This window comes from Nocardioides sp. 503 (assembly GCF_004522095.1).
Classification (GTDB): domain Bacteria; phylum Actinomycetota; class Actinomycetes; order Propionibacteriales; family Nocardioidaceae; genus Nocardioides.
Genome location: NZ_SPUI01000002.1, coordinates 1 through 227000 on the forward strand (window position 1 = coordinate 1; position 227000 = coordinate 227000).

Annotated in this window: 200 protein-coding genes and 2 tRNA genes (1 of these 202 running past the window's edge); 126 read left to right on the forward strand and 76 right to left on the reverse strand. The window is 72.6% G+C overall.

Annotated elements, in window-relative coordinates:
- The first annotated feature begins 97 nt into the window (after positions 1 to 97).
- The 9 genes from groL to E4622_RS01070 all read left to right on the forward strand — a co-directional run bounded on the left by groL (position 98) and on the right by E4622_RS01070 (position 11631).
- Positions 98 to 1720 carry a chaperonin GroEL gene (gene groL, locus E4622_RS01030; protein ID WP_134738244.1) on the forward strand — a complete coding sequence of 541 codons (1623 nt, stop codon included), beginning with the start codon at positions 98 to 100 and terminating at the stop codon, positions 1718 to 1720.
- A gap of 156 nt (positions 1721 to 1876) precedes the next feature.
- Complete coding sequence (locus tag E4622_RS01035; protein WP_134738245.1) at positions 1877 to 2788, forward strand: GNAT family N-acetyltransferase; 912 nt, start codon at positions 1877 to 1879, stop codon at positions 2786 to 2788.
- Positions 2789 to 2866: 78 nt separating this feature from the next.
- A complete protein-coding gene (gene guaB / locus E4622_RS01040) occupies positions 2867 to 4369 on the forward strand; it encodes an IMP dehydrogenase (protein WP_245155830.1) in 1503 nt (500 codons plus the stop codon).
- A gap of 19 nt (positions 4370 to 4388) precedes the next feature.
- Positions 4389 to 5495 carry a GuaB3 family IMP dehydrogenase-related protein gene (locus tag E4622_RS01045; protein ID WP_134738247.1) on the forward strand — a complete coding sequence of 369 codons (1107 nt, stop codon included), beginning with the start codon at positions 4389 to 4391 and terminating at the stop codon, positions 5493 to 5495.
- Complete coding sequence (gene rnhA, locus E4622_RS01050; protein WP_134738248.1) at positions 5495 to 5956, forward strand: ribonuclease HI; 462 nt, start codon at positions 5495 to 5497, stop codon at positions 5954 to 5956. The genes E4622_RS01045 and rnhA overlap by 1 nt, the downstream gene beginning before the upstream one ends.
- 29 nt (positions 5957 to 5985) lie before the next feature.
- Complete coding sequence (glpD, locus tag E4622_RS01055) at positions 5986 to 7725, forward strand: glycerol-3-phosphate dehydrogenase (RefSeq protein WP_134738249.1); 1740 nt, start codon at positions 5986 to 5988, stop codon at positions 7723 to 7725.
- A 196-nt stretch (positions 7726 to 7921) separates the two neighbouring features.
- A complete protein-coding gene (locus tag E4622_RS01060) occupies positions 7922 to 9064 on the forward strand; it encodes a phosphotransferase family protein (RefSeq protein ID WP_134738250.1) in 1143 nt (380 codons plus the stop codon).
- Complete coding sequence (locus E4622_RS01065) at positions 9057 to 10166, forward strand: hypothetical protein (RefSeq protein ID WP_245155831.1); 1110 nt, start codon at positions 9057 to 9059, stop codon at positions 10164 to 10166. Before E4622_RS01060 ends, E4622_RS01065 begins: the two co-directional genes overlap by 8 nt.
- A 16-nt stretch (positions 10167 to 10182) precedes the next feature.
- Positions 10183 to 11631: an aldehyde dehydrogenase gene (locus E4622_RS01070; RefSeq protein ID WP_134738251.1), complete on the forward strand. Its 1449-nt coding sequence runs from the start codon at positions 10183 to 10185 to the stop codon at positions 11629 to 11631.
- 16 nt (positions 11632 to 11647) lie between these two features.
- On the opposite strand, the gene E4622_RS01075 is transcribed toward E4622_RS01070, so the two are convergent.
- Complete coding sequence (locus E4622_RS01075; RefSeq protein WP_134738252.1) at positions 11648 to 12181, reverse strand: hypothetical protein; 534 nt, start codon at positions 12179 to 12181, stop codon at positions 11648 to 11650.
- A gap of 135 nt (positions 12182 to 12316) precedes the next feature.
- Between E4622_RS01075 and E4622_RS01080 the strand changes: the two genes are divergently transcribed.
- The 13 genes from E4622_RS01080 to E4622_RS01140 all read left to right on the forward strand — a co-directional run bounded on the left by E4622_RS01080 (position 12317) and on the right by E4622_RS01140 (position 22012).
- Complete coding sequence (locus E4622_RS01080; protein ID WP_134738253.1) at positions 12317 to 13945, forward strand: succinic semialdehyde dehydrogenase; 1629 nt, start codon at positions 12317 to 12319, stop codon at positions 13943 to 13945.
- The gene (locus tag E4622_RS01085) at positions 13942 to 15666 is read left to right on the forward strand and encodes a GMC family oxidoreductase (protein ID WP_134738254.1); all 1725 of its coding nucleotides are present in this window, start codon (positions 13942 to 13944) and stop codon (positions 15664 to 15666) included. Before E4622_RS01080 ends, E4622_RS01085 begins: the two co-directional genes overlap by 4 nt.
- A gap of 329 nt (positions 15667 to 15995) precedes the next feature.
- Positions 15996 to 16370: a PadR family transcriptional regulator gene (locus E4622_RS01090; protein WP_134738255.1), complete on the forward strand. Its 375-nt coding sequence runs from the start codon at positions 15996 to 15998 to the stop codon at positions 16368 to 16370.
- On the forward strand, positions 16364 to 17074 hold the full coding sequence (locus E4622_RS01095) for a hypothetical protein (RefSeq protein WP_134738256.1): 711 nt from the start codon (positions 16364 to 16366) through the stop codon (positions 17072 to 17074). The genes E4622_RS01090 and E4622_RS01095 overlap by 7 nt, the downstream gene beginning before the upstream one ends.
- 9 nt (positions 17075 to 17083) lie before the next feature.
- Entirely contained in the window at positions 17084 to 18667 is a 1584-nt protein-coding gene (guaA, locus tag E4622_RS01100; RefSeq protein WP_134738257.1) for a glutamine-hydrolyzing GMP synthase, read from the forward strand.
- A gap of 53 nt (positions 18668 to 18720) precedes the next feature.
- Positions 18721 to 19125: a phage holin family protein gene (locus E4622_RS01105; RefSeq protein ID WP_134738258.1), complete on the forward strand. Its 405-nt coding sequence runs from the start codon at positions 18721 to 18723 to the stop codon at positions 19123 to 19125.
- Positions 19125 to 19373 carry a DUF3618 domain-containing protein gene (locus E4622_RS01110; protein WP_134738259.1) on the forward strand — a complete coding sequence of 83 codons (249 nt, stop codon included), beginning with the start codon at positions 19125 to 19127 and terminating at the stop codon, positions 19371 to 19373. The genes E4622_RS01105 and E4622_RS01110 overlap by 1 nt, the downstream gene beginning before the upstream one ends.
- A gap of 75 nt (positions 19374 to 19448) precedes the next feature.
- Positions 19449 to 19715, forward strand: a complete 267-nt coding sequence (locus tag E4622_RS01115; protein WP_134738260.1) for a hypothetical protein — start codon at positions 19449 to 19451, stop codon at positions 19713 to 19715.
- Positions 19716 to 19744: 29 nt separating this feature from the next.
- The gene (locus E4622_RS01120; RefSeq protein ID WP_134738261.1) at positions 19745 to 20017 is read left to right on the forward strand and encodes a Rho termination factor N-terminal domain-containing protein; all 273 of its coding nucleotides are present in this window, start codon (positions 19745 to 19747) and stop codon (positions 20015 to 20017) included.
- Between the two features lie 50 nt (positions 20018 to 20067).
- Positions 20068 to 20277 (forward strand): hypothetical protein, encoded by a 210-nt coding sequence (locus E4622_RS01125; RefSeq protein WP_134738262.1) that lies wholly within the window; start codon positions 20068 to 20070, stop codon positions 20275 to 20277.
- Positions 20278 to 20405: 128 nt separating this feature from the next.
- Positions 20406 to 20705 (forward strand): hypothetical protein, encoded by a 300-nt coding sequence (locus tag E4622_RS01130; protein ID WP_245155832.1) that lies wholly within the window; start codon positions 20406 to 20408, stop codon positions 20703 to 20705.
- Between the two features lie 39 nt (positions 20706 to 20744).
- On the forward strand, positions 20745 to 21617 hold the full coding sequence (locus tag E4622_RS01135) for a TIGR03619 family F420-dependent LLM class oxidoreductase (protein ID WP_134738263.1): 873 nt from the start codon (positions 20745 to 20747) through the stop codon (positions 21615 to 21617).
- A gap of 8 nt (positions 21618 to 21625) precedes the next feature.
- Positions 21626 to 22012 carry a VOC family protein gene (locus E4622_RS01140; protein WP_134738264.1) on the forward strand — a complete coding sequence of 129 codons (387 nt, stop codon included), beginning with the start codon at positions 21626 to 21628 and terminating at the stop codon, positions 22010 to 22012.
- 16 nt (positions 22013 to 22028) lie between these two features.
- Here the strand turns inward: E4622_RS01140 and E4622_RS01145 are convergent, their stop codons facing one another.
- Together E4622_RS01145 and E4622_RS22590 are read right to left on the reverse strand one after the other, a co-directional pair.
- Complete coding sequence (locus E4622_RS01145; protein WP_134738265.1) at positions 22029 to 22823, reverse strand: SDR family oxidoreductase; 795 nt, start codon at positions 22821 to 22823, stop codon at positions 22029 to 22031.
- Positions 22824 to 22850: 27 nt separating this feature from the next.
- Positions 22851 to 22994, reverse strand: a complete 144-nt coding sequence (locus tag E4622_RS22590; RefSeq protein ID WP_167735937.1) for a GPGG-motif small membrane protein — start codon at positions 22992 to 22994, stop codon at positions 22851 to 22853.
- Between the two features lie 128 nt (positions 22995 to 23122).
- On the opposite strand from E4622_RS22590, the gene xylB reads away from it, so the two are divergent.
- From xylB to E4622_RS01160, 3 genes are read left to right on the forward strand one after another with little or no spacing between them, the layout of a single operon-like run.
- Positions 23123 to 24508, forward strand: coding sequence for a xylulokinase (gene xylB / locus E4622_RS01150; RefSeq protein ID WP_134738266.1), 1386 nt, complete (start codon positions 23123 to 23125; stop codon positions 24506 to 24508).
- Between the two features lie 28 nt (positions 24509 to 24536).
- A complete protein-coding gene (gene xylA, locus E4622_RS01155) occupies positions 24537 to 25703 on the forward strand; it encodes a xylose isomerase (RefSeq protein WP_134738267.1) in 1167 nt (388 codons plus the stop codon).
- 2 nt (positions 25704 to 25705) lie between these two features.
- Positions 25706 to 26881 (forward strand): ROK family protein, encoded by a 1176-nt coding sequence (locus tag E4622_RS01160; protein ID WP_134738268.1) that lies wholly within the window; start codon positions 25706 to 25708, stop codon positions 26879 to 26881.
- A 21-nt stretch (positions 26882 to 26902) separates the two neighbouring features.
- Here the strand turns inward: E4622_RS01160 and E4622_RS01165 are convergent, their stop codons facing one another.
- The 8 genes from E4622_RS01165 to E4622_RS01200 form a co-directional block, all read right to left on the reverse strand.
- Positions 26903 to 28126 (reverse strand): ROK family protein, encoded by a 1224-nt coding sequence (locus tag E4622_RS01165; protein WP_134738269.1) that lies wholly within the window; start codon positions 28124 to 28126, stop codon positions 26903 to 26905.
- A 9-nt stretch (positions 28127 to 28135) separates the two neighbouring features.
- Complete coding sequence (locus tag E4622_RS01170; protein ID WP_134738270.1) at positions 28136 to 29410, reverse strand: ABC transporter permease; 1275 nt, start codon at positions 29408 to 29410, stop codon at positions 28136 to 28138.
- A 23-nt stretch (positions 29411 to 29433) separates the two neighbouring features.
- On the reverse strand, positions 29434 to 30210 hold the full coding sequence (locus E4622_RS01175) for an ATP-binding cassette domain-containing protein (protein WP_134738271.1): 777 nt from the start codon (positions 30208 to 30210) through the stop codon (positions 29434 to 29436).
- A gap of 121 nt (positions 30211 to 30331) precedes the next feature.
- The gene (locus E4622_RS01180) at positions 30332 to 31420 is read right to left on the reverse strand and encodes a substrate-binding domain-containing protein (RefSeq protein ID WP_134738272.1); all 1089 of its coding nucleotides are present in this window, start codon (positions 31418 to 31420) and stop codon (positions 30332 to 30334) included.
- A gap of 272 nt (positions 31421 to 31692) precedes the next feature.
- Positions 31693 to 34230, reverse strand: a complete 2538-nt coding sequence (locus E4622_RS01185) for a bifunctional FO biosynthesis protein CofGH (RefSeq protein WP_134738273.1) — start codon at positions 34228 to 34230, stop codon at positions 31693 to 31695.
- A gap of 71 nt (positions 34231 to 34301) precedes the next feature.
- Positions 34302 to 36662 carry an MMPL family transporter gene (locus E4622_RS01190; RefSeq protein WP_134738274.1) on the reverse strand — a complete coding sequence of 787 codons (2361 nt, stop codon included), beginning with the start codon at positions 36660 to 36662 and terminating at the stop codon, positions 34302 to 34304.
- Positions 36663 to 36865: 203 nt separating this feature from the next.
- Complete coding sequence (locus E4622_RS01195) at positions 36866 to 38722, reverse strand: AMP-dependent synthetase/ligase (protein WP_134738275.1); 1857 nt, start codon at positions 38720 to 38722, stop codon at positions 36866 to 36868.
- 70 nt (positions 38723 to 38792) lie between these two features.
- On the reverse strand, positions 38793 to 39941 hold the full coding sequence (locus tag E4622_RS01200) for an acyl-CoA dehydrogenase family protein (protein WP_134738276.1): 1149 nt from the start codon (positions 39939 to 39941) through the stop codon (positions 38793 to 38795).
- 136 nt (positions 39942 to 40077) lie between these two features.
- Between E4622_RS01200 and E4622_RS01205 the strand changes: the two genes are divergently transcribed.
- The gene (locus E4622_RS01205) at positions 40078 to 40800 is read left to right on the forward strand and encodes a MerR family transcriptional regulator (protein WP_134738277.1); all 723 of its coding nucleotides are present in this window, start codon (positions 40078 to 40080) and stop codon (positions 40798 to 40800) included.
- A 24-nt stretch (positions 40801 to 40824) separates the two neighbouring features.
- Here the strand turns inward: E4622_RS01205 and E4622_RS01210 are convergent, their stop codons facing one another.
- Positions 40825 to 41853 carry an LLM class F420-dependent oxidoreductase gene (locus tag E4622_RS01210; RefSeq protein ID WP_134738278.1) on the reverse strand — a complete coding sequence of 343 codons (1029 nt, stop codon included), beginning with the start codon at positions 41851 to 41853 and terminating at the stop codon, positions 40825 to 40827.
- Positions 41854 to 42020: 167 nt separating this feature from the next.
- Between E4622_RS01210 and npdG the strand changes: the two genes are divergently transcribed.
- A complete protein-coding gene (gene npdG / locus E4622_RS01215) occupies positions 42021 to 42695 on the forward strand; it encodes an NADPH-dependent F420 reductase (RefSeq protein WP_134738279.1) in 675 nt (224 codons plus the stop codon).
- 32 nt (positions 42696 to 42727) lie between these two features.
- Here the strand turns inward: npdG and E4622_RS01220 are convergent, their stop codons facing one another.
- Genes E4622_RS01220 through E4622_RS01240 form a run of 5 tightly spaced genes read right to left on the reverse strand, consistent with a single transcriptional unit; the run spans position 42728 to position 48333 of the window.
- Positions 42728 to 44476: an ABC transporter ATP-binding protein gene (locus E4622_RS01220; protein ID WP_134738280.1), complete on the reverse strand. Its 1749-nt coding sequence runs from the start codon at positions 44474 to 44476 to the stop codon at positions 42728 to 42730.
- A complete protein-coding gene (locus E4622_RS01225; RefSeq protein WP_209021742.1) occupies positions 44473 to 46209 on the reverse strand; it encodes an ABC transporter ATP-binding protein in 1737 nt (578 codons plus the stop codon). Before E4622_RS01225 ends, E4622_RS01220 begins: the two co-directional genes overlap by 4 nt.
- Before the next feature lie 51 nt (positions 46210 to 46260).
- Entirely contained in the window at positions 46261 to 46803 is a 543-nt protein-coding gene (locus E4622_RS01230) for a YbaK/EbsC family protein (protein ID WP_134738281.1), read from the reverse strand.
- A 34-nt stretch (positions 46804 to 46837) separates the two neighbouring features.
- Positions 46838 to 47140, reverse strand: coding sequence for a hypothetical protein (locus E4622_RS01235; protein ID WP_134738282.1), 303 nt, complete (start codon positions 47138 to 47140; stop codon positions 46838 to 46840).
- Positions 47137 to 48333, reverse strand: a complete 1197-nt coding sequence (locus tag E4622_RS01240; protein WP_167735938.1) for a PspC domain-containing protein — start codon at positions 48331 to 48333, stop codon at positions 47137 to 47139. The genes E4622_RS01235 and E4622_RS01240 overlap by 4 nt, the downstream gene beginning before the upstream one ends.
- A 143-nt stretch (positions 48334 to 48476) precedes the next feature.
- On the opposite strand from E4622_RS01240, the gene E4622_RS01245 reads away from it, so the two are divergent.
- The 5 genes from E4622_RS01245 to E4622_RS01265 all read left to right on the forward strand — a co-directional run bounded on the left by E4622_RS01245 (position 48477) and on the right by E4622_RS01265 (position 52826).
- On the forward strand, positions 48477 to 49769 hold the full coding sequence (locus E4622_RS01245) for an ATP-binding protein (RefSeq protein WP_134738284.1): 1293 nt from the start codon (positions 48477 to 48479) through the stop codon (positions 49767 to 49769).
- Positions 49762 to 50427 (forward strand): response regulator transcription factor, encoded by a 666-nt coding sequence (locus E4622_RS01250; RefSeq protein WP_134738285.1) that lies wholly within the window; start codon positions 49762 to 49764, stop codon positions 50425 to 50427. The genes E4622_RS01245 and E4622_RS01250 overlap by 8 nt, the downstream gene beginning before the upstream one ends.
- Before the next feature lie 92 nt (positions 50428 to 50519).
- Positions 50520 to 51959: an APC family permease gene (locus tag E4622_RS01255; protein WP_134738286.1), complete on the forward strand. Its 1440-nt coding sequence runs from the start codon at positions 50520 to 50522 to the stop codon at positions 51957 to 51959.
- Positions 51960 to 51961: 2 nt separating this feature from the next.
- Complete coding sequence (locus tag E4622_RS01260; RefSeq protein WP_134738287.1) at positions 51962 to 52429, forward strand: universal stress protein; 468 nt, start codon at positions 51962 to 51964, stop codon at positions 52427 to 52429.
- Between the two features lie 40 nt (positions 52430 to 52469).
- Positions 52470 to 52826, forward strand: coding sequence for a hypothetical protein (locus tag E4622_RS01265; protein WP_134738288.1), 357 nt, complete (start codon positions 52470 to 52472; stop codon positions 52824 to 52826).
- A gap of 123 nt (positions 52827 to 52949) precedes the next feature.
- On the opposite strand, the gene E4622_RS01270 is transcribed toward E4622_RS01265, so the two are convergent.
- Positions 52950 to 53972, reverse strand: coding sequence for a type IV toxin-antitoxin system AbiEi family antitoxin domain-containing protein (locus E4622_RS01270; RefSeq protein WP_134738289.1), 1023 nt, complete (start codon positions 53970 to 53972; stop codon positions 52950 to 52952).
- A gap of 262 nt (positions 53973 to 54234) precedes the next feature.
- Between E4622_RS01270 and pcrA the strand changes: the two genes are divergently transcribed.
- Entirely contained in the window at positions 54235 to 56616 is a 2382-nt protein-coding gene (pcrA, locus tag E4622_RS01275; RefSeq protein WP_134739346.1) for a DNA helicase PcrA, read from the forward strand.
- A 40-nt stretch (positions 56617 to 56656) separates the two neighbouring features.
- On the opposite strand, the gene E4622_RS01280 is transcribed toward pcrA, so the two are convergent.
- Entirely contained in the window at positions 56657 to 57679 is a 1023-nt protein-coding gene (locus E4622_RS01280) for a M23 family metallopeptidase (protein ID WP_134738290.1), read from the reverse strand.
- 341 nt (positions 57680 to 58020) lie between these two features.
- Between E4622_RS01280 and sucC the strand changes: the two genes are divergently transcribed.
- Together sucC and sucD are read left to right on the forward strand one after the other, a co-directional pair.
- Positions 58021 to 59181: an ADP-forming succinate--CoA ligase subunit beta gene (gene sucC / locus E4622_RS01285; RefSeq protein ID WP_134738291.1), complete on the forward strand. Its 1161-nt coding sequence runs from the start codon at positions 58021 to 58023 to the stop codon at positions 59179 to 59181.
- Between the two features lie 10 nt (positions 59182 to 59191).
- Positions 59192 to 60073, forward strand: coding sequence for a succinate--CoA ligase subunit alpha (gene sucD, locus E4622_RS01290; RefSeq protein ID WP_134738292.1), 882 nt, complete (start codon positions 59192 to 59194; stop codon positions 60071 to 60073).
- A gap of 73 nt (positions 60074 to 60146) precedes the next feature.
- Here the strand turns inward: sucD and E4622_RS01295 are convergent, their stop codons facing one another.
- From E4622_RS01295 to E4622_RS01305, 3 genes are all read right to left on the reverse strand, one after another.
- Entirely contained in the window at positions 60147 to 60977 is an 831-nt protein-coding gene (locus tag E4622_RS01295) for a hypothetical protein (RefSeq protein WP_134738293.1), read from the reverse strand.
- The gene (locus E4622_RS01300) at positions 60970 to 61479 is read right to left on the reverse strand and encodes a SigE family RNA polymerase sigma factor (protein ID WP_134738294.1); all 510 of its coding nucleotides are present in this window, start codon (positions 61477 to 61479) and stop codon (positions 60970 to 60972) included. Before E4622_RS01300 ends, E4622_RS01295 begins: the two co-directional genes overlap by 8 nt.
- Positions 61480 to 61562: 83 nt before the next feature.
- Positions 61563 to 63419: a hypothetical protein gene (locus tag E4622_RS01305; protein ID WP_134738295.1), complete on the reverse strand. Its 1857-nt coding sequence runs from the start codon at positions 63417 to 63419 to the stop codon at positions 61563 to 61565.
- Positions 63420 to 63520: 101 nt separating this feature from the next.
- On the opposite strand from E4622_RS01305, the gene E4622_RS01310 reads away from it, so the two are divergent.
- The 5 genes from E4622_RS01310 (at position 63521) to E4622_RS01330 (ending at position 68422) form a co-directional block, all read left to right on the forward strand.
- Entirely contained in the window at positions 63521 to 64795 is a 1275-nt protein-coding gene (locus E4622_RS01310; protein WP_134738296.1) for a DUF6350 family protein, read from the forward strand.
- 7 nt (positions 64796 to 64802) lie between these two features.
- On the forward strand, positions 64803 to 65432 hold the full coding sequence (gene purN, locus E4622_RS01315; protein ID WP_209021802.1) for a phosphoribosylglycinamide formyltransferase: 630 nt from the start codon (positions 64803 to 64805) through the stop codon (positions 65430 to 65432).
- 126 nt (positions 65433 to 65558) lie between these two features.
- Complete coding sequence (purH, locus tag E4622_RS01320) at positions 65559 to 67121, forward strand: bifunctional phosphoribosylaminoimidazolecarboxamide formyltransferase/IMP cyclohydrolase (protein ID WP_134738298.1); 1563 nt, start codon at positions 65559 to 65561, stop codon at positions 67119 to 67121.
- A gap of 102 nt (positions 67122 to 67223) precedes the next feature.
- The gene (locus E4622_RS01325) at positions 67224 to 68072 is read left to right on the forward strand and encodes a bifunctional methylenetetrahydrofolate dehydrogenase/methenyltetrahydrofolate cyclohydrolase (RefSeq protein WP_134738299.1); all 849 of its coding nucleotides are present in this window, start codon (positions 67224 to 67226) and stop codon (positions 68070 to 68072) included.
- Positions 68069 to 68422 (forward strand): DUF3017 domain-containing protein, encoded by a 354-nt coding sequence (locus tag E4622_RS01330; RefSeq protein ID WP_167735940.1) that lies wholly within the window; start codon positions 68069 to 68071, stop codon positions 68420 to 68422. The genes E4622_RS01325 and E4622_RS01330 overlap by 4 nt, the downstream gene beginning before the upstream one ends.
- A 113-nt stretch (positions 68423 to 68535) precedes the next feature.
- On the opposite strand, the gene E4622_RS01335 is transcribed toward E4622_RS01330, so the two are convergent.
- Entirely contained in the window at positions 68536 to 69522 is a 987-nt protein-coding gene (locus tag E4622_RS01335; RefSeq protein WP_134738301.1) for a malate dehydrogenase, read from the reverse strand.
- A 102-nt stretch (positions 69523 to 69624) separates the two neighbouring features.
- Here E4622_RS01335 and E4622_RS01340 point away from each other — a divergent pair, with 102 nt between their 5' ends.
- Complete coding sequence (locus E4622_RS01340; RefSeq protein ID WP_134738302.1) at positions 69625 to 70287, forward strand: hypothetical protein; 663 nt, start codon at positions 69625 to 69627, stop codon at positions 70285 to 70287.
- On the opposite strand, the gene E4622_RS01345 is transcribed toward E4622_RS01340, so the two are convergent.
- A complete protein-coding gene (locus E4622_RS01345) occupies positions 70284 to 71393 on the reverse strand; it encodes an MIP family channel protein (RefSeq protein ID WP_134738303.1) in 1110 nt (369 codons plus the stop codon). The two genes, E4622_RS01340 and E4622_RS01345, sit on opposite strands and share 4 nt — an antisense overlap.
- 208 nt (positions 71394 to 71601) lie before the next feature.
- On the opposite strand from E4622_RS01345, the gene E4622_RS01350 reads away from it, so the two are divergent.
- The 4 genes from E4622_RS01350 to E4622_RS01365 all read left to right on the forward strand — a co-directional run bounded on the left by E4622_RS01350 (position 71602) and on the right by E4622_RS01365 (position 76128).
- On the forward strand, positions 71602 to 73812 hold the full coding sequence (locus E4622_RS01350; RefSeq protein ID WP_134738304.1) for an NADP-dependent isocitrate dehydrogenase: 2211 nt from the start codon (positions 71602 to 71604) through the stop codon (positions 73810 to 73812).
- Positions 73813 to 73908: 96 nt separating this feature from the next.
- On the forward strand, positions 73909 to 74373 hold the full coding sequence (locus E4622_RS01355; protein WP_134738305.1) for an SRPBCC family protein: 465 nt from the start codon (positions 73909 to 73911) through the stop codon (positions 74371 to 74373).
- A 20-nt stretch (positions 74374 to 74393) separates the two neighbouring features.
- Positions 74394 to 74801 carry a hypothetical protein gene (locus E4622_RS01360; RefSeq protein ID WP_134738306.1) on the forward strand — a complete coding sequence of 136 codons (408 nt, stop codon included), beginning with the start codon at positions 74394 to 74396 and terminating at the stop codon, positions 74799 to 74801.
- Positions 74802 to 74898: 97 nt separating this feature from the next.
- Positions 74899 to 76128, forward strand: coding sequence for an MFS transporter (locus E4622_RS01365; protein ID WP_134738307.1), 1230 nt, complete (start codon positions 74899 to 74901; stop codon positions 76126 to 76128).
- Here E4622_RS01365 and E4622_RS01370 read toward each other — a convergent pair.
- Positions 76083 to 77189 carry a GNAT family N-acetyltransferase gene (locus tag E4622_RS01370; RefSeq protein ID WP_134738308.1) on the reverse strand — a complete coding sequence of 369 codons (1107 nt, stop codon included), beginning with the start codon at positions 77187 to 77189 and terminating at the stop codon, positions 76083 to 76085. The genes E4622_RS01365 and E4622_RS01370 overlap by 46 nt on opposite strands.
- Before the next feature lie 93 nt (positions 77190 to 77282).
- Here E4622_RS01370 and trpS point away from each other — a divergent pair, with 93 nt between their 5' ends.
- From trpS to E4622_RS01390, 4 genes are read left to right on the forward strand one after another with little or no spacing between them, the layout of a single operon-like run.
- Positions 77283 to 78338, forward strand: coding sequence for a tryptophan--tRNA ligase (trpS, locus tag E4622_RS01375; protein ID WP_134738309.1), 1056 nt, complete (start codon positions 77283 to 77285; stop codon positions 78336 to 78338).
- 31 nt (positions 78339 to 78369) lie between these two features.
- On the forward strand, positions 78370 to 78888 hold the full coding sequence (locus E4622_RS01380) for a 2'-5' RNA ligase family protein (RefSeq protein ID WP_134738310.1): 519 nt from the start codon (positions 78370 to 78372) through the stop codon (positions 78886 to 78888).
- A gap of 27 nt (positions 78889 to 78915) precedes the next feature.
- Positions 78916 to 79974, forward strand: coding sequence for a YhjD/YihY/BrkB family envelope integrity protein (locus E4622_RS01385; protein WP_134738311.1), 1059 nt, complete (start codon positions 78916 to 78918; stop codon positions 79972 to 79974).
- A complete protein-coding gene (locus tag E4622_RS01390) occupies positions 79971 to 80195 on the forward strand; it encodes a hypothetical protein (RefSeq protein WP_134738312.1) in 225 nt (74 codons plus the stop codon). Before E4622_RS01385 ends, E4622_RS01390 begins: the two co-directional genes overlap by 4 nt.
- Before the next feature lie 151 nt (positions 80196 to 80346).
- On the opposite strand, the gene E4622_RS01395 is transcribed toward E4622_RS01390, so the two are convergent.
- The 6 genes from E4622_RS01395 to E4622_RS01420 form a co-directional block, all read right to left on the reverse strand.
- Positions 80347 to 81090, reverse strand: coding sequence for a succinate dehydrogenase/fumarate reductase iron-sulfur subunit (locus tag E4622_RS01395; RefSeq protein ID WP_134738313.1), 744 nt, complete (start codon positions 81088 to 81090; stop codon positions 80347 to 80349).
- The gene (locus E4622_RS01400; RefSeq protein WP_134739347.1) at positions 81087 to 83108 is read right to left on the reverse strand and encodes a fumarate reductase/succinate dehydrogenase flavoprotein subunit; all 2022 of its coding nucleotides are present in this window, start codon (positions 83106 to 83108) and stop codon (positions 81087 to 81089) included. Before E4622_RS01400 ends, E4622_RS01395 begins: the two co-directional genes overlap by 4 nt.
- A 24-nt stretch (positions 83109 to 83132) precedes the next feature.
- Positions 83133 to 83843, reverse strand: coding sequence for a succinate dehydrogenase cytochrome b subunit (locus E4622_RS01405; RefSeq protein ID WP_134738314.1), 711 nt, complete (start codon positions 83841 to 83843; stop codon positions 83133 to 83135).
- Positions 83844 to 83936: 93 nt separating this feature from the next.
- Positions 83937 to 86762 carry a LuxR family transcriptional regulator gene (locus E4622_RS01410; protein WP_134738315.1) on the reverse strand — a complete coding sequence of 942 codons (2826 nt, stop codon included), beginning with the start codon at positions 86760 to 86762 and terminating at the stop codon, positions 83937 to 83939.
- A 7-nt stretch (positions 86763 to 86769) separates the two neighbouring features.
- Positions 86770 to 87402 carry an MBL fold metallo-hydrolase gene (locus tag E4622_RS01415; protein WP_134738316.1) on the reverse strand — a complete coding sequence of 211 codons (633 nt, stop codon included), beginning with the start codon at positions 87400 to 87402 and terminating at the stop codon, positions 86770 to 86772.
- A 7-nt stretch (positions 87403 to 87409) separates the two neighbouring features.
- Positions 87410 to 88471, reverse strand: a complete 1062-nt coding sequence (locus E4622_RS01420; protein ID WP_134738317.1) for a glycosyltransferase — start codon at positions 88469 to 88471, stop codon at positions 87410 to 87412.
- 114 nt (positions 88472 to 88585) lie between these two features.
- Here E4622_RS01420 and E4622_RS01425 point away from each other — a divergent pair, with 114 nt between their 5' ends.
- The 4 genes from E4622_RS01425 (at position 88586) to E4622_RS01440 (ending at position 93204) form a co-directional block, all read left to right on the forward strand.
- Positions 88586 to 89605 (forward strand): LLM class flavin-dependent oxidoreductase, encoded by a 1020-nt coding sequence (locus tag E4622_RS01425; RefSeq protein ID WP_134738318.1) that lies wholly within the window; start codon positions 88586 to 88588, stop codon positions 89603 to 89605.
- Between the two features lie 112 nt (positions 89606 to 89717).
- The gene (locus E4622_RS01430; protein ID WP_134738319.1) at positions 89718 to 90503 is read left to right on the forward strand and encodes a hypothetical protein; all 786 of its coding nucleotides are present in this window, start codon (positions 89718 to 89720) and stop codon (positions 90501 to 90503) included.
- Entirely contained in the window at positions 90503 to 92425 is a 1923-nt protein-coding gene (locus tag E4622_RS01435) for a fumarate reductase/succinate dehydrogenase flavoprotein subunit (RefSeq protein WP_245155833.1), read from the forward strand. Before E4622_RS01430 ends, E4622_RS01435 begins: the two co-directional genes overlap by 1 nt.
- A 2-nt stretch (positions 92426 to 92427) precedes the next feature.
- Complete coding sequence (locus E4622_RS01440; RefSeq protein WP_134738320.1) at positions 92428 to 93204, forward strand: succinate dehydrogenase/fumarate reductase iron-sulfur subunit; 777 nt, start codon at positions 92428 to 92430, stop codon at positions 93202 to 93204.
- Positions 93205 to 93584: 380 nt separating this feature from the next.
- Here the strand turns inward: E4622_RS01440 and E4622_RS01445 are convergent, their stop codons facing one another.
- Positions 93585 to 93998 carry a hypothetical protein gene (locus E4622_RS01445; RefSeq protein ID WP_134738321.1) on the reverse strand — a complete coding sequence of 138 codons (414 nt, stop codon included), beginning with the start codon at positions 93996 to 93998 and terminating at the stop codon, positions 93585 to 93587.
- 70 nt (positions 93999 to 94068) lie between these two features.
- On the opposite strand from E4622_RS01445, the gene E4622_RS01450 reads away from it, so the two are divergent.
- From E4622_RS01450 to E4622_RS01510, 13 genes are all read left to right on the forward strand, one after another.
- A complete protein-coding gene (locus E4622_RS01450) occupies positions 94069 to 95814 on the forward strand; it encodes a methylmalonyl-CoA mutase family protein (protein WP_134738322.1) in 1746 nt (581 codons plus the stop codon).
- On the forward strand, positions 95811 to 98036 hold the full coding sequence (gene scpA / locus E4622_RS01455) for a methylmalonyl-CoA mutase (protein WP_134738323.1): 2226 nt from the start codon (positions 95811 to 95813) through the stop codon (positions 98034 to 98036). The genes E4622_RS01450 and scpA overlap by 4 nt, the downstream gene beginning before the upstream one ends.
- Before the next feature lie 140 nt (positions 98037 to 98176).
- The gene (locus tag E4622_RS01460) at positions 98177 to 104023 is read left to right on the forward strand and encodes a GH92 family glycosyl hydrolase (protein ID WP_134738324.1); all 5847 of its coding nucleotides are present in this window, start codon (positions 98177 to 98179) and stop codon (positions 104021 to 104023) included.
- A gap of 73 nt (positions 104024 to 104096) precedes the next feature.
- Positions 104097 to 105077: a methylmalonyl Co-A mutase-associated GTPase MeaB gene (gene meaB / locus E4622_RS01465; protein ID WP_134738325.1), complete on the forward strand. Its 981-nt coding sequence runs from the start codon at positions 104097 to 104099 to the stop codon at positions 105075 to 105077.
- A gap of 107 nt (positions 105078 to 105184) precedes the next feature.
- Complete coding sequence (locus E4622_RS01470; RefSeq protein WP_134738326.1) at positions 105185 to 106273, forward strand: ScyD/ScyE family protein; 1089 nt, start codon at positions 105185 to 105187, stop codon at positions 106271 to 106273.
- Between the two features lie 65 nt (positions 106274 to 106338).
- Positions 106339 to 107529, forward strand: a complete 1191-nt coding sequence (locus E4622_RS01475; protein WP_134738327.1) for an amidohydrolase — start codon at positions 106339 to 106341, stop codon at positions 107527 to 107529.
- A gap of 103 nt (positions 107530 to 107632) precedes the next feature.
- Positions 107633 to 108682: a BMP family ABC transporter substrate-binding protein gene (locus E4622_RS01480; RefSeq protein ID WP_134738328.1), complete on the forward strand. Its 1050-nt coding sequence runs from the start codon at positions 107633 to 107635 to the stop codon at positions 108680 to 108682.
- A 142-nt stretch (positions 108683 to 108824) separates the two neighbouring features.
- Positions 108825 to 110375, forward strand: a complete 1551-nt coding sequence (locus E4622_RS01485) for an ABC transporter ATP-binding protein (protein ID WP_245155834.1) — start codon at positions 108825 to 108827, stop codon at positions 110373 to 110375.
- Complete coding sequence (locus E4622_RS01490; protein ID WP_134738329.1) at positions 110372 to 111493, forward strand: ABC transporter permease; 1122 nt, start codon at positions 110372 to 110374, stop codon at positions 111491 to 111493. Before E4622_RS01485 ends, E4622_RS01490 begins: the two co-directional genes overlap by 4 nt.
- The gene (locus tag E4622_RS01495; RefSeq protein ID WP_134738330.1) at positions 111490 to 112755 is read left to right on the forward strand and encodes an ABC transporter permease; all 1266 of its coding nucleotides are present in this window, start codon (positions 111490 to 111492) and stop codon (positions 112753 to 112755) included. Before E4622_RS01490 ends, E4622_RS01495 begins: the two co-directional genes overlap by 4 nt.
- A 50-nt stretch (positions 112756 to 112805) precedes the next feature.
- A complete protein-coding gene (locus tag E4622_RS01500) occupies positions 112806 to 113171 on the forward strand; it encodes a cytidine deaminase (RefSeq protein WP_280633744.1) in 366 nt (121 codons plus the stop codon).
- The gene (locus E4622_RS01505) at positions 113143 to 114303 is read left to right on the forward strand and encodes a cytochrome P450 (RefSeq protein WP_134738331.1); all 1161 of its coding nucleotides are present in this window, start codon (positions 113143 to 113145) and stop codon (positions 114301 to 114303) included. Before E4622_RS01500 ends, E4622_RS01505 begins: the two co-directional genes overlap by 29 nt.
- On the forward strand, positions 114300 to 115583 hold the full coding sequence (locus E4622_RS01510) for a thymidine phosphorylase (RefSeq protein ID WP_134738332.1): 1284 nt from the start codon (positions 114300 to 114302) through the stop codon (positions 115581 to 115583). Before E4622_RS01505 ends, E4622_RS01510 begins: the two co-directional genes overlap by 4 nt.
- On the opposite strand, the gene E4622_RS01515 is transcribed toward E4622_RS01510, so the two are convergent.
- Positions 115576 to 116028, reverse strand: coding sequence for a MaoC family dehydratase (locus E4622_RS01515; RefSeq protein ID WP_134738333.1), 453 nt, complete (start codon positions 116026 to 116028; stop codon positions 115576 to 115578). The genes E4622_RS01510 and E4622_RS01515 overlap by 8 nt on opposite strands.
- Positions 116029 to 116080: 52 nt before the next feature.
- Between E4622_RS01515 and E4622_RS01520 the strand changes: the two genes are divergently transcribed.
- Entirely contained in the window at positions 116081 to 117175 is a 1095-nt protein-coding gene (locus tag E4622_RS01520) for an adenosine deaminase (protein WP_134738334.1), read from the forward strand.
- 25 nt (positions 117176 to 117200) lie between these two features.
- Here the strand turns inward: E4622_RS01520 and E4622_RS01525 are convergent, their stop codons facing one another.
- The 3 genes from E4622_RS01525 to E4622_RS01535 are packed head-to-tail and all read right to left on the reverse strand — an operon-like array spanning position 117201 to position 118919.
- Positions 117201 to 118028, reverse strand: coding sequence for a hypothetical protein (locus E4622_RS01525; protein WP_134738335.1), 828 nt, complete (start codon positions 118026 to 118028; stop codon positions 117201 to 117203).
- On the reverse strand, positions 118025 to 118342 hold the full coding sequence (locus E4622_RS01530) for a hypothetical protein (protein WP_134738336.1): 318 nt from the start codon (positions 118340 to 118342) through the stop codon (positions 118025 to 118027). The genes E4622_RS01525 and E4622_RS01530 overlap by 4 nt, the downstream gene beginning before the upstream one ends.
- Position 118343: 1 nt before the next feature.
- Positions 118344 to 118919 carry a hypothetical protein gene (locus E4622_RS01535; protein ID WP_134738337.1) on the reverse strand — a complete coding sequence of 192 codons (576 nt, stop codon included), beginning with the start codon at positions 118917 to 118919 and terminating at the stop codon, positions 118344 to 118346.
- A gap of 128 nt (positions 118920 to 119047) precedes the next feature.
- Here E4622_RS01535 and E4622_RS01540 point away from each other — a divergent pair, with 128 nt between their 5' ends.
- Positions 119048 to 119623, forward strand: a complete 576-nt coding sequence (locus E4622_RS01540) for a hypothetical protein (RefSeq protein WP_134738338.1) — start codon at positions 119048 to 119050, stop codon at positions 119621 to 119623.
- Here E4622_RS01540 and E4622_RS01545 read toward each other — a convergent pair.
- The gene (locus E4622_RS01545; RefSeq protein WP_134738339.1) at positions 119620 to 120195 is read right to left on the reverse strand and encodes a hypothetical protein; all 576 of its coding nucleotides are present in this window, start codon (positions 120193 to 120195) and stop codon (positions 119620 to 119622) included. The two genes, E4622_RS01540 and E4622_RS01545, sit on opposite strands and share 4 nt — an antisense overlap.
- Positions 120192 to 120800 carry an ATP-binding protein gene (locus E4622_RS01550; RefSeq protein WP_134738340.1) on the reverse strand — a complete coding sequence of 203 codons (609 nt, stop codon included), beginning with the start codon at positions 120798 to 120800 and terminating at the stop codon, positions 120192 to 120194. Before E4622_RS01550 ends, E4622_RS01545 begins: the two co-directional genes overlap by 4 nt.
- 82 nt (positions 120801 to 120882) lie before the next feature.
- Here E4622_RS01550 and E4622_RS01555 point away from each other — a divergent pair, with 82 nt between their 5' ends.
- The 5 genes from E4622_RS01555 to E4622_RS01575 are packed head-to-tail and all read left to right on the forward strand — an operon-like array spanning position 120883 to position 127880.
- The gene (locus tag E4622_RS01555; protein WP_134738341.1) at positions 120883 to 122652 is read left to right on the forward strand and encodes an ABC transporter ATP-binding protein; all 1770 of its coding nucleotides are present in this window, start codon (positions 120883 to 120885) and stop codon (positions 122650 to 122652) included.
- A complete protein-coding gene (locus E4622_RS01560; RefSeq protein WP_134738342.1) occupies positions 122649 to 124472 on the forward strand; it encodes an ABC transporter ATP-binding protein in 1824 nt (607 codons plus the stop codon). Before E4622_RS01555 ends, E4622_RS01560 begins: the two co-directional genes overlap by 4 nt.
- Positions 124473 to 124488: 16 nt before the next feature.
- Positions 124489 to 125880 (forward strand): amidase, encoded by a 1392-nt coding sequence (locus E4622_RS01565; RefSeq protein WP_134738343.1) that lies wholly within the window; start codon positions 124489 to 124491, stop codon positions 125878 to 125880.
- Positions 125881 to 125889: 9 nt separating this feature from the next.
- Positions 125890 to 126789, forward strand: coding sequence for an ABC transporter ATP-binding protein (locus tag E4622_RS01570; protein WP_134738344.1), 900 nt, complete (start codon positions 125890 to 125892; stop codon positions 126787 to 126789).
- Positions 126786 to 127880: an ABC transporter permease gene (locus tag E4622_RS01575; protein ID WP_134738345.1), complete on the forward strand. Its 1095-nt coding sequence runs from the start codon at positions 126786 to 126788 to the stop codon at positions 127878 to 127880. Before E4622_RS01570 ends, E4622_RS01575 begins: the two co-directional genes overlap by 4 nt.
- Before the next feature lie 67 nt (positions 127881 to 127947).
- On the opposite strand, the gene E4622_RS01580 is transcribed toward E4622_RS01575, so the two are convergent.
- The 3 genes from E4622_RS01580 to E4622_RS01590 all read right to left on the reverse strand — a co-directional run bounded on the left by E4622_RS01580 (position 127948) and on the right by E4622_RS01590 (position 131246).
- Positions 127948 to 129231, reverse strand: coding sequence for an HNH endonuclease signature motif containing protein (locus tag E4622_RS01580; protein WP_134738346.1), 1284 nt, complete (start codon positions 129229 to 129231; stop codon positions 127948 to 127950).
- Between the two features lie 501 nt (positions 129232 to 129732).
- The gene (locus tag E4622_RS01585) at positions 129733 to 130548 is read right to left on the reverse strand and encodes a protein phosphatase 2C domain-containing protein (RefSeq protein ID WP_134738347.1); all 816 of its coding nucleotides are present in this window, start codon (positions 130546 to 130548) and stop codon (positions 129733 to 129735) included.
- A complete protein-coding gene (locus E4622_RS01590; RefSeq protein WP_167735941.1) occupies positions 130545 to 131246 on the reverse strand; it encodes a VWA domain-containing protein in 702 nt (233 codons plus the stop codon). Before E4622_RS01590 ends, E4622_RS01585 begins: the two co-directional genes overlap by 4 nt.
- A 52-nt stretch (positions 131247 to 131298) precedes the next feature.
- Here E4622_RS01590 and E4622_RS01595 point away from each other — a divergent pair, with 52 nt between their 5' ends.
- Together E4622_RS01595 and E4622_RS01600 are read left to right on the forward strand one after the other, a co-directional pair.
- On the forward strand, positions 131299 to 132606 hold the full coding sequence (locus tag E4622_RS01595; RefSeq protein WP_134738349.1) for a serine/threonine protein kinase: 1308 nt from the start codon (positions 131299 to 131301) through the stop codon (positions 132604 to 132606).
- Between the two features lies 1 nt (position 132607).
- Entirely contained in the window at positions 132608 to 134188 is a 1581-nt protein-coding gene (locus E4622_RS01600) for an FHA domain-containing protein (protein WP_134738350.1), read from the forward strand.
- Between the two features lie 9 nt (positions 134189 to 134197).
- On the opposite strand, the gene E4622_RS01605 is transcribed toward E4622_RS01600, so the two are convergent.
- Positions 134198 to 134968: a sulfite exporter TauE/SafE family protein gene (locus E4622_RS01605; RefSeq protein WP_134738351.1), complete on the reverse strand. Its 771-nt coding sequence runs from the start codon at positions 134966 to 134968 to the stop codon at positions 134198 to 134200.
- Positions 134965 to 135666, reverse strand: a complete 702-nt coding sequence (locus E4622_RS01610; RefSeq protein ID WP_134738352.1) for a FadR/GntR family transcriptional regulator — start codon at positions 135664 to 135666, stop codon at positions 134965 to 134967. Before E4622_RS01610 ends, E4622_RS01605 begins: the two co-directional genes overlap by 4 nt.
- Positions 135667 to 135773: 107 nt before the next feature.
- Between E4622_RS01610 and E4622_RS01615 the strand changes: the two genes are divergently transcribed.
- The 3 genes from E4622_RS01615 to E4622_RS01625 are packed head-to-tail and all read left to right on the forward strand — an operon-like array spanning position 135774 to position 139712.
- Complete coding sequence (locus tag E4622_RS01615) at positions 135774 to 137093, forward strand: SLC13 family permease (protein ID WP_134738353.1); 1320 nt, start codon at positions 135774 to 135776, stop codon at positions 137091 to 137093.
- Positions 137094 to 137112: 19 nt separating this feature from the next.
- Positions 137113 to 138285: a CoA transferase gene (locus E4622_RS01620; protein ID WP_134738354.1), complete on the forward strand. Its 1173-nt coding sequence runs from the start codon at positions 137113 to 137115 to the stop codon at positions 138283 to 138285.
- Complete coding sequence (locus E4622_RS01625) at positions 138282 to 139712, forward strand: carboxyl transferase domain-containing protein (protein ID WP_134738355.1); 1431 nt, start codon at positions 138282 to 138284, stop codon at positions 139710 to 139712. The genes E4622_RS01620 and E4622_RS01625 overlap by 4 nt, the downstream gene beginning before the upstream one ends.
- 18 nt (positions 139713 to 139730) lie before the next feature.
- On the opposite strand, the gene E4622_RS01630 is transcribed toward E4622_RS01625, so the two are convergent.
- Genes E4622_RS01630 through E4622_RS01645 form a run of 4 tightly spaced genes read right to left on the reverse strand, consistent with a single transcriptional unit; the run spans position 139731 to position 143904 of the window.
- Positions 139731 to 140660 carry a Ku protein gene (locus tag E4622_RS01630; RefSeq protein ID WP_134738356.1) on the reverse strand — a complete coding sequence of 310 codons (930 nt, stop codon included), beginning with the start codon at positions 140658 to 140660 and terminating at the stop codon, positions 139731 to 139733.
- A 42-nt stretch (positions 140661 to 140702) separates the two neighbouring features.
- Positions 140703 to 141656, reverse strand: coding sequence for an SDR family oxidoreductase (locus E4622_RS01635; protein WP_134738357.1), 954 nt, complete (start codon positions 141654 to 141656; stop codon positions 140703 to 140705).
- On the reverse strand, positions 141653 to 142591 hold the full coding sequence (locus tag E4622_RS01640) for a bile acid:sodium symporter family protein (protein ID WP_134738358.1): 939 nt from the start codon (positions 142589 to 142591) through the stop codon (positions 141653 to 141655). The genes E4622_RS01635 and E4622_RS01640 overlap by 4 nt, the downstream gene beginning before the upstream one ends.
- Entirely contained in the window at positions 142588 to 143904 is a 1317-nt protein-coding gene (locus E4622_RS01645) for an NAD(P)-binding domain-containing protein (RefSeq protein ID WP_209021743.1), read from the reverse strand. Before E4622_RS01645 ends, E4622_RS01640 begins: the two co-directional genes overlap by 4 nt.
- An 18-nt stretch (positions 143905 to 143922) precedes the next feature.
- Between E4622_RS01645 and ligD (E4622_RS01650) the strand changes: the two genes are divergently transcribed.
- The 6 genes from ligD (E4622_RS01650) (at position 143923) to E4622_RS01675 (ending at position 149095) form a co-directional block, all read left to right on the forward strand.
- Entirely contained in the window at positions 143923 to 144855 is a 933-nt protein-coding gene (gene ligD / locus E4622_RS01650; RefSeq protein ID WP_134738360.1) for a non-homologous end-joining DNA ligase, read from the forward strand.
- Entirely contained in the window at positions 144852 to 145592 is a 741-nt protein-coding gene (locus E4622_RS01655) for a L,D-transpeptidase family protein (RefSeq protein WP_245155835.1), read from the forward strand. Before ligD (E4622_RS01650) ends, E4622_RS01655 begins: the two co-directional genes overlap by 4 nt.
- Positions 145589 to 146509: a non-homologous end-joining DNA ligase gene (gene ligD, locus E4622_RS01660; protein WP_134738361.1), complete on the forward strand. Its 921-nt coding sequence runs from the start codon at positions 145589 to 145591 to the stop codon at positions 146507 to 146509. The genes E4622_RS01655 and ligD (E4622_RS01660) overlap by 4 nt, the downstream gene beginning before the upstream one ends.
- Before the next feature lie 127 nt (positions 146510 to 146636).
- Positions 146637 to 147200, forward strand: a complete 564-nt coding sequence (locus tag E4622_RS01665) for a signal peptidase I (protein WP_134738362.1) — start codon at positions 146637 to 146639, stop codon at positions 147198 to 147200.
- Positions 147201 to 147219: 19 nt separating this feature from the next.
- The gene (locus tag E4622_RS01670; RefSeq protein ID WP_245155836.1) at positions 147220 to 147912 is read left to right on the forward strand and encodes a response regulator transcription factor; all 693 of its coding nucleotides are present in this window, start codon (positions 147220 to 147222) and stop codon (positions 147910 to 147912) included.
- Positions 147905 to 149095: a histidine kinase dimerization/phospho-acceptor domain-containing protein gene (locus tag E4622_RS01675; RefSeq protein WP_134738363.1), complete on the forward strand. Its 1191-nt coding sequence runs from the start codon at positions 147905 to 147907 to the stop codon at positions 149093 to 149095. Before E4622_RS01670 ends, E4622_RS01675 begins: the two co-directional genes overlap by 8 nt.
- A 9-nt stretch (positions 149096 to 149104) precedes the next feature.
- Here the strand turns inward: E4622_RS01675 and E4622_RS01680 are convergent, their stop codons facing one another.
- A complete protein-coding gene (locus tag E4622_RS01680; RefSeq protein WP_209021744.1) occupies positions 149105 to 149800 on the reverse strand; it encodes a class F sortase in 696 nt (231 codons plus the stop codon).
- 2 nt (positions 149801 to 149802) lie between these two features.
- Complete coding sequence (locus tag E4622_RS01685) at positions 149803 to 150879, reverse strand: ice-binding family protein (protein WP_134738364.1); 1077 nt, start codon at positions 150877 to 150879, stop codon at positions 149803 to 149805.
- A 140-nt stretch (positions 150880 to 151019) separates the two neighbouring features.
- On the opposite strand from E4622_RS01685, the gene E4622_RS01690 reads away from it, so the two are divergent.
- Positions 151020 to 151466 carry a nuclear transport factor 2 family protein gene (locus E4622_RS01690; RefSeq protein WP_134738365.1) on the forward strand — a complete coding sequence of 149 codons (447 nt, stop codon included), beginning with the start codon at positions 151020 to 151022 and terminating at the stop codon, positions 151464 to 151466.
- On the opposite strand, the gene E4622_RS01695 is transcribed toward E4622_RS01690, so the two are convergent.
- The 3 genes from E4622_RS01695 to E4622_RS01705 form a co-directional block, all read right to left on the reverse strand.
- Positions 151463 to 151981, reverse strand: a complete 519-nt coding sequence (locus E4622_RS01695) for a MarR family transcriptional regulator (protein ID WP_245155837.1) — start codon at positions 151979 to 151981, stop codon at positions 151463 to 151465. The two genes, E4622_RS01690 and E4622_RS01695, sit on opposite strands and share 4 nt — an antisense overlap.
- Before the next feature lie 36 nt (positions 151982 to 152017).
- Positions 152018 to 153244, reverse strand: a complete 1227-nt coding sequence (locus tag E4622_RS01700; RefSeq protein ID WP_134738366.1) for an acetyl-CoA C-acetyltransferase — start codon at positions 153242 to 153244, stop codon at positions 152018 to 152020.
- 88 nt (positions 153245 to 153332) lie between these two features.
- On the reverse strand, positions 153333 to 153932 hold the full coding sequence (locus tag E4622_RS01705) for a TetR/AcrR family transcriptional regulator (RefSeq protein ID WP_134738367.1): 600 nt from the start codon (positions 153930 to 153932) through the stop codon (positions 153333 to 153335).
- Positions 153933 to 154050: 118 nt separating this feature from the next.
- Between E4622_RS01705 and E4622_RS01710 the strand changes: the two genes are divergently transcribed.
- The gene (locus tag E4622_RS01710; protein ID WP_134738368.1) at positions 154051 to 154230 is read left to right on the forward strand and encodes a hypothetical protein; all 180 of its coding nucleotides are present in this window, start codon (positions 154051 to 154053) and stop codon (positions 154228 to 154230) included.
- 55 nt (positions 154231 to 154285) lie between these two features.
- The gene (locus E4622_RS01715; RefSeq protein WP_134738369.1) at positions 154286 to 155152 is read left to right on the forward strand and encodes a thioesterase family protein; all 867 of its coding nucleotides are present in this window, start codon (positions 154286 to 154288) and stop codon (positions 155150 to 155152) included.
- On the opposite strand, the gene E4622_RS01720 is transcribed toward E4622_RS01715, so the two are convergent.
- A complete protein-coding gene (locus E4622_RS01720; protein WP_134738370.1) occupies positions 155116 to 155664 on the reverse strand; it encodes a sigma-70 family RNA polymerase sigma factor in 549 nt (182 codons plus the stop codon). The two genes, E4622_RS01715 and E4622_RS01720, sit on opposite strands and share 37 nt — an antisense overlap.
- A 1069-nt stretch (positions 155665 to 156733) precedes the next feature.
- Positions 156734 to 157117 (reverse strand): globin, encoded by a 384-nt coding sequence (locus E4622_RS01725; protein ID WP_134738371.1) that lies wholly within the window; start codon positions 157115 to 157117, stop codon positions 156734 to 156736.
- A gap of 122 nt (positions 157118 to 157239) precedes the next feature.
- On the opposite strand from E4622_RS01725, the gene E4622_RS01730 reads away from it, so the two are divergent.
- Complete coding sequence (locus tag E4622_RS01730) at positions 157240 to 157665, forward strand: OsmC family protein (RefSeq protein ID WP_134738372.1); 426 nt, start codon at positions 157240 to 157242, stop codon at positions 157663 to 157665.
- 33 nt (positions 157666 to 157698) lie between these two features.
- Here the strand turns inward: E4622_RS01730 and E4622_RS01735 are convergent, their stop codons facing one another.
- Entirely contained in the window at positions 157699 to 158715 is a 1017-nt protein-coding gene (locus E4622_RS01735) for a mechanosensitive ion channel family protein (RefSeq protein WP_134738373.1), read from the reverse strand.
- A 59-nt stretch (positions 158716 to 158774) separates the two neighbouring features.
- Here E4622_RS01735 and E4622_RS01740 point away from each other — a divergent pair, with 59 nt between their 5' ends.
- The 4 genes from E4622_RS01740 to E4622_RS01755 all read left to right on the forward strand — a co-directional run bounded on the left by E4622_RS01740 (position 158775) and on the right by E4622_RS01755 (position 162827).
- Entirely contained in the window at positions 158775 to 159140 is a 366-nt protein-coding gene (locus tag E4622_RS01740) for a hypothetical protein (RefSeq protein ID WP_134738374.1), read from the forward strand.
- Positions 159127 to 159510, forward strand: coding sequence for a DUF5130 family protein (locus tag E4622_RS01745; protein ID WP_245155838.1), 384 nt, complete (start codon positions 159127 to 159129; stop codon positions 159508 to 159510). The genes E4622_RS01740 and E4622_RS01745 overlap by 14 nt, the downstream gene beginning before the upstream one ends.
- A gap of 222 nt (positions 159511 to 159732) precedes the next feature.
- The gene (locus E4622_RS01750) at positions 159733 to 160176 is read left to right on the forward strand and encodes a hypothetical protein (RefSeq protein WP_134738376.1); all 444 of its coding nucleotides are present in this window, start codon (positions 159733 to 159735) and stop codon (positions 160174 to 160176) included.
- Positions 160177 to 160244: 68 nt separating this feature from the next.
- Positions 160245 to 162827 (forward strand): S26 family signal peptidase, encoded by a 2583-nt coding sequence (locus E4622_RS01755; protein WP_134738377.1) that lies wholly within the window; start codon positions 160245 to 160247, stop codon positions 162825 to 162827.
- Positions 162828 to 162830: 3 nt separating this feature from the next.
- Here the strand turns inward: E4622_RS01755 and pepN are convergent, their stop codons facing one another.
- Positions 162831 to 165377: an aminopeptidase N gene (pepN, locus tag E4622_RS01760; RefSeq protein ID WP_134738378.1), complete on the reverse strand. Its 2547-nt coding sequence runs from the start codon at positions 165375 to 165377 to the stop codon at positions 162831 to 162833.
- A gap of 179 nt (positions 165378 to 165556) precedes the next feature.
- On the opposite strand from pepN, the gene E4622_RS01765 reads away from it, so the two are divergent.
- Positions 165557 to 167215, forward strand: coding sequence for a CHAP domain-containing protein (locus E4622_RS01765; RefSeq protein ID WP_134738379.1), 1659 nt, complete (start codon positions 165557 to 165559; stop codon positions 167213 to 167215).
- Here the strand turns inward: E4622_RS01765 and E4622_RS01770 are convergent.
- Positions 167212 to 169335, reverse strand: coding sequence for an MMPL family transporter (locus tag E4622_RS01770; RefSeq protein WP_134738380.1), 2124 nt, complete (start codon positions 169333 to 169335; stop codon positions 167212 to 167214). The genes E4622_RS01765 and E4622_RS01770 overlap by 4 nt on opposite strands.
- Positions 169336 to 169473: 138 nt before the next feature.
- On the opposite strand from E4622_RS01770, the gene E4622_RS22595 reads away from it, so the two are divergent.
- The 4 genes from E4622_RS22595 (at position 169474) to E4622_RS01795 (ending at position 176125) form a co-directional block, all read left to right on the forward strand.
- Positions 169474 to 174186 (forward strand): family 16 glycoside hydrolase, encoded by a 4713-nt coding sequence (locus E4622_RS22595; protein WP_167735942.1) that lies wholly within the window; start codon positions 169474 to 169476, stop codon positions 174184 to 174186.
- 96 nt (positions 174187 to 174282) lie between these two features.
- Positions 174283 to 174918 (forward strand): hypothetical protein, encoded by a 636-nt coding sequence (locus E4622_RS01785; protein WP_134738381.1) that lies wholly within the window; start codon positions 174283 to 174285, stop codon positions 174916 to 174918.
- Entirely contained in the window at positions 174915 to 175529 is a 615-nt protein-coding gene (locus tag E4622_RS01790) for a hypothetical protein (RefSeq protein ID WP_134738382.1), read from the forward strand. Before E4622_RS01785 ends, E4622_RS01790 begins: the two co-directional genes overlap by 4 nt.
- Positions 175526 to 176125 (forward strand): hypothetical protein, encoded by a 600-nt coding sequence (locus E4622_RS01795; protein WP_134738383.1) that lies wholly within the window; start codon positions 175526 to 175528, stop codon positions 176123 to 176125. Before E4622_RS01790 ends, E4622_RS01795 begins: the two co-directional genes overlap by 4 nt.
- On the opposite strand, the gene E4622_RS01800 is transcribed toward E4622_RS01795, so the two are convergent.
- Positions 176106 to 177404, reverse strand: a complete 1299-nt coding sequence (locus tag E4622_RS01800) for a hypothetical protein (RefSeq protein WP_134738384.1) — start codon at positions 177402 to 177404, stop codon at positions 176106 to 176108. The genes E4622_RS01795 and E4622_RS01800 overlap by 20 nt on opposite strands.
- A gap of 29 nt (positions 177405 to 177433) precedes the next feature.
- Positions 177434 to 178114, reverse strand: coding sequence for a hypothetical protein (locus tag E4622_RS01805; RefSeq protein ID WP_134738385.1), 681 nt, complete (start codon positions 178112 to 178114; stop codon positions 177434 to 177436).
- Positions 178115 to 178217: 103 nt separating this feature from the next.
- Here E4622_RS01805 and E4622_RS01810 point away from each other — a divergent pair, with 103 nt between their 5' ends.
- Positions 178218 to 179255 carry an alcohol dehydrogenase catalytic domain-containing protein gene (locus tag E4622_RS01810; RefSeq protein ID WP_134738386.1) on the forward strand — a complete coding sequence of 346 codons (1038 nt, stop codon included), beginning with the start codon at positions 178218 to 178220 and terminating at the stop codon, positions 179253 to 179255.
- A gap of 9 nt (positions 179256 to 179264) precedes the next feature.
- Here E4622_RS01810 and E4622_RS01815 read toward each other — a convergent pair whose 3' ends face one another.
- The gene (locus E4622_RS01815; RefSeq protein ID WP_134738387.1) at positions 179265 to 180350 is read right to left on the reverse strand and encodes an SDR family oxidoreductase; all 1086 of its coding nucleotides are present in this window, start codon (positions 180348 to 180350) and stop codon (positions 179265 to 179267) included.
- A gap of 113 nt (positions 180351 to 180463) precedes the next feature.
- Here E4622_RS01815 and E4622_RS01820 point away from each other — a divergent pair, with 113 nt between their 5' ends.
- The 16 genes from E4622_RS01820 to E4622_RS01895 all read left to right on the forward strand — a co-directional run bounded on the left by E4622_RS01820 (position 180464) and on the right by E4622_RS01895 (position 194719).
- A complete protein-coding gene (locus E4622_RS01820; protein WP_134738388.1) occupies positions 180464 to 181321 on the forward strand; it encodes a carbon-nitrogen hydrolase family protein in 858 nt (285 codons plus the stop codon).
- A 37-nt stretch (positions 181322 to 181358) separates the two neighbouring features.
- Positions 181359 to 181958, forward strand: coding sequence for a DsbA family protein (locus E4622_RS01825; protein ID WP_134738389.1), 600 nt, complete (start codon positions 181359 to 181361; stop codon positions 181956 to 181958).
- Between the two features lie 82 nt (positions 181959 to 182040).
- Positions 182041 to 183219: an N-acetylmuramoyl-L-alanine amidase gene (locus tag E4622_RS01830; protein WP_134738390.1), complete on the forward strand. Its 1179-nt coding sequence runs from the start codon at positions 182041 to 182043 to the stop codon at positions 183217 to 183219.
- 51 nt (positions 183220 to 183270) lie between these two features.
- Complete coding sequence (gene metG, locus E4622_RS01835; protein WP_134738391.1) at positions 183271 to 185085, forward strand: methionine--tRNA ligase; 1815 nt, start codon at positions 183271 to 183273, stop codon at positions 185083 to 185085.
- Between the two features lie 143 nt (positions 185086 to 185228).
- Positions 185229 to 185837, forward strand: a complete 609-nt coding sequence (locus E4622_RS01840) for a LysE family translocator (RefSeq protein WP_134738392.1) — start codon at positions 185229 to 185231, stop codon at positions 185835 to 185837.
- An 83-nt stretch (positions 185838 to 185920) separates the two neighbouring features.
- Positions 185921 to 186487 (forward strand): hypothetical protein, encoded by a 567-nt coding sequence (locus tag E4622_RS01845; RefSeq protein WP_167735943.1) that lies wholly within the window; start codon positions 185921 to 185923, stop codon positions 186485 to 186487.
- Between the two features lie 11 nt (positions 186488 to 186498).
- Positions 186499 to 187383 (forward strand): alpha/beta hydrolase, encoded by an 885-nt coding sequence (locus tag E4622_RS01850; RefSeq protein ID WP_134738393.1) that lies wholly within the window; start codon positions 186499 to 186501, stop codon positions 187381 to 187383.
- A 20-nt stretch (positions 187384 to 187403) separates the two neighbouring features.
- Positions 187404 to 187901: a ribose-5-phosphate isomerase gene (locus E4622_RS01855; protein ID WP_134738394.1), complete on the forward strand. Its 498-nt coding sequence runs from the start codon at positions 187404 to 187406 to the stop codon at positions 187899 to 187901.
- Complete coding sequence (locus E4622_RS01860; RefSeq protein ID WP_134738395.1) at positions 187894 to 188742, forward strand: DNA-formamidopyrimidine glycosylase family protein; 849 nt, start codon at positions 187894 to 187896, stop codon at positions 188740 to 188742. Before E4622_RS01855 ends, E4622_RS01860 begins: the two co-directional genes overlap by 8 nt.
- Positions 188743 to 188779: 37 nt before the next feature.
- Positions 188780 to 189880 carry a PP2C family protein-serine/threonine phosphatase gene (locus E4622_RS01865; protein ID WP_134738396.1) on the forward strand — a complete coding sequence of 367 codons (1101 nt, stop codon included), beginning with the start codon at positions 188780 to 188782 and terminating at the stop codon, positions 189878 to 189880.
- 97 nt (positions 189881 to 189977) lie between these two features.
- Positions 189978 to 190051: transfer RNA gene (locus E4622_RS01870), tRNA-Gly, on the forward strand.
- Between the two features lie 53 nt (positions 190052 to 190104).
- Positions 190105 to 190177, forward strand: a tRNA-Pro gene (locus E4622_RS01875).
- Positions 190178 to 190213: 36 nt separating this feature from the next.
- The gene (gene tig / locus E4622_RS01880; protein ID WP_134738397.1) at positions 190214 to 191620 is read left to right on the forward strand and encodes a trigger factor; all 1407 of its coding nucleotides are present in this window, start codon (positions 190214 to 190216) and stop codon (positions 191618 to 191620) included.
- A 120-nt stretch (positions 191621 to 191740) separates the two neighbouring features.
- A complete protein-coding gene (locus E4622_RS01885; protein WP_167735944.1) occupies positions 191741 to 192292 on the forward strand; it encodes a sigma-70 family RNA polymerase sigma factor in 552 nt (183 codons plus the stop codon).
- Positions 192289 to 193053: a hypothetical protein gene (locus E4622_RS01890; protein ID WP_134738399.1), complete on the forward strand. Its 765-nt coding sequence runs from the start codon at positions 192289 to 192291 to the stop codon at positions 193051 to 193053. Before E4622_RS01885 ends, E4622_RS01890 begins: the two co-directional genes overlap by 4 nt.
- Positions 193054 to 193087: 34 nt before the next feature.
- Positions 193088 to 194719: a serine/threonine-protein kinase gene (locus E4622_RS01895; protein WP_134738400.1), complete on the forward strand. Its 1632-nt coding sequence runs from the start codon at positions 193088 to 193090 to the stop codon at positions 194717 to 194719.
- A 9-nt stretch (positions 194720 to 194728) separates the two neighbouring features.
- Here E4622_RS01895 and E4622_RS01900 read toward each other — a convergent pair whose 3' ends face one another.
- The 9 genes from E4622_RS01900 to E4622_RS01940 all read right to left on the reverse strand — a co-directional run bounded on the left by E4622_RS01900 (position 194729) and on the right by E4622_RS01940 (position 209340).
- Positions 194729 to 196798, reverse strand: coding sequence for a transglutaminaseTgpA domain-containing protein (locus E4622_RS01900; RefSeq protein ID WP_167735945.1), 2070 nt, complete (start codon positions 196796 to 196798; stop codon positions 194729 to 194731).
- Positions 196795 to 197979, reverse strand: coding sequence for a DUF58 domain-containing protein (locus tag E4622_RS01905; RefSeq protein WP_134738402.1), 1185 nt, complete (start codon positions 197977 to 197979; stop codon positions 196795 to 196797). The genes E4622_RS01900 and E4622_RS01905 overlap by 4 nt, the downstream gene beginning before the upstream one ends.
- A gap of 3 nt (positions 197980 to 197982) precedes the next feature.
- Positions 197983 to 198972 carry a MoxR family ATPase gene (locus E4622_RS01910; protein WP_134738403.1) on the reverse strand — a complete coding sequence of 330 codons (990 nt, stop codon included), beginning with the start codon at positions 198970 to 198972 and terminating at the stop codon, positions 197983 to 197985.
- A 51-nt stretch (positions 198973 to 199023) separates the two neighbouring features.
- The gene (locus tag E4622_RS23010; protein WP_209021745.1) at positions 199024 to 201465 is read right to left on the reverse strand and encodes a hypothetical protein; all 2442 of its coding nucleotides are present in this window, start codon (positions 201463 to 201465) and stop codon (positions 199024 to 199026) included.
- Positions 201462 to 205751 (reverse strand): FtsK/SpoIIIE domain-containing protein, encoded by a 4290-nt coding sequence (locus E4622_RS01920; RefSeq protein WP_134738404.1) that lies wholly within the window; start codon positions 205749 to 205751, stop codon positions 201462 to 201464. The genes E4622_RS23010 and E4622_RS01920 overlap by 4 nt, the downstream gene beginning before the upstream one ends.
- Before the next feature lie 89 nt (positions 205752 to 205840).
- Positions 205841 to 206104, reverse strand: coding sequence for a hypothetical protein (locus tag E4622_RS01925; protein WP_134738405.1), 264 nt, complete (start codon positions 206102 to 206104; stop codon positions 205841 to 205843).
- 77 nt (positions 206105 to 206181) lie between these two features.
- Entirely contained in the window at positions 206182 to 207879 is a 1698-nt protein-coding gene (locus E4622_RS01930) for a peptidoglycan-binding domain-containing protein (RefSeq protein ID WP_134738406.1), read from the reverse strand.
- A gap of 264 nt (positions 207880 to 208143) precedes the next feature.
- The gene (locus tag E4622_RS01935) at positions 208144 to 208413 is read right to left on the reverse strand and encodes a hypothetical protein (protein ID WP_134738407.1); all 270 of its coding nucleotides are present in this window, start codon (positions 208411 to 208413) and stop codon (positions 208144 to 208146) included.
- A gap of 72 nt (positions 208414 to 208485) precedes the next feature.
- Positions 208486 to 209340 carry a hypothetical protein gene (locus E4622_RS01940; protein ID WP_134738408.1) on the reverse strand — a complete coding sequence of 285 codons (855 nt, stop codon included), beginning with the start codon at positions 209338 to 209340 and terminating at the stop codon, positions 208486 to 208488.
- An 88-nt stretch (positions 209341 to 209428) separates the two neighbouring features.
- Here E4622_RS01940 and E4622_RS01945 point away from each other — a divergent pair, with 88 nt between their 5' ends.
- The 4 genes from E4622_RS01945 (at position 209429) to clpX (ending at position 213413) form a co-directional block, all read left to right on the forward strand.
- A complete protein-coding gene (locus E4622_RS01945; RefSeq protein WP_134738409.1) occupies positions 209429 to 210628 on the forward strand; it encodes an alpha/beta hydrolase in 1200 nt (399 codons plus the stop codon).
- Positions 210629 to 210720: 92 nt separating this feature from the next.
- On the forward strand, positions 210721 to 211371 hold the full coding sequence (locus E4622_RS01950; RefSeq protein WP_167735946.1) for an ATP-dependent Clp protease proteolytic subunit: 651 nt from the start codon (positions 210721 to 210723) through the stop codon (positions 211369 to 211371).
- Positions 211372 to 211376: 5 nt separating this feature from the next.
- Positions 211377 to 211988: an ATP-dependent Clp protease proteolytic subunit gene (locus E4622_RS01955; RefSeq protein ID WP_134738410.1), complete on the forward strand. Its 612-nt coding sequence runs from the start codon at positions 211377 to 211379 to the stop codon at positions 211986 to 211988.
- A 144-nt stretch (positions 211989 to 212132) separates the two neighbouring features.
- On the forward strand, positions 212133 to 213413 hold the full coding sequence (gene clpX / locus E4622_RS01960; protein WP_134738411.1) for an ATP-dependent Clp protease ATP-binding subunit ClpX: 1281 nt from the start codon (positions 212133 to 212135) through the stop codon (positions 213411 to 213413).
- A gap of 116 nt (positions 213414 to 213529) precedes the next feature.
- Here clpX and valS read toward each other — a convergent pair whose 3' ends face one another.
- On the reverse strand, positions 213530 to 216142 hold the full coding sequence (gene valS / locus E4622_RS01965) for a valine--tRNA ligase (protein ID WP_134738412.1): 2613 nt from the start codon (positions 216140 to 216142) through the stop codon (positions 213530 to 213532).
- Between the two features lie 74 nt (positions 216143 to 216216).
- On the opposite strand from valS, the gene E4622_RS01970 reads away from it, so the two are divergent.
- The gene (locus tag E4622_RS01970) at positions 216217 to 217104 is read left to right on the forward strand and encodes a GNAT family N-acetyltransferase (RefSeq protein ID WP_134738413.1); all 888 of its coding nucleotides are present in this window, start codon (positions 216217 to 216219) and stop codon (positions 217102 to 217104) included.
- Here E4622_RS01970 and E4622_RS01975 read toward each other — a convergent pair.
- The 3 genes from E4622_RS01975 to E4622_RS01985 are packed head-to-tail and all read right to left on the reverse strand — an operon-like array spanning position 217101 to position 219850.
- Positions 217101 to 218162 carry a hypothetical protein gene (locus E4622_RS01975; protein WP_134738414.1) on the reverse strand — a complete coding sequence of 354 codons (1062 nt, stop codon included), beginning with the start codon at positions 218160 to 218162 and terminating at the stop codon, positions 217101 to 217103. The two genes, E4622_RS01970 and E4622_RS01975, sit on opposite strands and share 4 nt — an antisense overlap.
- Positions 218159 to 218692 carry a SigE family RNA polymerase sigma factor gene (locus tag E4622_RS01980; protein WP_245155839.1) on the reverse strand — a complete coding sequence of 178 codons (534 nt, stop codon included), beginning with the start codon at positions 218690 to 218692 and terminating at the stop codon, positions 218159 to 218161. The genes E4622_RS01975 and E4622_RS01980 overlap by 4 nt, the downstream gene beginning before the upstream one ends.
- A gap of 48 nt (positions 218693 to 218740) precedes the next feature.
- Complete coding sequence (locus E4622_RS01985) at positions 218741 to 219850, reverse strand: NAD(P)-dependent alcohol dehydrogenase (RefSeq protein ID WP_134738415.1); 1110 nt, start codon at positions 219848 to 219850, stop codon at positions 218741 to 218743.
- 67 nt (positions 219851 to 219917) lie between these two features.
- Here E4622_RS01985 and E4622_RS01990 point away from each other — a divergent pair, with 67 nt between their 5' ends.
- Together E4622_RS01990 and E4622_RS01995 are read left to right on the forward strand one after the other, a co-directional pair.
- A complete protein-coding gene (locus E4622_RS01990; protein WP_134738416.1) occupies positions 219918 to 221315 on the forward strand; it encodes a folylpolyglutamate synthase/dihydrofolate synthase family protein in 1398 nt (465 codons plus the stop codon).
- Positions 221312 to 221698: a DUF4233 domain-containing protein gene (locus E4622_RS01995; protein ID WP_245155840.1), complete on the forward strand. Its 387-nt coding sequence runs from the start codon at positions 221312 to 221314 to the stop codon at positions 221696 to 221698. Before E4622_RS01990 ends, E4622_RS01995 begins: the two co-directional genes overlap by 4 nt.
- An 8-nt stretch (positions 221699 to 221706) precedes the next feature.
- Here the strand turns inward: E4622_RS01995 and E4622_RS02000 are convergent, their stop codons facing one another.
- From E4622_RS02000 to E4622_RS02005, 3 genes are all read right to left on the reverse strand, one after another.
- Positions 221707 to 221898 (reverse strand): sigma factor-like helix-turn-helix DNA-binding protein, encoded by a 192-nt coding sequence (locus tag E4622_RS02000; RefSeq protein WP_245155841.1) that lies wholly within the window; start codon positions 221896 to 221898, stop codon positions 221707 to 221709.
- A gap of 218 nt (positions 221899 to 222116) precedes the next feature.
- On the reverse strand, positions 222117 to 222257 hold the full coding sequence (locus E4622_RS22605; protein WP_167735947.1) for a hypothetical protein: 141 nt from the start codon (positions 222255 to 222257) through the stop codon (positions 222117 to 222119).
- Positions 222258 to 222274: 17 nt separating this feature from the next.
- Positions 222275 to 223603 carry a PLP-dependent aminotransferase family protein gene (locus E4622_RS02005; RefSeq protein WP_134738418.1) on the reverse strand — a complete coding sequence of 443 codons (1329 nt, stop codon included), beginning with the start codon at positions 223601 to 223603 and terminating at the stop codon, positions 222275 to 222277.
- Between the two features lie 68 nt (positions 223604 to 223671).
- On the opposite strand from E4622_RS02005, the gene E4622_RS02010 reads away from it, so the two are divergent.
- The 5 genes from E4622_RS02010 to E4622_RS02030 all read left to right on the forward strand — a co-directional run.
- Complete coding sequence (locus E4622_RS02010; RefSeq protein ID WP_134738419.1) at positions 223672 to 224349, forward strand: pyridoxamine 5'-phosphate oxidase family protein; 678 nt, start codon at positions 223672 to 223674, stop codon at positions 224347 to 224349.
- A gap of 18 nt (positions 224350 to 224367) precedes the next feature.
- On the forward strand, positions 224368 to 224781 hold the full coding sequence (gene ndk, locus E4622_RS02015) for a nucleoside-diphosphate kinase (RefSeq protein WP_134738420.1): 414 nt from the start codon (positions 224368 to 224370) through the stop codon (positions 224779 to 224781).
- Positions 224782 to 224857: 76 nt separating this feature from the next.
- Positions 224858 to 225385 (forward strand): hypothetical protein, encoded by a 528-nt coding sequence (locus E4622_RS02020; protein ID WP_134738421.1) that lies wholly within the window; start codon positions 224858 to 224860, stop codon positions 225383 to 225385.
- Positions 225385 to 225684 (forward strand): hypothetical protein, encoded by a 300-nt coding sequence (locus E4622_RS02025; RefSeq protein ID WP_134738422.1) that lies wholly within the window; start codon positions 225385 to 225387, stop codon positions 225682 to 225684. The genes E4622_RS02020 and E4622_RS02025 overlap by 1 nt, the downstream gene beginning before the upstream one ends.
- Positions 225681 to 227000: the 5' portion of an alpha/beta hydrolase gene (locus E4622_RS02030; protein ID WP_134738423.1), read on the forward strand. The gene runs 447 nt beyond the window's last position; only the first 1320 of its 1767 coding nucleotides appear in the window; its start codon is at positions 225681 to 225683; the stop codon falls past the right edge of the window. Before E4622_RS02025 ends, E4622_RS02030 begins: the two co-directional genes overlap by 4 nt.

The window sequence follows — 227000 nt, forward strand, 5'->3', positions numbered from 1 at the left end:
TACTGTTTTTCTTTTTGCCTCCTGGGGGGCGGGCGGCGGGGCGCGCGCCCCCCCCCCCCCCCCCCCCCACGACCCGGTCTCTTTGCTTAGGAGAACCATGCCCAAGATCCTGGAGTTCGACGAGAACGCCCGACGCTCCCTGGAGCGCGGTGTCGACGCCCTCGCCAACGCCGTCAAGGTCACGCTCGGCCCCAAGGGCCGCTACGTCGTCCTCGACAAGAAGTGGGGTGCACCCACGATCACCAACGACGGCGTGACCGTCGCCCGTGAGATCGAGCTGGACGACCCGTTCGAGAACCTCGGCGCCCAGCTCACCAAGGAGGTCGCCACCAAGACGAACGACGTCGCCGGTGACGGCACCACCACCGCCACCGTGCTGGCGCAGGCGATGGTCCACGAGGGCCTGCGCGCCGTTGCGGCCGGCGCCAACCCGATGAGCCTCAAGCGCGGCATGGACAAGGCGACCGCTGCGGTCGGCGAGGCCCTGCGCGAGGCCGCCCGCGAGGTCGACTCGGTCGAGGACATGGCCGCCGTGGCCACCATCTCCAGCCGCGACGCCCACATCGGCGACCTGCTCGCGCAGGCCTTCGACAAGGTCGGCAAGGACGGTGTCATCACCGTCGAGGAGTCCAACACCATGGGCACCGAGCTGGACTTCACCGAGGGGATGCAGTTCGACAAGGGCTACATCTCGGCCTACTTCGTCACCGACACCGAGCGCATGGAGGCCGTCCTCGACGACCCCTACATCCTGCTGCACCAGGGCAAGATCTCGGCGATCTCGGAGCTGCTGCCGCTGCTCGAGAAGGTCATCCAGGCCGGCAAGCCGCTGTTCATCCTGGCCGAGGACGTCGACGGCGAGGCGCTGTCGACCCTGGTGGTCAACAAGATCCGCGGCACGTTCAACGCCGTCGCCGTCAAGGCCCCGGCCTTCGGCGACCGCCGCAAGTCGATGATGCAGGACATCGCGACCCTGACCGGCGGTCAGGTCATCGCGCCCGAGGTCGGCCTCAAGCTCGACCAGATCGGCCTGGAGTCGCTCGGCACCGCCCGTCGCGTCGTCATCACCAAGGACGACACCACGATCGTCGACGGTGGCGGCGACGCCGGAGAGGTCGAGGGCCGGGTCAGCCAGATCAAGGCCGAGATCGACAACACCGACTCCGACTGGGACCGCGAGAAGCTCCAGGAGCGTCTCGCCAAGCTCGCCGGCGGCGTGTGCGTGATCAAGGTCGGCGCGCACACCGAGGTCGAGCTCAAGGAGAAGAAGCACCGCATCGAGGACGCCGTCTCCGCGACGCGCGCCGCGATCGAGGAGGGCATCGTCGCCGGCGGCGGCTCGGCCCTCATCCACGCGGTCAAGGTCCTCGAGGGCGACCTCGGCCTGACGGGCGACGAGGCGGCCGGTGTGCGCATCGTCCGCAAGTCGGCCGACGAGCCGCTGCGCTGGATCGCCGAGAACGGCGGCGTCAACGGCTACGTCGTCACGACCAAGGTCCGCGAGCTGGGCGTCGGCAACGGCTACAACGCCGCGACCGACACCTACGGCGACCTCGTCGCCGAGGGCGTCCTGGACCCGGTCAAGGTGACCCGCTCCGCGCTCGTCAACGCCAGCTCGATCGCGGGCATGCTGCTCACGACCGAGACGCTGATCGTCGACAAGCCCGAGGACGACGAGCCCGAGGCCGGCGGCGGCCACGGGCACGGCCACGGCCACTGATCCACGGCACCTGAAGGACCGCTGACCCGTCACCCTCGTGGTGGCGGGTCAGCGTCACCTCCGGCCCTGGTGCTCGCTGCTCGACGATCGGCAGCCGTAGCGCGCCCGAAACAACATGGACCCCGTCCGGCAACCTGCGCGGGGCAGGCTCGTGCCATGTTGTGGAGAGTGCGCGCCACCCTGCCCGAGCGGCCCGGGGCGCTGGCCGCCTTGGCGGCCGAGTGCGGAGCGGCCGGGGTCAACATCCTCGGCGTCCAGGTCTTCCCGGGCATCGAGGCCGTCACGGACGAGCTGGTGCTGAGCACCCCGGACGCGTGGACCGCCGCCGACCTCGCCGAGCTCGTGGGCCGGGCGGGCGCGGAGTCGGTGACCGCGGCGCCGTGCACCGAGGCGGCCCTGACCGACCAGCCCACGCGCTACGTGCAGGCGGCCCGCGCCGTGCTGGAGACGCCGGCGTCGTTCCCCGAGGTCGTCGCCGCCCTCTTCGACGCCGACGTGCTACCCGTGGGCGGCAGCCAGGACGTGATGGAGATGACCGTCGGGGCGGTTCAGGTGCAGATCCGGCGCGACGCCCCGTTCACGGCCACCGAGCACGCCCGGGGCTCCGCGATGGCCGACCTGGTCAACGACGTCCTCAGCCGCGAGCAGCACCATCCCCACCACCCGGCGTTCGCCATGTCCGACAACCGGCGCATGGGCGAGGGCAGCGCGCCGGAGTATCACGTCGAGGGCCGGTCGGCGGTCGCCAGCATCGGGGGCGCCCGGGTCGGGGTGGCCACCCTGCGCGAGGCCGGCCCGGACCTGCCCGGCGTCCTGCCGGTGGACCTGGAGGTCGACCCCGCGTGGCAGCGCCGCGGCATCGGCACCCGGCTGCTGAGCGACGCCGCGCGCCTCGCCAACGGACTCGGCGCCGAGGCGATCCTGCTCACCACCCGCTCGGACAACCAGGCCGTCATGCCGATGGTCATGGCGGCCGGGATGCGGGGCCGGATCCGGATGGCCGGCGACGCGCTGACGGTGCGCATCGCGGTGCGCGACCTGCGCCCCCTGCCGGTCGCCCAGCCGTGACCCAGCCATGACGCAGGCCTCACTGCCGGCCGCGACCCGCGGGCTCCGCTGCGACCGTTCCGCCACTAGACTGCGATGGTGGAACTCCCCGACAAGTTCGCCGCGCTGGGCCTGACCTACGACGACGTCCTCCTGCTGCCGGGTCACTCCGACCTGGCCCCCGACGAGATCGACACGAGCACGCGGCTGACGCGCGAGCTGACGATCAAGGTCCCGCTCATCAGCGCGGCCATGGACACCGTCACCGAGTCGCGCATGGCCATCGCCATGGCGCGCCAGGGCGGTCTCGGCGTGCTGCACCGCAACCTCTCGATCGAGGACCAGGCCTACCAGGTCGACCTCGTCAAGCGCACCCAGACCGGCATCATCTCCAACCCGGTCACCATCGGGCCCGACGCGACGCTGGAGGAGCTCGACGCGATCTGCGGCGAGTACCGCGTCTCGGGGCTGCCCGTGGTCGACACCGACAACCGGCTGCTGGGCATCTGCACCAACCGCGACCTGCGCTTCACGCCGGTCGCCGAGTGGGCCACGACCAAGGTCGACGAGGTGATGACCCCGATGCCCCTGGTCACCGGGGCCGTCGGGATCTCCCGCGAGGAGGCCACGATGCTGCTGCGCAAGCACAAGCGCGAGCGGCTCCCGCTGGTCGACGAGCAGGGCCGGCTCGCCGGGCTCATCACCGTCAAGGACTTCGTGAAGTCCGAGCAGTTCCCCAAGGCGTCCAAGGACGGCGACGGCCGCCTCATGGTGGGCGCGGCGATCGGCTACTTCGGCGACGCCTGGGAGCGGGCGACGACGCTCATCGAGGCCGGCACCGACGTGCTCGTCGCCGACACCGCCCACGGCCACGTCCGGATGCTCCTGGAGATGGTCGAGCGGCTCAAGAAGGACCCCGCGACGCGCCACGTGCAGGTCATCGGCGGCAACGTCGCCACGCGCGAGGGTGCCCAGGCGTTCGTGGACGCCGGGGCCGACGCGGTCAAGGTCGGGGTCGGGCCGGGCTCGATCTGCACCACCCGCGTGGTCACCGGCGTGGGCGTGCCCCAGGTCACCGCCGTCTACGAGGCCTCGCTGGCGGCCAAGCCCGCCGGCGTACCCGTCATCGCCGACGGCGGCATGAAGCACTCGGGTGAGATCGCCAAGGCGCTGGTCGCCGGCGCCGACTCGGTGATGCTCGGCTCGCTCCTGGCCGGTTGCGAGGAGAGCCCCGGCGAGCTCGTCTTCGTCAACGGCAAGCAGTACAAGTCCTACCGCGGGATGGGCTCGCTCGGCGCGATGTCGAGCCGCGGCAAGAAGTCCTACTCCAAGGACCGCTACTTCCAGGCCGAGATCCTCACCGACGACAAGCTCGTGCCCGAGGGCATCGAGGGCCAGGTCGCCTTCCGCGGTCCCCTCGCGGCCGTCGCGCACCAGCTCATCGGCGGGCTCAACCAGTCGATGTTCTACGCCGGCGCCCGCAGCGTCTCGGAGCTGCAGGACAAGGGCCGGTTCGTGCGCATCACGTCGGCCTCGCTCAAGGAGAGCCACCCGCACGACGTGCAGATGACCGTCGAAGCCCCCAACTACTCAGGCCACTGAGTCGGAAGAGACGACCTCCATGACCGAGATCCAGATCGGCCAGGCCAAGCGCGCCCGCCGTGCCTACTCCTTCGACGACATCGCGATCGTCCCCTCGCGCCGTACGCGGGACCCCGAGGAGGTCAGCATCGACTGGCAGATCGACGCCTACCGCTTCGACCTGCCCATCCTCGCGGCCCCGATGGACTCGGTGATGTCGCCGGACACTGCGATCGCGCTGGGCAAGTTCGGGGGGCTGGGGGTGCTCAACCTCGAGGGGCTGTGGACCCGCTACGAGGACCCCACGACGCTCCTCGAGGAGGTCTCGGACCTCCGGGGCATCGACGCCACTGCGCGGATGCAGGAGATCTACACCGAGCCGGTCAAGGCCGAGCTGATCACCCACCGGCTCCGCGAGGTACGCGACGCCGGCGTCACCGTGGCCGGGTCGCTCTCGCCGCAGCGCACCAAGGAGTTCGCCAAGGTCGTCGTCGACGCCGGGGTCGACATGTTCGTCATCCGCGGTACGACGGTCAGCGCCGAGCACGTGTCGTCGCAGGCCGAGCCGCTGAACCTCAAGGAGTTCATCTACGAGCTCGACGTCCCGGTGATCGTCGGCGGGTGCGCCACGCACCAGGCCGCCCTGCACCTGATGCGCACCGGAGCCGCCGGCGTCCTGGTCGGCTTCGGCGGGGGCGCAGCGCACACCACCCGCACCGTGCTCGGGGTGGCCGTGCCCATGGCCTCGGCCGTCGCCGACGTGGCCGCGGCTCGCCGCGACTACCTCGACGAGTCCGGCGGGCGCTACGTCCACGTCATCGCCGACGGGTCCATCGGCAAGTCCGGCGACATCGCCAAGGCGATCGCCTGCGGCGCCGACGCGGTCATGGTCGGCTCGCCGTTCGCGCGCGCCAGCGACGCCCCCGGCCACGGCTTCCACTGGGGCGCAGAGGCCCACCACGCCGACCTGCCGCGCGGGGAGCGCGTGGAGTTCGAGCGGGTCGGCACCCTCGAGGAGATCCTCTTCGGCCCCTCCCGCGTGGCCGACGGCACCATGAACCTCATCGGCGCGCTCAAGCGGGCCATGGCCACGACGGGCTACACCGACCTCAAGGAGTTCCAGCGCGTCGAGGTCGTCGTCGAGTAGTGGGCACCCACCCGGTCGTCATCCACACCGACGGCGCCTGCATCCCCAACCCCGGGCCCGGTGGCTGGGGGGCGCTGCTCCAGCAGGGCAGCCACGAGCTCGAGCTGTGCGGCGGCGAGGCCGCCGAGACCACCAACAACCGCATGGAGCTGATGGCGCCGATCCGGGCGCTGGAGGCGCTCAAGCGGCGCTCGGTGGTGCAGATCCACACCGACAGCACCTACGTGCGCAACGGGATCACCAAGTGGGTCGTCGGGTGGACCGGCAACGGCTGGCGGACCTCCGCCAAGCAGCCGGTCAAGAACGTCGACCTCTGGCAGCGCCTGGTCGCCGCCTGCGCCGAGCACGACGTGGAGTGGCACTGGATCAAGGGCCACGCCGGCCACGAGGGCAACGAGCGGGCCGACCGGCTGGCCGCCAAGGGCCTCACCGAGGCCGTCGCGGCCGCCCGCGGGGCCTGATCCCTGGGGTCGCTTGCGACACTGGAGGCATGAGCCTGCCTCTTGTGCCGCCGTCCGCGCTCGGCCCGGAGGCACGCGACCGGTCGCTGGCCGCGATGACCGGCCGGTCGGGCGAGCTGGAGCTCGATGTCCTGGTCGTCGGCGGCGGCGTGGTCGGCGCGGGCACCGCCCTGGACGCGGTCACCCGCGGCCTCAGCACCGGCCTGGTCGAGCAGCGCGACCTCGCCAGCGGGACCAGCAGCCGCAGCAGCAAGCTGATCCACGGCGGCCTGCGCTACCTCGAGATGCTGGACTTCGGGCTGGTCCGCGAGGCGCTGCAGGAGCGCGGCCTGCTCCTCACCCGGCTCGCGCCCCACCTGGTGCGGCCGGTGTCGTTCCTCTACCCGCTGACCCACCGCGGCTGGGAGCGGCCCTACGTCGGTGCCGGCCTGGCGCTCTACGACGGCATGGCGATGCTCGGGAAGTCCGAGATGGGCGTGCCGCGCCACCGTCACCTGTTCCGCCGGCAGGTCGCCCGGATCGCGCCCGACTTCAAGTCCGACGCGCTGGCCGGCGCGATCCAGTACTACGACTGCCAGGTCGACGACGCCCGCCTGGTGCTGGCGCTGGCCCGCACCGCCGCCGGCCACGGCGCGCACGTCGCCACGCGGGTGCAGGTGACCGGCTTCCTGCGCGAGGCCGAGCGGGTCGTCGGCGTACGCGCGCGGGACCTGGAGTCGGGGGAGGACCTCGAGATCCGGGCCCGGGTCGTGGTCAACGCCGCCGGGGTGTGGACCGACGAGATCCAGGAGATGGTCGGCGGGCGCGGGGCGCTGCACGTCCAGGCCAGCAAGGGCGTGCACATCGTGGTGCCGCGCGACCGGATCCGCTCGGAGGCCGGCTTCATCGTCCGCACCGAGAAGTCGGTGCTCTTCGTCATCCCGTGGGGCCGGCACTGGATCATCGGCACCACCGACACCGCCTGGGACCTCGACAAGGCGCACCCCGCCGCCAGCCGGGCCGACATCGACTACATCCTCGACCACGTCAACGCGATCCTGCGCGAGCCGCTCGACCACGACGACGTCGTCGGCGTGTGGGCCGGCCTCCGGCCGCTGCTGTCGGGCGAGTCCGAGCCGACCTCGAAGATCTCGCGCGAGCACACGGTGGTCACCCCGGTGCCCGGCCTGGTGATGATCGCCGGCGGCAAGCTCACGACGTACCGGGTCATGGCCAAGGACGCCATCGACGCCGCGGCCCACTCCCTGCGCACCACCGCCAACCTCACGATCCGCGACTCGATCACCGACCGGGTGCCGCTGCTGGGCGCCGACGGCTTCGAGACGCGCTCCAACCAGCGGGTGCTGCTCGCCCGCCGCTCCGGGCTCCACGTCGCCCGCATCGACCACCTCCTCGGCCGCTACGGCGGCCAGGTCGACGACCTGCTCGCCCTCGTCGCCGAGCAGCCGGAGCTGGGGGAGCCACTCACCGGCGCCGAGGACTACCTCGCCGCCGAGGTGGTCCACTCCGTCACCCACGAGGCCGCCCGCCACCTCGACGACGTCCTCACCCGCCGCACCCGGATCTCGATCGAGACCTTCGACCGCGGCGTCGCCGCGGCCGGGCCCACCGCCGCCCTGATGGCCGGCCTGCTGGGCTGGGACGACGCCCGCACCGCCGACGAGGTCGACCACTACCTGCGCCGCGTCGAGGCCGAGCGCCGCAGCCAGTCCATGCTCACCGACCAGGAGGCCGACGAGGCGCGCGTCGCCGCCGCCGACATCGTCTGAGCAGGTTTTTCAGCATCTGCTGTTGTTCCGTCGCTTCTGGGCCGAAGTTACGCCCAGAAGCGACGGCTTTTCAGCAGATGCTGAAAAACCTGCTGCTCGCCGACACCACGGGTCCCCGTTGACAACTAGAACACGTTCCACCCATGCTGACACCTGTCAATTGCGACTCACGTCACAGGAGAGCAGGAGATCCACAGTGACCCAGGCGCCTCCGCCCGCGGACCTGAAGATGCAGCGCACGAGCAGGGACGCCACCACGGTGCCGCGGCTCCTGGGCGACTGGCTGGCCACCCTCCTGCCGCCCGGTGCGAAGCCGAGCGTGGTCCTCCACTCGGGGATCGACGCCAACGGCATGTCGTCGGAGACGATCCTGCTCGACGTCACGTGGACCGAGGACGGCGCCACGCAGGTCGGGCGCTACGTCGCCCGCGTCGAGCCGGCCGCGGCGGACTTCCCGGTCTTCCCGACCTACGAGCTCCAGGACCAGTACGACGCCATGCGCATCGTCGGGGAGCGGACCGACGTGCCGGTGCCGGCCGTGCGCTGGATGGAGCCGACCGGGGACGTGCTCGGCACGCCGTTCTTCCTGATGGACCGCGTCGACGGGCTGATCCCCCAGGACGTGCTGCCCTACAACTTCGGGGACAACTGGCTGCACGACGCCAGCCCGGAGGACCAGCGCCGGCTGCAGGACAACACCGTCGGGGTGCTGGCGGGGCTGCACGCCATCCCCGACGCGCAGCAGGCCTTCGGCTTCCTCGACCCCGCCCGCCACGGCCACGAGGGAGCGTCCCTGGTCGAGCGCAACCTCGCGCGCACGGTGGCGTGGTACGAGTTCGCCAAGGCCGACATCGGGCCGAGCCCGATGGTCGAGCGGGCGCTGAGCTGGCTGCGCGCGAACCTGCCCGACGCCACCGACGAGGACGCCGTCCTGTGCTGGGGCGACGCGCGGATCGGCAACACGATCTACGAGGACTTCGCCCCGGTCGCGGTGCTCGACTGGGAGATGGCGGCCATCGGTCCGCGCCAGCTCGACCTGTCCTGGATGGTCTTCGCCCACCAGGTCTTCGAGACGATCACCGGGATGCTCGAGCTGCCCGGGATGCCGCACTTCCTCCGCGAGGAGGACGTCGTGACGACGTACGAGCGGATCACGGGGGAGCGCGTCGGCGACCTGACCTGGTACCACGTCTACAACGGGCTCCAGTGGTGCATCGTCTTCATGCGCACCGGTGCGCGGCAGATCCACTTCGGCGAGATCGAGCGCCCCGACGACATCGAGTCGCTCTTCCACTGCAAGCCGCTCGTGGAGCGCATCCTGGACGAGGCGGGTGCCTGACGTGGTCAGCCACCTCGACGAGTACCCGATCCACCAGGTCCCGCTGCCGGCCACCTGGGCCGGGACCAGCGACCGCAACTTCTACGACCGCTGCTACTTCAACGCCCACGACCGGACCGGCGACATCTTCCTCATCACCGGCGCGGGCTACTACCCGAACCTCGGCACCAAGGACGCCTTCGTCCTGGTCCGCCGCGGCGACGAGCAGACGGCCGTCCACCTGGGCGACGCGATCGACGACGACCGCCTCCACCAACGCATCGGTGCCTACCGGATCGAGGTGGTCGAGCCGCTGCGCAAGCTGCGGCTGGTCCTCGAGGAGACCGAGGGCATCGCCATGGACCTGACCTGGGAGGGCTCCTTCGACGTCCTCCAGGAGCAGCCGCACGTCATGCGTGCCGGCAGCCGGGTCACCCTGGACGCCCAGCGGTTCGCGCAGGTCGGGACCTGGGAGGGGTCGATCTCGATCGATGGCGAGGACATCGCCGTGGACGCGAACCGCTGGGTCGGCACCCGCGACCGGTCGTGGGGCATCCGGCCGGTGGGGGAGGCCGAGCCCGCGGGGAAGCCCGCCGACCCGCCGTTCGAGGGGATGTGGTGGACCTACGTCCCGATGCGGTTCGACGACTTCGCGATCGTGCTGATCATGCAGGAGGAGCCCGACGGCCACCGCGTCTTCAACGACTGCTCCCGGGTATGGAAGGACGGGCGCGTCGAGCAGCTCGGGTGGCCCCACGTCACGGTGCGCTACGCACCCGGCACCCGGATCCCCACCGGCGCGAGCATCCGCTGCACCACCCCCGACGGCAAGCCGCTCGACCTCGAGGTCGAGTCCAAGCTGGCGGTCCCGCTGCACGTCGGCGGCGGCTACGGCGGCGACTCCGACTGGAGCCACGGCGTCTGGAAGGGCCCCGAGTTCACCGAGCGACGCACCTACGACCACACCTCGGCCGAGGTCGCGGGCCGGGTGATGTTCGGCGTCATCGACCACGTCGGCCGCGCCACCTGTGACGGCGCCGAGGGCTGGGGCCTGTTCGAGCACGGCGCCATCGGCCGGCACGACCCCAGCGGCTTCGCCGACTTCTTCACGCTCGCCCCCTGACCCGAGGAGACCACCCATGACCACCCTGGACCGCGACGCGTTCTACATCGACGGCGGCTGGGCCGCCCCCACCGGCGACGGCCGGCTCGAGGTCGTCTCGCCCCACACCGAGCAGGTCGTGGCCACGGTGCCGGAGGGGAGCATCGGCGACATCGACGCCGCGGTCGCGGCCGCTCGTCGCGCCTTCGACGAGGGTCCGTGGCCGCGGATGTCGCCGGCCGAGCGCATCGCGGTGCTCGAGGCGTTCTCCGGTCTGTACGCCGCCAAGCTGACCGAGATGGCCGAGCTGATCACGATCGAGATGGGCTCGCCGACGTCGTTCTCCAACCTCGCGCAGTCACCCGCGCCGTGGATGCAGATCGAGGCGTTCCTGGCGATCGCCCGCGAGTTCCCGTGGGAGGAGACCCGGCCGGGAGCGCTGGGGATGCCGGTCATGGTGCGCCACGAGCCGGTCGGCGTGGTCGCGGCCATCCCGCCGTGGAACGTCCCGCAGTTCACGATCATGTCCAAGGTGGTCCCCGCGCTGCTCGCCGGCTGCACCGTCGTCGTCAAGCCCGCTCCCGAGACGCCGCTGGACACCTACCTCATGGCCGAGCTGCTCCAGGAGGCCGGAGTGCCGGCCGGCGTGGTCAACATCGTCGCCGCGGGCCGCGAGGTCGGCGAGCACCTCGTCGCGCACCCGGGCATCGACAAGGTCGCCTTCACCGGCTCGACCGCCGCCGGACGACGCATCGGTGCCATCTGCGGAGAGCAGCTCAAGCGGGTGAGCCTGGAGCTGGGCGGCAAGTCGGCAGCGATCGTGCTGGACGACGCCGACCTCGCCAAGACCGTCGAGGGGCTGAAGTTCACCGCGCTCATGAACTCCGGGCAGGCCTGCGTGGCCCAGACCCGCATCCTCGCCAGCCGCGCCAACTACGCCACCGTCGTCGACGCCCTCGCCGAGGCCGTGGGCGGCATGCAGGTCGGCGACCCGGCCGACCCCGCCACCGAGATCGGCCCGATGGTCGCCCAGCGCCAGCAGGAGCGCGTGGAGAAGTACATCGCGCTCGGCCAGGAGGAGGGCGCCCGCCTCGTGGTGGGCGGCAACGGCATGCCCGACGGGCTCGACCGCGGCTGGTACGTCCGTCCGACCGTCTTCGCGGACGTCGACAACTCGATGCGCATCGCCCAGGAGGAGATCTTCGGCCCGGTGCTCTCGGTGATCCCCTTCGACGACGTGGACGACGCCGTGCGGATCGCCAACGAGTCCGACTACGGGCTGGCCGGCACCGTGTGGACCTCCGACCAGGCCGCCGGCCTCGATGTCGCCCGCCGCGTGCGCGCCGGCACCTACGGCGTCAACACCTATACGATGGACTTCGCGGCGCCCTTCGGCGGCTTCAAGGCCTCCGGTGTCGGGCGCGAGTTCGGCCCCGAGGGCCTGGCCCAGTACACCGAGCTGAAGTCCGTCTACCTCGAGTCCTGACCGACCATCCCGACGGTCACAGCTCCTGGATCGCGCCGGCGCGCGGAGCGGGGAGCCGGAGCCGCTCGCGCAGGTACGACGTGCCGCCGGCGCGCTCGAGGCTCGCCTGCGTCCGGTCGACGGTGCGAGCAGTCGGGAAGGCGTGCAGGACGAAGAGGGCCAGCGAGACCGCGGCGCCGACGAGGTAGGTGACGTAGGAGCCCTCGGAGACGAGGAAGGCCAGCGCCACCGAGGCCAGGGCGACCGACTCCGACAGCGCGGCGCGCAGCATCGTCCCGGCGCTCAGGGCGCCGGCCGAGGTGCGGCCCGCCACGTCCGGCGGGGTGCCGGGTGCGATCGCCGGCGTGCGGTAGCCGACCAGCGTGATGAGCAGGTGCAGCGCGACGCCGGCCGCGACCAGCGCCCCGACCACCCACAGCTGCGGGGCGTCCAGGAGGCCCTCGCCGGGCTGCGGGTCGGAGCCCGGGGCGAGCACGAAGTAGAGGGCCAACGCCATGAAGAGCAGGAACGTCATCATCGCGCCGACGGTGAGACGCAGGGAGATCAGCATGGCCGGGAACCTACCCAGGACGGCCTGCCTCACACCCGTAGCAGACCGCCGTTGACATCCAGCAGTCCTGTGTAAAGTCCCACAATCATTACCAGACAGTAGGCAGGAGAGATGCCGCTCACATACTCTCGGTACATGAGCGCCTCTGACCCCACTCCTGCCGGCGGGGTCAACCCGCTCGCCGAGGGACCCGCGGACCCCGAGCACGACCCGACCGCCGCCTACGCCCTCGAGCGGGGGTACGTCGAGTCGCTCACCGCTCGCCTCGTCGCGACGTCCGGGCAGTCCGTCCAGGTGTTCTCGCCGCTCAACGGCGCGCCGCTCGCCCACGTCCCCCAGTCCTCCGAGGCCGACGTGACCGAGGCGTTCGCCAGGGCCCGCCGCGCCCAGCGGGCGTGGGCGCAGACCCCGCTCGACCACCGAGCCGCGCTGCTGCTGCGCCTGCACGACCTCGTCCTGGACCGCCAGGAGGAGATCATCGACCTGATCGTGTGGGAGTCCGGCAAGGCTCGCAAGCACGCGTTCGACGAGCCGCTCCACATCGCGCTGACCGCGCGCTACTACGGCCGCACCGCCCACCAGCACCTCGACACCAAGCGCAAGCTCGGCGTCGTCCCGGGGCTCACCCGCGTCGAGGTCAACCAGGTCCCCAAGGGTGTCGTCGGCATCATCTCGCCGTGGAACTACCCCTTCACGATGGCGCTCTGCGACGGCCTGCCCGCGCTCCTGGCCGGCAACGCCGTGGTCGCCAAGCCCGACGCCCAGACGATGCTCTCCGCGCTGCTCGCCGCGCAGCTGCTCGAGGAGGCCGGCTTCCCGAAGGACCTCTGGCAGGTCGTCGCCGGCCCCGGCTCCGAGGTCGGCCCGCAGATCATCGGCCGCGCCGACTACATCTGCTTCACCGGCTCGACCGCCACCGGCAAGCTCGTGGCCCGCGGCTGCGCGGACCGCCTGATCGGCGCCTCCCTCGAGCTCGGCGGCAAGAACCCCCTCCTGGTCCTGCGCGACGCCGACCTCGAGAAGGCCGCCGAGGGCGCGGTGCGCGCCAGCTTCTCCAACGCCGGCCAGCTGTGCGTGTCGATGGAGCGGCTGTTCGTCGCCGACCAGGTCTACGACCGGTTCGTGGAGCGCTTCGTCGCCCGCACCGAGGCGATGACCCTCGGTGCCACCCTCGACTGGGGCAACGACATGGGCTCGCTCATCTCCGAGGCCCAGCTGCGCACCGTCACCGCCCACGTCGACGACGCGGTCGCCAAGGGTGCGCGGGTGCTGGCCGGCGGCCGGGCCCGCCCGGACCTCGGCCCCTACTTCTACGAGCCCACGATCCTCGAGGGCGTCACCCCCGACATGACCTGCTTCGGCAACGAGACCTTCGGCCCGGTGGTCTCGCTCTACCGCTTCCACGACGAGGCCGACGCCGTCTCGCGCGCCAACGAGGGCGACTACGGCCTCAACGGCTCGATCTACAGCCAGGACGGCGCCCGCGCCCGCGCGATCGCGCGCCACATCAAGTGTGGCACGGTCAACATCAACGAGGCCTTCGGGGCGACGTTCGCCAGCGTGGACTCGCCGATGGGCGGCATGCGTCAGTCCGGCATGGGCCGGCGCCAGGGGAGCGAGGGGGTCCTGCGCTACACCGAGTCGCAGTCGGTCGCCACGCAGCGACTCATCCGCTTCGCTCCGATGCTCGGCATGTCCGACGAGGCCTACGGCAAGATGATGACGGCCAACCTGCGCCTGATGAAGAAGCTCGGTCGGGCATGACCGACCAGGGCTACGACTACGACGTCCTGGTCATCGGGTCGGGCTTCGGCGGCTCGGTCACCGCCCTGCGGCTGACCGAGAAGGGCTATAAGGTCGGTGTCATCGAGGCCGGCCCCCGGTTCCGCGACGAGGACTTCTCCTCGGGCACGCTCGACGTCAAGAGCTACCTGTGGGCGCCAGCGCTGGGCATGTACGGCATCCAGCGCATCGACGCGCTGCGCGACACCCTGATCGTCGCGGGCGCGGGGGTCGGCGGCGGGTCGCTGGTCTACGCCAACACCCTCTACGAGCCGCTCCACCAGTTCTACGCCGACCCGCAGTGGGCCGGCATCACCGACTGGAAGGACGAGCTGGCGCCGTACTACGACCAGGCCAAGCGGATGCTGGGCGTGGTCGACAACCCGGTGCACACGCCGGCCGACGAGGTCATGAAGCAGGTCGCGGGCGACATGGGCGTGGCCGACACCTTCCACCCGACCCCCGTCGGCGTGTTCTTCGGCGGGCCCGGGCAGGAGCCGGGCGCGGCCGTGCCCGACCCGTTCTTCGGCGGCGAGGGCCCGACGCGCAACGCCTGCCTCAACTGCGGCGAGTGCATGTCCGGGTGTCGCCACAACGCCAAGAACACCCTGGTCAAGAACTACCTCTACCTCGCCGAGAAGCGCGGTGCGAAGGTCCTGCCCCTCACCACGGTCACCCGGCTGCGGCCCCGCGACGCCGGCGGCTACGAGGTCACGGTCAAGTTCACCAAGGCCCGTCGCGCCACCAAGCGCACGACGCGGGTGCTCACCGCCGAGCACGTCGTGCTGGCGGCGGCGTCGCTGGGCACCCAGAAGCTGCTGCACCGGATGAAGGACGAGGGCCACCTGCCCGAGCTCTCCGACCGGCTCGGCTACCTCTCGCGCACCAACTCCGAGTCGGTGCTCGGCGCCATCGCGCCCAAGGGCCACACGACCGACTACACCCACGGGGTCGCGATCACCAGCAGCTTCCACCCCGACGAGCACACCCACGTGGAGCCGGTGCGCTACGGCAAGGGCTTCAACACCATGGCGCTCCTGCAGACCGTGCTCACCGACGGGGACGCGCCCGGCCCGCGCTGGCGCACCTGGCTCAAGGAGCTGTGGGTCCAGAAGTCCCAGGTCCGTCAGTTCTACGACTTCAAGCACTGGTCCGAGCGCACCGTCATCGCGCTGGTGATGCAGAGCCTCGACAACTCCATCACCACCTACGGCAAGCGCAACCGGGTCACCGGCCACTGGCGCATGACCTCGCGCCAGGGTCACGGTGCCCCCAACCCGACCTGGATCCCGGCCGCCAACGAGGCCGTACGTCGCATCGCCGGCGTCCTGGGCGGCACGCCCGGCGGCAACATCGGCGAGCCGTTCAACATGCCGCTGACGGCCCACTTCATCGGCGGCTGCGCCATCGGCACCAGCCCTGACAACGGCGTGGTCGACCCCTACCAGCGCGTCTTCAACTACCCCGGCCTGCACATCGCCGACGGGTCCGCGATCTCGGCCAACCTGGGGGTCAACCCCTCGCTCACCATCACCGCGCAGGCCGAGCGCGCCATGGCCCTGTGGCCCAACAAGGGCGAGGCAGACCCCCGCCCCGAGCTGGGCGCCGACTACGAGCGGCTCGCGCCCGTGCCGCCGGTGGCCCCCGCCGTCCCCGAGAGCGCCCCGGGGGCCCTGCGGCTCCCGATCGTCCAGGTCACCTGAGCGAGCGGTCCCTGCCGCCTTCCGTCCGCAGGGACCGTAACCGCGCTCCGCACCCCTCGTTGGAGCAGTGGAACCGCGCCGCGATGCTCCCTGGCGCCGGTCGGTTCCGCTGGTCCAGGCGCTGCTCCCAGTGACGTGGACCACCAGGGCCCGGCCACCCTCCCTCCCCGGCCGGGCCCTGGTGCGTTGTGCCAGCCGGCGCGGCGGAGCCGCGCCGGCTCCGGCGAAACGGGTCGAGTAGGCGCGGTGCGCGGAGCGCAGGGACGCGGCCCGAACGCGTACCGAGACAGAAGTCCCACTACCTTGCATTGCAAGGTAACGTGTTCTGCATGGTGTCAACGCCCGCACCCGCGGCTCGCGAGTCCCGGCTGATGCACGGAGTGCTGGAGATGTGTGTGCTCGCCGTGCTCGAGGATTCCCCGCTGCACGCCTACGGGATCGTCCAGCGCCTGCGCGACCACGGTTTCGTCAACGCCAGCTACGGGAGCATCTACCCGCTGGTGACCCGGCTCCGCAAGAGCGGCCAGCTGGACCAGCGGCTGGAGCCGGGCAGCTCCGGCCCGGCCCGCAACGTCCTGGCGATCAACGCCGCGGGGCGAGCAGCCCTCGCGACGTGGATGGAGCAGTGGGTTCAGACGACCGAGGTCGTCGGCGCCGTCGTGGCGTCGCGACGAGACCAGGAAGCGGTGAGCAGGACATGCTGACGAACGACCAGGTGCTCGACCCCCGGCTCTCGGCCTGGGTGGACGTCGTGGACTACTACTGGCAGCGCGCGACCGTCCCTCGCGGAGACCGCGAGCGACTCCGGGTCGCGCTCGAGCACGACCTCGCCTCGTCGGTGGCCGAGGGCGCCTCGGTCGAGGAGCTGGTCGCGGCCGACCCCGCCGCCTTCGCCTCCGAGGTCGCCGGTGCCGATGGCATCGAGCCGCGCGAGCTGCTCCTGCCCGACCCGCCGCTGACCGACGCGGGTCTGCTGGGCACGGTGCTCACCGGTGCGGCAGCGGGTGCGGCCACCTCGCTGGCGACGGTCTACCCGATCGGCTTCGACCTGATGGACCAGAGCTCGTTGACGTACGACCAGGAGGGCTGGGCCGCCGTCGGCATGCACGGCGTGGCAGCTCTCGTCTGCCTCGCCGCCGCGCTGGCGTCGGTGTGGTGGCGCTACCGGTTCCGGGGGCGGGTGCGCCGCACCCTCCTGCTGACGGGGGGCCTGCTCGTGGTCGGCGGACTGGTCAGCATCGCGCCCGCGATGCTGCTCGCGAGCGCGACCGGCTACAGCAGCGCCGCGCCCGTGGTGCTCGCGGAGGTCGGCATCGTGGTCGGTCTCTGCTCGCTCGGGGTCCTCGCCGCCCGGCGCCTGGTCTCGGCGTCGCAGCCACCGGGCAAGGACGACCGCCCCCCTCGATAGGCTTCGCCCATGACGCAGCCCGCGGAGCACGATCTGGTTCTGGTGGTCGACTTCGGGGCGCAGTACGCGCAGCTGATCGCGCGGCGGGTGCGCGAGGCTCGGGTCTACTCCGAGATCGTGCCGCACCACATGCCGGTCTCCGAGATGCTGGCCCGCAACCCCAAGGCGATCATCCTGTCCGGCGGGCCCGCGTCGGTCTACACGCCGGGCGCGCCGCAGCTGGACCCCGCGCTGGTCGACGGTCGGGTGCCCGTGTTCGGCATCTGCTACGGCTTCATGGCCATGGCGCAGGCGCTCGGCGGCACGGTCTCCCACACCGGCCAGCGCGAGTACGGCCGCACCGAGGTCGAGGTCCTCGAGGCGGGCACCCTGCTGGCGGCGGTGCCGCCCACGCTCACCTCCTGGATGTCGCACGGCGACGAGGTCGTGGCGGCGCCCGACGGCTTCACGGTCAACGCCCGGTCCCCGCGGGCCACGGTGGCGGCGTTCGAGCACGTCGAGCGGCAGCTCGCGGGCGTGCAGTGGCACCCCGAGGTCATGCACAGCGAGCACGGCCAGGCCGTGCTCGAGCACTTCCTGATCGACATCGCCGGCTGCCGCCCCACCTGGACGATGGTCAACATCGTCGAGGAGCAGATCGAGACGATCCGCGCCCAGATCGGCGACCGTGGCCAGGCGATCTGCGGCCTCTCCGGCGGCGTCGACTCCGCGGTGGCCGCCGCGATCGTGCAGCGCGCGATCGGCGACCGCCTCACCTGCGTCTACGTCGACCACGGGCTGATGCGCAAGGGCGAGACCGGGCAGGTCGAGCGCGACTTCGTGGCCGCGACCGGCGTGGACCTCAAGGTCGTCGACGCCGAAAAGCAGTTCCTCGACGCGCTCGCCGGGGTCACCGACCCCGAGGACAAGCGCAAGGTCATCGGCCGCGAGTTCATCCGGGTCTTCGAGGCCGCCGAGGCCGAGATCCTCGCCGACGCGGTGTCGGGTGACGACGGCGACAAGGTCGCGTTCCTCGTGCAGGGCACGCTCTACCCGGACGTGGTCGAGTCCGGTGGGGGAGCGGGGGCGTCGAACATCAAGTCCCACCACAACGTCGGCGGCCTGCCCGACGACCTGGAGTTCGAGCTGGTGGAGCCGCTGCGCACGCTGTTCAAGGACGAGGTGCGACTCATGGGCGAGCAGCTCGGCCTGCCCGCCGAGATCGTGCACCGCCAGCCCTTCCCCGGCCCCGGCCTCGGCATCCGCATCATCGGAGAGGTGACGCGCGAGCGCCTGGACCTCCTGCGCGAGGCCGACGCCATCGCCCGCGAGGAGCTGACCCGCGCCGGCCTCGACCGCGACATCTGGCAGATGCCGGTCGTGCTGCTCGCCGACGTCCGCTCCGTCGGCGTCCAGGGCGACGGACGCACCTACGGCCACCCGGTCGTGCTGCGTCCGGTGACCTCCGAGGACGCGATGACCGCCGACTGGGCCCGCCTGCCCTACGACGTCATGGAGCGCATCTCGACCCGGATCACCAACGAGGTGGCCGAGATCAACCGCGTCACCATCGACATCACCTCCAAGCCACCCGGCACGATCGAGTGGGAGTGACCGCGACCGCGCACTGACCGTTTGCCCCGTCGTGGGCGGGGCACCGGACCCCCATGAGTCACACCCCCACGCCTCCGGCTTCCGAGGAGCCTCTCGGCGCGCTGGTGCACCGGCTGTCCGAGCAGATCCCCGAGCTGGTCCGCAGCGAGCTGCGCCTGGCGCAGACCGAGCTCGCCGAGAAGGGCAAGCGTGCCGGCATCGGCGCCGGGATGTTCGGGGCCGCGGGTCTGCTGGCGCTCTTCGGCGCCGCGACCCTGGTCGCCACGGCCGTGCTGGCGCTCGACCTCGTCCTGCCCGCCTGGGCGGCCGCGCTGATCGTGGCCGCCGTGCTGCTGGCCGCGGCGGGCCTCGTCGCGCTGCGGGGCAAGAAGGAGATCCAGACCGCCACGCCGGCGGCGCCCGAGCGGGCCATCGCCGGCGTCAAGGAAGACGTCGCCGTCGTGAAGGGACAGCACTGATGTCGAGCAACGGAAGCACCCCCGAGCAGCTCGAGGCCGACATCGCGCGGCAGCGTGAGGCGCTCGCCGAGACCGTGGACGCCCTGCACCAGCGCCTCGACGTGAAGTCCCGCGCGCGGGGCAAGGCCGCCGAGCTCAAGGGCCGCGCCACCACGGCCGACGGCTCGCCGCGTCCCGACCTCCTCGCCGGCGCCGCGCTCGCCGCGGTCCTGGTCGTCGCCCTCGTCGTGTGGCGTCGCCGCCGCTGACGTCGTACCACTCCTCGTCCCACCCAGTCCCTCCATCCAGTCCTTCCACCCAGTCCCCGATCCAAGGAGCACCCCATGAAGAAGTTCCCCCTCCTCGTCGCCGCCGGCGTCGGCTACGTCCTCGGCGCCAAGGCCGGCCGCGGCCGCTACGAGCAGATCCGCACGGGCGCGCAGAAGATCGCCGAGAACCCCACCGTGCAGTCCGCCACGCACAAGGCCTCCGAGGCGGTCGCGACCCAGGCCGCCGCCGCGGCCGACGTCGCCAAGGAGAAGGTCACCGACGTGGCTTCCGCCGCAGCCGACAAGGTGCGTCACGAGACGTCGATCAACCCGGCTCCGTAACCGACCCACATCTCGCGGAGGGAGCCGTCATGCCGGCCGACGAGAAGCCAGGTCCCAGCGTCAAGGACGACGAGCTCTACGAGAAGCTCCGCGACGAGGGCAACAGCAAGGAGAAGTCGGCGCGCATCGCCAACGCGGCCGCCGGCTCGTCCCGCTCCCAGGTCGGGAAGAAGGGCGGCGAGTCCGGGTCGTACGACGACTGGACGGTCGACGACCTGCGCAAGCGTGCCGCCGAGCTGGACATCGAGGGCCGCTCGTCGATGACCAAGGAGGACCTGATCGACGCCCTCCGCCACCACTGAGCCGCACCGCGGGCTGACTGCCGCACGCGCGTCCGGGGTACCGGCCGACCATGGAGAACGAGAAGCTGGAAGCAGTTCAGGCCGTCGTCGACCGCGTGACCTCGTGGCAGGACGGTGCGACCGAGGGGACCGTCGCCGAGGAGCTCCGCAAGGGGGCCACCGAGGTCGGCGTCGACCTCTCCGACGACGACATCGCCAAGCTGGCGGACGCGATCGAGTCGCGCCACGGTGCCGTGCACGCCTCGGAGGTCCTGTCCTGACCGGCCCGGACCCCGCGCACGTCCGCCCCGACGGGGTCTCCGACGACACCGTCAGCGCCCTCGGCAAGCTGTCGGAGGCGCTGGAGGCCGTCGAGGCCGCGCGCGGTCACCTCTACGCCTTCCACCGGTTGTGCGGGACCGCCGACCTCACGCTGGGCGACGCGGTCGACGAGCTCCGCGACGCCGGGCACGACGACCTGGCCGATCGCATCTCCGAGGAGCTGGTGGGCCGCAACGTGCTCGAGGGGCGCTGGTCCTTCCAGATCGTCGAGGACTACGACGACCACTACTGGTCGGCGTTCCGCGACCTGGAGCGCACGGCGCGCGAGGAGCTGGTACAGGGCCGTCGCCATCTTTTCGAGTCGGAGATGAAGGAGGACCGCCGCACCCACGGCCGTCCCCACCACGAGTCCAGACCTGGGGACTGAACGAGAACACGTTCTAGTTCGGGACGCTAGGCTCCGGCCATGCGCTTCTCGATCGTGACCGCCTTCCAGCCGTGCGACCAGCTGGTGCCGCTGGCGCGGGCCGCCGACGAGCTCGGCTACCACGCCATCTCGGTGCCCGACCACGTCGTGGACCTCGAGGTGCTTCAGACGCCCTACCCCTACACGCCCGACGGCAGGCGGCGGTGGGACACCGACTCGGAGTGGCCCGACCCGTGGGTGCTCATCGGCATGCTCGCCGGTGTGACCACCCGGGTGCGCTTCTTCACCAGCGTCTACGTCAACGCCCTGCGCAACCCCTTCCAGGTGGCCAAGACCGTCGGCACGGCTGCCGTGCTGTCGGGGGACCGGGTCGCGCTGGGGGTGGGCATCGGCTGGTGCCGGGAGGAGTTCGAGCTGCTCGGCCAGGACTTCCGGACCCGCGGCCGGCGTACGGACGAGGGGCTCGCCCTGATGAAGGCCCTGTGGCAGCCAGGGTGGACGGAGTTCGAGGGCGAGTTCTACTCCGCACCCAGGATGATGATGAACCCCTCGCCCGCGGCCCCGGTCCCGATCTACGTCGGCGGCCTGTCCGAGATCGCGTTCGCCAGGGCCGCCCGCCACGACGGCTGGGTGGGTGACATCTACACGGTGCAGGAGGCGGTCGAGCACGCGCGCCGGCTGCAGGAGGTGCGGGACGAGGCGGGCGCGACCGGCGACTTCCAGATCATCACGGCCCTGTCCGACGCGTTCCTGCCCGAGCACTTCGAGACCGCCGAGGCCGGCGGCGTGACCGAGGTCTGGACGATGCCGTGGGCCTACTACCACGGCCTCGACGCGACGCTGGCGCAGAAGATCGACGGCATGGAGCGCTTCGCCGCCGACGTGATCGTCCCCCTGGGTCCCTCGCACTAAGGTGCAGCATGGCGCGCGCGATCCATCACCTCGACCTCTGGGTCTCCGACCCCCTCCTCGCCGCTGACGAGTGGGGTTGGCTGCTCGGCGAGCTGGCCTGGGAGATCGACATCCCCGGGTCCTCGTGGGTGCACCCCGACGGCACCTACCTCTTCCTCGAGCGCTCCGCCGACCAGTCGCCCGAGCCCCACGACCGGCTGCGGCCCGGGGTCAACCACCTCGCGCTGCACGTCGAGAGCCGCGAGCGGCTCGACCGGCTGCGCGCCGAGTCGTCCGCGCACGGGTGGCGCGAGCTGTTCGCCGACCGCTACCCCCACGCCGGCGGCGACCAGCACGTCGCGCTCTACGTCGAGAGCTCGGAGGGCTTCGAGGTGGAGGTCGTCGTCGAGGGCTGACCCGTCGCCGGCGGCCTCAGGGCAGGATCGAGTCGACGTAGCCACCGTCGACCCGCACGGCGGCGCCGGTGGTCGCCGACGCCAGCGGTGAGCTGAGGTACGTCACCATGTGGGCGATCTCCTCGGGCTCGATGAGCCGCTGGAGGAGGGACTGCGGGCGGTGCTCGCGCATGAAGCGGCGCTGCGCCTCGTCCCACTCCAGGTCGTCGCCGACCAGGCTGTGGACGAAGTCCTCGACCCCGCCGGTGTGCGTGGGGCCGGCGATGACGGAGTTGACCGTGACGCCGGTGCCGGCGGCGGTCTTGGCGAACCCGCGGGACACCGCGAGCAGCGCGGTCTTGGACATCCCGTAGTGGACCATCTCGACCGGGGTCACCACCGCGGAGTCGCTGGCGATGTAGAGGACGCGGCCCCAGCCGCGCTCGGTCATCGAGGGCAGGAGCTCGCGGGTCAGGCGCACGGCCGCGAGGACGTTGACGTCGAAGAAGCGGCGCCACTCCTCGTCGGTGATCTCGAGCGCGGGACGGGACTCGAAGATGCCGAGGTTGTTCACCAGGACGTCGACGTCGGGCACCGCGGCGACCGCGGTCGCCGCGCCCTCCTCGGTCGTCACGTCGGCGACGACCTCGACGAGGTCGGCGTCCGGGAGCGTCTCGCGCAGCGTGGCGATCGCCCGGGTGACCGACTCGGTCGAGCGGCCGTTGACGCCGACGCGGGCACCGGCCTGCGCGAGCCCGTGGGCGATCGCGAGGCCGATGCCCTGCGTGGATCCGGTGACGAGGGCAGCCTTGCCGCGGAGGTCGATGTGCATGCGTCGACCGTACGCGGGGCCGCCCGGCTACTTGAAGATGCTGTAGCCACCCGGGCCGACGGCGAGGCCGACGATGATCAGCACGACGCCCCAGAGGGTCTCGCCCTTGAAGAGCTGGAAGATACCGGCGATGACCAGGATCACCGCGATGATCCAGAGGATGAAGCCCATGTGGTGCTCCTTGCGTAGGTGGTGCTCGGACGCGGTCGCCCGATGTTCCAGCATCGCAGTACCCGGCGGTGCTCGGGAGTAGTCAGCCGGGGGTTGACTTAAGTTCGAGTCTCGTACTTAATGGAGGAATGGCTCTGGTGCTCGGTGTGGACTCCTCGACGCAGTCGACGAAGGCGGTCCTGGTGGACGCGGCCGACGGCACGGTGGTGGACGAGCGCAGCGCGCCCCACCCCGACGGCACCGAGGTCGACCCGCGCGCCTGGCTGGCGGCGTACGACGAGGCGACGGACGGGCTGCTCGAGCGCGCCGACGCGATCGCGGTCGGCGGGCAGCAGCACGGCATGGTGGCCCTCGGTGACGACGGCGAGCCGGTGCGCGAGGCGCTGCTGTGGAACGACACGCGGTCGGCCGAGGCCGCGCGCACGCTCGTCGAGGAGATGGGCGGTCCCGACGCCTGCGCGAGCGAGGTGGGCAGCGTCCTGGTCGCCTCGTTCACCGTGACCAAGCTGCGCTGGTTGCGCGACCACGAGCCCGACCGGGCGGCCGCCGTGCGCGAGGTCCTGCTGCCCCACGACTACGTCTCGCGCCACGCCTGCGCCCCGGGGACCGCCGCGTTCACCGACCGCGGCGACGCCTCGGGCACCGGCTACTTCGACGCCCGGAGCGCATCGTGGCGCCCCGAGCTGGCCGCCGCGGCGCTCGGGCACGAGCCGGCGCTCCCGCGCGTCGCACCCGACGGTTCCGCCGCCGCCGAGACCGCCGCGGGCCAGGTCGTCGCCCCCGGCACCGGCGACAACATGGCCGCCGCCCTCGGCATGGGGCTGGGCGCCGGCGACGTGCTCATCTCGATCGGCACGTCGGGCGTCGCCTCCGCGGTGAGCGCCACCCCGGTCGCCGACGGCACCGGCACCGTCACCGGCTTCGCCGACGCGCAGGGCGGCTACCTCCCGATGGTCACGACCATGAACGCCGCGCGGATCCTCGCCCTGCAGGCGCGGTGGCTCGGCGTCGACCTCGACACCCTCGCCGAGCTCGCGCTGGCCTCCGAGCCCGGCGCGCACGGAGTGGCGCTGCTGCCCTACTACGGCGGCGAGCGCACGCCCAACCGTCCCTCCGCGGTCGGCACCTGGACCGGTCTGACCGAGGCCACCACCCGCGAGGACCTCGCCCGCGCCGCCTTCGAGGCGCTCCTGTGCTCCCTGGCCGACGCGGTCGACCACCTGGCCGCGACCACGGGGGACCAGCCGCAGCGGGTGCTCATGGTCGGCGGCGCGACCCGCAGCGCCGCCGTGCGCGCCCTCGCCCCGGCCATCCTCGGCCGCCCGGTCACGCTCCCGCCGCCGGGGGAGTACGTCGCCCGCGGCGCCGCCCGCCAGGCCGCCTGGGCGCTGTCGGGTGAGAGCGCTGCTCCCGAGTGGGCACTGGCCGACACCGTCGAGCTCGAGGCCGCGCCGACCCCCCACGTCCGCGAGGCCTACGCCCGGCTGCGCGACCGCACCGACACCTGGTCCTGACCCCATCCAGCACACGAGAGGCACCACCATGACCCAGATCCCCACCCCTCGCCCCGAGGACAAGTTCTCCTTCGGCCTCTGGACCGTCGGCTGGCAGGGCCGCGACCCGTTCGGCGAGGCCACCCGCGAGCCCATGGACCCCGTCCACGCGCTCGAGAAGCTCGCCGAGCTCGGCGCCTACGGCGTCAACTTCCACGACGACGACCTGATCCCCTTCGGCAGCGACGACGCGTCGCGCGACGCGATCATCGAGCGCTTCAAGAAGGGCCTGGCCGACACCGGCCTGGTCGTCACCACCTCCACCACCAACCTGTTCACGCACCCGGTGTTCAAGGACGGCGGCTTCACCTCCAACCTGCGCGACGTGCGCCGCTTCGCGATCCGCAAGGTCATGCGCAACATCGACCTCGCCGCCGAGCTCGGCGCCGAGATCTACGTCGCCTGGGGCGGCCGCGAGGGTGCCGAGTACGGCGCGTCCAAGGACGTCGCCGCCGCGCTCGACCGCTACAAGGAGGCCTTCGACCTGCTCGGCCAGTACGTCGTCGACCAGGGCTACGACCTCAAGTTCGCCATCGAGCCCAAGCCCAACGAGCCGCGCGGCGACATCCTGCTGCCGACGATCGGCCACGCCCTGGCCTTCATCGAGACGCTCGAGCGCCCGGAGATGGTGGGTGTCAACCCCGAGATCGGGCACGAGGAGATGGCCGGCGTCAACGCCGCCCACGGCTACGCCCAGGCGCTGTGGCAGGGCAAGCTCTTCCACATCGACCTCAACGGCCAGCACGGCCCGCGCTACGACCAGGACCTGCGCTTCGGCGCCGGCAACGTGCGCGGCGCCTTCTGGGTCGTCGACACCCTGCTCGCCGGTGGCTACGACGGCACCGTCCACTTCGACTACAAGCCGGCGCGCACCGACGGCGAGGCCGGCGTGTGGGCGTCGGCCCAGGCCTGCATGACCAACTACCTCGTCCTGCGCGAGAAGGCCCTGGCCTTCCGCGCCGACCCCGAGGTGCAGGAGGCGCTGGCCGCGGCGGCCCTGCCCGAGCTGGCCAAGCCCACCCTGGGCGAGGGCGAGACCTGGCAGCAGCTCAAGGACTGGGAGCTGCCCGACGTCGAGGCGCTCGCCGTCCACGAGGCCGGCTTCGAGCGCCTGGACCAGCTGGCCCTCGAGCACCTGTACGGCGTCCGCGGCTGACGATGGGCCCGGCGATCGGCTCGGACCTGCCGGCCAGCACGGAGGGCCTGCGGCGACGCAACACCTCGCTCGTGCTCCGGAGCCTGCGCCAGCAGGGTCCGGCCACCCGCGCGGAGCTCGCCAAGCGCACCGGGCTGGCCAAGGCCACGGTCGGGGTCATCGTCGGCGGGCTCGCGGAGGCGGCCGCGGTCGACGAGGCCGACTCCGTGCCCGGCGGCCGCGGCCGGCCCGGTCGTCCGGTCACGCTCACGGGCCGAGGCCTCCTGGGCCTCGGCCTGGAGCTCAACGTCGACTACGTCTCCGCGGTCCTGCTCGACCTGGGGGGCCGGGTCCGCCTCAGCGAGACCCGGCCCGCCACCGACGCCGCGCGGCTCCCGGCACTGCTGGAGCTCGCGCGTGACGTCGTACGGCGGGAGCCGGCGGGGCGGCTCGTGGGCGCGATGGTGGCCGTGCCCGGCCTGGTTCGGGGCGACGACCGCTCCGTGGCCTGGACGCCCAACCTGGACGCCACCGGGCTGGCCGCCGACGTCGAGGCCGCCCTCGACGGGCGCTGCGGAGTCTCGGTGGGCAACGACGCCAACTGCGCCGCCTACGCCGAGTCCCACCACGGCGCGGCCACCGGGGTGGCCCACGCGCTCTACCTCACCGGCACCGTCGGCATCGGTGCCGGCATCGTCAGCGACGGCCGCCTCCAACGCGGGTCGACCGGCTTCGCGGGGGAGGTCGGCCACATGCCGATCGGCGACTCCACCGCGCTGTGCGGCTGCGGGCGGCGCGGCTGCTGGGAGGCCTCCGTGGGACTGCACGCCATGCTCACCGCGGTCGGGCTCCCCGAGCTCGCCACCCCGCTGCGCTCGGCCCAGGCGGTGGCGGCCCGCGCCTCGGCGGACCCCGCCGTGCGCGAGGCGCTCGCCCGGCTGGGCCAGGACGTCGGCCTCGGCCTCGCCGTCCTGGCCAACGTGCTCGACCCCGAGGTCGTCGTCCTCGGCGGCTACTTCGTGCCGCTGGGGGAGCACGTGCTCGCCCCCGCCCGCCGCTCCCTGGACGAGCGGCTGCCCTCGGCGGCCCAGCGCCGCCCCGAGCTGCGGCTGAGCACCCTCGGCATGGAGGCCGCCGCACTCGGCGCGGCCGAGCTCGCGCTCGAGGGTGTCTTCTCCGGCGACGTTCCCGTCACCTGAGGCGAGACTCCGCGCTCCGCGTCAGCCGGCGAGCTTCGCGCCGACGCCGGTGATCGCGGTGTGGAGGCCGGCGACCGGGTCGACGAACAGCGGCTCGAGCGCGATCTCCGCGGCGCCGAGCAGCACCGAGTCGGCGCCGAGGCCGGGCAGGGTGAGGGTGACCGACTCCAGGGGAGCGGGCAGGGCACGCTGGGCGAGTGCGGCGTTGACGTCGGTGCGCACCAGCCGGAAGAGCTCGCGGAAGTAGCCGCCGAGCACCACCACGCGCGGGTTGAACGCGTTGACGATGCTGGCCAGGCCGTGGCCGAGGTGGGTGCCGATGACGCGCAGCTCGGGGGTCGGCTCGCGGAAGCCCTCGAGCACCTCGCCCAGCTGGGCGACCTGCTCCTGGGGGCAGCCGATCGCGGCGGCGATGGCGTGGGCGCCGACCTCGGTCTCCCAGCAGCCGCGGTTGCCGCAGTGGCAGGGGTGTCCGGAGGGGTTGAAGCTCAGGTGGCCGACCTCGCCGGAGTAGCCGCCCGCGCCCTCGAGCCGGAAGCCGCCGGTGATGACGCCGGCGCCGACGCCGACGTTGCCGGAGACGTAGATGAGGTCGTCGATGCCCAGGCCCGCACCGCGGTAGTGCTCCGCGAGGGCGCCGAGGTCGGCGTCGTTCGCGACGAGCACGGGGACGTCGACACCGAGCGCGGCCAGGATGATCGACCCGAACGACACGTCGTGCCACTCGAGGTTGGGTGCCAGCCGGATCAGGCCGTCGTTGCGCCGGACCATGCCGGGCACGCTGACGCCGATCCCGACCAGGGGAGCGGTGTCGGGGCTGTCGGCCACGACCGTGCGGATCAGGTGGGCGACGGTGCCGCCCACCTGCCAGGCCTCGCTGCCGCCGACGATCGGCGCGGTCGCCCGGTGCTGGATGTCGCCACCCAGGCCGACGCGGGCGACGACGACGCGGTCCACGCCGAGGTCGACCGCGATGACGAACGGCCCGCTGCGCGAGATCCCCACGCCGGCCGAGGGACGTCCGGCGCCGGTGCGCGGGTGGGCGGGCAGGGCCCGCTCCGTGACGCCCAGCGACTCCAGCTCGCCGACCAGCCCTGCGATGGTGCTGCGGTTCAGCCCCATCTGCAGGGTCAGGTCGGCCCGCGACATCGTGCCCGCGCGGTGGACGTGACGCAGGAGGGTGCCCAGGTTGTGGCGCCGGACCCCCTCCTGGTTCGTCCCGAGACCGGAGCGCTGACGGCTCATGAGGTCGGCCTAGACGCCCGCCGCGGAGCGACGACGGCGCGAGATGGCGTCCACGCTCGCGGCCAGGAGCAGCACGCCACCGGTCACGAGCAGGTTGATGTAGGCCGCCTGGTTGAGCAGGCCCAGCCCGTTGGGGATGGTCGCGATGACGAGGCCGCCGATGACGGCGTCCATCGCGCGACCACGTCCGCCGAAGAGGCTGGTGCCGCCGATGACGGCCGCCGCGACGGCGTACAGCAGCTCGTTGCCGCCACCGGAGCCCGGGGAGACCTTGCCGGTGTACGACGCGGCGAGCAGCCCGCTCACCGCCGCCATCGAGGAGGCGATGACGAAGGCGGAGATGCGGATCCTGGTCACGTTGATGCCGGCACGACGGGCGGCCTCGGCGTTGCCGCCGACCGCGTAGAGGTGACGCCCGAAGCGGGTCCGGGTGAGCACGAACGTCCAGAACAGCAGCAGCGCGATGACCACGGGCAGGACCCACGGGATGCCGCTGATGTTGAAGAGGTTCGGGTTGGGCGCGCGGTTGGCGCTCAGCAGGGCGGTGAGGCCGAAGATGATCACGGCCAGGACGACGATCTGGATGATCACCAGCGGCAGGGGCTGGTGCACCAGGCCGCGTGCCGAGCGGGACCGGTAGCGCCACAGCGCCAGCGCGGCGAAGCCGAGCACGATCACGACGGCGGCGATCCAGCCGGCGGTCACCGGGACGTTCTTGATGGACAGCCCGCGCAGGACCTCGTTGTTGAAGCGCAGCGAGCCGCCGGAGCCGATCAGCTTGAGCGGGATGGCCTGAAGGGCGAGGAAGAACGCCAGGGTGACGACGAACGAGGGGATCCCGAGGAACGAGACCAGGGCCCCGATCGCCAGGCCGATGACGGCGCCGACGACGATGCCGGCGATCGTGGCCAGCAGCCAGTGCCAGTCGTGGTCGATCAGCATCAGTGCCGTGACGCACGCGGACGCACCGCCCGCCACGCCGGCGGACAGGTCGATCTCGCCCAGCAGCAGGACGAACACCAGGCCCATCGCCAGGACGATGATGGAGCCGGCCTGCACGACCAGGTTGGCCATGTTGTACGTCGTGAGGAACCGGTCGTGAAGGGTCGAGAAGACGACGAACAGCACGACCAGTCCGAGGATGGCGGGCAGCGAGCCCATGTCGCCGCCGCGCAGGCGGTTGACGTAGTCGCGGGCCGAGTCGCCGAGAGTCACCGCCTGACGGTTGTCGCTGGCGAAGGCGCCGTCGGCGGGCTTCGCGGGGGTGTCGGATTCGACAGACATGATGAGAGGTTCTCCGGTCCTGGTCAGACGGTCGCGGTCGCGGGGTTCTCGGCGATGCCGAGATCTCCGGAGCGTCCGGCGGTGATGAGCTCGACGATCCGGCCGTGGGTGACTTCCTCGACGTGGACGTCGGCGGCCACGCGGCCGAGGTAGAGCGCGGTGACGCGGTCGGCGACCTCCATGACGTCGCCCATGTTGTGCGAGATCAGCACGACGCCCAGGCCGCGGTCGGCGAGGCGGCGCACGAGGTCCAGGACCTGGCGCGTCTGCGCGACGCCGAGAGCGGCGGTGGGCTCGTCGAGGAGCACGACCTTGGAGTTCCACAGCACGGCCTTGGCGATGGCCACGGTCTGGCGCTGGCCGCCGGACAGGCTCGAGACGCTCTGGCGCACGGACTTGACGGTGCGCACCGACAGCGAGGCGAGGGTCTCGCGCGCGCGCGACTCCATCGCGACCTCGTCGAGGGTGATGCCCTTGGTCTCCTCGCGGCCGAGGAACATGTTCTCGACGATGTCGAGGTTCTCGCAGAGGGCGAGGTCCTGGTAGACGACCTCGACGCCGAGGGCGGCGACGTCGCGCGGCCCGTGGACGTTGACGGACTGGCCGTCGAAGAGGTAGTCACCGGTGTCCCGGCCGTAGATGCCGGCGATGATCTTGACCAGCGTGGACTTGCCCGCACCGTTGTCGCCCACGAGGGCGGTGACCTGGCCGGGGTAGACGGCGAAGTCGACATCGTGCAGGACGTGCGCCACGCCGAAGCTCTTGTTGACCCCGCGCAGCTCGAGCAGCGGTTGTGCCATGAGGTCGGACTCCTCAGTAGTCGTAAAGGGATGAACGAGCAGCGCCCGGACCGATGGTCCGGCCCGGGCGCCGCTCGAGCAGGTCCGCCCCACGAGAGGCGGTCTGCAGTGGTTCAGACGGTCAGGAGATCCCGGCCTCGGTGCACATCGCGGCGAACTCGCCGGAGCACACGTCCTCGGCCTTCTGGCCACCGTCGGTGATCACGTCGCCCACGTTGTCCTTGGTGATGGACTGCGGGTCGAGCAGGATCGAGGGAACCTCGCTCTGGTCGGACGAGTCGACCGTGGTGCCGGTGGTCTTGGCGTCGTCACCGTTGACCAGCGCGATGGCGGTCTCGGCGAGGGCGTTGGCCTCCTGCGTGGCGGACTTGTAGACCGTCATGCACTGGGTGCCGGCGAGGACGTTCTGCAGACCCTCGACCGTGGCGTCCTGACCGGTGACCGGGACCTTGCCGGCCTGGCCAGCGCCCTCGAGGATGCCGATGGCAGCGCCACCGAGACCGTCGTTGGCGGCGAGGACGCCGTCGACCTTGCCGTCAGCGGCGGTGTAGAGCTGCTGGAAGATCGTCGCAGCCTCCTCGTTGTCCCACTCGGGGACGGCCTGCTCGCCGACGACCTTGTAGCTGGTCATCGAGTCGAGGACGCTGTGCGCACCCTCGGCGAAGAGCGTGGCGTTGTTGTCCGTGGGCGCTCCGTTGAGGTAGACGATGTTCGCGTCCTTCTCACCGAGGCAGTCGGCCAGACCCTGGCCCTGCAGCTCGCCGACCTTGGTGTTGTCGAACGAGACGTAGTACTCGGCGCTGCCGCCGAGGGTCAGGCGGTCGTAGTCGATCGTCGCGACGCCCTGCTCCTTGGCCTTCTCCTGGATCGCCGCGCCCGACTCGGAGTCGAGGTTGACGATCGCCAGCACGGTGACGCCGTTGCCGATCATGGTGTCGGCGATCTGCGTCATGCGCTCCGCGTCGCCCTCGGCGTTCTGGATGTCGTACTCGACACCGGCCTCCTTGAAGGCCGACTCGAGGGCCGGACGGTCCGCGCTCTCCCACCGGACCGAGGACTCGGTGTCGGGCAGGATGACGCCGATCTTGCCGTCCGCCGCACCGCCGTCGCCGCCGCCCTTGTCGCTGCTGTCGTCGTCGTTGCCGCATGCCGACAGGGACAGGGCGACGCCCATGAGCCCGACGACTACCAAACTGTGCTTTCGCTTCACGCGAACCGCCTCCTCGCGGTGATGGGCGCCGCCTCCACCGAAGAAAAGGCGCCTGTTTGTTGTCTCGCACAACTTAAGCAGTGACTGCAGTCACGTCCAGAGAATGAAGAAAATGTTTCCAGAACGTGTCCTAGCGCCGCGTGGTTGCTGGTCTGGACCGCCATTGACGATACGGGCACGCGCACTGATCCAGGGTGGAACCCCGGGGGTTTGTTGTTCGACACACCGTTTAACCGGAGGTGGGCGGCGCGGACGCGAGGGGCGCGGCGCGGTCAGCGAGCGGCGTACGTCGTGGTGCGCTCGCGCACCGGGCGGCCGATCCCGGCGCCGATCTCCACCAGCTCCGCCACCGTCTTGGCCGAGCCGTGCTCGGAGCCGGCCATCCGCGAGATGGTCTCCTCCATCAGCGTGCCGCCGACGTCGTTGCAGCCGGCCCGGAGCATCGCGCGGGTGCCCTCGGTGCCGAGCTTGACCCAGGAGGTCTGGATGTTGTCGATACGGCCGTGCAGCAGGATCCGTGCCATGGCGTGGACCGCGAGGTTGTCGCGCATCGTGGGCCCGGGACGGGCCACGCCGGCGAGGTAGATCGGCGAGGAGGTGTGCACGAACGGCAGCGGGACGAACTCGGTGAAGCGCGCCGCGCCGTGCTCGAGGGAGGCGTCCTGGATGCGGCTGAGCACGCGCAGGTGGTTGACCCAGTGGCGCGGGTTGTCGACGTGGCCGTACATCATCGTCGACGTCGTCGGGATGCCGACGCGGTGGGCGGTGGAGATGACCTCGATCCACGTGCGCGTGGGGAGCTTGCCCTTGGTGAGCACCCAGCGGACCTCGTCGTCGAGGATCTCGGCGGCGGTGCCCGGTAGCGAGCCGAGCCCGGCCTCGCGGGCCTTGATCAGGAAGTCCTCGATCGAGAGGCCGGTGCGGGCGGTGCCGTTGACGATCTCCATCGGCGAGAACGCGTGCACGTGCATGTGGGGGACGCGGGTCTTGACCGCCGTGACGAGGTCGAAGTAGGCCGACGCGGGCAGCTCGGGGTCGATCCCGCCCTGCATGCACACCTCGGTGGCGCCGAGGTCCCAGGCCTCCTCCGCGCGGTCGGCGACCTCGTCGAGGGAGAGGCTGTAGGCGTCGGCGTCGGTGCGCCGCTGGGCGAAGGCGCAGAACCGGCAGCCGACGTAGCAGACGTTGGTGAAGTTGATGTTGCGGTTGACGACGTAGGTGACGTCGTCCCCGACGGTCTCGCGGCGCAGGTCGTCGGCCAGCCTCGTCACCTGGTCGAGGAGAGGGCCCTCGGCGGTCATCAGCGTGTAGGCGTGCTCGTCGGAGAGGTTGCCCGGGTCGGTCTCCGCGGCGCGCAGGGCGTCGGCGCCCTCGGCGTGGAGCACCGCGGGGGCGCCGTCGACGCTCCCGGTGCTGGCGGCGGCGTCCTTGACCGAGCCCCAGTCGCCGTAGACGTCGGCGAAGTCGGAGCGACGGTCCTCGGTGCGGCCCTCGGTGTCGACGGCCGTGTGCAGGTCGGTGCGACCAGCCGAGGCGAAGCCGCCGTCGGGCTCCTGCCAGGGCAGCCCGACCGGGCGTACGCCGGGCCGCGCGAGGCCGTCGTCGGTCGCGAGGGCGGCGACGTGCGCCGAGACCCGGGGGTCGAGCCAGGGGCTGCCGCCGTCGAGGGCGGCGCGGACGTACTCGGGGTGGACCGTGAGCCGTGGCTTGAGCTCGAAGCCGCACTGGGCGGTGAGGTCGGTCAGCCGCTCGAGGCTGGGCCAGGGGCGCTCGGGGTTGACGTGGTCCGGGGTCAGCGGCGAGACGCCACCCCAGTCGTCGACGCCGGCGTCGAGCAAGGCGCGGCACTCCTGGAGGTCCACGAGGTTGGGCGGCGCCTGGACGCGCGCCTTGGGCCCGAGGACGAGGCGGGTGACGGCGATGACCGCGCGGTAGTCGTCCAGCGGCAGATCGTCGGCGTGGCGCATGGCGGTGTCCGGCTTGGACCGGAAGTTCTGGACGATGACCTCCTGCACGCCACCGAACTGGGTCGACACCTTGCGCAGCGCGAAGATCGTCTCCGCCCGCTCCTGCAGCGTCTCGCCGATGCCCACCAGGAGCCCGGTGGTGAAGGGGATCGAGAGCCGACCGGCGTCCTCGAGGACGCGCAGCCGGACGGCGGGGTCCTTGTCGGGCGAGCCGAAGTGGGCCTCGCCCTTGGTCTCGAACAGCCGCCGCGAGGTCGTCTCGAGCATCATCCCCATGGAGGGGGAGACCGGCTTGAGCCGGTTCATCTCCTCCCACGACATGACGCCGGGGTTGAGGTGGGGGAGCAGCCCGGTCTCCTCCAGCACCCGCACCGCCATCGCGCGGACGTAGGCCAGGGTGGAGTCGTAGCCCTTGGAGTCCAGCCACTCGCGGGCCTCCGGCCAGCGGTCCTCGGGGCGGTCGCCCAGCGTGAACAGCGCCTCGAGGCAGCCCATCTCGGCACCTCGGCGGGCGATGTCGAGGATCTCGTCGGGGGACAGGAACATCTCGTGCCCGGCGCGACGCAGCTGGCCGGGCGACTCCACGAACGTGCAGTAGTGGCACCGGTCGCGGCACAGCTTGGTGACCGGGATGAAGACCTTGGGGGAGTACGTCACGACGCCCGGGCGGCCCGCGGCGGTGAGCCCGGCGTCGCGCACGCGAGCGGCGGCGGCGGTGAGCCGGTCGAGGTCCTCGCCCCGGGCTGCGAGCAGCACGGTCGCCTCCGCGACGTCGAGCGCGGCCGCGCGCTCCGCCCGCGCCAGCGCGCGACGGACCTGCTGGGGCGTGGGGAGCTCGGTCACCCCGTCCACGATAGGCGCGGGTCGGTCGGAGGACCCCCCCGGCCCACCCGCTGGAACGTCGCGGACGCCGCTCAGACGGGCACCTTCTCCTCGTCCTCCGTCGTCCCCGGGACGACCTCGTGGCCGTCGCGGTCGAGCTTGCTCGGCCACCAGATCCTGCCGCCCAGGTCGAGGTTGATCGCGGTGACCAGCACCGAGCGGACGATCATGGTGTCGAGCAGGACGCCGAGCGCCACCGCCACGCCCAGCTGGGCGAGGAAGACCAGGGGCAGCGAGCCGAGGACGAGGAACGTCGCGGCCAGCACCAGCCCGGCGGAGGTGATCACCCCGCCCGTGGACGACAGGGCGATCAGCGACCCTTGCCTCGTGCCGTGCTGCGCCGTCTCCTCGCGCACCCGCGTCATCAGGAAGATGTTGTAGTCGATGCCGAGGGCCACGAGGAAGACGAACGCGAACAGTGGGAACCCGGGGTCGGCGTGGGCGAACCCGTCGTTGACCTCGAACAGGCCGATGCGCGTGAACACCTCGGTGAAGAGCAGCGCCGAGATGCCCAGGGCGGCTCCGAAGGACAGGATCACGGTGCCGATGAGGATGAGCGGCGCGAGCAGCGCTCGCAGCAGGATCATCAGGATCAGCAGCACCACGACGAGCACGATCGGGATGATCACCCGGTTGTCCCGCTCGGAGGCGATCTTGGTGTCGAGGTAGAACGCCGAGCCGCCACCGACCAGCGCATCCGCGCCGTCGACCGCGTGGGCGGCGTCGCGGGCGGCCTCGACCGCGTCGAACGAGGCGGGCGAGGACATGTCGCTGCCGAGCGTGGCGGTGAAGAACGAGCGGCCGTCGCCGATGTCGGCCGGCTGGCTCGGGTCGCCGAGCCCGTCGACGTCGGACAGGGCGCCCGCCACGTCGGCGGCCTGCGCGGTGTTGGTCACCACCTGGACGGTGTTGGAGGTGTCGGCGAGCCCGTGGTCGGTGAGCAGGGCCTGACCCTTGATCGAGTCGAACTCCTTGGTGTACTGCTCGTCCTGCGCCAGACCCGACGGGTCGAGCTTGAACAGGCCGAGGCAGGCGAGCAGCAGCAGGCCGGTCGTGACGACCCAGACGCGCCGCGGTCGGGGCTGGATGCGGGAGCCCACCCTGGCCCAGAAGCCGGTGCCGGTCGGCTCGCGGGAGCCGAAGTCGGGTCGGCTGTGGACGCTGGTCCAGTGCTCGATCGCGACCTGGATCAGCGCCAGCAGTCCCAGCAGCGCGGCGAAGGCTCCGATGGCCCCGAGGAAGCCGCCCACGCCGCCACCGACGACGCCGGCCAGGACGGCAAGGAGCACGCCGCCGCCCAGCATCGACGCGCTGACGAGCGTCCACTTGCGGTGACTCGTGGCCTGCGGGCCGAAGACCCAGCGGCCGCAGATCACCAGGAGAGCCGGAAGCAGCACCACCATGACGAGGAACGTCACGGCGACTCCCACGGCCAGCACCGGACCGAGTCCGGCGGTGGAGTTGAGGTCGGAGAACACCAGGCACAGCAGGCCGATGACCACCGTGGCGGCGCTGGCCAGGATCGCCGGGGTCGCGCGGTGCAGGGCGAACGCCATCGCGTCGTGGCGGTCCTCGTGTCGGCGCAGCTCCTCGCGGTAGCGCGCGACCAGCAGCAGGGCGTAGTCGGTGCCGGCGCCGATCACCAGGATGCCGAGGATCGACTGGCTCTGGCCGTTGACCGTGAGGTCGGCGTACTTGGCGAGCAGGTAGACCACGCCGCCGGAGATCATGTAGGCGAAGACCGCCGAGAGGATCGGCAGCAGCCACAGGTAGGCGCTGCGGTAGGTGAGGAGCAGGATCACGATGACCACGAGCAGCGTGGCCCCGATCAAGGTCGTGTCGATGCCCTCGAACGCCTCGGACGCGTCGGCGGCCTGCCCGCCGTAGCCGGCGAGGTGGACCGTCACCCCGTCGATCTTCGCGATGTCGCGGACCTCCTTGGCGGCGTCGGGGATCGACAGCCAGCCGTCGGCTCCGAAGTTGAACGTGAACGCGAGGTTGGCGACCTCGCCGTCGTCGGACACCAGCTTGACCGGGATCCCGGCCTGCTCGGCGGTGGTGGGCGAGAGCACGCCCTCCTTGGTCACTCCGTCGACCTTCGCGATCTCCGCGGCCTGGGCGTCGAGCGCCTCGAGGTCCGCGGGCGTGAGCCCGCCGTCGCGGTGGTAGACGACCAGGGTGTCGATGTCGTTGGGGTCGACGGTGCCGGTCAGCGCCTCCAGCACCTTGGTCGACTCCGCGGACTCCGGCAGCCACGAGGAGGCCTCGTTGTTCTGGACGTCCACGAGCTTGGCGTTGAGGGGAGCCATGAGCCCCACGATGACGACCGCGCCGACCAGCACGATCCACTTGCTGATCCTGCCGGTGAGCCTGCCTGCGATCTGACGGTGCATGAGGGGGAGCCTCTCAGTGGGCGCGGACGGTCCGCATCAGGGATTTCCCCGATCAGACCTCGGGGTCGACCCGAACTCATCGCAATCCCGTGCCTGACCTGCGGTTGTCCACCCGACACCGCTCAGGGGCCGGGTGTGACCGCGCCGTCCCACTGGTCTGGACCGGAGCGCCAGCTGCCGTCGACGCCCCGCACCGCGGGTCCTCAGGAGTAGAGGCGCTCCAGCACGTCGGAGTACTTCTTGTTGACGACACGGCGCTTGAGCTTCAGCGTCGGCGTGAGCTCCTCGGACTCCGCCGTCCACTCCACGGGCAGCAGCTCGAAGGCCTTGACCTGCTCGGGGCGCGAGAGCCGCTCGTTGGCCGCGTCCACGGCGGCCTGCGCCATGGCCAGGATCTCCGGCTTCTGGGCGAGGTCGGCGAGGTCCCGGAACTCCAGGCCCAGCTGCTGCGCGACGGCCGGCGCGACCTCGGAGTCGAGGGTGAGCACGGCGACGACGTACGGCCGGGCGTCGCCGACCGCCATGGCGTGGCCGATGATCGGCGACTCCTTGAGGTAGTTCTCGATGTTGGACGGCGCGATGTTCTTGCCCGCGGAGGTGATGATCAGCTCCTTCTTGCGGTCGACGATCGAGAAGAAGCCGTCCTCGTCGAGGGTGCCGATGTCGCCGGTGTGGACCCAGCCGTCCGCGTCGATGAGCGCGCGCGTGGCCTCCTCCTGGCGGTGGTAGCCCGACGTGTTGACCGGACCGCGCACGAGCACCTCGCCGTCCTCGCCGAGGACGATCTCCATGCCGGGGGTGGCGCGGCCGACGGTGCCGAGCTTGAAGCCGGTCGGGCCGTTGGCCGTGACGGCCCCACAGGTCTCGGTCATGCCGTAGACGTCGAAGACCTTGAGGCCGAGCCCCGCCATGAACCGCGCGACCTCGAGCGGCATCGGTGCGGCGGCGGACGCGGCCCAGGTGACCTGGTCGAGTCCGAGCAGGAGCTTGAGGAAGCCGAGGATGGCCGCGTCGGCGGCCTGGTAGGCCTCCTCGACCTCGGGCGTCATCGTGCCGCCGTACTCCTGCGCCTCGACCCAGGCCAGCCCCGCGGCCATGGAGTCCTGGACCATCTTGACGTTGGCGGGGTCGGGGTCCGCGGCCAGCTTGGCGGAGATGCCGGTCTTGATCTTCTCCCACACGCGCGGGACGCCGAAGAACGCCGTGGGGTGGACCTCGCCCAGCGCGGCGAGCAGCTCGCTGGGGTCGCCGATGCAGTGGATGTGGCCGCCGACGACCTGCGGCCCGTAGATGCCCAGCACCCGCTCGGCGATGTGGGCGAAGGGGAGGTAGCTCACCTGGCGCTGCCCGCCCTCGAGTCCCGCCGCCTCCAGGGTGCTCAGCGCCTCGTAGAGGACGTTGAAGTGGCTGAGCACGACGCCCTTGGGGTTGCCGGTGGTGCCCGAGGTGTAGAGGATCGTCGCCGCCGAGTCGGGGGTCAGCTCGCGGTGGCGGGCCTCCACCTCGTCGGTGTGGGCGGCGCGGTGGGCCCGGCCGGCGGCCACGAGGTCGTCCCAGCTCTCGAAGCGCTCGCCCTCGGGAACGGCGGCGGCGTCGATGACGACGACCTTGCGCACGCTGCCCGACTCGTCCAGCGCGCGACCCCAGCGGGCCAGGTGGTCGGCGTTCTCCAGGATCACGACGCTCGGCTCGGCGTGCCCGGCGACGTAAGCGACCTGCTCGGGGGAGAGCGTGTTGTAGATCGACATCGGCGTCGCCGCCGCGTGCACCGCGCCGAAGTCGGCGAGCACGTGCTCGACCCGGTTGGTCGCCATGACCGCCACGGTGTCGCCCGGAGCCACGCCCAGCGCCATCAGGCCGGCGGCCACGTCCAGGGTGTGCTCGCGGACCTCCGCCCAGGTGAGGGTGCGCCACGCCTCGTCGCCGGTGCGGTGGTGCTTGTCGGAGTACGCCGGCTGGTCGGCGTTCGCTGCGACCGTCCGGAGGAGGGCGTCGGGCAGGGTCTGCCCGGCGACTGCCGCCTCGATCCGCGCGCGCTCGGCCAGTACGTCGTTGCTCATGGGTCTCCTCGGGTGGGCTGCGCACAGTGTGGCGTGGGCCACACGTCCGGACAAGGGTGTCGCCGGAACGTCAGATGCCGAGGCTGCGCCCGATGATCTCCTTCTGGATCTCGGTCGTGCCGCCGTAGATGGTCTGGATGCGGCTGTCCACGAAGGCCCGGGCGATCGGGTACTCCATCATGTAGCCGTAGCCGCCGTGCAGCTGGACGCCGCGGTCCACGACCTTGGTCTGCAGCTCCGTGGTCCACCACTTCGCCATCGATGCCAGCGTGGTGTCGACGTCGCCGGCGTTGAGCCGCGTCACGCAGTCGTTGACGAACACCCGGGCGATGTGAGCCTCCGTGGCCATCTCGGCCAGCATGAAGCGGGTGTTCTGGAACTTGCCGATCGGCTTGCCGAACGCCTCGCGCTCCTTGGCGTAGTCCAGGCACAGCCGCAGCACGTGCTCGACGGCCGCCACTGCCATGGCGGCGATCGAGATCCGCTCCTGCGGCAGGTTGACCATCAGCGAGATGAAGCCCGAGCCCTCCTCGCCGAGGAGGTTCTCCTTGGGCACCTCGACGTTGTCGAAGAACAGCTCGGCGGTGTCCTGCGCCTTCATGCCGACCTTGTCGAGGTTGCGCCCGCGCTCGAAGCCGGCCATGCCGCGCTCGACCACCAGCAGGCTGATGCCCTGGTGGCCGGCCTCGGGGTTGGTGCGGCACACGACGATGACGAGGTCGGAGAGGATGCCGTTGCTGATGAAGGTCTTGGAGCCGTTGAGGACGTAGTGATCGCCCTTGTCGACGGCGGAGGTGCGGATGCCCTGGAGGTCCGAGCCGGCGCCCGGCTCGGTCATCGCGATGGCGGAGATCAGCTCGCCGCTGACCAGGCCCGGGAGCCAGCGCTGCTTCTGCTCCTCGGTCCCGAGCTGGCTGATGTAGGGGACGATGATGTCGGTGTGGACCGGGAAGCCGGGGCCGCTGGCGCCCACGCGGCACATCTCCTCGGCGACGACCATGTTGTAGCGGAAGTCCTTGACCCCGGCGCCGCCGTACTCCTCGTCGACGTCGAAGCAGAGCAGGCCCTGCTCGCCGGCCTTGCGCCAGACCTCGCGGCTGACCTGCCCGTCCTTCTCCCACTCCGCGTGGTGCGGGACGACCTCCTTCTCCAGGAAGGAGCGCACGGTGGCACGGAAGTCCTCGTGCTCCTGCTCGCAGATGGTGGGGGTGTCGGGCATCGGGGCCTCCAGGCGTGCGGGGGACAGGCGGGACGGCCATGTCCTTCTCAGCGCCACTGTGACAGCAATGCTGTCAGCATTCAAGCCGGTCGCCGGAATCTCTCGTGGATGCTGGGCCAGCACTACTGTGACGGTCATGAGCGTCCCGGCCGCCGACCCCAGCGAGGGGCTGCTGACGGTCGACGAGCTGGCGGCCGCCGTGGGCATGACCGTGCGGACCACCCGCTACTACGCCAGCCTGGGCCTCATCCCCGCACCGGTCCGTCGCGGCCGCATCGCCTACTACGACGCGGTGCACCGCGCCCGGCTCGAGCTGGTCCGCGCGCTCCAGGAGCACGGCTTCACCCTCCAGGCGATCGAGCGCGTGCTGGCCGGCGTCCCGCTGGACGCCGGGGTCGAGGACCTCCAGCTCCAGCGCGCGATGCTCACCTCCTGGACCGGCCGGCCGCCCGAGCGGCTGAGCGAGCACGAGCTCGTGGCCAAGGCGGGGCGCCCGCTCACCGACGAGCACCTGCGGCTCCTGGTCAGCCTCGGCCTGATCGAGCGCACGGACGAGGACTGGGTCGTCATGCCCAACCTCGACGTCGGCCTGGGCCTGCTCGACCTGGACATGCCCGAGGCCGGCATCGCCCGCGCCGACCGTGCCATCCGGCACCACATGGAGGCGCTCGCCGACGAGCTCACCGACATCCTGCGCGACGAGATCCTCGAGCCCTACCGTCGTCAGCCGCACTCGCCCGAGGACGCCGCCCGTCTCGAGCACACCGTCGCCCGGCTGCGCCAGCTCACCCTCGAGGCCGTCGTCTCCGGCTTCCAGCGCGCCGCCAACGCCGTCATCACGAGGTCCCTCCGCCGCTGACCTGCGCGAGGTCCGAGGGTCGGGTCAGCTGATCCACTCCTTGACCTGGCGGATGGTGGCGGCGGGGTCGTCGGAGGCGGGGGAGACCGAGAGGTTGGTGACGCCGGCCTCGGTGAAGGCGGCGATGCGCTCCTTGACGTACGACGCCGGCCCGACCAGGTTGCCGGCCTCGAGCCACTCCAGGGGCACGAGGGCCTCGGCGTCGCGCTTGTTGCCGCCGAGGTAGAGGTCCTGGATCTGCTGGGCCTCCTTCTCGTAGCCGTACTGGCAGGCGAGCTCGTTGTAGAAGTTCTTGCCGCGGGCGCCCATGCCGCCGACGTAGAGCGCGTACATCGGGCGCAGGAAGTCGAGCATCCCCTTGACGTCCTCGCCGATCGCGACCATGCCGCCGGCGCTGATCTCGAGCGGGCCGAGCTCGGGGGAGCGCGTGGCCGTACCGGCCGCCAGGGCGTCGCCCCACACGTCCTTGGCCTTCTCGGGGTGGAAGAGGAAGGGCAGCCAGCCGTCGGCCACCTCGGCGGTCATCCGGACGTTCTTGTCGCCCAGCGCCGCGACCCAGATCGGGACGACCGGGCGCTCGGGCTTGTTGAGCAGCTTGAGCGGCTTGCCGAGGCCGAGGCCCTGGTCGGCGGGGAGCGGGAGCTTGAAGATGCCGTCGCTCACGAGCGCCTCGCGGCGCAGGCCCATGCGGACGATCTCGATGACCTCGCGGGTGCGCCCGAGGGGCTTGTCGTAGGGCAGGCCGTGGAAGCCCTCGATGACCTGAGGCCCCGAGGCGCCCAGCCCCAGCACCGCGCGTCCGCCCGAGACGTTGTCGAGCCCGGCCGCGGTCTGCAGCAGGGCGCCCGGGGTGCGCGAGTAGACGTTGAGGATGCCCGCGCCGATCTCGACGGTCTCGGTCTTGGCCGCCAGGTAGCCCATGAGCGTGGGCGCGTCGAAGCCGTAGGGCTCCGCGACCCAGATGGTGTCCAGGCCCGCCTTCTCCAGCGACGCGACCTGGTCGGCGGACTCGCGCGGGTTGCCGGCGTAGACGAGCGGCATGGACAGCTTCATGGAGACCCCTGGGATCGGCGTGGATGACGCCGCCACTGTGACAAGGCCGCTGTCACGATGGCAAGGCGGGGGCGGGTGACCCTGGTCCCAGGAAGCGATCTCACCGCGGCGCGCCGGGAGGGCGGTGAGACACTGCTGGTCCACCCAGCACCCCGAGGAGCCCGCCTGTGACGACCTTCCGCATCGCCGTGATCGGTGGCACCGGCCCCCAGGGCAGGGGCCTGGGCTACCGCTTCGCCCGGCACGGGCACACCGTGGTGCTGGGCTCGCGCGCGGCCGAGAAGGCCGTCCCCGTGGCCGAGGAGGTCACCGCCCGGCTGGCCGGCGTCGAGGGCGCGGGCGCGGTCACCGGTGCTGCCAACGCCGACGCGTGCGCCGACGCCGACGTGGTCCTGCTGGCCGTGCCCTACGACGGTCACGACGAGCTCGTCGCCACCCTCCCGCTCGAGGGCAAGGTCGTCATCTCCTGCGTCAACCCGCTGGCCTTCGACAAGCAGGGCCCGCACGGCCGGATCATCGACGACGGCGCCGGCTCGGCCGCCGAGTCCGCGCAGCGCATCGCCCCGGACGCGACCGTCGTCGGCGCCTTCCACCACGTGTCGGCCGTGACCCTGTGGGGCGAGGCCGACTACCTCGACGACGAGGACGTCCTGGTGTGCGGCGACACCACCGAGGGCAAGGCCGTCGCCATCGAGCTGGCCCGCAGCGTCACCGGCCGCGACGGGATCGACGCCGGCAAGCTGCGCCTGGCCCGCCAGCTCGAGCCCCTGACGGCGGTGCTGATCTCGATCAACAAGCGCTACAAGGCCCACTCGGGCGTGCGGATCTCCGGCCTGCGCTGACGGCCTGCACTGACGGACACCGGGCCGGGTGCCTAGTGGCGCCCGTTCCAGCTGTCCCACAGGGCGGCGTACGACCCGCCGGCCGCGACCAGCTCGTCGTGCGAGCCCAGCTCGGAGATGACCCCGTCCTCGACGACGGCGACCCGGTCGGCGTCGTGGGCGGAGAACAGCCGGTGCGCGATCGCGATGACGGTGCGCCCCTCGAGCACGGCGGCCAGGGAGCGCTCGAGGTGACGCGCCGCGCGCGGGTCGATCAGCGACGTGGCCTCGTCCAGCACCAGCGTGTGCGGGTCGGCGAGCACCAGCCGGGCCAGCGCGACCTGCTGCGCCTGGGCGGCGGTGAGGGTCCGCCCGCCCGATCCCACGACGGTGTCGAGGCCCTCCGGCAGCGCGTCCACCCAGTCGAGGGCGTCGACGGCGCCGAGGGACTCGCGGATCTCGGCGTCGGCGGCACCCGGCGGGGCCGCGAGGGCGAGGTTCTCGCGCAGCGTCCCGACGAAGACGTGGTGCTCCTGCGTCACCAGCGCCACGTGCCCGCGCAGCTCCTGCAGCGGCAGCTCGACCAGGCCGACGCCGCCGACGGTGACGGCTCCGGTGCGCGGAGGGTGGATGCCCGCGAGCAGCCGCCCGAGCGTCGACTTGCCGGCGCCTGACGGACCCACCATCGCGATCCGCTCGCCGACGCCGACCGTGAGGTCGATGCCGTGCAGCACGTCGCGCCCCTCGACGTAGGAGAAGCGCACGTCGCGCGCCTCGATCCCCTCTCCGTCGGGGCGCTCGCCCGAGACCTGCCGGTCGTCGGGCACCTGGGCCACGCCGAGCAGGCGCGCCAGCGACGCGGCACCCATCTGCAGCTCGTCCAGGATCGACACGATGCGGTCGACCGGGTCGATCAGCATCTGCACGTAGAGCGTGGCCGCCGTGACGTCGCCGAGCGAGACCTGCCCCTGGGTGTAGAGGTAGCCGCCGAAGAGCAGCGTGGCCACCGTCGGCACGAGGTAGCTGAGCTCCATGGCGGGGAAGAACACCGTGCGGAGGTAGAGCGTGTAGCGCTCGGCGCGGAAGGACGCGGCGATGTCGCGGTCGATGGTCTCGATGCGCTCGGTGCCCAGGCCGAGGGCCTCGACGGAGCGGGCGCCCTCCACGGTCTCGGTGAGGCTGGCGTTGATGGTGGAGTACGACGCGCTCTCCCGCAGGTAGCCGTCCTTGGCCCGCGCGAGGTACCACCGCAGCCCGATCACGAGCGGCGGCGCACCGAGCAGGCAGGGGAGCGCGACCCACCAGCCGACGCTGACGGCCGCGCCGAAGGTCAGGACGGCCGTGACGACGGCGATCGTCCACTCCGGCAGGGCCATGCGCACCGACCAGCCCAGCTGGTCGACGTCACGGCTGGTCCGCGTCAGCAGGTCGCCCGAACCGGCCGACTCGACGACGCCGACCGGCAGGGCCAGGGCGTTGCCGACGAAGTCCTCGCGCAGCTCGGCCAGGACCTCCTCACCGAGCACCTGGCTGACATAGCGCGCGAAGCGCGTCAGCACGGTCTGAAGCACCAGGAACCCGGCGAGTGCGGCGACCACGCGGTCGACGTGCCCGGTGGTGGTGCCGCGCTCCACCGCCTCGACCAGGTCGCCGAGCAGGCGGGGCACCGCGAGCGCGGCGGCCGCCGCGAGGACGTGGAGCGCCAGCGCACCCCAGAGCAGCCGCGGGTGGCGGCGCGCGAGCTCGCGGACGTACTGCCGCAGGGCGCCGGGGCCGGCGACGGGCAGGGTGGTGTCGCTCATGCCTCCGCCGCCCCGGTCAGCTCGGTCTCGCGGGTCACGACGGCGCGGTAGCCGGCGTGCGTGCGCAGCAGCTCGCCGTGGGTGCCCGTGGCGACCACGACGCCGTCCTGGAGGAACGCGACCTCGTCGACGGCGTCGAGCATCAGCGGGCTCGTGGAGGTGACCACGGTGGTGCGGCCGGAGCGCTGCTCGCGCAGGCGCCCGGCGATGCGCGCCTCGGTGTGGGCGTCGACGGCGGACGTCGGCTCGACCAGGACCAGGATCTCGGGGTCGACCGTGAGCACCCGCGCCAGGACGAGCCGCTGGCGCTGGCCGCCCGAGAAGCTGCGCCCGCGCTCGGTCACGAGGGTGTCGAGGCCCTCGGGCAGCGCGGCCAGGATGTCGTCGGCCGAGGCGGTGTGCAGTGCCCGGTCCAGCCTGCCGTCGCCGCGCGCGGTGCCGGTGAGGTCGAGCCGGTCGCCCAACGGCCCGGAGAAGAGCGCGGCGCCGGTGTCGGAGACCAGGATCCGGCGACGTACGTCGGACCGGCTCATGGCGGCCAGCGGCACCCCGCCCAGGGTCACGTCGTCGTCGACCTCCGGTGCGCAGAGGCCGAGCCGGTCCGCGAGCGCGGCGGAGTCGTCGGGCTGCTCGCTCACGATCGCCGTGACCGCGCCCGGCCGGACCCGCAGGCCGCTGCGCCGGTCGCGCAGCTCCGAGCCCGGTGCTGGGAGCGGCGCCGGGTGGGCCGGCTCGGTGACGTCGGGGGTCAGCCCCAGCACGTGGCACACCCGCCGGGCCGAGACCCGGGCGCGGATGAGCTTGTTGGCGAACTCGGTGGCGGTGCGCAGCGGGATCATCAGGAACGCGGAGTAGCCGTAGAAGGCGACCAGCTCGCCGGCGGTGATGGTGCCGGAGACGGCGTAGCGCGCGCCCACCCAGACGATGACCACGACGAACGTGCCCGGAAGGAACACCTGGAGGGCGTCAAGCACCGACTGCAGCTTGGCGACCTCCACGCCGGCGCGGCGGGTGGTCTGGCTCTCGCGGCGGTAGCGGTCGTGGAAGACCTGCTCGCCGCCGACGCCGCGCAGCACGCGCAGGCCACCCACGATGTCGGTGGCGGTGTTGGACAGGTGCCCCATCAGCTCGCGCTGCCGGGTGCTGCGCCGCTGGAGCGGGGAGAGCAGCGGACCCACCAGCAGCATGAGCAGCGGCACGCCCAGGAGCACGATCAGGCCCAGCGTGACGGAGGTCTGCAGGAGGATCACGGCGACCAGCAGGAACGACACGACGGCGCCGGCGAAGCGGGCCGACACGTCCATGACCTGGCCCAGGTGGGAGATGTCGCTGGTGCCGATCGCGACGACCTCGCCGGTGGAGACCTTGCGCGGCAGCGCGCCGCCGAGGTGGACGGTGTGGCGGCCCACCAGCTGCACGGTGCGGTAGGCCGCGATCAGCCAGTTGGTGACCGCGAAGCGGTGCCGGATGATCCCGGCGGCGGCCTGCACCAGCCCGATCAGCAGCAGCAGGCCGGCGAACCCGAGCAGCGCGTCCCCGTCGCGGTCGGCGACACCGCGGTCGATGGCGCGGCCGATGACGGCGGGCATGACGGCCTGCGCGCTCATCCAGACGATGCCGAAGAACATGCCGCCGGCGAGGGTGCGCCACTGCGCGAGGGCCATCCACCACAGGAAGCGGCCCGGGGTGCGGTGGTCCGCGGTCCCGGGATGGTCGAGAGGGAGGCGGCGCACTCACCCCAGCCTACGGACCTCGGGCCCCTGCCCGCGAACGGTTAAGCGACCTCAGCGTGCGAGGTCGGTCACCACCTCCGCACCGGGCAGGAGGGCCAGCAGCGAGCCGGGGAGCAGCAGCTTGGAGCGGCGTACGCCGGAGCCGATCACCGCGGTCCCGATCTCCACCGCGCGGGCGTCCACGAGCACCCGCCACCTGGCCGGAAGCCCCAGCGGCGTGATCCCGCCGTGCTCCATCCCGGACTCCTCGACCGCGCGCTCCATGGGCAGGAACGAGCACTTGCGGACCTCCAGCAGCCGACGCACGACGCTGTTGACGTCGGCGCGCGTGTCGGCGCGCACGATGCAGGCAGCGACCCGCTCCTCGCCGTCGCGGCGCCCCGCGACCAGCACGCAGTTGGCGCTGGCCTCGGGAGGCACGTCGTAGGCCTCGCCGAACGCCGCGGTGTCGGCCAGGGCCGCGTCGATGGCCGTCACGGCCAGGGAGGCGGCGTGGTCCCAGGACGCCAACGCCGCCGCCACCGGGGGAGCGAGGAGCTCGGGGCGGTCGGCGGCGGGCAGGGGCTCGAGGGTGCCGAGGCGGGGGAGGGTCACGACCCCATGCTGCCAAGAGCGGCGCCCGGACCGCTCAGGACTCGCGCTCCTCGGTCTCGGTGGTCCTCGTGGTCTCCGTCGTCTCCGGGGCCTCGAGCCAGCCGGTGTGGCGGACGCCGTGGCGGCGTCGCGTCGTGGTCGCGGCCAGGACCAGACCGGCGGCGCCGGCGAGGACCCACGGGATCGGCAGGAGCCAGCGCACGTCGCGGCCCTCGACCACGTCGTTCGCGATCAGCGACCAGACCACGGCCAGGCCGACGAAGGCGATGCCCATGACCAGGTGGCCGATGTTGACCGGGTGCCGCCCGGCCTCGACGGTGTCGCGCATGTCGCTCATCGGGGGCTCCTCTGGGTGTCGACGACGATCTCGCCGAAGGTGACGTCGGCCTCGATCTGGAGGAGGGGGGCGTCGTCGCCGCCCTCGTGGAAGTGACGGTCGGAGCCGTCGCGGTCGTCACCGAACAGCGCGGAGTGGCCGAGCCCGTCGACGGTCGCGTCGGCGTCGACGTCGACGCCGTCGGGGACGATGACCTCGATCCGGCCGAACGTCGACTCCAGGTGCAGGGTGAGGCCGTCGAGCGCCCCGGGGTCGTCGAGCCGGCGCAGGTCCAGCACGATCTCGCCGGCCCCCAGCTCGTAGCGGTCGTCGAGCTGCGCCACGGTGCGCGGGGACTCGACGATGCGCCCGCTATCGATCTCCCCGGCGGCGGTGGTCCCGGCCGTGGCGACCGCGGCGAGCAGGCCGAGGGCGATCAGGCCGCCGGCCCGTCCGTAGAACGCGCCGAGCAGCAGCATGACGCCGATGATGCCCAGCGCCAGCGCGGGATAGCTGGAGTCGCTCACGCTCGCCCCCGCCAGGTCGACGGTCGCCAGGACCCCCTCCGCGACGGCGATCAGCGCCAGGGTGAACCAGAACAGGAGGGGCCCGCGGCGGCGCGGGTGGCGCGGCGGCACCGGCAGCGGGACGTAGACCGGGTGCGAGGGCGGGGCGTACGCCGGCGGCACGGTCGCGGTCGAGCTCCCGGCCGGGTCGACGGGCGCCCCGGGGCCGGACGGTGCGCCGTAGAAGGTGGCGGGGGCGGGCCGCTCGCCGCGGCTCATCACGACGGCCAGGACGACGAGCCCGACGACCGCCAGCGGCCACGGGAAGCCCCAGCCGCCCACCGAGTCGCCCAGCATGGCCAGCGCCGCGACGAGGCCCACGATCCACAGGGCGAACGTGCGGCTGCGCTCGTCGAGGTTGACCGTGGCGCTGTGGGTGCGCTCGTCGGGCACCAGCAGCCAGCAGGCGCCGTAGACGATCAGGCCGGCGCCGCCGAAGAAGGAGAGCACCACGAACGCGACGCGCAGGATGATCGGGTCGATGTCGAGGTGTCGGGCCAGGCCGCCGGCGACGCCTGCGACCTTGCGGTCGTAGGCGGAGCGGCGCAGCCGGCCGAGGTCGCGGACCTCGTCGCGGGTGACCCGCGGGCCGTCCTGGCCGCCGGGGTCGCCGGCGCTCGAGGGCGCTTCGGGAGGTGTCGTGGTCATGGCTCCAGCCTGCTCCCCGTCCGTGCTCCCCACCATCGGGGACGACCCTGATCCTGGCACGTTCCGAGGCCCCTGGTCTCAGGGTCGGACCGGGGTCAGTCCTCATGTGGTGCAGGCCTGCGCTGTGTGACGATGGAGCCACGATGACCACCGCCCCTGCGCCGCCCCGGCCCGAGCTCCGACCGGAGGTCCGCCGCGCCTACCGCGACACCCACGAGCCGGTCATCGGCGGCGTCGCCGCCGGACTGGCGCACCACCTCGGGCTCCCCGTGCTGTGGGTGCGCGCCGCGTTCGTCGTGACCGCCGTGATGGGCGGCCTGGGCATCTTCCTCTACGCCGGCCTGTGGCTGATGCTCCCGGCGGCGCCCCACTTCGTCACGCAGGCGCCCGGCCTCGAGAGCGCCAGCCGCGGTGGTCGCCGGCCCGGCCGGATCCGCCGCCTGGGCGACGTGGGCCCGGTCATCGCGCTCGCGGCGCTCGGGCTCGGCGCGGTGCTGGTCCTGCAGGCGGTCGTCGGTCGCGGCGGTGTCGTCTGGCCGATCGCCATCGGCCTGGTGGGGCTGGCGCTGCTGTGGCGTCAGGCCGACGAGGCCCAGCGCGAGCGGTGGCTCGACACCAGCGGCCGGGTCGACATGGTCCGGGTCGTCTTCGGCAACGGCGGCTGGGCGTCGTACGCGCGGGTGGGTGCGGGCGTCGTCCTGCTCCTGTCGGCGTTCTTCGTCTTCGGCTTCGACAACGGCTCGCTGCAGCAGGCCCGAGGGGCGCTCATCGCCGGCGGGCTCGGCGTGGCCGGGCTGCTGCTGGTCGTCGGTCCGTGGATCTTCCGCCTGGCCTCCGAGCTCACCGACGAGCGCGCCGAGCGGATCCGCACGCAGGAGCGCGCCGACGTCGCCGCCCACCTGCACGACTCGGTGCTCCAGACGCTGGCGCTCATCCAGAAGAACCCCTCCGACGCGGCGACCGTCGCCAAGCTCGCACGCGCCCAGGAGCGCGACCTGCGCGCCTGGCTCTACTCCGGCGAGGCCACCGACGAGCGCAGCCTCGCCTCCGCGCTGCGCGGGGTCGCGGCCGAGGTCGAGGACACCCACGGCGTCTCGGTCGAAGTCGTCAACGTCGGCGACGTCGACATGCACGAGACGCTGCGGCCGATCGTCGCCGCCGCGCGCGAGGCGCTCACCAACGCCGCCAAGCACGCCGGCACCCCCCGCGTCGACGTCTACGCCGAGGCCTCGCCCCGCGGCGTGGACGTGTTCGTGCGCGACCGCGGCCCGGGCTTCGACCCGGAGGCGGCCCCCGACGACCGCTACGGCGTACGACACAGCATCATCGACCGCATGCAGCGCCACGGCGGCACGGCCGAGATCCGCTCCGGCGACTCCGGCACCGAGGTCCGCCTGCACCTGCCCTGCCCCACCCAGGAGGACCCCGATGCCTGACCAGACCCCCGTGCGCGTCGTCATCGTCGACGACCACGCCATGTTCCGCAGCGGCGTGCGCGCCGAGCTCGTCGGCGTCGGTGCCGGCGTGGTCGAGGTGCTGGCCGAGGCCGCCGACGTCGACGAGGCCATCGCCGCGGTCGTGGCCCACCGGCCCGACGTCGTACTCCTCGACGTGCACCTGCCCGGCGGCGGTGGGGTCGAGGTGATGCGTCGGCTGCCGGCCGAGCGACGGGCGGAGACCTCGTTCCTCGCGCTGTCGGTCAGCGACGCCGCCGAGGACGTGATCGGCACCATCCGCGGCGGCGCCCGCGGCTACGTCACCAAGACGATCACCGGACCCGAGCTGGTCTCGGCCATCCGTCGCGTCGCCGACGGCGACGCGGTGTTCTCCCCGCGGCTGGCGGGCTTCGTGCTCGACGCGTTCGCCGGCTCCATCGACGTCGCTGCTGTCGACGAGGACCTCGACCGCCTCACCGAGCGGGAGCGCGAGGTGATGCGGCTGATCGCGCGCGGCTACTCCTACAAGGAGGTCGCCAAGGAGCTCTTCATCTCGATCAAGACCGTGGAGACCCACATGTCCTCGGTGCTGCGCAAGCTGCAGCTGTCCTCGCGCCACGAGCTGACGCGCTGGGCCTCGGACCGCCGCCTGCTCTGACCACCTGACGGACACCTGCTCGTCACCGGGGGTTTGGGGGCCGCGCTGACGGGTATCCGGGTCTGACGCGTCGCCCGAGCCAGGAGGCCCCTGTGAGCACTGCGAGTCCCGACACCACGGCAGAGCCCGAGGGCGGCGAAGAGCTCAAGCGGACCATCACCGGTCGCCTGCTCTTCTTCTACACACTCGGCGACGTGCTCGGCTCGGGGATCTACGTCCTCGTGGGGCTGGTCGCCGCGGCGGTGGGCGGCGCCTTCTGGATCGCCTTCGCCCTCGGCGTCTCCGTCGCCGCGATCACCGGGTCGGCGTACGCGGAGCTGGTGACGAAGTACCCCCGGGCGGCGGGTGCGTCCCTCTACGTCAACAAGGCCTTCGGCAGCCGCCCCCTCACCTTCCTGATCACCGTGTCCTTCCTCGCCGCCAGCATGGCGGCGTCCGGCTCGCTGGCGGTCGGCTTCGCGTCCTACTTCGACACCCTCTGGTCCGGCCCTCCGGCCCTGCTGGTCTCCCTGGTCTTCGTGGCGCTGCTCGTGATCGTCAACTTCATCGGCATCACCGAGTCGGTCGTGATGAACATGCTGATGACCTTCGTCGAGGTCGGTGGCCTGATCATCGTGCTGATCATCGGCATCGTCGTCATCTTCCAGGGCGACGCCGACTTCGGCGTCCTCACCCACATCGACACGTCCGGGGAGTTCAGCAGCCCCGCGCTCGCGATCCTGGCCGGCATCTCGTTCTCGTTCTTCGCGATGACCGGCTTCGAGAACACCGCCAACGTCGCGGAGGAGACGGTCGACCCCTACAAGGCGTTCCCGCGCTCGCTGGTCGGCGGCATGATCGTGGCCGGCCTGGTCTACGTCCTGGTCTCGATGGCGGCCGCCCTGACCGTGCCCACGGAGACGCTGGCCAGCTCGGACGCCGCCCTGCTCGAGGTGGTCAAGGCCGACGTCCTGCCCATCTCGGTCGACTTCATGACCACGCTGTTCTCGGTCATCGCGCTGATCGCGATCACCAACACCACGCTGGTCACGATCGTCACCCAGCCCCGTGTCCTCTACGGCATGGCCAAGGAGGACGTCGTACCCGCCGTGTTCGCGAAGGTCCACCCCGTCCGCCGCAGCCCCTGGGTCGGCCTGATCTTCTCCGGCGCCGTCGTGGGCGCACTGCTGGTCATCGGCACCCTGGTGACGGAGGCCGGCGGCGGCATCGACCTGGTGGGGCGTCTCGCCACCGTCACGGTCGTCCTGCTGCTGGCGATCTATGCCCTGGTGATCGTCGCGTGCCTCAAGCTGCGCGGCCAGGACGAGGACGGGCCGTTCTTCCGCGCCAACACGCCCCTGCTCTTCGTGGGCCTGGTGGGCAACCTCGCGATCCTGTACTTCACGATCTACGACGACCCGCACTCCCTGATCTGGTGCGCGGGCCTGCTCGGTGTCGGCTTGGTGCTCTTCCTCGCGGAGTACTTCTTCGGCAGCCGTGACCGTTCGAACGCCGTCGAGCCCGGCACCGCCGTGGCGGACAAGGAGCTGTGAGCATGCACGTCATCGTCGCCACCGACGGGTCCAAGCAGTCCCTCGCGGCCGCCCGTCACCTCAAGTCGTTCGCCGACCCGTTGAAGATCACCACCGTCTCGGTCGTCGCGGTGATCCGGCCCTACGCCGCCGTCGCGTTCGCCGACGACCTCACCCCGCGCAAGGCGCCCAAGGCCGACCTGGAGTCCCTGTCCTTCCGCGACGCCGCCGACTCCGCGACCAAGGTGGTCGCCGGCGTCTTCGAGGGCTGGGGACCGAAGGTGCAGATCAGGATCCGCAGCGGCTCGCCCGCCACCGAGATCATCAAGGCGGCCAAGCAGGCCGACGCGGGCCTCGTGGTCGTGGCCGCGGGCAGTCGGGGGCTGAGCGACACCGTGCTGCTCGGCAGCACCGCGCAGCGCGTCCAGCACTCCGCGCCCTGCCCGGTGCTCGTCGTACGACCCGCGCCGCGCAAGCCCAAGAGGAAGTAGCCGCATGGCTGGGTCCGCGCCGGGTCACTAGTCTGCCGACATGGACACCCTGCGCCAGATCCTCCTGATCGTGCACCTGCTCGGCTTCGCCGCGCTCTTCGGCGGCCTGGTCGTCCAGGCCGGGTCGCAGTTCAAGCTGGTCAACGGCGCGATGCGCGACGGCGCCGGCACCGCGGTCCTCGCCGGCCTCGCGCTCGTCGGCGTGCTGGAGGCCGGCGACACGGGCGTCAACCACGCCAAGGTCGGCGTCAAGCTCGTCATCGGCCTGGTGATACTGGTCCTCGTCATGGCCAACCTCCGCAAGGAGCGCATCCCCCAGGGCCTCTGGGTCGGCCTCATCCTCCTCAGCGTCGCCAACGTCGCCGTCGCCGTGCTCTGGTCCTCCGCCCACGGGTAGGCGGCGATGATGTAACACGTTGTTATGACCTCTTCCACGTCGAAATATCAACGTGGAAGAGGTCAAAACGACGTGTTACATGACGCCGGTGCGCGTCTGCGGCCGCTCTGGGCCGAGACGGGGTCAGGCGGCGTGCGGGCGGGGGCGGGGCCCGCGGATGACGAACGGCGCGAGGTCGTCGATGGACGTGCCGTAGAGGCGGACGGTCTCGAGGTACTCCCGCCTGACCCGCGTCAGCGCCGCGACCCTGGCGTCGCCCCACAGGTCCGACCAGACCAGGCGCGACATGCCCAGCTTGAAGCCGCATATCCAGTCCTGGCGCTGTTTCTCGTCCCACAGGACCTCCTCGGCAGAGGCGAGAGCCACCCCTCCCTGGGCGGCCCGCTGGTACTTCACCCATCCGTCGAACTCGATGACGTGCCGCCCCAGTCGTAGGTCGCACCACGCCTTGCGCCGCCCGTCGGTGATCCCGAACTGTGTCTGGGGGCGGCCGAAGCCGAGCTCGCTGACGAGGAGGCGAGCCAGCGTCTCCGCGGGGTTGTCGGCGCCCGGGTCGGACAGCTCGACCGCCTCGCGCACCCGGGTCACGTACGGCCAGTTGCGCATCGGCCCCACCGCCGCCCACAGCTCCTCGAGCGTGCACCCCATCCGACGCGCGGAGTCGCAGGCGACCACCCCGTGCTCGAGGGGGTGCTCGCGCGCCAAGTCCGCCGCCGTACGCGCCAGGTCGAGCACCCGCCGGCCGTCGACCTCCACGACCTGGTCCGCCCGGTACGGCGCGAGGTGGTGCTTGACGTCACGGCGGACGTGCGAGCCCACCAGGCCGGGCCGGGTGACGTGGGTCAGCGGCGCGAGCGGTGTCAGGATCGCCATCCCCAGCTCGTACGCCGCCGAGTCGTGGCTCATGACGTGGGACCGACGCTGCTGCAGGCTGGCGGCCCGGTCGACGAGCAGCCGGCGGTCGCGCTGGGTGGTGGCACGGTGCGACACCTCGGCGAGCGCGTAGACGCCCCAGCGGACGGTCACCCACTCGCGCGAGCGCAGCAGCCGCTGCAGACGTCGTGGATGCATGCCGAGCGTCAGGGCCTGGTCACGCGTGACCAGCCCTTGCTGCGCCCTCATGAGCGCTGCGAGTTCGGGATGCATCCCACGACGATGCCTGGCGGCCTACCCGGCCTGCACCCCTGACCTTCGGGCCTGTGGATATCGAGCGCGGGCTGGAATCCCATGTAACACGTTGCTATGACCTCTTCCACGTCGAAATATCAACGTGGAAGAGGTCATAACAACGTGTTACATGCAGTCGACCACCGCCAGCACCAGCGCCGGGGGACCCCGGACGTAGGCTTGAGGCAGCATGAGTACGCCGTCGAGAGCAGCCCAGGCAGCACAGTTCGCGTTCCCCGGCATGGACGGGCCCGGCGCGGACGAGCCGCGCACCTCCCGGCGCGGGCCCTCCCGCGAGGAGCTGCTCGAGGGGCTCAACGAGCCGCAGCGCGCCGCGGTGATGCACGAGGGGTCGCCGCTGCTGGTGGTCGCGGGCGCGGGGTCGGGCAAGACCCGCGTGCTGACCCGCCGGATCGCGTGGATCATCCAGGAGCGCAAGGCCCACCCGGGCTCGGTCCTGGCGATCACGTTCACCAACAAGGCCGCCGGCGAGATGAAGGAGCGCGTCGAGGAGCTGGTCGGCAAGCGCGCGCGGATCATGTGGGTGAGCACGTTCCACTCCGCCTGCGTCCGGATCCTGCGCAAGGAGATCGACAAGCTCGGCTACAAGTCCAACTTCTCGATCTACGACGCCGCCGACCAGAAGCGGCTGATGAGCCTGGTCATCAAGGACCTCGACCTCGACGCCAAGAAGTTCCAGCCCGGCCCGGTGCTCCACTGGGTCAGCAACCACAAGAACGAGCTGCGCGACCACGAGGACGTCGCCAAGGACACGCGCAACCACGTCGAGGAGCAGTACGCCGCCGCGTACTCCCTCTACCAGCGCCGCCTGCGCGAGGCCAACGCGCTCGACTTCGACGACCTGATCATGACCGCGGTGCACCTGCTGCAGGCGTTCCCCGAGGTGCGCGAGACCTACCGTCGCCGCTTCCGCCACGTGCTGGTCGACGAGTACCAGGACACCAACCACGCCCAGTACGCCCTCATCCACCAGCTCTGCGCCGACAACCCCGAGGTCGTCGAGGGCGAGGAGCGCGTCGAGCCGGCCGAGCTGATGGTCGTCGGTGACGCCGACCAGTCGATCTACGCGTTCCGTGGCGCCAACATCCGCAACATCATGGACTTCGAGCAGGACTTCCCCAACGCCACCTCGATCCTGCTCGAGCAGAACTACCGCTCCACCCAGACCATCCTCACCGCCGCCAACTCCGTCATCGGCCACAACAAGGGCCGCAAGCCCAAGCGCCTGTGGTCCGACGCCGGCGACGGCGAGCGCATCGTCGGCTACGTCGGCGACGACGAGCACGACGAGGCGCGGTTCGTGTCGGAGGAGATCGACCGGCTCGTCGACGAGGGCGGGCGCGCCGGCGACGTCGCGGTCTTCTACCGCACCAACGCCCAGTCCCGTGTCTTCGAGGAGGTGTTCATCCGCACCGGCCAGCCCTACAAGGTGGTCGGGGGAGTGCGCTTCTACGAGCGCCGCGAGGTGCGCGACGCGCTGGCCTACCTGCGGATGCTCAACAACCCCGACGACCAGGTCTCGCTGCGCCGGATCCTCAACACCCCCAAGCGCGGCATCGGCGACCGCGCGGTGGCCTGCGTCGGCCTGCTCGCGGAGCGCGACGGGCTGACGTTCTGGGAGGCGCTGCGCCGCGCCGACCAGGCGCCGGGTCTGGCCACCCGCTCCCTGACCAACATCAAGGGCTTCGTCGCGATGGTCGAGGAGCTGCAGTCGATGGTCGAGGCAGACGAGCGCGCCGACGTCATCCTCGAGTCCGTCCTTGCCCGCTCGGGCTACCTCGCCGAGCTCGAGGCCTCCGACGACCCGCAGGACGCCACCCGCCTGGAGAACCTCGCCGAGCTCGTCGCGGTCGCGCGCGAGTTCTCCGACGACCCGGTTGCGGGGCCCTCGGCCGACCCGACCGACGTCGACGCCGGCCTGGTGGCCCCCGGCCTGGGCGACTTCCTGGAGCGGGTGGCGCTGGTCGCCGACACCGACCAGCTGCCCGACGACGACGGCGACCAGGGCGTGGTCACGCTGATGACGCTCCACACCGCCAAGGGCCTGGAGTTCCCGGTGGTGTTCCTGACCGGGCTCGAGGACGGCGTCTTCCCGCACGCGCGCTCGCTGGGCGACCAGCCCGAGCTCGAGGAGGAGCGCCGCCTGGCCTACGTCGGCGTCACCCGCGCCCGCGAGCGGCTCTACATCTCGCGGGCCGTGGTCCGCTCCGCCTGGGGCGCCCCGTCGCACAACCCGGCGTCGCGCTTCCTCGACGAGCTGCCCGTCGACCTCGTCGACTGGCGCCGCACCGAGGCCGCCCAGACCCGCTGGGGCCGGCCCAACCTCGCCGCCGGCTCACCGGCCGCCATGGGCTCGCCGACCGCGGCCGGGCGCCGCAACTTCTCGTCCGCCGCCGCGCGTGCCGACGCCGCGGCCAAGGCCAAGCCGGCGCGCGAGATCCCCTCGCTGGAGCCGGGCGACCGGGTCGTGCACGACTCGTTCGGCATGGGCACCGTCGTGGCCCTCGAGGGCAGCGCCGACAAGGCTGTGGCCTCGATCGACTTCGGCTCCGAGGGCGTCAAGCGGCTGCTGCTGCGCTACGCCCCGGTCGACAAGCTCTAGGCGCTCCGACCGCGGCGAGGCGCGGGAGCGTCGGGTGACCTCAGAAGGTGGCGCCGTGGACCAGGAAGGCCTGGTAGGGGTCGACCGGGTCGCCGCCGCCGGGGCGGACCTCGACGTGGAGGTGCGAGCCGGTGACGTTGCCGGTGGTGCCGACGGTGCCGATGTTCTCGCCGGCGCGGACGACGTCGCCCTCGTTGACGAAGATCTCGGTCTGGTGGCAGAACCAGATCTCGGTGCCGTCCTCGAGCGTGACCACGGTCTTGTTGCCGTAGGCGCCGTCGGAGCCGGTGGAGGTGACCACGCCGTTGGCGATCGCGTAGATCGGGTCGCCGGTCTCGCCGTTGAAGTCCAGCCCGGTGTGGTAGCTCGACCACAGGCCGTACTGCCCGAAGCGGGCGGTGAGGTGGACCTCGTCGAGCGGCATCACCCAGAGGTTGAGCGCGATCTCGCCGGCGCGGGCCTCGGCCTGCTTGGCGAACTGCGCCAGGGCGGCGTTGCGCTGCTTGGCCTGCTTCTCGGCGGCCTTGACCAGCTCCGTGGGAGCCGTGTCGGCGAGCGCGTCGCGTCGCGAGTCGCGGCTGACCTGCTGCTCGCGGTCGCCGAGGTAGACGCTGCCCGTGCCGCTGGCGCCGGAGAGGGCGCTGGGCTGCCGGACACCGGCGGCCGCGCCGGCGGCGAGGTCGGGGCCGGTGGAGGTGAGGGCGCCGCCGACGGCGACGGCGAGCGTGGCGACGCCGAGCAGCAGCGGGGCCGACGGGAGGCCGCGGAACAGCGGGCCGCGGGAGCCGGCGTGGCGGACGGCCTTGCGGCAGCCCGGCTGGCGCGCGGCGGCGACGGTGGACGTGGCGGCGGTCTCGACCGGGGCGACCGGGGCGGCAGCGACGGCGGCGAGGACCTCGGTGCGCAGCCCGGCCTGCTCGGCGGGCGCGGGTCGCGCCGCGCGGCGGCCGACGTAGGTGCTGGGGCCGTCGGTCGTGACGGCCGGTACGTCGGCCCGGCGACTGCCGGGAGTCCCCGAGGGTCGGCGGCTGGAGCCGCTTCGATCCGCTCGGTGGCTACCCATGAATAGTCGCTCCGTGTCGTCGGTGGTGGTGGTCGATGTTTCAACGTGCGTGAACGTGGGAACTACGCACGGAAGCCAGAACTGTAACGGATGGGTCACGGACCCGAAAATCGTGCGGTGCCCCCGTGTGGAGAACCAGTCTGGACGACCCCGGGCCACCCCGTCAGCCGAACGCCCCATCCCGTCGTGACGGCCCCGTCGGCTCGCGGCTCGTATGCCCCTCGTCACGTCGCACCGGTCTCGTCGTACGCCGGGTGGCGGGACTAGGGTGCCGGGGATACCCCAAAGCGGCGCGTGGCCGTCCGTGGCTGCCCGCTCAAATCTGAGGACACGGTGGATCAGTGGATCTGATGGAATTCCAGGCGAAGGAGCTCTTCGCCAAGCACGACGTCCCGGGCACCCCCGGCATCGTCGCCACGACGCCCGCCGAGGCGCGCGCGGCGGCCGAGCAGCTGGGCGTCTGCGTCGTCAAGGCGCAGGTCAAGGCCGGCGGTCGCGGCAAGGCCGGCGGCGTCAAGCTCGCCAAGACCCCCGACGAGGCCGAGGAGCACGCCACCGCGATCCTCGGGATGCAGATCAAGGGCCTCACGGTCCACCGCGTCCTGGTCGCGCCGGCCGCGAGCATCGAGGAGGAGTACTACTTCTCCTTCCTGCTCGACCGGGCCAACCGTCAGTACCTCTGCATCGCGAGCGTCGAGGGCGGTGTCGAGATCGAGGAGGTCGCGAAGACCAACCCCGACGCCGTCAAGCAGATCCCGATCAATGCCGGCACCGGCGTCGACGAGGCCAAGGCGCGCGAGATCGTCGCCGAGGCCGGCTTCCCCGAGGCCCTGGTCGAGCAGGCCGTCACCACGGTGCTCAACCTGTGGAAGGTCTTCGTCGAGGAGGACGCCACGCTGGTCGAGGTCAACCCGCTGGCCCGCCTCGAGGGCGACATCCTCGAGGCGCTGGACGGCAAGGTCTCGCTCGACGAGAACGCCGAGTTCCGCCACGAGGACCACGCGCAGTACGAGGACAAGGACGCCGCGGACCCGCTCGAGGCGAAGGCGAAGGCCAAGGGCCTCAACTACGTCAAGCTCGACGGCGCGGTCGGCATCATCGGCAACGGCGCGGGCCTGGTCATGTCGACCCTCGACGTCGTGGCCTACGCCGGTGACGCGCACGGCGGCGTCAAGCCCGCCAACTTCCTGGACATCGGTGGCGGCGCCAACGCGCAGGTCATGGCCGACGGCCTCGACGTCATCCTCAACGACGCGCAGGTCAAGAGCGTGTTCGTCAACGTGTTCGGCGGGATCACCGCGTGCGACGAGGTCGCCAACGGCATCAAGGGTGCCCTGGAGATCCTCGGCGACGCGGCCACCAAGCCGCTGGTCGTCCGCCTGGACGGCAACAACGTGGAGGAGGGCCGCCGGATCCTCGACGAGCTCAACCACCCGCTGGTCACCCAGGTCGACACGATGGACGGAGCGGCCGACAAGGCCGCCGAGCTCGCGAACGCGTAAGGACGAAGACATGTCTATCTACCTCAACAAGGACTCCAAGATCATCGTCCAGGGCATGACGGGCGGCATGGGCTCCAAGCACACCACCCTGATGGTCCAGGCCGGGTCGAACATCGTGGGCGGCGTCAACGCCCGCAAGGCCGGCACCTCGGTCGAGCTCGCGGGCAAGGACCTGCCGGTCTTCGGCAACGTCGCCGAGGCGATGAAGGAGACGGGCGCTGACACCTCGGTCGTCTTCGTGCCGCCGGCGTTCACCAAGGACGCCTGCATCGAGGCCATCGACGCCGGCATCGGCCTGCTCGTGGTCATCACCGAGGGCGTGCCCGTGCAGGACACCGCCGAGGTGTGGGCCTACCTGGACGGCAAGTCCACGCGGATGATCGGGCCCAACTGCCCCGGCATCATCACGCCGGGCGAGTCGCTGGCCGGCATCACGCCGCACACCATCGCGGGCTCCGGCCCGATCGGCCTGGTGTCGAAGTCCGGCACGCTGACCTACCAGATGATGCACGAGCTGCGGGACTTCGGCTTCTCGACCGCCATCGGCATCGGCGGCGACCCGATCGTCGGGACCACCCACATCGATGCCCTCGCGGCGTTCGAGGCGGACCCCGACACCCAGGCGATCGTGATGATCGGCGAGATCGGCGGCGACGCCGAGGAGCGGGCGGCGGCCTACATCAAGGACCACGTCACCAAGCCGGTCGTCGGCTACGTCGCGGGCTTCACGGCCCCCGAGGGCAAGACGATGGGCCACGCCGGCGCGATCGTGTCCGGCTCGTCCGGTACCGCGCAGGCCAAGAAGGAGGCCCTCGAGGCCGTCGGCGTCAAGGTCGGCAAGACGCCGTCCGAGACCGCCCAGCTCATGCGGGACATCCTGCAGAGCCGGTAGATCACGCACAGACCGCTGACCCGTCAGAAACTCTCCGACGGGTCAGCGGTCATGTGGTTGAGCTTGTGACGGGTCAGCAACCGGCTTCGGTGAAGGCGCACATCGCGGCCACGACCTCGGCGGCGTCGGCGGTCTGGCCGGCCAGGGTGCCGTCGGCCGTGGCGGCCATGCCCTCCCCGCTGGTGGTGTCGACCAGCAGTGCCCGGCCGAGCCGGACCACGTGGAGCACCTCGAGCCCGACCGACGGGCTGCCCTCGAACTCGTAGCTGCGCACCACCGCCCAGGACTCGCCGCCCACCGCCGTGCGCCGTACGTCGGAGAGGGTGGTGAAGCCGTCGGAGGTCTCCTCCCGCGGGCAGGCGCGGTACGGCGCCAGGAGCTGCGCCTGGAAGTCGATGGCGCCCTCGGCGTCGTCGAAGGTCAGCAGCAGCCGGGACCGGTGGTCCTCGACGTTGCCCCAGCGCGCGGCCAGCCGATCCGTCGACGGCGCCGCCGGCAGGGCCACGCCGCAGGCCTCCAGCCCGTCCAGCACCTCCACGTCGGGGCCCGGCCCGACCAGGCCCTCCTCGCCGGGCTCGTGCTCGTCGGGCCACGCCGCGGCGAGCGGGAACCCCGCAGGGATGTCCGCCGGCTCGACCGGCGGCTCCGAGGTCCGCGGCGCCTCCGGGGTGGTGGTGACCGACGGGACCGGCGGGGCCGGGTCGGGTGCGGCGCCCTCACGGCCACCGCCGAGCACGGCGGCGCCGGTCGCCACGACGACGACCGCGGCGGCCGCGGCGAGCGCGACCCCCGCCGTACGGCGGTGACGGTGGCGGTCGCCCAGGCGGCGTACCTCGGCAGGGGGTAGCGGGGTCATGGGGGCTCCCGGGTCGAAGCTCTCGAGCTGGTCGATGGGGTCAGGCATGGGTCGCTCCCTCCTCGAGGCCGTTCGGTTCGTCGGACAGCAGCGCCGCGAGCGCCGCCCGGCCGCGGCTGAGCCGGGCCTTGACGGTGCCCTCGGGCACGCCCACCTCGTGGGCGACGTCGTGGACCGACAGGTCCGCGAGGTGGTGCAGCACGAGCGCCTGGCGCTGGGCCTCCGGCAGCTGCCGCAGCGCGGCGACCAGGGCGACGTGGGCCTCGCTCGGTGGCGGCACCTGCGCGCTGGCCCCGACCGCGCGGTCGGCGGGCCGGCGCGAGAGCGTCGTACGCCGCCAGCGACTCACGGCGAGGCGGTAGGCCGTGGTGCGCACCCACGCCTCGGGGTACTGCGTCCGGTCGAGCTTGCGGCGGTGCGACCACGCCCGGACGAACGCCTCCTGCACGCACTCCTGTGCCTCGTCGCGGTCCCCGATCATCGCGTAGAGCTGACCGGTGAGGCGCGCGAACGAGGCGGTGTAGAGCTCGTCGAACTCCCGTTCGTCCATCGGCTGGTCCCGTCTGTGGTGGCTGTCGGGAGGGTTACGCGCTCACGACGACCACGGTTGCACGCCGGGGCCGGGAATCTCCGTCAGCCGCGGTCGGGGGCGGGCAGCCGTCCCAGCCGGTCCAGCGCCCGGTCGACGAGGTCGACGAACGCGCCCTCGGGCAGGGTGGCGTCACCCGCCGGGACGAACTGGACCTGGGCGACCGCCGTGCCGCGGCGCAGGATCGCCATCGAGTAGCTGACCGACTCCTTGTCGGAGATCTCGGTCGTCATCTGCCACACCGACACGTCGACGTCGCGCTCGTCGCGGTGCGCGACCCGGGTCACGTCGGTGCCGAGGTCCTTGTCGGGACAGGCGGCCAGCTTGGCGCGGACCCGGTCGACGAAGCCCTCGGCCCGCTTGGCGGGCAGGGCGCCGAGGGTCTCGGTCAGGCCGAACCGGTCCGGCAGCCCCGCCTGCGGGATCACGAACGTGCGGGTGGCGGTGTTGCTCCACGTCGCGCCCTCGACGTCACCGGCGAAGGCCGCGCTCTCGCACCGGGTGGAGGCGGTGTTGGTCGTGGCCTGCACCGGCGGGGTGCCGATCCACGGCCGCTCGACGCCCTGGACCGGGGGCAGGTCGAGCTCGGCGAGGATCGCCGGGAGCTCGCCCACGGGCAGCGGCGCGACGGTGGTGACCCGGGGCCGCGCGGCGCAGGCGCCGGCCTCGGGCAGCGTGCACAGGCCGCCGACGGCCGTGCCGAGCAGCCTGGCCGCGCCGGGCACGTCGGGCTCGGCCTCGCCGCGGGTCCGCGAGGCCGTGGAGGTGACGTAGCGCCCGGTGCGCGCGAGGGCGACGGTGAGCGTCTCCACGGGCTTGGCCCACGCCCGCAGGGTCAGGATCATCGCCTGGTCGCCGACCCCCTGGACGCGCCGCGTCGAGAGCAGCTGGACCCGCTCGGTCTGGCAGCCGGCGTACCAGCCGAGGGCGTTGCGGTATGCGCGCTGCGCGGCCCGCGGGGTGCGCGACGCCTCCGTGGCCTGTACGACCGAGACGGCGGGCTTCTTCTTCAGGCGCGGGGACGTGAACGTGCGCACGAGCGCGGCGCGTCCTCGCGGGTCGGCGTAGCGCTCGCGCTGGCAGGGCGTGAGCATGCCGCTGCCCTCGGAGTTGTCGGTGGTCTGGCCCTCGACCCACGTGCGGTCGCGCAGGCCCGCCGTGACCTGGGCGAGCGTGAGCAGGTTGTCCTCGGGCAGCAGCACCTCGGGCGGCCCGCCGCCGTCGACCGTGCGGCTCGGCTCGGCCACGGCCCGATGGAAGTCCAGCGTCGGACGGACCCCGGTCGCGTCGGTGATGAGCGAGCCGCTGACCAGGAAGGCGGCGACCAGGGCGATCACGCCGACCGTCGTGTGGGTACGCCGCCGGGCGGCACCGGCCCGCCGCACGATCGGCGGCCGGGGGAACCGCACGCCGCTCACGACCTGGCTCAGCCCCTCGAACTGCAGCGGGATCTCGGCGGCGCTGACGTCGCGGGCGAGCGCGAACTGCGCGGCCCCGCTCTGCAGCTCGCGCTCGGCCTGCTCGAGCGGCACCCCGACCTCGCGGGCCATCTCGGGCATGGACACGCTGGCCAGCTGGGTCAGCAGCAGCGCCTTGCGCTGCGTGACGCTCAGCGTGGCCAGGGCGTCGAGCGTGGCCTTGACGTCCGGGTCGATGGACTTGTCGCGGTGCCACAGGCGGGCGGTATGGCGACGCTGGGCGTGGCGCCAGGCGTGCGGCCGCACGGCGGCCTCGGGGTCGTCGAGCTGGGAGACCTTGCGCCAGTGGTGCCAGGCGACGACGAAGGAGTCCCGCACGGCGCTGCGGGCGGCGGTGAGGTCGCCGGTCAGGGCGTACGTCTGCAGCAGCAGCCGCTCGCCCGCATCGCGGTAGAACGCGTCGAAAGCGTCGGGGTCCCTCATCGCCGGTCCACGGTACGCGAGCCGCGGCGAGCCTCCCAAAGCCGGACCGGTCGGCGTGGCTGCGCCGAGCGCGGCGGCGCCCGCGTGATGATGAGTCGGCCATGACTTCTCTGCTGCCCACCTCGACCCGGTCCCGGGAGCGCTCCGCGGCGGAGGTCTCCGAGGACCTGGCGACCCGCCGTCCGCTGGTGCTGCTGGCGCCGCTCGGGGGAGTCGCGGCCGCCGCGAGCGTGCTGGTCGTGTGCCTGGCCGTCGGGGTGGTGGGCTGGTTCCTGACCGACGCCGGCGCCCACGGGACCCCGCGCGACGGCCTGCGCGCCGGCGCGCTGGGCTGGCTGATGGCCCACGGCTCCGGCGTCACGGTCGCCGGCGCGGCGGTCACGCTCGTGCCCCTCGGCATCACGGCCCTCTGCGCCTGGACGATCTGGCGCCTCGGCCTGCGGGTGGGGGAGTCGGTCTCCGGTCACGGCCCCGACGCCGTCAGGATCGCCGACGGCGAGCGCGACCTCACGGTCCCGCTGGCCACCGCCCTCTTCGCCCTCGGGTACGTCGCCACGGCGGTGCTGGCCGCGCGCCTGGCCGCCACCTCGACGAGCGCCCCCGACACCGGCGCCGTCGTGCTCTGGTCGCTGGTGCTCACCGCCACGGTCGGTGGCAGCGCCATCGCCGTCGGCTCCGGTCGCGCCGCGATCTGGGCGTCGTTCGTGCCGCCGTGGGTGCGCGCCGCGCTCGTCGCCTGCCGGCGGATCCTGGTCACCTGGCTGGTGGTCTCACTGGCGACGTTCGCGACGGCGCTCGTGCTGGACCTCAGCACCGCCGTCAACGTGATGTCCCAGCTGCACACCGACGCCGGCGACGCGACCCTGTTCACGCTGCTCAGCGCCCTGCTCCTGCCCAACGCCACGATCTTCGCGGGCGCCTACCTGCTCGGCCCGGGCTTCTCGGTGGGCGTCGGCACCCTCGTCTCGCCCGGCGCCGTGGTGATCGGGCCGCTGCCGATGTTCCCCCTGCTCGCCGCGCTGCCCGAGAGCGGATCGCAGGCGGGCTGGACGACCTACCTCGTGGCCGCGCCGGTCCTGGTCGCCGCCCTCGGCGCCGCGTGGGCCCAGCGTCGCCTGCCCACCGTGCGCTGGGAGGAGGGCGCGGTGCGCGGCCTCGCGGGCGGCGTGCTGGCGGGCCTGTTCTTCGGGATCCTGGCCTCCGTCGCCGGCGGTGCCGCCGGGCCGGGCCGCATGCGCGACGTCGGGCCGCTGGCCCTCGACGTCCTGGTCTACGCCGTGGCCGCCTTCGGCATCGGCGCGCTGCTCGGCGGGCTGGCCATGACCTGGTGGCAGCGCCGTGGCGCCGAGACCGACGAGGACCTCGACCCCGCCTGACCCTAGGATCTGGCGCGTGACCGGTCCTGCTCGTCTCGTCGTGCTCGTGTCGGGCTCCGGCACCAACCTGCAGGCCCTGCTCGACGCCTGCGCGGACGACGCCTACGGCGCCCGCGTGGTCGCGGTCGGCGCCGACCGCGACGGCATCGAGGGCCTCGCGCGCGCGGAGCGGGCCGGGGTGCCGACGTTCGTCAGCCGGGTCCGCGACTTCGCGACCCGCGAGGAGTGGGACCGCGCCACCGCCGAGGCCGTGGCCGGCTTCGAGCCCGACCTGGTCGTGCTGGCGGGGTTCATGAAGCTGGTCGGGCAGGCGTTCCACGACCGGTTCGGCGGCCGGGTCGTCAACACCCACCCGGCGCTGTCCCCGTCCTTCCCCGGCATGCGCGGACCCGCCGACGCGCTGGAGTACGGCGTCAAGGTCACCGGCTGCACGCTGTTCGTCGTCGACGACGGCGTCGACACCGGCCCGATCGTGGCGCAGCGCGCCGTCGAGGTCGAGGAGGCCGACACCGTGGAGTCGCTGCACGAGCGGATCAAGACCGCCGAGCGCGAGATGCTCGTCGACGCGGTGGGGCGGATGGCCCGCGAGGGCTTCGCCGTCGACGGTCGGGCGGTGCGCTTCGGCCCTGTTCGGTGACCCGGCCGCGGGCCGATAGGCTGGCCCCACACGACTGGCGCGGGTGGGCAACCACCGGGGAGTGATCGTGGTACGGCCATCGTCCGCCTGGGTGGCCCTCCTTTCTCTCGACCGAGGAGTGCACCTGTGAGCGACGACAAGCAGATCCCGATCAAGCGGGCGCTGGTCTCCGTCTACGACAAGTCCGGGCTCGAGGACCTCGTGCGCGGCCTGCACGACGCCGGCGTCGCCCTGGTGTCCACCGGCGGCTCCGCCGCGCTCATCGAGGGCCTCGGCCTGCCCGTCACCAAGGTCGAGGACCTCACCGGCTTCCCGGAGTGCCTCGACGGCCGGGTCAAGACCCTGCACCCGCGCGTGCACGCCGGCATCCTGGCCGACCGCCGCCTGGAGTCGCACGTCGCGCAGCTCGCCGAGCTCGACGTGGAGCCCTTCGACCTGGTCGTCGTCAACCTCTACCCCTTCCGCGAGACCGTCGCGTCGGGTGCCGCGCCCGACGACGTCGTCGAGCAGATCGACATCGGCGGCCCCTCGATGGTCCGCGCCGCGGCCAAGAACCACCCCTCGGTCGCGGTCGTCGTCTCGCCGTCGGCCTACGGCGACGTGCTCGCCGCGGTCGGCGCGGGCGGCTTCACGCTGGCCCAGCGCAAGGCGCTCGCGGCCGAGGCGTTCGTCCACACGGCGGCCTACGACGTGGCCGTGGCGAGCTGGATGGGCAGCGTCCTGACCGACACCTCCGAGGGGCAGGGCTTCCCTGCCTGGGTCGGCGGCACGTGGGACAAGGCGGCGGTGCTGCGCTACGGCGAGAACCCGCACCAGAGTGCGGCGCTCTACCTCAACGAGTCCGGCTCCGGGCTCGCGCAGGCGACGCAGCTGCACGGCAAGGAGATGTCCTACAACAACTACGTGGACGCCGACGCAGCCCGCCGGGCGGCGTACGAGTTCGACGAGCCGACCGTCGCGATCATCAAGCACGCCAACCCCTGCGGCATCGCGGTCGGCAGCGACGTCGCCGACGCGCACCGCAAGGCCCACGCCTGCGACCCCGTCTCGGCGTTCGGCGGCGTCATCGCCACCAACGTGCCGGTCACGGTGGAGATGGCCACCCAGGTGGCCGAGGTCTTCACCGAGGTCGTCGTGGCCCCGGCCTTCGAGGACGGCGCCGTCGAGGTCCTGGCCGCCAAGAAGAACGTCCGCCTGCTCGTCTGCGGGCCGCTCGGCAAGGGCGAGGTCGAGATGCGACCCATCTCCGGCGGCCTGCTGATGCAGCAGCGCGACTACGTCGACGCCGACGGCGACGACCCGACCACCTGGACGCTCGCGTCGGGCGAGGCGGCGTCGCCCGAGGTGCTGGCCGACCTCGCGTTCGCCTGGAAGGCCTGCCGGTCGGTGAAGTCCAACGCGATCCTGCTCGCCAAGGACGGCGCCTCGGTCGGCGTCGGCATGGGGCAGGTCAACCGCGTCGACTCCTGCAAGCTGGCCGTCGAGCGCGCCGGCGACCGGGCGCCCGGCTCCGTCGCCGCCTCCGACGCCTTCTTCCCCTTCGAGGACGGCCCCCAGGTCCTCATCGACGCCGGCGTCACCGCCATCGTCCAGCCCGGCGGCTCGATGCGCGACGAGCTCACCATCACGGCCGCGAAGGCCGCCGGCGTCACCATGTACTTCACCGGCACCCGGCACTTCTTCCACTGATCGCTCCGGCACCGGCCCGAGCGATCGTCGGCGGTCGAGCAGCGACCCGGTGAGGCGCGCGCCCACCGCCACCACTCAGTCCCCAATGCAAGGATGTGGAGAATGACCGCACAGCGACTGGACGGGTCCGCGACCCTCAAGGTGATCAAGGCCGAGCTCACGGAGCGCGTCAAGGTGCTCAACGAGCGCGGGGTGTTCCCGGGCCTGGGCACGGTCCTGGTGGGCGACGACCCGGGCTCGCACTGGTACGTCGGCGCCAAGCACAAGGACTGCGCCGAGATCGGCATCGAGTCCATCCGGCGCGACCTGCCGGCGACCAGCACCCAGGCCGAGGTCGAGGCCGTGATCGACGAGCTCAACGCCGACCCGGCGTGCACCGGCTTCCTGGTGCAGCAGCCGACCGGGCTCGACGAGTTTGCGCTGCTGTCGCGCGTCGACGCCGACAAGGACGTCGACGGGCTGCACCCGCTCAACCTCGGCAAGCTGGTGCTCGGCGAGTCCGGGTCGCTGCCGTGCACGCCCATCGGCTGCATCGAGCTGCTGCGCCGCCACGGCGTCGAGCTCAACGGCGCCGAGGTCGTCGTCGTCGGCCGCGGCCTGACCGTCGGTCGCCCGCTCGGGCTGCTGCTGACCCGGCGGTCGGAGAACGCGACCACCACCCTCTGCCACACCGGGACCCGCGACCTCGCCGCGCACGTCCGCAACGCCGACGTGGTCGTCGCGGCCGCCGGCGTACCGGGGATCATCACCGGCGACATGGTCAAGCCGGGTGCCGCCGTCCTCGATGTCGGCGTCTCCCGGGTCGACGGCAAGATCGCCGGTGACGTGGCGGCCGACGTCTGGGACGTCGCCGGCTGGGTCTCGCCCAACCCCGGCGGCGTGGGACCGATGACGCGCGCGATGCTGCTGAGCAACATCGTCACGATGGCCGAGAAGGCCGCCTCCTCGTGACCGAGGGTGCGCTCCCCGGCGACCCGCTCCCGTCGGAGCCGGTGGCGGAGGGCGAGCCCGCACCCCCCGAGGAGCGCCGCTACCCCTCGACGATCGGCGGCGCGTTCTACCTCGGCATCCTGCTCACGACCGCGATCGGCCTCGGGATCGTGGTCGCCGGCAACTGGCGCCTGGGCGTGCGCTGGGTGGCGGTGTCGCTGGAGGTGGGCGCGGTGCTGCGGCTGGTGCTGCCGCGCCGCGACGCCGGCATGCTCGCCGTACGCCACCGCGCCTTCGACTGCCTGCTGCTCGCCGGCGTCGGCGCCGCGCTGCTGTTCCTCGCCGAGACGATCCCCGAGCAGCCGCTGTAGACGAAAGGCGTGAGTTTCACCGGGTACCCGGTGAAACTCACGCCTTCCGTATGAAACTTCGTACCGACAGCACCAGATTCACCGGGTAAGCGGTGAATCTTGGGGCGCACGGGTCAGATGAGACCCAGCTCGGTGACGGCCTGACGCTCGTCGGCGAGCTCCGCGGTGGAGGCGTCGATGCGGCCGCGCGAGAAGTCGTCGATCTCGAGACCCTGGACGATCTCCCAGTCGCCGTCCTTGGTCGTGACGGGGAAGGACGAGACGAGGCCCTCGGGGACGCCGTAGGAGCCGTCGGAGACGACCGCCATCGAGACCCAGTCGTTCTCGGCGGAGCCGAGCAGCCAGTCGCGGGCGGCGTCGACCGTGGCGGAGGCCGCGGAGGCGGCCGAGGAGGAGCCGCGGGCCTCGATGATCGCCGCGCCGCGCTTGGCGACGGTCGGGATGAAGTCGTTCTCGATCCAGGCCTGGTCGCCCACGGTCTCGGCGGCGTTGCGGCCGCCGACCTCGGCGTGGAAGAGGTCGGGGTACTGGGTCGCGGAGTGGTTGCCCCAGATCGTCATCTTCCTGATGTCCGTCACGGGGGCGCCGGTCTTGGCCGCGAGCTGCGAGATCGCGCGGTTGTGGTCCAGGCGGGTCAGCGCCGAGAAGCGCTCCTGCGGGATGTCGGGGGCGTTCTTGAGCGCGATGAGCGCGTTGGTGTTGGCGGGGTTGCCGGTGACGCCGATGCGGACGTCGTCGGCGGCCACGGCGTTGAGGGCCTTGCCCTGCGCGGTGAAGATCGCGCCGTTGGCCGAGAGCAGGTCGCCGCGCTCCATGCCCGGGCCGCGCGGGCGCGCGCCGACGAGGAGGGCGAGGTTGACGCCGTCGAAGATCTTCTCGGCGTCGTCACCGATCTCGATGCCGGCGAGGTGCGGGAACGCGCAGTCGTCCAGCTCCATCACGACGCCCTCGAGCGTCTTGAGGGCCGGGGTGATCTCGAGCAGCCGGAGCTCGATCGGACGGTCGCCGAGCAGCGAGCCGCTCGCGAGACGGAAGAGCAGGCTGTAGCCGATCTGGCCGGCGGCACCGGTGACGGCGACCTTCAACGGGGCTGAGCTCACGAGTACTCCTAGGGGCGGCACGGACTGGGGTTCGCTTCCGACGCTAGCAGCGCGGCGACGCCCCGGGTGAGTGGGGTCACGGGCATGGGAGACGATGGCCGCATGACTGTGACGGCCCCCCGCGACGCCGTACGGCGCACGCTCGCCGCCGCCACGGCGCTGGCGTCCCTGGCCGCCCTCGGCCTGGCCTCGGGCTGCAGCAGCGCCTCACCGCCCAGCCCGCCGGCCGGGGTCGACGAGCTGACCGTGCCCACGCCGAGCCCGGACCCGGACGACTTCGTGGCCGCCGTCGACAACCCGTGGCTCACCCTCGAGCCGGGCGCACGCACCACCTACGCGACCGGGGACGGCGAGCTGGTGACGACGGTGGCCGCCGGGCCCGAGATCCTGGGAGTGGCGACGACCGCGCTGACCGGCACGGCCACCGACTTCTACGCCCAGGACGAGGCGGGCAACGTGTGGTGGTTCGGTCGCGAGGGGGAGTGGCAGGCCGGCGAGGCCGGCGCCGAGGCCGGCATCGCGATGCTGGCGAAGCCGCGCGTCGGCGACGGCTACGCCCAGGCCGAGCCGGGCCCGCGCGCCGAGGTGCTGGCCCTCGACGGCGAGGCCCAGACGCCCGCCGGCGACTTCGACGACCTCGTGGTCGTCGAGACCACCGAGGAGTCCGGGCGCGTGCTCACGTCCTACTACGCACGAGGCGCCGGCCTGGTCTACCGAGAGACCGAGACCGGCGCCCCGGACGAGACGCTGGAGCTGACCGACTAGACCCCGTCGGGCGGGCGGACCTGGGTCTGGCCGCCGCCGGCCTCGGGGGCCGGCCACTGGGCCTGCGGCGCCTGCTGCTGAGCCGGGATCCACTGCTGGGCCTGCGGGTCCCACTGCCAGCCGTCCTGGATGATCGGCTGCTCGCCCCAGGGGTTCTGCTGGGCGGGCGCCTGCTCGGCGACCGGGGTGGGAGCGGGCGCCGGAGCGGCGGCCTGGGCCGACGGGTAGGCGGGGTTCTGCTGGTTCCACTGCTGCTGGTACTGGTCGGGCATGCCGTAGCCGGGCACGGCCGCGGGGGCGGCCGACGAGCGGCCGAAGTTGAGGCCCGATCCGGGCACCGGGTCGCCGGCGTGGCCGAAGAGCGCGGGGTAGAGCAGGCCGGCGGCCGCGGCGCCGAGCAGCGGCCCGACGATGAACACCCAGACCTGGATCAGCGGGTCGGTGCCGGAGAAGAGCGCGGGGCCGATCGAGCGGGCCGGGTTGACCGAGGTGCCGGTGGCCGGGATCGCCACGAAGTGGATGACCGCGAGGGTGAGGCCGATGACCAGGGGCGCCATCGCGGGGTGCTCGTTGCGCTCGTCGGTGACGGCGAGGATGACCAGGACGAAGATCGCGGTGAGGATCAGCTCGAGGAGCAGGGCCGCCCACAGGGCGTAGCCGGAGCCGTCGTCGCCCCAGCTGTTGGCGCCCAGCGAGGTGTCGAAGGCCTCGAAGCTGTCGAAGCCCAGCCCGACGACCAGCAGCGTGCCACCGGCGACGATCGCGCCGAGGAGCTGCGCGCCGACGTACATCGGGACCTGGTTCCAGGCCATGCGGCCGCTGAGCGCGGCGCCGACCGAGACGGCGGGGTTGAAGTGACCACCGGAGATGCGGCCCACGGCGTAGGACATCAAGGCGACGGCCAGACCGAAGGACAGCCCGATCGACACGATGGACGGCAGCGTGGCGAAGTCGCCCGCCGACTCGACCGAGCCCGCGGCCAGCGCGGCGAGGAGCACGGAGCCGCAGCCGAGGAACACCAGCACGAACGTGCCGAGCGTCTCGGCGATGAACTTCTGCGCCGTGGTGGGTGGGGTGGGAGCGGGTGCGGTGTCAGTCGTGGCCATGGCCGTGTGTTGCCCTTCAGCAAGGAGGTCGAAACCTGGGGTGCGTGCACTCTAGACCGGCGGGGGACCGGGGGACGGCGTCACCGTCGTTGCCGGTCACCCCCGCGGATGCGAGGCTGGCCTGCGTTCGACGCCGGATGCCCCGTCAGGTATCTTGACGTCAAGAAACTTCAACGTCCCACTCGCCACCGTTCAGGAGCCGCAGGACATGGCCAAGATCATCTACACCCACACCGACGAGGCGCCGCTGCTGGCGACGTACTCCTTCCTGCCGATCATCGCGGCCTACGCCGCGAAGGCCGGTGTGGAGGTCGAGACGCGCGACATCTCGCTCGCGGGCCGCATCCTCGCGCAGTTCCCCGACCGCCTGACCGAGGAGCAGCGCGTCGACGATGCGCTCGCCGAGCTCGGCGAGCTGGCCACCCAGCCCGAGGCCAACATCATCAAGCTGCCCAACATCTCCGCCTCCGTGCCGCAGCTCAAGGCCGCGATCAAGGAGCTGCAGGAGCAGGGCTTCGACATCCCGGACTTCCCCGAGAGCGCCGACACCGACGAGGACAAGGCCGTCCGCGCCGCCTACGACAAGGTCAAGGGCTCCGCGGTCAACCCGGTCCTGCGCGAGGGCAACTCCGACCGGCGCGCCCCGCTGTCGGTCAAGAACTACGCCAAGGCGCACCCGCACCGCATGGGCGCCTGGACCTCCGAGTCCAGGACCAACGTCGCCACGATGGGCAAGGACGACTTCTTCTCCAACGAGAAGAGCGTCGTGATCGACAAGGACGACACGCTGCGCATCGAGCACGAGGGTGCCGACGGCACCGTCACCGTGCTCAAGGAGTCGATCCCGGTCCTGGCCGGCGAGGTCGTCGACGGCACGTTCATGAACGTCGCCGCGCTGCGTCGCTTCCTGACCGAGCAGATCGCGCGGGCCAAGGCCGACGACGTGCTCTTCTCGGTGCACCTCAAGGCCACGATGATGAAGGTCTCCGACCCGGTCATCTTCGGCCACGCCGTCCAGGCGTTCTTCCCCACGCTCTTCGAGCAGTACGGCGAGCAGCTCGCCGCCGCGGGCATCTCGCCCAACGACGGTCTCGGCGCGCTCCTGGACGCCACCTCCGCGCTGCCCGAGGGTGACGCGATCAAGACCGCCGTGCAGCAGGGCCTCGCCGACGGCCCGGCCATGGCGATGGTCGACTCCGACAAGGGCATCACCAACCTGCACGTGCCCTCCGACGTCATCATCGACGCCTCGATGCCCGCCATGATCCGCCAGTCGGGTCACATGTGGGGCCCCGACGGCGAGGAGGCCGACACCCTCGCGGTGATCCCCGACTCCTCCTACGCCGGCGTCTACCAGGTCGTGCTCGACGACTGCCGCGCCCACGGAGCGTTCGACCCGTCCACGATGGGCTCGGTGCCCAACGTCGGCCTGATGGCGAAGGCCGCAGAGGAGTACGGCTCCCACGACAAGACCTTCGAGGCCCCGTCGGCCGGCACCATCCGCGTCGTCGACGGCTCCGGCACGGCGCTGATCGAGCACACCGTGGAGCCGGGCGACATCTGGCGCGCCTGCCAGACCAAGGACGCCCCGATCCGCGACTGGGTCAAGCTGGCCGTGACCCGCGCCCGCGCCACCGGCTCGCCGGCGGTCTTCTGGCTCGACGAGGCCCGCGCGCACGACGCCAACCTGATCGCCAAGGTGAGGGAGTACCTCGCCGAGCACGACACCGACGGGCTGACGATCGAGATCATGACGCCGGCCGAGGCGACGGCGTACTCGCTGGAGCGCATCCGCCGCGGCGAGGACACGATCTCGGTCACCGGCAACGTGCTGCGCGACTACAACACCGACCTGTTCCCGATCCTCGAGCTCGGCACGTCGGCCAAGATGCTCTCGGTCGTGCCGCTGATGAACGGTGGCGGCCTCTTCGAGACCGGCGCCGGCGGCTCGGCGCCCAAGCACGTCCAGCAGCTGGTGAAGGAGAACTACCTGCGCTGGGACAGCCTGGGCGAGTTCTTCGCCCTGGCCGCGAGCCTGGACCACCTGTCCGACTACGCGGACAACAAGGGCGCCAAGGTCCTCGCCGCGACGCTCGACAAGGCGACGGAGACCTTCCTCAACGAGGACAAGTCCCCGACGCGCAAGATCGGCGGCATCGACAACCGCGGGTCGCACTTCTACCTCGCCCTCTACTGGGCCCAGGAGATCGCGGCCCAGACCGAGGACCCGGACCTGGCCGCGGTGTTCAAGCCGTTCGCCGAGTCGCTCGCCGCCGACGAGGAGAAGATCGTCTCCGAGCTCAACGGCGTCCAGGGCAGCCCTGCCGACATCGGCGGCTACTTCCGCCCCGACGACGCCAAGGCCGAGCAGGTCATGCGGCCCTCGAGCACGCTCAACGAGGCGCTCGCCGCGCTCTGACGACCGACCCGCACGCCGGGCGTGTCGGACCGCAGTCGCGGTCCCGACACGCCCGGCGGCTTGGTTTTCGGGCCGGAGCGTGACCACAGTGGAGGCATGACCACCGACACGAAGATCACCGTCCAGCGCACGATCGACGCCTCGACCAGCGCCGTCTTCGACGTGCTGTCCAACCCCGCCCGGCACACCGAGCTCGACGGCAGCGGCTTCGTCCTCAGCGACGAGCGCAGCGACCGGATCACCGCCAACGGCCAGAAGTTCCGCATGAACATGAGCGGCGACCACATGGGCGGGGAGTACCAGACCGACAACGTGGTCAGCGCCTACGACCCCAACAAGATGATCGGCTGGAAGACCGCGCCGGCCGGCCAGGAGCCTCCGGGCTGGGAGTGGCTGTGGGAGCTCGAGGCGCAGGGCGCCGACAGCACCGACGTACGCCTGACCTACGACTGGAGCAACGTCACCGACCAGGACCTGTTGCAGAAGATCAAGTTCCCGCTGGTGTCGCAGTCGCAGCTCGAGGACTCGCTGGGCAACCTCGCCTCCGCCGTCGCCGGGTGAGGCTCCGCCATCCTGGGTCGATGAGGACCGCGACCGTCGCCGCCACCGCCCTGCTCTCGCTCGCCCTGGTGGGCTGCTCGGACGTCGAGGACGCGGCCAAGGGCGCGGCGAGCGACGCCGCCTGCTCCGTGGCCGACAAGGCCATGGACGAGGCGGGCACGCAGGCGAAGCAGGCGGTCTCCGACCTCGGCGCCGACCCCGCGGCGGCCAAGCGCGAGCTGACGGCCGTGCGCGACGGGCTGAAGTCCCTGGAGGGCCAGGTCGACGGGGACACCGGCGGCAAGGTCACCGACGCTCGCAAGGCGCTCGACCGGCTCGTCACCCAGGCCGACGCGGCGCGCGACGGCACCCCCGTCGACGACCAGGCGGTCGAGGACGCCCAGGCCGACCTGGACACCGCGATCGAGGACTTCGGCGACCTCTGCTGACGCCCATCGGTGGAGGCAGTGACGACCGCCACGTGAGCGGCGGCGGGGGACCTGCGGAATAGGTGTGCGCCGGGGGCTGGTTGGACAATGAGTGACGATGACGACCACCCTCGGCGGAGCCCCCTCCGCCCCGCCCCGGGCGACCCACGCCGGCCTCGCGCTGCTCGCGCTTGCCATGGGCGGGTTCGCCATCGGCACCACCGAGTTCGTGACGATGGGGCTGCTGCCTCAGATCGCCGACGGCGTCGACATCTCGATCCCCACCGGCGGGCACCTGATCTCGGCCTACGCGCTGGGCGTCGTCGCCGGCGTGCCGGTCCTGGCGCTCTTCGGGGCGCGGCTCCCGCGCCGCGCGCTGCTGATCGGCCTGATGGCGGCCTACGGGCTGTTCAACGTCCTGACCGCGGTCGCCTCGAGCTACCACCTGGTCCTCGCCGCCCGCTTCCTCGACGGGTTGCCGCACGGCGCCTACTTCGGCGTCGCCTCCCTCGTCGCCGCCAGCCTGGCCCCTCCGGGCAGGACCGGGCGATGGGTCGCGGCGGTCATGCTCGGGCTCTCGTTCGCCAACGTCCTCGGCGTCCCGGCCGCGACCTGGCTGGGCCAGCAGGCCGGCTGGCGCACGGCGTACGCCGCCGTCGCGGTCATCGCCGCGGTGACCGTGGCCATGATCTGGGCCTTCGTCCCGTCGGTGCCCGGTGACACCCAGGCCACCGGTCGCCAGGAGCTCACGTCGTTCATGCGCAACAAGCAGGCGTGGCTCACGCTGCTCGCCGGCGCGATCGGCTTCGGCGGCCTGTTCGCCACCTACTCCTACATCGCCCCGATCGTCACCGACGTCGCGGGTCTCGGTGAGGGCACGGTGCCGGTCTTCGTGCTCGCGTTCGGTCTCGGCATGGTGGCCGGCACCTGGTTGGCCGGCGAGCTCGCCGCCTGGTCGGTGTTCGGCTCGCTGATCTGGTCCGGCATCGGCTCCGCGGTCGTGATGGTGGTCTTCTGGCTGGTCGCGCCCTACGGCTGGTGGCTGCTGCCGGTGGTCTTCGCGGTCACCGCGCTCGGCTCCGTCCTCGTGGTCAACCTGCAGCTCCGCCTGATGGACGTGTCCGGCGACGCCGCGACGCTCGGCGCCTCGATGAACCACGCCGCGCTCAACGTCGCCAACGCCCTGGGCGCCTGGATCGGCGGCGTCACGATCGCGGCCGGCTACGGCTACCGATCGCCGGCCCTGGCCGGCTTCGGGCTGTCGCTGCTCGGCATCGGCGTGCTGCTCTGGTCGGCGGCGGCTCACCGCAGCGACGCGCGCGGCACCTCCGCGGCCAGCACGTCGTAGAGCGCCATGTCGGTCTGCCCGTCGCGCAGCCGGATGCCCAGCCGCTCGACGCCGTACTGACGGAAGCCGTTGGCCTCGATCACCCGTCGTGAGGCGGTGTTGCCCACGGCGGCGTACGCCGTCACGCGGGCCACGCCCAGCCGGTCGACCACGTGCCGCGTGACGATGCCCATGGCCCGGGTCATCAGCCCGCGGCCGCGCGCCTCCGGGTGGGTCCAGTAGCCGACCTCGCACTCGACCTCGGGCGTCCAGCGGAACCACCCGATCGTGCCCAGGATGGCGTCGTCCTCGGTGGTGGTGACCGCCCAGGTCACGCCGCTGCCCTCGGCGAGCTGCTGGGTGCGCGACTCGACGTAGGTGTGCGCGTCCTCCAGCGTGTAGGGGCTGGGCAGCTGGCCGAGCCAGTACTGCGTGCGCTCCTCCGAGCAGGCCTCCTGGATGCGCGGCGCGTCCGCCGCCACGATCGGGCGCAGGCGGAGGCCGTCCTCCTCGAGGACGGGGCAGTCCAGCCAGGTGCTGCGCGGCTCGCGCGGGTCCTCGCGCAGGAGCGTGCCGACCCAGGCGTCGTGGATCTCCTCGCGCTGGGTGAGCCAGCGCCGCACGGTCCCGTCCACCTCGAAGCCCAACCGCCAGGCCGCCTTGCGCGACGCCCAGTTGCCGCGGTGCGCCCACCAGATCACGGTCCCGAGCCCCTGCTCGTCGAAGCCCCAGTCGAGCAGCAGCCGCAGGGCGCGGTGGACGTGGCCGGTGCCGCGGACCCAGGGGTGGGCGCCGTAGGCGATCTCGGCGCGGCCGGCCCCCTCGTTGCGCAGCGAGACGGTGCCGGCGAAGCGGCCCTCGGCCTCGATCGCGAACGCCCACTCGGTGTCGGAGAGCCAGCCCACGGCCACCGTCTCGTTCACGAACTCCTCGGCCTGGGCCAGCGAGTAGGGGACCGGCACCGACGTCCACTGCTGCGACAGCGGGTCCTGGCACTGCTCGAGCACCCCGGGAGCGTCCTCGTGGCGGTGGGGGCGGATCGTCACCACCCCGTCGGTCAGGGTCACGGGCAGCGTCGGCATGCGTGCACCCTGTCAACCGCTCCTCGGGCGGGGCAAACCGATAACGGCGGACCTGGCCCGAGCAGGCGCCGGTGGATCGGGAAGAATGCCGCCATGACCACGATCCAGCCCCAGGTCGACGTCCCCGCGGCCCCCTCGGGCGGCGCGCGTCCCCGGGTGCTCTCCGGGATCCAGCCGACCGCCGACTCCTTCCACTTCGGCAACTACCTCGGCGCCCTGCGGCAGTGGGTGGACCTCCAGCGCGACCACCAGCCCTTCTTCTTCATCGCCGACCAGCACGCGATCACCCTCGAGCAGGACCCCAAGGTGCTGCGCGAGCGCACGCTGCGCGCGGCCGCGCAGCTGCTCGCGATGGGCATCGACCACCAGCGGTCCGCGATCTTCGTGCAGAGCCAGGTGCCTGCCCACGCCCAGCTCGCGTGGGTGCTCAACTGCCTGACCAGCGTGGGCGAGGCACGGCGGATGACGCAGTTCAAGGACAAGGCGGCCAAGGGCGGGGAGGGCGCGGCCAGCGTCGGCCTGTTCACCTACCCGATCCTGCAGGCCGCCGACATCCTGCTCTACCGGCCGCACTACGTGCCGGTGGGCGAGGACCAGCGCCAGCACCTCGAGCTCACCCGCGACCTCGCGCAGCGCTTCAACCACCGCTACAAGAAGACCTTCCGGCTGCCCGAGCCCTACATCCTCAAGGCCACCGCCAAGATCGGCGACCTGCAGAACCCCACCGCGAAGATGTCCAAGTCCGCCTCGTCCCCGGCGGGGATCATCGAGATGCTCGACGAGCCGCAGGTCAGTGCCAAGAAGATCCGCTCCGCGGTGACCGACTCGGAGTCGACGATCCGCTTCGACCCCGAGGAGAAGCCGGGCATCAGCAACCTGCTCACGATCTTCTCGGCCCTCACCGGCGAGGGGGTGGGCGAGCTGGAGGAGCAGTACGGCGGCAAGGGCTACGGCGACCTCAAGAGCGACCTCGCGGAGGCGGCCGTGGAGTTCGTGCGCCCGTTCCGCGAGCGCACGCTCGAGCTGCTCGACGACCAGGCGCACCTGAGCGCCGTCCTCAAGCAGGGTGCGGAGCAGGCCAACGAGGTGGCGGAGGCGACGCTGCGCGACGTCTACCAGCGCGTCGGGTTCGTCGCGGCCACCCGCTAGTGGCCTCGCTCACACCAGTACAGTCGACGCGATGCCGACAATCGGAGTGGCCGTAGCCATCCCGGAGCCCTGGGCCACCGAGCTCCAGGACTACCGGACCTCCGTCGGCGACGCCACGGCCCTGATGATCCCCACGCACATCACGCTCGTGCCGCCCACCGTCATCGAGGACGGCACCCTCGAGGCCGTCGAGGGTCACCTCGCCCGGGCGGCCGAGCAGGTGCCGTCGTTCCGGGTGCACCTGCGCGGCACCGGCACCTTCCGTCCGGTGTCCCCGGTCGTCTTCGTGACGCTCGTGCGCGGCATCTCCCACTGCGAGATGCTGGCCGAGGCCGTGCGCAAGGGGCCGCTCGAGGTCGAGCTGTCGTTCCCCTTCCACCCGCACGTGACGATCGCGCATCACCTGCCCGACGCCCAGCTGGACCAGGCGTTCTCCGACCTGGCCGACTTCGAGTGCGAGTTCGACGTGGGGGACTTCCACCTGTACGTGCACGACGCGGAGCACGGGTGGCGCCCCACGCGCCAGTTCGCCCTGCGCCCGACAGACTGACTCCCGACTCTCGGCAGGTGATGGCGCATGGCCTCGTTCAAGGAACGTCTCTCGCAGCGGGTCACCCGGCTGCGTGAGCGGCGACCCTTCGTCGACCACCTGGTCCGGATGCAGCAGCACTACGGCGCGGTGAAGGCCGGCCAGCAGGCCGGAGCCGTCACCTACTTCGGCTTCCTGTCGTTCTTCCCGATCCTGGCGCTGGCCTTCGCGATCGTCGGCTGGATCTCGAGGGTCTACTCCGGCGCGCGCGACACCACCGTGGAGGCGATCGAGTCGGTCTTCCCCGGGATGATCGGCGGTGACTCCGGCATCGCCCTCGCGGACATCGAGAGCGCGGCCGGCGCCGCCGTCGGCTTCGGCATCCTCGGTGTCCTCTACGCCGGCCTGGGCTGGCTCTCCAGCCTGCGCGACGCCCTGCTCGTCACCTTCGAGCTGCCGAGCTTCGAGCAGCCCAACTTCGTCATGGGCAAGCTGCGCGACCTGCTCACGCTCGCCACGGTCGGGGTCACGCTGCTGCTCAGCGTCGCGATCTCGGGCGTCGTGGCGGGCGGCTCGGAGCAGATCCTGGAGTGGCTCGGGCTGGGAGCCGGACTCCGGCCGCTCCTGTGGGTCATCGGCGCGCTCGTCGGTCTCCTGGCGAGCACCGTGCTGTTCCTCGCCCTGTTCCGGCTGCTCGCCGACCCCCACACCCCGAAGCGCTCGCTCGCGTCGGGGGCGCTCCTCGGGGCCGTCGGGTTCGAGGTGCTCAAGCTGCTCTCGAGCACGCTGCTCAAGGCCACCAAGGAGCAGCCGGCCTTCCAGGCCTTCGGGATCGCGCTGATCCTGGTCGTCTGGATCAACTACTTCTCGCGCGTCGTCCTGTACGCCGCCGCGTGGGCCCACACCTCGCCCGAGGCCCGCGCCGCGCGGGTCGAGGAGCCGGCCGTGGTCCAGGGGCCGCAGGTGCCGTCGCTGACCGACCTGCCCGCGACCGCCGTGGCTGGCGAGCGGCCGCCCGGAGCCGGGTCGTGGAAGGGTCCGTTCGCCGCCGGGGCCGGCACCATGCTGGCCCTGACCGCCGTCGTGAGGAAGAGGGACCGTCGATGAGGTTCGAGCGCAAGCACGCCGTCCTGCTGCTGGCCGTCGCCGTCTGGAACGTCGTGACGTTCGGCCAGTTCGCCCGCAACCTGTGGTCGGCCTACGACTCCGGCGAGGACCGCGCCACCGGCTACTGGGTCGCCCACACGATCCTGATCGTCGTCAACGTCGCCATCGCCGTCGTCCTCGGGTCGCTGGGCTGGAAGGCTCTCAAGGCCACGAAGAAGTAGCTGCCCCGGGGGTTGAGGAAGGCGCCCTGGCGCCTGTCTCGAAACCCCGTGAGACGAAGCAGGGCGGTGACCACGTGCGGTCACCGCCCTGCTGCCGTCACCCGGTTTCGAGACGGTTGCTGCGCAACCTCCTCAACCTCCGGAGGTCGAGCTACTTACCGTGACGCAGAGCTGCGTGGAGGTCCCAGTTGAGGCGGGAGATCACGTCGAGCGGGATCTCCTTGGGGCAGGCGGCGGTGCACTCGCCGATGTTGGTGCAGCCGCCGAAGCCCTCGTGGTCGTGCTGGGCGACCATGTTGACGACGCGGGTGTCGCGCTCGGCCTGGCCCTGGGGCAGCTCGCCGAGGTGGGTGATCTTGGCGCCGACGAACAGCGAGGCGGAGCCGTTGGGGCAGGCCGCGACGCAGGCGCCGCAGCTGATGCACGTGGCGACGTCGAAGGCGCGGTCGGCCTTGTCCTTGGGCACGGGCGTGGCGTGGGCGTCGGGAGCGGCACCGGTGTTGACCGAGATGTAGCCACCCTGCTGGATGATCCGGTCGAACGCGCCGCGGTCGACGACGAGGTCCTTGACGACCGGGAACGCGTCGGCGCGCCACGGCTCGATGGTGATCGAGTCGCCGTCCTTGAAGGAGCGCATGTGGAGCTGGCAGGTCGTGGTGACCTCGGGCCCGTGCGCCTCGCCGTTGATCATCAGCCCGCAGCTGCCGCAGATGCCCTCGCGACAGTCGGAGTCGAACGCGACCGGCTCCTCACCCTTCGCGTTGAGGTCCTCGTTGAGGACGTCGAGCATCTCCAGGAAGGACATGTCCTCCGAGACCTCGTCGAGCTCGTAGGTGTGGATCTTGCCGGCGGTGACCGCGTCGGGCTGGCGCCAGATGTTGAGGGTGAACTTCACTTGTAGCTCCGCTGCTTCATCTCGACGAACTCATAGGTCAGGTTCTCCTTGTGCAGGACCGGCTTCTCGTCCGCACCGGCCCACTCCCACGCGGCGACGTAGGCGTAGGTGTCGTCGTGGCGCAGGGCCTCGCCGTCCTCGGTCTGCGACTCCGCCCGGAAGTGGCCGCCGCAGGACTCGCGACGGTTCAGCGCGTCGAGGCACATCAGCTCGCCGAGCTCGAAGAAGTCGGCCACGCGGCCGGCGCGCTCCAGCGACTGGTTCATGGTCTCGGCGGCTCCGAGCACCTTGACGTTGCGCCAGAAGTCCTGCTTCAGGGTGCGGATCAGGTCGATGGCCTTCTTGAGGCCGTCGGCGCTGCGCTCCATGCCGCAGTACTCCCACATGATGTTGCCGAGCTCGCGGTGGTAGGAGTCGACGCTGCGGGTGCCGTTGGTGTTCATCAGCTGGTGGATGCGCGAGCGCACCGACTCCTGCGCCTCGACGACCGCCGGGTCGTCCTCGGCCACCTTCTCGAACGGCCCCTCCGCGAGGTAGTCGCGGATCGTGTTGGGGAGAACGAAGTAGCCGTCGGCCAGGCCCTGCATCAGCGCCGAGGCGCCGAGACGGTTGGCGCCGTGGTCGGAGAAGTTGGCCTCGCCGGTCACGAACAGGCCGGGGATCGTCGACTGCAGGTCGTAGTCGACCCACAGCCCGCCCATGACGTAGTGGACGGCCGGGTAGATGCGCATCGGGACCGAGTAGGGGTCCTCACCGGTGATCCGGGCGTACATGTCGAAGAGGTTGCCGTACTTGTTCTCGATGGCGTCGCGACCCAGGCGGCCGATGGCCTCCTCGAAGTCGAGGTAGACGCCGCGGCGCACGCCCTCGACCTCGGGGCCGACGCCGCGTCCCTCGTCGCACATGTTCTTGGCCTGGCGGCTCGCGATGTCGCGGGGGACCAGGTTGCCGAACGCCGGGTAGATCCGCTCGAGGTAGTAGTCGCGGTCCTCCTCGGGGATGTCGCGCGGGTCCTTGTCGCAGTCGGCCTTGTTCTTGGGGACCCAGATCCGGCCGTCGTTGCGCAGCGACTCGCTCATCAACGTCAGCTTGGATTGGTGGGCGCCCGAGACCGGGATGCAGGTCGGGTGGATCTGCGTGTAGCAGGGGTTGGCCATGTAGGCGCCCTTGCGGTGCGCGCGCCAGCTGGCCGTGACGTTGGAGCCCATGGCGTTGGTGGAGAGGAAGAAGACGTTGCCGTAGCCGCCGTTGGCGAGGACGACGACGTCGGCGAAGTACGTCTCGATCTCGCCGGTGACGAGGTCGCGGACGATGATCCCGCGGGCCCGGCCGTCGACGACGATCAGCTCGACCATCTCGTGGCGGGTGTAGCACTTGACCGTGCCGGCGGCGACCTGGCGCTCGAGGGCCTGGTAGGCGCCGATCAGCAGCTGCTGGCCCGTCTGGCCGCGGGCGTAGAACGTCCGCGAGACCTGGACGCCGCCGAAGGACCGGTTGTCCAGCAGACCGCCGTACTCGCGGGCGAACGGGACGCCCTGGGCGACGCACTGGTCGATGATGTTGCGGCTGACCTGGGCCAGCCGGTAGACGTTCGACTCGCGGGCGCGGTAGTCGCCGCCCTTGATCGTGTCGTAGAAGAGCCGGAAGACCGAGTCGCCGTCGCCCTTGTAGTTCTTGGCGGCGTTGATGCCGCCCTGGGCGGCGATGGAGTGCGCGCGTCGCGGGGAGTCCTGGTAGCAGAAGGACTTCACGACGTAGCCGGCCTCGCCGAGCGTGGCGGCCGCGGAGGCGCCGGCCAGGCCGGTGCCGACGACGATGACCGAGAGCCGGCGGCGGTTGGCCGGGTTGGCGATGCGCGCCTCGAACTGGCGGGTGTCCCACCGCTCCTCGAGGGGGCCGCCGGGGGCCTTGGTGTCGGCGATCGGGTCGCCGTCGACGTAGTAGCCGGCGGCGTCGTCGTACTCGTCGTCGAGCCGGCCGGTGTGGGAGGCGTCGAAGGTGTTGGTGGTGTCGGGCATGTCAGTCACGTCGCTGCACCTTCCTTACTTGGTGATGACGCCGGCGAGGACGAAGATCGGGACGAGGGAGAAGCCTCCGGCGATCACGACCGCGAGAAGCGCTCCGGCGGCCTTGGCGTTGCGCCGGGCCTTGTCGTTGTTGGTGAGGCCGAGCGTCTGCGCGGCGCTGAACGTGCCGTGATGCAGGTGCATGCCGAGCGCGACCATGGCGACGAGGTAGATCGCGGTCAGCCACCAGACATCGAAGCTGTCGACCATCAGGTTGTAGGGGTCGTCGGTCGCGCCGCCCTGGACGTTGATCTTGCCGATGCTGAAGTTCAGCAGGTGCCAGACGATGAAGACGAGCAGCGTCACGCCGCCCCAGCGCATGGTGCGCGAGGACAGCGAGGAGGCCTTGCTCTTCTTGACGACGTACTTGACGGAGCGCGCCTTGGCGGCGCGACGCCACAGCGCGACGGCGCACGCCACGTGCACGACCAGCGAGACGATGAGCGCCAGCCGGATGATCCACAACGCACCCTCGTGCGGGAGGATCGGCTCGCCGAACTCACGGAGGTGGTGGGCGTACTCGTTGAACGAGTCGTGCCCGCCGAAGGCCTTGAGGTTGCCGTACATGTGCGTCAGCACGAAGCCGATGAAGATCAGGCCGCTGACGGCCATCAACATCTTCAGCGCGATCGTCGAGCGCGATGCGCGCGACCCCTTGACGAGAGCCGGTCGAGTCGTGGTTGCCACAAGAAGGCACTTTACGGCCGTGCCCCGACCCGCAGGACCGCGGGGAGTGTGACATAGCACCCGTAAGGGTGCCCTAACCTCCCGCCGGCCAGGTCAGGTGAGGGCGCCGGCGAGCTCACGGCGGTTGGCGATGCCGAGCTTGGTGTAGACCCGACCGAGGTGGTTCTCGACGGTCTTGGGCGAGACGAACAGCTCCCGGGCGATGTCGCGGTTGCTGCGTCCGGCGACGGCCAGGCGCGCGACGCGCTGCTCGCTGGCCGTCAGCGACCCCGGGCCGGGCGCGAGCAGACGGCGCGGCCGGTCGCCCAGGGCGCGCAGCGCGTCGGCCACCCGCCGCTGGAGCGCCATCGCCCCGCAGTCCAGCGCCAGGTCGGCGGCCCGCACGAGCAGCTCGCGCGACTCGGTACGGCGGCCGAGGGCACGGTGGGACTCGGCGAGGTCGACCAGCGACTTGGTCAGCTCCAGCCGGTCGACCGCCGGCTCGAGGAGCGCCACCGCCTCGGAGAGCCGCTCCAGGCGGACCGTCGGGTCCGACTCGAAGCGCGCGCCCACGCGGAGGGCCGCGCCGATGTCGCTGGGGGACCCCGACTGGCGCGCGATGGCGAGCTGCTCGGCGAGGGCGGTGTGGGCGCGGTCGAGGTCGCCCAGACGGGAGTGGGCGATGGCCGCCGGCAGCCGCCAGGCCAGCATGACCGGGTCGACGTTGGCCTCCCGTGCCTCCCGCTGGAGGGTCTCCAGGTGGCGCAGCGCGCCGTGGGGGTCACCGGCGGCGAGGCGCGCGCGGCAGCGGATCTCGTGCAGCCACACCATGGGGATCACCCGCACGGTGGGCTCGGTCGCGTCGAAGTCGGCGATCCAGCGCTCGACGGCGGGCAGGTCCTGACGCTCCAGGGCGGTGTAGCCGCCGAGCTGGGCGGCGGTGGCCCGTAGCGAGACGACCTCGGGGCTCGACGGCTCGTGCCGGATCGCGGCGAGGACCGCCTCCGCGTCGGCCTCGGTGGCGGTCACGTCGCCCGAGCGCCAGGACGCGACCATGGAGCAGTTGGTGACCATCGCGAAGTCGACCGGGGAGCCGCCGCGCCGCACCCGCAGCCGGGCCCGCTCGATCTCCCTGCCCGCGGTCTCGAGGTCGTCGGCGCTGATGAGCGACATCATCGCGAACACCCAGCCGACCAGCCCGTCGCCGCGCGCGGCGTCGTCGAAGAGCGCCCCCGAGGCCAGCGCCCGCCGGGCCAGCTCGCCGACGGCCGCGCGGGGCTCGTTCTGGTAGCGCCCGCTCTGGGCCCGCAGGGCGAGCAGGGCGCGCTCCTCGGGGCTGGCCCCGGTGAGGTGGGTGAAGTGCTCCAGGTGCTCGGCCGACGCGCGACGCTGGGGCGCCACGAACGAGCGGGTCACCCCGAGCCGCGCCTCGAGCACCAGCCGCGCGGGCTCCTGGTCCAGCGGCGGCCAGTCGGCGAGCACCTCGACCAGCTCGGCGACCGCGGCCTCGGGGCCCTCCAGCGCCGACGTCGCCCGGCTGGCGGTCGCCAGCAGCTGCGCGCGGCGTCGTACGTCGTGCGCCTCGCCCGCCGCGGCGGCCCGCAGGTGAGGGCGTGCCTCCTCGGCCCGGCCGGCGCGCAGCAGGATCCCTCCGAGCCGCTCGCGCAGGGACAGGTCGCCCGGGCGCTCGACCAGGGCCCGCTCCAGGCAGGCCGCCGCGACGACGGGGTCGCCGGCCGCAGCCGACTCCGCGGCCGCGTGGGCGAGCAGGTCGGCGGCGTCCGGCAGCGTGCCGACCGGCGCGGCCAGCAGGTGGGGGGCGAGCTGAGCGGCGGGCACCTCCCGGGCGTGCAGCTCGCGCACGGTGCGTGCGTGCATGGCCGAGCACTGCAGCGGCCCGAGCGCGGCCACCGTCGCCTCGCGGATCACCGGGTGCACGAACGTCAGCCCGTCGACGCCGCCGACGAGGACGTTGGCGCGGACGAGCGACGCGACCGCCTCGGGCAGCGCGTCCGGCGACACCCCCGCCACCCGCCCCGCGAGCCACGGGCTGGCCTCGAAGCCCAGGACCGCGGCGGCGCCGGCCAGGGCCAGCGCGTCGGGGGCGAGCCGGCTGAGCATGGCGCGCGAGATCGTGGCCGGCCCGAGGCCGCCGATGGCCGCGGCGGTCGCCGGGTGGGAGACGTCGTGGCCCGCGCTGCTCAGCTCGTCGAGCAGGGCTCCGGTCAGGAACGGGTTGCCCCCGCAGGCGGCGTGCATCGCCTCGACGACCGCGGAGCAGGGCACCACGCCGTCGGGGGTGTGGAAGGCGGCCACGGCGACGGGGGACAGCGGCTCGGGCAGCAGCCGCTCGACGTACGGCGAGACGGTCAGCTCGGTGAGCGGCCCGCTTCCGCCCGACGGCGGCCGGGTGGCCACCACCAGCGCGATGGGCAGGTCGGCGATGCGGCGGGCGAGGTAGCCCAGGAAGCGCAGCGAGGGCTGGTCGGACCACTGCGCGTCGTCGACGGTGATCAGCAGCGGGCGCGTGGACGACAGGTCGATCGCGACCCACCACAGGGCATGCAGCGTGCGAGCGATCTCGGCGTCGCTGGCGCCGGATGCCGGTGCCACGTCCAGGGCCTGGAGCGCCCGCCCCGCCGGTCCCGCGAGGATCGCGTCGCGCACCTCGCCGCTGTAGCGCGAGATCGAGCGCTCCACCATCTGCCGCACGACGCCCCACGCGAGCGGCGTCTCGGTCTCGTCGCCGACGGCCTGGAGCCGGCCGTAGCCCCGGCGCCGCGCGAGCTCGCGGGTCTCCCGCACGAGCGCGGTCTTGCCGATGCCGGCCTCGCCCTCGATGACGATGACCCGGCCGGAGCCGGTCGCCGCCTCGTCGAGCGCCGCGGCGATGCGGACCAGCTCGGACTCGCGCTCCAGGATCTCCGAGGCCGAGCTCACGGGGGACTCACCGGGCGGCCACCCGCTCGAGGACGTCGGGGTCGCGCAGCGGGGGGCCGTGCCCGAACAGCGCCAGCGCCGGGCGCAGGGCCGCCAGCCTGCGCATCGACGCGCGGTTGACCGCCACGTCGGCGGTGAGGAAGGACCACGGCGCGGTGACCCGGCCGAGGTGGAAGAAGACGTCACCCGCGATCAGCACCCGGTCGGACTCGCGCCACAGCGCGATGTGGCCGGGGGAGTGGCCCGGCACCTCGAGCACCTCGAAGCCCGCGACGGCGTCGCCCTCGACCAGCCCGCGCGACACGGTGTACGACGGCACCTTGGGCAGGTGCGACATCAGCCGGGGCACCAGCCCGGGGCCGATGGCCGGGGTCGCGGTCTCGATCGCCTCGGCGTCCGCGGCTCCGCACCACAACGGCAGGTCCATCGCCTCGCACACCGCCCTGCTGGAGCCGAAGTGGTCGGGGTGGGCGTGAGTGACGGCGTGGGCTGTCACCCGGTGGCCGGACAGCTCGCGGAGGAGCCGCTTGCGCGCGCCGGGGGTGCCCGCGTCGACGAGGACGTCGCCGACGAGGTAGCAGTTGACCATGTGGGGCGGGCGTCCCCTCAGGAGCTGGACCCCGGGCGCGATGTCACGCACACGCGGATCATATGCGCGCGAACGCCCTCTTCACCTGCGACATCTCGGACATGGTCGTCGCGAGCTCGTCGACCGCGTCGGTCCAGGTGCGCTCCAGCGCCAGCTCGCGCCCGCGCCGCCCGAGCAGGCCGCGGTGCCGGTCCGCGACGACCGCGGCGACCGCGTCGCGCAGCGCCCGTCGGCCATGAGGGTCGAAGAGCAGGCCGTTCTCGAGGCTGCGCACGACGTCGGGCGCGCCGCCGGAGCGGGCGGCCACGAGGGGCACGCCCGAGGCGCTCGCCTCACGTAGCTGGTGGCAGCAGGTCTCGTGGGCCCCGGGGTGCACCAGCACGTCGAGGGAGGGCAGCGCGGCGGTCAGGTCGCCCGTGGTGAGGGCGCCGGTGAGCTTGGCGCCGGGCAGGTGCTGGGCGAGCCAGGACCGCTGGGGGCCGTCGCCGATGACCACGAGGCGGATCCCGGGGAGGTCGGCGAGCTCGGCCAGGCGGCGTACGCCGTGGCGCTTGTGCAGGCTGCCGACGTAGCCGACCACCACCAGCGGGGTCTCACGGGAGCGGGCGCGCGCCCAGGAGTCGTGCAGCCAGGAGTCGCGCAGCGCCGGGGTGAAGGCGACGGGGTCGACGCCGGGGCGCCACAGCCCCGCCTCGACCCCGAGCTCGGCGGCGCGCTCCACCATCCAGGACGACGTGACCAGGACCCGGTCGGCACGCGCGACGGTGCCGCGCCAGTAGTCCGCGGTCAGGTCGAGGACCGCCGACTGCTCGACCACGAGCGAGGCGAGCCCGGTGCGCTGGGCGTGCTTCAGCGCCTTGCGGCCGAGGGTCCCCGGAGAGGTGACGTGGACCAGGTCCGGGGCGTGGCCGTCGATCGCGGCGCGCACCTGCGCGCCGACCGGCTCGAGCGGGCGGACCCGGACCACGTCGCAGCCGCGGTAGGAGGTCAGCCCGGGAGCCGGAGCGATGATCCGGACCGAGTGCCCGCGGTCGACGAGTCCGTCGGCCACGGCCTTGAGCGTGGTCGTCGTGCCGTCCACGGCGGGGAAGAACGTCTCGGTCACCAGAGCGATCCGCATGCCACGAGCGTGGCGCGCCGGCGCGTCCGGGTGGCGGCGGTGGGATGGAGGGGCGGTGAACAGTGCGCGAGGAGCCGCCGGGAAGTTTGAAGGTTCAACCAGTGTTGACCCGTCATGAAGAAGATCGGGTTCCTGTCCTTCGGCCACTGGTCGGCCTCGCCGCAGTCGCAGGCGCGCTCCGCCGCCGACGTGCTGCACCAGTCCATCGACCTGGCCGTGGCGGCCGAGGAGCTGGGCGCCGACGGCGCCTACTTCCGCGTCCATCACTTCGCCCAGCAGCTGGCGTCGCCGTTCCCGCTGCTGGCCGCGGTCGGCGCCCGCACGAGCAGGATCGAGATCGGCACCGGCGTCATCGACATGCGCTACGAGAACCCCCTCTACATGGCCGAGGACGCCGGGGCGGCGGACCTGATCTCCGACGGCAGGCTGCAGCTCGGCGTGAGCCGCGGGTCACCGGAGCAGGTCATCGACGGCTACCGCTACTTCGGCTACGTCCCCGCGGAGGGCGCCGACCACGCCGGCATGGCGCGCGAGCACACCCGGGTGTTCCTCGATGTGCTCGAGGGCAACGGCTTCGCGGAGCCCAACCCGCGGCCGATGTTCCCCAACCCGCCGGGCCTGCTGCGCATCGAGCCGCACTCGCCGGGCCTGCGCGAGCGGATCTGGTGGGGCGCCGGCACCCGGCAGACCGCCGAGTGGACCGCCCAGCAGGGCATGAACCTGATGAGCTCCACGCTCCTCAGCGAGGACACCGGGGTGCCCTTCCACCAGCTCCAGGCCGAGCAGATCGAGCGGTTCCGCAAGGCGTGGGCCGACGCCGGCCACACCCGGACGCCGCGGGTCTCGGTCAGCCGCAGCGTCTTCCCGGTCGTCAGTGACCTCGACCGCGCCTACTTCGGGCGCGAGGGCGGCGGCGGCGACCAGGTCGGCTACCTCGACGGCGGCAAGGCCCGCTTCGGCAAGACCTACGCCGGCCCGCCCGAGCGCCTCATCGAGGAGCTGGCCCGCGACGAGGCCGTCGCGGCCGCGGACACGTTGCTGCTCACCATCCCCAACCAGCTCGGCGTCGACTACAACGCCCACGTGCTGGAGACGGTGCTGAAGGAGCTGGCCCCGGGACTCGGTTGGCGCTGACGCCGGAGAGCCGCCCGAGGTGACCCTTCCAGTGTGACCCCTTTCACTGTGACCCCTTTCACATCGGGCGGTTCGCGTGCAGACTCAGCCCCGGACTCCTCCGGAGGTGGGCATGACGACTGGCGTGCACGGGCCGACCAGGGCCGCGATCGACGAGAAGACCCTGCGTCAGGACCGGTGGTGGCTGCCGCCGCTCACGACGTTCGTGGTGTTCAGCGCGTTCGTGGTCTACGCGACGGTGCGGGCCTTCATGGGCAGCGACTACTACGCCTCGCCGTACCTCTCGCCGTTCTACTCCCCGTGCCTGGGTGACTGCGTCGAAGGCGCCTCGGACTTCGGCCAGCCGTTCCGCGCCTGGCCCCTGTCGGCGGCCCTGCTCATCCTGATCTTCCCGCTGGGCTTCCGGATGACCTGCTACTACTACCGCAAGGCCTACTACCGGGCGTTCTGGCTGTCGCCGCCCGCCTGTGCCGTCGCCGAGCCCAAGACCAAGTACACCGGGGAGACCCGCTTCCCCCTGCTGATCCAGAACGTCCACCGCTACTTCTGGTACGCCGCGGTGCTGGTCGGCCTGGTGCTGAGCTTCGACGTGGTGCTGGCGTTCCGCAACGAGGAGCACGAGTGGGGCCACATGGGCCTCGGCACGCTGCTGATGCTCATCAACGTGGTGTTCATCTGGCTCTACACGCTCTCGTGCCACTCCTGCCGGCACACGGTGGGCGGGCGGCTGCGCCACTACTCCAAGCACCCCGTGCGCTACAAGCTCTGGACCTGGGTCTCGCGCCTCAACACCGACCACGGTCGCTACGCGTGGTACTCGCTGTTCTCCGTGGCGCTGGTCGACCTCTACATCTTCCTGATCGCCAACGGGACCATCGAGGACGTGCGGTTTTTCTGATGACCAACCCTGTGAACGACCGGCACCCGATGACCGGCAACGAGATGTCCGGCGACGCGGCCGGCGGCATGGAGCGCCACCGCTACGACGTGGTCGTGGTCGGTGCCGGCGGCGCGGGTCTGCGAGCCGCGATCGCGGCCCACGACGCGGGCGCCCGCACCGCGATCGTGTGCAAGTCCCTGCTCGGCAAGGCGCACACGGTCATGGCCGAGGGCGGCATCGCCGCGGCGATGGGCAACCGCTGGCCCGAGGACAACTGGGAGGTCCACTTCCGCGACACCATGCGCGGCGGGAAGATGCTCAACAACTGGCGCATGGCCCAGCTCCACGCCCAGGAGGCCCCCGAGCGGGTCATGGAGCTCGAGGACTGGGGTGCGCTGTTCGACCGCACCGACGACGGCCTGATCTCCCAGCGCGACTTCGGCGGCCACAAGTACGCCCGCCTCGCCCACGTCGGCGACCGCACCGGCCTGGAGATGATCCGCACCCTCCAGCAGCGGGCGGTGTCGCTCGGGATCGACGTGTTCATGGAGTGCACGGTCACCGACGTCATGCTCGACCAGGGCGACGGCGGCAAGGTCTCGGGCGCGTTCGGCTACTGGCGCGAGACCGGTCGCTTCGTGCTCTTCGAGACGCCCAGCGTCATCCTCGCCACCGGCGGGATCGGCAAGTCGTTCAAGGTGACCTCCAACTCCTGGGAGTACACCGGCGACGGCCACGCGCTCGCGATGCGCGCGGGCGCCTCCCTGATCAACATGGAGTTCGTGCAGTTCCACCCCACGGGCATGGTCTGGCCACCCTCGGTGAAGGGGCTGCTGGTCACGGAGTCGGTGCGCGGCGACGGCGGCGTCCTGAAGAACGCCGAGGGCCAGCGGTTCATGTTCGACTACATCCCGGAGTACTTCAAGAGCGAGACCGCCGACACCGTGGAGGAGGCCGACGCCTGGTACGACGACAAGAAGAGCAACCGCCGGCCGCCCGAGCTGCTGCCGCGCGACGAGGTGGCCCGGGCCATCAACTCCGAGATCAAGGCCGGCCGCGGGACGCCCCACGGCGGCATCTACCTCGACATCGCCTCGCGCCGCTCGCCGGAGTTCATCCGCAAGCGGCTGCCCTCGATGTACCACCAGTTCAAGGAGCTCGCCGACGTCGACATCACCGCCGAGCCGATGGAGATCGGCCCGACGTGCCACTACGTCATGGGTGGCGTCGAGGTCGACGCCGACACCCAGCAGAGCGCGGTGACCGGGCTGTACGCCGTCGGCGAGTGCAGCGGCGGCATGCACGGCTCCAACCGGCTCGGTGGCAACTCGCTGGGGGACCTGCTGGTGTTCGGCAAGCGGGCCGGCGAGGCCGCGACGGCCTACACCGCCTCTCTGGGCGAGGACCGGCCGAAGGTGGACGAGGCCGACGTCAAGGCCGCCGAGCGCAGCGCCCTGGCGCCGTTCGAGGTGTCTGATTCTCTGGCGCAGGGCGGGGAGAACCCCTACACGATCCAGTCCGACCTCCAGCAGTCGATGAACGACCTCGTCGGCATCATCCGCACCGCGCCCGAGCTCGAGCGGTCGCTGAGCGAGATCGAGGCGTTCAAGGTGCGCGCGGCGTCGATGAAGGTGGAGGGGCACCGGCAGTACAACCCCGGCTGGCACCTCGCGCTGGACCTGCGCAACATGCTCGTCGTCAGCGAGGCCATCGCCAAGGCGGCGCTGGCGCGCGAGGAGTCGCGCGGCGGGCACACGCGCGACGACTTCCCGGGGCCGAGCGAGGAGTGGGCGACCAAGAACCTCGTCGTCGACCTCAACGCCGACGGCACCGGCATCGACCTGCACGAGAAGCCGCTGCCGGAGATGCCCGACGAGCTCAAGAAGTACTTCGAGCCGGCGGCCGCCGAGCCCCCCGCTGAGAGCAAGGAAGGGAAGTAGCCATGGGCTACCAGCTGAAGATGCGAGTGTGGCGCGGCGACGAGTCGGGCGGCGACCTGGGCGACTACACCGTCGAGGTCTCCGAGGGCGAGGTCGTCCTGGACGCCCTCCACCGGGTGCAGGCCACGCAGGCCGGCGACCTGGCGATCCGGTGGAACTGTAAGGCCGGCAAGTGCGGCTCGTGCAGCGCCGAGATCAACGGCCGGCCGCGGCTGCTGTGCATGAGCCGGCTCTCGGACTTCGAGGAGGACGAGACGATCACCGTCACGCCGCTGCGGACGTTCCCGGTGATCCGCGACCTGGTCACCGACGTCTCCTTCAACTACGAGAAGGCGCGCGAGCTGCCGTCGTTCGCGCCCCCGCCCCGCGACGCCGACAACAAGCGCCGCATGGCCCAGGTCGACGTCGAGCGCGGCCAGGAGTTTCGCAAGTGCATCGAGTGCTTCCTGTGCCAGAACGTCTGCCACGTCGTGCGCGACCACGAGGAGAACAAGCCGGCCTTCTCCGGCCCGCGCTTCTTCCTGCGCTACGCCGAGCTCGACATGCATCCCCTCGACACCCACGACCGCCGGGAGCTCGCCCAGGGCGCCGCCGGCCTGGGGATGTGCAACATCACCAAGTGCTGCACCGAGGTCTGCCCCGAGGGCATCAAGATCACCGACAACGCGATCATCCCCATGAAGGAGCGCGTGGTCGACCGCAAGTACGACCCGCTCGTCTGGCTCGGCAACAAGATCGGCCTGCGCACCAAGGACAACGACGGCCGCACCGAGGTGTAGTCCTCGGTGGTTGAGGTGCGAGCGCAGCGAGCCTCGACACCACGTCTCCGGTGGTTGAGGAGGGACGAAGTCCCGTCTCGAAACCATGGCCCCGGTGGTTGAGGAGGTTGCGCTAGCAACCGTCTCGAAACCACAGCTTCTGCGGGGCTGACGTCGGCCCGCGCGCTAGCAGCCTCGGTGATCAGCGTCGACAGTTCGAGCCTGACGCCGGCCTCTCCACGCTTGGCTGGCGTGACGTGGTGACCAACGGCCGACGCTCAGTGTCGCAAGTCGCACCACCAGTCACACCAGACCCAGTTCGGCCCCGAGGAGACAGCCAGGTGCCGGGGTCTCGACGGTCGCTCGTCGCTGGCGCTCCTCACTGCTCGACCACCGGCGGCTCACTCGGCCAGGTCGGTGACGTTGGAGGGCGGGATGTCGCCGTGGCGCAGCGCGTCGGCCAGGGCGTGGATGCGCAGGCCGCTGGCCTGCCAGTCGCCGGCCGGCTCGTCGTACCAGATCTGGAAGCCGCGCCGGGCCTCGACGGTCCAGTGCTGCCCGAAGAGGGCGCGGGCCAGGAGCGCGAACGGGATGACGAGCAGCAGGAGCAGCAGCTCGAGCGCGGCGACGAGGGCCAGGACGAGGAAGGGGATCAGGATGATCAGGAAGATCACCCCGATCACCATGCTCACCGGGTCGTCGCCCAGACCCGGACCGGTGGGCAGGTTGGGCAGGACGCCCTTGAGGCGGCGCCGCCAGGGCACCCAGCGTCGGGTCACGCGCCACGTCTGCCCCGTCGGGTCCTGGACCTTCACGGGCCCAGACTAGGGACGGAAACGTCACACTGGGTGGAACCTGTTCTCGGACGCTCCTATGGTTCCCACCATGACTGTTGATGGGAGTGCGCCCGGCGCCGTGGCCGGCGGTCTCGACGAGCCCGACGAGCTCGAGCCGGAGCAGGGCACGCTGGCGCTGGCCGCCGAGGGCGACCGGCACACGGTCGCCGACTGGGAGGCGGCCGCCGCCGCCGTGCTGCGCAAGGCCCGCCGCCTCACCGACGACGACCCCGACTCACGCGTGTGGGACAAGCTGTCGCGCACCACCCTGGACGACATCTCCGTCACGCCGCTGGGCACGGCCGACCTGCTCGACGACCTGCACACCTCCGGGCGCCCCACCCGCTCCGGCGACTGGGACATCCGCGCGCACCTGCGCGGCGACGACGCGACGGCGCTCAACGAGACCGCGCTCGTCGACCTCGACGGCGGCGTGACGTCGCTGTGGCTGCAGGCCGGTCCCGGCACCGACCTGGCCGCCCAGCTGCAGGGCGTGCTGCTCGACCTGGCGCCGGTCGTGCTCGACGCGCCGGAGGGCGCGCAGGCGGCGGTGGCCCGCACCTTCCTCGACGTCCTCGGCGACACCGCTCCCGCACCGGGCACCAACCTCGGCGGCTCGGGCGACGAGCTGGTCGACGTGGCCCGGCTCGCGCAGGAGCGTGGCGTCCTGGGCGTGGTCGTGGATGCGACCGCCGTGCACGACCGGGGCGCCTCGGACGCCCAGGAGCTCGGCTACTCCATGGCGGTGGCCGCCGATGCCCTGCGCCGGCTCACCGAGGCCGGTCTCGGCGTCGACGAGGCGGTCGGGCTGATGGAGTTCCGCTACGCCGCGACCGACGAGCAGTTCCCGACCATCGCCAAGCTGCGCGCCGCGCGCCGGCTCTGGGCGCGCGTCGTCGAGCTGAGCGGGGGCGACGCGTCGCTCGCGCAGCGCCAGCACGTCGTGACCAGCAAGCCGATGATGAGCCGCTACGACCCCTACGTGAACATGCTCCGCACGACGGTCGCCGCCTTCGCCGCGGGGGTCGGGGGAGCCGACGCCGTGACCGTGCTGCCCTTCGACGCGCCGCTGGGTCGCCCCGACGTCCTCGGCCGCCGCGTCGCCCGCAACACCTCCGCGCTGCTGATGTGGGAGTCCCACGTGGCCAAGGTGGCCGACCCGGCCGGTGGCTCCTACGCCGTCGAGAAGCTGACCGACGACCTGGCCGCCGCCGGCTGGGCCGAGCTCGGCCGACTCGAGGAGGACGGCCTGGCGGCGCTCGACGGGCGGATCGCCGAGACCGTGGCCCGCCGTGACGCCGAGGTGGCGCGCCGCACGCGGCCGATCACCGGCCTCACCGAGTTCCCCCACCTCGCCGAGACCCTGCCCGAGCGCGAGCCGGACGGCTTCTTCGACGGCGTCCGCAGCTACGGCGCCGCCTTCGAGGCGCTGCGCGACGAGCCGGCCGCGGCGCCGGTCTTCCTGGCCACCCTCGGCACGATCGCGTCCCACACCGCCCGCGCCACCTTCGCCGCCAACCTGCTCGCCGCCGGTGGGGTCACGACCGAGGTCGCCGGCGCGACCGCCGGCGTGGAGGACCTGCTGGCGGCGTACGCCGGACAGCCGGTCGTGTGCCTGGCCGGCAGCGACGCGGCCTACGGCGAGTGGGGGAGCGAGGCCGCCTCCGCGCTGCGCGAGGCCGGCGCCGCGCACGTCCTGATCGCCGGCAAGCCGGTCGACTACGCCGACGACTCCTGCGCCATGGGCGTCGACGCCCTGGACTTCCTGACCCGGACGAGGGAGAAGCTGGCATGAGTGTTCCGAAGAGCTTCGCGGGGCTGCCGCTGGTGGGTGAAGGTGGTTCCGACGGGGGTTTCGAGACAGGCGCTGGCGCGCCTTCCTCAACCCACGGGGGCGCGCCTTCCTCAACCACCGGGGCCTCGGCGTGGACGAGCCCGGAGGGGATCGACGTGCTGCCGGTCTACGGGCCCGAGCACCTCGAGGGCCTGGACGCGCTCGACACCCTGCCCGGGCTGAGCCCGTTCCTGCGGGGGCCGTACCCCACGATGTACACGACCCAGCCGTGGACGATCCGCCAGTACGCCGGCTTCTCGACCGCCGAGGAGTCCAACGCGTTCTACCGGCGCAACCTCGCCGCCGGCCAGAAGGGGCTCAGCGTCGCCTTCGACCTCGCGACCCATCGCGGCTACGACTCCGACCACCCGCGGGTGCGTGGCGACGTCGGCATGGCCGGCGTGGCCATCGACTCGATCTACGACACCCGCACCCTCTTCGAGGGGATCCCGCTCGACGAGATGTCGGTCTCGATGACGATGAACGGCGCCGTCCTGCCGGTGCTCGCCCTCTACATCGCGGCGGCCGAGGAGCAGGGGGTGAAGCCGGAGCAGCTCGCGGGGACCATCCAGAACGACATCCTCAAGGAGTTCATGGTCCGCAACACCTACATCTACCCGCCGGCGCCGTCGATGCGGATCATCTCCGACATCTTCAGCTACACCGCCGCGAAGATGCCGCGCTTCAACTCGATCTCCATCTCCGGCTACCACATCCAGGAGGCCGGGGCGACGGCCGACCTGGAGCTGGCCTACACGCTCGCCGACGGCGTGGAGTACATCCGCGCGGGGCTCGGCACGGGCATGACGATCGACCAGTTCGCGCCGCGGCTGTCCTTCTTCTGGGCGATCGGCATGAACTTCTACATGGAGATCGCCAAGATGCGTGCGGCCCGGGCCCTGTGGGCACGCCTGGTGCGCGACTTCGCGCCGCAGAACCCCAAGTCGCTCAGCCTGCGCACCCACAGCCAGACCAGCGGCTGGTCGCTGACCGCCCAGGACGTCTTCAACAACGTCGGGCGCACGTGCATCGAGGCGATGGCCGCGACCCAGGGCCACACCCAGTCGCTGCACACCAACGCCCTCGACGAGGCGATCGCGCTGCCCACCGACTTCTCCGCGCGCATCGCCCGCAACACCCAGCTGCTGCTGCAGCAGGAGAGCGGCACGACCGGCACGATCGACCCCTGGGCCGGCAGCTACTACGTCGAGCGCCTCACCCACGACCTCGCCGAGCGCGCCTGGGCGCACATCCAGGAGGCGGAGGCCGCCGGCGGCATGGCCAAGGCGATCGAGCAGGGCATCCCCAAGATGCGCATCGAGGAGGCCGCGGCGCGGACCCAGGCCCGCATCGACGCCGGGAGCCAGAAGGTCATCGGGGTCAACACCTACCGGCTGGCCGCGGAGGACAAGCTCGACGTGCTGCGCGTCGACAACGATGACGTCTACCGCCAGCAGATCGCCAAGCTCGAGCGGCTGCGCGCCGAGCGCGACGACGACGCCGTACGCCGCTCGCTGGAGGCGCTCACCCACAGCGCCGAGCGCGGGGCGACCGAGGGCTCGCTCGAGGGCAACCTGCTCGCGCTGGCCGTCGACGCCGCCCGCGCCAAGGCCACCGTCGGGGAGATCTCGGATGCCCTGGAGAAGGTCTACGGCCGCCACCAGGCCGTGATCCGTACGATCAGCGGCGTGTTCAGGGACGAGTCGGCCGGTGGCGGGGACGGTGGCACGCTCGTGCAGCAGGTCCTCGACGCGACCGCGGAGTTCGAGGAGGCCGAGGGCCGGCGCCCGCGCATCCTGGTGGCCAAGATGGGCCAGGACGGCCACGACCGCGGCCAGAAGGTGATCGTCTCGGCGTTCGCCGACATGGGCTTCGACGTCGACGTGGGCCCGCTGTTCTCCACGCCCGAGGAGGTCGCCCAGCAGGCGGTCGACGCGGACGTGCACGTCGTGGGCGTCTCCTCGCTCGCGGCGGGGCACCTGACGCTGCTACCGGCGCTGAAGGCCGCGCTGGCCGAGCAGGGCCGCCCCGACATCATGGTGACGATCGGTGGCGTGATCCCGCCCGACGACGTGCCCACGCTGAAGGAGATGGGCGCCGCCGCGGTGTTCCTGCCCGGCACCGTCATCGCCGAGTCGGCCCTCGACCTGCTCGCCAGGCTGCGCGAGCAGCTGGCGGACTGAGCTGTTCACCTGACGGTCGGCTGGTCGACGTCTCGCAGCGTCTCGCGAGGTACCGTCCGGCCGCCTCCGGTTCACCAGCGGTCCCTAGCGTCACCGCGGCACGTCGCCGCACCTCCCTGACGCAAGGAACCCACTGACGCATGTCCGTCTCCGTATCGCGCCGCACCCGCACCTCGCGCGTCCTCACCTCGGTCGTCGCCACGGCCCTGTCGGCGGCCGGCCTGGCCGTGACCGTGCCGGCCGGGGCGACCGCCGCCGGTGCCCCCACCGTCGGCGCCCCCACCGCCGAGGCCGTGGACCATACCCAGCACGTCAACCCGTTCATGTCCACGCAGGGTGACCACGGGCAGAACCTCCCCGGCGCCCAGGTCCCGCACGGCCTGGCCAAGCCCAACCCGGCGACGGCGCCCGGTCGCACGCACTCGGGCTACGACTACGCCCAGTCGAGCATCAAGGGCTTCACGCTCACCAACCTCGACGGTGTGGGCGGCTCGGGTGCCGGCGGCGACGTGCTCGTCGTGCCGACCTACCGCACCTACACCGCGCGGCCCGCGGCCAGCACCTACGCCCTGCCGTTCTCCCACGACGACGAGACCGCCGAGCCCGGCTACTACCAGGTCGGCCTCCAGGCGAGCGAGGGCACCATCGACGCCGAGCTCACCGCCACGGTGCGCAGCGGCCTGGAGAGGTTCACCTTCCCGAAGGCCGGCGCGGCGTCGGTGGTCTTCGACCTGCAGCACAACTTCACCGGCCGGACCGCCTCCGAGCTCACCGCGACCACGCTGGCCGACGGCCGCGCGGAGCTCTCGGGGAGCATCAGCGGCACCTTCAACGGCTACGCCTACCGGCTGTTCTACGACGCGGTCACCGACGTCCCGGTGACGAGCGTGAAGACCTGGGGCGAGGGCGGCGCGTACGGCGCCGTCAAGCGCCGCACCGGCACCGACACGGGCGCCGTGCTCACCTTCGACGTGGACGCGGGCGAGGCCGTCCAGCTCACCACGACACTCTCGCCGGTCAGCGTCGCGCAGGCGCGCCGGGACCGGACCGCCGAGATCGGGGACCGGAGCTTCGAGCAGGTCCGGCAGGCGGCCCACGACGAGTGGCGCGACACGCTCGGCAAGGTGGCGGTCACCAGCGACGCGACCGCCGACCCGGGCGGCGACCTCGAGACCATCTTCTACACGAGCCTCTACCGGATGCTCGCGACGCCGACCGACGCGACCAGCACCGACGGCACCTACCGCGGCGTGGACGGTGCGGTGCACCGCGCCGACGGCTACACCCACTACGACGGCTGGGGCACCTGGGACGACTTCCGCAAGTACCCCGTGCTCGCCTCGCTCTACCCCGACGTCTACGCCGACGTCGTGCAGTCGCTGGTCGACGTCTTCGCCGACGACGCCGCGGTGGGCAGCCCGCCGCTCAGCACCCGCACGATGGCCGTGCCGACGGTCCGCTTCGAGCGTGCCTCCGTCGTGATCGCCGACGCGGTGGCCAAGGGCGTCCGCCTCGACCGCCTCGACCGCGCCTACCCCGCCGTGGTGGCCAACGCCGGCGCCTACAGCACCGCCGACGAGGCCCGCGGCTACGTCCCCGGTGAGCCCGGCACCACCGTGGGCAACTCCTACGACGACTACGCGCTCTCGGTCATCGCCCGCTCGCTCGGCAAGGACGCCGACGCCGACCGGTACGCCGCGCGCGCACTCAACTACCGCAACTCGATCAAGCCCGGCACCTGGACGACGTCCGGCGGGACCCCCGTCGGCGTCCTCGGCTTCCGGTCCGCCGACGGCACCTTCACGGGTGCCGACCCCGAGCGGTTCGAGGGCTCGAACCCCTACCAGGGCTCGCTGTGGCAGTACCACTGGTACCCCGCCCAGGACGTCGCCGGCCTCGTCGCCGCCATGGGCGGCACGAACGCCGTCCGCGAGGCGCTCTCGCACTACTTCGGCGAGGAGGCGCCCGACGACGGCACCCGGATGCTGAAGTCCAACGCCAACGAGGTCGACCTGCACACGCCGTACCTCTTCAACTACGTCGGCCAGCCGGCGAAGACCCAGAAGTGGGTCCGGGACCTCTACACCAAGGAGACCTGGCAGAGCTACATCGCGACGGGGCAGACCGACGGCAACACCCCGCCCTCCAGCGGCGGCCGGCTCACCCCGCCGATCAGGACCAAGGTCTTCAAGAACGACCCGGAGGGCTTCCTGCCCACGATGGACGACGACACCGGTGCCATGTCGGCGACCTTCGTCGCCGCCGCGGTCGGCCTCTACCCCGTGACGGCCGGCTCCTCGCAGTACCAGGTCGGCTCGCCGTTCTTCCCGCGCGTCGACGTCTCCCACGCCGACGGCACGACGTTCAGCGTCACGGCCGAGGGCGTCTCCGCGGACCGCTTCTACGTCCAGGACGCGCGCCTGGACGGCAAGGCCTACGCCAACACCTGGCTGGACTACGCCGACATCGTCGGCGACGGCGCGTTCGACGTCACGATGGGCTCCCAGCCGTCGCAGTGGGGGACCGCCACGAAGCCGGCGTTCTCGCTGAGCACCGCGGTGGCCCCGCCCGCGGCGCCGGCGAGCATCGCCTCGGACCGCACGACGCTGTCGGCCGGCGCCGACGGCGCGGTCGACGGCACGATCGCCATGACCCTCACCGGCGCGACGTTCGCCGGCTCCGACGGTGACGACCTCGTGGCGTCGGGCCGCGTGCGGGTCGCCGGCCTGCCGGAGGGGGTGGCCGCCACGGTCACCCGCACCAGCAGCACGACGCTGTCGGTCCACGTCGCGGGTACGCTCCCGACGCCGGCCAGGGCGAGCTTCGCGGTGCTCCTCCAGGACGGCGCGCTCGGTGGCGACGCCGACGAGTCCGCCGTCACCGGCCGGGGCCTGTCGACGCGCGACCCCTTCGTCATCCGGGTGACCGACCACTGGCGTGCGGAGCTCGAGGCGACGTACGCCGAGGCGCGGCTCGTCGTCCAGGGCAACTACGAGGGCTCGACGTACGCCGCGATGACGGTGGCGCGTGACGCCGCCCGGACGGCCCTGGCCGACACCACCGCCACGGACGAGCAGCTCAACGACGCGCAGGCGCGCCTCGCGGCGGCCCTCGACGGGCTGACCCTGAGCCAGGGCGGCTTCCGCAGGCTCGAGGCCGAGCAGCACGACTCCTGGTCGGGCGGGACCGACCTGCACGACGAGCCCAACGGCATCGGTGGCGTGCGCCCCGGGGACTGGATCGCCTTCCGGGGGATCAGCTTCGGCGAGGACCAGGTCCCCGACCAGGTGCAGGTGCGCTACTCCGGCGCCTCCGACGACGGCTACGCCGACGCCGCGGTCGAGGTGCGCCTCGGCGCCGTCGACGGGCCGCTGCTGGCGACGGTGGCGACGCCGCCGACGGCGACGGGCTTCGGCACCTACGCCACGGCCACCGCCGACCTGACCGGCGTGGCCGAGCTGCTGGCCGCGAGCCCGGCGACCGTCTACTTCGTCTTCCGCGGCTCCAACACCGACGGCTCCCGCCACTGGGTGGGCAACTTCGACCGGATGCAGTTCGCCGACTCCGGTGCGACCGACGAGCAGCCCGTCGACAACGACACCACGCTGGCCTTCAAGGACCGCACCGAGTGGGGCGGCGACACCGCCTCGGGTGGCGGCGCCATGAAGACCGAGTCCTTCACCTGGAACGACGGCACCTCGGGCACCGCCGTGGCCAACACCCACGACGGTGACTGGCTGCGCTTCGCCGCCGTGGACATCGAGGCCGCGGCGACGTCGGTGGAGGTGCACTACGTCAACAACTCCAACCGCGTCGGGTCGAACGTGAGCGTCGACGTCCACCTCGACTCCAGGACGAGCGCGCCGCTGGTCACCGTGCCGCTGCCGGTCACCGGCACGGCGTGGGACCAGGCGGGCACGGCGAAGGTGACGCTGCCGAGCTCCGTCACCGGCACGCACGACATCTTCCTCGTCCTGCACGCCACCACCGACAGCGCCCACCCCTACGCCGGCAACTTCGACCACGTGAAGCTGGTCGCCCCCGACGCTCCGGTGGACACCTCCGACGGTCGGCTCGTCGAGTTCGAGAGCCGTACGGCGTGGACCGGCAGCGCGCTCAAGACCGAGTCGTTCAGCGGCTGGTCCGACGGCACGTCCGGCACCAACGTCGGCGGCACCCACGACGGCGACGTGCTCGAGTACGACGACCTGACGCTCGGGCGGACGGCGACCTCGCTGTCGGTCCACTACGTCAACAACTCCTCGCGCTGCGGCACCGACTCGAGGATCGAGGTCTACCTGGACTCGCGGGAGGGTGCCCCGCTGGTCACCGTCCCGCTGCCGGTGACCGGCTCCACCTGGAGCGCCGCCGGCACGACCACGGTGACGCTGCCGACCGTCGTGCGCGGGACGCACGACGTGATCCTGGTCCTGCGCACCACCGTCCCCGACGCCAACCACCCGTTCGTGGCCAACCTCGACTCGTTCACCTTCAACTACGGGGTCGACAAGTCGGGGCTGCGTGACCTGCGTGCCCAGTACGAGCCGCTGCTCGACGACGGCGCGCGCTACGTGGACGTCGACTTCGCGATGTTCACCCGCACGATGGAGGCGGCGGCCGAGGTGCTGGCGGACGAGACCGCGGTCGCCTCCGACGTCAGCGGTGCGGCGCGCGACCTGCGGCTGGCGGCCGGGCAGCTGGCGCCCCGGGCGCTGCGCTCCCTCCAGGCCGGCGTCGCGGAGGCCCAGGAGCTCGACCTCACCCGCTACACCCGGGAGTCGGCCGACGCCGTCTCGGCTGCGCTCGCCGACGCGAGGGCGATGCTGACGGCCGCGAACGCGACCGACGAGCAGTACCTCGCGCAGGCCGGGGCCCTCGAGAGCGCCGTGCAGGAGCTCGAGCTCGAGGCGGCCACCGCGCCGGACGCGCCGAACGCCGTGTCGGCGACGGCGTCCGGTCGCAACCTCACCGTCGCCTGGGCGGCACCGACGCGGGACGGCAACTCGCCGGTCACCGGCTACCTGGTGCAGCTGGAGGGCGGCGAGCCGGTCGAGGTCGGCGCCGGTGCGACGTCCTACACCTTCAGCGGCCTGGCCCGGGGGCGCGAGTACCGCGCCAGCGTCAAGGCGGTCAACGCGCAGGGGGTCTCGCCCGCGAGCGCCTACACGGCCTACGTCCCGATCGCGAGCCTCGTGCCGACGGCGCCGGCGAAGCCCGGGATCTCGGCCGTGGGTCAGGCGGTCACGGTGACCTGGTCGGCGCCCGACGACGGCGGGGCCACGATCACCGGCTACGTCGTGCGGCTCTCCGACGGCACCGAGGTCGAGGTGCCGGGCTCGCCGACCGAGCACACGTTCACGGGTCTCGCCGCGGGCGACTACTCGGCGAGCGTGGCGGCGGTGAACGTCAACGGCCGCTCGTCCTTCTCGCGGGACTCGGTCACGGCGACGGTGCTCGAGCCGCCGACCGTCACGAGGGTCTCGGCGACCGCGCCGTCGTGGTCGCGGGTCGACGTGCGGTGGACGGCCGGCGGGTCGCAGCGGTGCGTGCTCCAGGTCATCCTGCGCCAGGGCGGCCGGGTCGTGGGCACCCGCCAGGCCTGGTCGGACGCCGCCGGGGTCTCCTTCACGGGCCTGGTCGGCGCCACGACGTACCAGGCGAGCGTGGCCCCGCTGGGAGGCACGAGCACGGTCTCCGGCACGGTGCGGACGCCGTCGCGCCCGAAGGTCGCCTCCCACGCCGTGCAGATCAGGGGCAAGGCGAAGGTCGGCCGGACCCTGAGCGTCACCCTCCACGCGGGGTCGTGGAGCCCGGGCACGCGCTTCACCTACCAGTGGCGCTCCGGCGGCAAGGTCATCGGCACGGGAGCCCGGCTGCGGCTGCCCGGCCGGCTCGCCGGCGCGCGGGTCACGGTGCGGGTCACCGGCCGCCACGGCGACTGGACGCCGACCACGGTGACCAGCGGGCCGGTGCGGGTCACGCGCTGACCCGCGGCTTGGAGGCGCCCCCGCCGCACGTGCGGCGGGGGCGCCTGCGTGCGGTCCTTGTAGCCTGCGACCCGTGCCTGCCGCGACCGTGCCCGAGCTCCTCGAGGGAGTCGCCGCGGGGCGGCGCGCGGCCGTGTCGCGGGCCATCACCCTGGTCGAGTCGACCAGCGCGCGCCACCGGGATCAGGCCCGCGAGCTGCTCTCGGCGCTCCAGCAGCCGGAGCGGCCAGCGGTGCGGGTCGGGATCTCCGGCGTGCCCGGGGTCGGGAAGTCCACGTTCATCGAGGCGCTCGGCACCCGGCTGACGGCCGCGGGGCACCGGGTCGGCGTCCTCGCGGTCGACCCCAGCTCGGTGCGCACCGGCGGGTCGGTGCTCGGCGACAAGACCCGCATGGCGCGGCTCTCCGCCGACCCTGCGGCGTTCATCCGCCCGTCGCCGTCGGCCGGCACGCTCGGCGGGGTCGCCCGCGCGACCGTGCAGGCGATGGCGGTGCTCGAGTCGGCGGCGTACGACGTCGTGCTGGTGGAGACCGTCGGCGTGGGCCAGTCCGAGGTGACCGTCGCCGGCATGGTCGACACGTTCCTCTTCCTCACCTTGGCTCGCACGGGCGACCAGCTGCAGGGCATCAAGAAGGGCATCCTGGAGATCGCCGACGTGATCGCGGTCAACAAGGCCGACGGCGACCGGGAGCAGGAGGCCCGCTCGGCCGCCCGCGAGCTCGCCGGCGCGCTGCGCCTGGTGCGGGGCAAGGACGAGTGGGCGCCGCCCGTCGTCACGGTGTCCGGGCTGACCGACGTCGGCGTGGACGACCTGTGGGAGCACGTCCTCGCCCACCGCGCGCACCTCGGCGACGACGGGCTCGCCGCCAGACGCGCCCGGCAGCAGCTCGACTTCACCTGGGCGCTCGTGCGCGACGAGCTCGACCAGCGCCTGCGCCACTCACCCGGCGTCCGGGCGATCCGCGAGGAGGTCAGGGCGGGCGTCCTGGGCGGTGAGCTCCCGGCCACGGTGGCCGCGGACCGGCTGCTGGCGGCCTACGACGGCGACGCCTGAGGCGGCGGGCGGCTCGGCGGATCGAGGACTCGTGCCCCCTGCGGCCGGGCCGCGGCCCGGCACAGGATCGGCGCAGACGACCACGAACCCGCCGGGAGGCAGCACCGATGTACCGCACACTCCTGTCCGCCGTCGCCGCGACGGCCCTGCTCGGCACGGCCCTGGCCGGTGCCCCCGTGCAGGCAGAGGACCCCGCCAGGCCCGCCACGACCGTCCTCGCGAAGGGCCTGCTGAGCCCGCTCAGCCTCGCCGTGACGCGAGGCGGAGGCATCTACTACGCCGAGAGCTTCAAGGGGGCGCTGCTGACCAAGGCTCCGGGGCGCCGGCCCCGGGTCGTGTTCCAGGCCGGCCGCGGCGTCGAGGTCGGCGCCGTGTCGGAGCAGCGCGGGGCGGTCCGCTTCGCCACCACCCTGCCCGAGGGGCGCGGCGCCTTCCTCAAGGCGCTCGGCACGAAGGGCCGGGCGCGCACCGTCGCGGACCTCGGCAGGTTCGAGACGCGGCGCAACCCCGACCGGCGCGTCCGCTACGGACTGCGCACGGTGCCGGCCGGCTGCTCGGTGCCGCAGGGCTACCCGTTCCGCTACCGCGGGGTCGTGGAGGCCCACCCCTACGCCACCGAGATCTCCGGGCGCACGACGTACGTCGCCGACGCGGCGGGCAACACGGTCCTGCGCGTCGGCCCGCGGGGTCGGGTCAGCACCGTGGCGGTGCTGCCGCCTGTCCCCGTGGAGGTCACCCCCGCGATGGCGACCGCCCTCGAGCTGCCCGAGTGCACCGTGGGCGCCGTCTACCACCTCGAGCCGGTGCCCACCGACGTCGAGCTCGGCCCCGACGGACGGCTCTACGTCTCCTCGCTGCCAGGCGGCCCCGAGGACGGCAGCACGGGGCCGGTCGCCGGCGTCTTCCGGGTGGACCCGCGCACGGGCCGGACCGTCAAGGTGGCGCGCGGCCTGGTCAGCGCCACGGGCGTCGACGTGGCACCCAACGGCGACCTGTACGTCGCCGAGCTGTTCCGCGACCGGGTGGCGAAGGTCCGCAGGGGCACGCGTCGGGTCACGACGTTCGCCTCGGCGCCGATGGTCGGCGACGTCGAGCTGCGCAGGGGCGTCGTCTACGCGACCACCCACGTCCTCACCGGGCTCTCCGGGGAGCCCGGCGACGTCCCGAGCGGCCAGGTCGTCCGGATCCGGAGATAGCGACGAGGGCTCTCGCTGGACTCGGACGTCGCCGACACTCCGGAGACGGGTAGATTCGTTCTCCTATGTCACTGGAGCCCTCGACCCTGATCGCGACCGTCGTCGACAAGTACGACGCCGAGCTGGTCGAGATGCGCCGCGACCTGCACGCCCACCCGGAGCTGTCGTGGGCGGAGACCCGCACCACCGACCTCGTGGCCGCCAAGGTGGAGGCCGCCGGATGGCGGGTGACCCGGCTGGCGCGCACCGGACTGGTCGCCGAGATCGGCCAGGGCGACCGGGTGGTCGCCCTGCGGGCCGACATGGACGCCCTGCCGGTCAAGGACGTCACGGGCGACCCCTGGGCCAGCACCGTGCCGGGCGTCGCGCACGCCTGCGGCCACGACGTGCACACCGTCGCCCTCACCGGGGCCGCGCTCGCGCTGGGCGAGGTCGCCGACCGGGGCGCGCTCCCGGGGCGGGTGCGCCTGCTGTTCCAGCCCGCCGAGGAGGTCATGCCCGGTGGGGCGATCGACCTGATCGCCCAGGGCGCGATCTCCGGCGTGGAGCGCGTCTTCGCGCTGCACTGCGACCCGGGCGTCGACGTCGGGCAGGTGGGCCTGCGGACCGGGCCCCTGACCAGCGCGGCCGACCGGATCGAGGTCCGCCTGCAAGGGACCGGCGGGCACACCTCGCGCCCCCACCTCACGGGGGACCTCACCTTCGCGCTGGCGAAGGTCACCACCGAGCTGCCGGCGGTGCTGAGCCGCCGCATGGACCCGCGCGCCGGCGTCAGCGTCGTGTGGGGCATGGTCCAGGCCGGCTCGGCCCCCAACGTCATCCCCGACCACGGCATCGTGGGCGGCACCGTGCGGATCCTCGACGCCGTCGCGTGGAGCGAGTGCGAGACGATCATCCGCGAGGCCGTGATCGACATCGTCCGCCCCTACGGCGTGACGGCCACCCTCGACTACCAGCAGGGCGTTCCGCCCGTGGTCAACGAGGCCCGCTCCAACGAGATCCTCGCCGCGGCCGTGCACGACATGCTCGGTCCGGACGCGCGCGTCGGCGTGCCGCAGAGCCTCGGCGGGGAGGACTTCGGCTGGTACCTCGACCGGGTCCCCGGCGCCATGATGCGCCTCGGCACGCGCACGCCTGGTGGTGCGACGTACGACCTGCACCAAGGCAACCTGCGCGTCGACGAGCGGTCCGTGGCCATCGGCTCCAAGCTCCTCGCCGCGACCGCGCTGCAGGCCCTGGGCGTCGCAGGTAGGTAACAACTTCGTCACGCTGGCACGCCCGCCGACTGGAGGGCCTAAGGTGCTGGTCTGGTTCCACGCTCGATCTTCCGGGCAATCACCCGAACATCAAGGAGGCGTCTTGCGACGCAGCATGAAGCTCGCGGCAGTTCTGACCGCCGGCATCCTGACCCTCGCCGCTTGTGGCGGGGACAGCGACAACGACGCCAAGGACGACGGCGGAAGCGACGCCCCCAAGTCCGACATCAAGGTCGGCATGGCCTACGACGTGGGTGGCCGCGGCGACCAGTCGTTCAACGACTCCGCAGCAGCCGGCCTCGACGAGGCGGCCAAGGAGTTCGGCATCGAGGCCCAGGAGTCGGAGGCCGAGGACGGCGAGGCCGAGACGGCTCGCGAGGAGCGCCTGCGCACCTTCGCCGACGCCGGCTACAACCCGGTCATCGCGGTGGGCTTCGCCTACGCCGCCTCGGTCGGCAAGGTCGCGGCCGAGTACCCCGACACCAACTTCGCGATCATCGACGACGAGAGCCTCGCCGACGTCCCGAACGTCGCCAGCCTGGTCTTCAGCGAGGAGCAGGGCTCCTTCCTGGTCGGCGCGGCTGCCGCCCTCAAGACCAAGACCGGCACGGTCGGCTTCATCGGCGGCGTCGAGACCCCGCTGATCCAGAAGTTCGAGGCCGGCTACAAGGCGGGTGTCGAGGCGGCCAAGCCCGGCACCAAGGTCGAGTCGACCTACCTCACGCAGATCCCGGACTTCTCCGGCTTCGCCGACCCGGCCAAGGGCAAGACCGCCGCCCAGGGCATGTTCGACAACGGCGCCGACGTCGTCTACCACGCCGCCGGTGGCTCCGGTGGTGGTGTCTTCGAGGCCGCCTCGGAGGCCAAGGGCATGGCGATCGGGGTCGACTCCGACCAGTACAACACCGCCGACCCGTCGGTGCAGGACGTCATCATCACCTCGATGCTCAAGAACGTGAACGTCGCGGTGCACGAGTACCTCGCGGGCGTCGTCGACGGCAAGGTGCCCGCCGGTGTCACCCGCTACGACCTCAAGGCCGACGGCGTGGGCTACTCCACCAGCGGTGGCAAGGTCGACGACATCGCCGAGCAGCTCGACGGCTACAAGCAGCAGATCATCGACGGCGAGATCGAGGTCCCGACCACTCCGTGATCGGTCCCTGGTCGTCCTCATGTCGATGAGGTGACACCCTCGACGGGGCCGCAGGCGCCTAGTGCGTCTGCGGCCTCGTCATTTCACGTCCCGAGGCCACCCGGTAGCCTCTCCCGCAGTTCGACCGAGGAGGTCACGCCGCGTGTCCAGCCCAGCTCCGTCCCTGGAAACACCTCCGAGCGGCGACGCTCCTCCCGCGGTCCGGCTGCGGGGCATCGGCAAGCGGTTCCCCGGCGTGATCGCCAACGACGACGTCAACATCGACGTCAGCCGCGGGACGATCCACGCGATCGTCGGTGAGAACGGCGCGGGCAAGTCCACGCTGATGAAGATCCTCTACGGCGTGCAGCCGCCCGACTCGGGCACCATCGAGATCAACGGCGCCCAGGTGGCGCTGCACTCGCCGGCCGACGCCATCAAGGCCGGCGTCGGCATGGTCTTCCAGCACTTCATGCTGGCCGACAACCTGACCGTCCTGGAGAACACCGTCCTCGGGGCCGAGCGGCTTCACGGGATCGGCGGGGGTGCGCGCGCCCAGATCCGCCGGATCTCCGAGCAGTACGGCCTCGACATCGACCCCGACCGGCTGGTCGAGGACCTCGGCGTCGGTGCCCGCCAGCGGGTCGAGATCCTCAAGGTCCTCTACCGCGGCGCCCAGATCGTGATCCTGGACGAGCCGACCGCCGTCCTGGTCCCGCACGAGGTCGACGAGCTCTTCGGCAACCTGCGCGAGCTCAAGGCCGAGGGCCTCTGCGTCATCTTCATCTCCCACAAGCTCGACGAGGTGCTCTCCGTCGCCGACGAGATCACCGTCATCCGCCGCGGCACCACCGTGGCGACGGTGGACCCCCAGGGCGTCTCCGCGCGCGACCTCGCCGAGCTCATGGTCGGCTCCGAGCTGCCCTCGCCGAGCACCGAGACCTCCACGGTGACCGACCACGTGCTGCTGTCCGTGCAGCACCTCGGCCTGCCGGTCCCGACCGGGCGGGCCCTGCTCGACGACATCACCTTCGACATCCACCGGGGCGAGGTCCTCGGGATCGCCGGCGTCGAGGGCAACGGCCAGGCCGAGCTCGTCGAGGCGATCATGGGGATGCGCCCGGGCACGACCGGCACGATCTCGCTGGACGGGCGCGACATCACCCACGAGTCCACCCGGGAGCGCCGCGAGGGCGGCGTGGGCTACATCCCCGAGGACCGGCACCGCCACGGCCTGCTCCTGGACTCCCCGCTCTGGGAGAACCGCGTCCTGGGTCACCAGGGGCGCCCGCCCAGCAGCAGGCACGGGCTGATCGACAAGCGCGCGGCCCGGGCCGACACCGAGCGCATCATCGCCGAGTACGACGTCCGCACGCCCGGCCCCGACGTGCTCGCCCGCGCGCTCTCCGGCGGCAACCAGCAGAAGCTGATCGTCGGCCGCGAGATGAGCAGCGAGCCGGTGCTGCTGATCGCCGCCCATCCCACCCGCGGGGTCGATGTCGGCGCCCAGGCGGCCATCTGGACCCACATCAAGAACGCCCGACGGGAAGGACTCGCGGTGCTGCTGATCTCCGCCGACCTCGATGAGCTCATCGGGCTGTCGGACCGCATCGAGGTGATCCTGCGCGGCCGCATGGTCGGGACCTTCGACCCGGCGTCGGTGACGCCGCAGCAGCTCGGCTCGGCCATGACCGGGGCGGGACCCGAGGCATGACCAGCGCCCGCGTCATCCGCTTCCTGCTCGGCCTTGCGGCTCCCGTCCTCGCGCTGGTCGCCGCCTTCGCGATCACCAGCCTGGTGCTCGTCGCCGCCGGCGACCCCGCCGGCGACGTGTGGAGCACGATCCTGTCGTGGCCCGAGGAGCGCAACCTCGCCAACATCATCAAGAACGCCACCGTGCTCTACCTCTCCGGGCTGGCCGTGGCGTTCGGCTTCCGGATGAACCTCTTCAACATCGGCGTCGACGGCCAGTACCGCGTGGCGGCGTTCACCGCCGCCGTCGTCGCGGGTGAGGCCTGGCTCCCGGGCTACCTCAACACCGCCTTCGCCATCGTCTGCGCCATGGCCGTCGGCGCGATGTGGGCCGGGATCGCCGGCGTGCTGCGCGCGACCCGCGGCGTGAGCGAGGTGATCTCCACGATCATGCTCAACGCGATCGCCACCGGGCTGGTCGCCTACCTCCTGCGCAAGGTCGCGGTCCGCGAGGCCGGGAGCAACGACATCGGCACGAAGGAGATCCCCGAGGGCAGCCGGATCCCCAACATCTCCATCGGGGACGGGCCGACGTCGGAGATCTACGGCTTCATCGTGATCGCGGCGCTGGCCGGCTTCCTGTTCTGGTTCGTGCTCAACAAGACGCGGTTCGGCTTCGACCTGCGCGCCACCGGCCAGTCCACGACGGCCGCGGTGGCCAGCGGCATCAGCGTGAAGAAGATGACGGTCATCGCCATGCTCATCTCGGGCGGCGTGGCCGGTCTGGTCGGCCTGCCGATCCTGTTCGGCGACTCCTACGCCTACGGCTCGACGTTCCAGTCCGGCCTGGGCTTCGCGGGCATCGCGATCGCCCTCCTGGGCCGCAACAACCCGATCGGCATCGCGGTCGGCGCCCTCCTCTTCGCCTTCCTCGACGAGCAGTCCAACCCGCTGCAGATCCTGGTGGGGGTCTCGCCCGACATCGTCGCCATCACCCAGGGCGTGATCGTCCTGACCGTGGTGGTGTCCTACGAGCTCGTCCGCCGCTACGGCATCCGTCTCGAGCAGCGTGAGGTGGCGCGAGCCCTGGCCGACCACCCCGCAGAGCACCCCGCCGACGACCGGGAGGTCTCCGCATGAGCGTCCCCGCCACCGCGACCGGTGCGGTCGAGCCGACCGTCACCAAGCCCCGCCGCAAGCTGCCCCGCTACTGGGTCCTGATCGGGCTGCTCGGTGCCCTGCTGCTGCTCTCGCTGCTGCGCGTCATCACCGGCGCCAACGACCTGACGTCGTCCGGCACCATCATGGCGACCCTGATCGCGATCGTCCCGATCATGCTGGCCGGCCTCGGCGGGCTGTGGTCCGAGCGGGCCGGCGTGGTCAACATCGGCCTCGAGGGCATGATGATCCTCGGCACCTGGGGGGCCGGCTACTTCGGCTACCACCACGGCGCCTGGGCCGGCGTCGCCGGCGCGATCCTGATGGGCATGATCGGTGGTCTCGTGCACGCCGTGGCGACCGTCATCTTCGGCGTCGACCACATCATCTCCGGCGTCGCCATCAACATCATCGCGCTCGGCGCGGTGCAGTACCTCGCGTCGCTGACCTTCGTCGGGCTCAAGGGCGGAGGACAGACGCAGTCGCCCAAGATCCCCGACGTCCAGACGATCACGATCGGGCCACTGAGCGACGCGCTGAAGGACGTGGAGGACAAGCACGTCTTCTTCGTGTCCGACCTCGCCGCGGTCCTGCGCGCCCTGTGCACCAACCTCTCCCTGCTCGTCGTGCTGTCCTTCCTGCTGCTGGTCGTGACCTGGTACGTCCTGTGGCGCACGTCCTTCGGCCTGCGGCTGCGCTCGGTCGGCGAGAGCCCGGCGGCGGCCGAGTCGCTCGGCGTGAGGGTCCTGCGCTACAAGTTCTCCGCCGTGCTCGTCTCGGGCGCCCTGGCGGGCCTCGCGGGCGGGGTCCTGGCGATGGTGGCCTCCAGCAACTACCGCGACGGCCAGACCGGAGGCCGTGGCTACATCGGCCTCGCGGCGATGATCTTCGGCAACTGGCGACCGAGCGGCCTGCTCGCCGGGTCGGGGCTGTTCGGCTACACCGAGACCCTCGGCCTGCGCCAGGGCGGCACGTCGGTGCACGCCCTGCTGCTCGCGGTCGCCGTCCTCGCGCTGTTCCTGGGCATCTGGCAGCTGCGCCAGGGCCTGTCGGTGAGCGGCGCGGTCATCATCGGCGTCGGTGCGCTGGTGGGCGCGCTGTACTTCGCGATCGACACCGTGCCGGGCGACTTCACCGCCCTCACGCCGTACGTCATCACGCTGGTCGTGCTGGCCTTCGCCTCCCAACGGCTGCGGATGCCGGCGGCCGACGGGCAGATCTACCGCAAGGGGAGCGCGGGCTAGTGACGCAGGTGACCGGCTCCGAGAGAGACCCGGGGTTCGACTGGGAGGGCCTGCGCGCCCTGGCGGTCGAGGCCATGGGTCACGCCTACGCGCCCTACTCCCACTATGCCGTCGGGGCCGCGGCCCGCGTCGAGGACGGGCGGACCGTCGTGGGGTGCAACGTCGAGAACGCCGCCTACGGCGTGGCGCTCTGCGCGGAGTGCGGGCTGGTCTCCCAGCTGCACCTGACCGGAGGCGGGCGTCTCACGCACTTCGTCTGCGTCAACGGCTCCGGCGAGGTGATCATGCCGTGCGGCCGCTGTCGCCAGCTGCTCTGGGAGAACGGCGGCGCCTCGCTGCTGTGCTGGACGGTGTCCGGGATCAAGGGGATGGACGAGGTGCTGCCGGATGCGTTCGGTCCCGACGACCTCGCTTGACCTGAGCCTGCCCGAGGTCGTCGCCGACCCGTACCCGTTCTTCGCCGAGGAGCGGGCGCGCCACGGCGTCGCCTGGCACGAGGCCTCGCAGCGCTACCTGACGTTCGCCCACGCGACCGTCGGCGCCGTGCAGCGCGACCGGCGCCTGGGCCGGCTCTGGCAGGACAAGGAGCCGCTCGACTACCTCGAGCCGTTCAACCTGCTGCACCGCAACCAGATGATGGAGAACGAGCCGCCCGACCACACGCGGCTGCGCCGCCCGGTCGCCTCGGCGTTCGCCCGCGGCCACGTCGAGCGGCTGCGCCCCCGGGTGCGCGAGCTGGCCGCCTCCTTGCTGGCCGAGACCCACGACGGCCCCTTCGACGTCATCGGCCAGTACGCCGAGCCCCTGCCCGTGCTGGTGATCTGCGAGCTGCTGGGCGTCCCCGCCTCCCACGTCCACGAGCTGCGCGACTGGTCCCAGGCCATCGTGCGGATGTACGAGGCCGACCCCTCCGAGGAGGTCGTCGCCGCCGCGGTCGCGGCGGCCACCGACTTCGCGGCGCTGGTCCGCGACCTCGTCGCCCACCGGCGCGCACACCCGGCCGACGACCTGGTCACCGACCTGGCCGCCACCGAGCTCACCGAGGACGAGGTCGTCGCGGCGGTGGTGCTGCTGCTCAACGCCGGGCACGAGGCGTCGGTCAACGTCTTCGGCAACGGCCTCGTGGCGATGCTGCGCCGGGGCCTGCGCCCCGGGCACGACGTGCCCGCGACGGTGGAGGAGATGCTGCGCTTCGACTCCGCGCTCCAGCTCTTCGAGCGCACCGCCACCGAGGACGTGCAGGTCGGCGACGTCGTGGTCGAGAGGGGTCAGCGCATCGCCGCCCTCCTGGGCGCGGCCAACCGCGACCCCGCCGTCTTCGAGCGCGCCGACGACTTCGACGTCTCGCGCGAGAAGAACCCGCACCTCGCCTTCGGCGTCGGCGTGCACTTCTGCCTCGGGGCGCCGCTGGCCCGCATGGAGCTCGCCGAGTCGGTGGCGGCGCTGTGGGAGGCCCACCCGGACCTCGTGCTGGTGGGCGAACCGGAGAGCCGGGGGACCTTCGTGCTGCGCGGCTTCCATAGGGTGCAGGTCGGAGGTACGACATGAGCAAGCACGATGCGGTCGAGGTCATCCTCGCCAAGCGGGACCACGGCGAGCTGAGCGACAGCCAGATCGACTGGGTGATCGACGCCTACACGCGGGGCGAGGTGGCCGACGAGCAGATGTCGTCGCTGGCCATGGCGATCCTGCTCAACGGCATGGAGCGGCGCGAGATCGCCCGCTGGACCGCGGCGATGATCGCCTCGGGGGAGCGGATGGACTTCTCTGCGCTGTCGCGCCCGACCGCCGACAAGCACTCCACCGGGGGGGTGGGCGACAAGATCACGCTGCCGCTGGCGCCCCTGGTCGCCGCCTGCGGCGTGGCCGTGCCGCAGCTCTCCGGTCGCGGGCTGGGCCACACCGGCGGCACGCTCGACAAGCTGGAGTCCATCCCGGGCTGGCGCGCGGCGCTGTCCAACGAGGAGATGCTCGCCCAGCTCGAGTCGGTCGGTGCCGTCATCTGCGCCGCCGGCGACGGTCTGGCGCCGGCGGACAAGAAGCTCTACGCGCTGCGCGACGTCACCGGCACGGTCGAGGCGATCCCGCTGATCGCCTCCTCGATCATGAGCAAGAAGATCGCCGAGGGCACCGGCGCGCTGGTCCTCGACGTCAAGGTCGGCACCGGCGCCTTCATGAAGGACCTCGAGCGGGCCCGCGAGCTGGCCGAGGTGATGGTCGGGCTCGGCACCGACGCCGGGGTGCGCACCGTCGCGCTGCTGACCGACATGAGCACCCCGCTGGGGCTGACCGCCGGCAACGCCGTCGAGGTGGCCGAGTCCGTGGAGGTGCTCGCCGGCGGCGGGCCCGCCGACGTGGTCGAGCTGACCCTCGCCCTGGCCCGCGAGATGCTCGCCGGCGCCGGGCGCGACGACGTGGACCCCGCCGACCGGCTGGCCGACGGCTCCGCGATGGACGCCTGGAAGGCGATGGTCCGGGCCCAGGACGGCGACCCCGACGCGCCGCTCCCGGTCGCCCGTGAGTCCCACGTCGTGACCGCGCCGTCCTCCGGCACGCTCACCCGGCTCGACGCGATGGCGGTCGGCCTCGCCGCCTGGCGGCTGGGCGCGGGCCGCGCGCGCAAGGAGGACCCGGTGCAGGCCGGGGCCGGCGTCGTGTGGCACGCCCGTCCGGGGGACACGGTCAGGGCCGGCGAGCCGCTGTTCACGCTGCTCACCGACGAGCCCCAGCGCTTCGAGCGGGCGCTCGCCTCGCTGGAGGGCGGCTACGACATCGGCGACGCGACGTCGTACGACGCCGCACCGCTGGTCATCGACCGGATCAGCTGAGCAGCAGCACGATCGACTCGGCCACGCAGGCCGGCTTGGCGCCGCCCTCGATGGCGATGACGTGCTTCATGGTCAGCTGCTTGCCCGCGGGCAGGTCGACGACGTCGCCGAGCGTGACCGTGAGGTTGACCCGCTGGCCGACGAGCACCGGGCTCGGGAAGCGCACCTTGTTGAGCCCGTAGTTGAGCTTGGCGCCGGGCGTGTCCAGCCCGAACACCTGGCTGCCGAGCCACGGGATCAGCGAGAGCGTGAGGTAGCCGTGGGCGACCGTGCCGCCGAACGGTCCCGCCGTGGCCCGCTCGACGTCGACGTGGATCCACTGGTGGTCCCCGGTCGCGTCGGCGAACCGGTCGACGCGCTCCTGGTCGATCGTCACCCACTCGCTCGTGCCGAGCTCCTCGCCGGCGGCGGCGGCGATCTCCTCGAGGGTCGTGAACACGCGCATCCTGGACCTCCTGCGGGCCGGGTCGTACGACGGGTGGTGGTTGGATGACCTGATGAGCGTCACCGACCCGGAACCTACCGTCCCCACGCGCGACCAGGTCCGACAGGCTCCCAAGGTCCTGCTGCACGACCACCTCGACGGCGGGCTGCGCCCGGCGACCATCATCGAGCTCGCGGACGAGGTCCACCACGAGCTGCCCGCCGGCGATGCCGAGAGCCTCGGACGGTGGTTCGCCGAGGCGGCCGACTCCGGCTCGCTGGTGCGCTACCTGGAGACCTTCGACCACACCGTCGCCGTCATGCAGACCGGGCCGGCGCTGACCCGCGTGGCACGCGAGTGCGTCGAGGACCTCGTCGCCGACGGGGTCGTCTACGCCGAGGTCCGCTACGCCCCCGAGCAGCACGTGACCCAGGGGCTGACGCTGGACGAGGTGGTCGCGGCGGTCCAGGAGGGCTTCGAGCAGGCCACGGAGGCCGCCGGCGGCCGCATCGTCGTCCGGCAGCTGCTGACGGCCATGCGACACCAGGCGCGCTCCATGGAGATCGCCGAGCTGTCGGTCGCGTGGCGCGACCGGGGCGTGGCCGGCTTCGACATCGCCGGCGCCGAGGCGGGCTACCCGCCGACCCGCCACCTCGACGCCTTCGAGTACCTCCAGCGCGAGAGCTCGCACTTCACGATCCACGCCGGGGAGGCCTTCGGGCTGCCCTCGATCTGGCAGGCCATCCAGTGGTGCGGGGCCGACCGGCTCGGCCACGGCGTCCGCATCGTCGACGACATCACCGTCGCCGACGACGGCACGGTCACGCTCGGCCGGCTGGCGGCGTACGTGCGCGACATGCGGATCCCGCTGGAGATGTGTCCCGCCTCCAACGTGCAGACCGGGGCCGCGACGTCGATCGCGGAGCACCCGATCGGGCTGCTGACCGACCTGCGCTTCCGGGTCACGGTCAACACCGACAACCGGTTGATGAGCCAGACCTCGATGACCGCCGAGATGCACTCGCTGGCTGAGGCCTTCGGCTACACGCTCACCGACCTGCGGTGGTTCACCATCAACGCGATGAAGTCGGCCTTCCTGCCCTTCGACGAGCGGCTCGCCATCATCGACGAGGTCATCAAGCCCGGCTACGCCGCGCTGGCGGGCTAGCCGCCGCAGGCGTGGTGCGCGCGCGTCAGGTGTGCGTCCACTTGCCCTTGTCGTTCATCTCGTCGGTGTACCTGCTCGACAGGACGGGCCAGTCGTTGTTGGCGTTGAGGCCGTCCAGCCCCTCGTTGAGGTTGCGCCACATGCTGAGCTTGACGGTCACGTTGGAGTCGAAGTAGGCGTCGAGCCGGTTCCACAGGTCCAGCGCCGCGGTCACGATCTTGCCGATGACCTTGATGGCCGGGCCGGCGTCGAAGGTGACCCACTGGCCGGCGTCCGTGCCGTCCTTGATGGCGTCGAGGATCGCGTTGACGACGTCCAGCAGGACGTCGACCATGATCCGCCAGACCTCGCGGAGCTCCTTGGCGCCCTCGGCGCAGGCGGTGGCGGCGCTGACGAGACCCGTGTCGACGGCGTTGATGGCGTTCTTCTGGCGGGTCGCGGCGTCGCGGTAGGAGATGAACGCGTCGCCCGACCAGGTCTTCGTGACCTCGGCCAGGAGGCTGTCGACGACCATCTTCTCGTCGCGGATCCGGCCGGCGGCCTTGAGGTAGGAGGCGTTCATGTCCATCAGGTGGAACGGGTTGCCGGTCATCTCCTCGACCTTGGCCCACATGTCCTCGCAGAACTTGGTGAACTCGTTCCAGAGGTGCTCGATCTCCTCCTCGATCTTGTCCTTCGCCATGTTGTAGGCGATCTTCAGCCCGGGCGAGATCCAGGCCCAGTTGCTCGACCCGATGGTGTCGTTGAAGGTGTCGATGACCTTCTGGACGCCCTCCTCGATCTTGTCGCTGAGCTCCTGGATCTTGGTGTCGACGTCGTCGTTGTAGTCCTGGTAGTAGTCGTAGGTGGTCATGTCGGCGTCCCGTCGGGGTTGTGGAACTCGTCGGCGACCGAGGCGTCCGTGGCGCCGAAGTCCTTGGCCGTGTGTCGCAGGGCCTCAGCCATGCAGTGCAGCTGGTAGACCCCGTTGGACATGGCCGAGATCATGCTGCTGATGAACTGGTCGTGCTGGCTGTCGATGCCCGCACGCTGGGCGAACCAGCCGAACTGGAAGCCCTGGCCGCTGCCGTTGAACAGCTCCTTCGAGGCCGTGCTGACCTCGGCGCTCACGCCGTCCCATCCGGCCGCGGCCTCCGCCAGGTCCTCCAGGCTTGCCTTCAACGTCATGTCAGCTCTCCGATCCGAAGTGGAGCGCCTGCTCGAGGGCGCGTTCGAGGTGTTCGGGGCGGGCGGCGGAGAGCCACTCGGCATCCGCCTCCAGCCGCATCAGACGACCGTCCGCACCGCGTAGCGCGGTGACGTAGCCGTTCTCGGAGGTCACGGGGACCGGCGGCCGCGTCGGCGCCGGCTCGGAGCTCCGGGCGGCGCGGCGGGCCGCGAGCGCCTCGCGGCTCACGTCCGGGCGGGGCGGGGCCTCGGCCCTGGCGCGGCCGGCGAGGAGGTCGTCGGCGCGGGCGAGGTACTCCTCGGCGAGGCCGTTCTTCTCCAGGGAGGCGAGGGCGCGGTTGCCGTCGGCGGTGGCGAACGCCTCCTTGACGGCCGCCACGAGGTCGTCGGGTCGGCGCAGGGCGGTGGGGTCGGTGACGGTGACCTTGACGACGCGGCGCGCCGCGTCCACCACGAGCGTCACGCGGTCGTGGCGGTCGGAGCCGGTCGCCGGGGGTACGTCGTCGAACAGGCCGGGCCGCTCCTGGCTGGCCAGACGCTCCAGCAGGGCCGTGCCGACGGCATCGAGAGTGGTCATGGGGTTCTCCTTCGTGCTGATGAGTAAGTCCTCCCACTCCCGGGCCCGGTCCAAACCCGCTGGTGGCGACGGGTCCGCGTGGCCGGACGACGGTTTCGGCGGTCTCGCCCGGGGGAAGGATCGCGCGCATGCGCTCCACCCGCGTCGCCGCCCTCGTGCTCCTCCTCTCGCCGCTCCTGGCGGCCTGCAGCGACGACGAGGAGACCCCCGAGCCGGTCGACGCCAAGGCGCTGCCGGCCAACCTGTGCGAGGCCGTGCCCGACGAGGTCGTCGAGCGCTGGGCCCTCGTGGAGGACGCCCACGAGACCACCGAGTCCGACGACGAGAACCGCGCCGCCTGCACGATGAGCGGCACCGCCCAGGGCGCACCGGTGACGCTGGAGGTCACGCTGTCGTCCTTCGCGGCGGACAGCTACGACGCCGTGCGCACCAGGATGAAGGAGGCGCTCGACGAGCGCTGCGCGACGCTGGAGTCCTCCGCGCCCGGCGAGGTCGTCCGGCAGGACGGTCGCTGCTCGGTCGAGAGCCCGCCCGAGCCGGAGGCGGAGCGCGGCGCGGTCTCGGAGTTCTCGCAGGCCCTGGGCTCCAACGGCATCTCGGCGGTGACGATGGTGCACCACGGGCCGCTCTTCCGCTCGGTGGGGGCCGAGGTCGTCGGCATCGGCGGGACCATCTCCCAGACGGACCCCGCCGAGCTGGGCTAGCGGTCGTCGGGCGTGACCACGAGCCACAGCCGCTGCCAGCCCGCCAGGCCCAGCCGGTGCCCGACCACCGACTCGCGGGTCACCTCGACGACGCGGCCCGACGCGGGCTCGTAGACGCGCAGGTGCGGGACGGCCGGGGCGCCGGGGGTGATGGGGAGCGCGAGGACGACGTGGCGGGGACACCAGCGGTCGCCGACGTAGAGCGCCGCGGACCGCCCGGACCCGACCGCCGTACGGACCCGGTCGAAGGCGGTCCCGGGCCGCAGCACCGCGATGCGGGTGGCGTAGCGGGCGGCCGCCGCGCCGGTGCGGGCGAGGGCAGACAGCTCGCGCGCGACGGCCCACGGAGGAGTGCCCAGGGCGCGCGGCCACGGCACCTGCAGCCCGTGGCCGGTGAGGCCGGTGACGCGCCGGTGCGTGGCGAGGACGTCGCGGGCGAAGACGCCGGGGGTCACCGCGGCGGCGTAGTCGGCGTCGACCAGCATCCGCGCGGCGACCAGGGCGCTCGCCCCGCACGAGCGGGCGTCCGGCTGCCGCAGCCGGCCGCCGAGCAGCGCGACCGGCTCGCTCACCGGGGCGCCGAGCCGCGCAGCGCCCGCAGGGCCGTCCAGGCCTGGTCGGGGGAGACCGGCGTGCACCCCAGGTCGACCGCGCGCTGGACCACCCGGCGCTGGTCGCGCAGCAGGGCGAGCCCACGGCGGACCAGCACCAGCGGCGGCTTGCGGTGCTCGCGCAGGTCACGCGTGAGGCGGCGCCAGAAGGTCACGGCGGCGTGCTGGCGCACGCAGTAGGCAGCCGCCAGGTGGCCGCCCTCGCGGCAGCGGGGGACGATCTCCTGGGCGAAGATGCCCTCGGCCACGAAGAGCGGCTCGGGTCCCAGCTCCAGCGTCTGCCACCCGCACCGCCCGTCCTGGGCGATCTCGTAGATCGGCACCTCGGCCCGCCCGGTCCCGCACAGCGCCTCGATGGCCGCCATGGCGTCGTCGGGCAGCCAGGAGTCGGGGTGGTCCCAGTCGACCAGGCCGGCGTTGGCGCCGGTCGCGATCACGGGCAGCGTGGGGTCGCCGGCGCTCTTGTAGAAGTCGTCGAGGCGCAGGACCGGCAGCCCGAGGCGCTCGGCGAGGCGGGACTTCCCGGCCCCCGAGGGGCCGGCCAGGACGACCACCTGCGCGCGCATCGGCCCAGTCTGCCGCACCCCGGCCCGGACGTCCGCAACCGGTTCGCGACCTGTCGGTGGGCCGACATACGCTGAACGTCACATGACCGCGACCCCCGACACCGAGCCTCCCGCAGGGGTCCACTCCCTGTGGCGGCTGCGGGGCTACCTCCGCCCCCACCGCCTCGCCCTGGCCGTCATGCTCGGCACCGCCCTGGGCGGCGTCGGTGTCTCGATCGCGATCCCGCTGGTGACCAAGTCGCTCATCGACGGGCCGATCACCGACGGCGAGCTGGCGCCGGTGCTGCCCCTCGGCCTGCTCGTCCTCGCGCTCGGTGTGCTCGAGGCGCTGCTGGTCTTCTGGCGGCGGTGGGTGCAGTCCAACGCCGTGCTCGGCATGGAGACCGAGATGCGGCGCGACCTCTACGCGCGTCTCCAGGTGCTGCCGATGAGCTTCCACAGCCAGTGGCAGTCCGGCCAGCTCCTCTCGCGGGCCACCACCGACATGTCCGCGATCCGCCGCTTCAGCGGCTTCGGGCTGCTGTTCCTCGTCATCAACATCGTCCAGGTCACGGCCGTGACCCTCGTGCTGCTCCACCTCTACTGGCCCCTCGGGCTGGTCGTCGCCGCCACGGCCGCGCCCATCGTGTGGCTCTCGATGCGCTTCGAGAAGCGCTACGTCGTCGTGTCCCGGCGGGTCCAGGACGAGCAGGGCGACCTCGCCACCCGCGCCGAGGAGGGCGCGGTCGGGATCCGGGTCATCAAGTCCTTCGGCCGCACCGAGCACGTCACCCGGCAGTACGAGCAGGCCGCCCGCTCGCTGCACGCCACCAGCATGGACAAGGTCCGTCTCTCGGCGCGCTTCTGGACCTTCCTCGAGGTCATCCCCAACCTCGCCGTCGTCGTCGTCCTGCTGCTCGGCGCCATCGGCGTCGGCACGGGCAAGCTCAGCTACGGCGAGCTGGTCGCCTTCATCACGCTGATGCTGTCGCTGGTGTGGCCGGTGTCTTCGCTCGGGGTCATCCTGGCGATGGCCCAGGAGGCGATGACCTCGGCGGCGCGCATCCTGGAGATCTTCGACACCGAGCCCGACATCGTCGGCGGCACGCAGGTCATCGAGCACCCGCGCGGGCACCTGCGCTTCGAGCACGTCGACTTCGCCTTCCCCGACGCTCCCGACGAGCCGGTCCTGCGCGACGTCAACCTCGACCTGGCGCCGGGGGAGACCCTGGCCCTGGTCGGAGCCACGGGGTCCGGCAAGACCATCCTCACGGCCCTGGTGCCGCGCCTCTACGACGTGACCGGCGGGCGCATCACGATCGACGGCGTCGACGTGCGCGACCTCGAGCTCGACCACCTCCGCACGCTGGTGGCCACGGCGTTCGAGGAGCCCACGCTCTTCTCCATGAGCGCCCGGGAGAACCTCACCCTCGGGCGCGCCGACGCCAGCGACGCCGACATCGACGAGGCGCTCGACATCGCCCAGGCCGGCTTCGCGCGCGACCTGCCGTGGGGACTCGACACCCGCATCGGCGAGCAGGGCATGGCCCTGTCCGGCGGGCAGCGCCAGCGCCTCGCGCTCGCCCGCGCCGTCCTCGCCCGTCCCCGCGTGCTCGTGCTCGACGACACCCTGTCGGCGCTCGACGTGCACACCGAGAAGCTCGTGGAGGAGGCGCTGCGCCGGGTGCTCTCGGCCACGACCGGCCTGGTGGTCGCCCACCGCGCCTCGACGGTCCTGCTCGCCGACCGGGTCGCGCTGATCCAGGACGGCACGATCAGCCACGTCGGCGACCACCGCGACCTGCTGGCCACCGTCCCCGCCTACCGCGAGCTCCTCGCGGCCGACTCCGAGCACGAGGCGGTGCGCCCGTGAGCTCCACGACCAGCTGGCGCGGCGTCGCCGAGAGCGACGCCGAGGAGGCCGCCGAGCGCGAGGCCGCGCGCTTCACCGGGGGGTCCGCGCAGCTGCTGCGCGAGCTGCTGCGCCCCTACAAGGGCGCCATCCGGCTGCTGGTCCTGATCGTCCTCGTCGAGAACGCCGCCCGCCTGTCGATCCCCTACCTCGTCAAGGAGGGCATCGACACCGGGATCCCGCCCATCACCGACTACGGCGACAAGGGCCCACTCCTCACCATCGTGGCCATCGTGCTGGTCGCGACGCTCACGCAGGCGGTCGCCCGCAACATCTTCCTGGTGCGGTCGGGACGGGTCGGCCAGGACATGCTGTTCCAGGTCCGGCGCCGCGTGTTCCGGCACTTCCAGATCCTCAGCCCGGCCTTCCACGACAGCTACACCTCGGGGCGCGTGATCTCGCGCCAGACCTCCGACGTCGACGCGATCTACGAGATGCTCGAGACCGGCTTCGACGGGCTGGTCACGGCCGCCCTCACGCTCGTGGGCACGGCCGGCCTGCTGCTGTTCCTCGACGTCAAGCTGGGGCTCGTGGCCCTGGTCTGCGGTCCGTTCCTCTTCTGGCTCACCAACTGGTTCCGGGTCTCCTCGGCCACCAGCTACCGGCTCACCCGCGAGAAGGTCGCGCTGGTCATCGTCCACTTCGTGGAGTCCATGGGCGGCATCCGCGCGGTCCAGGCCTTCCGCCGCGGCCCGCGCAACCAGGAGATCTTCGACGACGTCAACGACCAGTACCGCGCCGCCAACCTGGTGGCGTTCCGCCTGGTCGCGTGGTTCATGCCCGGCATCCGCCTGATCGGCAACATCACGATCGCCGTGGTGCTCCTCTACGGCGGCTACCTCGCCTACCACGGCGAGGTCACCGTCGGCGTCCTGGCGGCGTTCCTGCTCTACCTGCGCCAGTTCTTCGAGCCGATGATGGAGATCTCGCAGTTCTACAACACCTTCCAGTCGGCCTCCGCGGCTCTGGACAAGCTGGCGGGCGTGCTGCGCGAGCGGCCCAGCGTGCCCGAGCCGGAGCACCCCACGACGCTGACCGACGCGCACGGCGAGCTCCGCTTCGACGGCGTGCACTTCGCCTACGTCGACGACCGCCCGGTCCTGCCCGGCCTCGACCTCACGGTCCCGGCCGGTCAGACGATCGCCCTCGTCGGCACGACCGGCGCCGGCAAGACCACGCTGGCCAAGCTCGCCACGCGCTTCTACGACCCCGACGAGGGTCGCATCCTGCTCGACGGGGTCGACCTGCGCGACCTGACCTCGGACAACCTGCGCGAGGCCGTCGTCATGGTCACCCAGGAGAACTACCTCTTCTCCGGCACCATCTCCGACAACATCCGCTTCGGCCGTCCCGAGGCCAGCCAGGAGGAGGTCGAGCGGGCGACCCGTGCGCTCGGCGCCCACGAGTTCATCATGGCGCTGCCCCAGGGCTACGACACCCACGTCGCCAACCGGGGCGGGCGGCTCAGCGCCGGCCAGCGCCAGCTGGTCGCGTTCGCCCGCGCGTTCCTCGCGGACCCGGCGGTGCTGATCCTGGACGAGGCGACGTCCTCGCTGGACGTGCCCTCCGAGCGCCTGGTTCAGCACGCGCTGCGCACGGTGCTGGCCGGTCGGACCGCGCTGATCATCGCCCACCGGCTGTCGACGGTCGAGATCGCGGACCGGGTGATCGTGATGGAGCACGGACGCGTGGTCGAGGACGGCTCGCCCGAGTCGCTCGTGGCGAGCGGCGAGGGTCGCTTCTCGGACCTCAACGACGCCTGGCTCGAGTCCCTCGCCTGACCTCTAGGCTCGCCCCGTGACCGACCTCCGCGCCACCGGCGCCGCCGAGACCGCCCGCCTCGTGACCGCCGGTGACCTCACCGCGCGCGCGGTCGCCGATGCCGCCCTCGACCGGATCGCCGCGGCCGACCCGGCGCTCAACGCGTTCTCGGTGGTGCTCGCCGACGCCGCGCGGGCCGAGGCCGACGCCCGGGACGACCAGCCGGGGGAGCGCGGCCCGCTGCACGGCGTACCCGTCGCGATCAAGGAGGAGCTCGACGTCGCCGGGTGCGTGACGACGTTCGGCGGCGAGGCCAACTCGACCCCGGCCGCCGAGGACGGCGAGGTCGTACGCCGCCTCCGCGCGGCCGGCGCGGTCATCGTGGGCAAGACGACGATGCCGGAGTTCGGCGCGTGGCCCTACACCGAGTCCAGCTCGCGCGGGATCACCCGCAACCCGTGGGACCGCACCCGCACCCCGGGCGGCAGCAGCGGTGGCACCGCCGCGGCGGTGGCCTCCGGCATGGTGCCCGTCGGGATCGGCGGCGACGGAGGCGGCTCGATCCGGATCCCGTCGGCCATGTGCGGCCTCTTCGGGCTCAAGCCCCAGCGCGGCCGGGTGACGACGTCGCCCCACGCGCACCTGTGGTGGGCGCTCGGCACCGTCGGCCCGCTGAGCCGCACCGTGCTGGACAGCGCCCTGGTCTACGACGTCATCCGGGGGAGCACGCCGGGCGACCGCTTCCGCGCGGGGGAGAGCGGCTCCTTCGTCGAGGCGGCCGGGCGGGAGCCGGGGCGGCTGCGGGTCGGGTGGTCCACGAAGCCCGTGAGCGTCGGCGTGCGGCCCGACCCGATCCACGTGCGGGCCGTCGAGGACACCGCGCGCCTGCTGTCCGAGCTGGGTCACGACGTACGCCAGGTCGACCCGCGCTACCCCGACCCGACCGCGGCGTTCGTGCCGCAGTTCTTCGCCGGCCTGCGGGCCGAGGCCGACGAGGTCGAGCACTACGAGCGGCTCGAGCGACGCACGCGCGAGACCTACCGGCTCGGCTCCTGGGCCTCCCCTCGCGTCACCGAGTGGGCCGTCCGTGCCTCGGAGAAAGTGTCGGTCAAGGCCAACCGGGTGTTCCAGGACGTCGACGTCCTGCTCACCCCGACCACGGCCCACCGCCCGCCACGCGTGGGCGTCATCGACGGGCGCGGCACCGTCGGCTCGGCGCTCCAGGCGATGCCGGCCATCGCCTACGTCGCCCTGTGGAACGTCGCCGGCAACCCCGCCGCCTCCGTGCCCTGCGGCCCGGCCGAGGACGGGCTGCCCGTCGGCGTCCAGCTCGTCGGTAGGACCGACGACGAGGTCACCCTGCTGAGCCTGTCGGCCCAGCTCGAGCGCGCCCGGCCGTGGCCCCTCACGGCCCCTTCCGCTGGGTAAGGTCCTCCCGTGCCCGCCATCGTGATCGACGATCTCGCCAAGAGCTACGGCGAGCTCACGGCCGTGGACGGCGTGAGCCTGGAGGTGGGGGAGGGTGAGTTCTTCGGCATCCTCGGTCCCAACGGCGCCGGCAAGACGACCCTGCTCGAGATGGTCGAAGGCCTGCGCCGCCCCGACCGGGGGAACGCCACGGTCCTCGGTCTCCCCGTCTGGCCCCGCAACGCCGACCTGCTGCCCCGCGTCGGCGTGCAGCTGCAGGCCTCGGCGTTCTTCGAGCGACTGACGGCCCGCGAGCAGCTCCGCACCTTCGCCTCGCTCTACTCCGTCCCGCACACCGCCGCCGACGAGTGGCTGGAGCGAGTCGGCTTGCTCGACAAGGCCGACACCCGGGTCGAGGACCTCTCCGGCGGGCAGGGGCAGCGGCTCTCAATCGCGTGCGCGCTCGTGCACGACCCCGAGGTCGTCTTCCTCGACGAGCCGACGGCGGCGCTGGACCCCCAGGCGCGCCGCAACCTCTGGGACCTGCTCTCCGGGCTCAACGACTCCGGACGCACCGTCGTCCTGACGACCCACTACATGGACGAGGCCGAGGTCCTCTGCGACCGCGTCGCGATCATGGACGGCGGCCGGGTGCTCCAGGTCGACTCGCCCGCGGCGCTGGTGCGCACGCTGGACGCGCCGGCGCGGATCACCGTCGCCCCGGGTGCGGTGGCGGTGGAGGAGGCGCGCGGCATGGTGGGCGTCGACGACGCGCACGAGTCGGTGGACGGGGTCGTGCTGACCACCCGGTCGCCGGGCCGGGTCCTGGCACTTCTGGCGGAGCGCGACCGGCTCGACGGCGTACGCGTCCAGGCCGGGACCCTCGAGGACGTCTTCCTCGACCTCACCGGACGGGCCTACCGCGCATGAGCGCCCGCGGCTCGGGACGCTCGGCGTTCGTCGCGCTGTCGCTCGCCATCTTCAAGGGGTTCCTGCGCGACAAGGGCGCGGTGTTCTTCTCGCTGGTCTTCCCGCTGATGTTCCTGGTGCTCTTCGGCGGCGTCTTCTCCGACCAGGACCAGTCGAAGGTCGACCTCATCCAGGTCGGCGAGGTCAGGCTGGTCGACGACCTCCCCGACGGCGTCGACGACGCGTTCGCCCAGACCTTCGACGTCACGACCTCCGACGACCTCGACGACGCCCTCGAGCAGGTCCGCAAGGGCGACGCCGACGTCGCGATCGAGCAGCGCGGCGACGAGCTCGTCGCCCACTACACCCAGACCGAGCAGGTCAAGGCGGCCATCACCCAGGGCACGCTCAGCGCCTTCGTCGACGCCACGAACGTCGCCCAGCTCGCCGCCGAGTCCGGCCGTGAGCCGACGTACTCCTTCAAGGCCGAGCGGGTCGAGGACGAGTCCCTCACCGCCATCCAGTTCGTCACCCCGGGCCTGCTGGGCTGGGCGGTCGCGATGAGCGCAGCCTTCGGCGCGGCGGCCACACTGCAGGGCTGGCGGCAGTCCAAGCTCCTGCGCCGCCTGCAGCTCTCGCCCGTGCGCACCAGCACGATGGTCGCGGCCCGCATCGCGGTGACGGTCGCCGTGGCGCTCATCCAGATGACGATCTTCCTGGGGCTCGGGGCGGCGGCTTTCGGGCTGACCCTCACCGGCTCGTGGTGGATGGCCGTGCCCGTCCTGGTCGTCGGCACTCTCTGCTTCATGTCGATCGGGCTGCTCGCCGGCGCCATCGCCAAGACCACCGAGGGTGCGGTCAACATGGCCAACTTCTTCGTGCTCCCGATGGCCTTCCTCAGCGGCTCCTTCTTCCCGCTCGACACGGCGCCCGGCTGGCTGCGCGCCGTGAGCAACCTGCTCCCGCTCAAGCACCTCAACCAGGCCATGCTCGACGTCATGGTCCGCGGCGAGGGCCCCGCTTCTGCCCTCGTCCCCATCGCCATCCTCGGCGGCTTCGCCGTCGTCGTCACCCTCGTCGCCGCCCGCCTCTTCCGCTGGGACACCACCTAGCCCTCAGCTCGAGCGTGAACCAGGCCTGGACATGCCTGTGACCCCGCCGGGGCGGGGTGGGGGGCGGTCAGGTTCGTCGATGGGGTTCGTGGGCTGTGGTCGGGGTGGTGATGGCCTGGGTGCCGGTGTGGTCGCGGCGGTAGGCGTGCCCGTGGGGTGAGTGCCACAGGTAGGTGCCGCGGTCGAGGACGTCGTAGTCCCAGCGGCCGTGGGTCTTGAGCCGGTGGTGGCCTCGGCACAGGGGTGCGGTGTTGCACGAGCACGTGGGCCCGCCCTCGGCGAACGGGATCGCATGATCTACGTCGCAGCGGACCGCTGGTCTGGTGCACCAGGGGAAGGCGCAGGTGAGGTCGACGAGCTCGTCCTGCTCGCGGAGCCGGTCGGGGATCTCGTAGGCCGCGACGTGGATGTGGCCGCTCAGGTCTCGGACGGGTTTGACGATGACGCGGGTGTCGGGGCGTCCGCACCACTCCCGGATGGTCTCGGCGAGCAGGGGGGTGCGGGTGTTGCCGAGGCGTCCGACCCCGTCGAGGTCCTCGTGCACGTGGACGACCACCTCGGTGGTTGAGGAGGGACGAAGTCCCGTCTCGAAACCACCCTCCCCAGCGTCGTTGAAGGGCAGTGAGTCATACCCGCGGGCCAGGTCCCCGGCCGCGATCGACCGACGCACGTCGAGGGACTCCTCGGACCCGGCGGCCTTGAGCTCGGCGGCGCGGTGGGACAGGGCGGTGTCGAGGGCGAGGCCGTCGACGTAGTCCAACGTCCCGGTGACCTCGACGGTGCCGTTGATGGACACGTGGGCCTTGTCGATGTCGAGGCGGCGGGAGTCGGCGGCCTCCCGGCGGGCCTTCTCGGCAGCTTCGGGGTCGAACCTGGCTTTGGCGGCGGCGATCTGGCGCTCGATCTCGGCGAAGGAGACCTTGTGGGCGACGAACCCCACCATCCGATCCACGAACGCAGCACCGGCTGCGGGCAGGGCCATGGTGTGCTCGGCGATCCAGCGGGCTTTGTAGAACGGCAGCTCCATCGCCTCGACCCGGGCCCACACCCGCGGGAGGCGGTAGCGGGCCTCCAAGGCGGCGCCGACGTAGCGCTTCGCGGAGTCGGTGGACATGCCCAGGGCGGCGCCGAGCTCCATGACCGCGAACTCGCTGACCCAGGGGGCGCCGTCGCCGGCGAGCGGGATGCCGTGGTCGCCGAAGGAGGCTTCGGCTTCGTCGTCGGTGGCGTGCAGGACACACCACTGCAGAACACTGCGGAGGGTGTCGAGCTCGCCTTGGGCTTGGGTGGTCCGGCCCGCGCGGACCTGGGCCAGCACGTGACTGGCCTCGGGTCCGGTGGGGTTGCTCATGGGTCTACTCAAGCACCGACCACCGACAGTCGAAGCCCTGAAAGGGGGCTCAGGAGGCCTTATCCACAAGGGCTCTCGAAACTCTCTGAACTTTCTCTCGGGGGTGGTTTCGAGACGGGACTTCGTCCCTCCTCAACCACCGGGCCCGACGCCCGGCAGCGGCGCGCAACCCAGCGCCCACCTCGTCTCCGTAGCTGCCAAACACCGCAACCAACGACGGCGCGCAAGCCGAAGAAGGGTCCCCGAGGAGGCGACCAGAGGTGCGGAGGTCTCGACGTGCGCTCGCTGGCGCTCGCTGCTCGACCACCGTCGGGTGGTTTCGAGGCTCGCTCCGCTCGCACCTCAACCACCGCAGGCCGGGCGGCCGGCAGCGGCGCGCAAGCACCGCCTACCTCCTCCCCGTCGCTGCCAAGACCGCAACCAAGTGCGGCGCGCAAGCCGACGATCACTTCCCCGCAGCAGGCAGCCAAGAGCGCGAGGGGTCTCGACGAGCGCTCCTCGCTAGCGCTCGTCGCTGCTCGACCACCGGGGGAGGTCGGTGCGGACCAGGAGGGCGAGGGTGGTGTCGTCGCCGCCGATGCGGGCGGGCTCCTCGAGCCAGCCGGGCAGTCGCTCGGCGACCCACGCGACGCCGTGCTCGCGGGTGAAGGCGACGAGCTCGGCGCCGGTCTGCTGCCACCAGCCGTCGGGGTCGACCCGGGCGGCGCTGAAGCCGTCGGTGCAGACGTAGGCCAGGGCGACGTCGTCGGCGCCGGTGTCGACGACGGCCACGCGGAGCGCGTCGAGGGGGTCCTCCTGGCACAGCGAGGTGGTGCGGGTGCCGTCGAGGGCGGGGTCCTCGGGCAGCGGCCGTGCGGCGCGCCCGTCGGCGCCCACCACGACGGCGTCGCCGTCCCCGACCTGCAGCACGCCGAGCAGGTCGTCGGTGGCGACCATCGCGACGATCGTCGTGCCGTAGGGGAGGAGCGCTCCTCTGGCGGCGACCGCTGGCTCGACCGGATGGTCGCGCAGGTGCTCCAGCACCTCGGCGGTCCAGCGCTCGACGAGGGCGGCGCCGACGCCGGCCAACACCTCCTCACCTCGTACGGCGGTCAGGTGCGGCGCCGCGTCGGCCAGGAGGTCCGCGGCGATCCGCACCGCGAGCCGCGCGCCGACGTCGGAGCGGAAGTGGACGTGGTGGCCGTGCCCGTCGGCGACCACGGCCACGGCGGAGTGCTCGTCGACGCGCACCTCGTGAGCGTCCTGCAGCGGCAGGTCCTCACGCACGTGGACCGAGCCGATGTGCGTGCCGGACAGGGCGGTCCAGCGGGGGCTCATCCCTGCGTGCTCCAGATCGGGTCGCCCCCGGTGGTCTGCGGCGGGTCGACCGGGACGCCGCTGGCGCCGAGCACGGGCCGGGAGGCGCCGCGGCTGGCCGCCTTGGAGGCCCAGACGATGTACTCGACCAGCTGCTGGGGGTTGTCGGCGCGCAGCAGCGGCACGTCCTCGTCGCCGATGAAGCGCCGCAGGGCGTGCATGTCCGCGTCGCGTCCGACGCCCAGGCCGAGGCGGACGGCGGCGGCGCCCCAGCGCTCGTCGAGCAGCTCCTGGAGCCCGTCGACGAAGCTGGTGCCGGTGCTGTCGGTGGGCCGGCCGTCGGAGACCAGGATGATCGCCGGCGGGTAGGCGCTGGCGCCGGTGTCCATCTCGCGCAGGCTCTTCGCGAGCACCGACAGCGCACTGCCCAGCTCGGTGAAGCCCTTGGGGGTGGCCGGCAGCCGCTCCCAGTGGAACTGCTCGATCGGCGTCGGCTCCTCGACGACCCATGTCGTCTCCGTGGCGAACGCCAGCACGCGCACGAGCAGCTCGGCGTGGGGGTTGGCGCGGGCCTCGTCGCGCAGGTGGGGGACGACCTCGGCCATGGCGTTGTTCAGCGCCTGGATGCGACCGCCCCGCAGCATCGAGCCGGAGACGTCGAGCACGAAGATGAAGTGCAGCGGCTTGCGCTGGAGGGCGCCGCCCAAGCGATCACTCATGTCCACCCCGCTCCGCGGTCTCGGCCGTGGCGACGATATACCCTGACCAGCCATGAGCCTGCCTGACGGGACCGAGGTGGACCTCGGCCCACTCGGTCGCGCCCGGGTCGTGCGGCTGCTCGGCCAGGGCGGTCAGGGCTTCGTGCACGAGGTGCGGCTCCCGCACGGCGAGGCGCTGGCGCTGAAGTGGTACCGGCCGGAGTCCGCGTCGGCCGAGCAGTTCCACGAGATGCAGCGACTGGTGGAGCTCGGGTCGCCCCACCAGCGGTTCCTCTGGCCGATCAGCATGGCGCGCGTGGCCGGCGAGCCGTCGTTCGGCTACGTGATGCGGCTGCGTGAGCGTCGCTACCTCGAGCTGAGCTTCCTGCTCGCCAACACCGACCGCGACGGCACGCCGCTGTCGGTCTCCTTCGACGCCACGATCAGCATCTGCCGCCAGCTGGCGTCGAGCTTCCTGCGGCTGCACGCGCGCGGCCTCTGCTACCGCGACATCTCCTTCGGCAACGTGTTCTTCGAGCCCGCCAACGGCGACGTCCTGATCTGCGACAACGACAACGTCGGCGTCGACGACGGCACCAGCCGCGTCCTCGGGACGCCGTTCTTCATGGCGCCCGAGGTGGTGCGGGACCTGACCTTCCAGACGCTCCCGAGCACCGACACCGACCGCCACTCGCTGGCCGTGCTGCTCTTCTACACGCTGTTCCTCGGCCACCCCTTCGAGGGCGCGCGCACCGACGACGGCCTGCGCGACGCCGCCTGGCTCCTCGAGCACTTCGGCACGGACCCGGTCTTCTGCCTGCACCCCGACCGCGACGACAACCGTCCCTCGCAGGTCGTGCAGGACTACTGGGCGATCTACCCGCGCTTCCTCCAGGACCTGTTCGTCCAGGCGTTCGTCGCCGGGGTCGAGCGTCCCGGCCAGCGGGTGACCGAGGGACAGTGGATGAAGGCCATGGACCGGCTGCGCGACGGCATGGTCCGCTGCCGGTGCGGTACGACCGGCTTCTGGGACCCCGCCGAGCCCCGCCGCACGTGCCGCTCCTGCGGCCGCTCGCTGCAGCCGGCGTACCTGCTCCAGGTCGGGCGCCGCACCGTGGCCGTCAGCGCGCTGGCCACCCTGCGCAGCGACCACCTGGCGCCGGGGGCCGACGAGTCCCGGGTCGTCGGCCGGGTCCGCGCCCACCCCCAGGACGCCGGGCGCTGGGGCCTGCACAACGTGTCGGGCCGCGCCTGGGAGGCGACGTACGCCGCCGGGCAGCGGGTCCGGCTGGAGCCCGACCGCACGATGGAGATCGTCGACGGCGTCCGCGTGAGCGTGGACGGCTCGCTCGTCACGGCCGTCCGCTCCCAGGCGGCCTGAGGTGCAGCGCCTACGGGTGGAGGTCGGCGCGCGCACGATCGACGGCGACGGGTCGCGCGTGCTGCGACTGGGCCGCGCCCTCGACTCCGACGTCCTGCTCACCGGGGACGGCGTCTCGCGCGTCCACGCCGAGCTCCGCCCCGACGCCGAGGGCTGGGTCCTCGTCGACGTGCACAGCGCCCACGGCACCTTCGTCGAGGGCGACCGGGTGACCGAGCTGCGGCTCACCGGACCCGTCACCGTGCGGTGCGGCCCGGTCGACACCGGCAGCGAGGTGACGGTCACGCCCGTCGCCGAGCACGAGCACGCCGAGCCCGAGCACGCCGAGCACGAGGACGACGACGGGGACCTCGACCACACCGTCGTGCTCGCCGCCCAGCGCCCCGGGCCGGAGCGCGAGGAGCAGCGCAGCGGTCCGGACCTGATGGTGGTCGCCGAGGGGCGCGAGCACCGCTTCACCCACCCGTCGACCGTCACGGTCGGCCGCCTGCCCGAGAGCTCCGTGGTCCTCACCGACCGGGTCGCCTCGCGCGTGCACGGTCGCCTCGACGCCGTCCCCGGCGGCTGGACCTACACCAACGCCTCGCGCGAGGGCACGTTCCTCGACGGCCGCCGCCTCGACACCCACCCGGTCCGGGAGCGGGTCGCGCTGCGGCTCGGTCACCCCGTCGCCGGGCCGGAGCTGACGGTCGTGCCGCTGCTCTCGGCGCAGGAGGAGGAGCGCCGTATCGCCCGCGCCCGCTGGTCCCGGCGGCTCAAGGTGGGCGCCGCCGCGCTGGTGGCGGTCGTGGTGGTCGCGGGCGGGGCCGCGGTGGCGGTGCTGGCGACCGAGGAGGACGGGCCGGCCGGCGACGACCCGACGCCCACCGCCGGTTCCGACGTGCTCACCGGCGCCGAGCTCGACCGCGCCAAGGTGGCGACCGTCCTGATCTCGGCGGAGTCCGAGACCGAGGACGGCGGGTCCGTCACCTGGTCGGGCTCCGGCACGATCATCGGCTCCGAGGGCCTCATCCTGACCAACGCCCACGTCGCCGAGCCCGAGGCCGAGGGGCTGGACCGCCAGTACGGGCCCACCCAGGACACCAACCCCGACTACCTGCGCGTCGCCCTCGTGGAGGACGCCGACGACTCGGCCGCGGCGCCGGCCTACCGCGCCCGCGTCGTGGTCAGCGACGGCTTCCTCGACGCCTCGGTCATCAAGATCTACGCCACCATCGACGGCGGCGAGCTCGACCGCCCGCTCGACCTGCCGACGCTGCCGGTGGGGGACTCCGACGAGCTGCGCACCGGCGACGACGTCACGGTGCTGGGCTTCCCGAGCATCTCGGGGTCCTCGGGCGTCTCGGTGACCCGCGGGGTCATCTCGACGTTCCTCGACGACCCCGCGCTCGGCCGGCGCTCGGAGATCGACACCGACGCCCGCATCGCGCCGGGCAACTCCGGCGGCGCGGCCATCGACAACGACGCCGAGATCGTGGGCATCCCGTCGGCGACGTTCTCGCAGGCCGGCTCGAACGTCGTCTCGGGCCGGGTCCGCTCCATCAACGCCGTCAAGCCGCTCATCCGCGAGGCACGCCGCTGAGGCGGTGCCTCAGCCGAGCAGCATCGACGCCGCGGCGGTGACGCCGGCGACGACGACCAGCGCCCGGAAGAGCGACGGCGGCAGCCGCCGACCGACCCGCGCGCCGACGTAGCCGCCCACGACGGAGCCGGACGCGAGCAGGGCGACGGCACGCCAGTCCACGTCGGCCACGGCGATGAAGATCAGCGCCGCGAGCACGTTGCCGCAGAGGATCGCGAGCGTCTTGAGCCCGTTGACGACGCGCAGCTCGAGGTCGAGCCCGAAGCCCAGGACGGCGACCATCATCACGCCCGACCCCGCGCCGAAGTAGCCGCCGTAGACGCCCACCAACGTCGAGAACGCCTTGGTCAGCGGCGACATCAGGGTGCGGTCCGCCGGGACCTCCCCGGCAGGGTGGCGCCGGCGCAGCAGCGTGGAGATGCGGGGCTGGGCTCCGACCAGCAGGCAGGTGAACAGGATCAGCCACGGCACGACGGCCTCGAACACCCCGGCCGGGAGCCCGAGCAGCAGCACGGCGCCCACGACCGAGCCGGCGGTGCAGGTGGCGATGACGGTGGCCGTGACCCGCGGGTGCTCGCGCAGCTCGCGCCGGTAGCCGAACGAGCCGCTCGCCCCGGCCGGCACCATGCCGATGGTGTTGCTGACGTTGGCGACCACCGGTGGCAGGCCGACGGCGACCAGCACCGGGAAGCTGAGCAGCGAGGCGACCCCGACGGTCGAGGTCAGGATGCCCGCGCCGAACCCGGCGGCTACGACCGCCAGCTGCTCGAGACCCGTCACCGGGGGCGCAGCAGGGCGACGTCGCTCACCATCGCGACGTGGTCGTGCATCGCGTCGGCGGCGGCGCCCGGGTCGCCGGCGCGGATCGCGTCGGCGATGGCGCGGTGCCCGGCCAGTGAGTCGCGGGGGCGGCCGGGCTGGCTCAGCGACTCGATGCGGGTCTCCTTGATCAGGTCACCGATCTCGTCCATGAGCCGGGCCAGCAGCAGCGAGTGGGCGGCGGCGGTGACCGCGCCGTGGAAGCGCTCGTCGCCCTCGACCCCGCGGCCGCCGGCCGCGATGTCGGTCTCCATGGCGTCGAGCGCGTCGTCGATGCGGGCGAGGTCCTCGTCGCTGCGGCGGACCGCTGCCAGCGCGGCGATCTTGGTCTCCAGCGCGTCGCGGGTCTCGATGATCTCGGGCAGCCGGTCGGCGTGGGAGCGGATCGCCTCGACGATCCGGGTGGACCCGGGGGCGTCGCGCAGGATCGTCCCGTCCCCGTGGCGCACGGCCACCACGCCGATCACCTCCAGCGCGACCAGTGCCTGGCTCAGCGTCGCCCGGCTCACGCCCAGCCGGGTGGCCAGCTCGCGCTCCGGCGGCAGCCGGTCTCCCGCGCTGAGGTGGTTGTCGGCGATCCACGCGGTGATCTGCTCCGCGACCTGCTCGTAGAGCCGGGTCCGCAGGAGCCGCTGCGGGAAGACGGGGTCGGAGGACATGCGGGGATTCTATTGACAACCGGCCCATTGACCTATTGGCTAGGCCACTGAGCCAGCGTGTGAGCCCGGTCACCCACGACCACGACGCCGGCAGCAGGAGGAGACTCATGGGTCCGGAATGGGTAGCGATCATCGCCCTCGTGGCGCTGTTCGTGATCGGCACGGTGCTGCCGATCAACATGGGAGCACTCGCGTACGTCGCCGCCTGGCTGGTCGGCATGTACTCGCTCGACCTCGACGAGAAGGAGATCCTGGCGGGGGTGAGCGGGGACCTGATCCTCACGCTGATCGGCGTCACCTACCTGTTCGCCATCGCGCGCAACAACGGCACCGTCGACCTCATCGTGAGAACCGCGGTCCGCGCCGTCGGCGGCCGCGTGGCGCTGATCCCGTGGGTGATGTTCGGCGTCACCGCGCTGCTGACCGCCATCGGCGCGGCCAGCCCGGCCGCCTGCGCGATCATCGGACCGATCGCGCTCGGCTTCGCCGGCCGCTACAAGATCAACCCGCTGATGATGGGCATGTTCGTCGTCCACGGCGCCCAGGGCGGCGGGTTCTCCCCGATCAGCATCTACGGCACGATCACCAACTCGGTGATGGAGGACGCCGGCCTGCCCACGAGCGAGGTCACGGTCTTCCTCGCGAGCCTCGTCGTCAACACGATCATGGCCGCGATCCTCTTCTTCCTGCTCGGCGGCCGCGAGCTCATGAAGCGCCGGATCAACCCCCACGAGCCCGACACCCTCGACGAGGACCTGCACCGCGGCGGCGCGCTCGTGCCCGCCCGCGGCATGGGCGCCAGCGCCCCCACCGGCACCCAGGCGCTGGGCGTGCGCCGCGACCAGCTGCTGACGCTGACGGCGTTCGTCGGCGTGGCCGTCATCGCGCTCGCCTTCGACAAGAACATCGGCTTCGTCGCCATCACCGCGGCCGTCATCCTCGCGATGCTCTCGCCCAACGAGCACAAGGACGCGGTCAAGCAGATCGCCTGGCCGACCGTCCTGCTCGTCGCCGGGGTCAGCACCTACGCCGCGATCCTCACCGCCGCCGGCTCCCCGGAGTACGTCGGCAAGTGGGCCGCCGGCTTCAGCGTCGTGGCCCTCGGTGCCCTCGTCCTCTGCTACGTCGGCGGCGTGGTCTCGGCGTTCGCCTCCTCCACCGCGCTGCTGCCGATCATCATCCCCATCGCGGTGCCGCTGATCTCCGAGGGCGGCATCTCCGCGGCCATGTTCGTGGCCGCACTGGCGGTGTCGTCGACGATCGTCGACGTCAGCCCGTTCTCCACCAACGGCGCGCTGATGCTGGCCAACAGGCCGGACACCATCGAGGAGCCGGTGTTCTACAAGCAGATCCTGACCTACAGCGTGATCGTGGTGATCGTCGGACCGCTCCTGGTCTGGGCCGCGCTCGTGCTCCCGAGCTGGTGAACGAGAGGCTGACCGCGCCATGACCGGACCACTGGACGACGTCCTCGTCGTCGACCTGACCCGCGCCCTCGCCGGGCCCCACGCCACGATGATGATGGGCGACCTGGGCGCCCGCGTGATCAAGGTCGAGGCGCCCGGCCGCGGGGACGACACCCGGGGCTGGGGGCCGCCGTTCGTCGGCGACCCCGACCGCCGCGAGTCGACGTACTTCCTGTCGGCCAACCGCAACAAGGAGTCGATCGCGCTCGACCTCAAGGACGACGGCGACCGCGAGCTGCTGCTGCGCCTCGTCGACCGCGCCGACGTGCTGGTGGAGAACTTCCGCACCGGCGTGCTGGAGCGGCTCGGGCTCGGCATCGCCGCGCTTCAGGAGCGCAACCCGCGCCTGGTGGTCCTCTCGATCACCGGCTTCGGCCACGACGGGCCCGAGGGCGGCCGCGCCGGCTACGACCAGATCGCGCAGGGCGAGGCCGGGCTGATGTCGCTGACGGGCTCCGGGCCCGACGACCCGCAGCGCGTCGGGGTGCCGATCGCCGACCTGCTGTCGGGGATGTACGGCGCCTACGGCGTGGTGGCCGCGCTCAACGAGCGGCACCGCACCGGCCGCGGGACCGTCGTGCGCACCTCGCTGCTGGCCTCGGTCATCGGCGTGCACGCCTTCCAGGGCACGCGCTGGACGGTGGCCGGCGAGGTCGGCGTCGCCCAGGGCAACCACCACCCCTCCATCGCGCCCTACGGGCTCTTCCACTGCCGCGACGGCGCCGTGCAGATCGCGCTGGGCAGCGAGGGGCTGTGGCGCCGCTTCTGCGAGGGCTTCGGGCTGGACCCGTCGGCCGAGGGGCTCGCCACCAACGAGGAGCGCGTGGCGGTGCGCGAGCGCGTCATCGAGGTCGTCGAGGCCGCCTTCGCCGACTGGGACGCCGAGCCGCTCCTCGCGCGCCTGGCCGAGGTGGGCGTGCCCGCCGGCAAGGTCCGCACGCTCGACGAGGTCTACGAGTGGGACCAGACCGCCAGCCAGGGGCTGCTCGTCGACGTCGAGCACCCGACGCTCGGCCGGGTCACGCTGCCCGGCCCGCCGCTGCGGTTCTTCGACGCGGCCGGCGACGAGGTCACGCGCCGCGACCACGGCGCGCCGCCGGTGCTCGACGAGCACGCCGGCTCCATCCGGGCCTGGCTGGAGGAGGACGCGTGAGCGCTCGCCGCTGGGGCGCCCAGGAGCTGCTCGACCTGGTCCTCGACGACGGCTCGTTCGTCTCCTGGGACAGCCCGATCGACATCTCCCACCACGCCGAGCACTACCGCCGCGAGCTCGAGGCCGCGGCGGAGAAGTCCGGCGCCGACGAGGCCGTGCTCACCGGGCGCGGCCTCGTGAGCGGCCGGCCGGTGGCGGTGGTGGCCAACGAGTTCCGCTTCCTGGGCGGCTCGATCGGCCAGGCCACCGCGCGCCGGATCGCGTCCGCCGTACGACGCGCGACGGCGGAGGGGATCCCGGTCCTCGCCACGACCAGCTCGGGCGGGACCCGCATGCAGGAGGGCACGCCCGCCTTCGTGCAGATGGTCGACATCTCCCGGGCCCTCATGGCCCACCGGGCCGCCGGGCTGCCCTACCTCGTGCAGCTGCGCCACCCCACCACGGGCGGCGTGTTCGCGTCCTGGGGGTCGCTGGGCCACGTCACCGTCGCGGAGCCGGGCGCGCTCGTCGGCTTCCTCGGCCCGCGCGTCTACGAGGGGTTGCACGGCGAGCCCTTCCCCGCGGGCGTGCAGACCGCCGAGAACCTCGCCGCCCAGGGCATCATCGACGCCGTCGTGTCGCCCGAGCAGCTGCCCGGCCTGGTCGACCTCGCGCTCGCCGTGCTGGTCGACGGCCCCGGCGAGGCCACGCTGCCCCGGCGCGAGGACGCCGCGACCTCACGCCGTACGCCGGTGTGGGAGTCGATCACCCGCACCCGGGCCGACGACCGGGCCGGCGTACGCGACCTGCTGCGCCACGGCGCCACCGGCACCCTGCGCCTGCGCGGCACCGACGAGGGGGAGTTCGACGACACGGTGCTCCTCGCGCTGACGCGCATCGACGGCCAGCCCTGCGTCCTGGTGGGCCAGGACCGGAGCCGCCAGACGCCCGACCGGGCGATGGGCCCGGGCGCCCTGCGCGAGGCTCGCCGGGCGATGAGCCTGGCCGAGGAGCTCGGGCTGCCGCTGGTCACCGTCATCGACACCCCCGGCGCCGAGCTCTCGAAGCGCGCGGAGGAGGGGGCCATCGCCGGCGAGATCGCGCGCTGCATCGGCACCCTCACCTCGATGACCGTGCCGACGCTCTCGGTGCTGCTGGGGCAGGGCACCGGAGGCGGCGCGCTCGCGCTGCTGCCCGCCGGCACCGTCATCGCCGCCGAGCACGCCTGGCTCTCGCCGCTGCCGCCCGAGGGCGCGAGCATCATCGTCCACGGCGACGCCGGCCACGCCCCCGAGATGGCCGAGGCGCAGCTCGTCGGCGCGGCCGAGCTCCTCGCCGGCGGCACCGTCCAGCGCGTCGTCCCCGAGGTCGACGGCGAGAGCGCCCAGGACCTCGCGGTCGCCGTCGCGGCCGAGATCGGGGCCCAGCTGAGGCGGATGACCGCTTAGCGCCACCCGCCGGAACGGCTAGCTGGCCTTCTTGGCCGGGGTCTTCTTCGCGGCGGTCTTCTTGGCCGGGGTCTTCTTGACGGCGGTCTTCTTGGCCGGGGCCTTCTTCGCGGGGGCCTTCTTGGCCGCGGTCTTCTTCGCGGCCGGCTTCTTGTCGGCGGAGGCGTCGTCCTCGCCGCGGGCGGTCTTGGCGGCGTCGACCGAGCGCTGGAGGGCTGCGAGCAGGTCGACGACCTCGCCGGAGGACTTGGTGGAGGTGGCGGTGCGCTTGACCTCGCCGCCCTCGATCTTGGCCTTCACCAGGGCCTCGACGGCCTCGGCGTAGTCGTCCTCGAAGTCGTCGGGCACGAAGTCGCCGGCCAGGGTCTCGACCAGCATGTTGGCCATCTTGACCTCGGAGTCCTTGACCTCGCCGCCGTCGATGTTGAAGTCGGGCTTGCGGATCTCGTCGGGCCACATCATGGTCTGCATGACGATCACGTCGTCGCGCACCCGCAGCACCGCCACCGACGTGCGCTGGCGCAGCGCGACGGTGACCACGGCCATCCGGTCGGCGTCGAGCAGGGCCTGGCGCAGCAGGGCGTAGGGCTTGGCGCCGGCCTTCTCGGGCTCGAGGTAGTAGGACTTCTCGAAGAGCATCGGGTCGATCTGGTCGGTGGGCACGAACTTCTCGACCGCGATCTCGCGCGAGGACGTCAGCGGGAGCTCGGCGAGGTCGTCGTCGCTGAGGATGACCATCTCGCCGTCCTCGGTCTCGTAGCCCTTGGCGATGTCGGCGTAGGCCACCTCCTCGCCGTCGATCGAGCAGACCCGCTGGTACTTGATGCGACCGCCGTCCTTGGCGTGCACCTGCCGGAACGACACGTCGTGCGACTCGGTGGCGGAGTAGAGCTTGACCGGCACGTTGACCAGCCCGAACGACACCGCACCCTTCCAGATCGCACGCATGTTGAACCTCTCTCGTCGCTGACGTCACACCAGTATCCGCGGTTACGACCTGCGCCGCACCCGCCACTCATCGAAGGCCTCCCGGCTGGTCCTCGTCGGCCGGTACCCGAACTCCCGCTTCAGCCTGCTGTTGTCCAGCACCGGGCGGTACTGCAGGAAGCGCGTCTGCTCCGGCCCGTACGGCGTGAGGCCCAGCCGGCTGCCCACCGCGAGGGCGAGGCGCAGCAGCGGCTCCGGGACCACCAGCGTCGGCTTGCCCAGCAGCCCCGCGATCTCGTCGATGGTCAGCGCGCCGTCGCCGGCGACGTTGAAGACGCCGGTGGCCGGGCCGGTCACGGCCCGCTCGATGACCGCGACGACGTCGGTGTCCCACACGAACACGAAGGGGGAGTCCGCGCCGCGGATCCTCAGCAGCCGCGGCCGCTCGAACAGCGCGGTGATCTGGTTGTCGACCGACTCCCCGAGGATCGTGCCGATGCGCAGCACCACCTGCTCGAGGGCCGGGTGCTCGGTGCGGGCGGTCGCCAGCATCTCCTCGACCAGCCGCTTGTGGTGGCTGTAGGCGAACTCCTCGTTGCCGCGCACCGGGTCGTCCTCGGTGAGCCAGCCGCCGTGGGCCGCGCCGTTGTCGGGGTGGTAGCCGTAGGCGGCGCCGCTGGAGGAGACCACCAGCCGGCGGACGCCGTGGGCGAGGCAGGACTCCAGGACGTTGCGCGACCCGTCCACGTCGACGGCCCGCTCGAGGGCGCGCGAGGAGCCCTTGCCCGGGGTCACGATCGAGGCCAGGTGCACGACGACCTCGGGCGCGGCCGCTGCGACCCCGGCCTCGACGGCGCGAGCGTCGGTGACGTCCAGGACGACGTGCTCGACACCGGCGACCGGCTCGGCGGGCAACCGGAGGTCGGCGCTCGTGACCGCGTGCCCGGCGGCGGCGAGGCCGCGCACCACCGACGAGCCGAGGAAGCCGCTGCCCCCGGTGACCAGGACCGACGTCATGGCGTCGCCACCGGCTCGCCGGACGACGGCGACGGGGCGGCGCCGCGCACCCGGCGCCAGGCGACCGCGACGGCGAGCCCCGCGACGATGTCCCAGATGCCCCACCAGGCGGCGACCAGCGCCATGCCGCCGAGGCCGTCGAAGTAGGTGAAGACCAGCAGCAGGCCCAGGCCGGCGTTGCGGATGCCGACCTCGAAGGTCATCGCCCGCACGCTGGCGTCGGGCAGCCGCGTCGCGCGGCCGATGCCGTAGCCGAGCAGCAGCGACAGCGCGTCGTGCAGGAACACCGCGAGCAGCACGATCCCGATGTAGTCCACGAACACGTCCCAGTTGCGGGCCACGCCGATGACGATGATCGCGGCCAGCCCGACGTAGGAGATCGGCCCGATGATGCGGTGGCCGGTGGCGGCGACCCGCGGCCACAGCCGGGCGATCGCGATGCCGGCGACGAAAGGCACGCCGATCACCAGCCCGATCTCCAGGAGCATGTCGACGGCGCTGAGGTCGATCTCCTCCAGCAGCTTGTCGCCGGTGGGGTGCAGGCCGCCCCAGAACGCGACGTTCAGCGGCATCAGGAAGATCGCCAGCAGGTTGCTGACCGCCGTCATCGACACCGACAGCGCCACGTCGCCGCCGGCCCGGTGGGTGAGGATGTTGGAGACGTTGCCGGGCGGGCAGCACGCCACGAGGATCAGCCCCAGCGCCACGGAGCCGCGCAGGTCGAGCACCAGCGTCAGCACGAACGTGATCGCCGGGAGCAGCACGAACTGCGCGATCACGCCGATGGCGATGACCCCAGGACGGCGCAGCGCGGCCGCGAAGTCCTCCGCCTTGGTGTCCAGGGCGATCCCGAAGAGGATCAGCCCGATGACGATCTTGAGCGTCGTCAGCGAGCTCTCCTCGAAGACGATCCGGACGTTGTCGACGTCGGTCATGCGAGCCCCTCGATCTCGGCGCGCACCGCGGCGCGGTAGGCGTCCTTGTTGACGTAGTAGGACATGCGCTCCAGCCCGAGGTAGTGGTAGCCGCCGGACAGGTCGGGACGCGGCCCGGCGACGCGCTCCTCGAGCGCGCGGGCGGCGTCGGGTCGGTCCCGGCGGGCGCGCAGGTAGGACGCCACGAGCTCGGCCTGCTCGTAGCGGCCCTGCCAGCCGATGCCGGAGGCCTCGATCATGCCCAGCACGAAGAGGTCGCGGTCGGCCTGCGTGAAGATGTTGAGGTAGAGGTCGGGAGCGCTTCCGCGCCCGCTCCAGCGCAGCAGCGCGGGGTCCAGGAACGGGTAGTGCAGGTGGTAGCCGGTGGCCAGCACGACCACGTCGTACGGCGAGCGGGTGCCGTCGCGGAAGGCCACGCCGTCGCCGTCCAGCCGCTCCACGTCGGGCCGGACCCGCAGGTCGCCGTGGCCCAGGTGGTGCAGCACCAGGGTGTTCACGATCGGGTGGGACTCATAGATCTTGTAGTCCGGCTCCGGGAACCCGAAGCGCGTCGGGTCGCCGGTGAACATCCGCAGCACCCGGGTGTCGATCGCCTGCTTGATCCGCGGGGGCAGGGGCCGGCCCTGGTTGAGGGTGTCGGCGGGCTTGCCGAAGAGGTACTTCGGCACGAAGTAGTAGCCGCGGCGCACCGACAGGTCGACCGAGGCCGCGTGGTGCACGGCGTCGACGGCGATGTCGCAGCCGGAGTTGCCGGCCCCGATGATCAGCACCCGCTTGCCGGCGAACACCGTCGGGCTCTTGTAGGCGCTGGTGTGCAGCACCTCGCCGTCGAACTCCCCGGCGAACGTCGGCACCGACGGCTCGCTCAGCGTGCCGTTGGCCACCAGCACCCCGGCGTGCCGGTGCTCGATGCGCTCGCCCGCGTGCTCCACCGTCACCGTCCAGCCGCCGTCGGGGTGCGGCGCCGCCGCCACGACCTCCGTCTCGAACCGGAAGCCCGAGGTGAGGTCGAACCGCCTGGCGAAGTCGCGGAAGTAGGCCAGCAGCTCGCGGTGGGAGGGGTAGTCGGCGACGTCGTCGCCCATCGGGTGCTCCGCGAACTCCGTGGTCCGCTTCGACGAGATCAGGTGTGCCGACTCGTAGACGGTGCTGCGCGGGCCGTCGATGTCCCACAGGCCTCCGACGCCCGAGGCCAGCTCGTAGCCGGTCCAGGGGATGCCGGCGCGCTGCAGGTTGCGCGCCGCGGCGAGCCCCGAGGGGCCCGCGCCGATCACCGCGTAGGTGCCTGCGTCGGTCGAGCTGGTCGTGTCCACGGGAGGCATGATGTCGTCATGCGTCCCATGCTCGCCACCAAAGGCACCCACGTGCCGTCGGGCGACGAGTGGTCGCACGAGGTCAAGTGGGACGGCGTGCGCATCCTCGCCGACGCCCGTGACGGTGCCACGCGCATGTGGAGCCGCAACGCCAACGACGTCACCCCGGCCTGGCCCGAGATCAGCGCCGCACCCTTCGGCGACCGCGACGTGCTCGTCGACGGCGAGGTGATTGCCCTCAACGAGCGGGGGATCCCGGACTTCCGGGTCCTCCAGGACCGCATGCACACGCGCAACGCCACGACGGCCCAGCGGCTCAGTCGGCAGATCCCCGCGACGTTCATGGTCTTCGACCTCCTGCGCCTCGACGGCAGGGACCTGACCGACCAGCCGCTCGAGCGCCGCCGCGAGGTCCTCGGTGGTCTGGACCTGGCCGGCTCCACGTGGCAGGTCCCGGCGGCGTACGACGACGGCGCCATGCTCTACGACGCGACCCGGCAGCAGGGGCTCGAGGGGATCGTGAGCAAGCGGCTCTCCTCGCGCTACACCTTCGAGGTCCGCTCGCCGCACTGGCTGAAGTTCGCCCACCGGCAGCGGCTCTCCTACGTCATCGGCGGCTGGCGGCCGCAGGAGGGCACGAGCGACCGGCTGGCCGCGGTGCTCGTGGGGGAGCAGACCCCCGACGGGCTGCTCTACCGCGGTCGCGTCGGCAGCGGCATCGGCGGCAAGGCCGGCGCGATGCTGTCCGAGCTCCTGGCGCCGCTGGCGCGGACCGACAGCCCGTTCGCCGACGAGGTGCCGCGCGTCGACGCTCGCGGCACCCACTGGGTCGAGCCGCGCGTGGTCGTCGACGTCGACACCCACGGCTCCGGCTACGACCGGCTGCGCCAGCCGTCCTACCAGGGCGTGCGCCACGACCTCGACCCCGAGTCCCTGGGAGCCCACCCGTGACCCGTCCAGCTGCTGGGCTGCCGCTCGTCGCCGCCCTGGTGCTCGTCCTCCTGGCGTCCCCGGCGCCGGCCACGGCCCTGCCGGGCACCGCCACGGCAGCGGCGCCGGCGGCCGCCGAGCGCGTCGTGCTCGGCGGGGTCCGGGTGCGCGTCGGGCCGCGGACCCGCCAGGTGGTCACGGTCAACCACACCCACGGTCACCACGCCCGGGTGGCGTTCTGGACCAGGACCGGCGAGCGGTGGGTGCGGCGGATGGTCACCACCGACGGCCGCACCGGCTACGGCGGTCTGGTGCGGGGCGGCCGTCGGCGCCAGGGGACCGGCACCACCCCGCTGGGCACCTACGCGCTGCCCTGGGCCTTCGGCACGCACCGGGCCGAGGACGGCTGGGACCTGCGCTACCGCAGGATCCGGCGCGGCGACTTCTGGGTCCAGGACAACGCCTCGGACTTCTACAACCGCTACCGCCACCAGTCGCGCGGTGGCTTCCGGTGGTGGCTGCCGTCGAGCCACCCGGACGTCTCCGAGCGGCTGACCGACTACGGCCGCCAGTACGAGTACGCCGTGGTGGTGGGCTTCAACCCCGGACAGGTGCGCCACCGCGGCTCGGGGATCTTCCTCCACGTCAACGGCCGCGGCGCGACCGCCGGCTGCGTCAGCGCCCCGCGGGGGTTCCTGCGCCGGCTCCTGCGGCGCCTCGACCCCGACCTGCACCCGGTGATCGCGGTGGGCCGATGACCCCCAAGAAGGAGACCTACGACAAGCAGGAAGTGCTGGTGGACGTCGAGGGCCGCACCCTCAAGATCAGCAGCCTGGACAAGGTGCTGTTCCCCCGCACCGGCACCACCAAGGGCGAGGTGCTGAGCTACTACGCCCAGATCGCGCCGGTCCTGCTGCCGCACCTCCAGGACCGCGCGGTGACCCGGATCCGCTTTCCGCACGGCGTGCAGGACATGAGCTTCTTCGAGAAGAACGCCCCCTCCGGCACCCCCTCGTGGGTCCGAACCGCCACGGTGCCCACCACCGGGAGTCGCTCGGGCAAGGGCGACGGGGTGATCACCTTCCCCATCGTCGACGACCTGGCGACGCTCACCTGGCTGGTCAACCTGTCCGCCCTGGAGCTCCACGTCCACCAGTGGACGGTGGGACGCAACGGCCGCCCCCGCCACGCCGACCGCCTGGTCATCGACCTCGACCCGGGGGAGCCGGCCGGCCTGCACGAGTGCTGCCAGGTGGCGCTGATGGTGCGCGACAAGCTCGCCGACCGCGGCCTGACGGGCAAGCCGGTCACCAGCGGCAGCAAGGGGCTGCACCTCTACGCCGACCTGCCGAAGCGCCTGCCGAGCGACGACTCCACCGCCCTGGCCAAGGAGCTCGCCGAGGAGCTGCAGGGCGAGCACGCCCAGCTGGTCACGGCCACGATGACCAAGGCCCGGCGTTCGGGCAAGGTGTTCCTCGACTGGTCCCAGAACGCCGGCTCCAAGACGACGATCTCGCCGTACTCGCTGCGTGGCAAGGAGCGGCCCTTCGTCGCCGCCCCCGTGTCGTGGGAGGAGGTCGAGGCCGGCGCCGAGGACCCCGAGGGCCTCGGCCAGCTGCGCTTCGACGAGGTCCTGGCCCGCGTGGCCGAGCACGGCGACCTGTTCGCCTCCTGAGCGCCCGCCGACGCTGTTACCCAACGGTGGAGGCGTCGTGGGAGCAGCGTTCCTCCCACGTGGTGGGCACCCCCGTAGCGTCCTGAGGGTCCCGTACTCGGCCGTCGGCGTGGACGAGGGGAACGTCATGGAGATCGCACCGGCACCACCGCGTCGCACGATGTCCGCGCGTGCCCTCACGCTCCTGCTGCTGGCCGTCGTCGGCCCGGTCACCCTCCTGGCGCTGCTCCCGACCACGTTCGGCCTGGAGCGCTACGTCATCTCGACGAGCGCCATGGACGGCGGCATCGACCGCGGGTCGGTGGTGCTGGAGCGCGTCGTCCCCGTCAGCGACCTGGAGGTCGGGGACGTCATCACCTACCGCCCGCCGCGCTCCGCCGACGTGGACGAGCTGGTCACCCGACGGATCGTCCTGATCGAGGGGGGTGTCCTGCAGACCCAGGGCGACGCGCTGGCCGATCCCGACCCCTGGCTGGTGCCCGTCGGCGACGCCTCCCTGCCTCGCGTCGTCGTCGCCGTCCCGTACGCCGGCTGGCCGTTCGTCGGCTCGATCCAGCGCGAGGCCTGGTGGGCACTGCTCGTGCCCGGCGCCCTGCTGGGCGTCCTCGTGCTCCGAGACGTGCTGCGGCGACGACCCCGACGAACCCTGGCGCCGCCCGGTGAGCCGATCCTGGGGTGGGGCCCGCCGTGAGCCCCTATGATGCACGACTGTGGCTCATCGAGTGCTGGTCGTCGAGGACGAGGAGGACATCGCGATCCCCCTCGTTCGCACCCTGGAGCGAGAGGGTTACGACGTCCTGTGGGTCGACAGCGGGCAGAAGGCCCTCGACGAGCTCGCCTCGCGCCCGACCGACGTGGTCATCCTCGACCTCGGCCTGCCCGACATCGACGGTCTCGAGGTATGCCGCCAGGCGCGTGACGCCGACTTCACCGGGGCGATCATGATCGTGACCGCGCGCGCCGGCGAGCTGGACCGCGTCGTGGGTCTCGACTACGGCGCCGACGACTACCTCGCCAAGCCCTTCGGGCTCGCGGAGCTGCAGGCCCGGGTCCGGGCGCTGATCCGGCGTACCACCGGCGCCACGGGCCGCGAGCAGGCCGACGACGGTGCGCTGCGCATCGACGTGGCGGCCCGCCGCGTCTACGCCGGGGACGACGAGGTCCCGCTGACCGGCAAGGAGTTCGACGTCCTCAACATCCTCGCCGCCCATCGCGACAAGGTGGTCTCCCGGGGGACCCTGATGGCCGACGTGTGGGACGAGAACTGGTACGGCTCGACCAAGACGCTGGACGTGACGATCGGCCGCCTGCGGCAGAAGCTCGAGGGTGTCGGGGTGTCGGAGCGCGTGGTCGCTGTCCGGGGGGTGGGTTTCCGCCTCGAGGGCAGCCCGCCCGATGCGTAGACGGCTCACCCTCGCCTTCCTCGTCGTCACCCTGTCGATGATCTTCGTCGCCGGGGTCGTGCGCGCCGTGACCCTGGACGGCCTGCTGCGCGAGCGCGAGGCCGAGCACCTGCACCGCGAGGCCTCCAGCCTGGCGGCCGTGGTCGAGGACGACACGCTCACGCGCCCCGTCGACGCGGCGATGCTGGCCCGCTTCGTCGGCCCCGACACCGAGGTCGAGTTCGCCCCCACGGACGGCCGGCCGGTGGTCGCCACGGGCGCCGACTACGAGGCGGGGGAGGGCGGCATCTCCTCGACGATCAGCCTGGACGGCGGCGGCAACGTCACCGTGCGCCAGTCCGCCGGCGTCATCAAGAACCTCTGGGCGCGCGACTCCTGGTCGGTCCTGGCCCTGCTCGGGGTCACCGGCGTGGTGTCGGCGCTGGTGGGCTTCGCGATCTCCCGCTCGCTGTCCGCGCCGTTCCAGAAGCTCGCGGTGGCCGCGAGCGCGCTCGGCCGCGGGCGCTTCGACCTCGACCTGCCCGACAGCAAGGTGCCGGAGGCGCGCGCCATCGCCGACGCGCTGCGCTCGAGCGCGGTCACCATGCGCGACCGCATGGAGCGCGAGCAGGAGTTCGCCACCCACGCCTCGCACGTGCTGCGCACCCCGCTCACCGGGCTGCGCCTCCAGCTGGAGGAGATGACCCTCGACGAGGACCTCCCTCCCGCCACCCGGGCGGCGGCCGAGCACTGCATGGAGGCGGTCGACGAGGTGACGGTGGTCGCGGGCGACCTCGTCGACCTGTCGCGGCGCGGGCTGATCGGCGGTCACCAGGTGCCGCTCGAGGAGCTCGCGACGTCGCTGGCGCAGCGCTGGTCCGACGAGCTCGACAAGCGTGACCGGGTGCTCACCGCGGCCGTGGAGGGCGACCTCGAGCTGGCCTTCACCCCGGGCCCGGTGGAGCAGGTGCTCGACCTGCTCCTGCACGACCGGGTGCGCCACGGCGTCGGGGACACCCGGCTGGTGTTCGAGGGCGACCCGCGCGGCCACCTGCGCGTCGTCGTCCGGGGCGAGCGACGCGGCGGCGCCGAGGACGACGAGGTGCGCGAGGCGCGGCACCTGGTCGAGGGCCTCGGGGGCCGCCTCGAGAGCGTGGAGGCCGTGAGCGGGACCGAGCAGGTCATGCTGCTGCCGCGCCGCTGACCGGCTCGCTCAGGCCCGTGTGACGCCGACGAGCTCGGTGAAGACCACCACGTTGCTCTGCCAGCCTCCCCGCTCGGCGTCGTACTCGCCGCCGCACGTCACCAGGTTGAGCAGTCGTCGTCGCGTGCTGCCCCCATAGACCTCCTGCGCGGGGAAGTCCTCGTTGTCGTACGTCGCGGTGCGGGTGACCTCGAAGCGGGCCACGGAGCCGTCGTCGAGGCGCACCTCGAGCGTGACCCCCGCGCGGAGCTCCTTGAGCCGGTGGAAGACCGCCGGCCCGGCGGTCGAGTCGACGTGTCCCAGCAGCACCGAGGAGCCGGGCCGCCCCGGCGCAGGCCCCTGGTCGAACCAGCCGGCGAGGTCGGCGTCCTGCGGCACCTGCACCGTCCGATCCGGGTTGAGCCCCAGCCGCAGGAGGTCGGTGGACACACCGATCTCGGCGATCGTGAGGTGCTCGGGACGGGCCGCGGCGGACACCGGGGCGACCCGCGCCGCGCGGGTCGAGGCCGGCGCGGGCGCCGGAGCCGCCGGGGGCGAGCTGCTCGCCGGCGTCGTGTCCCGCGCGGTGGCGGCACCGTCGGTCCCGCCGCTCAGGGTCGTCGAGACCAGGACCGCGGCGACGGCGAGGACCGAGGTGACGCCGAGCAGGGCCCACCGCACCGAGCGGGCCGCCCGGCTCGGTCCGGCGCGGTGGCTGACCGCCACGGTCAGTGGGTTCGCGTGGTGCGCAGGGTGCGGGCGGTGAGCAGCGCGCCCAGGGCCACGAGGCCGACGAGGCCGTAGAGCACGGCCGGCCCACCACCGCCCTCCTCGTCCGGGGTCATGCCGGTGTCGGGGTTGCCCACCGGGACCACGGGTCCGCGGGCGACGCCGCTGCCGTCGTCCCCGCCGTTGCCGCCCTCGCCTCCGGCGTTGCCTCCGCCGTTGCTTCCGCCGTTGCCGTTGCCGCCGCCGCCGCCGCCGTTGTCGTCGTCATCGTCGCCGGGGGTCGCCGACGTGGTGGGCGGAGCCGTCGTGGCTGCGGCGGCGCAGGGCGCCGGGCGCGTGATGTCGTTGGTGTTCATGGAGACCGCGGCTCCCGCGAGCAGCCGGCCCTGCACGTCGGAGCCGGAGCCGACCGTGATCGAGGCCAGGGCCAAGATCGTGCCGACGAACTGGTTGCCCGAGTCCAGGGTCGCCGAGCTGGTGACCTGCCAGAAGACGTTGCAGGCGCGGGCGCCGTTGACCAGCGTGACCCGCGCCCCGGGAGCAGTGGTCAGGCTGGAGCCGGCCTGGAAGATCCAGACGTCGTTCGCCCCGCCGTCGAGCACCAGCTCGCCGGTCAGCTGCATCGTCGAGGTGTCCTCGTAGACGCCGGGCTCGAGCGTCAGTCCGCCGAGGTCGGTGCCGGTGAGGTCCTCGTCGGCGGGCGCGCCGGCGGCCGCCACGTAGGCGAGGCCGAAGTCCACCTCGGCGGCTGCGGCCTCGGGGGTGGTGACGTAGGGGACCCCGTCGTTGATGACGCCCGGAGGGAAACCGGTGAAGTCGACTCCGGTGATGCCGACGTTGCCGGACACCACGGAGCCGCCGACGTTCTCGATCTTGCTCGCGGCCAGCACGGCGAACGACTCGGCGTCGCCGAGCTCGATCGCGGTGGCTGCGTACGCCGGTGCGGCGCCGCTGAGCGCGAAGCCCGCGACCAGCAGGCCCGCGGCGGACATCGTCAGCGAGGCGGCGGCGCCGTGACGCAGGGCCGACCGCCTCCTCCGGGCAGGGGTGGGTGAGGTGCTGCGTGTGGGGGACATGCGGGCCAGCTCTCGTGAGGGCTCTGCATGTGGGGGTGGCTGAGGGAGCCAGCATGCGATGAGTGCTCCCCACGGTACGCGCTGTGACCTAGATCACCCTCTTACCGCGGGAGGCCGTCGCGGGCTCCTAGGCTGCGCGCATGACCGACAGCGCCCGCCTGATCGAGAACCTGCTCTACACCTACGCCGAGCGGATCGACGCCGGTGACTTCGCCGGGGTGGGGGACCTCTTCGCGCACGGCCGGATCCTCGGCAGGCCCGACGGGCCTCCCGAGACGGTCTTCGCCGGCCGGGACCGGGTGCGCGAGCTCTACGAGCGCTCGACGCGACGCTACGAGGACACCGGCACGCCGCGCACCAAGCACCTCACGACCAACGCGATCATCGACGTGGACGAGTACGCCGGCACCGCCACCTGCCGGTCGAGCTTCTGCGTGCTCCAGGCCACCGCCTCGCTGCCGCTCCAGGTCGTCATCACGGGGCGCTACCTCGACACGTTCCACCGCCTCGACGGCGCGTGGTGGTTCGGCGACCGCACGATGGTGGTCGAGCAGACCGGGGACCTGCGCCAGCACCTGCTCTTCTAGGCGTCGTCGGTCGCGGGCTGGCGCATCTCCATCTCGGGATGAGCCGCGATCAGGTGGTCGGTCACGGCGTTCATCACGCGGCCCAGGGCCGCGAAGTCGTCGTCGCCGACGAGGTCGACCAGGTGGTCCCGCACGCCGTTGACATGGGTGGCCGCGCTGTTCTCGAGCAGCAGCCGGCCCCGGTCGGTCAGCCGGGCGACGACGCCGCGGCCGTCCTCGGCGGAGTTCATGCGCTCGACGAGCTGGGTCCGCTCCATCCGCTTGATGGTGTGGGTGACCCGGCTGCGGCTGTGGGCGAGGGCGTCGGCGAGCTGCGCCATGCGCAGCCGCCCGCCGTTCTCGGACAGGCGAACCAGGATCTCGTACTCCGCCAGGGAGATGTCGTGGCGACGGCGCAGGTCGTCGTCCAACCGGTCCATCAGCAGCGTCGAGCCGAGGACCAGCGCGCGCCAGGAGCGCTGCTGGGCCTCGTCCAGCCACTGCGTCTCGCGGGCCGGCCCGCCGATGTCGGTCACGCCGACGATCCTAGGCCGCCCGGCCCGCGAGGCCGCTCAGAGGCGCTCGAGGATCAGGGCCATGCCCTGGCCGCCACCGACGCACATGGTGATCAGGCCGGTGGTCTTGTCGTGCCAGTCGAGGGAGTTGACCATCGTGTTCTGCAGGCGGGCGCCGGTCATGCCGAACGGGTGCCCGACCGCGATGGCGCCGCCGTTGACGTTGAGGCGGTCGATGTCGATGCCGAGGTCCTGGTAGGACGGCACCACCTGGGCGGCGAACGCCTCGTTGATCTCGACCAGGTCGATGTCGCCGATGCTCATGCCGGCGTAGCGCAGGGCGTTCTTGGTCGCCTCCACGGGCCCGAGCCCCATGATCTCGGGGGACAGGCCGCTGACCCCGGTCGACACGATGCGCGCCAGGGGCTCGAGGCCCAGCTCGGCGGCGCGGGTGTCGGACATGATCACCACGGCGGCCGCGCCGTCGTTGAGCGCGCAGCAGTTGCCCGCCGTGACGACCCCGTCGGGGCGGAAGACCGGCTTGAGGTCCTTGATGCCGTCGTAGGTGACGCCGGCGCGCGGTCCGTCGTCCACGCTGACGACGGTGCCGTCCGGGGTGGTGACCGGGGTGATCTCCCGGGCCCAGAAGCCGTTGTCGACGGCCTTCTCGGCGAGGTTCTGCGAGCGCACGGCGAACTCGTCGAGCTCCTGGCGCGACAGGCCGCGCAGCTTGGCGACGTTCTCCGCGGTCTGGCCCATGGCGATGTAGACGTCGGGGACCTGACCGTCCTCGCGGGGGTCGTGCCAGCCCGGGGTGGTGCTGCCGTCGCCCTCGGCCGTGGCGGAGGTGCGCGCCTTGGCGTCGTCGAAGGCGTGGTTGTGGGTGTCGGGCCAGTGGTCGGAGGTGCCCTTCGCGAAGCGCGACACCGTCTCGACGCCGGCCGAGACGAAGACGTCGCCCTCGCCGGCCTTGATCGCGTGGAAGGCCATGCGCGTGGTCTGGACCGACGACGCGCAGTAGCGGGTGGTGGTGGCGCCGGGCACCGTGTCCATGCCGTTGAGGACGTTGACGACGCGCGCCATGTTGTTGCCGGACTCGCCGCCGGGCAGCCCGCAGCCGAGGTAGAGGTCGTCGACCGTGGTGCGGTCCAGCGCCGGGATCTTGTCGAGCGCCGTCGCGACGATGGTCGCCGCCAGGTCGTCGGGGCGCAGCTGGGTGAGCGACCCCTTGTTGGCGCGGCCGATGGGCGAGCGCGCCACGGAAACGATGACTGCCTCGGGCATGGGTGGATCTCCGATCTCAGGAAGTGGTGGCCAGACTAGAACAGGTTCCGGTGGCGCCGGCCGTGGCGTTGCGCACACCGTGAGGTGGTCAGGGCAGCAGTGACCGCTGGTCCGCGCCGAGGGCGTGCATCGCCAGGGGCAGCGCCCGTCGCAGGAGGTCGTCGCGCTCGGGCTCGGGCCGCAGCAGCGCCGAGAGCAGGATCCCGTCGAAGGACGCCATCATCGTCTGCGCGCGGTCGTGGGCCTGGTCCACGCCGTGTCCCGTGAGGGTCTCGGCGACGACGTCGACCACGCGGTCGCGGTCGCGGGCCAGCAGGGCGGCCAGCTCAGGGTCGCGGGCGGCCTCCATGGTGAGCTCGACCTTGGCCAGCGCCAGGTCCTGCTCGCCGAGCCAGCCCGCGAACAGGCCCAGCACCAGCTCGATCGTGCGGGGGTCCTCGGGCGAGCAGCTCGCCATCTCCTGCAGCACGACGTCGACGTCGGCGGCGACGCGGCCGACGACGTACTCCGCCAGGGCCAGCTGCAGCGCCCGCCGGGTGCGCAGGTAGGCCGATGTGCTGCCCTCCGGCAGGTCGGCGGCCCGGTCCACGGCCCGGTGCGTGAGGCCGCGCAGCCCTTGCTCGACCAGCACCCGCAAGGAGGCGTCGAGGATCGCGCGGCGGCGCGGGCTGAGCGAGGAGATGTCCATGGGTTCTTCCGGTTCGGTGCCAGTGGCGGAGCCCACACTATCCGGCCTTGCGGGCGGTTTTCTACAGGTGTAGGTTTCTACACAAGTAGAAACTACGCCTGTAGAAAGGATGGTCGTCATGACCTTCGAGCTCCTCAACATCACCCCGTGGGTCGTCGCCTTCGCGGCCCTGACCCTCGTCGTGCTCGCCCTCACCGTCGTCGGCGTCACCGACTTCGTCCGCGCCCACCGCCCGGTCCGCCTCGCCCGCCACGAGACGATCCGCGGCTACTACGGCCGCCCCGCGCTGCACCACTGATCCACGCGCCGACCGCGTCGGCACGCCGGAGCCTCCCGTCTGGCAGCATCGAGGGATGCGCCACGTCTACGACTGCCCCATGCGCTGGGCCGACCTGGACCTCCAGGGGCACGTCAACAACGTGGTCTACGTCGACTACCTGCAAGAGGCGCGCGTCGACATGCTCCGCATCCACAGCCCGGGGTCCCGGGCCGCGGACCTGGCGGAGGGTGTCGTCGTCGTCCGGCACGCGGTCACCTACCTGGCCCCGCTGAGGCTGCGCTTCCGGCCGGTGCGCATCGAGTGCTGGGTCACCGAGATCCGGGCCGCGTCGTTCACGATGGCCTACGAGATCTTCCACGAGGACCCCGACCAGCCGTCCGGGCGGCAGGTCTACGTCCGCGCCTCGACCGTGCTCACGCCCTACGTCTTCGCCAGCGAGCGGCCGCGCCGGATCACGCCCGAGGAGCGCGCGACGCTCGCGCTCTTCCTGGAGCCCTCCGAGCGGGCGCGGCCCGCCCCGCTGCAGCCCCTCCGCCGCGAGGGCGCCGTGCACCACCCCGTGCACGTACGGTTCTCCGACGTCGACGTCTACGGCCACGTCAACAACGTGAAGTACTTCGAGTACTTCCAGGAGGCGCGCATCCGCCTGCACACCGGCCTGTTCCGCGACACCGAGGACCTGGCCGAGCTCCGCATGGTCGTCGCCCAGACCGACGTCGACTACCGCGTCCCCATCCTCTTCCGCCCCGACCCCTACGACTGCTGGTCACGCGTCGTCCGCGTCGGCGAGCGCTCCATGACCATCGAGTCGGAGATCTGCGACGGGGACGTGCTGCTGTCGCGCGCCCGCGTGACGATGGTGTTCGTCGACGCTTCGGGTCGGGCGATCGCCCCGGACCCGGCCTACCGCGAGCGGCTGCTCGCGGCCGCCACCGACTGATCCTCCGCGGGAGCCACAGCCCGAAGCCGGCGCAGCCCGCGGTGGTGGGCGACCCGCACCGCCACCGCAGAGATCCCGAGAGCCTCCGCGGTGGCGGACACGTCGAGGCCGACCCCGTCGATGCAGGCGACGACGTCCCGCTCGCGCGGCGGCAGCTGGCCGAGCGCTCGGCGTACCCAGTCGCGGCCGTCGGCCTCCCCGACAGCGTCCGACGCCGGCAGCTCGAGGGTCTCCGGGAGCCCGGGGTCGGTGCGGCGCCGGACGCTGCGGCGGTGGTGGGTGGCCGCGAGGTTGCGGGCGATCCCGAAGAGCCAGCCGGCGAACTGCTCGGAGGTGCCGGTGAAGTCGGCGACCTTCTGCGCCGCCACCAGCCACGCCTCGGCCGCGACGTCCTCGGGAGCCACGGCGGTGTCCCCGTGGGCGCGGGTGCCCAACCACACGACGAGACGCCCGGCGTGAGCTCGGTAGAGCTCCCGCCAGGCGTCCGGGTCACCAGTCTTCGCCCGGGTCATCTGGTCGTCGTCGTGAGGCACCCGGGGCTAGCCGCTCCCGTCCTCGAGGTCGGCCTGGCCGGGGGGTGTCGGGATGCCACCGGGTCCGTGGCCGTGGCCGTTGCCCTGGCCGCCGTTGCCGTGCTCGGCGCCCTGACCGTTCTGTTGGCCGTTGCCCTGGCCGTTGTTGTTGCCGCCGGGGGTGGCCGGCTGACCGTTCCCGTTCCCGTTCCCGTTGCCGTGGCCAGGGCTGGCCGGGGGGCCGTTCCCGTTCCCGTTGCCGGGGCTGGCCGGGGGTCCGTTCCCGTGGCTGGGCGAGGGGCTCGGGGAGGCCCCCGAGCCCGGTCCGACGGCTCCAGGATGCGTACCGCCCTCGGGAAGGGGTGCGGTACCACTCGTCGGACCGGGCGACTGTGGGGTGGTGTCGGGGCGGCTCGACGGCGTGGGGGGGATGACGATGCCGTTCGAGCCGCCCGACGTGGGGGTGGCGCTGGGAGTACCCGCCGGGGTGGCAGGGGGTGCGGTGGGGGAGGTGCTGCCGGGGGAGGGCGTGACCGCCGGACTGGAGGGTCGCACCGCGGGCGGCCGCGAGCGGTCGGGCAGTCCGGGCACCGACAGCGAGCCGGCGGCCCAGGCGCCGCCGACGCCCGTGCCGACCAGGCCGACGGTGGCCAGTGCCACCCGCCACCGGAGGAATCGCCGGGCACGGGGCGCCGCCTGGGAGGCGGCGGCGAGTGCAGCGAGCCGGTGGACGAGGTCCTCCTCCGGCTCGAGTGTCGGTGCACTCAGCCCGAGATCGGCGTGGCGGGTGGCAGTCATGGGGTGTCCCGTGGGCGGCTCGGGCCGGGGTCGGCACGTCGCCGGAGACCGCCGGTGCGGGTCCTCGGCTTGAGCAGCAGCTGCCACCATGGCAGAGGCGAGCCACGACGGCGAGGGGTGCTGGGCGGCGTGGCGCTGGGCAGGGCGCTGGTCATCGGGCTCCTCGGGTCGGGGCCCGGGTGCGGGCCGAACGGGTCGTGGTCACCCGATACCTGTCGTCGGCCGGCCGCCGCGTTACATCGGTCCCGAGAAAACTTCTGCGGACCCGGCGCTAGCCCGGCTGGTCGAAGGTGTTGACCATGAACTGCGCGGCGTGCGTGACGTAGTCCCAGAACTGCGCGTCCTGCTCCGGAGTGAGCTGGACGGCGTCCAGGCCCTCGCGGAAGTGGACCAGCCAGCGGTCCTTGGCCTCCGGGTCGACCTTGAAGGGCGCGTGCCGCATGCGCAGCCGCGGGTGGCCACGCTGGTCGGAGTAGGTCGTGGGCCCGCCCCAGTACTGGACCAGGAAGAGCAGGAAGCGCTCCTCGGCGGGACCGAGGTCCTCCTCGGGGTACAGCGGCCGCAGCACCTCGTCGGTGGCCACGCCCTCGTAGAACCTCGCGACGATGCGTCGCATCGTCTCGAAGCCGCCGATCTCGTCGTAGAACGTGGTCACCCCTCCATTGTGCTGGCCGGGTGCTGGGCGCGCCGCAGCCGCCCCCCGCGGCCGTGCCAGACTCGGCAGGACCGTGCTGCTCCACCCGAGCACGCCCACCGACTATGGGGAGCGATCCACACATGGCAACGACGCGCACCGCAACGACGCACTGGGAAGGCAGCCTCTTCGAGGGCGCCGGGAAGGTCACGCTCGAGTCCTCCGGCGTCGGCGCCTACGACGTCTCGTGGCCCTCGCGGGCCGAGCAGGCCAACGGCAAGACCAGCCCCGAGGAGCTCATCGCGGCGGCCCACTCGTCGTGCTTCTCGATGGCGCTGTCCAACGGGCTGGCCAAGGCCGGCACGCCGCCCACCTCGCTGGACACCACCGCCGACGTGGAGCTCACGCCGGGCACCGGCATCACCGGGATCAAGCTCACCGTGCGGGGCGTCGTCGAGGGCATGAGCAACGACGACTTCGTGGCCGCCGCCGAGGCCGCCAAGACCGGCTGCCCCGTGAGCCAGGCCCTCACCGGCACGACGATCACGCTCGACGCCGCGCTGGCCTGACCGACCACCCGTCCTGACGGACCTGCGTGACCGCTAGGGCCGGCCGCCCTCGGCCTCGGCCGGGGCGGCCGGCTCCGTGCGGTTCCAGACCACCCTCTGGGGGAACGGGATCTCGATCCCCTCGTGGTCGAAGCGGGCCTTGATCCGCTGGCGCATCTCGCGCGCGACCGCCCACTGCTCCAGGGGCGCGGTCTTGAGGGTCACCCGCACGGTCACTCCGTCGATGCCGAGGTGCTCGACGCCCCAGACCTCCGGCTCCTCGATGACGACGTGCTTGAAGTCCTCGTCCTCCCACAGGTCGTGCGCCACGTCCTGCAGGACGCGGCGCACGCGGGCGAGGTCCTCGGTGTAGGCGACGTTGATGTCGAGGACGGTGCGCGCCCAGTTCTGGCTCATGTTGCCCACGCGCATGATCTCGCCGTTGGGGACGTACCAGACGGTGCCGTCGACGTCGCGCAGCCGCGTCACCCGCAGGCTGACGGCCTCGACCGTCCCGCTGGCCGCACCGACGTCCACCACGTCGCCCACGCCGTACTGGTCCTCGAGGATCATGAAGATGCCGGAGAGGAAGTCCTTCACCAGCGACTGGGCGCCGAAGCCCAGCGCCAGGCCGAGGATGCCGGCGCTGGCGATGATCGGGGCGATGTTGACGCCGAGCTCGCTGAGCATCATGGTGCCGAACATCGCGACCAGGACGCCGGTGATGATGCTCTTGAGCAGGCTGCCGATGGTCTTGGCCCGCTGCACCCGCCGGGTCGCGGTCACCAGGTCGGAGGACGCGGCGTGGCTGGCGCCCTTGCGGACCATGGAGAAGCGCCCGACCTTGTCGGGCAGCACGCCGGCCTCCGCGCGCCGTACGACGCGGTCCACGAGGCGGTGCAGGACCCACCTCAGGACCAGGCCCAGGAGGAGCAGTCCGGTGAGGGCGAGCGGCTTGCCGATGACCACGTCGGCGATGTCGGCGGCGGTCGAGCTGCCGGTCCACTCGAAGGCGGCGTCGCAGACCTGCTCTCCGGCCGCGCACGGGTCCGTGCTCTCGGGGGCGAACATGCGCCCATGCATAGCATCTCGGCGCGGGCGCACCGAACCGAGCCGATAGGCTGTCGACCGTGATCTCCACGCTCTCGCCTGCCCTTCGCCGCAGCGCACTGGTCCTCGTGACCGGCCTCACGTCGATCGGGCTCTCCGTGGCCCTGGCGGGTCCGGCCATGGCCGAGCCCTCCGAGGGCTGGCCGGACTCCGACCCGGTCGACATGATGCACGTCCTGCTCGTCCTCGCGGGCGTCCCGCTCCTGCTCTTCCTCGTCATCCTGACGGCCGTCTACCTCCCTGCGCTGGTCCGCGGCGAGCGGCTCGCGCCGGGAGCGCCGCTGGTCGAGAACCAGTGGCTGGGCGGGCCGCGGCGCAGCGCGGGCGAGCTCGCGGCACCCGACGGCGAGCGTTCGGAAGCCGGTGGCGCCAGTGGCCGCTGGTGACCCGTTCAGCAGCGCCGAGAGGGTGGCGCTCGACGAGACGATCCGCAAGGCCGAGCGGCTCTGCCGCGCGGAGATCTCGGTCTTCGTGGGCGCCGCCAGCGGTGACCCCCGACAGTTCGCGACCAGCCTGCACAACTCCCTCGTCGCGCCGGCGCGGAGCATCCTGGTGATGGTCGACCCCGAGCAGCGCGCCCTCGAGGTCGTGACCGGCGGCTACGTCCGGCGCACGCTCTCGGACGCCGAGGTCGAGCTGGCGGTGCTGGCGATGCAGACCGACTTCGCGGCGGGTGACCTCGTGGGTGGGCTGCGCCGTGGCGTCCAGCTGCTGGCCGACCACGCGCGGTCGCCCGACACCCTGCACGCGGGCTAACGACTCCTCTGAGAAACGGTTCTCCCACAGGACCCCCACGATCGGCCCACAGGCCCGTCACGGGGGCCAGTGGCGTGCTTCACTGCCTGCCGTCGGAACTGGTGTGGGGACCAGGCCGGCGAATTCAGGGGGAGCGCTCCGGGTACGGGGCGCGTATCTGCGCGCGCTCGCACTGCTCCTCCCCGTCCATCAGGGACACCGTCACACACAGGGGAGAACTACATGAGCAAGCAGCTCGTGCTGGCACTGGCTGCCGGCACCACCGCGTTCGCCGCGGTCGTGGGATCGGCAGCGACCATCGGAGGCATCAGCTCCGACGACCTCGGCGCGGACACGTCCGTCGTCGCCAGCTGCGACACCGACGGCATCACCGTCGAGTACGACACCTCGTACGTCGCCTCGACCGGCGTCTACGAGGTCAGCAGCATCACGCTTGGCGGCATCGACGTCGACTGCGCCACCCAGGCCGTGGCGGTCACGCTCGGCGGCGCGAACGGAGACCCCGAGCTGGGCGAGGCGACCGGCACGCTGCCGAACGCCACCGACCTCGGCACGGCCGGCAACGAGCACGTGCTGACGTTCGGCACCACCGCCGCCGGTCCTCCGGCCGTCACCGGCGTCGACGCCGAGGACGTGCAGCAGATCGCCGTCGTCATCAGCGGCTGATCGCCACCTAGGAGACGACGTCTGCGCAGCCTGCCCCTCGGGGCAGGCTGTCAGGCGCGCCCCGACACATGAGCCCCGAGGTGGTCATCGTCAGGCGGCGGGGCCGGCGCTTCTGGCGCCGGGCCCGCCGCCTGGTCGGCGCGCTCGCATGGGTCGCGACGCTCGGCGTGCTGTACGTCGCGCTGCCCGACCCGTTCGGGGCCCGCCTCGGGGTCACGGTGGTCTCCGGCAACTCCATGCTGCCGACGTACGAGACCGGCGACGCCGTGGTCACGTGGCGCACGGGCGACTACGACACCGGGACCCCGATCGTCTACGCCGTCCCGGCGGACCAGGTGGGCGCGGGGGTCTTCGTCGTGCACCGGGTGGTCGACCGCGAGGGGGACACCTACGTCACCCGTGGCGACAACAACGACGGCGACGACCACTGGCGACCCACCGACCGCGAGGTCCAGGGCCGCGTCGTCGCCCGCGTCCCGTACGGCGCGTTCCTGCTGCGCTGGGTGACCTCGCCGCTGGCGATGGCCGCGGCCTGCGGGATGTTCACGATGTTCGCGGTCCTCGCCGGGGGCCGGGGCAAGGACCGGGGGAAGAGGCGGGGCGAGGGCCCGGGCAAGGGTGGCGGCGGTGCGCCCGGTCCCGACCGTCCGTCCGGACCCGAGGGGAGCGGACGCCGGCGTGCCGAGACGTCCGGCCCGGCACTCACCCGACGACGGGCGCTCGGCTTCGCCGTCCTCGTCGCCGTGGTGGCGGTGCCCACAGGGACGGCGGCCACGCTCGGGGGCGTGCTCAGCGACGGCCTGCTGGCGACCGCGGCCGCGGCCGACCTGACGCCGAGCCCGGTCACCGTCGTCCAGCAGCTCACCTCCGACCAGCCGCTGGAGTACTGCGCCACGGTCACCGTCACCAACGTCTCGACCCAGTCGGTGGCGTGGCACACGACCATCGACGTCTCCGCCGAGCGGGCCGGCTCCATCTCCCAGTCCTCCGGGGTCACGACGGTGTCCTTCGCGCCGACGGCCTGGGAGGTCACCGGCGCCCCCTACAACGCCGTCCTGGCGCCCGGGGCCGGCACCCAGTTCCAGTACTGCGCCGCTCGCTCGGTGCCGAGCCTGACGCCGGCCACCCTCTCGGTCAGCGTCGACGCACAGGCCACGCAGGTCTGCGTGACGGCGACCGTGTCCACCGCCTCGACGCACTGGGTGCGCTGGAGCGCGACCATCGACCGCACGACGCCCGGCCTGACGAACCCGTCGTACTGGCTGACGGCCGTGCCCGCCAGCAGCTACGGGCTCGCGTCGGTCGGCTTCACCGCCGCCACCGGCACCTGGCAGGTGCGCGGCGCCGCCGACACCGAGTACGTCCGCGCCGGGACCGACCGGACCTTCGGCTGGTGCGCGCCGCTCGACACCGCGGCCCCGCTGGGGACCACGACCTCGACGGCCACGGTGACGAGCTTCAGCCAGGCGTCGTACTGCGTGAGCGTCACGGTCACGACCGCCGCGACCGAGTGGGTGCGCTGGCAGACGACGATCTCGCACACCACGCCGGGGCTGACCAGCCAGGCCTACTGGCTGACCTCCGCGCCCATGCCCAGCAACGCCGCGACCGCGTCGTTCACGGCGGGCACCGGGACCTGGGTGGTCGGCGGCGTCGCGCACAACGGCTTCGTCAAGGCCGGCTCTCCCGTGACCTGGAGCTACTGCGCGGCCACCGAGACCCTCGGGGTCGCGGAGGCCACTGTCGCCGCGACCGTCACCAGCTTCAGCGGCACCACGTACTGCGCCGACGTCACGGTCTCGACCACCGCCATGGACTGGGTCCGCTGGCAGGCCACGCTCACCCACGCGACCCCCGGCCTGACGGCCACGCCGTACTGGCTGGCGGCGCCGGGAACGCCCAGCAACGCGGCCACCGTCTCCTTCGACGCGGGCACCGGCACGTGGGTCCTGCGCGGCGTGAGCCACAACGCCTACATCAAGGCCGGCAGCAGCGTCACCTGGAGCTTCTGCGCGCCCCCGTCGCAGGCCGTGCTGACCGAGGCGACCACGACGGTGACGCTGGCCAGCACCGGCGGCGGCCAGTTCTGCGCCGACGTCACGGTCTCGACGGCCGCGACCGACTGGATCGCGTGGCGGAGCACGATCGAGCGGACCACCCCCGGCGTCAGCGCCGCGTCCTACTGGCTGACCGCGGTCCCGACGACGCTCACAGGCGTGCAGTCGCACTCCTTCACCGCCGCCTCGGGCACGTGGGTGGCGAAGGGACTCGCGCACAACGCCTACATCAAGGCCGGCTCGCCCGTGAGCTGGACCTACTGCGCCCCGCTCCAGACCGGGGGCAGCGCCCTGGTGGACGCGACCCTGAGCGCCGTCGTGGACAACGCGTGGGGCACCCACAGCTACTGCGCGACCGTCACGGTCTCGACGACGTCCCCCACCCCGGTGGCCTGGCGGGCCACGATCGACCACGGCACGCCGGGGCTGACCGCCACCCACCGCTGGCTCACCGCCCAGCCGACGAACGTGTGGAACGCCCAGCCGCAGTCGTTCGCGGCCGGCACCGGCACCTGGGTGCTGGTCGGTGCCGGCCACAACGCCACCGTCGTCGCGGGCACGCCCACGACGTTCGGCTTCTGCACGCCCTACTAGCGGCTACCGCTGCGCGTCGAGCTCCTGCGCCGCGAGCGCGCGCGCCACGTCGGCGCGGCCCTCACGGACGTAGCGCTTGGCGGCCGGGTTGGCCGGCGAGGACTCCAGCCAGGCGTCCACGCGCGCCAGCAGCTCGGCGCTCGCGAGCTGGCGCGGGAAGATGAACTCCAGCGCGGTGGACGCCCGCTGGGTGCCGAGACGCTCCCAGATGTCGTCGGCGGCCGTGAGGTAGTGCTCGACGTACGGCGCCAGCACCTCGTCCTGGTCCGGCCGCTGGAACGACAGGATGATCGAGCGCTGCGTCTCGTTGGGGGTGTCGGTCTTGGTGACCGCCGCCTCCCAGGCCGTGGCCTTCGCGTCGGCGTCCGGTCGCGCCGCGCGCGCCGCGGCGGCGTGCTCCTGGCCCGAGATCGTGTGGTCGCGCGCCAGCTCCTCGTCGATGCGGTCGTCGCCGGCGATGCCGGAGGCGGCCAACGACGTGAGCAGCACCCAGCGCAGGTCCTGGTCGACGGCGAGCCCCTCGAAGGTGAGGGAGCCGTCGAGCAGGGCCTCGAGGTCGGCGATCGCCGCGTCGCTGTGGGCGACGGCGGCGTAGGAGCGCGCGAACGTGAGCTGGTGGTCGCTGCCGGCCTCGGCCGCGCCGAGCAGCTCGCGCAGGCCGCGCTCCCACTCCGCCCGCAGCTCCGCCCGGTGGGCCGGTGCGGAGAAGTGGTTGACGGCCTGGGCGGCGTACGTCGGGATCCGGCTGACGCCCCACGAGTCGGTCTCGGCGCCGATGTTGCGCAGCACCAGCGCGACGAAGTCGGACGCGCGCATCTCGGCGTCGCGGGTCATGTCCCACGTGGCGCCCCACACCAGGGCACGGGCGAGGGAGTCGTCGAGCTTGGACAGGCCGTCGACCACCGTCGCGAGCGAGCGCTCGTCGAGGCGGATCTTGGCGTAGGTCAGGTCGCTGTCGTTGAGCAGCAGCAGGTCGGGCTGCTGCTGGCCCACGAGCTCGGGGAGCTGGGTGAGCTCGCCCTCGACGTCGGTCTCGAGGTAGTGGCGGCGCACCAGGCGACCGTCGACCTCGTCGTAGAGGCCGACGCCGATGCGGTGGCGACGCAGGGTGGGCCAGTCGGGGTGGGCGGTCTGGCGCACGGCGAGCGAGGAGTAGCGGCCCTCGGCGTCGACCTCGAACTCGGCGGCGAGCGTGTTGACGCCCGCGGTCTGGAGCCACTCCTGGGCCCAGCCCCCGAGCTCGCGACCCGACGCCTTCTCCAGGGCGGCGAGCAGGTCCTTGAACTCGGAGTTGCCGTAGGCGAAGTCCTTGAAGTACTGGCGCAGCCCGGCCTGGAAGTCCTCGAGCCCGACCCACGCGACCAGCTGCTTGAGCACCGAGGCGCCCTTGGCGTAGGTGATCATGTCGAAGTTGACCTCGACCGCCTGCAGGTCGTGGTTGTCGGCCGCGATCGGGTGCGTGCTCGGCAGCTGGTCCTGGCGGTAGCCGGTCTGCTTGCGGGCGTTGGCGAAGCCGGTCCAGGAGTCGGTGTACTCGGTGGCCTCGACCTCGGCGTGGTAGCAGGCCCACTCGGCGAAGGACTCGTTGAGCCACAGGTCGTCCCACCACTTCATGGTCACCAGGTCGCCGAACCACATGTGGGCCATCTCGTGCAGGATCACGCTGCAGCGGAACTCGTAGAACGAGCGGGGCTGGCGGCTGCGGGGGAGGTACTCGTCGCGCAGCGTGATGCAGCCGGCGTTCTCCATCGCGCCCATGTTGTACTCCGGCACGTAGAGCTGGTCGTACTTGCCGAACGGGTAGGGGAAGTCGAAGGCCTCCTCGAAGAACGCGAAGCCCTGCTCGGTGATCTTGACCAGCTCGTCGACGTCGAGGTACTCCACCAGGGACTGGCGGCAGTAGTGGCCCAGGGGGATGTCGCCGTGCTTGCCGACGTAGGTGTGCTGGACCTCGTGGTACTCGCCGGCGACCAGGGCGGTGATGTAGGTCGACATCGGCTTGGTCGGCTCGAAGCGCCAGACGGCCTTGCCCTCGCCGAGTGCCTCGGGCGCGGGGGAGGGCGAGTTGGAGACGACCTTCCAGTGCTCGGGGGCGGTGACGTTGAACGTGAACGTCGACTTCAGGTCGGGCTGCTCGAAGGTGGTGTAGACGCGGCGGGCGTCGGGGACCTCGAACTGGGAGTAGAGGTAGACCCGGTCGTCCGCGGGGTCGACGAAGCGGTGCAGGCCCTCGCCCGTGTGGCTGTAGGGGAGCTCGCAACGGACCCGCAGCTCGTTGTCGGCCTCGAGACCGTCCAGCGTCAGGCGGGAGTCGTGGTAGACCTCGGCAGGGTCCAGGCTGCGCCCGTTGAGGGTGACCTCGTGGAGGCTCGCGTCGACCAGGTCGGCGAAGGTCGAGGCGCCGGGCTCCGAGCAGGTGAAGCGGAGCACGGTGGTGCTCGCGAAGACCTTGTCGGAGACGGTGAGGTCGAGGTCGATGGTGTAGGACTCGACGGACAGGAGGGCGGCGCGGGTGGCGGCCTCGTCCCGGGTCAGGTTGGTTCCAGGCATGCCTCGCATCATGTCACCGGGGTCCGCACGACCACCCCGGACCCTCGGCCGACCGCGCCGCGGCGTGTCCGGTACGTGGGACGGATGTGACGCTCGTGAGCGGTGGGACTCGAGTTACAGGTGTGAAATTCTTCGCGACACGCTGACAAGGTGCTTGACACCTGCGTAATCTCCGCTCCGTGACTCGGACCCGACGACTGCGCCGCGCCCTGGTGCTGGGGGCCGTGCTGGCACTGCTGGCACCTCTCGGCGTGTCCTCGGCGAGCGCGGACGACGAGAAGCTGCCGCCGCCGTCGCTGAACCGCTACGGCGCGGTCGAGCAGCGAGCCAGCGCCTACCTGTGCACCGGGTACGTCGCCTGCGAGAAGGCCGGCTACTCCCACGCCGGCTACCGCGCCGTCTCCGACAAGATGTACTGGCGCATGTACAGCGGCCACAACTGCACCAACTACGCGGCCTACCGGATGGTCAAGAGCGGGATGCCCAACACCCGCCCCTGGTCGGGTGGCGGCAACGCGACCGAGTGGGGCCGCAAGATGGCGAGCATCACCGACACCACGCCGGTGGTCGGGTCGATCGCCTGGTGGCGGGCCAACGCCCCGGGCACCGGCTCCAGCGGTCACGTCGCCTACGTCGAGCAGGTCGTGTCCGCCACCGAGATCGTCATCAGCGAGGACAGCTGGGCCGGCGACTTCCACTGGCGCCGCATCCGCAAGGAGGACGGCCGCTGGCCGTCGGGCTTCGTCCACTTCAACGACAAGGTCCTGACCAACACGGTCGCGCCGGTCGTCACCGGCACCCCCAAGGTCGGCGTGCCCCTCACGGCCACCGTCGGCACCTGGAAGCCCGCGGGCGTCTACTCCTTCCAGTGGTTCGTCGGCGCGACGCCCATCGCCGGAGCCACGGCGTCGAGGTTCGTGCCGACCGCCGCCCAGTTCGGCACCCGGGTCTCGGTGAGGGTCTCGGCCAGGCGTTCCGGCTACGCCTCCACGACCGTGGCCAGGAGCACCGCCGCCGACGTCGCCATCGGAGACCTCCAGGTGCCGGACCCGCCCGTCGTCAGTGGCGTCACGGAGGTCGACCAGGTCCTGACCGCCACGCGCGGGTCGTGGGCGCCGAACCCCAGCGCGACCACCGTGCAGTGGTACGCCGGCTCCACACCCATCCCCGGGGCGACCGGCTGGACGCTGCGCCTCGGGCAGGCCCAGATCGACCAGCGGATCAGCGCCATCGTCACGGGTCGCGCCGTCGGCTACCGCCAGCGTGCGGTCCCGGCGCGGACCGCGGGACCCGTCCTCGCCGGCACCCTCGCCTTCACGCGACCGTTCGGACTGACCGGCGTCCCGCGCGTGGGCAGCACGCTCACCGCCGCACCCGGCGCCACCGATCCGGTGGACGCGCGGGTGAGCTACCGCTGGCTGCGCGACGGAGTCGCGATCCCGGGCGCCCTCGGGTCGTCGTACGTCCTGACGCCCGCGGACATCGGGTCGCAGATCAGGCTCCTCGTGCGTCTGGACCGCGCCAGCTACCGCAGCGCCTCGCAGCAGATCGCGACGCCGACCCGCGTGGTGACCAAGCCGGTCCTGCGCATCCGTGCGGTGGGCGGGACCCGCAAGGCGGTCGTCGTCGTGCGCGTCGCCGCGCCTGGCGCCACGCCGCGCGGGCTCGTGACGGTCCTCGTCGGTGGCAGGAGGCTCGTGGGCCGGCTGGTCGACGGCCGGCTGCGCGCCGTCATCACCGACGTGCCGGCGGGCCCGCGCAAGGTCCGGGTCCGCTACGCAGGCAAGGGATTCGTCCTGCCCGCCGCCGGCCTCGAGCGGGTCCGCGTCCGGCGCTAGGGCGTGACCGCGCGGCCCGGCCGCCACCAGTTCCACTGACCGAGCAACGTCATGGCGGCGGGGAGCAGCAGCCCGCGCACGACCGTGACGTCGAGCAGGATCGCGACGGTCATGCCCACGCCGATCTGCTTGACCTCCACGAGCTCGCCGAGGGTGAAGCCGAGGAACACGATCGAGATCGACAGCGCCGCCAGCGTGACGACGGGCCCCGACGAGGTGATGCCGGCCAGCACCGCGCGGTCGTTGGCGGCGCGGGTGCCCGGCGCCGGCGCGCCCCGGCCGCGGGCGGGGGAGTCCCAGGCCTCCTTGATCCGCGCCAGCAGGAACACGTGGTAGTCCATCGAGAGCCCGAACGCGAACATGAACAGCAGCAGGGGCGTGGTGATGTCGAGGGTGCCCCACGAGGAGAAGCCGAGCAGCGAGGAGCCCCAGCCCCACTGGAAGATCGCGACCACGACGCCGAGGGTGGCGCTGAGGGACAGCAGGTTGAGCGCCAGGGCCTTGAGCGGGACGACCAGGGAGCCGGTGAGGCGCAGGAGCAGCAGACCGGTCACGAGCATCACGACGAGGAGCGCGAGCGGCAGCCGGTCGGCGATGGCCGACCGTGCGTCGACCAGCTCCGCGGCGGGACCTCCGACCAGCACCGGTGCGCCGAGCTCGCGGTCGCGGACCTCGCCCACCAGGCGTTGCGCCGCCGGGCCGTAGGTCCGCCCCTCGGGGTCGAGCGCGATCTGGGTGGAGCCGTCGGGCAGCGGGTCGAGGACGTGGACGTCGTCCACCTCGGGCAGGTCCGCGAGCCGGTCGGCCAGCGCGGCCACCGCGGGGTCGTCGGGTGCGGCGTCGGTGAGCACCGTGATCGGCGACGTGCGCTCCTCGGCGTGGTCGCGCTGCACCCCCTCGTAGGCCAGTCGCGACTCGCTGTCGGCCGGCAGTGAGCGGGCGTCCGAGCTGCCGAGCTGCAGGCTGAGCAGCGGAACGGCGCACAGCAGCAGCAGGGCGGTGGTCGCGACGAGCACCGGCCACGGCCGCGCCTGGGCGAGGCCGGCGAGCCGGGCCAGCAGCGACCGCTCCGGGGGCGGGGTGCGCCGGGCGAGGCGTCCGGCGCCGGGCGCGGGGATGCGCGCGCTCGCCACCGAGAGGAGGGCCGGCGTGAGCGTGAGCCCGGCCAGGGTCGCGACCGCGACGGCGACCACGCCGCCCACCGCCATGCCGGTCAGGATCGGGTCGCCCAGCACGAGGAGCCCGCCCAGCGCGCACCCGACCGTCAGCCCGGAGACGAGCACCGTGCGCCCGGCGGTCGCCACCGTGCGTCCCAGCACGTCGCCCAGGTCCGCGCGGGTGCCGCCGGCGGCCCGCTCCTCCCGGAAGCGGGCCAGCACCAGCAGGCTGTAGTCCACGGACAGGCCCAGCCCGAGCAGGGTCACGACGTTGACGGCGTACTCGCTCACGGAGGTGACGCGCGCGAGCCCCGTCAGGCACAGGAGCGACCCCGTGACCGTGCCGAGGGCGGTCACGACCGGAAGCGCGCCGACGACCCAGCCGCCGAGGACCAGCACCAGCACGCCGAGGAGCACCACCAGGGCGATGCCCTCACCGCGGGCCGCGTCGCTGCCGGCCTGCTCGCCGAACGCGTCCTCGGCCAGGAGCTCGCCGCCGACGTGCACGGTGGGGAACGGGATCGTGCGCAGCATCGTCGCGACCCGGTCGGCGGCCACCAGCGCGTCGTCGTCGTCGAACGCGGGGTCGAGCTCGACCTGGACCAGGGCGCCGCGGCCGTCGTCGGCGAAGAGGTCGCTGGCGCCGGTCGTGTAGGGGTCGCGCATGTCGACGACGCCCGGCAGCTCCCGCACCTCGTGCAGGATCCGGCTCGTCTCGTCCGACAGGGCCACGCCGAGGGCGTCGTCGCCGGAGAGCACCGCCACCACCTGCTCGCCCTCCGGGTCGACCCGGTCCAGGCGCCGCTCGACGAGCGTCGACTCCACGTCCTCGCGGGCATCGGGGCTCTCGGCGAGGTCGAAGACCGCGCCGCCGAGGACGCCGCCGACGAGCACGACGAGGGTCCACGCGGCCAGCACCACCGCACGCCGGCGGTGCACCCAGTGGCCCATCCGGCTCAGCACGGGGCGACTGTAGCGACCTCCTGAGACTTTTGTTAGTGGTCCGTCAAAAGTTGTTCACATCTCGGCAGATGTCCCCTAGGGTGGCGAGCGTCACAACGATCCTCGGCGCTCGCGGGCCGGGTCCTACTGGAGGTCCAGGTGTCACGCACCCTTCCGTCACCACGTCCCGCCCGCTCGAAGCGGCGCCCCCTGCACCTGCTCGTCGCCGGGGCGCTCGCCCTGGGACTCGCGGCCGGCATCACGTCCGCGTCGGCAGCGCCGCCGGGCGAGGAGCAAGGCGTCACCATGCGCGCCTTCCAGCTGGGAGAGCCCACCGCCTCCCTCTGCACGCTGAAGTCCGGGCAGACGCCGAACGTCGACCTGCTCAAGCCCACCATCGACTGGGACAGCCCCGAGGACTTCGGCGGCCTCCAGGACAACTACCTGGTCGAGGTGCTCGCCAACCTCACCGTCGAGGCTGCCGGCACCTACATGTTCCGGCTCATCAGCGACGACGGCTCCGAGCTGGTCATCGACGACCAGCTCGTGATCGACCACGACGGCCTGCACGGCGCCACGCCCAAGGACGGCAGCGTCACGCTGACCGCCGGAGCGCACGCGCTGCGGGTCAACTTCCTCGAGGCCACGAACGGCGAGCGCCTCACCCTGATGTGGCAGCGCCCCGGCGAGACGACGTTCTCCGTGGTCCCCACCTCCGTGCTGAGCACCGAGGCCGGCGTGACCCGCGTGACCGCGCCCGGCTTCAAGCAGTGCGAAGGCCAGGACGACAGCGCCGGTGACGGGCTGCAGCTCGACGGCGTCAACCCGGCCTACGACCTGGTCGACCTGCGCCCCGAGGGCTTCGAGCCGCAGGTGACGGGACTCGAGTGGGACGGCGACGACCTGCTCGTCCTCACCTGGGGCGGCAACGGCAACGACCAGGGCAACGTCTCGCTCGGTGAGCTCTACCGGCTCGAGGGCGCCAAGACCGCGCAGAGCCCCGCGGGCGTGACCCGCACGCTGGTGGCCAGCGGGCTGAAGGAGCCCATGGGCATCAAGGTCGTCGAGGGTGACGTCTACGTCTCCGAGAAGACCGGCCTGGTCCGGCTGGTCGACGCGGGGGGCGACGGCGTCTTCGAGGGCAAGGACACGATCGCGACGTGGCCGTTCGACGGCAACTTCCACGAGTTCGCGTTCGGGATGCTCTACCGCGACGGCAAGTTCCACCTCAACCTGTCGGTCTCGATCAACCTGGGCGGCGCGACCACCGTGCCCCAGGGCTCGGCCGACCGCGGCACGCACATCACGGTCGACAAGGAGACCGGCGAGATCGAGTACGTCGCCGGCGGGCTGCGGACGCCGCACGGCATGGGGGAGGGCCCCGACGGCGAGATCTTCGTGACCGACAACCAGGGCGGCTGGCTGCCGGCCTCCAAGCTGGTCGAGATCAAGCCCGGCCGCTTCTTCAACCACTTCACCACCGGTCCCGGCGGCACCAAGGGCCGCTTCGACGCGGAGCCCGTGACCAAGCCCATCCTGTGGATGCCGCAGAACGAGATCGCCAACTCGCCCAGCACCCCGGTGCTGGTCGAGGAGGGTCCGTACGCCGGCCAGCTGCTCATCGGTGACGTCACCTACGGCGGCCTCCAGCGCGGCTACCTCGACAAGGTCGGGGGCGAGTACCAGGGCGCGCTGTTCCGGATGAGCCAGGGCTTCGAGGCCGGCATCAGCCGGGTCCTCAAGGACGACGACGGCAGCCTCTACCTCGGTGGCATCGGGGCCGGCGGCAACTGGGGCCAGACCGGCAAGAAGCGCTTCGGTCTGCAGAAGCTCGAGCTCTCCGGCGACGTGCCCTTCGACATGGAGTCGATGAAGGTCGTCGAGGGCGGGTTCGACATCACCTACACGAAGCCGGTGTCCCCCCAGACGCTGGCCGACCTCGCGAGCAAGTACCAGCTCGACCAGTGGCGCTACAAGGCCACGGCGCAGTACGGCGGCCCCAAGCTCGACGAGGAGACCCTCGAGGTCACCAGCGCGACCGCGTCGGAGGACGGCAGGACCGTGCGCATCCTCGTCGACGGCATGAAGCCCGATCGGGTCGTGCACCTGCGCTCGCCCCGCCCGTTCCAGTCCGCCTCCGGCGAGACGCTGTGGAGCACCGAGGCCTGGTACACGCTCAACACCTACCCGGGCTACGTCGAGCCGGAGCCGGAGCCGGCCCCGTTCGGCCTCTACGAGCTGGAGGACGGTGAGCTCACCGGCAGCGCCAAGATCGACCAGGAGCACGCCGGCTACAGCGGCAGCGGCTTCGTCGGCGGCATGGGCGACGTCGGCGCGGGCAGCACCGTCCAGGTCGTCGTCGACCAGGCCGGCACCTACGACCTCAAGGTCGGCTACGCCAACGGACCCAACCCGTTCGCGGGCACCAAGAAGCTCAGCCTGTTCGTGAACGGCGAGCGGACCCAGCTCTCCCTGCCCTCCACCGGGACCTGGAAGGACTGGGGCAGCATCACCCACAAGATCGTGCTGCCGGCGGGACCGAGCTCCATCCGCCTCGAGAAGATCGACGGCGACGACGGCCACGTCAACCTGGACTACGTCCAGGTGCTCGTGCCCAAGACCGTGCGCTACGAGGCCGAGGCCGCCGCGCAGGCGGGCGGGGCCTCGTTCTCCGACGAGCACGCCGGCCACAGCGGCACCGGCTACGTCGGCGGCCTGGAGACCGAGGGCGCGCAGGTGACCTTCACGGTCACCGCCCAGGAGGCCGGCGACCACGACCTGACGCTGGGCTACGCCAACGGTCCGCACCCGCAGCCCAACCTGACGAAGACGTTGTTGCTCTCCGTCAACGGCGGCGAGGCGCGGTCGGTGTCGCTGGCCAACACCGGCGCCTGGAACGCGTGGGGAACGTCCACGGAGACCATCGCCCTGGAGGCCGGCACCAACACCGTCACCTACGCGGTGGGAGCCGGTGACGGCCAGACCAACGGACGCGTCAACGTCGACTACCTCGACGTGACGCAGACGCCGCCGTCCTGCGACCCCGAGGCCGGGCTGAGCCCGGACGACGAGTTCGAGGGCGACGAGCTCGACCCCTGCCGGTGGACCACGATCCTCAACCCGTCCCCGGGCGGGCTCGAGGTGAGCGACGGCGAGCTGCGGCTCACGGCGCAGAGCGGGGACATCACCGATGGCCTCTTCTCCGCCCGCAACGTCGTGACCCAGCCGGCGCCCGAGGGCCCCTGGGCGGCGACGACCCAGCTCTCCCTCGCCGGCACCAAGGACTACCTGCAGGGCGGGCTGATCGCGCACACCAGCGTCGAGAACTACGCCAAGGTCGTCGCCATGCGCAACCCGCAGGGCGCCTGGGTGATCGAGCTCGGACGCCGGATCAACGGCCAGATGGTCTACTCCCACAGCCCGGCACTGCCGGGGGCGCCCAGCGACCTGCAGCTGCAGATGGTCAACACGGGATCCGCCCTCCAGGCGAGGTACTCCGTCGACCAGGGGGCGACCTGGACGTCCATGGGGGCCGGCTACCCGACCACCGGTCTGGTCGAGCCCACCGTGGGGGTCGCGGCCTACAACGGCAACGGGTCCCAGGTCGGCGCGTTCGACTGGTTCAGGGTGACCGAGCCGGTCGTCGAGCCCGACACCTGTGAGGCCACCGAGGCCGACCCGGGCTACCGGATGCTCTACGACGGCACGGCGGCCAGCCTCGAGGACTGGAAGATGGCCGGTCCCGGCTTCTTCACCCGCGAGGCCGACTGCAGCCTGAAGAGCAACGGGGGGCTGGGCCTGCTCTACTACGGCCAGCCGATGGAGAGCGACTACTCCCTGCAGCTGGACTGGAAGCTCACCACCGACCACAACGGTGGCGTGTTCGTCGGCTTCCCCGACCCGGGCACCGACCCGTGGGTGGCCGTCGACAAGGGCTACGAGATCCAGATCGACGCCTCGGACACCCCGGAGCACACCACGGGGGCGATCTACAACTACCAGTCCGCAGACCTGGCGGCGCGCGATGCCGCGCTCAAGCAGGTGGGTCAGTGGAACCACTACGAGCTGCGCATGGAGGGCAAGCGCATCCGCGTCTACCTCAACGACGTGCTGGTCAACGACTTCACCAGCACCGACCCGGCGCGGATGGACTGGCCGTCCTACCTCGGCCTGCAGAACCACGGCAACGGGGAGAACGTCTTCTACCGCGACGTCCAGCTCAAGGAGCTGGCCGACCCGGAGAACGTCGCCTCGACGGTGACGGTCACCCCGACGCCGGCCCAGGTGCAGACGGGCCGCACCGCCCAGGTGCAGGTCACGGTCGACTCCGTGGTGGAGGAGACCCCGACCGGTGAGGTCGTCGTGTCCGTCGACGGGACGCCGCTGCCGGCGGCCGACCTGACCGACGGCACCGCCACCGTCACGGTGGGGCCGTTCGGCTCGCCCGGCGAGGTCGCCCTCACGGCGACGTACGCCGGGGACGCCGCGCACGACGGCAGCGAGGGTGCGGCCACGCTCACGGTCACGAAGGCGCCCGTGGTGACCCCGCCGGCGCCGGTCCTGAAGCCGAAGGTCGCCGCGGTCGGTCGCAAGGTGGACGCGGACAGGAGCCGGCGCAAGGCCTCGGTCGTGCTCCGGTGCGTCCAGGGTGCCTGCGCGGGCAACGCCGTCCTCCGTCTGCCGGGCGCGTCCGGCAAGGCGCTGGGCAGCGGCCGGATCGCCCTCAAGGCGGGCAGTCGCGGTCGCCTCACGGTGCGGCTCAACGCCCTGGCCCGGGCCAGGCTGAAGAGCCGGGCGTCGGTCGGCGCCGTGCTCGTCGTGACGTTCCGCGACGGCACGACCCAGCGGCTCACGGTCAGGCTCACGCGCTGAGCGACGGCTGATCGGCTCGACACCGGCGACCACCTGCCCCCCGGGGTGGGTGGTCGTCGGCCGTCCGGGCAGGGCCGGGGCCCCTAGACTCGCCGCGTGCCGACCCGGATCCCGCTCGCGCCGGGAGCCCTGGTCCGGACGCACCCGTGGCTGTCGCTCGGAGCGCTCGCGCTGGTCGTCGCGCTGGCGGTGGTGACGCTCACCGGAGGCTGGTCGCGCTCGGCGCCCGAGGGTGCCGTGCAGGTCGCGCCCGGCACCGAGGTCGACGCGGCGCCGTTCTCCCTGCGGCTGGACGAGGCCTCCGCGCGCTTCGTGCGGGGCGACGAGGACGCCGAGCCCGGGCAGGCCTTCGTCGTCGTCGAGGGCCAGGTCGAGCTCACGTCGTCGACGTCGGTGACGGCCACGACCCTCACCGACGCGTTCCGGGCCGACCTCTCGGGCTACGACCTGGGCGGGTCCGCGACGCAGGATCCGGCGCCGGTCGTCAGCGTCGTGCCCGACGGGTCGACCCTGCTCGGTCTCGGCCCCGGGCTGCGCTACGACGTGCAGCTCAGCTACGTCGTGGACGAGGGGTCCGTGCCGGACCGCCTCGACGTCACCGTGCTCGAGCACACCCGGCGGCCGAGCGCGCTCGACGGCGAGCTGCGGTGGTTCGACGCCACGCCCGTGGCCCGCCTGACGCTCGACGTGGCACCGCTGCCGGCGATCCGGCCCGCCGAGGAGGACCTGTGACAGGACCCGCCCGGTCCGGTCCGGCTCTCGGCCACGTCCTGGGCACCGCCGTGGTCTGCCTGGCCCTGCTGGCGGCCGGGTCCTGGCTGCAGGGCTGGCTGCCCGACGACGACGCCGACCCGGCCGCCGAGCCGCACGTGCGCGCCGGAGGGGTCGGCGACGCGCTCGACCTGCGGACGGCAACGGTGACCGTCGACGAGGTGCGCGGCACCAGGCGCGTCGAGCAGTACGGCACCGAGCTGGTCAGCCCCGGGCTGTGGGTCGTCGTGGGCTACACCGTCGTCCCGACCGAGGAGAACGCCACCGTCACGTTCGCCGAGCTCGAGGACGGACGGGGCCGCACCTGGGGCCTGGTCGGCCGCAACGCCAACTCGTGCGCCGAGAGCCCCCCGGGTGTGCCCGTGCGCTGCACGGTGCTCATGGAGGTGCCGGCGGACGCGCTCCCGACCCTGCGGCTGCGGCTGGCGAGGCTGTCGCGCGAGACCCGGTTCGACGCGGTCGCCGAGGTGGACCTGGGCCTCACGCGCGACGACGCCGAGGGCTTCGCGACGGCACCGACCTACTCCGTGCCGGCGCCGGAGCTGGGCGACCCGCCGGAGGAGGACTCGTGAGCCGGCGCTGGCTGCTCGTCCTGCCGGTCGCGCTGGTGCTCGTCGTGTTGGCGACGGCCAGCCGGCTGCAGGTCTTCTGGTGGCCCGAGCAGCTGCACGACGTGACGACAGGTCGCCAGGGCGAGGCCCTGGAGCTCTCGGACCGGTGGGAGGACGCGGACGGCGACGAGCGCCGGCGCGACCTCACCGTCACGCTCCTCGACGTGGTGCCGGCCACCCAGGTCGAGGGCTTCTCCGGCCCGGAGCCGCTCGAGCCCGTCGCGGGGACCGCGGTGTGGGAGGTGCGGCTGCGCTTCGAGGTGGACCCCGACGTGCCGCTGAGCGGCTGCCTGGTCTCGATCGTCGACACCGACGAGCGCGAGGCCACCGCCGTGTCCACGCGGCTGGGCGAGGCGTCCCTGCCGCAGCCCGCCTGCGAGCCCGCGGGCCGGGCCGGCCCCCGCTACGACGGGAGCGCGGTCGAGGGGGACCTGCCCCGCCCGCCGACGTACGACGTCGCGGTGCTCGTCGTCACCGACGAGGACGCCGTGCCGGACCGCGTGCGGCTGTGGTGGGAGGCGCCGGACGTCGCGGAGCTCAGCCTGACGAGCCGCTGAGGGCGCGCTCCTCGGCCTGCTCCTCCTGCAGGCGCCGGGTGAGCAGGCGCGAGACGGCGGCGGCCACCAGGACCACGATGACCACGGTGTAGACGGTGCGCGTGACGACCTCGAGGTACGGCGAGAACGCCAGCATCGCGTCGGGGTCACGGGGTCCCACGAGCGCGCGCAGCAGCACCGCGGTGCCCCAGGACGCGAGACGAGCCAGCCCCAGCACGAGGCAGAACGTCAGCACCGGCACGAGGCCGGCGTGCGCGAGCGTGCGGAGCCCCGCCACCAGCTCCTCGAAGCGGCGCCCGAGCAGGTCGCCGACCCGCTCGGGGCGCCACGCCCCTGCCGCCGGGCGGTCGGGGCGGCGGGCCACCCGCGCGCGGGCACGGACGACGAGCCGGTGCTCCTCGAGCCTCGCCCGCCTGCTGTCACGCAGGCCGCCGGCCAGCACCACGGCGCCCACCGTGAGCCAGGCGACGGGCGTCACGACGATGTCGCTGATCCCGGTCACGATGCCGGCCAGCAGCTCCCCGACCGCGCGCACCGGCTCGGTCAACGGTCCGAGCGCCGCCGTCGCGCTCCGCCAGGCCTCGGCCCCCTCGTCGACCACCACCCGGTCGCCCACCCAGCCGCTGGCGTCGTGCCAGCGCGAGGTCAGCAGCGCCGCCAACCAGGTCAGCCAGGTGACCTCCACCAGCGCGGCGACGAACGCCCAGGCGGTGTGCCGGCGCGCCAGGTCGAGGCGGTCCAGGACCGCGCGCATCATCAGGCCGGTCACGACCAGGCCAACCTGCCAGCTGGTGACGGTGACCAGGGTGCGGTCGTCGAGCTGGCCGCCGCCGAACAGCGCCCCGCTGGCGAACTCGTCGGCGTAGCTCTCGTTGATGAACTGGTCGCGGTCGGCGTCGAGGTGGCCCTGGAGCGCGTAGACCGTCAGGAACGGCACGAGCGCCGAGGCGAGCAGCGCCAGCCGCTCCTTCCTGCTCGCCGCGTCGGAGGCGCCGCCCGCGGGCACGAGGGTCCAGCGCGCCGAGGAGCCGGCCACGCGCAGCATCAGCACGAGGGCGACGACCATCGCGAGGGGAGCGAGCGGCACCAGGAGCGATGCGAGCACGGGGTGGTCGCGGCCCAGCAGGACCGCGGCCCACATCGCGGCGTTGCGGGCCGCGAGGCCCAGCAGGAAGATGCCGAGCAGCGCCGCCCAGTGCCGGGCCAGCAGCCGGAGCGCGTCGACGACCACGAGTCCCGCGTCCACCACCGAGTCGCGCAGCTCCCGCAGCACCGTCACGCCGGGGAGTCTAGGCGCGGCGGCGCGGCTCAGGCGGTGAGGCGCCAGCCGGCGACGTCGAGGAGGAAGTGCGACAGCACCAGCGCGCCGAGGTAGAACGTCGACACTGCGACCGCGGCGCCCACGCGGGCCGGCGCCGACGCGTCCCGGACCCGGGCGAACGCCGTCGCGGCGGCCCAGCCCAGCGCAGCCTCCGCCGGGACGACGTAGACCGCCACGCCCAGCACGCGGTGGGTGTCGCCGGTGGGCTCCCACAGCCCCAGGGTCGGCGCGAGCACCTCGGCGCCGAGGAACACCAGCGCCGAGAGCACAGCCGCCGGCCCCGGTCGTCCGCCGGCCAGCGCCAGGGCGGCGAACAGCGGCGCCACCCACATCGCCGCCATCGCCAGCGGGATCACGTCGTCGACGCGAGGCCCGCCGGTGTCCGGGAAGCGCAGCGTGCCCACCAGGTCGGCCAGCACCCAGTCGGGCAGCACCTGGAACACCGAGACGAGGGCGAGGAAGCCGGCCAGCGCGAGCAGGTCCGTGCGGCCCGTCGCGCGGCACACCGCGAGCAGCCCGGCGACGTACGCGACGACGACCAGGAGGATCCCCCAGCCCTGCGCCGGTGCGTCGAGCGCCAGCGCCACGGCGCCGCCCACGAGGAGCCCGACATGGACGCCGATGATCGGGCCGAGCCCGTGACGGGACGCGCGCAGGCTCGTGGGCACCGGCACAAGGTAGCGGTCAGGACACGGCCGCGCGCACGCTTTCGAGGGTCGCGGCCAGCGACCGGGCTCGGTCCGGTGCTCCAGTTGTTGCGAGGATGGCCCGATGCGTGCGGTGGTGGTCGACGCGGCCGGCTCCCGGCCCGAGGTCCGAGACGTCCCGGAGCCGTCGGCTCCCTCCGGTGGCGTGGTGGTGCGCGTCGCCGCCACCGGCATGTGCCGCAGCGACTGGCACGCGTGGGCGGGGCACGACGAGATCGCGTTCCCGCACGTGCCCGGCCACGAGCTCGCCGGCGAGGTCGTCGAGGTGGGCGCCGGCGTGGCGCGGTGGCGGGTGGGCGACCGGGTGACGGTGCCGTTCGTGTGCGGCTGCGGCCGCTGCGCGTGGTGCCTCGACGGGAACGCCCAGGTCTGTCCCGACCAGCAGCAGCCGGGGTTCACCCACTGGGGCTCGTTCGCCGAGTACGTCGCGCTGCACGCGGCCGACACCAACCTGGTCGCGGTGCCCGAGGACGTCGGCTTCGCGACCGCGGCCGGCCTCGGGTGCCGGTTCGCGACGGCGTACCGAGCGCTGGTGGGGCGGGCGCGGCTCGCCGAGGGGGAGTGGGTCACCGTCGTCGGTGCCGGCGGGGTGGGCCTGAGCGCGGTGATGATCGCCCGGGCGCTCGGCGCTCGTGTCGTCGCCGTCGACCGCAACGCCGAGGCGCTCGCCGCGGCGTCCGCGCTGGGCGCGGACCACGTGGTCCTCGCCGACGGGACCGACGTTCCTGCGGCGGTCGGAGGCCTCGTGACCGGAGGCAGCCACGTGGCGGTCGACGCCGTCGGCAGCGAGCAGACCTGCGCCGACGCCCTGCTCAGCCTGCGGCGACGGGGTCGCCTGGTCCAGGTCGGGCTGCTGCCGCCGGTCGGCGGGCACCCCCGCGTGCCGATGGACCGGGTCATCGCCTGGGAGCTGGACGTCCTGGGGAGCCACGGGATGGCAGCGGCGGACTATCCCGAGATGATGGCGCTGATCGAGTCCGGAGCGCTGCAGCCCCAACGGCTCGTCGAGCGCACGATCGGTCTCGAGGAGGCGGCGGCCCTGCTGCCGCGCTTCGACCGGGCCACGGTCGCGGGCATCACCATCGTCGACCCGACGCGGTGACGGGCGGGGTCAGGGGATGACGCGCGCGTCGCGGTACTGCTGGGCGTAGTCGAAGAACGTCGCCCGGGTGTCGCGCGTGGCGGAGAAGCCGGCGGTGCGGCTCTTGTTCATGTCGGTGACGACCTCCATCTCACGTCCGAGGTCGGCGTCGGAGTGCCACCAGGACGCCACGCGGGAGAGGTCCGGCTCGACCAGGTCGTGCGTGGCCGCCAGCTCCCGCCAGACCGGCTCCATGCCCGTCATGGCGGCCTCCAGGGTGCGCGGCGCGTCGGCGTAGCCCTCCCACTCCAGGCCGAACCACGCGGCGACCTGGGGCCACAGCCACCGCCACCGGAAGACGTCGCCGTTGGCGGTGTTGAACGCCTGGTCCTGCCCGGCGGGCGTCCGGGCGGCCCACGTCATCTGCTCGGCGAGCAGGTCGGCGTCGGTCACGTCCGTCAGCGCGTTCCACTGCCGCTCCGAGCCCGGGAAGACGAAGGGCAGGCCCCGCTCGCGGCACAGGGCGGCGTAGGCGCACAGCGTGGCCACCATGTTCATCGCGTTGCCGGTGGCGAAGCCGAAGACCGTGTGCGAGCGGTGCACGCTCCAGGTGAAGCCGTCGCGCTCGGCGGCGGCGAACAGCTCGTCCTCCTGGGCGTAGTAGAAGTTGGGGTAGGGCAGCCGCTCCTCGTCCTCGTGGAAGGGCGTGTCGGGCATCTCCCCCTGGCCGTAGGCCTCGAAGGGCCCCAGGTAGTGCTTGAGCCCCGTCATCAGGGCGACGTGGCGCAGCGATCCGGCGGGGGACAGCGCCGCGAGCAGGTCGCGGACGGCGCCGCCGTTGACCCGGATGTTCTCGGCCTCGGTGTCCATGCGGGTCCACGCCGTGATCGTCACGAGCTCCGGCCGCACGTCCGCGAGGGCGGCGGCCAGTCCCTCGGGGTCGCCCAGGTCGGCGCGGACCGGGCGCACCTGGGGGTGGGTCGCGGTTCCGCTGCGGGAGAGGCCGTAGGTCTCCCAGCCCTCCTCGACGAGCCGACGCGCGACGGCCTGCCCCACGATGCCGGTCGCGCCGACGACCAGGGCGCGGCGGGCGGGGGTGGCGGGTGACTCGGGCACGGGGGGTCCTCTCGGGCGTCCATCGGCCGTCGTGCGACGACCCTCCTCGACCCTAGGGTCCGCGACCAACCGAAGAGGGGGAGGGCGTCGGTGGGCGCGGCTACGGTCGGCGGATGCCTCGCACCCTGCGCCTCGCCGTCGCCCAGAGCACCGTCGCCGAGGACCCGGGGGACGTCGACGCGTTGCGGGCCGGAGGCACCGAGGTCCGCCGGCTGATGCGGGAGGCGAAGGCCGGGGGAGCGCGCCTGGTGCAGTTCCCCGAGGGCGCGATCGTCTACCCGAACAAGTACGTCATGTCCTCCGCCGGCCCCGACGTGGTGGCCGACGCGGACTGGTCGCGCGCCGACTGGACGGTGCTGCGCGAGGAGGCGGAGTCGGTGGCCGCGTTGGCCGGCGAGCTGGGCCTGTGGGTGGCGTTCGGGTCGGTCCACCCGCTGGAGGCCCCGCGCCGGCCGCTCAACAGCCTCTACGTCGTCTCCGACGCCGGCGAGGTGGTGGGGCGCTACGACAAGCGGGTGCTCTCGCACACCGAGCGCACCTGGATGTACACGCCCGGGACCGACCCGCTGGTCTTCGAGGTGGACGGGTTCCGCTTCGGGGTGGCGCTGTGCGTCGAGGCCGGCTTCCCGGAGCTCTTCGACGAGTACGAACGCCTGGACGTGCACTGCGTCCTGCTCTCAGTGATGGCCGACGACGCGGGACGGGCCCTGATCGGCCAGGCCTACGCGGCGCTCCACGGCTACTGGGTCGGCTACTCCATCCCCGCCCAGTACGCCGCCACGGTGCCCTCCGGCATCGCCGCCCCGGGCGGCCGGTGGCTCGCACAGTGCGACGCGGTGGCGCGCCCGGGGCTGGCCTTCGCCGACCTGGACCTCGACAGCACCGACCCCGACATCGACGTCTCCCTCCGCCTGGCGCGCCCCTGGCGGCGTTCGGTGAGGGACGGGCTGAGAGGCACTCCGACGGGGTGAGGGAAGCAATGGGGGGTGCGACGTGCTTGCATCAGGTATGACTCAAGCCGACTTCTGGTTCGACCCGCTCTGCCCGTTCGCCTGGATCACCTCGCGGTGGATCCTCGAGGTCGAGGAGGTGCGCGACATCGACGTCACGTGGCACGTCATGTCCCTGGCCTACCTCAACCAGGACAAGGACATCCCCGACGAGTACCGCGAGATGCTCAAGCCGGCCTGGGGCCCGGTGCGCGTCTGCATCGCCGCGGAGCAGAAGCACGGGCGTGAGGTCCTGCTGCCGCTCTACACCGCGATGGGCAACCGCATCCACCTCGGCAAGGAGCCGATCTCGCGCGAGCTGATCGCCGCCTCGCTCGCCGACGCCGGGCTGGAGCCCGAGCTCGTCGAGGCGATGGACGACTCCGCCTTCGACGAGGCCGTGGCGGCGTCCCACCACGAGGGCATGGACCAGGTCGGCGACGACGTCGGCACGCCCACGATCGCCATCGAGGGGGCGGCGTTCTTCGGCCCGGTGCTGTCCAAGATCCCGCGCGGCGAGGAGGCCGGCCAGCTGTGGGACGGCGCGGTCGCCGTCGCGAAGTTCCCGTACTTCTACGAGCTCAAGCGCTCGCGCACCGGGGACCTGGACTTCAGCTGACGGCTGCGGCGGCGCTGCGCCACCGTCCGGAGACGGGTCGCCGGATCGACTTCGGGGCCTGCGGACCGCACCATAGGGACCCATGCGCATCTCGGGACTGGCGTCACTGGCCACTGCTGTCACACTGACGACCGGTCTGCTGGCCCTGCCGCCCGCCGTCGCGGACCCCGGGCCGGGGGCCCGTGAGGGCGCTCGCGCCGAGGGTTCGGCGATCCTGCTGCGGGCCGATCCGCGCTCGCCGGTGAGCGCGGCGGAGGTGCCCGTCACGGACGCGACCGACGGGCCGCGCCGGACCTCGCCGTACTCGATGCTGGGCCTGACGTGGCGCGGCACGGACCCGACGACGCTGCGCTTCCGCTCGCACGGACGCGACGGGTGGAGCTCGTGGCGCACGGCCGAGGTGCTCGAGGACGGGCCGACGCCGGGCACCGAGGGCAACCCCCGGCGGGCGACCCAGCCGGTGTGGGTCGGCCCGTCGAACGGCGTGCAGCTCGACGTGCGCGGCTCGGGCCACCGCGGCCTGCGCCTGGTGCTCATCGACCCCGGCGTGCTGGCCACCGACGACGACGACGTCGCCGCGCCCGGGGCCGGAGCGAAGCAGCCTGCGATGCGCACGGCGGCGCGCAAGCCCCGCACGCGGCCGAAGTCCTCCCCGCAGCCGCGCCTGCTCACCCGTCCGCAGTGGGGCGCCGACGAGCGGCTGCGCAACGGCCGGCCGACGTACAACACGGGGCTGCGCCAGGTGCACGTGCACCACACCGCGTCGGGCAACGACTACACGCGCGCCGACGTGCCGGCGATCCTGCGCGGGATGTACCGCTACCACACCAAGTCCCTGGGCTGGTTCGACCTCGGCTACAACTTCGTCGTCGACAGGTTCGGGCGAACCTGGGTGGGCCGCAGCGGGGGACCGACCCGGCTCGTGCGCGGCGCGCACACGCTCGGCTTCAACCACAGCTCGGTCGGCATCGCCGTGCTCGGCAACTTCGAGCGGACCCGGCCCAGCAGGCGCGCGGTGACGGCCGTGGTCCGTCTGGCGGCCTGGAAGCTGGACCGCCACCACCGCGACGCGAGCGGCCGCGTGGCCGTGCGCTCGGAGGGCAGCGACCGCTACCGCGCCGGCAAGCGGGTCCGGCTGTTCGTCGTGGACGGGCACCGCGACACCAACCAGACCGCGTGCCCCGGGGAGCTGCTCTACGACCGCCTGCCCGGCATCCGGCGTCGCGCCCAGTGGCGGGTCGACCACTACGGCCGCGGCTGAGCCGACGGGCCGATCGGAACGGGGTGGCGCGCCGACCCTAGGATCGGCGCCATGACCCATGTCCTGTCTGCCGTCGCCTGGCCGTACGCCAACGGCCCCCGCCACATCGGCCACGTCGCCGGTTTCGGCGTGCCCTCCGACGTCTTCAGCAGGTACATGCGGATGGCCGGCCACGACGTGCTGATGGTCTCGGGCACCGACGAGCACGGGACCCCGATCCTGGTCGCGGCCGACCAGCAAGGCGTCACGGCGCGCGACCTCGCCGACAAGAACAACGCGGTCATCGTGCAGGACCTGGTCGACCTCGGGCTGTCCTACGACCTGTTCACCCGCACCACCACCGGCAACCACTACCTCGTGGTGCAGGAGATGTTCGAGACGGTGCACCGCAACGGCTACATGGTCGAGCAGACGACGTTCGGCGCCATCAGCCCCTCGACCGGGCGCACCCTGCCCGACCGCTACATCGAGGGCACCTGCCCGATCTGCGGCTACGCCGACGCGCGCGGCGACCAGTGCGACAACTGCGGCAACCAGCTCGACCCCACCGACCTGATCAACCCGCGCTCCAAGATCAACGGCGAGACCCCGGAGTTCGTCGAGACCCAGCACTTCTTCCTCGACCTGCCCGCGCTGGCCGAGGCGCTCACCGAGTGGCTCGACGGGCGCGAGGAGACCGGGCTCTGGCGCCCCAACGTGATCCGCTTCAGCCAGAACATCCTCTCCGAGATCCGGCCGCGCGCGATGACGCGCGACATCGACTGGGGCATCCCGGTCCCGCTGGAGGGCTGGCGCGAGCAGCACACCAAGCGCCTCTACGTGTGGTTCGACGCCGTCATCGGCTACCTGTCGGCCTCGATCGAGTGGGCGCGCCGCTCCGGCGACCCCGAGGCCTGGCGCGCGTGGTGGAACGACCCCGAGTCGCTGTCCTACTACTTCATGGGCAAGGACAACATCGTCTTCCACAGCCAGATCTGGCCCGCCGAGCTCCTCGCGTACGACGGTCGGGGTGCGCGCGGCGGCGAGCCGGGCGCCTACGGCGACCTGCAGCTGCCGACCGAGGTCGTGTCGTCGGAGTTCATGACGATGGAGTCCAAGCAGTTCTCCACCAGCCGCGGCCACGTGATCCTGGTCGGCGACATGCTCTCGCGCTACCAGCCCGACGCGCTGCGCTACTTCATCTCCGCGGCGGGGCCCGAGACGTCCGACTCCGACTTCACGTGGGCGGAGTTCGTGCAGCGCACCAACTCCGAGCTCGTCGCCGGCTGGGGCAACCTCGTCAACCGCACGGCCACGATGATCGCCAAGAGCTTCGGCGAGATCCCGGCGGCGGGGCCGCTGGAGGAGGTCGACGAGGCGGTGCTGTCCGCCGTGCGCGACGCCTTCGGCACCGTCGGCGACCTCATCGGCCGGCACCGGCAGCGCGCCGCGATCGGCGAGGCCATGCGGGTCGTCGGCGAGGTCAACAAGTACCTCACGGTCACCGAGCCCTACAAGATGAAGGACGAGTCGCAGCGCGAGCGCCTCGCCACCGTGCTCCACGTCGCGGCCCAGTGCGTGGTCGACTGCAACACGCTGCTGGCGCCGTTCCTGCCGCACTCCTCCAACCAGGTGTGGGCGGCCTACGGCGGCGAGGGCGAGTTCATGCCGATGCCGCGCATCGAGCAGGTCGAGGACCTCGACCCCGGCCACGGCGCCGGCCTGGACTTCTACCCGGTCATCACCGGCGACTACTCCACGACCCCGCGCTGGGAGTCGCGCCCGCTCATCGTCGGCGCCCCCGTCGCCAAGCCGAGCCCGATCTTCACCAAGCTCGACCCGTCGGTCGTGGACGAGGAGCTCGCGCGGTTCGCGGAGCGGGGGTGAGTTTCACCGGGTACCCGGTGAAACTCACGCTTCCGGTACGAAGCTTCGGCCGGGAAGCGTGAGTTTCGTACGGGCGGTGTGACGGGTGGGACGGCCGCGCAACTCCCGCGACAGGAGACCGCAGCGCGCGTAGCCTCGCCTCCATGAGCCTCACGTTCCTGCTCACCTCGCTGGTGATCGTGGCGACGCCGGGCACCGGCGCGCTCTACACGCTGGCCGCCGGCCTGACGCGAGGTGCGCGGGCGAGCGTCCTGGCGGCGTTCGCGTGCACGCTCGGCACGGTGCCGCACCTCGTCGCCGCCATCACCGGCCTGGCCGCGGTGCTGCACGCGAGCGGGGTGGCGTTCAACGCGATCAAGTACCTCGGCGTCGCCTACCTCCTCTACATGGCCTGGTCGACGTGGCGCGACCACGGCGCGCTGTCGGTCGACGAGAGCGCGAAGCCGTCGTCGTGGCGCAGCGTGATGGTCTCCGGCGTGACGCTCAACCTGCTCAACCCCAAGCTGACCATCTTCTTCTTCGCCTTCCTGCCGCAGTTCGTCCCGGCCGGTCCCGGCTCGACGACCACGATGCTGGGCCTGAGCGCGGTCTTCATGGCGATGACCTTCGTCGTCTTCGCGGCGTACGGCGCGTGCGCGGCCGCGGTGCGCGACAAGGTGCTCACGCGGCCCCGGCTCGTCGACCGGATCCGCAAGACCTTCGCCGCGAGCTTCGTCGTGCTCAGCGGGCGGCTCGCCGTCGAGTCCCGCTGAGCGCGGGCGGCGCTCTCCCGGAGGGTGGTCTCGAGGCGCGCTGCGCTCGCACCTCGACCGCCGAGGTCCCCTAGGCTCTGCGCATGACCGCCATGTACCTGCCCACGTTCTTCGTCAAGCAGAAGTTCGCGATGACGACCAACCGCTACGAGCTGTTCGCGGCCAACCCCGACGGCAGCTTCGGGCAGTCCATGGGGCTCGCCGAGCAGAAGCGCCTCGCGTTCAAGGAGGAGGTGACGTTCTACGCCGACGACACCAAGAGCCGCCCGGTCTTCAGCTTCAAGGCGCGCAAGAAGATCGACCTCAACGCCGGCTACGACATCTTCGACGAGGCCCGCAACCAGATCGGCTTCTTCCGCAAGGACTTCGGCGCGAGCCTCATGCGCTCGACGTTCCACCTCGAGGGCCCCGGCTACGCCGGCACCGGCCAGGAGCGCAGCCAGGCGATCGCGATCATCCGCCGCTTCACCGACATCCCGTTCCTGCCGATCCACTTCGACTTCGTGAGCTCGGAGGGTCAGCCGCTCCTCGGTGTCGAGCGCCAGGGCTCGGTGCGCGACAAGTACACCGTCCACGTGCCCGACCAGCGCATCGACTTCCGGGTCGCGGCGGCGGTGGCGGTCGGGCTCGACGCCCTCATGCAGCGCTGACGGCGGCCGGCGTGCTCCACCCCGAGGCGCGGCTCGCCGTCGAGCAGTACGACGGCGAGCCCAAGGTGTTCGAGGACGGGTTCGACATCGCGACCTCGCGGGCGCAGGCCCGCGAGGCCGCGGCCGCCGAGCCGCGCGAGGACGTCGCGGAGGTCCGTGACGTCGACGCGGGGGGAGTGCCGTGCCGGCTCTACCGCCCGGCCGACGCGCTTCCGGGCGTCGTGGTCCACCTGCACGGCGGCGGCTTCGTGTTCCACGACGTCGACGTCCACGACGCGTCGGCGCGGCGCCTCGCCAACCGCACCCGCACCGCCGTGCTGAGCGTCGACTACCGGCGTCCGCCCGAGCACCCCTTCCCCGCGGCGCCCGACGACGTCGACGCCGTGCTGGGCTGGTGGCGGGAGGACGGCCCGCTGTTCCTCCACGGCGACAGCGCGGGCGGCAACCTCGCGCTCGTGGCCGCCCTGCGCAACCCGGGTCGCGCCGCCGGGCTGGTGCTCGTCTACCCGTTCCTCGACCCGGCCGCCGGCTTCGACTCCTACGACACCGCCGCCGAGGGCTTCGACCGCCGCGAGGCCGCCTGGTACTGGGAGCAGTACGCCGCCGCGCCGGCCGACCTGGAGGACCCAGACCTCGCCCCGCTGCGCTCCGACCGGCTCGCGACGCTGCCGCCGACGCTCGTCGTCACCGCCGAGCACGACCCGCTGCGCGACGAGGGCGAGCACCTCGTGTCGCTGCTGGCCCAGGCCGGCGTCACTGTGGTCGGCACCCGCTACCTCGGCCAGGTGCACGGCTTCTGGCGCCACGACCGGGTCTTCCCCGCGGCCGAGCCACTGATGGGGCAGGCGGCGGCGTTCCTCCACGGCCTGCGGAGCCGCACGCCCGGCGGCTGGTGACGTCTGGGAGGATCGCAGGCATGCGCGTCCACGTCGGATCCGACCACGCCGGCCTCGAGCTCAAGGACCACCTCCTCGCCTGGCTGCGCGACCACGGCTACGAGCCGGTCGACCACGGACCCTTCGTCTACGACGCCGACGACGACTACCCGGTGTTCTGCCTGCGCGCGGCCGAGGGCGTGGCCCACGACCAGGAGGCCGGGCAGGACAGCCTGGGCGTCGTGATCGGCGGCTCCGGCAACGGCGAGCAGATCGCCGCCAACAAGGTGCGCGGCGTGCGCGCGGCGCTGGCGTGGTCCGAGGAGACCGCCACGCTGGGCCGCCAGCACAACGACGCCAACGTCGTCGCCGTGGGCGGCCGGATGCACCCGCTCGAGGACATGGTGCGCTTCGTCGAGGTCTTCCTCACCACCGACTTCTCCGGCGACGAGCGCCACGTGCGCCGCATCGCCCAGCTGGCGTCGTACGAGACGACCCGCGAGCTGCCGCCGCTGCCCGACTCGGCGCGCGATGCCTGAGGGCCACACCCTCCACCGCCTCGCCGGCGACCTGTCCCGGGCCTTCGCCGGGCGGCTGGTGCGCGTGGGCAGCCCCCAAGGCCGCTTCGAGGATTCCGCGGCGCTGCTCGACGGCCAGGTGCTGGAGGGCGCGGAGTCGTGGGGCAAGCACCTGTTCGTCACGTTCCCCGCGGAGCGCTACGTCCACGTCCACCTCGGGCTCTACGGCGTCTTCGCCGTCCACCACGACGTCGAGGAGGTGCCGGAGCCCGTCGGGCAGGTGCGACTCCGGCTGGTCACGGCCGACCCCGGCCCCACGGCGTACGCCGACCTGCGCGGCGCCACCGCCTGCGAGCTGATGACGCACGAGCAGCGCGACGCGATCCTGGCTCGCATCGGGCCCGACCCCATCCGCCAGGACCAGGACCCCACCCGGGCCTGGGATCGGATCCGCCGCAGCAAGGCGGCGATCGGCGGGCTGCTCATGGACCAGGCGGTGCTGGCCGGCGTCGGCAACGTCTACCGCGCGGAGGTGCTGTTCCGCCACCGGATCCACCCGCTGCGGCCGGGCAACACCCTGCGCGTGGGGCAGTGGCAGGCGATGTGGGACGACCTGGTCGAGCTGATGGCCGAGGGCGTCCGCACCGGACGGATCGACACGGTGCGCCCCGAGCACACCCCGGAGGCCATGGGTCGCCCGCCGCGCCGGGACGACCACGGCGGCGAGGTCTACGTCTACCGGCGGACCGGTCAGCCGTGCCTGGTCTGCAGCAGCACCGTGCGCACCGCGGTGCTCCAGGCACGCAACGTCTTCTGGTGTCCGCGGTGCCAGCCCACGTTCCGCTCGCGCGCCGTACGCTGACAGCCGCGCCCACCCCCACCCGATCGTCTGGACCCCCATGACCGCCACGTACCCAGCGACGCGGCCTGCCCGCAGGTCCGTGCGTCGGCACTGGGAGCTGTTCCTGCGCCGGGGGCTCACCCAGGAGACCCGCATCGCGGTGGCCCTGGCGGTCGGGTCCGTGCTCCTGACCGCCGTGGTGTTCGCCTGGCCCGAGCGGACGCCGCTCACGGGGCTGATGCTGCCGCTGATCATCGCCAGCCTGACGTTGGGACCACGCACCCTTCCGGGCTTCGTGGTCTTCCTGATGGTGCTGCTCGCGGTCGGGCTCGCGGCCCAGACCGAGATCACCCCGCGCATCGTCGCGGCGACCCTGGTGCAGTTCGCCATGGCGCTGGTGGTGATCGCCACCAGCTTCCGGCGCACCCGGCTGGGCGTCGCGGGCATCCGCGGGGAGGCAATGCTGGTCGACCTGCGCGACCGGATCCTCACCCAGGGCGGCGTCCCTGACCTGCCGCCGGGCTGGCACGTGCAGTCGGCGCTCAAGCCGGCCGGTGGCACCCCCTTCGCGGGGGACTTCGTCGTGGCGATGCGCGGCCACGACCTGGACCGCCTCGAGGTGGTCGTCGTCGACGTCTCCGGCAAGGGCACCGACGCCGGCACCCGCGCGCTGCTGCTCTCGGGCGCCTTCGGCGGCCTGCTGGGCGCCATGCCCGCGGCCGACTTCCTGCCCGCGGCCAACGGCTACCTCCTCCGGCAGGCGTGGGAGGAGGGGTTCGCGACCGCGGTCCACCTCTCCCTGCACCTGACGACCGGGGACTACGAGATCCGCACCGCGGGCCACCCGCCCGCCGCCCACCGCACGGCCGCGTCGGGGCGCTGGTCGGTCCTGCGCACCGACGGCCCGATCCTCGGGCTGCTGGAGGAGGCGACGTTCACCCGCGCCACCGGACGCCTGGACCGCGGGGACGCGCTGCTGCTCTACACCGACGGCATGGTCGAGGAGCCCCGGCGCGACATCGACCTCGGCATCGACCAGATGCTCGGGCAGGCCGAGTCGCTGATGCGCGGCAGCTACGACGGCGCCGCGGCCCGCCTCACCGAGGCCCTCGGCTCGCCCGACGACGACCGCGCGCTGGTGATCGTCCACCGCAGCTGAGGCCCGTCCGCGGCCAGGGCCGTTTGGGGCCGGAGGGTGCCGGTGTGGCACCATGGAAAGGCACATTTCACGCCGTGCGACGGCGTGAGACAGGCACGCGGATGTAGCTCAATGGTAGAGCTCCAGTCTTCCAAACTGATTACGCGGGTTCGATTCCCGTCATCCGCTCCAAGGAGCCCTCAGCGCACGTCCGGGGGCGTCTTGACCGACAGACCACGCTTTGACGGGGCGTAGCGTAGTGGCTAGCGCGCCTGCTTTGGGAGCAGGAGACCGCAGGTTCGAGTCCTGTCGCCCCGACGAACCACCTTTCATCCAGACCTGAGGAGAACACCTGTGAAGAGCGCCGTCGAGACCTTGAGCCCGACCAGGGCCAAGCTGACCGTCGAGGTGCCCTTCGAGGAGCTCAAGCCGAGCCTCGACGCGGCCTACAAGAAGATCGCCCAGCAGATCAACATCCCCGGCTTCCGCCGCGGCAAGGTGCCCCCCATGGTGATCGACCGCCAGGTCGGCCGGGGCGCCGTGCTCGACGAGGCGATCAACGAGGTGCTGCCGGCCAAGTACGTCGAGGCGCTCGAGGCCAACGACCTCCAGCCCCTCGCGCAGCCGGAGATCGAGGTGACGAAGTTCGAGGACAACGAGACCCTCGAGTTCACCGCCGAGGTCGACATCCGCCCGCAGATCGAGCTGCCGTCCTACTCCGGCATCGAGGCGCAGGTCGACGACCTCGAGGTCGCCGACAGCGACGTCGAGGAGCAGGTGCAGGCGCTGCGCGAGCGGTTCGCCACCCTGAGCGACGTCGAGCGCCCCGCCGCCGAGGGCGACTTCGTCGTGCTCGACCTCAAGGCCCTCAAGGACGGCGAGGTGCTCGAGGGCGCCGAGGTCGCCGGCATGTCCTACCAGGTCGGCCGCGGCGGCATGATCGAGGGACTCGACGAGGCCCTGACCGGCATGTCCGCCGGCGACGAGAAGACCTTCTCCTCCGAGCTCGTGGGCGGAGACCTGGTCGGCGAGCCCGTCGACGTCCAGGTCAGCATCAGCCAGGTGCAGGAGCAGGAGCTGCCCGAGCTGGACGACGACTTCGCCCAGGAGGCCTCGGAGTTCGACACCTACGAGGAGCTCACCGCCGACGTGCGCGAGCGCCTCGGCCGGGGCAAGCGCCTCGAGCAGGCCGCCGCCGCGCGCGACGCCGTCCTCGAGGTGCTCCTGGACCGCGTCGAGGTGCCGCTGCCCGAGAGCATGGTCACCGACGAGCTCAACGCCCGCCGCGCCAACATCGAGCAGCAGCTCGGCAACGCCGGCATCCCGATGGAGAAGTACCTCGAGGACGAGGGCCAGACCGTCGAGGAGTTCGAGGCCGACCTCGACCGCCGTGTCCGTGAGGCCGTCGCCGCGCAGTTCCTGCTCGACGAGGTCGCGAAGAAGGAGGAGCTCGGCGTCGACCAGCAGGAGCTCTCCAGCCACCTGGTGCGCCGGGCCCAGCAGTCGGGCCAGGACCCGCAGGAGTTCGCCAACCACATGTTCGAGCACAACCACATCCCCGAGATGGTCCAGGAGATCCTGCGCGGCAAGGCCCTCGCGGCCATCGTCGAGACCGCGGTCGTCAAGGACGCCTCGGGCAACGTGGTCGAGCTGAAGAACCTGCGCCCCGACGGCACCATCGGTGAGCCCGAGGCCGAGACCGAGACCCCGGACGCCGACGCTGACACCGACGTCGACACCGAGGCCGACGCCGAGAAGTGACCTCGGTCTGACCCTGTCGACCACCCCGCCCTCCGCATCGTCGGAGGGCGGGGTGGTCGTGATTTCGGGGCAGCTCACTCGCGGATGTGGCACCCGAGGCGGTCGCGGACACTACCTACCGTGAGCGATCGAGAGGCCCGGCTGGCCGCGGTGTACGACGAGTGCGCGCCGCGCGTGCACGCCTACGCCGTGCGCCACTGCGGCCCCGACGAGGCCGACGACGTCCTCGCCGAGACCTTCGCGGTGGCCTGGCGCCGGCTGGACGACGTCCCCGACCCCGCCATCGGGTGGCTGATCGTGACGGCTCGCCATGTCATCGCCGGTCGCCGCCGGACGGCTCGGCGCCGCGAGGAGCTGGACCGGCACTACGCCGAGCAGCCCGAGATCGCTCGGCTCGCCAGCGAGCCGGGCGCCGACGAGGTCGTCGTGCGCCGCGCGACGGTGCTGCAGGCCCTCGACACGCTGTCGGAGCGGGAGCGCGAGGCCCTGCTGCTCACGGCCTGGGACGGGCTCGGCCACGCCGACGCCGCCGCGGTCGCGCGGTGCTCGACCCGCGCCTTCCGGGCCCGGCTGATGCGGGCTCGCGCCCGGCTGACCGCCGCCCTGTTGCAGGCCGAGACCTCCACGACCCGCACGACCGTGCTGAACCCCACCGAGAGGACACCCACATGAACGTCGACGAGCTGCTCCGCGAGGCGGCCCCGGACCCCGAGCTGGCCCGCGCCCGCACCGACCGGCTCCGGGCCCGCGTCCTGACCCGCGCGACGCGGACCTCGGCTGCACCGGCCCGCAGACGCACCGTCCGCGCGACCGCGGCGGCGCTCACCCTCGGTCTCGGCGCCCTGGGCGGCGTCGCGTACGCGACCGGGACGGTGCCGCCGGTGGTGTCGTCCCTGGTCGACCAGTTCGCCCGTGACGCCGAGATCCCCGCCGCACAGCGCCCCGAGATGACGCAGGTGGTCGACCTGGAGCTGCCGGACGGCAGCAGGTTCGCCGCCTGGCGCGGGGTGTCCGACGAGATGTGGTGCACCGCCTACACCGACCGCTGGGACGGCCGGCAGCTCGACAACGGTGCCGTCAGCTGCGGCGACCAGGAGGCCGGCGGCTACGACCTCAACCGGGTCCAGGTCGCCTGGGCCCAGGACCGAGCGGGCACGTCGTACTACCCCGTCGCGTTCGGCGAGGCGGACGCCGGAGCCGTCGAGGTCCGGATCACGGGGACCTTCGCGGGCACGGGGGAGCCGGTGGACCTGAGGACGCCCGTCGACGCACGGACCCTCGCCTTCGCCACCGTCCTGCCCGGGAGCGAGAGGGACCCGTGGGCCCACCTCGAGGGGGACGGCGTGGCCACCCCGCGCGACAGCGGGATCGTGCTCACCTTCCTGGGCCGCCAGGGCGAGGTGCTGCGGAGCGTGCCCGGTCCTCCTGTCTGAGCTCCGCAGCCACCGCTGGCACTAGGATGCTGGCGTGACCTCGGGGGACGACGGCGACAGCGCATGGCGCCCGCCTGCGCGCGACACGCAGCCCGTCGAGCAGCTCGACGGCTACGACGACCTGGTGGAGATCGGCCGCGGCGGTGACTCGATCGTCTACCGCGCCCGTCAGGTCGCCATCAACCGCCAGGTCGCGATCAAGGTGCTGCTCATCAATGACCCCAAGCGGGCGGCGCGCTTCGCCCGCGAGGTCGAGATCACCGTCGAGCTCGGTCGTCAGCACCCCAACATCGTCACGGTCCTGGCCGTCGGGACGACCGCGTCGGGTCGCCCGGCGATCGTCATGGACTACCACGAGGGCGGCACCCTCCACGACCGGCTGAAGTCCGTCGGGGCGCTGCCGGTCGAGGAGGTGGCCCGGATCGGAGCGGTGCTCGCCGACGCCCTGTCCTTCGCCCACGACCGCGGCGTGCTGCACCGCGACGTCAAGCCGCAGAACGTCCTGGTCCTGCCGACCTCCTGGGTCCTCGCGGACTTCGGGATCGCGCGGCTGGCCGACTCCGAGCACACGTCCTCGGCGGAGACCTTCACCTACCGCCACGCGGCCCCCCAGATCCTCGACGGGCTCCCGCCCACCGCCTCCGACGACATCTGGTCGCTGGGCTCGACGCTCTACACCCTGCTCGACGGCCGCCCGCCGTTCGCCAGCGAGGACCCCGACGAGGACTCCGCGCTGGCCTACCTGCGACGGGCCCGCACCGAGCCGCACCGGCCGCTGCTCGCGCCGGGGGCGCAGGGGATCGCCCCGATCATCGACCGCTGTCTCGCCAAGGAGGTCGGCGACCGCTGGCCCTCGGCCGCCGAGCTGCGCGACGCGTTCCTCGGTCTGCGGGTCTCGGCGTGGGAGCCCGGAGCGGCCAGCGCCGCGCCGGTGTCGCCGACGGTGCCGGCACCCGCCTCGGCGGCCGCGCTGGCCCCGGCGCCGGTGCCGCCGCGCGAGAGCACCTCGCCGCGCCCGGCCCCCGAGCCCGACGTGGTCGAGGCCTCTCCGGTGGCCCTCTCGGCGGTCGCCCACGCGCCCGTGCCCCGCGACGCGGAGCCCACCGGCACCGGCCTGCCCGACGACCACACCGGCGAGGACCCGCGCACGCCCGCGGAGCGACCTGAGGCGCCCGAGGACCCCGACCAGCCGGGCACCGGCAAGCGCCGTCGGGTGCTGCTCATCCTGGGCGCGGCCGCGTTGGTCGTCGGCCTGACGCTCGGCATCGTCGGCGCCCTCCTGCGCGGCGGCGGTGACGACCCCGGCGAGGACGACACGACCGCGGGCTCCACCGACCAGATCCCGGTCCTGCAGTCGCCGCCGACGGCCACCGAGACCTTCCGCGACCGGCCGAGCAAGGACCTCGCGGTGGTGTTCTCGCTGCTGGAGTACGACGGCGTCAACCTGGTCGCGGAGTGGACCGACCCCGCGGAGGGCAGCGGGCGGTTCGTGCTGCACCAGACGCTGCCCGACAACGGCGAGTACGTCGAGCTCGGCACCGGCACCACCGAGTGGAAGGCGCCGTTCGCCGCTCCGACGGGTCGCAGCTGCTACTACATCACCGTGCACTCCGTCGAGGGTGCCTACGGTATCTCCGGGCGTCGCTGCATCAACAACCCGCTCTGACCAGGCGCCTCAGCGACCCAGCACCCGCGGGTCGAGGTGCCACCACCAGCGGCGCCACCAGCGCACCGTGCGCCGTGCGGCCCGCTGCACCTGGCGCAGCTCGGCCCTGAAGTGCGAGGAGCCGGCCGGGTCCGGCCCGAACGCGTCGCGCTGGGCGGAGGCGGCGATGGTGCGAGCCCCGTCGACGCCCAGGCGGCCGTCGGCGCGACGGGCCACCTCGTCGGCGGTCTCGTGCGGGTCGGGGGCGAGGCCGGCCAGGTGGAGCGCGTCCACCACGCCCGCCCACGCACCCCGAGCGCCGCGCCGCCGCTGGCGCGCGCGGCGCACCGCCCGGGCGGCTGCCAGCAGCACCAGGACCAGCACCACGACGCCACCGCCGGCGGCGTAGGGCAGCCAGGCGCGGTCCGATCCGGGGTCACGCGCCGGACGCGGGCCGGCGTCCTCCTGGCCGGCCGGGGCGCCGGGCGACGAGCCGGCGGCGCTCGGGCCGGCACCGCCGGTCGGGCCGGGGGTCGGCTGCGGCGCGGTGCCCACGTCGTCGAAGCCGTCGCGCTTGAACGTGTCGTCGTCGGGGCTGGGGGAGAACGGCACCCACCCGGGGCCGTCGAAGTAGACCTCCGGCCAGGCGAACGCGTCGGCGCCGGTGACCAGCCGGGACCCGTCGTCCTGAGGAGCCCCGGGACGGAACCCCACGACGACGCGGCTGGGGAGGCCGTTGGCGCGGGCCACGATCGCGAACGCCGTCGCGAACTGCTCGGAGGTGCCGACCCGGGCCCCGGGCTCGCCGGGCTTGCCGACCAGGAAGGCCTCGATGCGCCAGATCGCGGAGCCCGAGATCGCCCGGGCCGAGAGCTTGGCGTCCCCGCGGATCTCGTCCTGGATCGCGATCGCCTGCTCGTACGGCGTGCGGGCGCCGCGGGTGACGCGGGCGGCGTACTCGCTGACGGCGAAGGGCAGCTCGGGCAGGTCGAGGTAGCGGCCGACCCCGCGGGTCGGCACCGACGCGGCGGCGAGCGCGGCGTCGGGCGGGTCGTCGAAGCTGCCGGTGATCTCGTAGCTCAGCCCCTCGGTGTCCTCGGGGGTGTAGACCGTGCCGGTCGTCGGGTCGACCAGCGCGTCGCGGTCGCTGAGCAGGCTCGGTCGGCCCGGCGAGGGCAGCCAGCCCCCGGCGAGATCGTCGAGGGCCACCTCCACCGTGGCCTCGGACGGGCTCTCGCCGGCGGGCAGGGCGCGGTCGCCGCCGGTGCCCAGCGGGGCGAACCGGGTGGCGGCGGTCCACTGCCGGCCGTCGTAGCGCTCGAGCGTCACCAGCCGCAGCGGGACCTCGTCGCCGCGCACCCGCAGCAGCTCGACCCCGGGGTTGACCGCCCATGCGCCCAGCTGGGTGAGCGGGCTGCTCGCCACGACCTCCAGCAGCGGCGGGTCGACCAGCTCGCGCGGCTCGAAGGGGTCCTGCGTGGGCAGTGTCGCCACCGCGGCGAGCAGCCCGACGCCCACCACCGTCAGGGGGCCGGCGACCGCGAAGCGCTGGCGCACCGGCTCGCTGTGCTCGTCGAGGAACACCCAGCCCAGCAGCGCGGTGACCAGGATCAGCACGGCGACCAGGCCCCACGGGTCGGCGTCGCCGGCGGTCAGCAGCATGCCCGCGACGTAGAGCACGGCGGCGCCGAGGACCGGCTCCACCTTGCTGGCGCTCTCGACGCGGAGCCCGGTGAAGAGCGAGACGAGCGCGGTCAGCAGGAGCGGTCCGACGAGCAGGTCGGCGGCCACGGTGTAGGGCCGCGGCGCCGTCAGCAGCCGCGGCACGACGTCCTGCACGGTCTGCGACAGGGAGAGGTCGGCGCCCGAGGTGGCGAGGTACGCCGTCAGGGTGGTCAACAGCACCAGGACCGTGGTCGCGGCCCAGCGCGACACCCCCAGCCGCAGGACCGCCCGCAGCACGAGCAGCGGCACGACCGCGGTGAGGACGAAGCCGGCCGTGACCAGGAACCTGTCCCACGTGGAGGCCAGGACCAGGCTGCCCAGCACGAGCAGCATCAGCGGCCAGGCGAGCCGGGCCGCGCCCTTGAGCGCGCTCACCGGGCCATCGCCTCGTCCCACCCGGCGGCCAGCGACTCCGAGGAGGTGCCGCGCAGCACGAGCAGGCCGACCTCCTGGCTGGCGCTGACCAGCGGCCGGGGGTCGACCACCATGACCACCCGGCTGGGCGCGCCGCCGAGGGAGAGCGCGAGCTCGCGCAGGTCGGCGGCGGCGCCGGTCACGGCCACCACGACGTCCAGGTCGCGGGTGCCGAGCGGCGCCGGCGGGTAGACGGGCGCGACCGCGATCTCGGCCAGCAGGTAGTCCAGCTCCTGGGCCTGACGCCGCGGCTGGCGGGTCGCCGAACCGGGCACCACGACCTCGTGCAGGCCGCTGGTGGTGCGGAAGCGGACGGGGTGGCCCGCCTCGATCGCCACGCGGCACAGGCCGGAGGCGAGCTCGACGGCCTCCTCGAACTGCTCGGCCGCCTCGTCGACGTCGCTGTAGGCGGTGCGGCGGTCGTCGAGGAGCACGCACACGTGGGGCTCGGAGGGCTCGGCGTCCTCGCGGACCATCAGGGTGCCCGAGCGGGCGCTGGTAGCCCAGTGCAGCCGGCGCAGGTCGTCGCCCATGGCGTACTCGTGCAGCCCGACCAGGTCGGTCCCACCGTGTTCGACGCTGTCGTCGCCGCCCGAGGCGGCCCGCCGGTGGCCCCGCGGCAGGGACGTCACGGGGATCTGGCGGGGGAGGACCCGGACCTCGTCGAGGCCGCCGGCCTCGGTGGAGCGCGCGGCCATCCCGGTCAGGCCGTAGCGGCGCAGCTGCACCGGCCCGACGGTGATCAGGCCGCGGCGCGGCGTCGCGATGGGGTAGGAGACCGAGGCCGCGGAGCGCGTCTCGTCCTCACCGATGCGGTCGGGCAGCGAGATGGGCACGAGGGCGCCGTCGACGAGGTCGGCGGCATCGATGCGGACCAGCCCGCGGCGGCGGCGCCCGAGCACGCGGAGCATGCCCTCGCAGGCGCCGTGACGGACCACGACGCGCGGGGCGACCTCACGCCGTACGTCGAGACCGGTGGAGCCGAGCACCGAGACCAGCTCGACCGCGACCAGGAGCAGCAGGCAGCCGCCGAGCCCCGCCACCAGCGGGTAGTGCCAGATCAGCCCGGCGCCGAGGAGCAGGGCTCCGAGCGCCGCCGTGCCCCGTCCTCGGGTCGTCGTGGTCCTCCAGAGGCGGAGCATCGCTCAGCCGGCGTCCGGCTGGGGTGGCTGGACGGTCTCGACGACCTCGTGCAGCACGGACTCCTGGGTGTGGCCGGCCAGGACCGCGTCGCGCCCCAGGACGGTGCGGTGGGCGAGCACGGGCTCGGCCAGGCGCTGCACGTCGCTGGGCACGACGTAGTGGCGGCCGCGGGCGGCGGCGTAGACCTGCAGGCAGCGCACGAGCGCGCGCAGGCCGCGGGTGCTCGCGCCGAGGCGCACCCGTGGGTCGTGGCGCAGCGCCACGCCGATCTCGCGGACGTAGCGCAGGATCGGGTCGGCGACGTGCAGGTGCTGGAGCTGGTCGGAGACCGCTGCGACCTCGGCCGCGGTGGTGACGGGGTGGACGTTCTCGACGTGACCGGCGCCGCTGCCCGGGCGCAGGACGTCGATCTCGTGCTCGGCGTCCGGGTAGCCCAGCGCGGTCCGGATCAGGAAGCGGTCGAGCTGCGCCTCCGGCAGCCGGTAGGTCCCGTCGAGGTCGATGGGGTTCTGGGTGGCCACGACGAGGAACGGCGCAGGCACCGGGTGGCCGATGCCGTCGACGGTGACCGTGCGCTCCTGCATGACCTCGAGCAGCGCCGACTGGGTCTTGGCCGCCGCCCGGTTGATCTCGTCGGCGAGCAGCACGTTGGTGAAGACCGGACCGCGCCGGAAGCGCACCTGCCCGTCGCGCGGGTCGAACACGGTGGTGCCCGTGACGTCGCTGGGCAGCAGGTCCGGGGTGAACTGGATCCGGCTGACCTCACCCCCCAGGGCCTGCGCGACCGAGCGTGCCAGCGTGGTCTTGCCCGTGCCCGGCACGTCCTCGAGCAGCACGTGCCCACCGGCGAAGAGCGACACCAGGACCAGGTCGACGACCGAGCGCTTGCCGTGGACGGCCTGCTCGACGGCGTCGCCGAGGCGCTGGTGGAGCTGGCGGAACCCGGCGATGTCCTGCTCGGTGGGTGCAGCAGGGCTGGCGAGTGCGGTCACGGTCGTCCTCTCGGTGGGCGGGTGCCGGCGCCGGTCATGCGGCCGGAGACATCAGGGGTTCGGGCAGTTCTGGCAGAGCGTGGCCTGCTCCGTCACCCAGGTGTAGCGCTTGCTCGTCGCGGTGCCGTTGGCGTTGGTGGCCGTGAAGACGATCGAGTGCGTGACCTTCCCGTCCGCCGGCCTGCGGATGTAGCCGTTGTTGACGTTGACCTTGAGCGTGGTCGCGTTGCAGGCCACGGGGCCCGTGGTCACGCCGGCCTTGTTGCCGTTGTGGGTCCACTCGCAGGTGCCGGTGAACCCGGCCCAGTCGGCCGGCGGGCTGAGGCGCAGCGTGGTGCTGCCGATGCCCTCGCGGCTGTCGCCGCTCCACGTGGTGGCGGCGCTGTCGACGAGGTCGGCGTTGCCGGCGGGGAGCGGGGGAGCCGGCTGGGCGGGCCCGGCGCCGCTGGCGGTGCCCTCGGGCCCGGCGCCGCGCTCGTTGGTGGCGATCACGCTGGCGGTGTAGTCGCCGCCGATCGGGCACGACGGGTCGACGCTGTAGTCGCAGGACCAGGAGACCTGGGCGGTGCGGCCGTTGCCGTCGGTGGAGGCGGTCTGCACGCCGTTGGGCGTGGAGATCGTGACGTCGTAGCGGCTGACGGGGGAGCCGTTGGGCTCCGCCGCGCCCCACCGGACGGTCACCAGGTAGGTCTGGACGTTGCCGTTGGTCTCGTAGCGCGCGTCGCCCGTGACGTTGGACGGCGCCCCGGGACGGCCGCTCGTGGAGACGTTGTTGCTGGGCTGCGACTCGGCCTCCTGCGTGGCCGAGACGGCCGTGACCACGAAGGACACCGAGCGGCCCGGCGCGACCTCGACGATCGCCTGCCGGTTGGCGCCCGGGACGGTGGCCACGTCGCCGCCGTTGGCGACGCTGATGTCGAACTCGGTGGCCGCGGGGCCGGCGTGGGCCCAGGTCACCTGGACCTGGCCCTCGGCGACCTGCTCGGCGCGGACGTTGCTCGGCTTCTGCAGGACCAGGGCGGGCGCCTCGCTCGGCGCGATCGGGCCGGGGTCGGTCGTCGTGCCGCCACCGCCGCCACCGCCGTGGTGGCCACCGCCGTTGCCGCCGCCGCCGTTGCCGCCGTTGCCGCCGCCGGTCACACCCGGGCAGTGCCGGTGGCAGCCGCCGCCGTTGCCGCCACCGGGGTTGCCCGTGGTCGTGGGGGGCCGGACGCCGGTGTTGTCGTCGTCCTCTTCCTCGCCCTCGTCGGGGTCGACCTCGATGTTGACGACCTCGTCGGCCTCCTCGATCGGGTCGTCCTGGAGGACGTCCTCGACGACCGCCTCGTCGGCGCGCGCCGCCTCGTCGACCGAGGTGGGCACCGTGGCCGGCACGCTGTCGTCGTAGCGGACCATCGACGTCATGGAGCCGTCGCCCTTGACGACGGTGCCGCTGCTCGAGCCGGGGGCGTTGATGATCAGGTTGTCGTCGTCCAGGACCAGCTCGGGGGTGTCGGTGCCCGGGGTCGGGATGTCCGCGCCGGCGCGGTTGCCCTCGCGGTCGAGCTGGACGACCTTGCCGTCGCCCGGGCACGGGACGTAGACGCGGCCGCGGAACACCTCGGGAGTGGCGGGGGAGGCGCAGTCGATGGAGGTGACGTCGACCTCGCGGATGCCGTCGGGCGAGGCGATGACCACGGTGCCGGTGTCGGGCGCGGACACCGGCACGATGTCGGAGGGGGAGGTCTCCGGCGCGAGCAGCTCACCGGAGAGCTTGGGGGCGTCGGCCGTCAGCTCGTCGTCGGTGCCCACCTGGGCGACCATCCCCGAGTCGGGACCGAAGACCGTGGCGCCGCGGTCGTGGGCGACCAGGACCGAGCCGTCGCCGCTGTTGTCGACCATCTGGGTGCTCGAGGCGGCGAAGGCGCGGTCGCTGCGCGACCAGCGCAGCTCGCTGAGCTCGCCGTTGTCGTCGAGCGACCAGACGGCGCCGCTGCCGTCGACCGCGGCGTCGGCCAGGCCGTTCGGCGACACCCAGATCGCGCCGACCGCGTCGAGGCTGACCGGGTCGACCGACGCGATGGTGGAGGCCTCGTCGTCGACGAGGTAGACCTCGCCGTCGTGGGTCAGCGTGTGCATCGTGCCGTTCTTGGACACGCGGCGCTGGCCGGAGACCAGGATGCTGGTGAGGTCGAAGGACATCAGGTCGCCGGTCGTGTGGTTGGTGACGAACAGGCGACCGTCGTACTGTGCGAGCCCGAGGGCGTCGCCCGGCTCGCCGACCTTGACCCGCAGCTCGGGTCGGCCGGTCGCCGGGTTGACCTGGATGACCTCGCCGGTCGGCTCGTCGCCGATCCAGGTGAGGCCGTCGGCGATGTCGACCGCCGTCCGGCTGAGGCCGTTGCCGAAGAAGACGCCGGCGACCAGCGAGGCCGTCACCACGACGACGGACAGCTCCGCGGCGCCCTTGGCATGGCGCTGCCGCTTCGCGAGCAGGTGCGTGAGCTTCTTCATGCCGTGGTCACTCCTTCGTCCGAGACCTGGGCGGTCAGCAGCTGCGCCACCCAGGAGGTACCGCTGTCGCACCAGACCCCGCGTCCGGGGCCGGTCAGCGGCTCTGTGGTCTTGGTCGGCACCGAGGCGCCGAAGATGTCGCCGTCGGCCCACTCCGCCTGGAGCAGGAACCCGCGGCGCCCGCGCTTGGCGGTGTCGACGTAGCCCTCCGGTCCGCCGCGCTGCTTGGCCTGCGCGGTGTCGGCGGTCACGACGAGCGAGAGCCGGTGGGACTGGGCCGCCGCCAGCTGGAGCAGCCGCGTGCGGGCGGTGCGCTGCGCCTCGTCGGCGGTGCACCGGGCGTCCCAGAGGTGCGCGTCGTCGACCAGCACCAGGCACCAGGCGTCCGGCTCGTCCCCGTGCTCGGCGAGCCAGCCCTCGACCTGGTCCGTGGTGGCCACGGAGTCGGCCTCGCGCACGACGTACGGCGCCCGGTCGCCGCGGGCGACGAGCGCCTGGAGGCCGTCGAGCGCAGAGGTCCGGCCCGACCGCGCGCGCCCGGCCACGAGGACCGGTCCGCCGCGCAGGTCGACCTCGATGACCGCGACCGCCTCGGCGTCGACGCCGATGGCCACGCGGGTGCCGGAGGGGGCCGGCAGGACGGCCTGGTCCAGGCGGGAGGGCATGGCCGGGATCGGCGCGGCGCCACGGCCGCGCACCCGGGGCTCGAGCAGGGCGCCGATCTCGCGGATCCGCTCGGCCTGCGCCGGGGTGCCGGCTCCGCCGGTCGTCGCGATCTGGACCGTGCGCTTGCCCAGCAGGCCGCTGCCGGGCACCGAGTCGGGGTCCAGGACGTTGCCGGGGACACCGAGCATCAGGTAGTCGTCGGCGGTGGTCATGCGCAGCACGAGGCGCCGCCCGAACGTCGAACCGAGCGCCGTGGGGACGCCGGTCCGGCCTGGGGCAGTGGCGATCACGTGGATGCCGACCCGACGACCGTTTTGGAGCACGGTCTGGAGTTTCTCCACATGCGCCGGGGCTACACCTCCCGAGGACTCCAAATTTTCGACGAGGGCCGGGAGGTTGTCGATCACGACGTAGACGCGCGGCAGCGGGTGGCCGCTGCGCGCCAGGTCCTCGACGTCCGCGCAGCCGCGGTTGGCGAGGGCCTGGGCGCGGTCGTCCATGGTGCGGCGCAGCAGCCGGATCAGCCGCAGCACCCGCCCCTGCTGGGCCGCCGGGATGATCGCCTCGACCGTCGGCAGGCCCGCGATCGCCGCCAGGCCGCCTCCGGCGAAGTCGATGCCGTAGACGTACGGCGCCACGCCGTGGCGGCCGTAGGCGTCGCTGACGGAGGCGTTGAGGACGGCCGTGCGGAGCAGCTCGGTCTTGCCCGAGCCGGAGGCGCCGTGCACGAGCACGTGGCCGATGCTGGCGCAGTCGAGCACCAGCTCGGGCTGGCGCTGGGCCTCGGGCTCGTCGATCCGGCCGAGCGAGAGCTGACCGCTCGGGCGCCCGGTGGCCTCCTCGACCATCGTGGCGGGGTCCAGGAGGAGCTCCTGGGGCAGCGCCGGCAGCCACGGCCGGGCCGGGTCGGGGAGGCCGGAGGCGGTGAAGGCGCGCCCGATCGTGTCCACGCAGCGCTCCAGGTCGGTGCGCGGGTCCAGGCGGGCCTCGACGCCGGACTCCGGGCGGATGCCGCTCGCGGCGCTGAAGGGGTTGACGACGACCGGCACCTCGGTGCCGGCCAGGGCCTGCCGGGCGCCGGTCCAGGCCGACTGCACGAGCTCGGCGGTGCCGTGGCCGGTGCGGCGGATCCACGCCCGTCCCGGGGTACGGCGCGAGATGCGCGCCGCCTCGGGGCTGTCGATCACGTCGCGCGAGTCGTCGGCCGAGGAGACGCGCAGCGAGATCCGCAGGTCGGCGTTGGCCTTGATGTTGCCGGTGACCACGCCCGCGGGCCGCTGGGTCGCCAGCAGCACGTGCATGCCCAGGGAGCGACCCCGCTGGGCGATGTTGACCATCCCGTCGACGAACTCCGGCACCTCCGAGGTCAGTGCCGCGAACTCGTCGACGCAGATCAGCAGGCTCGGCGGCGCCACATCGGGGCGCTCGCGCTCGAGCTGGACCAGGTCCTTGACGCCGTACTGGCCGAGGAGGTGCTCGCGGGCCGCGATCTCGGCGCCGAGCGAGGTGAGCGCGCGGGCCACGAGCGCGGGGGTCAGGTCGGTGATGTAGCCGACGGTGTGGGGCAGGTCGGCGCACTCGCGGAACGCCGCGCCGCCCTTGTAGTCCACGAGCAGGAAGCTGATCCGCGAGGGCGGGTTGTTGAGCGCCAGCGAGCAGATCAGCGACTGCAGCAGCTCGCTCTTGCCCGAGCCGGTCGTGCCGGCGACCAGGCCGTGCGGCCCGTCCTCGCGCAGGTCGATGGTGACCACGCCGTCGACGCCGGAGCCGATCTGCGCCCGCAGGCCGGCGCTCTGCAGCCACCGGCGGCCCACGACGTCGGCGTCGTCGAGGTCCTCGAAGTCGCTGCTGACCTCGGAGAGCCGGATGACCGAGGGGATGGCGGTGCTCGGCGGCAGCACCGCGGCCTCGTCGACGTAGCCGGTCATCAGCCGGGCGGCCCGCCAGGCGAAGTCGAGGGAGGCGGCGTCGGCGGTGTCGATGCGGGAGATGCCCATGCGGTCGGCCTTGCCGACGATGCCGGAGGACAGGTCGACGAGCAGCGAGGTGGCGGCGGGCACCTCGGCGGCCGAGCGGCCGAGCCAGACGAGGTGGATGTTCTTCTCGGCGGCGACCCCGGCGACGGCCTCGACGGTGCGCCGGGCGATGCCGGCCTCCTCGTCGACGAAGCAGATGGTGTGGCCGCGCTGGCCGTCCTCGGTGACCAGGTGGTCCAGCAGCACGGTCGCGGCGCGCGCGCCCACCGCGACCGGAGGCTCGCCCCCGACGCGGGTGGCGGCGTGGGGCAGCCAGCGCAGCCAGGCCTCGTGCCCGGCCCGCTCGCGTCCGAAGCACCCGGCGACCGAGAGGTCGGTGGGGGAGTGGTCGAAGGCCAGGCGCAGCATCATGGAGCGGACCAGGTCGTCGACCTCCTGCGAGTCGCCGGTGATCGCGATGACGGGGTGCTCGGTGAAGTCCGCCAGGACGGGCATGTCCGCGAGGCTGTCGCGCTCGGCGAGCTCCTCGGCGACGCCGCGGCGCACCGGTCGGTCGCCGCCGTCGCTGATCGAGCCGCGCAGCATGGCCGGGACCGTCCCGATGCCCAGGCGGGTGACGAGGAAGGCCTGCCGGCTCTCGCTGCGCGCCCACAGGTAGGGGTCGCGGGCGGCGGCGCGGGTGCGCAGGGTCTCGGCGTCGGGGTAGTCGTCGTGGAACTGCTTGCGCTGGGCGACCGCGGCGGCGTCGATGGTGGTGAGGAAGTCGTCCACGTCCACGCGCCAGGCGTCGAGGTCCTCCTGGAACTGCTTCTCGGCCGCCTTCTTCTGCTGGCGCCAGCCCAGGAGCCCGAGGACCGGCCAGGCCAGCATGTAGATCAGGGCGTACGCCGAGCGCGCGCGGGCGAAGAGCGCCAGGCCCATGACCATCGGGAGGGCGAGCATCGCCCACGGCAGCGGCGAGGGTCGGTTCCTCGTCGGCGGCGAGGGGATCTCCAGCACGGCCTCGGCGAGCGGGTCCCCGAACCGCGGCGGACGGAACACCGACACGGCCGGGACCTCGGTCGGGACCTCGCCCGGGTCGATGACCAGGGTGCTGCGGCCCAGCCGGATCGGGGTGCCCCAGTCGATCTCGCGGCCGGACACGATGCGCTCGCCGCCGATGATGGTGCCGTTGGCGGAGCCCTCGTCGTAGACGGTGGGGCGGGTGCCCAGGACGATCCGGGCGTGGCGCTGGGAGACGAGGGGGTCGGTGAGGCGCAGGGTGCAGCTGGGGGCGCGACCGAGGGTGAGCGAGCTGCCGCGGACCTGCAGGCGCTGGCCGCGGTCGGGGCCGTCGGTGACGCGGAGCACGGCGCGCGGTCGCGCGGTGCTGCTCGCGCGCGAGAGCCAGGAGGCCGGCGCCGAGACGACGTCGAGCAGGTCACCGGTCCGCAGGCCGCACTCGGCGACGAGCCGGTCGGCGGGCCAGGGGTGGGAGCCGTCGACGGGGACCATCAGCAGGTGCGGCTGGTCGGGGGCGACGTGGCGCCCGAAGGCGCGGGCGAGGTCGGCGACGGTGGCGTCGGAGCGGGCCTGGACCGCGACGTCGACCGAGGGCAGCCCGGTCTCGGCGGCAGCTCGGAGCGAGAGGGTCCAGGTCTGCATCGGTCGTCCTTCCTCGGTGACGTGGTGGGTGGAGACGCGCGTGACGGCCGCCAGGCTTGCGCCCGACGGCCGTCACGCGGCGGGCGCGGTCAGTTGGAGACCGTCTCCTGCTCCTGCGCCTGGTTGTTGATCAGGGTGGAGAACTCCTGCAGCGACGCGGTGACCTTGCTGAGCATGGCCACGTAGTCGGACTTCCAGGTGTCGCGGGTGCGGTCCGCGTCGGGACCGATCCACTCGAAGCCGTCGATGACCTGCGTCATGCGACCGCTGAGGGCCTCGAGCTCCTGGGAGCCCTGGTTGATCTGCTGCGAAGCCTGGCGGCCCGCCTCGACATCCATACCCTTCATGGCCATGGTTCTTCTCCTTGTGTGGTTGGTGCTGTGTGTACTGCGGTCGGGTTAACAGTTGGTGCGGGTGGGTCGGTGGTGGGTCAGCTGCCCATGCGGCTGCGCACGTGGGCGGTCGCCTCGGCGGCGGTGATGACGCCGTTGCGGTTGACGTCGAGCTCGCGGTTGGGCCCGTAGGCCCGGTCGCCCTGGGTGAAGAGCGCCTCGTTGCCCGAGGCCGGGTGGCCCGCGAGGATCGAGGTGTAGACGCTCTCCAGGTCCCCCAGGTGGCCGCGGTGCGGCTCGAAGTACTTCTCGACGTACGTCAGCTGCTCGACGGGCGACATCTGGGCGAGGGCGGAGGTGGTGGTGCCCATGCCCTTCGCCGTCGAGTCCATGAACTGGATGAGGCCCGTGGCGCTGCTGCGCGGGTTGCGCACGTCGCTGGCGAAGCTCCCGCCGGTCTCGAAGCTCATCGCGGCCATGATGTGCTCGGGCTGGGCGCCGAGCCGCTGGGCCATGCCCTCGACACCGCGGAGGAACTCCGGCGTGACGTTGGGGTTGCCCTTCACGCCGGTGATCTGCTGGTAGTCGTAGCCGGCCGGCGAGGTGTAGCCGGAGCCGGCCTGGACGGCGAGCGGGTTGTCGGAACGGTAGGCGTCGAACGCGGCCTGCGTGTTGGGGCCCCACGCGCCGTCGGCGCCGCGGGTGTCGTAGCCGGCCGCCGTGAGCCGCTCCTGGAGCTCGGTGACCTGGGCGCCGGAGGAGCCGCGGCCGTTGCTGCTGGCCAGGGAGTCGATCTTGGGGTCGCCGCCGCCACCGGTGCGCCCGGCCAGCGCCGCGCCGCCGAGGCCGAGGGCCGCCGCGCCGCCGGCGATGCCGGCGGCCGCGCCGTAGGAGGCGCCCTTGTCGGAGGTCGACGTGGCACCGTCCGAGCCCGAGCCGAGGCCCGTCGAGGAGCCGAGGTGCTCAGCGCCGGGGGTGGCCCCGCCGATGCCGCCGTCGGCGACCGGGCTGCTGTGGCCGCCCACGCTCCCGGCCTCCGAGGAGCCGATGGTCGAGGTGCCGAGCTCGGAGCCGGAGCCCCCGCCCGAGCCGCCGCCGCTGGGGCCCCCGCCGGAGCCGCCGCCGCTCAGGCCGCCGCCCCCGCCGCCCAGTGCGTTGTCGCCGGACACCGGGAAGGACAGGCCCTCCCGCGGGAAGGTGTCGGTGGCTCCGGAGGTCGGGATCGTGCCGGTGCCCGTCGTGCCGGCGCCGGCCGTGCCCGTGGTGCCGGTGCCTGCGGCGCCGGAGGACGAGCCGTCGATGCCGGTCATCGGGGTGGTGAGCGTCGGGGAGGGGACGGTCGTGGTGGTCGTCGTGGTGGTGCCGTCGGGGCTGACCGTGGTCGTGGTGGTCGTGGCGCCGGCCTGGGGCGTGCCCACCTGCGGGCCGCCGACGATCGGCTCGCCGTCGTACGGCGTGATCGGCGCGGGCAGCCCGGCCGGGGTCTGGTAGCTCGGCAGCGAGCCGTAGTCGACGCTGCCGCCCTCGCTGGCCTGGTCCTGCGCGTCGGCCTGCGAGCCGAGGACCTTGGCGAACATGCCGAGGGCCATCGAGATCTTCTGCAGCCACGGGAGGACGACCGACTCGAGGTACTGGGCGTAGGCCGCGCTCGCACCGCCGCTGAAGAAGGAGGCCGCCCGGAGGAGGGCGATCAGGGCCTTGAGGTAGGTGATGACCTGGTCGACGACCTCCTTGCCGTCCTCGAACTCCTGGCCCACCTCCCTGAGCTCATCGGTGTCTGCCCCGAGGAACGCCATCGCCGTCTCCTTCGTCCTGGCCCCGGTCGTCACGCCGGGCCCGTGCTGGTCTGATGCCTGGACGTTAGGCAGGCCCGCGGCCCCGGGTCGAGAGCGCGACGGGTGGAAACTTCCGCCCTGTCGGCTCGGATCGACGGAGGATCTCCGCCGTCCGGCACGCCCGCGGCCACGGATCCCGGACCCGACGTCTCCGACCCGACATCTCCCGGACACGACACAGGGCCACCGGGATCACCCGGTGGCCCTGTGCGGAGGCGGACGTGGCTAGGAGCTGGCGGCGTCCTGGCGGTCGGCGTGCTCGTTGAGCACCCGCGCCTGGGAGTCGATGGCCTCCGCGGCGTTGTTGGCCTGGGGGATGAAGTGGCTGGACATGTCGTCCTGGAACTGGTCCTTGTCGCTGCCGATCCAGCTGGTGGCGGCCACGCGGGCGAACAGCTTGCCGCACACGCCGGCCACCTGGCCCGCGTGCGAGCCCATCTCCCCGGACACCTGACGGGCGTACTCGGTGTCCATGCCCTGCATCTGGTTGCTCATGTCGCTCTCCTTCTCGCGGTGCCTGGCTCGGTGGGTCCTCCCCGGAGGCTAGGCACGGCGCGTGGCGGGCGGCTAGGTCGCGGGGGGTGGAACCTTCCGGGCCGAGACGGCCCGCTCGACCTCCTCGAGGTCCTCCACCGTCACCAGGCGGACCTCCGCGGTGCGCCGCCCGATCGCGAAGCGGACGTTCTGGGCCCGGCCCGCGCCGGCCCGGAACGGGTCGTCCTTGGGTCCGAAGGCCAGCGCGGAGATGGACCGGATGGCGTCGTCGACGCGTTGGGCGCGCTCGAGGTTCCAGGCGTAGGTGTGCCAGTGCAGCACCCGCTCGTAGATCTCCCGGTTGGACGGCGGTCGCGGGTAGTCGTCGGTGCCGGTGAGCCAGGGCTCGGCCAGGGCCAGGGCGACGTACCACTCGCGGGAGAGCCTGGGCAGCCGCGGCGCGGGGGCGGTGACGGTCGCGTCGACGTCGGCGTCGTGCTCGGACTCCGTGGGGCGCAGGCGGGCCTCGAGGTCGGGGGCCGAGGACGAGACGTCGATCTCGATGGAGAGGTCGTCGAAGACGTCGGCGGACACCTGGCGCCCGCGCATCACCTGGAGCTGGTTCTCGCCCTCGTCGAGCAGCAGCGACATGCCCTCGGCGAGGGTCACCCGCCGCGCCCCGCCGGGGGCGTCGAACAGGCTCGACACCTGGGTCTCGCCGGAGCCGTGCCAGCGCAGCCGCGCGATCTCCTCGCCCACGACCAGCTCGCCCAGCAGCCGCGAGACGTGGGGGGCGCAGCGGGGCAGGTCGATGGCGGTGGTCCGCAGGCTCTCGTCGGGGTCGTCCTGGGGTACGGCGTGGTGCGGCGAGCGCCCGAACAGCAGAGTCTCGCCGGACCCGAGAGTGACGGTCGGGAGGCCCGAGCCGCGCAGTGTCACCCGCAACATGAGCGGAGTGTCGCACAGGCACGTGTCAGGGGGACCACGACGACGTGTCGGGTGCACACCCGTTCACTGAGTGGCTATGCTCGCTCCCATGACCGCCACCCTGCGCACCGCTGCCCCCGCGAGCGGCCCGGGGGTCCTCGACGCGCTCTCGCTGCTCTCCGAGGTGACCGGGGAGCTCGTCGTCAAGAGCGCCCGCGACACCCACTTCGCGGTCGCCGACCGCGTCGGGCGGCTCGTCCGCCGCGGCACCGGCGGGGCGTCCGCGGTGCCCGACCTGGTGCACCGAGGCATCGCCGGCGCGGTCTACGGCGGTCTGGCGGCGGGGCTGCAGGCGGCCTCGGTCGGGCTCGACCGGCTGGGTGCCACGGGGGCCGGCCCCCGGCTGGAGGAGGGGCCGCGTGGGCGCTTCGTCAGCAGCTCGGTCAACGGCCTCATCGGGGACCGCCTCGTCCGCGAGCGTCCGCACCTGGCGATCCCGATGGCGGTGCGCGCCGGCGGCCGCGACGTCGAGCTCACCGGCGACGCGCTGGCGGCGGCGTACCCCGAGGCGTCGGGGCGGCTCGTGGTGTTCATGCACGGCCTCTGCGAGAACGAGTCCTACTGGGACCTGCACCGCGACCGCACCGGCACGACGTACGGCGAGGCGCTGGCCGGGCGCGGCTGGTCGCCGGTCTACCTGCGCGCCAACACGGGGCTATCGCTGCGCGAGAACGGCGTGGCCCTGGCCGCGCTGATGCAGCGGCTCGTCGACGCGTGGCCGGTGCCCGTCACCCGGGTCGCGCTGGTCGGCCACTCGCTCGGCGGGCTGGTGATCCGCGCCGCCGGGGCCGTCGCCGCCGCGCCGCCGGACGCGGGCGAGCCGTGGGCGCAGCGGATCTCCGACGTGGTCACCCTCGGCACCCCGCACCTGGGCGCCCCCATCGCCTGGGGGATCGGCCACGGCAGCCGGGGGCTCTCGCTGCTCCCCGAGACCGCGGCCTTCGGTCGGGTCCTCGACTGGCGCTCGGTCGGGGTCCACGACCTGGTGGCCGGCCTGGCCGAGGACGTGCCACCGCTCCCGCACGCCCGCTACCACCTCGTGGCGGCCACGCTCACCGAGTCCGAGCGCCACCCGGTCGGGCACGTCGTGGGGGACCTGCTCGTGCGCCCGCGCTCGGCGTACGGGCGCGACCGGCGCGGGGGAGAGCTCTTCCCCGGCGCCGACGTCCTGCACCTGGGTCGCACCGACCACTTCGGCCTGCTCAACCACCCCGACGTGCACCGGGCCCTGGAGCGGTGGCTCGCCTGAGCGCAGGCTGACCCGGGCCGGGGAATCTGCTGTCGGCGAACAGGGGCGGAATGCCCGTGGAAGTGTCGGCGCTTCGGGCTAGTGTCGGCGACGTGACCCAGAACCCCAGCCTCTCCTCCGAGCCGGCCGCGCCCCAGTGGGGTGGCGGCGGTGGGCTCAACGTCCTCGACGACCACATCTACCAGCGGCTGCTGCGCGAGCGCATCGTGTTCCTCGGCTCCGAGGTCCGCGACCAGAACGCCAACGCGATCTGCGCCCAGCTGCTGCTGCTCTCCGCGGAGGACCCGGAGACCGACATCTTCCTCCACATCAACAGCCCCGGTGGCTCGGTGGACGCCGGCATGGCGATCTACGACACGATGAACTACATCCCCAACGACGTCGCCACCGTCGGCATGGGCCTGGCCGCGTCCATGGGCCAGTTCCTCCTGTGCGCCGGCGCCAAGGGCAAGCGCTACGCCCTGCCGCACGCGCGGATCATGATGCACCAGCCCTCCTCGGGCATGGGTGGCTCCGCCTCCGACATCAAGATCCAGGCGCAGCAGTCGCTGCACATCAAGAAGGTGCTGCTCGAGCTCATCGCCGAGCACACCGGCCAGACGGTCGAGCAGATCGAGACCGACGCCGACCGCGACCGCTGGTTCACCGCTGACCAGGCACTCGAGTACGGCCTGGTCGACCAGGTCATCAAGAGTGCCCGCGAAGCCGCCGACGACGGCCGCCCCGCGCGGCAGAAGGACTGACCGACATGAACTACTACATCCCGCAGTGGGAAGAGCGCACCTCCTACGGCTTCCGGCGGATCGACCCCTACGGCAAGCTGTTCGAGGAGCGCATCATCTTCCTCGGCACGCCGATCTCCGACGACATCGCCAACGCCGTCATGGCGCAGCTGATGTGCCTGGAGTCGATGAACCCCGACCAGGACATCCAGATCTACATCAACAGCCCCGGTGGCTCCTTCACCGCGCTGACGGCGATCTACGACACGATGCGCTTCATCACCCCCGACGTGCAGACGGTGTGCCTGGGCCAGGCGGCCTCGGCGGCGGCGATCCTGCTCGCGGCCGGTGCGCCGGGCAAGCGCATGGCGCTGCCCAACAGCCGGATCCTGATCCACCAGCCCTACACCGAGGGCACGTTCGGCCAGACCTCGGACATCGAGATCCAGGCCAACGAGATCCTCCGGATGCGCGAGCTGCTCGAGAAGATGATCAGCGAGCACTCCGGCAGGTCGATCGAGGAGGTCAGCCGCGACATCGAGCGCGACAAGATCCTGACCGCCGAGCAGGCCATCGAGTACGGCCTCATCGACACCGTCCTGGACTCTCGCAAGGCCTCGACGCTCGCCCTGACCTGATCGTCCCACTGCACCGCTGACAGGCCGGACGGTCAACTCCTCCCGAGGCTTCCCGTGTCCGACCCCCCGCCGGGGGCGGCACGGGGTACCTTCGGATGGTTTGGATCGTGGCACCCGCTCAACCGCGTCGAAGGAGATGACCCCGTGGCACGCATCGGTGACGGAGGTGACCTGCTGAAGTGTTCTTTCTGCGGAAAGAGCCAGAAGCAGGTGAAGAAGCTGATCGCAGGCCCAGGGGTCTACATCTGCGACGAGTGCATCGACCTCTGCAACGAGATCATCGAGGAGGAGCTCAGCGAGGGCACCGAGGTCAGCCTCGACGAGCTGCCCAAGCCGAAGGAGATCTTCGACTTCCTCAACTCCTACGTCATCGGGCAGGAGCAGGCGAAGAAGTCGCTCGCCGTGGCGGTCTACAACCACTACAAGCGGGTCCAGGCCGGCCTGCAGCCGGTGGCGGGCAAGCACAGCAAGGACGAGGTCGTCGAGGTCGCCAAGAGCAACATCCTGGTGATCGGCCCCACCGGGTGCGGCAAGACCTACCTCGCGCAGACGCTGGCGCGGATGCTCAACGTGCCGTTCGCGATCGCCGACGCCACCGCCCTCACCGAGGCCGGCTACGTCGGCGAGGACGTCGAGAACATCCTGCTCAAGCTGATCCAGGCGGCCGACTACGACGTCAAGAAGGCCGAGACCGGCATCATCTACATCGACGAGATCGACAAGGTGGCCCGCAAGGCGGAGAACCCCTCGATCACGCGCGACGTCTCCGGTGAGGGCGTGCAGCAGGCGCTGCTGAAGATCATCGAGGGCACCACCGCCTCGGTGCCGCCGCAGGGCGGCCGCAAGCACCCGCACCAGGAGTTCATCCAGATCGACACCACCAACATCCTGTTCGTGGTGGGTGGGGCCTTCGCCGGCCTGGAGCACATCATCGAGCAGCGCGTCGGCAAGAAGAACCTCGGCTTCACCGCCGAGGTCCGCACGGCCGCCGAGCGCGACGCCGAGGACCTGCTGTCCATGGTCCGCCCCGAGGACCTCACCAAGTTCGGGCTGATCCCCGAGTTCATCGGCCGCCTGCCGCTGATCGCGAGCGTCACCAAGCTCGACCAGGCCGCGCTGGTCCAGATCCTCACCGAGCCCCGCAACGCGCTGGTCAAGCAGTACCAGAAGCTCTTCGAGCTCGACGGCGTCGAGCTGGAGTTCACCAAGGACGCCATCGAGGCCATCGCCGACCACGCCATGGAGCGCGGCACCGGCGCCCGCGGCCTGCGCGCGATCATCGAGGAGGTCCTCCTCCACGTCATGTACGACGTGCCGTCGCGCGGCGACATCGCCAAGGTCATCGTCACCGGCGAGGTCGTCAACGACGACGTCGCCCCCACCCTCGTCCCCCGCGAGACCGAGAAGAAGAAGAAGTCGGCCTGAAGCTCCCCGTGGGTTGAGGAGGTCGCGCAGCGACCGTCTCGAAACCCGGTGACGTGGGCAGTTGGTCGAGGGGTTTCGAGGCGGGACTTCCTCCCTCCTCAACCCCCGGAGAGCCGCTACTCGGTGGGCGCCAGCTCCGCGGCGACCTTGAGCTCGGTGTCGTCGGTGGGGGTGAAGACCAGGTCGCCGGTGATCTTGCCGACCGCACGCAGGTCGGCGGCGGCCAGCTCGGCGCCGCGGACGAGCGCCTCGGGACCGCTGATCTCGACGCGCGACAGCTCCGCGCGCATGGAGACCTTCGCCTGCGACTTGGCGCCGCGGATGCCGACCAGGGCGGCGGCGACGGCGTCGACGGCGGCCGGGTCGTAGGCCGCGGCAGAGCCCAGCTCGGCGACGGCCGGCCAGGTGCTGCGGTGCACCGAGCCGGGCTGCCACCAGGACCAGACCTCCTCGGTGACGTAGGGCAGGAACGGCGCGAGCAGGCGCAGCTGGACCTGCAGCGCCAGCGCCAGCGTGGCCCGGGCCGAGTCGGTCGGGGCGCCGCCGTCCTCGCGGTAGGCGCGCTCCTTGACCAGCTCGACGTAGTCGTCGCAGAACTCCCAGAAGAACTTCTCGCTGGCCTCGAGGGCGGTCGTGTAGTCGAAGGCCTCGAAGGCGTCGCTGGCCTTGGTGACGACACCGGCCAGACGGGCGAGCAGGGCGCAGTCGATCGCCTCGGTCACCTCGACCGGGTTGACCGAGCTGGCGCCGACGCTGGCCAGCACGAACTTGGAGACGTTGAGCACCTTCATCGCCAGCCGGCGACCGACCTTCATCTGGGTCTCGTCGAACGGCGAGTCTAGGCCGGGGCGCGCGATCGCGGCCCGCCAGCGCACGGCGTCGGCGCCGTACTTGTCCAGGATCTCGGTCGGGACGACGACGTTGCCCTTGGACTTCGACATCTTCTTGCGGTCGGGGTCGACGATGAAGCCCGAGATCAGCGCGTGGCTCCACGGGGCCACGCCGTTCTCGAAGTGGGCGCGGACGACGCGCGAGAAGAGCCAGGTGCGGATGATGTCGTGGGCCTGGGTCGCCAGGTCCATGGGGAAGACGCGCTGCCACAGGTCGTCGTCGGACTCCCAGCCGCCGGCGATGTGCGGCGTGAGCGAGGAGGTCGCCCAGGTGTCCATGACGTCGGGGTCGCCGACGAAACCACCGGGCCGGCCCCGCTGGTCCTCGGCGTAGCCGCCGGGCGCCTGCGTCGACGGGTCGACCGGCAGCTCGGCCTCGCTCGGCATCAGGGGGTGGGCGTAGTCGGGCTCGCCCTCGTCGTCGAGCGGGTACCAGACCGGGAACGGGATGCCGAAGAAGCGCTGGCGCGAGATCAGCCAGTCGCCGTTGAGACCGCCGACCCAGTTGTCGTAGCGGTGGCGCATGTGGGCGGGCAGCCAGGTGATCTCCCCGCCGCGCTCGATCATCTCGGTGCGCAGCGCCGCGTCACGGCCGCCGTTGCGGATGTACCACTGCCGGGTCGCCACGATCTCGAGGGGCTTGTCGCCCTTCTCGTAGAAGTTGGCCATGCGCTGGGTGGGGACCGGGTCGCCGACCAGGTCGCCGCTCTCGCGCAGCGCGGCGACCACGGCCTCGCGGGCGGAGAAGACGGTCTTGCCGGCGAGCTCGGCGTACGCCGCCGCGGCCGGCTCGTGCGCCAGCCACTCGGGAGTCTCCCGCAGGAAGCGGCCGTCGCGGCCGATGACGGTGCGGACCGGGAGGTCCAGCTCGCGCCACCACGTGACGTCGGTGAGGTCGCCGAACGTGCAGCACATCGCGATGCCGGCGCCCTTGTCCATCTCGGCGGCGGGGTGCGCGACGACCGGGACCTCCACGCCGAACACCGGCGAGGTGACGGTCGTGCCGAAGAGCGACTGGTAGCGCTCGTCGTCGGGGTGCGCGATCAGGGCCACGACGCTCGGGATCAGCTCGGGCCGCGTGGTCTCGATGGCGACGGGCTCGCCGTCGGGCCGGTGGAAGGTGACGCGGTGGTAGGCGCCGGCGTAGTCGCGCGCCTCGAGCTCGGCCTGGGCCACGGCGGTCTGGAAGGTGACGTCCCAGAGGGTCGGCGCCTCCTGGAGGTAGGCCTCGCCGCGCGCGTAGTTGCGCAGGAACGCCGTCTGGCTGACCTTCTGGGCCCGCGGCCCGATCGTCGTGTAGGTCTGCGCCCAGTCGACGGAGAGACCCAGCGTGCGCCACAGCGACTCGAAGACCTGCTCGTCCTCCTCGACCAGCCGCTCGCACAGCTCGACGAAGTTGGGCCGGCTGATCGGGACCTGGCGCTTGGGGTCGGGCTTCTCCGGCGGCGTGAACTCGGCGTCGTAGGGCAGGGAGGGGTCGCAGCGCACGCCGAAGTAGTTCTGCACGCGGCGCTCGGTCGGCAGGCCGTTGTCGTCCCAGCCCATCGGGTAGAACACCGACTTGCCGCGCATGCGCTGGTAGCGGGCGATCAGGTCGGTGTGGGTGTAGGAGAAGACGTGCCCGACGTGCAGGCTGCCGCTCACGGTCGGCGGGGGAGTGTCGATCGAGAAGACGTTCGCGCGCGGCTGGGTGCGGTCGAACGCGTAGGTCTGGTCGGCCTTCCAGCGCGCCGCCCAGGTGTCCTCGAGACCCTCGAGCGCCGGCTTGTCCGGTACGACGACGGCGCCGCTGTCGCTGCGCGTCGTGTCCGGGGCGGGGGTGTCGATGATCTCGGTCATGCACAAATCGTAGTGGTGGTCCTCACCTGGTTAACCGGTGGTGGCCGGGCGGTCGCGATGCGAGGGTGGCGCCCATGCCCGAGCTCGTGTTCTACAACGACCCCGCCGCCTTCCTCGCCGACGTCGAGCCGGTGCTGGCCGCGGACCCGGTCGTCACCACGGTGCTCGCCACGGTGACCCAGCGGGTGGCTGCGGCGGACCGCCGTGGCGAGCCCCGGGCCGACCACCCGCACTGGTGGCTGGCCGTGCGCGAGGCCGGCGAGGTCGTGGGCGCCGCGATGCGCACGGCGCCGTTCGGGCCCTACCCGCTCTACCTGCTGCCGATGCCCGAGCAGGCCGCCCGCGACCTGGCACGCGCGCTGCACGAGCGCGGCGAGGAGGTCGCGGCCGCCAACGGCGCACTGCCGGCGACCGAGCACTTCGCCGCCGAGCTGGCCCGCCTCCACGGCCGGCGGGCCGAGGTGCACGAGCACATGCGGCTGTGGGAGGCCACCGCGATCGCCGCCCCGGAGGCGCCTCCCGGCCGGCTCCGTGCCGCCCGGCTCGAGGACACCGACCTGGTCGTCGACTGGTGGAACGCGTTCTCCGCTGCGGCGGACGAGCAGGCAGGGCGCACGGCGACGTCGGCGATGGTCGAGAGCATCGAGCCCGACGACGCCGCTCGACGGATCGCGGAGGAGCTCGTCTGGCTCTGGGAGGACGAGAGCGGCCGGGTCCTCCACCTGACCGCCCACAACCCGCCGGCCTTCGGCGTCGCGCGGATCGGCCCGGTCTACACGCCCCGTGAGGCGCGCGGCCACGGCTACGCCAGCGCAGGCGTCGCGGCCGTCTCCCAGCGGCTGCTGGACGGAGGCGCCCGGGTCTGCCTGTTCACCGACCAGGCCAACCCCACCTCGAACAAGATCTACGCGGAGCTGGGCTACCGGCCGGTGGTCGACATGGCCAACCTGCGCATCTCCTAGTCGAGCGCCCCGCCGAGCGCCCCGCCGAGCGCCTCGGCGATCGCGGCCTCGGACTCCGCACTCGGCTTCCATTGGCCACGAGCGCTGCTGAAGCTCCCCGAGCAGCGGTCGTCGGCGTACGCCGCCCGGTCGCCCTCGTCGTCGGTGAGCACCAGCAGCCGCTGCGGACCGGTGTCGGCGCAGACGGTCCCGAGGGTCCTCGGCACCAGGTGCCGGGCGAGGTCGTCGCGGATCGTCGCGAGGGTGTCGAGGTGCAGCTTGCCCTCCGTCGCGGCGTACTCGACGCTGCCCATCGGGTCGGCGACGTAGCAGATCATCCCCGCCGTCGCGGAGGCGATGTCGAACGACGCGTTCCAGGTGTCGGCGCCCTCGGCCAGCGGATCGCCGGCCGGGCACGTCGGTCCGTCCGCTCCCGGCTCGAGGTCGCCCGACTGCTGGCGCTCGAGGTTGCCGGTGAGAGCGTCGAGGACCTGCTGGCCGGTGCGCTGGACGCCACCGACCGCGACGGCGCCGCAGGTCCGCAGGGTGCTGCCGATCACCTCGGTGCCGCCGTCCGGGAGGCCGACGACCAGGGCCCACGGGCGCGGCAGCTCGTCGACCGCCGCGCAGACGGCAGCGTCGTGCTGCGGCAGGGCCAGCACGTCGGCGGCGAAGTCGCGGGCGGTGTCTCCGGTGAGCGGCGTCGTCGGCAGGTCGGGCTCGGCCAGGTCGCCCCCCGCGGGCGACAGCACGGGGCAGCTGCGCACGGAGACGACGTCGGCCAGGCCGGCGTCGGGCGATCCCTTCGAGACGTCGATCGGCGTGGAAGGACACGCGGCCGTCGTCGCGGCCGGGGGCGTGGCGACCTCGGCCCCGTCCTCGCCGTCCATGGCCAGGGGGAGGCCCACCGCCAGGGCGAGCACGACGGCAGTGGCCCCCGCGAGCAGCCCGCGGTCGCGGCGCCGCGCCGCCCGCCCCCGCCGTACGACGGCAGCGGTGCGGGAGGTGGGGTCCAGCGCGGGGGAGCCGGGTGCGGCCTGCTCGAGCAGGTCGCGCAGCCGGGCGTCGGGGTCGGTCATGACGGGTCTCCTTCGGCGAACAGGGGAGAGGTGCGCAGGGCGGCGAGCGCCCGTGAGGTCTGGCTCTTGACCGTGCCGACGCCGATGCCGAGGGCGCCGGCGGTCTGCTCGACGGTGAGGTCGTCGAAGTAGCGCAGGACGACGACGGCGCGCTGTCCCCTCGGGAGCAGGTCGAGCGCGGCGAGCACGTCGCGTCGTACCTCCACCTCGTCGGCCTCATCGGCACCGGGCGGTGCGAGGTCGGGGAGGGTCCCGGTGGAGACCTCGCCGTTCCAGCGGCGGCGCCACCAGTCGGTGTAGGTCGTGGCGATCGCGGCGCGCACGTAGGACTCCACGGCCTCGCGCCGCTCGATCCTGTCCCAGCGACGCCACGCCTTCACCAGGGCGGTCTGGAGGAGGTCCTCGGCCCGTTGGGGGTCACCGGTCAGCAGGTAGGCGCTGCGCCAGAGCGAAGCGGACCGGGCGGCGACGAACTCCTCGAAGTCCGCCACCGTCGGCGGTGCTGCTGTCATCGTCCGAGCCTCGCTCATGGGCCACCCCTTCACCCGTCACGACGAGGCGGAGCCGGCCGATGGTTGTCACCAGACGAGGACCGGCTTGACGACCCTGCCTGCACCCACGTCCTCGATGGCGCGGTTGATCTCGGTGAAGGGGTAGCTCACGAGCAGGTCGTCCACGTCGAACTTGCCCGCCTGGTGCAGCGCGATCAGCCGCGGGACCATCTCCAGCGGGTCGGAGTCGCCCTCGACGCTGCCGCGCACGACCTTGCCGTTCTGCATGATGTCGATCGCGTCGATCGGGAACTCCGGCGCGCCCAGCCCGAGGATCACCAGCTCACCTCGGATCCCCAGGCCCTGCGCCGCCTGCTTGATGACCTCCGGTACGGCGGTCGTGTCGATGGCCCCGGTCGCGCCGCCGCCGGTCAGCTCCTTGACCTTCTCGACCACCTGGGTGCCGAGGTCGTTGACCTCGAGCTCGGCGGGGTTCACCGTGACGGCGCCGTAGCGCGCGGCGACCTCGAGGCGGCTGGCCATCAGGTCGACCGCGACGATCGTGCCCACCCCCTGGGCCTGCGCCGCCGCGATCGCGGCGAGGCCGACCGCGCCCACGCCGTAGACGACGAGGCTGTCCTCGGGGCGGGGCTTCAGGACGTTGAGCACCGCACCCGCGCCGGTCTGGAAGCCGCAGCCGTAGGGCGCGACCTTCGTCAGGTCGAGGCTCTTGTCGACCACGACGCAGTTGTCGGCGTACACGAGGGCGTGCTGGGCGAAGCTGGACTGCCCGAAGAAGGAGCCGAACACCGGCGAGCCGTCGCGCGACATGGTGGTGGAGCCGTCCATGCGCATGCCCATGTAGTTGAGCAGCAGGCTCGAGTCGCAGTAGCCGACGAGCCCGGCGTCGCAGCGCGGGCAGGCGCGGCACGAGCGCAGGCTGAGCACGACGTGGTCGCCGACCTCGATCCCGCTGACGTCGTCGCCTACCTCCTCGACGACGCCGGCGCCCTCGTGGCCGAAGACGTTCGGGAACATCTCGGCGGGCAGCATCGTGCGCATCGTGATGTCGGTGTGGCACAGGCCGGTGGCGACGATCCGGACCAGCACCTCGTCGGCGCGGGGCCCGTCCAGGTCCACCTCCTCGAAGGTGAAGTCCTGCCCGGGTGCGTTGACGACGGCGACCGTGGTTCTCATGACGAGCACACTAGAACCTGTTCCAGTCCGGGGTCGAGGAACGCCGATCCCTAGACTCACAGGTGAGATGACCGAGACTCCCGACGTGACCCCGGACGAGACGCCCGACGAGACCGCAGGCGCCCCCCGCCTGGCCGAGACCTTCGCCGAGGTGGAGGACGCCCTGCTCTCGCGCTGGCCGGAGACCCGGCTGGAGCCGTCGCTGGACCGGATCCGGGCCTTCGCCGAGCTGCTCGGCGACCCGCAGGCCTCCTACCCGGTGATCCACCTGACCGGGACCAACGGCAAGACCAGCACCTCGCGGATGATCGACACCCTGCTGCGCGCGCTCGACCTGCGCACCGGGCGCTTCACCAGTCCGCACGTGGAGCGGATGAACGAGCGCATCAGCGTCGACGGCGAGCCGCTGGACGACGACGCGTTCGTCCGCGCCTTCAACGACGTCGCGCCCTTCACCCACCTCGTGGACGAGTCCGAGGCGCACCCGCTGTCGTTCTTCGAGACCGTGGTCGGCATGGCCTTCGCGGCCTTCGCCGACGCGCCGGTCGACGTGGCGGTCGTCGAGGTGGGCATGGGCGGCTCGTGGGACGCCACCAACGTCGCCGACGCCACCGTGGCCGTGGTGCTGCCCGTCGCGGTGGACCATGCGCAGTACCTCGGCGACACCGTCGTCGACATCGCCGCCGAGAAGGCCGGCATCATCAAGCCCGGCTCGCTGGCCGTGCTCGCCCAGCAGACGCCCGAGGCGGCGCAGGTGCTGCTCGAGCGCGCCGTCGAGGTCGGGGCGACCGTCGTGCGCGAGGGCATGGAGTTCGGCGTGATCTCACGGGTGCCCGCCGTCGGCGGACAGGTCGTGTCCTTCCAGGGCCTGCGCGCCCGCTACGACGACGTCTTCCTGCCCCTCTACGGCGCCCACCAGGCGCAGAACGCCGCGGTCGCACTGGCCGCCGTCGAGGCGTTCGCCGGTGACCAGGAGCTCGACGCCGAGCTGGTCGCGGCGGCGTTCGCGGAGGTGACCTCCCCGGGCCGGCTGGAGATCGTCCGCCGGAGCCCCACGATCGTGCTGGACGCCGCCCACAACCCCGCAGGCGCCGAGGCGGTCGCGGACGCGCTCGACGACTCCTTCGCGTTCTCGCCGCTGATCGGGGTCGTGGGGGTCATGTCCGACAAGGACCACACCGGCCTGCTGTCGGCGTTCGAGCCGCACTTCGCCCACATCGTCTGCACGCAGAACTCCACCCCCCGCTCGCTGCCCGCCGAGCAGCTGGCCCTCGAGGCGATCGAGATCTTCGGCGAGGACCGCGTGACCGTGGAGCCGCGACTGGCCGACGCGATCGACCGGGCCGCCGGCCTCGCGGAGAACGGCGAGTCGTCCGGCGACTCCATCGGCTCCGGCGCGGTGCTGGTGACCGGCTCCGTGGTGACCGTCGGCGAGGCCCGGACCCTGGTGAGGCGGCGGTCGTGAGCGAGCGCACCCGGTCCCCGCGCCGCGGCATGTGCGCCGCGGTGCTGAGCCTCGAGGCGATCACCCTCGGCCTCACCACCCCGGTGATGATCGCCGTGGCCGACGTGGCGGTCTCGACCGCGCTGGTCGTCGGCCTGGGCCTGATGGTGGCCTGCCTGCTCGTCGCCGGGATGCTGCGCAGCCCGTGGGCCTACGGCCTGGGGTGGCTCATCCAGGCCGCGGCCGTCGGGCTGGGGTTCCTGGTCCCGCTGATGTTCGTGCTCGGCGCGATCTTCGCCCTCCTGTGGGGCTCGGCCGACTTCCTGGGCCGCAAGATCGAGCGCGAGCGCGCCGCGGCGTACGCCGCCCTCGACGCCGAGCTCGCCGCCGAGGGCGACGCCTGACCCTGGCGTCACACGGTGGGCGGCGGCGCCTCCTCGAGGCGGAGGACGCCCCGGAGCCTCACCAGCGCCTCGCGGGCGTGCGACTTGACGGTCCCGACGGAGATGCCGAGCAGCTGGGCGGTCTCGCGCTCGGTGAGGTCGTCGAAGTAACGCAGCAGGTCGAGGAAGCGGTAGGCGCCGCTGGTCGCGGAGACGCCCACCAGTCCGTCCTTCCTGCCGGACCACGTCGCGCGCTCGGCGGGGATGATCGCGGTAGGCGCGTCCGCGTGCCGCGGCCGCCGTGGCGGTGCCCGGGTCGGGTCTCCGGTCGCTCAGCTCGGCCAGCTCGGCCAGCCGTTCGTGCAGGGTCTGCATCTCCGCCTCCTCGTGCGTCGCTGACTAGACGGGTCGAGCGGGCGGAAGGGAGGGGGCCAGGACCCTAGTGGCGCATCACGTGGCGGAGGACCACCGCGAGGACGACGAGGAAGGCCACGAGCAGACCGAGCGAGAGCACACCCATCAGGATCTCCGAGAGGTGCGGAAGCAGGGGGTCCAGCTCGTGCTCGGTCTCGGTGCGCATGCCGAGAGGCTAGGTGCTCAGGCGAGAGCGCGGGCGAGAACGGCGAGGGCGGTGTCCAGCTCGGCGTCCGTGCAGCCGCCGAACCCGACGATCAGGCCGTGGAGCTCCGCGGTGCGGCAGTAGTCACTGAGCAGCGGCACGTCGAAGCCGGCGCGGCGCGCGGCCTGCTGCGCCGACTCGGCGAGCGCGCGGGGCAGCACGACGGTCGCGTACATGCCGGCCACCGGCCCGTCGACGTACGGCGCGAGGGCGCCCGCCACGCGCTCGGCGCGCTCGGCGTAGGTGCGCCGGGCGGAGCGGACGACCCGGTCGACGTAGCCGTCGCGCAGGAGCGACAGGTAGGCGCGCTGCACGGGCCAGGACACGGCGTCGTGGGTGCGGTCGCGGTGCCGCTCGACGCGCTCACGCAGCGGCGCCGGGGCCACGAGCCAGCCGAGCCGGAGGCTGGGGGCCACCGACTTGCTGGCGGTGCCGAGGTAGGCGACCCGGTCGCGATCAAGGCTGGCCAGGGCGGGGATCGGAGCCACGTCGTAGCGGAACTCCGAGTCGTAGTCGTCCTCGATGACGACCGCCCCGGCGACCCGCGCCGCCTCGAGCAGCGCCAGCCGGTCCCGCCCGGACATGACCGGTCCGAGGGGGTGCTGGTGCGCGGGGGTGACGTAGGCGGCGACGACCGCCCCCAGGTCGGCGCGCGGCAGCGCGAGGGCCGGTACGTCGACGACGCGCCGGCCCGTGGCGCGCACCGTCTCCACGGCCGCGCGGTAGCCGGGGTCCTCCATCGCCAGGTCGCCGGGCGGCAGCGCGGTCAGCAGGTGCCGGAGGCCGTCGGTGGTGCCGCTGGTGACCAGGACGTCGTCGGGGTCGACGTCGAGACCGCGGCTGCGCGCCAGGCGGGCCGCCAGCGCCGCCCGCAGCTCGGGCAGGCCGCGCGGGTCGTCGTAGCCCCGCGGTGGCGTCGCCGCGCCCGCCTCGCGCCAGGCCCGGCGCCACGCGGGGCGGTGGCGCGGGTCGATCCAGGGCGTGCCGGCGTCGAGCCGCAGCAGCTCCCGACCGGCCCGGGCCGGCGCCCGCTGCGGGCGCGGGGGAGCGGCGACCGGACCGCTGACCGCGACGAAGGTGCCCGACCCGGCCCGGCCCTCCAGCCAGCCCTCGGCGACCAGCTGGCCGTAGGCGTGCTCGGTCACCGACCGTGCGACGCCGAGCTCGCGTGCCAGGGCCCGGCTGCTGGGCAGCCGCTCGCCGGGCGCCAGCAGGCCGCCGGTGACCAGGCGGCGTACCTGGATGCTCAGCTGCGCGCCCAGCGGGACGCCGCCGGCCCGGTCGAGCTCCACCACCAACGTGTCCACGAGTGTCCTGTCCGGATCGTCCCGAAGTGGCCCCTGACGGCGGGCCATTGCGGCTCCAGACTAGAGCCATGACGACCGCACCGCTCTCGCCCTCCTCCCGTACGTCGGTCAACCGCGGCCGCAACCGCGCGGTGTCCGACCGCGCCGAGCTGCACGCGCTCCTGGCCGACGGGCTCGTCGCGCACGTGGGGGTCGACGTGGGCGAGCACCCGGTCGTGCTGCCGGTGGCCTACGCGGTGGACCTGGACGGGCCCGACGAGGACGGCACCCTCTACATCCACGGCTCCGTGGCGGCCCGTTGGCTGACGAGCTCCGAGGGCAGCACGGTCTGCGTGACCGTGACCGAGGTCGACGGCCTCGTCGCCGCCCGCTCGGCCTTCCACCACTCGATGAACTACCGCTCGGCGGTGGTGATCGGCCGCGCCCGCATCGTCACCGACCCCGACGAGAAGGCCCACGCCCTCACGCTGACCGTCGACCACATGGTGCCCGGACGAGCGGCCACCCTGCGTCCGCACACGCGCAAGGAGGTGGCGGCCACCTCGGTGCTCGCCGTACCCCTGCACGAGGCGTCGCTCAAGGTGCGCGCCGAGGGCCCCGTCGACGACCCCGAGGACGTCGAGGCGGGGGTGTGGGGCGGCGTGATCCCGGTGCGCCGGGTGGCGGGTGCGCCGGTGCCGTCGCCGGAGTCGGTGGCCGACCCGGTGCCCGCCGACGTGGTCCGGCGTGCCGAGGCGCTCGCGTGACTGGCTAGGGTCTGCCGCATGACCGAGACGTCTCGCACCCTCGTCCTGCTCAAGCCCGACACCGTCCGCCGCGGGCTGGTGGGGGAGGTGCTCTCCCGCTTCGAGGCCAAGGGCCTGCGCATCGTCGCCCTCGAGCACCGCCAGATCGACGGCGCGAAGGCCGACGAGCACTACGCCGAGCACGTCGAGCGCGACTTCTACCCGCCGCTGCGCGACTTCGTCACGAGCGGTCCGCTGGTGGCGCTCGTGCTCGAGGGCGACTCCGCCATCGAGGTGGTGCGCGCGCTCAACGGCGCCACCGACGGCCGCGCGGCCGCGCCCGGCACGATCCGCGGCGACCTCTCGCTCTCCAACCGCGAGAACCTCGTGCACGGCTCGGACTCCGCGGAGTCGGCCGAGCGCGAGATCGCGATCTGGTTCCCGGGGCTCTGACCCTCAGGGGGCGCCGGTCATCCACAGGCCGGAAGCCGCCGGTTTCCGCCGCCATGGCCGGGGGCAGCCTCCCGGCATGGAGCTGCATCCCGTGCCCGACCCCACCGGTGACCCGTTCGTCGACGCCGTGCGCCGGCGTCATCCCGACGTCGACGTCGTGCTGCTGCCCCCCGAGCCACCTCCACCCGGGCCCGACCAGGTCGTCGACGAGGACCTCCCGCGCGCGACGCTCGCCCGGGTCGCCACCCTCGCCCGGCAGCTGTGGGCCTCGACCGCGCGCGACAGCGACGTCGTCCCCGAGACGCGTCTCGCCTTCGGCGACGGTCCGGGCGCCGTGCGTGCCGCCGCCCGGGTCGCGACGCGCCGCGACGACGGCTTCCACGTGCTGGTCGCCCTGCGTCACGAGCTCGAGACCCACGGGTGGGAGGTCACCCGACCGCCGGGCGCGGTGGAGCGGGTCGAGGCCCACCTCGACGACCTCGTCGTCACGGCCTCCTACGTCGAAGGCGCCGGCGCGCTGCTCTTCCAGGTCTGGTCCGGGTCGCTCGCCGTCGGCCCGGAGCGGGCGCGCGAGCTGACCTGCGCGACGCGGGGTGGTCGGTGATGGAGGTCGTGCCCGTCAGCGTCGGCGAGGCGTCCCGTGCCTGGGACGAGCAGCACCTCGACCTCGACGCCGCCGCCACCCAGATCGCGGACGCCGACACCAGCGGCTTCACCACCCACGTCCGGGGGGCCGCCACCCGCTTCCTCGCGCAGTGGCAGCGCCACGCGGAGGGCCTCGGCACCGTCTCGGAGCAGCGGGCCGACGGCCTGCGCACGACGATCGCCGACTACGTCACCAGCGACGAGGCCACCCGCGGCGACCTGGTCGCGCTGCTCACCTACACGCAGGAGGTGCGATGACCACGATCCAGCTCCCGCCGCTGCCGCGGGTGGCGCCCGCGCTCACCTGCGACCCCGCCGCGATCAGCGCCTGCGGCGCCGACCTGCTGGCGGCCTCCGCCCAGGTCGACGACCTCGGGACCTTCGTCGCCGGCCGGGCGCGCGTCGACGACTGGACCGGCGAGGCCGCCACGGCCTACCACCAGGCGATCGCCCCCACCGGGCGTCGCGCCGACGCCATGTCGCTGGCCCTGCGCGGCGTCGCCCACCGCGTGGAGGAGCACTCCGCCGAGATGCAGCGCCTCCTCGACCGCCGTACGGCGCTGGAGGACCGCCAGCAGCACCTCGCCCAGCAGGTGGCCCACCTGCGCGCCGAGGTGGCCACCACCACCGAGGAGGGGGCCGCCGAGCTCCAGGCCGACTGCGACCGGGTGGCGGGCCAGGTGCAGGCCTACGAGACCGACCTCGACACCTGGGTGAGCGACCTGGCGACCGAGGAGTCGGAGATGAGCCAGGCGTTCACCCGGGTGCTCGGCGCCGACGACGTCGACCGGATCTACGGCGGCGTCGCCGACCCGGCCGACGGGCCCCTGCGCGACAAGCCCGGCGCCGGGGCCTCCCCGGCCGAGGTCCACGCCTGGTGGGCCGCTCTCACGGCCGCGCAGCGGCGCGCCGTCATCGCGGCCGCGCCGGGCGCCATCGGCAACCTCGACGGCATCCCGGCCTCCGCCCGTCACGCCGCCAACACGGTGGCCCTCGGCCGCGACCTCGCCGACTACGCCCACACCGAGGACGCCGGGGTGCTCACCGACGACGAGCGCACCTGCTACGACAACGCCCTGGCCGCCGACGAGGCCCGGCGCGAGATCGAGGGCCGCCACGACCCGGTCACCGGTGAGCCGATCGTGGCCCAGATCTACATCTACGACCCCGCCGCCTTCGACGGCGACGGTGCGGTCGCGATCTCCGCGGGCGACCTCGACACCGCCGACAACGTCGCGGTCGTCGTGCCCGGCTTCGGCACCGACGGGGAGAGCGCCCCCTACCAGGCCGACCGGGCGGCCACGCTCTACGAGTCGACACGCGTGCTCGACCCGAGCGCCACCAACGCCTCGCTGTTCTGGATCGGCTACGACGCTCCCGACAACGCCCCGTGGGACGAGGGCTACGACGGCGCGGGGGTCGTCACCGAGTCGATGGCCGCCGCCGGCGGCGAGCGGCTCGCCGACACCATCGACGGCCTGCGCGCGAGCCGCGAGGACGACCCGGCCCACCTCACCGCGATCGGGCACAGCTACGGCTCCACGACGACCGGCCACGGCGCCCATGATCACGGG

What these genes read in the sequence shown, in the direction of transcription:
- groL (WP_134738244.1), top strand. Translation starts at nt 98, where the DNA reads ATGCCCAAGATCCTGGAGTTCGACGAGAACGCCCGACGCTCCCTGGAG.
- E4622_RS01035 (WP_134738245.1), top strand. Translation starts at nt 1,877, where the DNA reads ATGTTGTGGAGAGTGCGCGCCACCCTGCCCGAGCGGCCCGGGGCGCTG.
- E4622_RS01045 (WP_134738247.1), top strand. Translation starts at nt 4,389, where the DNA reads ATGACCGAGATCCAGATCGGCCAGGCCAAGCGCGCCCGCCGTGCCTAC.
- glpD (WP_134738249.1), top strand. Translation starts at nt 5,986, where the DNA reads ATGAGCCTGCCTCTTGTGCCGCCGTCCGCGCTCGGCCCGGAGGCACGC.
- E4622_RS01070 (WP_134738251.1), top strand. Translation starts at nt 10,183, where the DNA reads ATGACCACCCTGGACCGCGACGCGTTCTACATCGACGGCGGCTGGGCC.
- E4622_RS01075 (WP_134738252.1), bottom strand. Translation starts at nt 12,181, where the DNA reads ATGCTGATCTCCCTGCGTCTCACCGTCGGCGCGATGATGACGTTCCTG.
- E4622_RS01080 (WP_134738253.1), top strand. Translation starts at nt 12,317, where the DNA reads ATGAGCGCCTCTGACCCCACTCCTGCCGGCGGGGTCAACCCGCTCGCC.
- E4622_RS01085 (WP_134738254.1), top strand. Translation starts at nt 13,942, where the DNA reads ATGACCGACCAGGGCTACGACTACGACGTCCTGGTCATCGGGTCGGGC.
- E4622_RS01090 (WP_134738255.1), top strand. Translation starts at nt 15,996, where the DNA reads ATGGTGTCAACGCCCGCACCCGCGGCTCGCGAGTCCCGGCTGATGCAC.
- E4622_RS01095 (WP_134738256.1), top strand. Translation starts at nt 16,364, where the DNA reads ATGCTGACGAACGACCAGGTGCTCGACCCCCGGCTCTCGGCCTGGGTG.
- guaA (WP_134738257.1), top strand. Translation starts at nt 17,084, where the DNA reads ATGACGCAGCCCGCGGAGCACGATCTGGTTCTGGTGGTCGACTTCGGG.
- E4622_RS01105 (WP_134738258.1), top strand. Translation starts at nt 18,721, where the DNA reads ATGAGTCACACCCCCACGCCTCCGGCTTCCGAGGAGCCTCTCGGCGCG.
- E4622_RS01110 (WP_134738259.1), top strand. Translation starts at nt 19,125, where the DNA reads ATGTCGAGCAACGGAAGCACCCCCGAGCAGCTCGAGGCCGACATCGCG.
- E4622_RS01115 (WP_134738260.1), top strand. Translation starts at nt 19,449, where the DNA reads ATGAAGAAGTTCCCCCTCCTCGTCGCCGCCGGCGTCGGCTACGTCCTC.
- E4622_RS01120 (WP_134738261.1), top strand. Translation starts at nt 19,745, where the DNA reads ATGCCGGCCGACGAGAAGCCAGGTCCCAGCGTCAAGGACGACGAGCTC.
- E4622_RS01125 (WP_134738262.1), top strand. Translation starts at nt 20,068, where the DNA reads ATGGAGAACGAGAAGCTGGAAGCAGTTCAGGCCGTCGTCGACCGCGTG.
- E4622_RS01135 (WP_134738263.1), top strand. Translation starts at nt 20,745, where the DNA reads ATGCGCTTCTCGATCGTGACCGCCTTCCAGCCGTGCGACCAGCTGGTG.
- E4622_RS01140 (WP_134738264.1), top strand. Translation starts at nt 21,626, where the DNA reads ATGGCGCGCGCGATCCATCACCTCGACCTCTGGGTCTCCGACCCCCTC.
- E4622_RS01145 (WP_134738265.1), bottom strand. Translation starts at nt 22,823, where the DNA reads ATGCACATCGACCTCCGCGGCAAGGCTGCCCTCGTCACCGGATCCACG.
- E4622_RS22590 (WP_167735937.1), bottom strand. Translation starts at nt 22,994, where the DNA reads ATGGGCTTCATCCTCTGGATCATCGCGGTGATCCTGGTCATCGCCGGT.
- xylB (WP_134738266.1), top strand. Translation starts at nt 23,123, where the DNA reads ATGGCTCTGGTGCTCGGTGTGGACTCCTCGACGCAGTCGACGAAGGCG.
- xylA (WP_134738267.1), top strand. Translation starts at nt 24,537, where the DNA reads ATGACCCAGATCCCCACCCCTCGCCCCGAGGACAAGTTCTCCTTCGGC.
- E4622_RS01160 (WP_134738268.1), top strand. Translation starts at nt 25,706, where the DNA reads ATGGGCCCGGCGATCGGCTCGGACCTGCCGGCCAGCACGGAGGGCCTG.
- E4622_RS01165 (WP_134738269.1), bottom strand. Translation starts at nt 28,126, where the DNA reads ATGAGCCGTCAGCGCTCCGGTCTCGGGACGAACCAGGAGGGGGTCCGG.
- E4622_RS01170 (WP_134738270.1), bottom strand. Translation starts at nt 29,410, where the DNA reads ATGTCTGTCGAATCCGACACCCCCGCGAAGCCCGCCGACGGCGCCTTC.
- E4622_RS01175 (WP_134738271.1), bottom strand. Translation starts at nt 30,210, where the DNA reads ATGGCACAACCGCTGCTCGAGCTGCGCGGGGTCAACAAGAGCTTCGGC.
- E4622_RS01190 (WP_134738274.1), bottom strand. Translation starts at nt 36,662, where the DNA reads ATGCACCGTCAGATCGCAGGCAGGCTCACCGGCAGGATCAGCAAGTGG.
- E4622_RS01195 (WP_134738275.1), bottom strand. Translation starts at nt 38,722, where the DNA reads ATGAGCAACGACGTACTGGCCGAGCGCGCGCGGATCGAGGCGGCAGTC.
- E4622_RS01200 (WP_134738276.1), bottom strand. Translation starts at nt 39,941, where the DNA reads ATGCCCGACACCCCCACCATCTGCGAGCAGGAGCACGAGGACTTCCGT.
- E4622_RS01205 (WP_134738277.1), top strand. Translation starts at nt 40,078, where the DNA reads ATGAGCGTCCCGGCCGCCGACCCCAGCGAGGGGCTGCTGACGGTCGAC.
- E4622_RS01210 (WP_134738278.1), bottom strand. Translation starts at nt 41,853, where the DNA reads ATGAAGCTGTCCATGCCGCTCGTCTACGCCGGCAACCCGCGCGAGTCC.
- E4622_RS01220 (WP_134738280.1), bottom strand. Translation starts at nt 44,476, where the DNA reads ATGAGCGACACCACCCTGCCCGTCGCCGGCCCCGGCGCCCTGCGGCAG.
- E4622_RS01235 (WP_134738282.1), bottom strand. Translation starts at nt 47,140, where the DNA reads ATGAGCGACATGCGCGACACCGTCGAGGCCGGGCGGCACCCGGTCAAC.
- E4622_RS01240 (WP_167735938.1), bottom strand. Translation starts at nt 48,333, where the DNA reads ATGACCACGACACCTCCCGAAGCGCCCTCGAGCGCCGGCGACCCCGGC.
- E4622_RS01245 (WP_134738284.1), top strand. Translation starts at nt 48,477, where the DNA reads ATGACCACCGCCCCTGCGCCGCCCCGGCCCGAGCTCCGACCGGAGGTC.
- E4622_RS01250 (WP_134738285.1), top strand. Translation starts at nt 49,762, where the DNA reads ATGCCTGACCAGACCCCCGTGCGCGTCGTCATCGTCGACGACCACGCC.
- E4622_RS01260 (WP_134738287.1), top strand. Translation starts at nt 51,962, where the DNA reads ATGCACGTCATCGTCGCCACCGACGGGTCCAAGCAGTCCCTCGCGGCC.
- E4622_RS01265 (WP_134738288.1), top strand. Translation starts at nt 52,470, where the DNA reads ATGGACACCCTGCGCCAGATCCTCCTGATCGTGCACCTGCTCGGCTTC.
- E4622_RS01270 (WP_134738289.1), bottom strand. Translation starts at nt 53,972, where the DNA reads ATGCATCCCGAACTCGCAGCGCTCATGAGGGCGCAGCAAGGGCTGGTC.
- pcrA (WP_134739346.1), top strand. Translation starts at nt 54,235, where the DNA reads ATGGACGGGCCCGGCGCGGACGAGCCGCGCACCTCCCGGCGCGGGCCC.
- E4622_RS01280 (WP_134738290.1), bottom strand. Translation starts at nt 57,679, where the DNA reads ATGGGTAGCCACCGAGCGGATCGAAGCGGCTCCAGCCGCCGACCCTCG.
- sucD (WP_134738292.1), top strand. Translation starts at nt 59,192, where the DNA reads ATGTCTATCTACCTCAACAAGGACTCCAAGATCATCGTCCAGGGCATG.
- E4622_RS01295 (WP_134738293.1), bottom strand. Translation starts at nt 60,977, where the DNA reads ATGCCTGACCCCATCGACCAGCTCGAGAGCTTCGACCCGGGAGCCCCC.
- E4622_RS01300 (WP_134738294.1), bottom strand. Translation starts at nt 61,479, where the DNA reads ATGGACGAACGGGAGTTCGACGAGCTCTACACCGCCTCGTTCGCGCGC.
- E4622_RS01305 (WP_134738295.1), bottom strand. Translation starts at nt 63,419, where the DNA reads ATGAGGGACCCCGACGCTTTCGACGCGTTCTACCGCGATGCGGGCGAG.
- E4622_RS01310 (WP_134738296.1), top strand. Translation starts at nt 63,521, where the DNA reads ATGACTTCTCTGCTGCCCACCTCGACCCGGTCCCGGGAGCGCTCCGCG.
- E4622_RS01325 (WP_134738299.1), top strand. Translation starts at nt 67,224, where the DNA reads ATGACCGCACAGCGACTGGACGGGTCCGCGACCCTCAAGGTGATCAAG.
- E4622_RS01340 (WP_134738302.1), top strand. Translation starts at nt 69,625, where the DNA reads ATGACTGTGACGGCCCCCCGCGACGCCGTACGGCGCACGCTCGCCGCC.
- E4622_RS01345 (WP_134738303.1), bottom strand. Translation starts at nt 71,393, where the DNA reads ATGGCCACGACTGACACCGCACCCGCTCCCACCCCACCCACCACGGCG.
- E4622_RS01350 (WP_134738304.1), top strand. Translation starts at nt 71,602, where the DNA reads ATGGCCAAGATCATCTACACCCACACCGACGAGGCGCCGCTGCTGGCG.
- E4622_RS01355 (WP_134738305.1), top strand. Translation starts at nt 73,909, where the DNA reads ATGACCACCGACACGAAGATCACCGTCCAGCGCACGATCGACGCCTCG.
- E4622_RS01360 (WP_134738306.1), top strand. Translation starts at nt 74,394, where the DNA reads ATGAGGACCGCGACCGTCGCCGCCACCGCCCTGCTCTCGCTCGCCCTG.
- E4622_RS01365 (WP_134738307.1), top strand. Translation starts at nt 74,899, where the DNA reads ATGACGACCACCCTCGGCGGAGCCCCCTCCGCCCCGCCCCGGGCGACC.
- E4622_RS01370 (WP_134738308.1), bottom strand. Translation starts at nt 77,189, where the DNA reads ATGCCGACGCTGCCCGTGACCCTGACCGACGGGGTGGTGACGATCCGC.
- trpS (WP_134738309.1), top strand. Translation starts at nt 77,283, where the DNA reads ATGACCACGATCCAGCCCCAGGTCGACGTCCCCGCGGCCCCCTCGGGC.
- E4622_RS01380 (WP_134738310.1), top strand. Translation starts at nt 78,370, where the DNA reads ATGCCGACAATCGGAGTGGCCGTAGCCATCCCGGAGCCCTGGGCCACC.
- E4622_RS01385 (WP_134738311.1), top strand. Translation starts at nt 78,916, where the DNA reads ATGGCCTCGTTCAAGGAACGTCTCTCGCAGCGGGTCACCCGGCTGCGT.
- E4622_RS01390 (WP_134738312.1), top strand. Translation starts at nt 79,971, where the DNA reads ATGAGGTTCGAGCGCAAGCACGCCGTCCTGCTGCTGGCCGTCGCCGTC.
- E4622_RS01400 (WP_134739347.1), bottom strand. Translation starts at nt 83,108, where the DNA reads ATGCCCGACACCACCAACACCTTCGACGCCTCCCACACCGGCCGGCTC.
- E4622_RS01420 (WP_134738317.1), bottom strand. Translation starts at nt 88,471, where the DNA reads ATGCGGATCGCTCTGGTGACCGAGACGTTCTTCCCCGCCGTGGACGGC.
- E4622_RS01425 (WP_134738318.1), top strand. Translation starts at nt 88,586, where the DNA reads ATGAAGAAGATCGGGTTCCTGTCCTTCGGCCACTGGTCGGCCTCGCCG.
- E4622_RS01430 (WP_134738319.1), top strand. Translation starts at nt 89,718, where the DNA reads ATGACGACTGGCGTGCACGGGCCGACCAGGGCCGCGATCGACGAGAAG.
- E4622_RS01435 (WP_245155833.1), top strand. Translation starts at nt 90,503, where the DNA reads ATGACCAACCCTGTGAACGACCGGCACCCGATGACCGGCAACGAGATG.
- E4622_RS01440 (WP_134738320.1), top strand. Translation starts at nt 92,428, where the DNA reads ATGGGCTACCAGCTGAAGATGCGAGTGTGGCGCGGCGACGAGTCGGGC.
- E4622_RS01450 (WP_134738322.1), top strand. Translation starts at nt 94,069, where the DNA reads ATGACTGTTGATGGGAGTGCGCCCGGCGCCGTGGCCGGCGGTCTCGAC.
- scpA (WP_134738323.1), top strand. Translation starts at nt 95,811, where the DNA reads ATGAGTGTTCCGAAGAGCTTCGCGGGGCTGCCGCTGGTGGGTGAAGGT.
- E4622_RS01460 (WP_134738324.1), top strand. Translation starts at nt 98,177, where the DNA reads ATGTCCGTCTCCGTATCGCGCCGCACCCGCACCTCGCGCGTCCTCACC.
- E4622_RS01470 (WP_134738326.1), top strand. Translation starts at nt 105,185, where the DNA reads ATGTACCGCACACTCCTGTCCGCCGTCGCCGCGACGGCCCTGCTCGGC.
- E4622_RS01475 (WP_134738327.1), top strand. Translation starts at nt 106,339, where the DNA reads ATGTCACTGGAGCCCTCGACCCTGATCGCGACCGTCGTCGACAAGTAC.
- E4622_RS01490 (WP_134738329.1), top strand. Translation starts at nt 110,372, where the DNA reads ATGACCAGCGCCCGCGTCATCCGCTTCCTGCTCGGCCTTGCGGCTCCC.
- E4622_RS01495 (WP_134738330.1), top strand. Translation starts at nt 111,490, where the DNA reads ATGAGCGTCCCCGCCACCGCGACCGGTGCGGTCGAGCCGACCGTCACC.
- E4622_RS01505 (WP_134738331.1), top strand. Translation starts at nt 113,143, where the DNA reads ATGCGTTCGGTCCCGACGACCTCGCTTGACCTGAGCCTGCCCGAGGTC.
- E4622_RS01510 (WP_134738332.1), top strand. Translation starts at nt 114,300, where the DNA reads ATGAGCAAGCACGATGCGGTCGAGGTCATCCTCGCCAAGCGGGACCAC.
- E4622_RS01515 (WP_134738333.1), bottom strand. Translation starts at nt 116,028, where the DNA reads ATGCGCGTGTTCACGACCCTCGAGGAGATCGCCGCCGCCGCCGGCGAG.
- E4622_RS01520 (WP_134738334.1), top strand. Translation starts at nt 116,081, where the DNA reads ATGAGCGTCACCGACCCGGAACCTACCGTCCCCACGCGCGACCAGGTC.
- E4622_RS01525 (WP_134738335.1), bottom strand. Translation starts at nt 118,028, where the DNA reads ATGACCACCTACGACTACTACCAGGACTACAACGACGACGTCGACACC.
- E4622_RS01530 (WP_134738336.1), bottom strand. Translation starts at nt 118,342, where the DNA reads ATGACGTTGAAGGCAAGCCTGGAGGACCTGGCGGAGGCCGCGGCCGGA.
- E4622_RS01535 (WP_134738337.1), bottom strand. Translation starts at nt 118,919, where the DNA reads ATGACCACTCTCGATGCCGTCGGCACGGCCCTGCTGGAGCGTCTGGCC.
- E4622_RS01540 (WP_134738338.1), top strand. Translation starts at nt 119,048, where the DNA reads ATGCGCTCCACCCGCGTCGCCGCCCTCGTGCTCCTCCTCTCGCCGCTC.
- E4622_RS01550 (WP_134738340.1), bottom strand. Translation starts at nt 120,800, where the DNA reads ATGCGCGCGCAGGTGGTCGTCCTGGCCGGCCCCTCGGGGGCCGGGAAG.
- E4622_RS01555 (WP_134738341.1), top strand. Translation starts at nt 120,883, where the DNA reads ATGACCGCGACCCCCGACACCGAGCCTCCCGCAGGGGTCCACTCCCTG.
- E4622_RS01575 (WP_134738345.1), top strand. Translation starts at nt 126,786, where the DNA reads ATGAGCGCCCGCGGCTCGGGACGCTCGGCGTTCGTCGCGCTGTCGCTC.
- E4622_RS01580 (WP_134738346.1), bottom strand. Translation starts at nt 129,231, where the DNA reads ATGAGCAACCCCACCGGACCCGAGGCCAGTCACGTGCTGGCCCAGGTC.
- E4622_RS01585 (WP_134738347.1), bottom strand. Translation starts at nt 130,548, where the DNA reads ATGAGCCCCCGCTGGACCGCCCTGTCCGGCACGCACATCGGCTCGGTC.
- E4622_RS01590 (WP_167735941.1), bottom strand. Translation starts at nt 131,246, where the DNA reads ATGAGTGATCGCTTGGGCGGCGCCCTCCAGCGCAAGCCGCTGCACTTC.
- E4622_RS01595 (WP_134738349.1), top strand. Translation starts at nt 131,299, where the DNA reads ATGAGCCTGCCTGACGGGACCGAGGTGGACCTCGGCCCACTCGGTCGC.
- E4622_RS01610 (WP_134738352.1), bottom strand. Translation starts at nt 135,666, where the DNA reads ATGTCCTCCGACCCCGTCTTCCCGCAGCGGCTCCTGCGGACCCGGCTC.
- E4622_RS01615 (WP_134738353.1), top strand. Translation starts at nt 135,774, where the DNA reads ATGGGTCCGGAATGGGTAGCGATCATCGCCCTCGTGGCGCTGTTCGTG.
- E4622_RS01620 (WP_134738354.1), top strand. Translation starts at nt 137,113, where the DNA reads ATGACCGGACCACTGGACGACGTCCTCGTCGTCGACCTGACCCGCGCC.
- E4622_RS01630 (WP_134738356.1), bottom strand. Translation starts at nt 140,660, where the DNA reads ATGCGTGCGATCTGGAAGGGTGCGGTGTCGTTCGGGCTGGTCAACGTG.
- E4622_RS01635 (WP_134738357.1), bottom strand. Translation starts at nt 141,656, where the DNA reads ATGACGTCGGTCCTGGTCACCGGGGGCAGCGGCTTCCTCGGCTCGTCG.
- E4622_RS01640 (WP_134738358.1), bottom strand. Translation starts at nt 142,591, where the DNA reads ATGACCGACGTCGACAACGTCCGGATCGTCTTCGAGGAGAGCTCGCTG.
- ligD (WP_134738360.1), top strand. Translation starts at nt 143,923, where the DNA reads ATGCGTCCCATGCTCGCCACCAAAGGCACCCACGTGCCGTCGGGCGAC.
- ligD (WP_134738361.1), top strand. Translation starts at nt 145,589, where the DNA reads ATGACCCCCAAGAAGGAGACCTACGACAAGCAGGAAGTGCTGGTGGAC.
- E4622_RS01665 (WP_134738362.1), top strand. Translation starts at nt 146,637, where the DNA reads ATGGAGATCGCACCGGCACCACCGCGTCGCACGATGTCCGCGCGTGCC.
- E4622_RS01675 (WP_134738363.1), top strand. Translation starts at nt 147,905, where the DNA reads ATGCGTAGACGGCTCACCCTCGCCTTCCTCGTCGTCACCCTGTCGATG.
- E4622_RS01685 (WP_134738364.1), bottom strand. Translation starts at nt 150,879, where the DNA reads ATGTCCCCCACACGCAGCACCTCACCCACCCCTGCCCGGAGGAGGCGG.
- E4622_RS01690 (WP_134738365.1), top strand. Translation starts at nt 151,020, where the DNA reads ATGACCGACAGCGCCCGCCTGATCGAGAACCTGCTCTACACCTACGCC.
- E4622_RS01700 (WP_134738366.1), bottom strand. Translation starts at nt 153,244, where the DNA reads ATGCCCGAGGCAGTCATCGTTTCCGTGGCGCGCTCGCCCATCGGCCGC.
- E4622_RS01705 (WP_134738367.1), bottom strand. Translation starts at nt 153,932, where the DNA reads ATGGACATCTCCTCGCTCAGCCCGCGCCGCCGCGCGATCCTCGACGCC.
- E4622_RS01710 (WP_134738368.1), top strand. Translation starts at nt 154,051, where the DNA reads ATGACCTTCGAGCTCCTCAACATCACCCCGTGGGTCGTCGCCTTCGCG.
- E4622_RS01715 (WP_134738369.1), top strand. Translation starts at nt 154,286, where the DNA reads ATGCGCCACGTCTACGACTGCCCCATGCGCTGGGCCGACCTGGACCTC.
- E4622_RS01720 (WP_134738370.1), bottom strand. Translation starts at nt 155,664, where the DNA reads ATGACCCGGGCGAAGACTGGTGACCCGGACGCCTGGCGGGAGCTCTAC.
- E4622_RS01730 (WP_134738372.1), top strand. Translation starts at nt 157,240, where the DNA reads ATGGCAACGACGCGCACCGCAACGACGCACTGGGAAGGCAGCCTCTTC.
- E4622_RS01735 (WP_134738373.1), bottom strand. Translation starts at nt 158,715, where the DNA reads ATGTTCGCCCCCGAGAGCACGGACCCGTGCGCGGCCGGAGAGCAGGTC.
- E4622_RS01750 (WP_134738376.1), top strand. Translation starts at nt 159,733, where the DNA reads ATGAGCAAGCAGCTCGTGCTGGCACTGGCTGCCGGCACCACCGCGTTC.
- E4622_RS01755 (WP_134738377.1), top strand. Translation starts at nt 160,245, where the DNA reads ATGAGCCCCGAGGTGGTCATCGTCAGGCGGCGGGGCCGGCGCTTCTGG.
- pepN (WP_134738378.1), bottom strand. Translation starts at nt 165,377, where the DNA reads ATGCCTGGAACCAACCTGACCCGGGACGAGGCCGCCACCCGCGCCGCC.
- E4622_RS01810 (WP_134738386.1), top strand. Translation starts at nt 178,218, where the DNA reads ATGCGTGCGGTGGTGGTCGACGCGGCCGGCTCCCGGCCCGAGGTCCGA.
- E4622_RS01820 (WP_134738388.1), top strand. Translation starts at nt 180,464, where the DNA reads ATGCCTCGCACCCTGCGCCTCGCCGTCGCCCAGAGCACCGTCGCCGAG.
- E4622_RS01825 (WP_134738389.1), top strand. Translation starts at nt 181,359, where the DNA reads ATGACTCAAGCCGACTTCTGGTTCGACCCGCTCTGCCCGTTCGCCTGG.
- E4622_RS01830 (WP_134738390.1), top strand. Translation starts at nt 182,041, where the DNA reads ATGCGCATCTCGGGACTGGCGTCACTGGCCACTGCTGTCACACTGACG.
- metG (WP_134738391.1), top strand. Translation starts at nt 183,271, where the DNA reads ATGACCCATGTCCTGTCTGCCGTCGCCTGGCCGTACGCCAACGGCCCC.
- E4622_RS01840 (WP_134738392.1), top strand. Translation starts at nt 185,229, where the DNA reads ATGAGCCTCACGTTCCTGCTCACCTCGCTGGTGATCGTGGCGACGCCG.
- E4622_RS01845 (WP_167735943.1), top strand. Translation starts at nt 185,921, where the DNA reads ATGACCGCCATGTACCTGCCCACGTTCTTCGTCAAGCAGAAGTTCGCG.
- E4622_RS01855 (WP_134738394.1), top strand. Translation starts at nt 187,404, where the DNA reads ATGCGCGTCCACGTCGGATCCGACCACGCCGGCCTCGAGCTCAAGGAC.
- E4622_RS01860 (WP_134738395.1), top strand. Translation starts at nt 187,894, where the DNA reads ATGCCTGAGGGCCACACCCTCCACCGCCTCGCCGGCGACCTGTCCCGG.
- E4622_RS01865 (WP_134738396.1), top strand. Translation starts at nt 188,780, where the DNA reads ATGACCGCCACGTACCCAGCGACGCGGCCTGCCCGCAGGTCCGTGCGT.
- E4622_RS01890 (WP_134738399.1), top strand. Translation starts at nt 192,289, where the DNA reads ATGAACGTCGACGAGCTGCTCCGCGAGGCGGCCCCGGACCCCGAGCTG.
- E4622_RS01905 (WP_134738402.1), bottom strand. Translation starts at nt 197,979, where the DNA reads ATGCTCCGCCTCTGGAGGACCACGACGACCCGAGGACGGGGCACGGCG.
- E4622_RS23010 (WP_209021745.1), bottom strand. Translation starts at nt 201,465, where the DNA reads ATGAAGAAGCTCACGCACCTGCTCGCGAAGCGGCAGCGCCATGCCAAG.
- E4622_RS01920 (WP_134738404.1), bottom strand. Translation starts at nt 205,751, where the DNA reads ATGCAGACCTGGACCCTCTCGCTCCGAGCTGCCGCCGAGACCGGGCTG.
- E4622_RS01925 (WP_134738405.1), bottom strand. Translation starts at nt 206,104, where the DNA reads ATGGCCATGAAGGGTATGGATGTCGAGGCGGGCCGCCAGGCTTCGCAG.
- E4622_RS01930 (WP_134738406.1), bottom strand. Translation starts at nt 207,879, where the DNA reads ATGGCGTTCCTCGGGGCAGACACCGATGAGCTCAGGGAGGTGGGCCAG.
- E4622_RS01935 (WP_134738407.1), bottom strand. Translation starts at nt 208,413, where the DNA reads ATGAGCAACCAGATGCAGGGCATGGACACCGAGTACGCCCGTCAGGTG.
- E4622_RS01940 (WP_134738408.1), bottom strand. Translation starts at nt 209,340, where the DNA reads ATGTTGCGGGTGACACTGCGCGGCTCGGGCCTCCCGACCGTCACTCTC.
- E4622_RS01945 (WP_134738409.1), top strand. Translation starts at nt 209,429, where the DNA reads ATGACCGCCACCCTGCGCACCGCTGCCCCCGCGAGCGGCCCGGGGGTC.
- E4622_RS01955 (WP_134738410.1), top strand. Translation starts at nt 211,377, where the DNA reads ATGAACTACTACATCCCGCAGTGGGAAGAGCGCACCTCCTACGGCTTC.
- valS (WP_134738412.1), bottom strand. Translation starts at nt 216,142, where the DNA reads ATGACCGAGATCATCGACACCCCCGCCCCGGACACGACGCGCAGCGAC.
- E4622_RS01970 (WP_134738413.1), top strand. Translation starts at nt 216,217, where the DNA reads ATGCCCGAGCTCGTGTTCTACAACGACCCCGCCGCCTTCCTCGCCGAC.
- E4622_RS01975 (WP_134738414.1), bottom strand. Translation starts at nt 218,162, where the DNA reads ATGACCGACCCCGACGCCCGGCTGCGCGACCTGCTCGAGCAGGCCGCA.
- E4622_RS01980 (WP_245155839.1), bottom strand. Translation starts at nt 218,692, where the DNA reads ATGAGCGAGGCTCGGACGATGACAGCAGCACCGCCGACGGTGGCGGAC.
- E4622_RS01985 (WP_134738415.1), bottom strand. Translation starts at nt 219,850, where the DNA reads ATGAGAACCACGGTCGCCGTCGTCAACGCACCCGGGCAGGACTTCACC.
- E4622_RS01990 (WP_134738416.1), top strand. Translation starts at nt 219,918, where the DNA reads ATGACCGAGACTCCCGACGTGACCCCGGACGAGACGCCCGACGAGACC.
- E4622_RS22605 (WP_167735947.1), bottom strand. Translation starts at nt 222,257, where the DNA reads ATGCGCACCGAGACCGAGCACGAGCTGGACCCCCTGCTTCCGCACCTC.
- E4622_RS02010 (WP_134738419.1), top strand. Translation starts at nt 223,672, where the DNA reads ATGACGACCGCACCGCTCTCGCCCTCCTCCCGTACGTCGGTCAACCGC.
- ndk (WP_134738420.1), top strand. Translation starts at nt 224,368, where the DNA reads ATGACCGAGACGTCTCGCACCCTCGTCCTGCTCAAGCCCGACACCGTC.
- E4622_RS02020 (WP_134738421.1), top strand. Translation starts at nt 224,858, where the DNA reads ATGGAGCTGCATCCCGTGCCCGACCCCACCGGTGACCCGTTCGTCGAC.
- E4622_RS02025 (WP_134738422.1), top strand. Translation starts at nt 225,385, where the DNA reads ATGGAGGTCGTGCCCGTCAGCGTCGGCGAGGCGTCCCGTGCCTGGGAC.